The sequence below is a fragment of the Paenibacillus sp. genome, from assembly GCF_048976745.1.
GTDB lineage: Bacteria > Bacillota > Bacilli > Paenibacillales > Paenibacillaceae > Paenibacillus.
Genome location: NZ_JBHGUU010000005.1, coordinates 57,088 through 287,773, shown reverse-complemented (window position 1 = coordinate 287,773; position 230,686 = coordinate 57,088). Strand labels below are relative to the sequence as shown.

209 protein-coding genes and 5 tRNA genes (2 of these 214 running past the window's edge) are annotated in these 230,686 nt (G+C 46.8%); 161 read left to right on the top strand and 53 right to left on the bottom strand.

All coding sequences use genetic code 11. The features are described 5' to 3' along the window. On the bottom strand, positions 1-80 hold the 5' portion of the coding sequence (locus tag ACE3K2_RS05100) for an ArsR/SmtB family transcription factor (protein WP_339303688.1). It extends 838 nt beyond the left edge of the window; only the first 80 of its 918 coding nucleotides appear in the window; the start codon lies at positions 78-80; its stop codon lies off the left edge, out of view. Positions 81-408: 328 nt separating this feature from the next. Here ACE3K2_RS05100 and ACE3K2_RS05095 point away from each other — a divergent pair, with 328 nt between their 5' ends. The 8 genes from ACE3K2_RS05095 (at position 409) to ACE3K2_RS05060 (ending at position 9,409) form a co-directional block, all read left to right on the top strand. Next, complete coding sequence (locus ACE3K2_RS05095) at positions 409-1,386, top strand: glycoside hydrolase family 43 protein (protein ID WP_421887488.1); 978 nt, start codon at positions 409-411, stop codon at positions 1,384-1,386. 132 nt (positions 1,387-1,518) lie between these two features. Continuing rightward, entirely contained in the window at positions 1,519-2,862 is a 1,344-nt protein-coding gene (locus ACE3K2_RS05090; protein ID WP_421887485.1) for an ABC transporter substrate-binding protein, read from the top strand. A 156-nt stretch (positions 2,863-3,018) separates the two neighbouring features. Next, positions 3,019-3,909 carry a sugar ABC transporter permease gene (locus ACE3K2_RS05085; RefSeq protein WP_339303686.1) on the top strand — a complete coding sequence of 297 codons (891 nt, stop codon included), beginning with the start codon at positions 3,019-3,021 and terminating at the stop codon, positions 3,907-3,909. A gap of 26 nt (positions 3,910-3,935) precedes the next feature. Continuing rightward, entirely contained in the window at positions 3,936-4,778 is an 843-nt protein-coding gene (locus ACE3K2_RS05080; protein WP_278296469.1) for a carbohydrate ABC transporter permease, read from the top strand. 56 nt (positions 4,779-4,834) lie between these two features. Continuing rightward, positions 4,835-6,244, top strand: a complete 1,410-nt coding sequence (locus tag ACE3K2_RS05075) for an arabinan endo-1,5-alpha-L-arabinosidase (RefSeq protein ID WP_421888354.1) — start codon at positions 4,835-4,837, stop codon at positions 6,242-6,244. A 753-nt stretch (positions 6,245-6,997) separates the two neighbouring features. Beyond that, the gene (locus ACE3K2_RS05070; RefSeq protein WP_421887481.1) at positions 6,998-7,978 is read left to right on the top strand and encodes a family 43 glycosylhydrolase; all 981 of its coding nucleotides are present in this window, start codon (positions 6,998-7,000) and stop codon (positions 7,976-7,978) included. A gap of 194 nt (positions 7,979-8,172) precedes the next feature. Beyond that, complete coding sequence (locus tag ACE3K2_RS05065) at positions 8,173-9,018, top strand: EcsC family protein (protein WP_421887477.1); 846 nt, start codon at positions 8,173-8,175, stop codon at positions 9,016-9,018. A 64-nt stretch (positions 9,019-9,082) separates the two neighbouring features. After that, entirely contained in the window at positions 9,083-9,409 is a 327-nt protein-coding gene (locus ACE3K2_RS05060; RefSeq protein WP_421887474.1) for a hypothetical protein, read from the top strand. A gap of 428 nt (positions 9,410-9,837) precedes the next feature. On the opposite strand, the gene ACE3K2_RS05055 is transcribed toward ACE3K2_RS05060, so the two are convergent. Further along, positions 9,838-11,112: an MFS transporter gene (locus tag ACE3K2_RS05055; protein ID WP_421887471.1), complete on the bottom strand. Its 1,275-nt coding sequence runs from the start codon at positions 11,110-11,112 to the stop codon at positions 9,838-9,840. A 274-nt stretch (positions 11,113-11,386) separates the two neighbouring features. Here ACE3K2_RS05055 and ACE3K2_RS05050 point away from each other — a divergent pair, with 274 nt between their 5' ends. Continuing rightward, positions 11,387-11,599 (top strand): hypothetical protein, encoded by a 213-nt coding sequence (locus ACE3K2_RS05050; protein ID WP_421887468.1) that lies wholly within the window; start codon positions 11,387-11,389, stop codon positions 11,597-11,599. 231 nt (positions 11,600-11,830) lie between these two features. Here ACE3K2_RS05050 and queF read toward each other — a convergent pair whose 3' ends face one another. The 6 genes from queF to ACE3K2_RS05020 all read right to left on the bottom strand — a co-directional run bounded on the left by queF (position 11,831) and on the right by ACE3K2_RS05020 (position 15,965). After that, positions 11,831-12,322 (bottom strand): preQ(1) synthase, encoded by a 492-nt coding sequence (gene queF, locus ACE3K2_RS05045; protein ID WP_017690202.1) that lies wholly within the window; start codon positions 12,320-12,322, stop codon positions 11,831-11,833. 149 nt (positions 12,323-12,471) lie between these two features. After that, complete coding sequence (gene queE, locus ACE3K2_RS05040; protein ID WP_421887464.1) at positions 12,472-13,245, bottom strand: 7-carboxy-7-deazaguanine synthase QueE; 774 nt, start codon at positions 13,243-13,245, stop codon at positions 12,472-12,474. After that, a complete protein-coding gene (gene queD, locus ACE3K2_RS05035; protein ID WP_036611465.1) occupies positions 13,238-13,729 on the bottom strand; it encodes a 6-carboxytetrahydropterin synthase QueD in 492 nt (163 codons plus the stop codon). The genes queE and queD overlap by 8 nt, the downstream gene beginning before the upstream one ends. Then, a complete protein-coding gene (gene queC, locus ACE3K2_RS05030; RefSeq protein ID WP_421888351.1) occupies positions 13,726-14,406 on the bottom strand; it encodes a 7-cyano-7-deazaguanine synthase QueC in 681 nt (226 codons plus the stop codon). The genes queD and queC overlap by 4 nt, the downstream gene beginning before the upstream one ends. Before the next feature lie 380 nt (positions 14,407-14,786). Further along, positions 14,787-15,491, bottom strand: a complete 705-nt coding sequence (locus tag ACE3K2_RS05025) for an AIM24 family protein (RefSeq protein ID WP_421887461.1) — start codon at positions 15,489-15,491, stop codon at positions 14,787-14,789. 18 nt (positions 15,492-15,509) lie between these two features. Then, a complete protein-coding gene (locus tag ACE3K2_RS05020) occupies positions 15,510-15,965 on the bottom strand; it encodes a hypothetical protein (protein ID WP_421887458.1) in 456 nt (151 codons plus the stop codon). A 332-nt stretch (positions 15,966-16,297) separates the two neighbouring features. On the opposite strand from ACE3K2_RS05020, the gene ACE3K2_RS05015 reads away from it, so the two are divergent. From ACE3K2_RS05015 to ACE3K2_RS05005, 3 genes are all read left to right on the top strand, one after another. After that, on the top strand, positions 16,298-16,465 hold the full coding sequence (locus ACE3K2_RS05015; protein ID WP_421887455.1) for a hypothetical protein: 168 nt from the start codon (positions 16,298-16,300) through the stop codon (positions 16,463-16,465). Positions 16,466-16,672: 207 nt separating this feature from the next. After that, positions 16,673-17,377 (top strand): hypothetical protein, encoded by a 705-nt coding sequence (locus tag ACE3K2_RS05010; protein WP_421887452.1) that lies wholly within the window; start codon positions 16,673-16,675, stop codon positions 17,375-17,377. A 155-nt stretch (positions 17,378-17,532) separates the two neighbouring features. Then, positions 17,533-18,504, top strand: coding sequence for a helix-turn-helix transcriptional regulator (locus tag ACE3K2_RS05005; protein WP_421887450.1), 972 nt, complete (start codon positions 17,533-17,535; stop codon positions 18,502-18,504). Between the two features lie 57 nt (positions 18,505-18,561). On the opposite strand, the gene ACE3K2_RS05000 is transcribed toward ACE3K2_RS05005, so the two are convergent. Beyond that, positions 18,562-19,233: an exonuclease domain-containing protein gene (locus tag ACE3K2_RS05000; RefSeq protein WP_421887448.1), complete on the bottom strand. Its 672-nt coding sequence runs from the start codon at positions 19,231-19,233 to the stop codon at positions 18,562-18,564. Between the two features lie 486 nt (positions 19,234-19,719). On the opposite strand from ACE3K2_RS05000, the gene ACE3K2_RS04995 reads away from it, so the two are divergent. Continuing rightward, positions 19,720-21,504, top strand: coding sequence for a proline--tRNA ligase (locus tag ACE3K2_RS04995; protein WP_421887446.1), 1,785 nt, complete (start codon positions 19,720-19,722; stop codon positions 21,502-21,504). Between the two features lie 619 nt (positions 21,505-22,123). Here ACE3K2_RS04995 and ACE3K2_RS04990 read toward each other — a convergent pair. The 3 genes from ACE3K2_RS04990 to ACE3K2_RS04980 form a co-directional block, all read right to left on the bottom strand. Continuing rightward, entirely contained in the window at positions 22,124-23,923 is a 1,800-nt protein-coding gene (locus ACE3K2_RS04990) for a 5'-nucleotidase C-terminal domain-containing protein (protein ID WP_421887443.1), read from the bottom strand. A gap of 172 nt (positions 23,924-24,095) precedes the next feature. Then, a complete protein-coding gene (locus ACE3K2_RS04985) occupies positions 24,096-24,512 on the bottom strand; it encodes an ImmA/IrrE family metallo-endopeptidase (protein WP_278296453.1) in 417 nt (138 codons plus the stop codon). A 42-nt stretch (positions 24,513-24,554) separates the two neighbouring features. After that, positions 24,555-24,998, bottom strand: coding sequence for a helix-turn-helix domain-containing protein (locus ACE3K2_RS04980; RefSeq protein ID WP_421888348.1), 444 nt, complete (start codon positions 24,996-24,998; stop codon positions 24,555-24,557). Positions 24,999-25,732: 734 nt separating this feature from the next. Between ACE3K2_RS04980 and ACE3K2_RS04975 the strand changes: the two genes are divergently transcribed. The 7 genes from ACE3K2_RS04975 to ACE3K2_RS04945 all read left to right on the top strand — a co-directional run bounded on the left by ACE3K2_RS04975 (position 25,733) and on the right by ACE3K2_RS04945 (position 31,710). Next, on the top strand, positions 25,733-26,215 hold the full coding sequence (locus tag ACE3K2_RS04975; RefSeq protein ID WP_017690187.1) for an ArpU family phage packaging/lysis transcriptional regulator: 483 nt from the start codon (positions 25,733-25,735) through the stop codon (positions 26,213-26,215). Positions 26,216-26,270: 55 nt separating this feature from the next. Continuing rightward, on the top strand, positions 26,271-27,983 hold the full coding sequence (locus ACE3K2_RS04970) for a GAF domain-containing sensor histidine kinase (protein WP_421887440.1): 1,713 nt from the start codon (positions 26,271-26,273) through the stop codon (positions 27,981-27,983). Between the two features lie 18 nt (positions 27,984-28,001). Beyond that, positions 28,002-28,736, top strand: coding sequence for a response regulator (locus tag ACE3K2_RS04965; protein WP_421887437.1), 735 nt, complete (start codon positions 28,002-28,004; stop codon positions 28,734-28,736). Between the two features lie 193 nt (positions 28,737-28,929). Next, on the top strand, positions 28,930-29,505 hold the full coding sequence (locus tag ACE3K2_RS04960; protein ID WP_421887434.1) for an NADPH-dependent FMN reductase: 576 nt from the start codon (positions 28,930-28,932) through the stop codon (positions 29,503-29,505). A gap of 47 nt (positions 29,506-29,552) precedes the next feature. After that, on the top strand, positions 29,553-30,011 hold the full coding sequence (locus ACE3K2_RS04955) for a VOC family protein (protein ID WP_421887431.1): 459 nt from the start codon (positions 29,553-29,555) through the stop codon (positions 30,009-30,011). Next, positions 30,008-30,643, top strand: coding sequence for a VOC family protein (locus ACE3K2_RS04950; protein ID WP_421887428.1), 636 nt, complete (start codon positions 30,008-30,010; stop codon positions 30,641-30,643). Before ACE3K2_RS04955 ends, ACE3K2_RS04950 begins: the two co-directional genes overlap by 4 nt. Before the next feature lie 107 nt (positions 30,644-30,750). Next, positions 30,751-31,710 (top strand): hypothetical protein, encoded by a 960-nt coding sequence (locus ACE3K2_RS04945; protein WP_421887425.1) that lies wholly within the window; start codon positions 30,751-30,753, stop codon positions 31,708-31,710. Between the two features lie 96 nt (positions 31,711-31,806). On the opposite strand, the gene ACE3K2_RS04940 is transcribed toward ACE3K2_RS04945, so the two are convergent. Next, entirely contained in the window at positions 31,807-32,289 is a 483-nt protein-coding gene (locus ACE3K2_RS04940) for a hypothetical protein (protein ID WP_421887422.1), read from the bottom strand. Positions 32,290-32,431: 142 nt separating this feature from the next. Between ACE3K2_RS04940 and ACE3K2_RS04935 the strand changes: the two genes are divergently transcribed. Both ACE3K2_RS04935 and ACE3K2_RS04930 read left to right on the top strand, forming a co-directional pair. Then, positions 32,432-32,575: a hypothetical protein gene (locus ACE3K2_RS04935; protein ID WP_421887419.1), complete on the top strand. Its 144-nt coding sequence runs from the start codon at positions 32,432-32,434 to the stop codon at positions 32,573-32,575. A gap of 290 nt (positions 32,576-32,865) precedes the next feature. Continuing rightward, a complete protein-coding gene (locus ACE3K2_RS04930; RefSeq protein ID WP_421887416.1) occupies positions 32,866-34,716 on the top strand; it encodes a DUF4127 family protein in 1,851 nt (616 codons plus the stop codon). A gap of 4 nt (positions 34,717-34,720) precedes the next feature. Here the strand turns inward: ACE3K2_RS04930 and ACE3K2_RS04925 are convergent, their stop codons facing one another. Next, entirely contained in the window at positions 34,721-35,065 is a 345-nt protein-coding gene (locus ACE3K2_RS04925; protein ID WP_421887414.1) for a DUF3139 domain-containing protein, read from the bottom strand. A gap of 439 nt (positions 35,066-35,504) precedes the next feature. Between ACE3K2_RS04925 and ACE3K2_RS04920 the strand changes: the two genes are divergently transcribed. The 42 genes from ACE3K2_RS04920 (at position 35,505) to ACE3K2_RS04715 (ending at position 77,047) form a co-directional block, all read left to right on the top strand. Beyond that, a complete protein-coding gene (locus ACE3K2_RS04920) occupies positions 35,505-36,428 on the top strand; it encodes a hypothetical protein (protein WP_421887411.1) in 924 nt (307 codons plus the stop codon). A 189-nt stretch (positions 36,429-36,617) separates the two neighbouring features. Beyond that, a complete protein-coding gene (locus ACE3K2_RS04915; protein ID WP_017690177.1) occupies positions 36,618-36,818 on the top strand; it encodes a hypothetical protein in 201 nt (66 codons plus the stop codon). Beyond that, on the top strand, positions 36,818-38,281 hold the full coding sequence (locus ACE3K2_RS04910; RefSeq protein ID WP_421887408.1) for a phage tail sheath subtilisin-like domain-containing protein: 1,464 nt from the start codon (positions 36,818-36,820) through the stop codon (positions 38,279-38,281). The genes ACE3K2_RS04915 and ACE3K2_RS04910 overlap by 1 nt, the downstream gene beginning before the upstream one ends. 223 nt (positions 38,282-38,504) lie before the next feature. Continuing rightward, on the top strand, positions 38,505-38,912 hold the full coding sequence (locus tag ACE3K2_RS04905) for a phage tail tube protein (protein WP_105600731.1): 408 nt from the start codon (positions 38,505-38,507) through the stop codon (positions 38,910-38,912). A 256-nt stretch (positions 38,913-39,168) separates the two neighbouring features. After that, entirely contained in the window at positions 39,169-39,603 is a 435-nt protein-coding gene (locus tag ACE3K2_RS04900) for a phage tail assembly chaperone (protein ID WP_017690174.1), read from the top strand. Positions 39,604-39,785: 182 nt separating this feature from the next. Beyond that, entirely contained in the window at positions 39,786-41,504 is a 1,719-nt protein-coding gene (locus tag ACE3K2_RS04895; protein ID WP_421887405.1) for a hypothetical protein, read from the top strand. Between the two features lie 54 nt (positions 41,505-41,558). Next, the gene (locus ACE3K2_RS04890) at positions 41,559-42,188 is read left to right on the top strand and encodes a LysM peptidoglycan-binding domain-containing protein (RefSeq protein ID WP_421888345.1); all 630 of its coding nucleotides are present in this window, start codon (positions 41,559-41,561) and stop codon (positions 42,186-42,188) included. Beyond that, complete coding sequence (locus ACE3K2_RS04885; RefSeq protein ID WP_421887403.1) at positions 42,185-43,171, top strand: XkdQ/YqbQ family protein; 987 nt, start codon at positions 42,185-42,187, stop codon at positions 43,169-43,171. The genes ACE3K2_RS04890 and ACE3K2_RS04885 overlap by 4 nt, the downstream gene beginning before the upstream one ends. Next, positions 43,164-43,574 (top strand): hypothetical protein, encoded by a 411-nt coding sequence (locus ACE3K2_RS04880; RefSeq protein WP_421887400.1) that lies wholly within the window; start codon positions 43,164-43,166, stop codon positions 43,572-43,574. Before ACE3K2_RS04885 ends, ACE3K2_RS04880 begins: the two co-directional genes overlap by 8 nt. Next, the gene (locus ACE3K2_RS04875; protein WP_249911564.1) at positions 43,567-44,022 is read left to right on the top strand and encodes a DUF2634 domain-containing protein; all 456 of its coding nucleotides are present in this window, start codon (positions 43,567-43,569) and stop codon (positions 44,020-44,022) included. Before ACE3K2_RS04880 ends, ACE3K2_RS04875 begins: the two co-directional genes overlap by 8 nt. A 4-nt stretch (positions 44,023-44,026) precedes the next feature. Next, entirely contained in the window at positions 44,027-45,166 is a 1,140-nt protein-coding gene (locus ACE3K2_RS04870; protein ID WP_421887396.1) for a baseplate J/gp47 family protein, read from the top strand. Then, positions 45,159-45,425: a hypothetical protein gene (locus ACE3K2_RS04865; protein ID WP_421887393.1), complete on the top strand. Its 267-nt coding sequence runs from the start codon at positions 45,159-45,161 to the stop codon at positions 45,423-45,425. The genes ACE3K2_RS04870 and ACE3K2_RS04865 overlap by 8 nt, the downstream gene beginning before the upstream one ends. Beyond that, the gene (locus tag ACE3K2_RS04860; protein WP_421887390.1) at positions 45,385-45,975 is read left to right on the top strand and encodes a YmfQ family protein; all 591 of its coding nucleotides are present in this window, start codon (positions 45,385-45,387) and stop codon (positions 45,973-45,975) included. Before ACE3K2_RS04865 ends, ACE3K2_RS04860 begins: the two co-directional genes overlap by 41 nt. A gap of 53 nt (positions 45,976-46,028) precedes the next feature. After that, a complete protein-coding gene (locus tag ACE3K2_RS04855; RefSeq protein WP_421887387.1) occupies positions 46,029-46,889 on the top strand; it encodes a pyocin knob domain-containing protein in 861 nt (286 codons plus the stop codon). A 201-nt stretch (positions 46,890-47,090) separates the two neighbouring features. Further along, positions 47,091-47,498, top strand: a complete 408-nt coding sequence (locus ACE3K2_RS04850) for a hypothetical protein (RefSeq protein WP_421887384.1) — start codon at positions 47,091-47,093, stop codon at positions 47,496-47,498. 280 nt (positions 47,499-47,778) lie between these two features. Next, entirely contained in the window at positions 47,779-48,210 is a 432-nt protein-coding gene (locus tag ACE3K2_RS04845) for a phage tail terminator family protein (protein WP_421887380.1), read from the top strand. Positions 48,211-48,333: 123 nt separating this feature from the next. Further along, on the top strand, positions 48,334-48,543 hold the full coding sequence (locus tag ACE3K2_RS04840; protein WP_421887377.1) for a hypothetical protein: 210 nt from the start codon (positions 48,334-48,336) through the stop codon (positions 48,541-48,543). After that, positions 48,543-49,859 carry a phage tail sheath family protein gene (locus ACE3K2_RS04835; protein WP_421887374.1) on the top strand — a complete coding sequence of 439 codons (1,317 nt, stop codon included), beginning with the start codon at positions 48,543-48,545 and terminating at the stop codon, positions 49,857-49,859. The genes ACE3K2_RS04840 and ACE3K2_RS04835 overlap by 1 nt, the downstream gene beginning before the upstream one ends. A 1-nt stretch (position 49,860) precedes the next feature. Continuing rightward, positions 49,861-50,319 carry a phage tail tube protein gene (locus ACE3K2_RS04830; RefSeq protein ID WP_017690162.1) on the top strand — a complete coding sequence of 153 codons (459 nt, stop codon included), beginning with the start codon at positions 49,861-49,863 and terminating at the stop codon, positions 50,317-50,319. A gap of 169 nt (positions 50,320-50,488) precedes the next feature. Next, the gene (locus tag ACE3K2_RS04825; protein WP_421887370.1) at positions 50,489-50,911 is read left to right on the top strand and encodes a phage tail assembly chaperone; all 423 of its coding nucleotides are present in this window, start codon (positions 50,489-50,491) and stop codon (positions 50,909-50,911) included. 201 nt (positions 50,912-51,112) lie between these two features. Continuing rightward, entirely contained in the window at positions 51,113-53,206 is a 2,094-nt protein-coding gene (locus ACE3K2_RS04820) for a hypothetical protein (protein ID WP_421887368.1), read from the top strand. After that, positions 53,207-53,902, top strand: coding sequence for a LysM peptidoglycan-binding domain-containing protein (locus ACE3K2_RS04815; RefSeq protein WP_421887365.1), 696 nt, complete (start codon positions 53,207-53,209; stop codon positions 53,900-53,902). Between the two features lie 13 nt (positions 53,903-53,915). Further along, a complete protein-coding gene (locus tag ACE3K2_RS04810; protein ID WP_421887362.1) occupies positions 53,916-54,926 on the top strand; it encodes an XkdQ/YqbQ family protein in 1,011 nt (336 codons plus the stop codon). Between the two features lie 6 nt (positions 54,927-54,932). Further along, entirely contained in the window at positions 54,933-55,190 is a 258-nt protein-coding gene (locus ACE3K2_RS04805; protein WP_421887359.1) for a DUF2577 family protein, read from the top strand. Continuing rightward, a complete protein-coding gene (locus ACE3K2_RS04800; protein ID WP_421887356.1) occupies positions 55,187-55,600 on the top strand; it encodes a DUF2634 domain-containing protein in 414 nt (137 codons plus the stop codon). The genes ACE3K2_RS04805 and ACE3K2_RS04800 overlap by 4 nt, the downstream gene beginning before the upstream one ends. Next, complete coding sequence (locus tag ACE3K2_RS04795) at positions 55,593-56,651, top strand: baseplate J/gp47 family protein (protein ID WP_421887353.1); 1,059 nt, start codon at positions 55,593-55,595, stop codon at positions 56,649-56,651. The genes ACE3K2_RS04800 and ACE3K2_RS04795 overlap by 8 nt, the downstream gene beginning before the upstream one ends. Then, positions 56,648-57,193, top strand: coding sequence for a putative phage tail protein (locus ACE3K2_RS04790; RefSeq protein ID WP_421887350.1), 546 nt, complete (start codon positions 56,648-56,650; stop codon positions 57,191-57,193). The genes ACE3K2_RS04795 and ACE3K2_RS04790 overlap by 4 nt, the downstream gene beginning before the upstream one ends. After that, positions 57,194-59,578, top strand: coding sequence for a hypothetical protein (locus ACE3K2_RS04785; protein ID WP_421887347.1), 2,385 nt, complete (start codon positions 57,194-57,196; stop codon positions 59,576-59,578). A 2-nt stretch (positions 59,579-59,580) separates the two neighbouring features. After that, positions 59,581-60,201, top strand: coding sequence for a hypothetical protein (locus ACE3K2_RS04780; protein ID WP_421887344.1), 621 nt, complete (start codon positions 59,581-59,583; stop codon positions 60,199-60,201). Between the two features lie 2 nt (positions 60,202-60,203). Further along, entirely contained in the window at positions 60,204-60,635 is a 432-nt protein-coding gene (locus tag ACE3K2_RS04775) for a hypothetical protein (protein ID WP_421887341.1), read from the top strand. 126 nt (positions 60,636-60,761) lie between these two features. Then, on the top strand, positions 60,762-61,202 hold the full coding sequence (locus ACE3K2_RS04770) for a hypothetical protein (protein ID WP_421887338.1): 441 nt from the start codon (positions 60,762-60,764) through the stop codon (positions 61,200-61,202). Between the two features lie 54 nt (positions 61,203-61,256). Further along, a complete protein-coding gene (locus ACE3K2_RS04765) occupies positions 61,257-61,394 on the top strand; it encodes a hypothetical protein (RefSeq protein ID WP_179088497.1) in 138 nt (45 codons plus the stop codon). A gap of 75 nt (positions 61,395-61,469) precedes the next feature. Beyond that, the gene (locus tag ACE3K2_RS04760) at positions 61,470-61,967 is read left to right on the top strand and encodes a phage holin family protein (RefSeq protein WP_421887335.1); all 498 of its coding nucleotides are present in this window, start codon (positions 61,470-61,472) and stop codon (positions 61,965-61,967) included. A 369-nt stretch (positions 61,968-62,336) separates the two neighbouring features. Further along, complete coding sequence (locus ACE3K2_RS04755; RefSeq protein WP_421887332.1) at positions 62,337-63,284, top strand: glycoside hydrolase family 25 protein; 948 nt, start codon at positions 62,337-62,339, stop codon at positions 63,282-63,284. Positions 63,285-64,226: 942 nt separating this feature from the next. Next, positions 64,227-65,876: an ABC transporter substrate-binding protein gene (locus ACE3K2_RS04750; protein WP_421888342.1), complete on the top strand. Its 1,650-nt coding sequence runs from the start codon at positions 64,227-64,229 to the stop codon at positions 65,874-65,876. A gap of 222 nt (positions 65,877-66,098) precedes the next feature. Then, positions 66,099-67,103, top strand: a complete 1,005-nt coding sequence (locus ACE3K2_RS04745) for an ABC transporter permease (protein WP_421887330.1) — start codon at positions 66,099-66,101, stop codon at positions 67,101-67,103. A 40-nt stretch (positions 67,104-67,143) separates the two neighbouring features. After that, positions 67,144-68,043, top strand: coding sequence for a nickel transporter permease (gene nikC, locus ACE3K2_RS04740; protein ID WP_253431493.1), 900 nt, complete (start codon positions 67,144-67,146; stop codon positions 68,041-68,043). Positions 68,044-68,770: 727 nt separating this feature from the next. Then, a complete protein-coding gene (gene htpG, locus ACE3K2_RS04735) occupies positions 68,771-70,651 on the top strand; it encodes a molecular chaperone HtpG (RefSeq protein WP_421887327.1) in 1,881 nt (626 codons plus the stop codon). Between the two features lie 691 nt (positions 70,652-71,342). After that, the gene (locus ACE3K2_RS04730) at positions 71,343-72,758 is read left to right on the top strand and encodes a deoxyguanosinetriphosphate triphosphohydrolase family protein (protein ID WP_421887324.1); all 1,416 of its coding nucleotides are present in this window, start codon (positions 71,343-71,345) and stop codon (positions 72,756-72,758) included. A gap of 21 nt (positions 72,759-72,779) precedes the next feature. Then, positions 72,780-73,805 carry an MsnO8 family LLM class oxidoreductase gene (locus ACE3K2_RS04725; RefSeq protein ID WP_421887322.1) on the top strand — a complete coding sequence of 342 codons (1,026 nt, stop codon included), beginning with the start codon at positions 72,780-72,782 and terminating at the stop codon, positions 73,803-73,805. Positions 73,806-74,089: 284 nt separating this feature from the next. Further along, the gene (locus ACE3K2_RS04720; RefSeq protein WP_421887320.1) at positions 74,090-75,802 is read left to right on the top strand and encodes a HAMP domain-containing methyl-accepting chemotaxis protein; all 1,713 of its coding nucleotides are present in this window, start codon (positions 74,090-74,092) and stop codon (positions 75,800-75,802) included. 267 nt (positions 75,803-76,069) lie between these two features. After that, the gene (locus ACE3K2_RS04715) at positions 76,070-77,047 is read left to right on the top strand and encodes a TRM11 family SAM-dependent methyltransferase (RefSeq protein ID WP_421887318.1); all 978 of its coding nucleotides are present in this window, start codon (positions 76,070-76,072) and stop codon (positions 77,045-77,047) included. A gap of 342 nt (positions 77,048-77,389) precedes the next feature. Here the strand turns inward: ACE3K2_RS04715 and ACE3K2_RS04710 are convergent, their stop codons facing one another. After that, positions 77,390-78,346 carry a D-2-hydroxyacid dehydrogenase gene (locus ACE3K2_RS04710; protein ID WP_421887316.1) on the bottom strand — a complete coding sequence of 319 codons (957 nt, stop codon included), beginning with the start codon at positions 78,344-78,346 and terminating at the stop codon, positions 77,390-77,392. Positions 78,347-78,552: 206 nt separating this feature from the next. Here ACE3K2_RS04710 and thpR point away from each other — a divergent pair, with 206 nt between their 5' ends. Next, the gene (thpR, locus tag ACE3K2_RS04705) at positions 78,553-79,155 is read left to right on the top strand and encodes an RNA 2',3'-cyclic phosphodiesterase (RefSeq protein ID WP_421887314.1); all 603 of its coding nucleotides are present in this window, start codon (positions 78,553-78,555) and stop codon (positions 79,153-79,155) included. Between the two features lie 130 nt (positions 79,156-79,285). Then, positions 79,286-80,131: a cell wall hydrolase gene (locus ACE3K2_RS04700; RefSeq protein WP_421887312.1), complete on the top strand. Its 846-nt coding sequence runs from the start codon at positions 79,286-79,288 to the stop codon at positions 80,129-80,131. Between the two features lie 274 nt (positions 80,132-80,405). Here ACE3K2_RS04700 and ACE3K2_RS04695 read toward each other — a convergent pair whose 3' ends face one another. After that, positions 80,406-81,620, bottom strand: a complete 1,215-nt coding sequence (locus tag ACE3K2_RS04695; RefSeq protein WP_421887309.1) for an MGDG synthase family glycosyltransferase — start codon at positions 81,618-81,620, stop codon at positions 80,406-80,408. A gap of 382 nt (positions 81,621-82,002) precedes the next feature. Between ACE3K2_RS04695 and ACE3K2_RS04690 the strand changes: the two genes are divergently transcribed. From ACE3K2_RS04690 to ACE3K2_RS04675, 4 genes are all read left to right on the top strand, one after another. Continuing rightward, the gene (locus ACE3K2_RS04690) at positions 82,003-82,584 is read left to right on the top strand and encodes a TetR/AcrR family transcriptional regulator (protein ID WP_421888339.1); all 582 of its coding nucleotides are present in this window, start codon (positions 82,003-82,005) and stop codon (positions 82,582-82,584) included. Positions 82,585-82,790: 206 nt separating this feature from the next. Further along, positions 82,791-85,073 carry a YhgE/Pip family protein gene (locus ACE3K2_RS04685; protein WP_421887307.1) on the top strand — a complete coding sequence of 761 codons (2,283 nt, stop codon included), beginning with the start codon at positions 82,791-82,793 and terminating at the stop codon, positions 85,071-85,073. Between the two features lie 670 nt (positions 85,074-85,743). After that, positions 85,744-90,342 (top strand): glutamate synthase large subunit, encoded by a 4,599-nt coding sequence (gene gltB / locus ACE3K2_RS04680; protein ID WP_421887305.1) that lies wholly within the window; start codon positions 85,744-85,746, stop codon positions 90,340-90,342. A 229-nt stretch (positions 90,343-90,571) separates the two neighbouring features. Next, positions 90,572-90,727, top strand: coding sequence for a hypothetical protein (locus ACE3K2_RS04675; RefSeq protein ID WP_017690128.1), 156 nt, complete (start codon positions 90,572-90,574; stop codon positions 90,725-90,727). 98 nt (positions 90,728-90,825) lie between these two features. Here the strand turns inward: ACE3K2_RS04675 and ACE3K2_RS04670 are convergent, their stop codons facing one another. Further along, positions 90,826-91,194, bottom strand: a complete 369-nt coding sequence (locus ACE3K2_RS04670) for a helix-turn-helix domain-containing protein (RefSeq protein ID WP_421887303.1) — start codon at positions 91,192-91,194, stop codon at positions 90,826-90,828. A gap of 939 nt (positions 91,195-92,133) precedes the next feature. On the opposite strand from ACE3K2_RS04670, the gene ACE3K2_RS04665 reads away from it, so the two are divergent. The 27 genes from ACE3K2_RS04665 (at position 92,134) to ACE3K2_RS04535 (ending at position 118,867) form a co-directional block, all read left to right on the top strand. Next, entirely contained in the window at positions 92,134-92,892 is a 759-nt protein-coding gene (locus tag ACE3K2_RS04665; protein WP_421887301.1) for a tyrosine-protein phosphatase, read from the top strand. 38 nt (positions 92,893-92,930) lie between these two features. Next, a complete protein-coding gene (locus tag ACE3K2_RS04660) occupies positions 92,931-93,680 on the top strand; it encodes a YveK family protein (RefSeq protein WP_036611336.1) in 750 nt (249 codons plus the stop codon). Next, positions 93,661-94,338 (top strand): CpsD/CapB family tyrosine-protein kinase, encoded by a 678-nt coding sequence (locus ACE3K2_RS04655; protein WP_421887298.1) that lies wholly within the window; start codon positions 93,661-93,663, stop codon positions 94,336-94,338. Before ACE3K2_RS04660 ends, ACE3K2_RS04655 begins: the two co-directional genes overlap by 20 nt. Before the next feature lie 186 nt (positions 94,339-94,524). Next, positions 94,525-95,427: a UTP--glucose-1-phosphate uridylyltransferase GalU gene (gene galU, locus ACE3K2_RS04650; protein WP_091035105.1), complete on the top strand. Its 903-nt coding sequence runs from the start codon at positions 94,525-94,527 to the stop codon at positions 95,425-95,427. Next, entirely contained in the window at positions 95,424-96,122 is a 699-nt protein-coding gene (locus ACE3K2_RS04645) for a sugar transferase (protein WP_421887295.1), read from the top strand. The genes galU and ACE3K2_RS04645 overlap by 4 nt, the downstream gene beginning before the upstream one ends. 34 nt (positions 96,123-96,156) lie before the next feature. Further along, positions 96,157-97,533 (top strand): O-antigen ligase family protein, encoded by a 1,377-nt coding sequence (locus ACE3K2_RS04640; protein ID WP_421887292.1) that lies wholly within the window; start codon positions 96,157-96,159, stop codon positions 97,531-97,533. After that, a complete protein-coding gene (gene pssD / locus ACE3K2_RS04635; RefSeq protein ID WP_249911547.1) occupies positions 97,530-97,988 on the top strand; it encodes a PssD/Cps14F family polysaccharide biosynthesis glycosyltransferase in 459 nt (152 codons plus the stop codon). The genes ACE3K2_RS04640 and pssD overlap by 4 nt, the downstream gene beginning before the upstream one ends. Next, the gene (gene pssE, locus ACE3K2_RS04630; RefSeq protein ID WP_421887289.1) at positions 97,985-98,464 is read left to right on the top strand and encodes a PssE/Cps14G family polysaccharide biosynthesis glycosyltransferase; all 480 of its coding nucleotides are present in this window, start codon (positions 97,985-97,987) and stop codon (positions 98,462-98,464) included. Before pssD ends, pssE begins: the two co-directional genes overlap by 4 nt. A 37-nt stretch (positions 98,465-98,501) precedes the next feature. Beyond that, positions 98,502-99,569, top strand: coding sequence for a glycosyltransferase family 4 protein (locus ACE3K2_RS04625; RefSeq protein ID WP_421887286.1), 1,068 nt, complete (start codon positions 98,502-98,504; stop codon positions 99,567-99,569). A 21-nt stretch (positions 99,570-99,590) separates the two neighbouring features. Next, positions 99,591-100,535 (top strand): glycosyltransferase family 2 protein, encoded by a 945-nt coding sequence (locus ACE3K2_RS04620; RefSeq protein ID WP_421887283.1) that lies wholly within the window; start codon positions 99,591-99,593, stop codon positions 100,533-100,535. 11 nt (positions 100,536-100,546) lie between these two features. After that, entirely contained in the window at positions 100,547-101,569 is a 1,023-nt protein-coding gene (locus ACE3K2_RS04615) for a glycosyltransferase (protein WP_421887280.1), read from the top strand. A gap of 44 nt (positions 101,570-101,613) precedes the next feature. Further along, positions 101,614-102,519, top strand: a complete 906-nt coding sequence (locus ACE3K2_RS04610; protein ID WP_421887277.1) for a glycosyltransferase — start codon at positions 101,614-101,616, stop codon at positions 102,517-102,519. A gap of 8 nt (positions 102,520-102,527) precedes the next feature. Further along, a complete protein-coding gene (locus ACE3K2_RS04605) occupies positions 102,528-103,904 on the top strand; it encodes a lipopolysaccharide biosynthesis protein (protein WP_340966263.1) in 1,377 nt (458 codons plus the stop codon). After that, on the top strand, positions 103,891-104,919 hold the full coding sequence (locus ACE3K2_RS04600; protein ID WP_421887274.1) for a polysaccharide pyruvyl transferase family protein: 1,029 nt from the start codon (positions 103,891-103,893) through the stop codon (positions 104,917-104,919). The genes ACE3K2_RS04605 and ACE3K2_RS04600 overlap by 14 nt, the downstream gene beginning before the upstream one ends. Continuing rightward, the gene (locus ACE3K2_RS04595) at positions 104,916-106,298 is read left to right on the top strand and encodes a sugar phosphate nucleotidyltransferase (RefSeq protein WP_421887271.1); all 1,383 of its coding nucleotides are present in this window, start codon (positions 104,916-104,918) and stop codon (positions 106,296-106,298) included. Before ACE3K2_RS04600 ends, ACE3K2_RS04595 begins: the two co-directional genes overlap by 4 nt. Positions 106,299-106,330: 32 nt before the next feature. Further along, positions 106,331-107,662 carry a UDP-glucose dehydrogenase family protein gene (locus ACE3K2_RS04590; protein ID WP_421887268.1) on the top strand — a complete coding sequence of 444 codons (1,332 nt, stop codon included), beginning with the start codon at positions 106,331-106,333 and terminating at the stop codon, positions 107,660-107,662. 14 nt (positions 107,663-107,676) lie between these two features. Next, the gene (locus tag ACE3K2_RS04585; protein ID WP_421887266.1) at positions 107,677-108,597 is read left to right on the top strand and encodes an LCP family protein; all 921 of its coding nucleotides are present in this window, start codon (positions 107,677-107,679) and stop codon (positions 108,595-108,597) included. 21 nt (positions 108,598-108,618) lie between these two features. Then, entirely contained in the window at positions 108,619-110,778 is a 2,160-nt protein-coding gene (locus ACE3K2_RS04580; protein ID WP_421887264.1) for a hypothetical protein, read from the top strand. 10 nt (positions 110,779-110,788) lie between these two features. Further along, entirely contained in the window at positions 110,789-111,373 is a 585-nt protein-coding gene (locus ACE3K2_RS04575; protein WP_421887262.1) for a VanZ family protein, read from the top strand. 86 nt (positions 111,374-111,459) lie between these two features. After that, positions 111,460-111,981, top strand: coding sequence for a hypothetical protein (locus ACE3K2_RS04570; protein ID WP_421887259.1), 522 nt, complete (start codon positions 111,460-111,462; stop codon positions 111,979-111,981). Between the two features lie 296 nt (positions 111,982-112,277). Further along, a complete protein-coding gene (locus ACE3K2_RS04565; RefSeq protein ID WP_421887256.1) occupies positions 112,278-112,529 on the top strand; it encodes a hypothetical protein in 252 nt (83 codons plus the stop codon). A 32-nt stretch (positions 112,530-112,561) separates the two neighbouring features. Further along, entirely contained in the window at positions 112,562-113,470 is a 909-nt protein-coding gene (locus tag ACE3K2_RS04560; RefSeq protein ID WP_421887252.1) for an ABC transporter ATP-binding protein, read from the top strand. Continuing rightward, positions 113,463-114,242, top strand: a complete 780-nt coding sequence (locus ACE3K2_RS04555) for an ABC transporter permease (protein WP_421887249.1) — start codon at positions 113,463-113,465, stop codon at positions 114,240-114,242. The genes ACE3K2_RS04560 and ACE3K2_RS04555 overlap by 8 nt, the downstream gene beginning before the upstream one ends. Positions 114,243-114,417: 175 nt before the next feature. Further along, positions 114,418-115,491, top strand: a complete 1,074-nt coding sequence (locus ACE3K2_RS04550) for an AI-2E family transporter (protein ID WP_421887246.1) — start codon at positions 114,418-114,420, stop codon at positions 115,489-115,491. Between the two features lie 220 nt (positions 115,492-115,711). Beyond that, entirely contained in the window at positions 115,712-116,107 is a 396-nt protein-coding gene (locus ACE3K2_RS04545; protein ID WP_421887242.1) for a GntR family transcriptional regulator, read from the top strand. 23 nt (positions 116,108-116,130) lie between these two features. After that, positions 116,131-117,231, top strand: coding sequence for a DUF1648 domain-containing protein (locus tag ACE3K2_RS04540; RefSeq protein ID WP_421887239.1), 1,101 nt, complete (start codon positions 116,131-116,133; stop codon positions 117,229-117,231). A 52-nt stretch (positions 117,232-117,283) separates the two neighbouring features. Further along, entirely contained in the window at positions 117,284-118,867 is a 1,584-nt protein-coding gene (locus ACE3K2_RS04535) for an alpha/beta fold hydrolase (RefSeq protein WP_421887236.1), read from the top strand. Positions 118,868-118,960: 93 nt separating this feature from the next. Here the strand turns inward: ACE3K2_RS04535 and ACE3K2_RS04530 are convergent, their stop codons facing one another. Then, positions 118,961-120,319 (bottom strand): hemolysin family protein, encoded by a 1,359-nt coding sequence (locus ACE3K2_RS04530; protein WP_421887233.1) that lies wholly within the window; start codon positions 120,317-120,319, stop codon positions 118,961-118,963. A gap of 375 nt (positions 120,320-120,694) precedes the next feature. On the opposite strand from ACE3K2_RS04530, the gene cls reads away from it, so the two are divergent. Then, the gene (gene cls / locus ACE3K2_RS04525; protein WP_421887230.1) at positions 120,695-122,134 is read left to right on the top strand and encodes a cardiolipin synthase; all 1,440 of its coding nucleotides are present in this window, start codon (positions 120,695-120,697) and stop codon (positions 122,132-122,134) included. Positions 122,135-122,481: 347 nt separating this feature from the next. After that, positions 122,482-123,393, top strand: a complete 912-nt coding sequence (locus tag ACE3K2_RS04520) for a YitT family protein (RefSeq protein ID WP_036668942.1) — start codon at positions 122,482-122,484, stop codon at positions 123,391-123,393. 57 nt (positions 123,394-123,450) lie between these two features. Here ACE3K2_RS04520 and ligD read toward each other — a convergent pair whose 3' ends face one another. From ligD to ACE3K2_RS04495, 5 genes are all read right to left on the bottom strand, one after another. Beyond that, a complete protein-coding gene (gene ligD, locus ACE3K2_RS04515; RefSeq protein ID WP_421887227.1) occupies positions 123,451-124,341 on the bottom strand; it encodes a non-homologous end-joining DNA ligase in 891 nt (296 codons plus the stop codon). A 34-nt stretch (positions 124,342-124,375) separates the two neighbouring features. Then, on the bottom strand, positions 124,376-125,329 hold the full coding sequence (locus ACE3K2_RS04510; protein ID WP_421887224.1) for an RNA ligase family protein: 954 nt from the start codon (positions 125,327-125,329) through the stop codon (positions 124,376-124,378). Between the two features lie 38 nt (positions 125,330-125,367). Then, the gene (locus tag ACE3K2_RS04505; RefSeq protein ID WP_421887221.1) at positions 125,368-126,480 is read right to left on the bottom strand and encodes a GerAB/ArcD/ProY family transporter; all 1,113 of its coding nucleotides are present in this window, start codon (positions 126,478-126,480) and stop codon (positions 125,368-125,370) included. Positions 126,481-126,661: 181 nt separating this feature from the next. After that, the gene (locus tag ACE3K2_RS04500; RefSeq protein WP_421887218.1) at positions 126,662-127,531 is read right to left on the bottom strand and encodes a VOC family protein; all 870 of its coding nucleotides are present in this window, start codon (positions 127,529-127,531) and stop codon (positions 126,662-126,664) included. Positions 127,532-127,853: 322 nt separating this feature from the next. Continuing rightward, entirely contained in the window at positions 127,854-128,765 is a 912-nt protein-coding gene (locus ACE3K2_RS04495) for a Ku protein (RefSeq protein WP_339303618.1), read from the bottom strand. 257 nt (positions 128,766-129,022) lie between these two features. Between ACE3K2_RS04495 and ACE3K2_RS04490 the strand changes: the two genes are divergently transcribed. From ACE3K2_RS04490 to ACE3K2_RS04460, 7 genes are all read left to right on the top strand, one after another. Beyond that, entirely contained in the window at positions 129,023-129,319 is a 297-nt protein-coding gene (locus ACE3K2_RS04490; protein ID WP_338592010.1) for a hypothetical protein, read from the top strand. Between the two features lie 4 nt (positions 129,320-129,323). Then, the gene (locus ACE3K2_RS04485; protein ID WP_026081228.1) at positions 129,324-129,500 is read left to right on the top strand and encodes an H-type small acid-soluble spore protein; all 177 of its coding nucleotides are present in this window, start codon (positions 129,324-129,326) and stop codon (positions 129,498-129,500) included. A gap of 190 nt (positions 129,501-129,690) precedes the next feature. Then, positions 129,691-130,173: a tRNA (adenosine(37)-N6)-threonylcarbamoyltransferase complex ATPase subunit type 1 TsaE gene (tsaE, locus tag ACE3K2_RS04480; protein ID WP_017690089.1), complete on the top strand. Its 483-nt coding sequence runs from the start codon at positions 129,691-129,693 to the stop codon at positions 130,171-130,173. A 2-nt stretch (positions 130,174-130,175) separates the two neighbouring features. Further along, positions 130,176-131,024, top strand: a complete 849-nt coding sequence (gene tsaB / locus ACE3K2_RS04475; protein WP_421888336.1) for a tRNA (adenosine(37)-N6)-threonylcarbamoyltransferase complex dimerization subunit type 1 TsaB — start codon at positions 130,176-130,178, stop codon at positions 131,022-131,024. A gap of 17 nt (positions 131,025-131,041) precedes the next feature. Continuing rightward, complete coding sequence (gene rimI / locus ACE3K2_RS04470; protein ID WP_421887214.1) at positions 131,042-131,563, top strand: ribosomal protein S18-alanine N-acetyltransferase; 522 nt, start codon at positions 131,042-131,044, stop codon at positions 131,561-131,563. After that, complete coding sequence (gene tsaD / locus ACE3K2_RS04465; protein WP_421887211.1) at positions 131,560-132,615, top strand: tRNA (adenosine(37)-N6)-threonylcarbamoyltransferase complex transferase subunit TsaD; 1,056 nt, start codon at positions 131,560-131,562, stop codon at positions 132,613-132,615. Before rimI ends, tsaD begins: the two co-directional genes overlap by 4 nt. A gap of 1,191 nt (positions 132,616-133,806) precedes the next feature. Beyond that, positions 133,807-135,363 (top strand): 2-isopropylmalate synthase, encoded by a 1,557-nt coding sequence (locus ACE3K2_RS04460; RefSeq protein ID WP_421887208.1) that lies wholly within the window; start codon positions 133,807-133,809, stop codon positions 135,361-135,363. Positions 135,364-135,957: 594 nt separating this feature from the next. On the opposite strand, the gene ACE3K2_RS04455 is transcribed toward ACE3K2_RS04460, so the two are convergent. Next, positions 135,958-137,916 carry an ABC-F family ATP-binding cassette domain-containing protein gene (locus ACE3K2_RS04455; RefSeq protein WP_421887205.1) on the bottom strand — a complete coding sequence of 653 codons (1,959 nt, stop codon included), beginning with the start codon at positions 137,914-137,916 and terminating at the stop codon, positions 135,958-135,960. A gap of 277 nt (positions 137,917-138,193) precedes the next feature. Here ACE3K2_RS04455 and ACE3K2_RS04450 point away from each other — a divergent pair, with 277 nt between their 5' ends. The 9 genes from ACE3K2_RS04450 (at position 138,194) to ACE3K2_RS04410 (ending at position 144,645) form a co-directional block, all read left to right on the top strand. Beyond that, complete coding sequence (locus ACE3K2_RS04450; protein WP_421887202.1) at positions 138,194-138,832, top strand: 5-formyltetrahydrofolate cyclo-ligase; 639 nt, start codon at positions 138,194-138,196, stop codon at positions 138,830-138,832. 15 nt (positions 138,833-138,847) lie between these two features. Further along, entirely contained in the window at positions 138,848-139,351 is a 504-nt protein-coding gene (gene moaC / locus ACE3K2_RS04445) for a cyclic pyranopterin monophosphate synthase MoaC (protein WP_421887200.1), read from the top strand. Positions 139,352-139,388: 37 nt separating this feature from the next. Beyond that, positions 139,389-139,874, top strand: coding sequence for a MogA/MoaB family molybdenum cofactor biosynthesis protein (locus ACE3K2_RS04440; RefSeq protein ID WP_017690080.1), 486 nt, complete (start codon positions 139,389-139,391; stop codon positions 139,872-139,874). A 209-nt stretch (positions 139,875-140,083) separates the two neighbouring features. Continuing rightward, complete coding sequence (gene tatA / locus ACE3K2_RS04435) at positions 140,084-140,344, top strand: twin-arginine translocase TatA/TatE family subunit (RefSeq protein WP_421887197.1); 261 nt, start codon at positions 140,084-140,086, stop codon at positions 140,342-140,344. 80 nt (positions 140,345-140,424) lie between these two features. Continuing rightward, on the top strand, positions 140,425-141,207 hold the full coding sequence (gene tatC / locus ACE3K2_RS04430; protein WP_421887194.1) for a twin-arginine translocase subunit TatC: 783 nt from the start codon (positions 140,425-140,427) through the stop codon (positions 141,205-141,207). 472 nt (positions 141,208-141,679) lie between these two features. Further along, a complete protein-coding gene (gene groES / locus ACE3K2_RS04425) occupies positions 141,680-141,961 on the top strand; it encodes a co-chaperone GroES (protein ID WP_017690077.1) in 282 nt (93 codons plus the stop codon). 73 nt (positions 141,962-142,034) lie between these two features. Beyond that, complete coding sequence (gene groL / locus ACE3K2_RS04420; protein ID WP_036611259.1) at positions 142,035-143,669, top strand: chaperonin GroEL; 1,635 nt, start codon at positions 142,035-142,037, stop codon at positions 143,667-143,669. A 258-nt stretch (positions 143,670-143,927) separates the two neighbouring features. Beyond that, positions 143,928-144,374 (top strand): hypothetical protein, encoded by a 447-nt coding sequence (locus ACE3K2_RS04415; protein ID WP_421887190.1) that lies wholly within the window; start codon positions 143,928-143,930, stop codon positions 144,372-144,374. 34 nt (positions 144,375-144,408) lie between these two features. Beyond that, positions 144,409-144,645, top strand: a complete 237-nt coding sequence (locus ACE3K2_RS04410) for a hypothetical protein (RefSeq protein ID WP_421887187.1) — start codon at positions 144,409-144,411, stop codon at positions 144,643-144,645. 254 nt (positions 144,646-144,899) lie between these two features. On the opposite strand, the gene ACE3K2_RS04405 is transcribed toward ACE3K2_RS04410, so the two are convergent. The 3 genes from ACE3K2_RS04405 to ACE3K2_RS04395 form a co-directional block, all read right to left on the bottom strand. Then, positions 144,900-145,520 (bottom strand): hypothetical protein, encoded by a 621-nt coding sequence (locus ACE3K2_RS04405; protein ID WP_421887184.1) that lies wholly within the window; start codon positions 145,518-145,520, stop codon positions 144,900-144,902. A 173-nt stretch (positions 145,521-145,693) separates the two neighbouring features. Further along, positions 145,694-147,121, bottom strand: coding sequence for a VanZ family protein (locus ACE3K2_RS04400; RefSeq protein WP_421887182.1), 1,428 nt, complete (start codon positions 147,119-147,121; stop codon positions 145,694-145,696). A 172-nt stretch (positions 147,122-147,293) separates the two neighbouring features. Further along, entirely contained in the window at positions 147,294-150,413 is a 3,120-nt protein-coding gene (locus tag ACE3K2_RS04395; protein WP_421887179.1) for a glycoside hydrolase family 2 TIM barrel-domain containing protein, read from the bottom strand. 105 nt (positions 150,414-150,518) lie between these two features. On the opposite strand from ACE3K2_RS04395, the gene ACE3K2_RS04390 reads away from it, so the two are divergent. Beyond that, entirely contained in the window at positions 150,519-151,373 is an 855-nt protein-coding gene (locus tag ACE3K2_RS04390) for an AraC family transcriptional regulator (RefSeq protein ID WP_421887176.1), read from the top strand. 5 nt (positions 151,374-151,378) lie between these two features. Here the strand turns inward: ACE3K2_RS04390 and ACE3K2_RS04385 are convergent, their stop codons facing one another. Continuing rightward, entirely contained in the window at positions 151,379-153,433 is a 2,055-nt protein-coding gene (locus ACE3K2_RS04385) for a helix-turn-helix domain-containing protein (protein WP_421887173.1), read from the bottom strand. Positions 153,434-153,695: 262 nt separating this feature from the next. Between ACE3K2_RS04385 and ACE3K2_RS04380 the strand changes: the two genes are divergently transcribed. The 6 genes from ACE3K2_RS04380 to ACE3K2_RS04355 all read left to right on the top strand — a co-directional run bounded on the left by ACE3K2_RS04380 (position 153,696) and on the right by ACE3K2_RS04355 (position 159,030). After that, positions 153,696-154,916 (top strand): amidohydrolase family protein, encoded by a 1,221-nt coding sequence (locus ACE3K2_RS04380; RefSeq protein ID WP_421887170.1) that lies wholly within the window; start codon positions 153,696-153,698, stop codon positions 154,914-154,916. Between the two features lie 33 nt (positions 154,917-154,949). Continuing rightward, positions 154,950-156,116 carry a hypothetical protein gene (locus tag ACE3K2_RS04375; RefSeq protein WP_421887167.1) on the top strand — a complete coding sequence of 389 codons (1,167 nt, stop codon included), beginning with the start codon at positions 154,950-154,952 and terminating at the stop codon, positions 156,114-156,116. A 215-nt stretch (positions 156,117-156,331) separates the two neighbouring features. Next, positions 156,332-157,267: a helix-turn-helix domain-containing protein gene (locus tag ACE3K2_RS04370; RefSeq protein WP_421887164.1), complete on the top strand. Its 936-nt coding sequence runs from the start codon at positions 156,332-156,334 to the stop codon at positions 157,265-157,267. A gap of 27 nt (positions 157,268-157,294) precedes the next feature. Further along, complete coding sequence (locus ACE3K2_RS04365; protein ID WP_421887161.1) at positions 157,295-157,783, top strand: DinB family protein; 489 nt, start codon at positions 157,295-157,297, stop codon at positions 157,781-157,783. 187 nt (positions 157,784-157,970) lie between these two features. Further along, positions 157,971-158,258 carry a hypothetical protein gene (locus tag ACE3K2_RS04360; RefSeq protein WP_421887158.1) on the top strand — a complete coding sequence of 96 codons (288 nt, stop codon included), beginning with the start codon at positions 157,971-157,973 and terminating at the stop codon, positions 158,256-158,258. Positions 158,259-158,460: 202 nt separating this feature from the next. Beyond that, positions 158,461-159,030, top strand: coding sequence for a GNAT family N-acetyltransferase (locus ACE3K2_RS04355; RefSeq protein WP_421887154.1), 570 nt, complete (start codon positions 158,461-158,463; stop codon positions 159,028-159,030). Here ACE3K2_RS04355 and ACE3K2_RS04350 read toward each other — a convergent pair. Both ACE3K2_RS04350 and ACE3K2_RS04345 read right to left on the bottom strand, forming a co-directional pair. After that, positions 159,017-160,264, bottom strand: coding sequence for a hypothetical protein (locus tag ACE3K2_RS04350; protein WP_421887151.1), 1,248 nt, complete (start codon positions 160,262-160,264; stop codon positions 159,017-159,019). The genes ACE3K2_RS04355 and ACE3K2_RS04350 overlap by 14 nt on opposite strands. A 14-nt stretch (positions 160,265-160,278) precedes the next feature. After that, a complete protein-coding gene (locus tag ACE3K2_RS04345) occupies positions 160,279-160,629 on the bottom strand; it encodes a hypothetical protein (protein WP_421887148.1) in 351 nt (116 codons plus the stop codon). 422 nt (positions 160,630-161,051) lie between these two features. Here ACE3K2_RS04345 and ACE3K2_RS04340 point away from each other — a divergent pair, with 422 nt between their 5' ends. From ACE3K2_RS04340 to ACE3K2_RS04270, 15 genes are all read left to right on the top strand, one after another. Then, the gene (locus ACE3K2_RS04340; protein WP_253431705.1) at positions 161,052-161,183 is read left to right on the top strand and encodes a subtilosin A family bacteriocin; all 132 of its coding nucleotides are present in this window, start codon (positions 161,052-161,054) and stop codon (positions 161,181-161,183) included. 155 nt (positions 161,184-161,338) lie between these two features. Further along, on the top strand, positions 161,339-162,610 hold the full coding sequence (locus tag ACE3K2_RS04335) for a radical SAM protein (RefSeq protein ID WP_421888333.1): 1,272 nt from the start codon (positions 161,339-161,341) through the stop codon (positions 162,608-162,610). A gap of 20 nt (positions 162,611-162,630) precedes the next feature. Further along, positions 162,631-162,792 (top strand): antibiotic biosynthesis protein AlbB, encoded by a 162-nt coding sequence (locus ACE3K2_RS04330; protein WP_421887145.1) that lies wholly within the window; start codon positions 162,631-162,633, stop codon positions 162,790-162,792. Continuing rightward, positions 162,789-163,505, top strand: a complete 717-nt coding sequence (locus tag ACE3K2_RS04325; RefSeq protein ID WP_253431715.1) for an ATP-binding cassette domain-containing protein — start codon at positions 162,789-162,791, stop codon at positions 163,503-163,505. The genes ACE3K2_RS04330 and ACE3K2_RS04325 overlap by 4 nt, the downstream gene beginning before the upstream one ends. Then, on the top strand, positions 163,495-164,799 hold the full coding sequence (locus ACE3K2_RS04320) for an ABC-2 transporter permease (protein ID WP_421887142.1): 1,305 nt from the start codon (positions 163,495-163,497) through the stop codon (positions 164,797-164,799). The genes ACE3K2_RS04325 and ACE3K2_RS04320 overlap by 11 nt, the downstream gene beginning before the upstream one ends. Beyond that, complete coding sequence (locus ACE3K2_RS04315; RefSeq protein ID WP_421887139.1) at positions 164,789-166,048, top strand: hypothetical protein; 1,260 nt, start codon at positions 164,789-164,791, stop codon at positions 166,046-166,048. The genes ACE3K2_RS04320 and ACE3K2_RS04315 overlap by 11 nt, the downstream gene beginning before the upstream one ends. Beyond that, a complete protein-coding gene (locus ACE3K2_RS04310; RefSeq protein ID WP_421887137.1) occupies positions 166,048-167,283 on the top strand; it encodes a hypothetical protein in 1,236 nt (411 codons plus the stop codon). Before ACE3K2_RS04315 ends, ACE3K2_RS04310 begins: the two co-directional genes overlap by 1 nt. Next, the gene (locus ACE3K2_RS04305) at positions 167,280-167,984 is read left to right on the top strand and encodes a hypothetical protein (protein WP_421887135.1); all 705 of its coding nucleotides are present in this window, start codon (positions 167,280-167,282) and stop codon (positions 167,982-167,984) included. Before ACE3K2_RS04310 ends, ACE3K2_RS04305 begins: the two co-directional genes overlap by 4 nt. Before the next feature lie 247 nt (positions 167,985-168,231). Continuing rightward, on the top strand, positions 168,232-169,083 hold the full coding sequence (gene rhaD, locus ACE3K2_RS04300) for a rhamnulose-1-phosphate aldolase (RefSeq protein ID WP_421887132.1): 852 nt from the start codon (positions 168,232-168,234) through the stop codon (positions 169,081-169,083). A 324-nt stretch (positions 169,084-169,407) separates the two neighbouring features. Then, on the top strand, positions 169,408-171,225 hold the full coding sequence (locus ACE3K2_RS04295; protein WP_421887129.1) for an APC family permease: 1,818 nt from the start codon (positions 169,408-169,410) through the stop codon (positions 171,223-171,225). Positions 171,226-171,569: 344 nt separating this feature from the next. Then, entirely contained in the window at positions 171,570-172,532 is a 963-nt protein-coding gene (locus ACE3K2_RS04290) for a carbohydrate ABC transporter permease (RefSeq protein WP_421887126.1), read from the top strand. Next, positions 172,529-173,350 (top strand): carbohydrate ABC transporter permease, encoded by an 822-nt coding sequence (locus tag ACE3K2_RS04285; protein ID WP_421887123.1) that lies wholly within the window; start codon positions 172,529-172,531, stop codon positions 173,348-173,350. The genes ACE3K2_RS04290 and ACE3K2_RS04285 overlap by 4 nt, the downstream gene beginning before the upstream one ends. Positions 173,351-173,726: 376 nt before the next feature. Then, positions 173,727-175,085: an ABC transporter substrate-binding protein gene (locus ACE3K2_RS04280; RefSeq protein WP_421887120.1), complete on the top strand. Its 1,359-nt coding sequence runs from the start codon at positions 173,727-173,729 to the stop codon at positions 175,083-175,085. A 429-nt stretch (positions 175,086-175,514) separates the two neighbouring features. Continuing rightward, positions 175,515-180,668: a 5'-nucleotidase C-terminal domain-containing protein gene (locus tag ACE3K2_RS04275; RefSeq protein WP_421887117.1), complete on the top strand. Its 5,154-nt coding sequence runs from the start codon at positions 175,515-175,517 to the stop codon at positions 180,666-180,668. 137 nt (positions 180,669-180,805) lie between these two features. Next, positions 180,806-181,018, top strand: a complete 213-nt coding sequence (locus ACE3K2_RS04270; RefSeq protein WP_047842001.1) for an immunity 17 family protein — start codon at positions 180,806-180,808, stop codon at positions 181,016-181,018. Positions 181,019-181,272: 254 nt separating this feature from the next. On the opposite strand, the gene ACE3K2_RS04265 is transcribed toward ACE3K2_RS04270, so the two are convergent. Then, on the bottom strand, positions 181,273-183,861 hold the full coding sequence (locus tag ACE3K2_RS04265; RefSeq protein WP_421887114.1) for a glycine betaine ABC transporter substrate-binding protein: 2,589 nt from the start codon (positions 183,859-183,861) through the stop codon (positions 181,273-181,275). Beyond that, positions 183,827-185,056, bottom strand: a complete 1,230-nt coding sequence (locus ACE3K2_RS04260) for a glycine betaine/L-proline ABC transporter ATP-binding protein (protein ID WP_339240348.1) — start codon at positions 185,054-185,056, stop codon at positions 183,827-183,829. The genes ACE3K2_RS04265 and ACE3K2_RS04260 overlap by 35 nt, the downstream gene beginning before the upstream one ends. A 500-nt stretch (positions 185,057-185,556) precedes the next feature. Here ACE3K2_RS04260 and ACE3K2_RS04255 point away from each other — a divergent pair, with 500 nt between their 5' ends. Beyond that, entirely contained in the window at positions 185,557-186,132 is a 576-nt protein-coding gene (locus tag ACE3K2_RS04255; RefSeq protein WP_421887110.1) for a GbsR/MarR family transcriptional regulator, read from the top strand. A gap of 135 nt (positions 186,133-186,267) precedes the next feature. Here ACE3K2_RS04255 and ACE3K2_RS04250 read toward each other — a convergent pair whose 3' ends face one another. Then, on the bottom strand, positions 186,268-187,893 hold the full coding sequence (locus ACE3K2_RS04250) for a helix-turn-helix domain-containing protein (protein ID WP_421887108.1): 1,626 nt from the start codon (positions 187,891-187,893) through the stop codon (positions 186,268-186,270). A 185-nt stretch (positions 187,894-188,078) separates the two neighbouring features. Then, positions 188,079-189,365 (bottom strand): DUF5050 domain-containing protein, encoded by a 1,287-nt coding sequence (locus tag ACE3K2_RS04245; RefSeq protein WP_421887105.1) that lies wholly within the window; start codon positions 189,363-189,365, stop codon positions 188,079-188,081. A gap of 274 nt (positions 189,366-189,639) precedes the next feature. Between ACE3K2_RS04245 and ACE3K2_RS04240 the strand changes: the two genes are divergently transcribed. Continuing rightward, complete coding sequence (locus ACE3K2_RS04240) at positions 189,640-190,626, top strand: Gfo/Idh/MocA family protein (RefSeq protein ID WP_421888331.1); 987 nt, start codon at positions 189,640-189,642, stop codon at positions 190,624-190,626. 3 nt (positions 190,627-190,629) lie between these two features. Here ACE3K2_RS04240 and ACE3K2_RS04235 read toward each other — a convergent pair whose 3' ends face one another. From ACE3K2_RS04235 to ACE3K2_RS04225, 3 genes are all read right to left on the bottom strand, one after another. After that, a complete protein-coding gene (locus tag ACE3K2_RS04235; protein ID WP_421887102.1) occupies positions 190,630-191,424 on the bottom strand; it encodes a MurR/RpiR family transcriptional regulator in 795 nt (264 codons plus the stop codon). An 88-nt stretch (positions 191,425-191,512) separates the two neighbouring features. Beyond that, positions 191,513-192,346 (bottom strand): ABC transporter permease, encoded by an 834-nt coding sequence (locus tag ACE3K2_RS04230; protein ID WP_421887099.1) that lies wholly within the window; start codon positions 192,344-192,346, stop codon positions 191,513-191,515. Beyond that, positions 192,339-193,244 carry an ABC transporter ATP-binding protein gene (locus tag ACE3K2_RS04225; RefSeq protein ID WP_421887096.1) on the bottom strand — a complete coding sequence of 302 codons (906 nt, stop codon included), beginning with the start codon at positions 193,242-193,244 and terminating at the stop codon, positions 192,339-192,341. The genes ACE3K2_RS04230 and ACE3K2_RS04225 overlap by 8 nt, the downstream gene beginning before the upstream one ends. Positions 193,245-193,689: 445 nt before the next feature. On the opposite strand from ACE3K2_RS04225, the gene ACE3K2_RS04220 reads away from it, so the two are divergent. Beyond that, complete coding sequence (locus tag ACE3K2_RS04220) at positions 193,690-195,528, top strand: HSP90 family protein (RefSeq protein ID WP_421887093.1); 1,839 nt, start codon at positions 193,690-193,692, stop codon at positions 195,526-195,528. Then, entirely contained in the window at positions 195,525-196,580 is a 1,056-nt protein-coding gene (locus tag ACE3K2_RS04215; RefSeq protein WP_421887090.1) for a hypothetical protein, read from the top strand. The genes ACE3K2_RS04220 and ACE3K2_RS04215 overlap by 4 nt, the downstream gene beginning before the upstream one ends. A 154-nt stretch (positions 196,581-196,734) precedes the next feature. Here ACE3K2_RS04215 and ACE3K2_RS04210 read toward each other — a convergent pair whose 3' ends face one another. From ACE3K2_RS04210 to ACE3K2_RS04195, 4 genes are all read right to left on the bottom strand, one after another. After that, a complete protein-coding gene (locus ACE3K2_RS04210) occupies positions 196,735-198,945 on the bottom strand; it encodes a serine hydrolase (protein ID WP_421887087.1) in 2,211 nt (736 codons plus the stop codon). Between the two features lie 51 nt (positions 198,946-198,996). After that, on the bottom strand, positions 198,997-199,767 hold the full coding sequence (locus ACE3K2_RS04205) for a DUF3169 family protein (protein ID WP_421887084.1): 771 nt from the start codon (positions 199,765-199,767) through the stop codon (positions 198,997-198,999). A gap of 1 nt (position 199,768) precedes the next feature. Then, complete coding sequence (locus tag ACE3K2_RS04200) at positions 199,769-199,978, bottom strand: helix-turn-helix transcriptional regulator (protein WP_421887080.1); 210 nt, start codon at positions 199,976-199,978, stop codon at positions 199,769-199,771. Between the two features lie 164 nt (positions 199,979-200,142). After that, positions 200,143-201,438, bottom strand: a complete 1,296-nt coding sequence (locus ACE3K2_RS04195; protein WP_421887077.1) for an MFS transporter — start codon at positions 201,436-201,438, stop codon at positions 200,143-200,145. A 173-nt stretch (positions 201,439-201,611) separates the two neighbouring features. Between ACE3K2_RS04195 and ACE3K2_RS04190 the strand changes: the two genes are divergently transcribed. After that, entirely contained in the window at positions 201,612-203,498 is a 1,887-nt protein-coding gene (locus tag ACE3K2_RS04190; RefSeq protein WP_421887074.1) for an ABC transporter substrate-binding protein, read from the top strand. A gap of 238 nt (positions 203,499-203,736) precedes the next feature. Here the strand turns inward: ACE3K2_RS04190 and ACE3K2_RS04185 are convergent, their stop codons facing one another. Next, entirely contained in the window at positions 203,737-205,227 is a 1,491-nt protein-coding gene (locus tag ACE3K2_RS04185) for a serine hydrolase (protein WP_421887071.1), read from the bottom strand. 248 nt (positions 205,228-205,475) lie between these two features. On the opposite strand from ACE3K2_RS04185, the gene ACE3K2_RS04180 reads away from it, so the two are divergent. The 6 genes from ACE3K2_RS04180 to ACE3K2_RS04155 all read left to right on the top strand — a co-directional run bounded on the left by ACE3K2_RS04180 (position 205,476) and on the right by ACE3K2_RS04155 (position 214,076). Next, a complete protein-coding gene (locus tag ACE3K2_RS04180; RefSeq protein ID WP_421887068.1) occupies positions 205,476-206,675 on the top strand; it encodes a DUF4367 domain-containing protein in 1,200 nt (399 codons plus the stop codon). A 394-nt stretch (positions 206,676-207,069) separates the two neighbouring features. Beyond that, complete coding sequence (gene alr, locus ACE3K2_RS04175; RefSeq protein WP_421887065.1) at positions 207,070-208,257, top strand: alanine racemase; 1,188 nt, start codon at positions 207,070-207,072, stop codon at positions 208,255-208,257. A 260-nt stretch (positions 208,258-208,517) separates the two neighbouring features. Beyond that, positions 208,518-208,799: a CopG family ribbon-helix-helix protein gene (locus ACE3K2_RS04170; RefSeq protein ID WP_017690037.1), complete on the top strand. Its 282-nt coding sequence runs from the start codon at positions 208,518-208,520 to the stop codon at positions 208,797-208,799. Positions 208,800-208,802: 3 nt separating this feature from the next. Then, a complete protein-coding gene (locus ACE3K2_RS04165) occupies positions 208,803-209,153 on the top strand; it encodes a type II toxin-antitoxin system PemK/MazF family toxin (protein WP_024630714.1) in 351 nt (116 codons plus the stop codon). 235 nt (positions 209,154-209,388) lie between these two features. After that, complete coding sequence (locus ACE3K2_RS04160; RefSeq protein ID WP_421887059.1) at positions 209,389-211,578, top strand: alpha-galactosidase; 2,190 nt, start codon at positions 209,389-209,391, stop codon at positions 211,576-211,578. Between the two features lie 275 nt (positions 211,579-211,853). Beyond that, the gene (locus ACE3K2_RS04155; protein WP_421887056.1) at positions 211,854-214,076 is read left to right on the top strand and encodes a Tex family protein; all 2,223 of its coding nucleotides are present in this window, start codon (positions 211,854-211,856) and stop codon (positions 214,074-214,076) included. Positions 214,077-214,254: 178 nt separating this feature from the next. Here ACE3K2_RS04155 and cmpA read toward each other — a convergent pair whose 3' ends face one another. Both cmpA and ACE3K2_RS04145 read right to left on the bottom strand, forming a co-directional pair. Continuing rightward, positions 214,255-214,398, bottom strand: coding sequence for a cortex morphogenetic protein CmpA (gene cmpA, locus ACE3K2_RS04150; protein WP_339303574.1), 144 nt, complete (start codon positions 214,396-214,398; stop codon positions 214,255-214,257). 183 nt (positions 214,399-214,581) lie between these two features. Further along, the gene (locus ACE3K2_RS04145) at positions 214,582-214,938 is read right to left on the bottom strand and encodes a hypothetical protein (RefSeq protein WP_017690032.1); all 357 of its coding nucleotides are present in this window, start codon (positions 214,936-214,938) and stop codon (positions 214,582-214,584) included. A 119-nt stretch (positions 214,939-215,057) separates the two neighbouring features. Here ACE3K2_RS04145 and ACE3K2_RS04140 point away from each other — a divergent pair, with 119 nt between their 5' ends. The 3 genes from ACE3K2_RS04140 to ACE3K2_RS04130 all read left to right on the top strand — a co-directional run bounded on the left by ACE3K2_RS04140 (position 215,058) and on the right by ACE3K2_RS04130 (position 215,783). Then, a complete protein-coding gene (locus tag ACE3K2_RS04140; protein ID WP_421887053.1) occupies positions 215,058-215,519 on the top strand; it encodes a SprT family protein in 462 nt (153 codons plus the stop codon). A 93-nt stretch (positions 215,520-215,612) separates the two neighbouring features. Continuing rightward, positions 215,613-215,688, top strand: a tRNA-Asn gene (locus tag ACE3K2_RS04135). A 6-nt stretch (positions 215,689-215,694) separates the two neighbouring features. Further along, positions 215,695-215,783: transfer RNA gene (locus ACE3K2_RS04130), tRNA-Ser, on the top strand. A gap of 222 nt (positions 215,784-216,005) precedes the next feature. On the opposite strand, the gene ACE3K2_RS04125 is transcribed toward ACE3K2_RS04130, so the two are convergent. After that, positions 216,006-216,704, bottom strand: coding sequence for an ArsR/SmtB family transcription factor (locus ACE3K2_RS04125; RefSeq protein ID WP_421887050.1), 699 nt, complete (start codon positions 216,702-216,704; stop codon positions 216,006-216,008). Between the two features lie 106 nt (positions 216,705-216,810). Here ACE3K2_RS04125 and ACE3K2_RS04120 point away from each other — a divergent pair, with 106 nt between their 5' ends. Together ACE3K2_RS04120 and ACE3K2_RS04115 are read left to right on the top strand one after the other, a co-directional pair. After that, complete coding sequence (locus tag ACE3K2_RS04120) at positions 216,811-217,470, top strand: flavin reductase family protein (RefSeq protein WP_421887047.1); 660 nt, start codon at positions 216,811-216,813, stop codon at positions 217,468-217,470. 312 nt (positions 217,471-217,782) lie between these two features. Beyond that, on the top strand, positions 217,783-218,454 hold the full coding sequence (locus ACE3K2_RS04115; protein WP_421887044.1) for an MgtC/SapB family protein: 672 nt from the start codon (positions 217,783-217,785) through the stop codon (positions 218,452-218,454). Positions 218,455-218,519: 65 nt separating this feature from the next. Here the strand turns inward: ACE3K2_RS04115 and ACE3K2_RS04110 are convergent, their stop codons facing one another. Next, positions 218,520-219,416: a Cof-type HAD-IIB family hydrolase gene (locus ACE3K2_RS04110; protein ID WP_421887041.1), complete on the bottom strand. Its 897-nt coding sequence runs from the start codon at positions 219,414-219,416 to the stop codon at positions 218,520-218,522. 4 nt (positions 219,417-219,420) lie between these two features. After that, entirely contained in the window at positions 219,421-220,197 is a 777-nt protein-coding gene (locus ACE3K2_RS04105; RefSeq protein ID WP_421887037.1) for a DeoR/GlpR family DNA-binding transcription regulator, read from the bottom strand. Between the two features lie 313 nt (positions 220,198-220,510). On the opposite strand from ACE3K2_RS04105, the gene ACE3K2_RS04100 reads away from it, so the two are divergent. From ACE3K2_RS04100 to ACE3K2_RS04085, 4 genes are all read left to right on the top strand, one after another. After that, positions 220,511-220,582, top strand: a tRNA-Glu gene (locus ACE3K2_RS04100). A 106-nt stretch (positions 220,583-220,688) separates the two neighbouring features. Then, a tRNA-Lys gene (locus ACE3K2_RS04095) sits at positions 220,689-220,764 on the top strand. 17 nt (positions 220,765-220,781) lie between these two features. Then, a tRNA-Leu gene (locus ACE3K2_RS04090) sits at positions 220,782-220,864 on the top strand. 172 nt (positions 220,865-221,036) lie between these two features. After that, on the top strand, positions 221,037-221,462 hold the full coding sequence (locus tag ACE3K2_RS04085) for a helix-turn-helix domain-containing protein (protein WP_421887034.1): 426 nt from the start codon (positions 221,037-221,039) through the stop codon (positions 221,460-221,462). Between the two features lie 107 nt (positions 221,463-221,569). Here ACE3K2_RS04085 and ACE3K2_RS04080 read toward each other — a convergent pair whose 3' ends face one another. The 6 genes from ACE3K2_RS04080 to ACE3K2_RS04055 are packed head-to-tail and all read right to left on the bottom strand — an operon-like array spanning position 221,570 to position 226,349. Next, the gene (locus tag ACE3K2_RS04080) at positions 221,570-222,418 is read right to left on the bottom strand and encodes an urease accessory protein UreD (protein WP_421887032.1); all 849 of its coding nucleotides are present in this window, start codon (positions 222,416-222,418) and stop codon (positions 221,570-221,572) included. A 28-nt stretch (positions 222,419-222,446) separates the two neighbouring features. After that, positions 222,447-223,166, bottom strand: a complete 720-nt coding sequence (gene ureG / locus ACE3K2_RS04075; RefSeq protein WP_405171937.1) for an urease accessory protein UreG — start codon at positions 223,164-223,166, stop codon at positions 222,447-222,449. Positions 223,167-223,194: 28 nt separating this feature from the next. After that, complete coding sequence (locus ACE3K2_RS04070; RefSeq protein WP_421887030.1) at positions 223,195-223,887, bottom strand: urease accessory protein UreF; 693 nt, start codon at positions 223,885-223,887, stop codon at positions 223,195-223,197. 37 nt (positions 223,888-223,924) lie between these two features. Further along, the gene (gene ureC, locus ACE3K2_RS04065; RefSeq protein WP_421887028.1) at positions 223,925-225,643 is read right to left on the bottom strand and encodes an urease subunit alpha; all 1,719 of its coding nucleotides are present in this window, start codon (positions 225,641-225,643) and stop codon (positions 223,925-223,927) included. Next, entirely contained in the window at positions 225,640-226,029 is a 390-nt protein-coding gene (locus tag ACE3K2_RS04060; RefSeq protein ID WP_421887025.1) for an urease subunit beta, read from the bottom strand. The genes ureC and ACE3K2_RS04060 overlap by 4 nt, the downstream gene beginning before the upstream one ends. A 17-nt stretch (positions 226,030-226,046) precedes the next feature. Further along, entirely contained in the window at positions 226,047-226,349 is a 303-nt protein-coding gene (locus ACE3K2_RS04055) for an urease subunit gamma (RefSeq protein ID WP_421887022.1), read from the bottom strand. Positions 226,350-226,610: 261 nt separating this feature from the next. Here ACE3K2_RS04055 and urtA point away from each other — a divergent pair, with 261 nt between their 5' ends. The 4 genes from urtA to urtD all read left to right on the top strand — a co-directional run. After that, the gene (gene urtA / locus ACE3K2_RS04050) at positions 226,611-227,861 is read left to right on the top strand and encodes an urea ABC transporter substrate-binding protein (RefSeq protein WP_421887019.1); all 1,251 of its coding nucleotides are present in this window, start codon (positions 226,611-226,613) and stop codon (positions 227,859-227,861) included. 183 nt (positions 227,862-228,044) lie between these two features. Continuing rightward, positions 228,045-228,950: an urea ABC transporter permease subunit UrtB gene (urtB, locus tag ACE3K2_RS04045; protein ID WP_036610830.1), complete on the top strand. Its 906-nt coding sequence runs from the start codon at positions 228,045-228,047 to the stop codon at positions 228,948-228,950. Positions 228,951-228,971: 21 nt separating this feature from the next. After that, positions 228,972-230,063 (top strand): urea ABC transporter permease subunit UrtC, encoded by a 1,092-nt coding sequence (gene urtC / locus ACE3K2_RS04040; RefSeq protein ID WP_421887016.1) that lies wholly within the window; start codon positions 228,972-228,974, stop codon positions 230,061-230,063. Continuing rightward, positions 230,026-230,686 carry the 5' portion of an urea ABC transporter ATP-binding protein UrtD gene (urtD, locus tag ACE3K2_RS04035; RefSeq protein ID WP_101314094.1) on the top strand. 149 nt of this gene lie beyond the right edge of the window, so 661 of the gene's 810 nt are visible here — the first part of the coding sequence; it begins with the start codon at positions 230,026-230,028; its stop codon lies off the right edge, out of view. The genes urtC and urtD overlap by 38 nt, the downstream gene beginning before the upstream one ends.

Sequence of the window (230,686 nt, the reverse complement as noted above, 5' to 3'; positions counted from 1 at the left end):
TCGATGATCTGAATCCGGATTTCCGAACTGAGCGCTTTGAAAATATTCACACCCGACATCAGATCTTTAATATAAATCATAGGTGGATTCCTTTCCCCGTTCTGAACAAAGTCTCTTCTTCATGCAGACATTTGCACATTTATATGTTTTATTTCAGATAATTATAAATCATTCGCTCATGGAAGGGAAGGGCAGAGAAATAGAAGCCAAAACCCTTGTATATAGCGCAAATATAAACGTATAATCTATTTTCTGTGCACGATTCCGGTTAAAATAAGTGTTAATCAGTTCACATATATTTGAAATATACCATTGAAATGTAATGTAACCGCTTTTATAATCCTATTATACCTAAATTGATTCAATACATCATGAACCAAATTAACCATTTGAAAGGTGGAGTTGGGTTTGGATAAGTTGAAGACGGTGCAAAAGTTCAAAAGAAAACGTTGGGCATTACCCGCATTGCTTGTTGTAGTGTTACTGCTTGCAGGTCAATCACGGGCTTTAGCGGCATTCTGGAATCTGACTGGAGATACCGCTGTTCATGATCCGTCAATTATCAAAGAGGGCAACTCCTGGTACACCTTCTCAACCGGCCCGGGCATTCAGGTATTGAAATCGGATAATGGATCTTCCTGGTATCGGGTTCCGCAAATCTTCTTAAGCAAGCCATCCTGGTGGGCTTCTGCTGTTCCGGGGCAGAGTGGATTGGATGTATGGGCACCGGACGTGGAGCAGTATAACGGAAAAGTGTGGCTTTATTATTCGATCTCCACTTTTGGTTCCAATCGGTCCGCGATTGGTCTTGCGTCTGCGAACAGCATTGGAGCAGGGCAGTGGAAGGACGAAGGAATGGTGCTTCAGACCACGACTTCCAATAATTATAATGCCATTGATCCGAATCTGGTCATTGATGCTTCGGGCAATCCGTGGCTGGCCTTCGGTTCTTTCTGGAGCGGCCTGAAGATTGTCAAGCTGGACAAAAATACGATGAAACCAACGGGAAGCATAACTTCCATTGCTGCGCGCCCAAATAACGGAGGGGCTATTGAAGGACCAAGTGTTGTATATCGTGGCGGCTATTATTACCTGTTTGCTTCCATCGATTCTTGCTGCCAAGGGGTGAACAGTACCTACAAAATGATCTATGGACGTTCGACCAGCATAACAGGTCCTTATGTGGACAAAAACGGAGTTAATATGCTGAATGGTGGCGGAACGATACTGGATACAGGCAATGTGAAGTGGAAAGGTCCGGGTGGTCAGGACGTGTATAACGGCAATGTCATTGCACGACACGCCTATGATGCAGAGGATAATGGCAATCCGAAATTGCTGATTAATGACTTGCTTTGGGACGCGAATGGTTGGCCTATGTACTGATTTATTTTAGATAAATATAAAATGTTTTATAAAAGTGTTGACTAAAGTGATCTGGATTTGATAGATTTAACAACAGAAATCTTATTTCATTCAATTGAATGCGGTTACAAGTCCAGATCAGGAGGGGTTCAGATGGTAAAGAAAAAGAATTGGGTCACATTTATGCTTCTTATGCTGGTAAGTGCACTGGTACTTGCGGGTTGTGGAGGAGGTAGCAGCGGTGCAAGTGGGGACAAGGAGTTAACGTTCATGTTCCGTGGGGGGACAGATGAGCAGAAAGCATACCAAGCGGTGGTCAAGAAGTTCGAAGAAGATCATCCGGGTGTGAAAGTCAAAATCATTGTAACGGCTGCGGATCAATATGCAACCAAGCTGAGAGCGGCAATCACAGGCAACAGCTTGCCTGATGTATTCTACATCAATCCAGGTGATGTGAAAGCGTATGTGAACAGTAATGTACTGATGAATCTTACACCGTATGTTGAAAATAACCCGGATGTTGATCTCGATAATATCTGGAAATACGGCGTGGACTTGTACCGTTATGATGGCCAAATGGCAGGCCAAGGTGACATCTACGGTATGCCGAAGGATCTGGGGCCATTTGCACTGGGCTATAACAAAACGTTGTTTGAAAAAGAGGGCATTCCATTCCCTGACAAGGATAAACCATATACATGGGAAGAGTTCATTAAGGTGAACCAGCAAGCGACCAAGGATACCAATGGGGACGGTAAACCCGATGTGTACGGTACCGGATTCAACGTGCAATGGGCACTGCAAGCCTTTGTATGGAGTAATGGTGGGGACTGGCTGGATGAGACCAAAACTAAGGTAACGATTGATGATCCAAAATTTGCAGAAGCGCTACAATTCTTCGCGGATATGCAAAACGTATACAAAATCACACCTTCCATTGAGGAAGCGCAAACATTGGATACATATCAACGCTGGATGAAAGGTGAGATGGCGTTCTTCCCTGTAGGACCGTGGGACATGAGTACATTTGAGAAACTGCCTTTCGATTATGATTTGCTGCCTTTCCCTGCGGGATCGACTGGCAAATCGGCAACGTGGATTGGATCTCTGGGTATCGGAGTATCGGCGAAAACGAAACATCCGGAGGAAGCTGCAGCATTGGTGAACTACCTTACGGCTTCGAAGGAAGGCATGCAGCAACTGGTGGATGCCAAGGTACAGATTCCAAACTTGCTTGATATGGCAGACGAGTGGGCCAAAGATACATCCACGAAACCAGCCAATAAACAGGAATTCATTGACATCGTTGAGGATTACGGCCGGGCTCTCCCTGGTAACTACACATACAATGCGGAGTGGTATGACCTGTTCTTCACGGACATCCAGCCGGTATTGGATGGCAAGATTACAGCCGCAGACTATGTGAAGCAGCAACAGCCGAAAATGCAGAAGCTGCTCGACAAAGCGGTTGAACAGGAAAAGAAATCTCAGAAATAGTAGATAGGAAAGAGCGATGCCGGCAGAGTGCAATCATGCTGCTGGCATCATTCGTATTGGGGATTATTGGATTCCATACGGGTATGTGGCATTCGTTGATTGGCAAGTTCAATCGAAGAATGCCACATGCTGATACTAGAAACAGGGGTGAACGCCGTGATTACGAAATCGAGTTTGTATCGCAAAGAGATGCTGTACGGATATCTGTTTATTTTACCTCCGATTCTGGGGTTGCTGATCTTTGTCATGTTCCCGTTCCTCTATTCCCTTTATGGTTCCTTTACGGATTGGGACGGACTGGGACAGATGAACTTTATTGGTTTGGCCAACTTCAAGGATCTGCTCACGGATGACCTCTTTTACAAAGCGATGTTTAATACATTTTTCCTGATGCTTGGGATCCCGATTGGTTTGTTGCTCGCATTATTGCTGGCGATGGGTTTGAATCGTAAAATTCCGGGCACAACGACATTCCGTGTAATTTATTACATTCCGGTTATTTCGTCCCTCGCGGCGGTGTCCATTATGTGGAACTGGGCGTACAACGGGGATTATGGTCTGGTCAACCAGTTCCTTGACCTGTTTGGGATTAAAGGCCCTAACTGGCTCGCTAACAAAGATACAGTCAAGCCAGCTCTGATTATTATGACGGTGTGGAAAGGTCTCGGATACACGATGTTATTGTACCTGGCAGCCCTGCAAAGTGTATCGCGTACATATTACGAGGCGGCAGAGCTGGATGGAGCGAATAGCTTCCAGATCTTCCGCAATATCACCTGGCCTATGGTGAAGCCGGTTACCTTTTTCCTCATCGTTACAAATATCATTGGCGGTTCCCAGATCTTCACCGAGATGAACATTATGACACCTACGGGTGGTCCTGAATATTCTTCGGCATCGATTGTTTTCTACATCTGGCAGAAGGCCTTCAGTAATTTGCAGATGGGTTACGCCTCAGCGATGGCCATGATTCTTGGTATTTTCATTTTTGTTATTACATTGGTGCAATTCAAAATGAACGAAAAATCAGCCTATGATGGGGATTGATTGTTAGGGAAAGGAGTGAACCGGAGATGTCTTACAGTCAAAAGAGGAAATTAACCAACTCGATCATTTTTATCGTACTCGCGATTGGTGCGATTGCGATGATTGCACCATTGATCTGGATGTTGTCCACGTCATTGAAGGAGAAGCAGGATGTGTTCGCGCTTCCGCCTGTCTGGATACCTGAAGTATTCCAATTTGGAAAGTATAAAGAAATCTGGGAAGCAGGACCGCTGCTCAGCGGGATCAAAAACAGCCTCATCGTTGCGGTGAGTGTAACGGTAGTGGGTACGTTTACGTCCAGTATCGCTGCCTTTGCTTTTGCCAAATTAAGATTCCCGCACAAAAATAAACTGTTCCTCGCGTTGCTGGCATCCATGATGATTCCTTATCCGACAGTCATGATCCCGCAATTCATCATGTTTGCGAAGCTCGGCTGGGTGGATACGCTGTTGCCACTGATCGTTCCTGGCCTGTTCGGTAACGTCATCATGATTTTCTTCCTGCGCCAATACCTGCTTAGTGTGCCTGATGCGATTATTGAGGCAGCCAAAATCGATGGGAGCTCCTATTTCCGACTGTACTCCAGCATTACGTTCCCGCTCATCAAACCGGCGGTAGCTGCACAGTTGATTCTCTGGTTCATGGGCATCTGGAACGATTATCTGGCACCGATTATTTATCTGAATTCACCGGAGAAGCAGACGTTACAGCTTGTTATTGCAAACTTCAATGCCACGTATGCAATCCAGACGGATTACCCGCTCATTATGGCGGCGTCCATCGTAGCTCTGTTACCGGTATTAATCATCTTCCTGATCTTCCAGAAACAGATTATTGAATCGGTTGCCATTTCGGGAGTGAAGGGATGAATCAGCGGAAGAATTTCCGAGGGTGGACATTTTCGAAGAGAGGGGTTGTTGTTTCCATGTTGCTGTTGTTGATTACCGGGGCTACGGGATGTGCTGGAGAAACGGTGTCCCGTCCCGTCTTTCCTGAAGCTCCTCAAGATACCCAACTGTATGACACCTCCATACTGGATGATGAATCACGTTGGACGGTGAACAATGCGCATGACCCAGCCATTATCAAAACAGATCAGGGATACTACGTCTATTCCACAGACGTTCGTGTGGCAGGAGAAGCGAAACCCGGCGTCATGGTACGCAAATCGGATGATCTGATTAACTGGACATGGGTAGGTCAGGCTCTGCCTGGTATTCCACAAGAAGCATTGGATTGGACGGGTGCAGTCAATCTGTGGGCACCGGATGTGATTCAGGTTGGAGATACCTATCGGATGTATTATTCGGCATCCAGTTTTGGCAGTACCCAGTCAGCCATTGGTTTGCAGACTGCTACGTCGCCGGAAGGTCCATGGACAGACGAAGGACTGGTGGTGAAAACTTCTGCAAATGAACAGGATAAACTGAATGCAATTGATGCCAATCCCATTGTGGATGCCGAGGGCAATTCGTGGATGGTATACGGTTCGTTTTTTGATGGCATCTATATTGCCCCACTCGATCCGGATACCGGGAAATTCAAGGACGAGGGATATGGTACCCGCATTGCCGCACGGGATCGAGCAACTGAAGAGGGCGCAGTCGAAGGTCCATACATTGTGTATAACCCGGAGTTCAAAAAGTATTATCTGTTCGTCTCCTATGATTCCTTATTCGAAGATTATAATGTGCGGGTTGCGCGTGCCGATTCAATTACAGGACCGTATACGGATATGAATGGCATGAACATGCTGGATACGGAGCATCTGCCGCAATATGAGATCGGTACCAAAATTCTGGGAGGTTATCGCTTCACAGAAGGTGAAGGCTGGGTTGCACCCGGACATAACTCCGTTCTGAAGGACGGAGACGATTATTACATCGTGCATCATGCACGGGGCGAGACGGATAAAAACTGGCCATATCTGCATGTACGTAAAATGGTATGGACGAAGGACGGCTGGCCTGTGGTTTCACCAGAGCGTTACGCCGGTGAGACAGCGCAGGATATTCCGAAGTCCATGATTGCCGGGGAGTGGGAAGGCATGGCACTTGATCCGTCCGTGGACGGACAGATACAAGCCGTGCCTTATACCCTAACAGGCAACGGTAAAATTAAAAGCGAAAATGGTTCTGGAACCTGGACATTTGATGGCAAACAAACACTGACGTTGAAGTGGAAAGAAAGCCCATGGGGCGGTACTTCCACGGAAGAGTTGAACCTGCTCCCGTCCTGGGACTGGGAGCGAAGCCAGCCCGCGCTGGTGGTAACAGGACTTAATGACCGCGGTGTAGCGGTCTGGGGCAAGCAAATTAGCGCAGCTGAGGAGTAAGGCGCTACTCAGAGGTTGCACGGCTCTGGCCGATAATCTTGTGACCAGCCGTACACTTGGTAGGGAGAGTCGGCTCAAGGCAAAGCGGTCAACCCCATTAGACCGAGCCAATAAAAGGCTCGAAGTGAGGTTGTAACCCAGCGAGCGCGAAAAGAGCGAGCTGCTGAACCAAAGGTGCACAAGCAGTGAGGGGGAGGAAGGAGACGCAGGAGCGAGTTTGGCATCCGATTTCAACCGCCAGGAGCGGAGGAAAAAGAAATCGGAGGACAAGAGAGCACCAAGGCCCTGCCACCCCCGAACGTCCGCTGTGCACTGTTCTGTTAAGGTGCGCTAACGCACAAGGCAATGCTGCAATTAAACACTCAAGCTGCATTTATACTGGCCAATGTCTGAGGCCGGCCGACCAAGCACTAAATATGTGGAGAGTTGACCGTGCGAAGCGGTCAACCCCATTAGACCGAGCCAATAAAAGGCTCGAAGTGAGGTTGTAACCCAGCGAGCGCGAAAAGAGCGAGCTACTGAACCAAGGGTGCACAAGCAGTGAGGGGGAGGAAGGAGCCGCAGGAGCGAGTTTGGCATCCGATTTCAACCGCCAGGAGCGGTAGAAAAAGAAATCGGAGGACAAGAGAGCACCAAGGCCCTGCCACCCCCGAACGTCCGCTGTGCACCACCCAAAAAGGTTTTCGTTTTTTAGCAATTGGGTTACATATCTCAACTTCGGCCATCACACACATTTGAAAGGGGAACATTCCCATGACTGATTCCATTACCTTTACTAATCCCATCCTGGAGCAGCGCGCTGATCCTTGGGTGTACCGTCATACCGACGGTTACTATTATTTCTCCGCTTCCGTACCAGCCTTTGACCGGATTGAGATCCGGCGTGCAGAGACGTTGGAAGAGTTAAGAGATGCTGAGCCGGTAACGGCTTGGACCAAGCGGGACACGGGGCCGATGAGTGCCAACATCTGGGCCCCGGAGATTCATTTTATCGATGGCAAATGGTACATACATTACGCAGCGGCTCACACCAGTGAGACCAACGAAGGCTTGTTTGATCACCGGATGTATGTGCTGGAGAATGATTCCGCGAATCCACTCGAAGGGGAGTGGGTAGAGAAAGGACAAATTTATACACGCTGGGAATCATTCGCGCTGGATGCAACGACCTTTGAACATAAGGGAATCCGCTATCTGGTCTGGGCACAAAAAGATCCCGATATTGTGGGCAACTCGAACCTGTACATTGCCGAAATGGAAAACCCATGGACGCTACGCGGCGAACAGGTCATGATCTCTACGCCTGAGTACGATTGGGAAATCATTGGCTTTAAGGTGAATGAAGGCCCAGCTGTATTGCAACGCAATGGACGGTTCTTCATTAGTTACTCGGCAAGTGCCACCGACTACAATTATTGTCTCGGTTTGCTTACTGCGGATGAAGATGCAGATTTGCTTGATCCAGCGAGCTGGGTGAAGTCGCCCAAGCCGGTGTTCCAGACTTGTGAAATGAACGGCCAATACGGCCCAGGTCATAATAGCTTTACTGTGTCGCCGGATGGCAAAACCGATATTTTGATCTACCATGCACGTAATTACAAAGACATCGAGGGTGATCCCCTGTATGATCCGAACCGCCACGCTCGAGCTCAAGTGGTTCATTGGCGTGAAGATGGCACACCTGATTTCGGTGTCCCGGCACCGGATGGCAAAGCAGCAGCGGAAGCAAAATAAGAGGTCGTGTAACCTTTCATACGAGAGCCCTTAGTTAGCGAGTGATGCTGATTAAGGGCTCTTTCGTATGTGAACGATAAGGAAGAGTGGGTTGCGTATCGATGTTCTGGATATAAACATAGCAACCACAACCATGATCTCTGCGTATGAGAAAGATACAGATTACGATGCAGAACCTGTTAGGAGGATTACTTATGGATTCACGCGAGACATTGGACATGGAACTTGAACAGATTTTGAAATGGGAGAAACAACAGAAGGACTTGTTTATATGGGATAAAATCGGGCGTCTGCCCTTTGCGATGTTGGATAAAGTGATGCCTAAAGCGCTGAAACAGAAAATCGGAGATTCCCTGAACGACGTCGGGCAGTATGTACAGCATGGGGGCAAATTCCTCGTACAGAAGAAAAAAGTAGCCAAGCTGTTGCAAGAGGAAGCCGAGAAGTCCGGTTATTCCATGATGGGCACGACCTATCGTCTGGAGCAGGAAGCTGAAGCGGAGGGGACAGCGAGGATTCATAGTGTGGAGAATCTGCCACTTCAGGTGCTTGACCAGGTGGCTGATAACATTACCGAGAGCCGAACCAAGTTTGCGGCGGCTCAGGGAGCAGCTACAGGTTTTGGTGGCATTGTAACCATTGCAGCAGATATTCCGTTGGTGATGGGGCTTTCTCTGAAGGTACTTCAGGAGATGGCGCTATGTTACGGGTATGATCCCGATGAACCGCTGGAGCGCATCTTTATTGTGAAATGTCTGCAGTTCTCATCCGCTGATATCGTAGGCAAGAAAGCGATTATCGAAGAACTCGCAGCTTACGATGACCCGGACAAGCCCATGGAAGTCGTATCGCAGATGCAGGGCTGGCGGGAAGTTTTTAATTCCTATAGTGAATCCTTTGGTTGGAAAAAGTTGTTCCAGCTCATTCCAGTAGCCGGCATGGTGTTTGGTTCGGTGAGCAACAAAAATACGATCCGGGATGTAGCGGAAGCAGGCAAAATGCTGTACAAAAAAAGGCTGATCCTTCAGCGTTTGAAGTAATTTAGAGAGAAAACGTAATGTTACAGAAGAATACTTCATTTTCAATGAAAGAGATGAATGTAACATGTTAAACAAACAAGGTTTCTATGATCTTTTGGATCGCAATAATATCGTATACGAGAGTATTGAACATCCCGCAGTATATACGATGGAGGAAATATACTCTTACCAAATTCCACATACAGAACATATCGTTAAAAACCTATTCCTGATGGGGGTTCTCAATAATATTCAGAAAAACGTGACCGTCGTATTTGACAAGGATCTAGTTGGTCAGAAAATCGGAATTCATCCCATGGAAAATACGGCAACGGTATTCCTTGAATTTGAAGATGTGAAGGAACTGATTACAGCTCAAGGTAGCAGCGTTGTCATGTGTGACGTGGAGTAATACGGTTGAGGCTGATTGAGAGAAAAATCAATATAACAAAAAGGGTTCCTGCCGGTCTGTCCATACAGATGGCGGGAACCCTTTTGTTGTTATGTTTTAAACTTTTTATTTAGAGTACAAATGTAGGCTATTAAGTTAAATTGTATCTAACGAACTCAGCAGGCGTTATTTAGCGATATTTCAATACTCCCGATTTCTAAACAATCTCAGACACGTTATTTTTGCATTTCCACGCACATTCCAAGGTGTTTGGCCTTATTCTCGGGAATAGCGTTGCTCAGATTCTTTAGCTTGCGAAGCCGGCAGTATTCGGTCAAATAAGTGCTGTCAGGTTCGTTAGCGCAAGATAACGTCTTATAAAGATGATGTTGCCACGTAAGGATTGGATCCAATATAGAATAAAAAGTGGACACCTGTTAATGTATTGCTTACTCTTCACTACCGTTTTCTTTCGCCCAGATATTCAGTAATTTATCGGATGGAAGCAGGAACGTGAAGATCCCGAGCAGAGGCAGGAAGCTGCACATTTGCATCACGGGTGATACGCCGAAGACGTCAATCCAGTTGCCCAGCACGAGTGCACCCAGACCCCCCATACCGAATGCTAGACCCGTAATTAGGCCTGAAACCGTTCCGATTTTGCCTGGAATCAGCATTTGTGCATATACCACCGTAACCGAGAAGCTGGATAACATGATAAAACCAATAATGGTTAAGAGTACACCTGTCCAAAACAGATTCGCGTAGGGCAGCAACAGAGCAAGTGGAGCAGCTCCGGCCATGGACAGGAAGATCAGATTACGTTTGCCGAATCGATCGGCAAGAGGTCCTCCGAAGAACGTACCAAGTGCTCCCGCAGCCAGGAACAGGAAGATATAGATCTGTGCGTCCTCTGTGGACAATCCAAAGGTATCTTTCAGATTAAACGCATAGAAGCTGCCAATGGAAGCGATATACCAGGAACGCACAAAGACAAGCAAGATTAATAGCGTAATGGCTGCTGTAATCTTTTTGCGCAATGCTGGATTGGGTGCACGACGTGCAGCAGCCTGTCTACGCAGGTATCCACCCGATTGCAGCATGCGGCCATACCAACGGGCGATGTAGATCTGAACTGCAATCCCCATGGCAGCAATGCCTGTAAATCCAATAGCACCGAAGAGTCCAAACGGGATAAAGATCCAGCGTGTAAGCAAAGGGGCAAGCGATTGCCCGGCATTACCACCGACCTGGAAGATGGATTGTGCCAGCCCACGGCGCTGACCAGCAGCCATATGGGATACTCGTGAACCTTCCGGATGGAAAGCCGCTGAACCCAGACCGACAAAGATCACGGAGATCAGGACAGTCATATAACTGTCAGCGAAGGCCAACAGCAACATGCCCGTAAATGTAAAACCCATGCCAATGGGCAGGATAGATGGTGTCGGTTTTTTATCAGCAAACCAGCCTACGACAGGCTGCATAATGGATGCGGTAAAGTTGATCGCAAAAGAAATCCATCCGATCTGAGTATACGTAAGATGCATGGAGTCTTTTAGAATCGGGAAAATGGCGGGAATGACTGACTGGATCGAATCATTAAACAGATGAACCAGACTGATTGCAATAAGTATCCGGTAAACGGTGCTTTGGGCATCCAATCCGGGTGGGGCTTTCGAACGCGCTGCGGCGTCCTTGGGTAATGAGGTTTGTGTAGACATGTACGATTCTCCTTTGGTCGCGGTCACGAGGGATCAGCGCCTGATGTTGTATTCTATGCGTGTAAGCATATTGTTACATAATAGGACAGATTGATTGGACCGACAAGGGGAACAAGAGAAATAGAATAACGTGGATAGGGCGATTTTTGCTATTAAATATCTATTCTGATGAGTATTTTTGTTGTGATTGCATTTTCAAAAGAAACGTATTACTTTAGCATTTAGTGTAAGAAGATCCATATTTCAGTGCCAGAAGGCCTGAGGAGGAATGGAAATGAAACCACTGTCACCTTATGCTGCTGCCAAACGTGAGCTGGTATTGACCATTGTATATATGGCTGTCATAATGTTTCAGGCTATCTATGTTGCACCGAAATCTCTATCTGTTGCTATCGTCATATTTATCATTTTTCAATCGATTGGTGTACTGATGTTGAGACATTACATTAAAAAAGTCAAAGAACTAAAGGAAGATCAGTCTACTTGAAAGTGTCTCCAAGCTTGAATTGAGACACGAAGGTTCTACAGGTTTATACTAAAAAGCCGAACTTCTTAAGCTATATAAGCTGAATTAATCATTTACACGATAACAGCGATTAGAAGGTTGTTCTGTCATTGTAGTGTCCGTGTAAATAATCTTTAGTTCAACTTATATAGCAAAGTTCGGCTTTTGGCTTTTTATGATTCTATTTTATACAGGATGTTTGAACCTGAAGAATTAACGATTATCAATCGTCTCCGGATACATATCATGATTCATCATGCGATGGTCGGCCATCTGCTCGTACTTCGTTCCCGGTTTACCGTAGTTCGTATACGGGTCAATGGAAATGCCGCCGCGTGGTGTGAATTTGCCCCATACTTCGATGTAACGCGGGTCCATCAGCTTGATCAGGTCATTCATGATGATGTTCACACAATCCTCGTGGAAATCACCGTGGTTGCGGAAGCTGAACAGGTACAGCTTGAGTGATTTGCTCTCGACCATTTTGATATCAGGAATATAGCTAATATAGATCGTCGCAAAGTCCGGTTGGCCTGTAATCGGGCACAGGCTGGTGAACTCCGGGCAGTTGAATTTGACAAAATAATCACGGTACGGATGTTTATTATCAAAGCTCTCCAGAATGCCTGGATCATATTCAAACGTATATTTTACGTTCTGGTTGCCCAGCAACGTCACATCTTGCATCTCATCAGGTTGTCTCATCGGTTCGTAAACGCTCCTTGTTTCCGTCAAAGCCCGAAGCTTCGCGGTATATATGAATAGGCAAATTTGCCTGTATAATTCTCTTCATCATCTGAGGGAATTTCATCCTCAACCGTACATCATGCCGCCCATTCCACCCATACTGCCCATTAGACGCCGCGTTTGTTGCCCCATACCAGCGTATGAAGCTGTGGCAGCACACGAACATCATTCAGGTCATCGGAGGCACTGACTTGGTCAATCAGCCACTCATAACGAGCAAGCAGCGAGGACGCCAGATCTGGCGTATCGGCGGAAGTTACATCCGGGTTCCCGGTTTGTAAAAATAGATCCGTGCCGGGATACCGTGCATGCACACGGCGGGCATAGTCCAGGTCTGTCTCATCGAAGATCACGATCTTCAGACTATGACTTCGTTCTGCCGGGCCAGCGGCCAGCCGTTCGATCAGATCATCTAGCACGGCCCAATCGGTGTCCATGCCAGAGCTGGGTGGCTTGGGCGAGACGGTGACTTCGTCAATGTCCGCCAGCCAAGGCTGCCAGCGGGAGCCCTGCGTCTCGACCGCGGTGCGGATACCGTTCTCCCGCAGCAGGGCAACCAATCCGCCCAGCGAAGCGAGCAGGGCGGGATTACCGCCAGAGATGGTGACATGGGAGAAACGTGTGCCGCCAACGCGGCGCAATTCTTCCCATACATCCTCTGGCGTAATCATCCGAATCTGGTCCTTGCCACTGCCGTCCCAGGTAAAGGCCGAGTCGCACCAGGAGCAGCGATAATCGCAGCCCGCGGTGCGAACAAACATCGTTTTTTGCCCGATGACCATGCCTTCGCCTTGAACTGTCGGGCCAAAAATCTCCATCACAGGGATGCGAGCCTCTTGGTTGCGTTCGCGCGACTGTCTCTGTTCTGCGACACTACTCATCAATCATCCACTCCCGTCTCGCTTCCGCGTAACTTGTTGGTGTCTCGAAGAGTCGGACAAACTCCGTCCGCCCACCATCGGTTAGCCCGGCATAGGGCTCCGTCTGGAGCGCATGTTCCATCTGTTCGAACAGCCAAACGACCATATTTTCAGCCGTTGTATTCATTAAAGGAAGTGTCTCGTTGAGGTATTGATGATCCAGATAACCTTCAATCTGAGTTTTCCATATATCCTTGATATGTCCAAAATCAACCGTCAGCCCGGTTTCACCCGGATAACCGCTGATGCCAAAGATCACTTTATAGGTGTGACCGTGCAGGTTTTTGCACTTGCCTTCATAACAATGCAGATGATGTGCTGCGTCAAAGGTAAACTCCTTGCTGACCAGCACACGTTTGCGGTGATAGCGAAGCTGGGTGGGGAGAATATCTTCTCCGATACGTTGCAGATGCTCCACAATACGGAATGTTCCAGGTTCTCTCATCGCACATCCACTCCCGCTGATGCAGCAGCAGTACGCTGCTGCACATAGCGATCCAGTCCGGCTTTGCGCAGCTTGCAGGCAGGACATTCTCCGCATCCATCGCCGATCACACCGTTATAACAAGTCAGCGTACGCTCCCGAACATAGTCAAAAGCACCGAGATCATCCGCCATCTTCCACGTTTGCGCTTTGTCCAGCCACATGAGTGGGGTATGAATGACAAATGGATAATCCATCGACAGATTAAGTGTCACATTCATTGACTTCACAAAGGAATCCCGGCAATCCGGGTATCCGCTGAAATCCGTCTCGCATACACCTGTAACCAGGTGGCGTGCTCCTTTTTGCTTTGCCATAATGGCTGCAAAACTGAGGAACAACAGATTCCGTCCATCCACAAATGTACTTGGCAGTTCGCCTTCTTCATGTGTAATCTCCACATCCGTGCGAGTAAGCGCATTGGGTGCGAGCTGGTTTAACAGGCTCATATCCAGAACCGTTTGCTGTACGCCCAGATCACGAGCGATCTCGGCTGCACATTCAATCTCCAGCTTGTGGCGCTGACCGTAATCAAACGTTACGACCTCAACTTCGGCAAACTGTTGTTTGGCCCAGAACAGACACGTGGTACTATCCTGACCACCGCTGAATACAACGACTGCTTTTTCTTCGTTCAACATAAAAAAACCTCTCCATCTTCTTGAGATCAAACCATGCACCTAGGCATAGAGTGTCGGAAGAACAGAGAAGTTCATGAACTGGCATCCATCAAAAAACACACCCTCTCGATAACCGCTTCAAAAAAAGCAGCCATGAGTAAGTGTCCTTAGTTTTTTACGCACAGAATTGCGTTCCAATCGCAACGCAACGTGTACGCAAGACTTATATTGACCATCACAGGGTCAAGTCTTATAGAGGGAGTTCGCGAACCTCTCCCATGCCACAGGCATGGATTTTCTTCTTCAATTGTCTGAACCATTATACCAATGAAAGCGCGTGGTGACCACCCCACTGGAGCATAGTGGCAGTTAATCAGTTGGCTTCATCAACTAACAGTTTATTTGATCAGTACATTACCAAAAGGGATAACTTCTTTCAGAATTCGTTTGAACAGTCCCTCATCGTTGAGATCCTGTTCCAAGCGGCGATTCTCACGTCCGGCCTGGAAAAGTACAGATCCATGTCCTGTCATCTTCCAGTGATAATTCATATGCTGACTGGCAAGGTTGTTACCATATACCGTGAGTTCCAGATGTGCATTTTCGGGATAGGCAATGATGCTGCCTGCATCCACATACAGCGGTGCTGTTGGGTGAAGTTCCTGTTGGCAGACCTGGCCTTGAGTGAGCAAGCCGATTTTGCCTTTGCCTGAAAATTTCATTTTCACTGCATCACGGGTGATCAGCATATTTTTGATTTTCTGAATTTTGGTATGCATGGTTACACCATCAGAGTAGAAGAACAGGTGGCGGAAGTCATAGAGCAGGTCACTGTCCGCCGTGAGCTCCACTTCCTTCATCGTGAATCCGGGAGGCAGGGCAGCCACAAATTGGCAAGGTCCGGTAATTTCGGATTTAATCAACTTTTTTTTGCGATATATGCCCGTGATATTCATGAATTTATCATTGCGACTCCCACTTGGACCGCGGAACGCTACAATTTGCTGCGGATGCAAAATATGAAGGCGGTCATCTTTGATCAGTGAGAATGTGACAACTTGTCCAGCTCCGCCTGCTTCAGCATTGTTCAGGTGTATGTTCATGCAGTTGCTCCTGTTCTTTTATACTCGGCCCGAACGGCGACGCATTCCCCAGCGCATCACACGAATCAGAACAAAGTAACCCAATATGAGAGAAACGACAGTGATGATCATCGTCTGAATTCGTTTGCTGGCAGCTGCTTTGGCATTCTGGTCGTCCTGTAATTTGCTTACCATTTCAGTGAGTTTTTGGTTCTGAGCGAGTAGCTGTTCGTTCTGGGTCTTAAATGCTTCGACATTGGCCTGGGCTTGTCCCAACTGAGCGGACGTTTGATTTAATTGCTCCATTGTTTGTTTATAACTTTCCTGCAGAGCGTTCACTTCTCCAGGCAGTTCGGAGACCCGCTCCCAGCCGCTATATATATCCGTAAAAATATTGGCACTGGCTGCACTTACTGTCGAAGTGATCGAGACGGTAAATAGAATGCATGTGGTGAATAACACCCGAATGAAATAACCCTGAATGGATTTTGGCATCGTTAACACCTCTTTCTTCGGTTAGTTCGATCGATCGCCGAATTCGTCGTCTATTGTTGAAATACGGCTCTTACATTATACGTCAAAACCGGGACGATGGGTTCAAGATGATATCGTTTTATTACCCGAAATATTTAAAAATTAATTAAGAACAGAGCTGTTTAGCATATAAATCTGTGGGGTAATAGAACGATAGGCAAGCACACCGGACCGTTTTAACAGATCTTTTACTTCAGTTCCGGGTGCATGCTATTCACAAATACGCAATTTAATGAACGATACCAATACATCCGATTGAATAGAAGATCGTGAACATGAAGGAGTAGAAACATATGTATACAGCAAATCAGAACACATCAACCAAAACGATTATGATCACTGTTAACGGAGAGCCGGTAGGGCGTAAACTCGTCATTGACAGTGTAACCTATGCTCCGGTTATAGAAGCAGATGGCGCACATATTTTACACAAAATGGGAATTGATCATCCTACTGTTTAGTTTAGGACTTGTCATAAAGAAGTGATTGAAAAGCTTGGCATAGCGCCAGGCTTTTTCGTCGTATATTGTCGTATTCAGACGGATTAAGGGAGGAGAAACTAATATATTGGAAAAATTTAATGGGAACATGTGTTCCGTGACAATATAGTGTCCATTCACCCTGATAACTTAGAAGATAATACATATAAATCGGGGGAGAGACTACCAGTGAACTCAGTCTTTGAAGTATCTTATTCGTGGAATAAAGAGGCCATACCGACAGGGGGAGCCGACCCCGTATATATGATGATAGAGTGGCGTAGTGGTGCCCCTGCCAAAAGACTTAGGAAAATAGCACCCAAAATTATATCAAGAGATTTGGAACTTTTGCTCAAACCGGAATTCGGAGTACAACTTAAAGGGATTTATGGATGTCGTTCCAAAGAAACGGATATTGGTTGGTTACTAAGGCTTGGAGATGTGTACAAGGGAGAGAGTAAACAAATTTTGCTTGAATTCGTTATGGGACCCCGGGTATCAGGAAAAGCAGCCGTATGTTCAGCCTACTGGAGCACAAGAAAATTGAAGCAAAGTCAACGTGTATTGTTACGAAGAGAGCAGTTGTATATTCAGTACACCAGTCACCTGGGCATGCTGCGGCAACCGGAAGATCCGAAGGTGGAGAAGACCATTAAGTTAAATGAAACCGTACCGCTGATCAAGCAGGCCTTACGAGCATATGAAAGAGGCCGGGTTCAAGAGGGAAGTAATATGTTGCGCCGTCATGCAGATGCGCTGTTAATTGAAGCGGCACGTAAGCAGGATCTGGATTATTACGCAGAAGCCGAAATTGTTGAAAAGTTGCGTTGTCACTACGGGATCACGTTCACATCCGGTTATCATGACCGTGAAAAAAAGATATTAGGCGAATAGGGTTGATTTCAGATGGTAACGGTATAGAGAGAACGAGTCTACATATGTTTTGAAGGTGAAGTTTAGGAGAAGGTCGAATGTATGTATCAAAATATTAAACTATGGATGGAGTTGTATCAAATTTATTGAAACAACAACGTGGAGGGTCCGGCAAAATGACAGACCGACTAATCCGATTAATGCGCATTATCACGCTGGTACAAGCCAAGCCGGGCATTCTGGCACGTGAGCTTGCCCAGCGATGCGAGACAACGGAAAGGACGATATACCGCGACATGGAGGCCCTCAGCGCAATGCATATCCCGATCGCCAATATGGGACACGGCCAAGGGTACATGTTCATCAGCCATTTTGCCATGTATCCGCTTAATTGGTCTGATGAAGAAGCCCAAGCTTTCATGCATCTTGCTGATGTTATGGAGAATATTCGTCCTTTGCTGAGACCTGCTTTTGAGAGCGCCTATGAGAAAGTGGTTGCTTCGAGTCAGAAAAACAAAACAGAACGCGTGGAATGGTCGGAGCAGATTAGTGGATTATTCAAAGTGGGATTGCCTGTATGGCAATATGAAAACAACGATTCGCAGAATCAATCCCTGATTAGCCTGCTTCAGGCTGGCATTTCACAGAACACCATTGAAGGGGAGTACCTGTCTCAGGGTGAAAAAGGGATCGTACGCATAGACCCTTATTGTCTTATCCCTCGTGAATACAGATTTGAGCTCTTAGGGTATTGTCACCTGTCGGAGAAACTTCGAATATTTCATGTGAACCGGCTGCAAAGGATACGGATATTACCACGCACGTTCCGCAAAGAGGATTATCTGATACAATCACACTTCCGCATTCCTTGGGCATACGAGGGGAGTACGGAGTGGACTGCGTTCAAAATTCGATTTGCACCCCATGCTGTAGAGCGTGTGATGCAGGAGCAATTCTATATACGCCCCATCTTAACCATAGAACCGGAAGGTAGCCTGTTATTTGAAGCCATATTAAGTGATATTGAGGAATTTCTCGCATGGATATCTAAATATGGACCTGATGCGGAGATCCTCGAACCTGAGATCTGCCGCATCAAGATGAAAGAACGCCTGAATTATTGGCAGCAAATGTACAATAGAAGCTGAGACTGGAATGCCATCTATCCTTAGGCAAAACACGATGAAGTACCGTGCTGAGGACGGTTACTCTTTGGTTTTGAAAAGGCTTGCCAGATTGCCAAAAGGAGATTCTTTCTCTTCATCTTCTGTGGAGCTGGAATAAACGAGCTTGGATGTGATGCCCTCATCATCGGCTGCACAGTTGTTTTCCAGCGTGAATTGGTCAAATTGATGCATGAACACCTTGGCTGTATTGATGGCATCATCCAAGGCACGGTGCTGGGTACCATCGAATTCAATTCCGCAGATTTCAAGAGCCTGAGCGAGACCGAGTTGTCGGAACTTGCCTTCTTTGCGAACTGTACGCGACCATTGTTGCTGGAGATCGTTATGATTGGTGATCCAGGCGACATCAAGTTGATGGGTGCGACAATGAGAGATCAATTTGCTGCGGTCATCGGGTCCCCAGGAACACATGTAATAGGGATCACTTCCCATCCAGGCAATGAATTGGTTCAATGCTTCCGGAAAAAGTGGGGCTGCATCAATATCTTTCTGCGTGATGCCTGTAAACTGAATCGTGTCAGTGGACAGAACGGATTTGTTGGAGGGACGAACATACGTATGAAACGTATCCGTTACGGCCAACCCATCCGCACTTTCCGTAACCTTGACGGCACCGATATCAATAATTTCAGAAGAATAGCGAGTATTGCGGCTTACCGTGAATTCAAGATCATATATGATATATGGCATAGGACAAGCTCCTTTATCGATTAATACCTGTGGTAGATTTCCATTTCTCTATATTACAGGGAACGTACTGCCATGTCAGCCATTGCTACCGAATTCATTGAACTTTATGTTAACACGGTATGTTGACAATTACTTGTAAATGCACTAATGTGATCAAAAATGATAACAGCGTTATAACGAGGACATGATTGTGCAAGCCGGCTTCAACAGAGAGGGAACAGTATGGTGCAAGGTTCCTGTAGCCGCTTCGTAATTCCTACCTCGCGAGCTGCGGAAGAGAATACCCATTGAGGGTTGCAACATCCGCCGGCAGGGCCCGTTATGCCCCGTAGGACTGCATGCTATAGATCGCACAGGTTGCGAACGGATTGATTTGCAGTTAAACAAGGGTGGTACCACGACACATTCGTCCCTTGACGGATGTGTCTTTTTGCTGTTTAAACGCCGTATTTTGATAACAAAAAGAAAGATGGGGAGTGTGTCCAGATGCGTCAAAGTGAAATGCTTGTTCCAACATTACGTGAAGCGCCAGCGGAGGCAGATGCTGCGGGACATCGCTGGTTACTGCGTTCCGGTATGATTCGCCAACTGGCAGCAGGGATCTACAGTTACCTGCCTCTTGGACGCCGTATATTGTTGAACGTTGAACGGATCGTTCGAGAAGAGATGGATCGTGCCGGGGGTCAGGAAGTATTGCTGCCCATTATGCAGCCAGCCGAACTGTGGGAAGAGTCCGGAAGGTACACACAGTATGGTCCTGAATTAATGCGTCTAAAGGATCGTCATGCACGGGAATTTGCTCTTGGACCAACACATGAAGAAGTGGTAACTGCGTTAGCTCGGGATGAGGTGAACTCGTATCGTAAGCTGCCATTCACGCTGTACCAGATCGGAACCAAGTTCCGGGATGAACGCCGTCCTCGATTTGGATTGCTGCGTGGTCGTGAATTTATTATGAAAGATGCGTACTCTTTTGCTTCCGATTGGGAAGAGCTTGATCGTACCTATCAGGCGATGAATACAGCTTATAGTCGCATTTTGGAGCGTTGTGGTCTGGACTATATCCGTGTTGAGGCGGACGCAGGAACGATTGGTGGTCAAGGGGAAACACACGAGTTCATGGCTCTTGCTGATGTGGGTGAGGACACGATTGTAACCTGCAAACATTGCGGATATGCTGCGAACCTGGAGAAAGCGGATTATCAGATTTCAGGAGATATGGAGAAAAAAGAAGGAAGTTTGGAAGTTCCAGCCGACTCTGCGAGTGCAGACTCCGCGCTTCAAACGGATGAGCATTCAGGAGTGGAAGATGTAATACGCATCTCGACACCTGGCGTTCGTACGATCGCAGAGTTAAGCGCCTTTGTGGGCAAAGGTGCTGAACATATGATCAAAACACTGCTTTATCTGGCAGATGGTCAACTGGTTGCTGCCCTTGTACGTGGAGATCATGAACTGAATGATATCACATTGAAACAGGTGTTGGGTGCAGAGGAACTGATCCTTGCAGACGATGCAGCCATTGCGGCACATCCGAGTCTGAAGGTTGGTTTTCTGGGGCCGATTGGACTAGATCTGCCAATGGTGGTGGACGCTGACGTGGCAGTGATGAAGAGTGCAATTACCGGAGCCAATGAAGTGGATGTGCATGTTTCCGGCGTACGCCCAGGCATTGATTTTGCATTGGAGCGAGTAGAACGAATTCGCTTTGCTGCTGAAGGGGATGCTTGTCCAACATGTGGGTCAACACTTGGTTTTACCAAAGGCATTGAGGTTGGGCACATTTTCAAATTGGGAACGAAATATAGTGATGCCATGGGCGCTTCATTCCTGGATCGTAATGGTCGCCAGTGTGCGCCAGTCATGGGGTGTTACGGCATTGGTGTATCCCGCCTGATGGCTGCTATAGCTGAGCAGTATGCAGGAGATCAAGGCATAAAATGGCCTGCCGCTGTGGCTCCATATGATGTGCATCTGATTCCGGTAAGCTGGAAGGATGAGCAGCAGCGTCAACTCACCCTGGAACTGGAACAACAATTGGTCGAGGGCGGTTACACGGTATTGGTTGATGACCGGGATGAGCGCCCTGGTGTGAAATTCAAGGATGCGGAGTTGATCGGACTGCCTGTGCAGATCGTGATTGGCCGAGGAGCAGCAGAAGGACAGGTTGAACTGGGGTCACACGAACTTGCAGCATCAGGTGAATCAAAACGAATCGCTTTGACGGCACAGGAGGCTGTGCGTTATGTGAAGGAACAGTTCACTTCCTAGATCAAGGGGATTCGTTAATTATATGAGTTCATATAATAGTACCGAATATAATGCGGTAGATCATTTTGATTGCCGAAGTTCCAATGTGAGCATGAAAAAGAGGGCTATAGGCATACAAATGGGTAGGAATTTAGGTATTATATCGTACGAAATAACTAAGTTGGGGTAGTTGTATTCAGTATACAAATGATTTTATGATTTAGGATTTCAAGATCATCATGCTCAGCGCAGATTTACGTGCAAGTATGCAATTTTGAGAAGACAGAGATGTCGAAATTATATGTACAAGAACCGCATGAACACGGTACTTCTAGAGAGTTTTGATATAGTTCGGTGTCAAAGGCAGATGATAAAGTTGGTTCGTAAAGGCTGGGCGGGGATTTATTTTTACCTCAGATGATTGTCAAAATTAGTAGGATATGTCCACATGGAATGATCATGCATCTAACTTGTATGGATGTTCGTGTATGGAGGTTAAGAAGACAAATGAGATCATAAAAGGGCGTCCCTTTACACCAGTAATCTGGCTTGGGGGACACCCTTTTGGTTATGACAAGATAAATTCGTTATGTTAGTTGTACCATATAAGCGATCATGCCTATATACACTTTTGCTGGGCTTAAGAAGCTGCAGGCAATTTCAATTGTTGACCTGGATAAATCCAGTGTGGATTTTTGATATTATTCAGCTTTTGCAATGCCTGCCAAGTTGTGCCGTATTGTTTGGAGATAGAGTACAGGGAATCTCCGGATTTCACAACATGCAGTTTGGCTGGGGCTGGTTTGCTTGGTGTTGGTTTAACAGGTTTTTCCGGTTTTGGCGTTTCTGGTTGTGGCTTGGTTGGAGCTGGTGTTTCTACTGCTGGAGTTTCCGGCTCTACTGCAGGTTTTTTCGCTTCACTGATTCGACCATCTGTTTGGATGTTTACAGCGCCAAGCTTCTGCATGTAATTGATCAATGCTTCGTCCAGCGCGCCATACATACCTGTTGTTGGGTATTTGGCAAACATGGTGTATTCGTCACCACCAACAGCTGTGAAATCGTTGGTTGCCAGTGTGTACGTTGCTTCCGGATCAATGGCTTTATCGCCAACGGTTACGGAATGTACACGGCTACCTTCTGCAGCGGAAGTGTCGATCTTGAACTTGATTCCGGATACTTGCGGGAATCCACCGCTTGGTTCCGGGTATGAGCCTACACCGACTTCGAGGGCTGCCAGAATATCGGACCCTTTCACTTCAAGGGTTACCACCTGATTACCAAAAGGAAGAACTGTGATGATGTCACCTTTGGTTACGGTCCCTTTTTCAATGGAAGCACGGATACCACCACCGTTAGTCAGTGCGATATCGGCTTTGCTGACATCACGAATGGCATCTGCAAGCAGGTCACCCAGGTTAGTTTCACCTGCACGTACCTGTTCACGCTTACCATCCAGCAGAATAGCGGTATTGGCTACTTCTTCTTTCAGAATCGGTTCTTGTTCTTTTTGAATGGCGTTTACGAGAGTGGCCACTTTCTCATTTGGTTTGATGTCTTTTGCTTCGGTTTCATCAATTAATGTTGCTTGTTTCTTCGTAACTTTGCCACCGTCTACCCACAGATCGATAACACCTACATAGTTCGTGTATTCTCCTGCGCTTGCGATCAATGTTCCATTATCGGATACAAGGCCATCTTGCAGTACTGTATGACTGTGACCATCAATGAATACATCGATGCCAGGAACTTCTTTAACAACTTTAAAGCTAGTATCCGTGCTGGATGCATCTTGACCAAGGTGTCCCAAGACAACAACAACATCGACTTTGCTGCGAATTTCGTTTACCAGAACTTTGGCTTCCGCAGATGGATCTGTAATATCAAGGCCTTCTACGTTTTTTGGATTCGTTTTGTACAACGTTTCTGGTGTAGTCAAAGCGATGATACCAATCTTCACGCCATCCACCTCTTTAATGAGGTAAGGATCGAAGAGACGTGTTCCGTCTTTTTTCTTCACGTTGGCGCTCAGCATGGGGAAGTTCATCATGTCTGCCAGTTCGATCAGGCGATCTGAACCATAGTTGAATTCGTGATTACCTGGTACGATGGCTTGGTATCCCATTTCATTCATGACTTTCACGATGCTCTCACCATTCACGAGAGTGGCAAACGTTGTACCATGTACAGCATCTCCAGCATCAAGCAGGAGTGTGTTCGGGTTTTCGCTACGATATTTGTCAGCGATTCCAGCTACTTTGGCAAAACCCATCGCAGGTGAAGATTCAACTGCACGGGCGTGCGTGTCATTCGTATGTAGAATGGTAATGTGTTTGCCTGAGCCTGGAGTGGTGTCCGTTGCAGCCGCGGCAATCCCTACACTGCCAAACAGCAAACAGACCGTTAGCAGAAGTGAAACGTAATTCTTCCAGATTTTCATATGAATCCGAAACCTCCCCAAATCATAATTTACTAGAGCGTTTACATAGCTCATGTAGTATTTTATCAAACTATTATGTGGAAATCTCGCGAATTACGTAAAAATAAGTAACCTGAAAGTGACATGGAAATCTGCTATTGGTAAATAGAACCTTGATAAAGAACATATGTTCTTAAATGGTGTAAAAAAAATGCTGCGCTTCACGTGGCAGTCCGGTACGTAAACAAAATTTCTCCAAAGATTCTTCCGGTTCTGGCATCACGCCGGAGGTTAGCAATTGAATGGCAAAACGGTTGGCCTGTCTTTCCAGCTTGCCTGGAGCAAAATAGGAATGCTCCTCCAGGAAGAATCGATTAATTCCTTTATGAAGCCGATCATGGCCAAGCTCATGGGCGCACACGAACCGTTGCCATTCCGGCGGCAGATCATTGTGTATGACGATAAACCTGCGCCGGAGCTTGCGAAAGTACAGTCCCTTGGTGGATTTCCCCAAATTGGTGAAACGAATCTGTATTCCAACTGCGCGGGCAATGCTGAAAGGGCAGTTGGTCCGGTGTTTTCGAATCAGCTTTGTTACGATGTCATCCATATGATCTCACCTGCTGCCTCATTAAATTCAGTTGGTCATGCCTCATGGGCGATTGTCCGAGTCGTCCGTCTTTTTGCGTTTGTTCATCTGTTTGGCTTCCCAGAACAGACCTGTCAGCACATCCTTAATTCGTTTTTTGTCATCTTCATCGAGTGGAATGCCGTCAAACATCAGATCATCATCGTCCTCCAGCATCTTTTTGAAATCACGACGGTCTTTGTATGTGGCCCATTCCGGTACGTCCTGAAGTTCAGTGGCACTCCCTGGTTCAATATAACCAGCCTGCTTCATCATCTCTGTATAGGGCACCGAGAGTGCATCTGAAATCTTGCGGATGGTCGCTGGTTTCGGCACACCCCGTACCCCATTTTCAATACGTGAAATCTGTGAGTTGCTTATTCCGGCTGCTTCGGCGAGCTGATTGATGCTGTATCCCTGTTGCTCGCGCAGTTGTTTCATATAAGGACCAAAAGCGTGCTCCACAATGTATGCCAACTCCTTCGATTCGTACAAGTGCTTGAGTTATAAAGAAGACAGTTGGATGTGGGGGAGGTAGATGTGCGTTCAATGCCCGTTTCGGATTCGGATCGTTCTTTTGATCGCTGTTATCCCCTTCCCTCTCTAAAGGGAGAAATCCGGGGATAAAGGCGAACGCTTCGCTTCTTCAGAATCGATTCCGTCTCCTTCACTGCGTATGCGCGTGTTACACACCTAAGTCCCTTCTCTAAAAAGCTCGGTGGCTTCTTTATAAAATCAAATGACTTATACGGAAGTTCATTAATTAAACAGTACTATAACGTATATATACCATTAGGTAAAGAGATATGAAACAATTATGCCAAAAGGCATAGGAAATGAGAGCGAAGGTTTTATTTTATCGTCAAAATGAACCAAAATGAAGGTTTACTCCGATCTCCAGAAAGTGGTATCCTCAAATAGAAATACGAACACTATGCGAACAAAATGTAAAGTTGAGGCGGGTCGTGTGTTCTGTAATCACCTTCTGAACAATGGAATTCCCTGCATTATAGCGGTTGGAGTGATTCCAAAAGGCAACAGGGGAAAATTGAAAAAATGTCGTTACTTTTTTGGAAAACTGGACAACTCTATGAATAAGAGCGTTTTGTTATCGTGCAAAGAACGATGGCAAAACAACATGACGTGAACGATAGAGTGATTGATATGAATGAAGTCAAGAATACTAAAGGAGGAGAATGAATATGGAATTGATGCTGCCCGAATTGGACCGACGCAAAACGCAAACGGCTGTTGAAGCTGCGCTGGAGAAATACCGAATCTATAAAACCATAGCATTTGAAGAACGAGAGGTTATGGTGACGGCAAGTTATGCCGAGCGTTTCCATGGTGCAACCAATGTGACGGGGGATTCCACGGCCAGAACGGCGATCTACAATGTGGACGTGCAGCGCGCGCGTCAGGCATATTGCGATACGATTGATTTTGTTGTGTCTCGGCTGAGTGAAAAGGAACGTGTACTCGTCTGTGAACGATATCTGAAAGATGATGATGTGTTTGACTATAAAGTGTATAACCATGTGTTTGATCCACCTGTCAGCAAGGATACGTATACGAAGATTCGTACGCGTGCTTTCTACAAAATGGCGCTGGCTCTGTCAGATCGAGGTCTGATTAATATGGAGCCTTTGTCTGTATCCCGCAAAGAGCGACAGAAGCTGGGCTGAGTGAGTGATTGAAGAAGTTGATCCTTTAATATCCAGGGTGGATTGGTTACAATAGTTGAACAAACCACAGTTGGCATCAGCCAAAGGAGAGAAGTCTGTCATGTCGGAAGAAGTCGGAATGCAGGAAATGGTCACGTTGAAGACAATCGCAGAAACGCTCAATACGTCCAATGATCTGAACTTCATGCTGGATACCGTTGTCGGCAAATTACTGGAGTTGACCGGATTAACGGCAGGCTGGATGTTTCTGATTAATGAACGTGGAGACTATACCTGTGTTTCGGATTACAATCTGCCCCCGGCATTACTGCGTAAAGATAAAGAGCCCATGCGGACGGGGACCTGCTGGTGTGTGAACCGCTTCAAGGACGGTCGTCTGAATCATGCGGTCAACATCATTAACTGTAAACGGCTGGAGGATGCGGTGGAATTCCAATGGGGAGATACCCATGATATTACTCACCATGCGACCGTTCCGTTAAGATCAGGTGATCAGATGTTGGGTTTGCTCAACGTGGCTGCGCCAGCTAAGGAGCATTTCAGCGACAGTGAACTGGCACTGTTACAGGGCGTGGCGTATCAGATTGGTAGTGCGATGGAGCGGATGAGATTGTACCGTGCCGAGCAGCAACGAGCTGATCTGTATGCCAAGCTGGGGGAGTTCAGCACGGCCTTGGGTCTTGCGGTGAACGGTTGCAGCAATTCGGATGCTTTTTCGTTAAAAGTTGTACAGCTGCTTGGGCAGCATTATGATTGGCCTTTTGCCGCAATGATTCAGCAGAGGAACGGAATATTCGTTTTGCAGGCAGTTTATGCAGAGGATCAGGTCCGAACGTTATCGAGTGCGCTGGTTTCTTCAGAAGTGGCAAACCACATGGACCGAGTAATCCATAGTCACCGTGCTACATCTCTGTCTGCAATAGAGATTGCTGAGATATTTACGCTGTGCGAGCCGGACCCGACTACGAATTCCATTGCCTCGGGAATTGGCGTTCCCCTTCCGTACCATACGCCAGGGGAAACGGGAATTCTGGTAATTGGAATAGGAACAGCAGATCCTGCGCAGGCAGACCGTGAGGTGCTGGAGGCATTGGCGGAGCATATTGCGGCCTCATGGGAGAGTCTGAAGCTGGCGGAGAATCGCCGCGAACTGGCACGACTGGAAGAGAGAAACCGGTTGGCTCGTGATCTGCATGACTCGGTTAATCAGATTTTATTTTCACTATCGTTAACTGCTAAAGGCGCGGAAAGTATGTTATCCGGCTCCGAACAGTTGCACCCGGCAGCGGAAGCGATGAAGGATATTCGGTCTTTGTCTCAGGAAGCTCTCAAGGAAATGCGCGCATTGATTATGCAGCTCCGTCCCGCAGGATTGGAAGCAGGGCTGCTCCATGCGCTACAGGAATATGGCACCAGTCAGGGTCTTCAAGTCGTGGTGGATCGAACTGGAATGCGGTCTATACCGCGTAATATAGAAGAAGCCTTGTGGCGAATCGGGCAGGAAGCACTGAATAATATACGGAAACACGCTGATGTTCCTACTGCTGAGGTCACCCTCAAGTTAAATGATCATGAAGTGGTGTTCACCATCACAGATCAGGGAATAGGCGGTGCCAAAAGGCCAAAAGCATCGTCTGGAGGTTCACTTGGCTTGTCCATTATGAAGGAACGGGCTGAATCGCTTGGGGGCAGGTTAGAAATAGTTAGTTCTTCCCGCAAGGGAACAACAGTAACGGCAGTCATTCCACTTCCGTTCGAATCTGTATAAAGTCAGGGGGAAGAAGAGATGCCGATTACGATTTTACTCGCAGATGATCATGCAATGGTGAGACGAGGGCTGCACGTTTTTTTGACCACCCAGCAAGACATGGAGGTTGTTGGTGAAGCATCGAACGGGCAGGAAGCTCTGGCACAGGCGGAAGTGTTAAAACCGGACGTGGTATTAATGGATCTGCATATGCCGGTCATGGACGGAATCGAAACAGCCAGACGGCTGCGTACGTTAATGCCCGCAACGCGAATCATTGTGCTCACCTCGTTTTCCGATCAGGATCATGTGGTTCCTGCTGTGCGGGCTGGGGTGAAAGGATATCTGCTCAAGGATATTGAACCCGAGGATCTGGCCGTCGCTATTCGCAATGTACATGCAGGTCAAGTGGAATTGCACCCCGCCGCAGCAGGTCAATTGATGCATGTGATGGCTTCATCTGATTGGTCGACGAACGAACAGTTACCAACACATATAACGGCAGATCAGTCAGCAGACAGTCAAGTACAAGAGCTGAAGCAGACGGGGAAATCCACTGAAGTGTCCCTTGGTGGTCCGGATATGCTCACTCGCCGTGAACAAGAGGTTTTGGGGCTGATTGCTCAAGGGCTGAGCAACAAGGAAATTGCGGTTCAATTGGTCATCACTGAAAAAACGGTCAAAACCCATGTCAGTCATCTGCTCGACAAACTGGGACTGGCGGATCGGACGCAAGCTGCGCTTCACGCTGTAAGAAACGGCTGGGTCGTCTGACCAATTCCGACATATGTTCATACTTAAGTCGTATAAACTCAACCTAAAGGTTGAGTTTTTTGGTGTTTCAAGTTAAGTCTATCTGCTGACGAATTCGCCGCGGAACAAAGGTAAGATAAGGATAACCAAAGACGGATCGGTTGAAGGAACGTTAGAGTTTGAAACAATAAAAGAACCAAGGAGAGTGACAGGAATGAATATTGTGATTTTGGCAGGCAGCAATCGAAACAATGCAACCAGTACACGTTTGGGAGAATATGCGGTGGAGATTATTCGGGGTCAGGGACATCAGGCCAGCCTGTTTGATCTGTATCAGACACCGCTTCCATTCTACGCACCAGATGAGAAACAAGCGGACCATGAACATCTGGCAGACCTGAACACGCGTATGCTCGCGGCAGATGCCATCATCCTGTCTACACCAGAGTATCACGGCAGTATCAGCGGTGTGCTCAAAAATGCACTGGATCACCTGAGCCAGGCTCATTTTAGCGGTAAACCTGTCCTGTCCATCAGCTCCTCTGGCGGAGCGGTGGGGGTAAGTTCGCTTTTACAACTGCAAGCGATTGTTCGTAATCTGCATGGTATCAATGCCCAAGAGTGGATTTCCATTGGGGGTGCACAGCGGAGACGATTCGAAGCGACATTTGACGGATACGAAGAGTACGAAGGCAGCCAGGATATAGAGGACCGGGTGCAGCGGGTCATTGGATCGTTTTTGAGTCTGGCACAGACGTTAACGAATGCGCGGAATTCAACCATGAGTTGAGAACTAACGAAGATGAATATGGGAAAAAGGAAAAGAGGTTGAGCATTATGATTACAGGCATATTTGAAACACATCTAAACGTGACGGACCTGGAGAGATCCCATCATTTCTATGAGACAGTCCTTGGTTTACCCCATGCCTATGGGCAGAAAGAACGCGGAAACTCCTTCTACTGGATAGGCGGAAAAGGCAATGCCATGCTGGGATTGTGGCAAAAGGAACCTTCCGAGGTGAAGCGTCAGCACTTTGCTTTTCGTGTATCTCTCGAGGATATGAAACATGCGGTGGCTGACTTGGAGAATAAAGGGATCAAGGCACGCAACTTCCTGGATGATGATATCGGTGAACTGTACGTCTTTGGCTGGATGCCTGCGGTGTCTGTGTATTTTACCGATCCGGATGGTCATTCGCTTGAATTCATCGCCATGCTCCCGGATGAAGCGAAGCCTGAACTTGGCATGGTGCCATGGAGTCAGTGGGAGGAGATGCAGGAGAAGAACATATGATGATCGAAGAATTACAGTTATATACAACACGGCTGGAGGACCTCAAGCATTTTTATCGTGGTACGTTAGGAATGGAGGTATCCAACGCGACGGATCAGACCTTCAACCTGCAGGTTGGAAGGACAAAGATGATTTTCAAACAGTGTGATACAGATCATGAGCCCTTCTATCATGTTGCCTGGATGATTCCGACGAATCGGTTCAAGGAAGCGAAGCAGTGGGCTGCATCACGTGTTGTTTTAAGCAGGGAAGGAGATCGGGATGAGACGTACTCTACTAACTGGAACTCTCATTCTCTCTATTTCGAAGATCCGGCAGGCAATATTATCGAGCTGATTGCTCATCATCGTATTCAGAATGAGAGTGACCCTCACTTCTCTGTTAAAGACATATTACAGGTGTGTGAAATTGGACTGGTGGCGGATGATGTTTTGTCTACCGTGAATGAGCTTCAGCAGATTGGACTCAAGCACTGGGGTGAGGTTAGTGAAACTTTTGCTCCTGTAGGAGATGTACATGGTTTATTCATTGTGGTGAAGAAGGATCGAACATGGTTTTTCTCTAATCAAAAGGCACAGATCTATCCGCTGGAAGTATCCATCCGTGGCGTGGGCAAGCTTCGAATGGGCTAAACTTTGCATTCCGGGGCAAAACGGGCATATGTGGAGCATTTCCATCATGTTATAGAAGTAAACGCTTTATTTATTAACCTGCTTCGTAATACAGATGATGAAGGGTGGTGGCAAGCTTGGATCGACGTTTGTTGGAAGAGGGACTATCGATTATCGTTTCCAGTCGGGAACGTACAGGAGATCTGTGGCACGCCCATTATGGGGCGGGTGCGATTGCGGCATATTTTTGGGTGCGGGAAAATCGTCTCACTGCCCTTGCCGCCGGCAGTGTTACGGCCGAAGCAAAAGCCATGCTTCGCCAGCATGGGATCAGCCCTGGTCAGACCTCTCCGATTGGTGAAATGATGCCCAGGGAAGATGCCGAAGCGCGTATTACGGACGCATTGGATCGAACGATTGGAGAACTGCACTGGGTGGGACACCAGGCCATTTACGGGGCAATCAGTCTAAAAGCCATTCGTGAACTGGATGGATGGGGCACGGCGGAGGATATTGGTCGGCTGGTTGAACTGATCGATTCATTTGATCGAACCATCCCGGGAAGATCGTGGATGAATACAACGATGAAAGAAATCCGCAGTCTGAAGCCGGAAAAAAGCGATGGTTTCCCCGAACTCGAAGATCCCGTTCAGTTGTCACACCTGATTCTGGATGAACTTGGTGCGTTCCAGACCATATATCACGCGGAAGCGCATCATGATCTGATTGGTCATATGCTGACCTATGGACATGCGCTTAACATATTATATGAACTGGGTTATCCCGCATTATTCCACAAAGGCATCCCGCCTTTCCTTACCATGGTGAAGGCACTACGCTTAAGCCGGGATGTGGATATTAAACAGGCGATGCCGACATTGCAATCCCCTGTAGACCTGCTGCCACTAGAACGGGCGGAACGATCGGTGGCGCTCCCCCATGAACTGGAATACTGGCTCACCGACAGACGTTCCCGTGACTGGAACGGTGGTCATGTGTTCAAATTCCCGTTCAGCTTCTATCATCATGCGAAGAACGGGGAGCCTGTACCGGAAACATGGGAGAACTTTCGTTATATCATCGCATGAGATAAAACATACATTTCAGAAGGGGTGTCCGTCATGACGGACACTCCTTCTAGGCATTATTCTGGGTTTACCGAATTGTGGGCAACCGGTACCTTTTTAAAGGGGCCAAATTTCAAGGACAAAAAGGAGCAGCATGACTCTGGACACCAGCATGTATGGTGATTTTCGTTCGGGCTGACGCGCTGCCCATATTCCCCAGGAACTCATAAGTGCAATACTCCCCCAGAACATCCATAAGGAGATGCCTTCGGGCGTAAATAGAAAGGACAGCTTGGGCAGTCCCCTGTTGCCAGCCCCAAGAAGAACAGTGGTCATATAGACGAGGGCAAGGAAAAGCAACTCGAAGAGCAGGGTTTGCAGCCAGAAATAATAGATGTTGAACACTCGTAACATGATGACCGTGATCAGGATAAACAGGATACCAACGGATAAGAATGTTGCCGCAGTCCATCCAATAAGAGATGTTGTTATAACATCTGTTTCCTGATACAAGATGTACATTCCCAACGCATACATAGCAGGGCCTGCCATATAACTGGTTACAGCAATCCAAAGATAGAAGAAATACCTCTTTTTCATGGTCATATCCATCCTTTATTGTTCGTAGTATTTGAAAGCTGCTTATGTCATATAAACATCATCAGGATGGGTTTGGTTGGATTGTTGATAGGATTTTCTCGCGAGAAACCGACATATAACCGCCACGGAGACGACCACATTCATGCGTATTTCATCCCGATTACCATCAGCGAGAGTGGGCAAAGGCGGTAAAATGGTATTATCGGATCAGCCGCAAGGAAGACACACCGACAGCTCATACGCTAACGTACAGACCGGCCAGGGGGCCGGTTTTTCAATTCGGTGATTGCATCCTTGCCCTGATCGGGTATTAAAGACTAGATATATAAGTTGAACTAACGATTTACACGAGAATGAAGAGGACAGAAATAACCTGAAGAAGTGGAGCTAAAAGCTTTCTACAAGAAAGCTACTTCGGAAGCATACACTGCGCCTTTATGAACGGATTTCTACCTTTATATAAGTGGATCAAGAAAATCCGGGGATAACAGCGCTCGGAAGGTTGTTCTGTCATCGAAGTGGCAAGTGTAGATATTCTGTAGTTCAACTTATATAGATAACAGGAGGCTACGTGATATGAAAACAGTATTGTATGTTCCACTGGATGATCGTCCAGCGAATCTGGATGATGTGATTGTGCAAGGGAAAGCAGCAGGTATCCATATCGTTACACCGAACCTGAGTGATATTAAGAATCGTCTGGACTCGGAGAAAACCGTAGATGGCACAACGCTGCTCGGGACCTCCACGCCTGTGTATGGCAAACCGTCTAAAATTCGTGACTTTATTCTAAAACATGCTGCCAAGGTCGACGGATTCATTATCTCATCCGATATGCTCGCCTATGGTGGTCTGATTGGCAGTCGTCAGCTCCGCGAAGATGGAGGGGGCGCCTATCCTGAATATGATGATGAGACCACTCGTTTGCTGGACGTGATCCGCGTGATCAAGCAGAAATATCCGCGCAAACCCGTATTTGTCATGGATACTATCATGCGTTTGGCTACAACCTCGTTTGCAGATGGCTTGGCACTTGATGCATATAACGAGTCCCGTGCGTTGATGCAGCAGCCACGTCAGACCTACACCGAGTTTGAGGATATTATCGAAGGTTATAACCTGTCCCCAGATGGGGTGGAATATGGGGCAACGACCTATTTTGATAAAGAACAGTATTACAATACAAGACAGCATAAATTCAAAACAAACCTGTACATTCTGGATCAGCTGGCTCGCACAGGTTATATCGATTTCCTCGCCGTTGGCGTCGACGATGCCAACACGCAGGGTGTTCAGATCAATGAAATCAACTATGTAGAAGCGCGGATCAATGAATGGCTGGGTGGAACCAATGGGCAAAATCCAGATCGTGCGATCATCTTGCCGGATGCCGATGGTCTGGGGCACGCTTTGGTTGCTCGTATGGCTAACCAGTTGTTCCGAGGCGGAGCGAAGACACGTTACGCAGTGAAATATTTTGGTCCTCACGGTAATACCATTATTAATACGTATGAATACATGGATGTACACGAGAATGTGGTTCGTCATGTGGATATTGTGGGCGGTGTGCTTGTAGCAGATTCGGCATATCCTGAACCAGAGGTGGTGACGGATCCGATGACTAGTGTGGATAATGAACAGCTGGTGGCTGTATCAGTCGAGCAAGTTGTCCCGTTTGACATGGCTTCCGAACTGGATCGTATGACCAAGGGTCACCCGAGTAACTCCGGAGAGAACACAGGCATCGACATCGAGATTATTGCCATTACGGCTCTGGATCAGGTGCAGGCTGCGTTGGAGCAGTTGACGCTAAATAGTGAGCAAGGTCTGCCTTCGGTGTTGATTGATTTTGTGGGTAAAGGACCAGCCAATGTTGATGTTGCTGAAGCGTTGCTGAGCAGTCCGTATACCGGGCGGGCCCTGGGTTACAGTGCCTGGAATACACCGGGCAACAAGATTGGTATTGCTGTAGGCATGGGACAGTCGAGGTACGCGTTGATTACAACAGAGAAGCATGAGCATAAGTTGCGGGATGCGATGAATGCGCATGGCTCGTTGTTATTTAAGCGTTTCCTGAAGGATTATTACTACAAAGCGGTAGCGATTGCAGAGATCCGCACATATTCCCGAGCCCATGCGCTGTATACCAACGTGGCAACCCTTTCGGATCAAAATATGTTGCTGTTCAACTCACAGGAAGACTATGCTCATTTGCAAACATTGCTCCGTGATCTGATGCAGACGTATACGACGACGCTTGCGAATAAAACAGCCTTCCAGACAGGCAATGTCGCGATCAAGCAGATTTGTAATGACGAATTGTCCTACGCGACGTATGCTACTGCGCTGTTGGAATATACGAATCCCGATTTCATCTGGGGCCGCGCATTTGAGATCACATTGAATCCGCAGGTTACTTTGAACTAAACTACTATCTCACCATGGGCTCCTCATGTTTAGGTTGATCACTGGTATGACTGTACTGCTTAATCTCTCCAGTATTAAAGATGATGTATTGATACTTCGCTTCGAGTTCGTCCGCGAATGTTACGGAGGCACCGTAAGGTGCTTCAGAACTTTTTGAGGAGTAAGTACCTTGTACTTCGATAAGCTGTTCGGGTGAATAACCTTTCTGTTCAATCAGGTAAGTGGTTACCTGTTGTTCAGCATCATTTTTCTTGAGTGGATTACCAAGCAGTCCGATGTAAGCCCAGCAGGATATCCCGAGTATGAATGCTAAGACGGCAAGTGAAGTAATCTTGAATTTTTTACTCATAGGTATTCCTCCTTCTTTTACGTAAGCGACAACGAAATTGATAATAAAATATTAATATATTTGGATAAATTTATCAATTTATTGATCTTAATCCTTAATGCTAACTTAAGTATCTTTTAAAGGAAGATTCCAGAATCGTCTTTTTTCCACCCGAACGACTCCCTTAATCGCACCGAAGTCGTACGGAACACCATCCGCGCTAGGGATGAAAGGGTGTAAGATTATATTATCGGATCAGTAACAAGGGACACACCGAAAGCACATACGCTAATGTAAAGACCGGCCAGGTGGCCGGTCTTTTTGATGCGGTGAAGTAGTCCCGGTACGGGTTCGATCGGAACACAGACGCTGAGTTCAAAGGGGGAGTCTACTGCTGCTGCATTGTTGCTGCGCGGTGTGGGCAGATCTCAAACTTGCAGCCAAAGGGGGCGAAATGAATGTGTCTATGAACAATGAAATTAGCACTGCCATGAGCACCAGTAAAATGAGTACGCTCATTAAAAAAACGCTGAAACAGAAGCTCGCGGTACTTGTTCCAGATTGGGCCGGTCGTGTGCTGGATGTACCTGCGTCAGGCGAAGTGTTAATCGGGCCTTGTGCCGTGGTTGCGTTTGCGGAAGAGGTGCCGAAGTCTGCTTGGGCGGGATATCGACGGATTATCAAAATCTCACCATATGCTCGTCTGGAAGATGGCGGCGCTGAACAAGTGGAAGCATGGTCAGCCCTTCTAATTGAAAGGTTGCACCAGGCAAGGCTTTTGGACGAATCAGGTGGGGCATTCACCTGCATCTATCTGGGTTCTTCAGATAGTGATCGGGTGGATGGCGGGTCTGGCATGTTTACACGCAGTCTGCGGTTCGGGGTGTATGTTCCCGAAGAATCGGGAGCTGTCCTTGCTGAAACAGAGGACGCGTGGTTAGCTGCGCTTCAAGGCTGGACACAGCAGGAGCTTGGCTCGAACTGGTCGGTATATGGGGATGTATGGCCCGGTGGATACGAGAAGCCGTCTGTGTTATGGAGAATGGCCGGATGCAGCACGTCTGTGGCGGGCACTTCAGCATTGGAGGTTCGACAACAGTGGATTGGACATGTGCTCACCGATCATTCGGTGCTAACACGGAATACGGTTACTCGCTTGGTCCGGCAACTTGCGGTGCAAGCTCGCCTTGCCGTCAATGAAACGGAGAGCGCAGAGCACCAAGGTAACACACGGTATGTGACGGTGGATGAGGTCACGGCAGATTTGCAGACGGATGCGTATCTAAATGGTCAGATTCGACTGACGTTGCAACAGCGGATTCGTCGTCCAGGTACGAATGTACCTTTGATTCGTGAGATTCACCATAGCAAAGGCATGGAGTAAACGTTAGTCGAGAGGAACATTCACTATTATAAGAGTGGTTCCAGATTATAGCTTGGAGTAGATTCATATAGGTTCAAGATCTTAGCTTCAAATTCATAGATTCATAGGATCGAAAATTCATAGGTCAAGCTTAAAGATTAATGTTCATGTTCACGAAATTAGTATTCCAACCAATGAGGTGAGATAGGCATGGCAAGCTCAGTGAAAAAAAGCAAACAGACCGCTCCGCGGTATACACGGGCAGAACTGATGAATCATGCAGAAGCCCTCTTTGCCGTTAAGGCAGAGGTGCTATACGGTGCGCTGTACGAAGCGGCGCAAGAGACGTTTTCCATTGAAGAAACGCAAGAACGAATTAACCAATTTATGAAAGCGAAGGTGAAGGGATAATGGCAGGTGGAACTTGGGAGCAAACAAATCGTCCGGTCCTTCCGGGCTTATATATGAATTTTCAGGCGGCTGCATCCTCGGCCATTCAAGCGGGTACGCGGGGAACGGTCGTTGTGCCGATCAAGGCCAACTGGGGTCCTGTGGGGACTTTTGTTGAAGTAGGGAGCGAAGCGGCAATTGAACGTATGTATGCGGCGAATGTGCTGGACAACGGTACAGCTTATCCATCCTTGAAGCTCGCCCTGTTGGGTGGGCCGAAGAAGTTGCTCGCTTATCGGGTAGCAAGTGCTGCGGCCAAAGCAGCTACGCTTACGTTGAAGGACAGCAGTGATGCCAATGTGCTGCAACTGGATGCGAAGTATCCGGGGGATCGTGCGAATGGATTCTACGTCACCATCCAGCCAGGTGTGATTGATAATACGAAACATGAAGTGCGCCTTTTTGAAGGTAACCGGATGTTGTATGCCCTCCTGACAGCGGATATTTCAGCAGCTTCTCTTGCGAAAGAAATTAACGCCGATGAACAAAATGTCTGGGTGACGGCGCAGGCGATTGGCGATGGTGCAGGTGCGGTTGCTACGGTTGCGGGTGCGGCATTCAAAGGCGGCGTAAGTGGCAACGATGACCTGACCAATGCAGAGTATATTGCTGTACAAGGTGTGCTCGAAGGGGAGCAATTCGACGTTTTGGCTTTGGATCAGGCGGCGGATGCACCTCTGCTTGCGAGTTTTGCGGCATGGGTGAAACGTGTGCGTGGTGAAGGCAAGCCGGTAATGGCTGTATTTGGCGGTTCCGCAGCGGATGACACCTCTGCTACAGCAGCACAAAAAGCGGCAGCACGTTCGCTTGCGCTCAACCATGAAGGTGTGATTAATGTTGGTACAGGCGTTCGCCTTGGAGATGCATTTTACAGCTCGGCTGAAACGTCTGCTTATGTTGCAGGACTGATCGCCGGACAACGTCTGAACCAATCCACAACCTATGCAGCTACGCCGTTCGATGATGTGACACGTCGCTGGACGCGTGCAGAACAGGAGCAGGCAGTACAGAATGGTGTATTTATTTTCTTCCATGATGGTCGTCAGGTAAAAGCACTTCGCGGTGTAAACACACTGGTAACTCCGGCCGCTGGACAGAATAATGCGTGGAAAAAAATCCGTTCCATTCGTGTGTTGGACGCCATTAACATGGATCTGCAACGTTCCGCGGAAGATACGTATATCGGTAAAGTGAACAATACGGAAGAGGGTCGTCAGGCACTGATTAGTGCGATGAAGGCCTATTTGGCGCTGCTTGCACAGAGCAATGTGATTGAAGCTGACGGTTATGATGTCATTCTTGACCCGGCATACTATGGTGCTGCACCCGTTCTCAAGCCGGAGGCAGATCAAGTATTCCTGCAATGGAATGTGAAACTGACCGATGTGATGGAGCAGTTGTTTGGTACATTTTACGTGCAATAAGGTTTCTAGAATAATTACTATATGTTGAACTGATGGTTTACACGATAACGGAGAGGGCAGAAAAAATCTGAAGAAGCGAAGCGCTCGCCTTTATCACCGGATTTTCCCTTTTTGAAAAGGAATCAAAAAAAATCTGGGGATAACAGCGATCGGAAGATTGTTCTGACCGCGGAGTTATAGCGTGTACTAATGATTAGTTCAAATAACCCAAGGAGGAACATATATGTTGGATGCGTCAAGAGTAATTCTCGGTACCCATGGTCAGCTGCATATCGATGGTGTGTGGCAGACAAACATTAACAAGTTGGAAGCGAGTGTGGAGATTGAAAAGCGTGAGCTGAATCTGGTCGGTAACGACTGGAAAGTGCACAAAAACGGCGCAAAAAAAGGAACGGGCACGATGACTGGCTACAAGGTCACTTCCGATATGATCCTGCGCGGCTTCACGAAATTCGAAATTATCTCGAAGCTGAACGACCCTGAATCGTATGGACATGAGAGTGTATTGCTGAAAGGTTGCATGGTGGACAAAATCCAGCTTGCCAACTGGACAGCGGGGGAGGAAGTACCGGAGGAAACAGGCTTTACGTTTGAAGGATTTGAGTTGCTGAATCCGATTGTAGCGAACTAAAGAGGACTTTAATGGAGGCCGAGATGATCTCGGTCTCTTTGTTGTCTACTTAAAGCAAATTTAGTATCTACACGATAACGGAGAGGACAGAAATAACGTGAAGAAGCGGAGCGTTCGCCTTTATCCCCGGATTTTCCCTTGAAGAGGGGAATCAAAAAAATCTGGGGATAACAGCGATCGGAAGGTTATTCTGTCATCGGAGTGGCTAGTGTACCATTATGATTGCCAAATGTGAGTAAGAAGGAGATAACGCCCAATGAGTATGAATGAAAATATGTCCGAAGAACAGATTTTGGATCAGTTGTTTGAAGCAGCAGAACGGTTGCCAGAGGAGAATGTGCGCATTCAGCGTCTGGATCTGTTGTTGACCTTGCGTGGACTGACGTCCTCCAAAGTGGATCACATTCGCGAGCGCTGTACGATTCGAAAAACGACCAAAGGCCGCACCGAGGAAAAGGTGGACACCGAAACGTTTAACGCGCTGCTCATTTCTGAAGCAACCGTGAAATTGAAAGTCCGCAGCCTGGAGTTGTCCGGCTGGGGGGATACCCGTATTACTGGCCGTATGAAGCTATCCGGTGGCGAACAGGCGGTACGTCGTATGCTGCTCGCGGGTGAATTGGATGCCGTTGGCGACAAAGTGCTGGAGCTGTCCGGCTTCGGTGTGGAGATTGAAGACCTAAAAAACTGATTCACTCCGGCGGGATGACCACGTTCCTGTATCACATGTGGGTGCGTCATCATCTCCGGCCCGGAGAGTTCTGGTCTTTACCACGCGGGGAGCGCTCGCTGTTAATTGCGTTCTCGGAAGAGGAAATGTCAGCGATCACTTCGCAAATGAATCGATAACGATATAAGGCAGGAGGTGAAAAAATGGCAGAAATGATTGTAGGTCTATCCAAATCCAATACGGAAATGCGGACAACCCTTCGTTATCTGGATCAGATCCAACGCTCGACGGAACGTCTCGGTAGAGTTCGCTATCAGAGTCTGATCAAGGTGAACAATGAACTGAGAACGACTGGGCGCAGGTTGGAGCATATTTATAGTATGGCTGTGAGAATCAGCAGGCTGCGTATTACACCGACGATTGGGTTGATTGATAAGCTCAGTCCAGCATTGGACCGCGCATGGGCGAAACTGAACAGTTTCAGGGACCAGATGGTTACGGCTTGGGGAACGGTATCGCTTGAGGTTCGGCAGAAGATCGAAGTGGCGATGGGCAAGATGAATCCGGCGAGTGCATCGTCCACGTCAATTGTGATCGGAAGTCATAATACAACGATTTATAATGTGGCTAAAGAAGAAAATGACAAATGGTACGAAACCTTTTTCGCCTTTTTGGATGCAGCTAATAATGCTACAGATTTGTGGGAAAAAGGAAAAAAGTTGTTCAGTGGAAAATCAAAAAAAGATAAGGCGAGTAAGCCAAGTGAAGGCCCAAAAGGTAAAAACCAAACTCGTAACAGTTCAAGATCTGGTAATGCTAATCCTAGTGGAACTCCACCACGGAGAGTAGGTGGACGACGAGGTGGAAGGAATCGATCATCAACCGCATCTCCTGTCCCAACGCCAAGTCCGATCATTACAGATACTTCAGATCGTGCTCTTAATGAAGCCAGAAATGCAAACAACAGAAGAATTAGTGGTGGCAGGAGATCCAATCTCATCTCTGGCATCATGTCCAGTTCTCCAACGGCAATGTCGAATCTATTTTCAGGTGATGGCATGCTTGGTAAATTGGGTGGTGGTTTTGCCAAAGGAGCCAAAAGGTTGCTTGGGCCCATCAGCATGCTCGCAGATGTGGCGAATGTAGCGACAGCACCCCCGGAAGAACGTGGTCGAGCGGTAGGTTCCATGATTGGCGGCACAGCAGGCACTGCGATTGGTAGCGCCATCGGTAGTGTACTTTTACCTGGTATCGGGACATGGGTTGGTGGTGCAGTAGGTGGTTGGGCCGGAAGTGCAGCAGGCGGTTGGATCGGAGACAAAGCGAAGGATATTGGAAACTTTATGTCTAGTGCTACCGAGGGTGTAGGGGATGCTTTGTCAGGTGCAGCGGACTATGTCTCTGAGAAAACCAAAAAAATCACCGATGGTATATCCAGCTTCTTCGGCTTTGGTTCCAAAAAAGAAGAAAAGACGGTCTCGACAGCAACAGTAGCTGCACCGTCGCAAGTACCAACAGGGCCGCAGATGGCCCCTGCTTATATTCCACCAGCACTGACCATGACAGGCCCAACTGCATATATGAACAGCAAGGTCGGTCAGCCTACATCTGCTGGCTTCATGGGAACAAGCATGATGCAGAACCAAGCGATGGCGCTTGGTAACGGTGCACAGACGAATGGAAAATCGTCCACGATGACGGTACAGATATCTGAAGACCAGATGAGCAGTCTGTCTGGATACTTGAAGGATTTCAAAACCGAAACTACCAATCAGATTGCAGTGAATATCGCGCCAGGTACAGTACAGGTGACGGTGCGTGAGAACGCCATTGACTACGATGGGCTGTCACGTCAAGTTGGACAACGTATTGTAGGGGAAGTGCGCCGTGCGATGGAAAACCGAAAAACGATTATGGCCTAAGTAGAAAGGAGGCCGTGTATGTCTGTATTTGAAGATAAAGTGGAAGAGATCCGAATGGAATTTACCCTGATCGATGGGAAAACGCAGTTTCAATTTCCAGTGAAACCGGAAGAATTAACAATCTCACGTTCCAAAGGGTACGAAACGATTAATATGCTGGAGCATGGCGAGTTTGATTTTGCACAGGGGGAGAAGGTGAAGGAGATCACCTTCTCTTCTTTTTTTCCCAAAGAGTATGATGCGTCCTATTGCATGTACGAAGATTTGCCTGATCCGCGGGTAGCGATGAATATGCTGAATACATTTCTGGTATCGAAAAAGCCGCTGCGCTTCATCATCACCAACACGGGGGTGAATGTGCCGGTATATCTGATCTCGCACAATACGACCTTCCGGGGCGGCGAGAGCGGGGATATTTATTTCGACCTGACCCTGCGCACATGGCGGGATTCCAAGGTGGAGAAGGTGGGCTCTGCGGCATCCGGGAGCAAGTCAGGTTCTCGTACAGATTTGAAAAAAACCAGCAAGACCTACACTGTCAAATCCGGTGACTCCCTGTCCAAAATAGCAAAGCTTGAGCTGGGCAGCAGTTCCAAATGGAACGAGATCTACAAGCTCAACGCAAAGATCATCGGGAGTGATCCGAACCGGATCAAACCCGGGCAAAAGCTGGTGATGCCATGACCTACAAGGTCATTGTCGACGACAAATATGACATCACCAAGCTGGTGGAGACGATTACGCTGAAGGATTCGCTCGACCAGATTGCCTATCAGGCCAACATCCGGCTGGCGGTGTCCGCTTCTTCGGGTCTACCTTCGATCTCACCGGGCATGGCGATACGGATTAGTGGGGTTCCTTTTGGTGAAAAATCCATGGTTCATCTGTTGCATCCTGCGGTCATTTGGGAGGTGGAGAGTTCCAACAGCGGCACCAAGCGGCTGTCTCTCACGGTGTACGACCGGATGATTTATCTGGAAAAATCGGAGGACGAGTTCCTACTTCCCAAAGATCAGACGGCTACGCAACGACTTAAAACCTACGCCAAAGAGTGGAAGATTCCATACGCTACATTGCCGGAAACCAAAACAAAGCTGGGAAAAGCCGTGTATCGGTCACAGACGATTTTCTCGATGATGTTTGCCGATTTGAAAGAAACGGCGAAGTCTGGCGGGGAGATGTATCATCCACGGATGACACCCGGTGGCTTGCAGCTCTTCCAGGTGGGAAGTAATGCGAAGGTGTATGAGCTGGATCGGCTGATTGATCTTACCCAGATGCGTACGCTCGAAGGGGCGGTTACCAAAGTTAAAGTGATGGCAGCGTCGGAGTCTGGCAATGGCAAAGAAGTTCCTTCCAAAGTGCTCGCGATTGAGCAGAATGGTGTGGAAGAACTGGGCACATTGCAAAAGCTGGTAGAGGACGATCAGGTGAAATCGACAACTGCCGCGAAAAAACTGGCGAAAAGTCATCTGACGGGTATTCAGGAGACCTTTACGATATCCGCACCGGATGTGAATACGATTCGCGCTGGGGACGCGGTGTTGTTAAAAGGGCTGAAGTTAATCGTCATGTCGGTCAGCCGTGATCTGTCTGCCGGACCTGGAACGATGACGTTAGAGCTGGGGACGGCTGAGCTGGTGAAAAGGAGGGTTTACCTTGAATAAAGATGATCCGTATGGGCATTTTGCCGACGTCATGCGGGGTGCGATGAGTACTCATTCCCGTCAGGCCGTGAGCGGTATGGGCGCGGTATTGGGTACGATGACTTCATCCGGTGTGAAGCTGGATGATTTCAAGCACGAAGTGCAGGATTATCTCGTGGCCGAGTTGCCGGGCACGCTTGGATTGCCGGAGCGCGAGGCTGCTGGCGCGATCTCGGGTATATCTGACGTGGCAAACGGCGGTACGACGGGCACGGGACGGTTTCTTTTGCAAGAAGAGGAAGTGGAAGAAGCGGTGTGGTCTCTTGGTAAAGGATTGAAGGCGGGAGATCGCGTGCTGGCGATGCGGGTGAATGGCGGTAACGACATTGTCGTGCTGTGTAAGGTGGTGAGTGCGCATGCCTAGTTTGTTCCCGGAAACGGGTGTGGTCTGGGGAGATGAGGAGGATCTGTCGGGTGCGGCTTCGGAAGAGGTGCGCTTTGGGCGGAGCTGGCGATTCGATTACGATGCAGGGGATTTTGTGCTGACTCCAAGTGGTAAAGTTGCTGCGGCTGGTGGGCATGAAGCCTGGGTGCAATGGTGCATCAAGGCAGTCAAGACGCCGCGGTACAGACATGTGATTTACTCCCGGAACTATGGTTCGGAGCTGGAGGATCTGGTGGGGCAGGGTGACAGTCGTGGTGTTATGGAAAGTGAGATTACCCGGATGGTGACGGAGACGTTGCTGGCTGATCCACGCACGGATTCGGTAGACCAGTTCACGTTTGATTGGAATCGGGAGCAGTGCATGTTCTCGTGCCGGGTGGCGAGTGTGCAGGAAGAGATGTTTATTCTGGAAAGTGAGGTGATCTGACGGGATGGCTGAGATTCCGCGTTATTTGGAGGACCAGACGGAGGAACAGATTATGCAGCGCATGCTGGATCGTCTGCCCGCGGATCTGGATAAGTCGGAGGGTTCGTTCCTGTGGGATGCGGAAGCTCCTGTTGCGTTTATGCTGTCCGAGGCGGCGTTGTGGGCGCAGGAATTACTGCGGCGTGGGTTTGCAAGTACGGCTGCGAGCAGTGATCCGAATTTTCGTTCGGAAGAGCTGGATCTGCGGGCAGGAGAGCACGGCATTACGCGGCGAGCTGCTGTGTCGGCTCAGGGTGCTGTGAGGTTCACGGGTACGCCTGGGAAAGTGGTGCCTGCAGGAACGGTCGTGGCTACACTCGCGGATGAAGTATCTGCTGAAGCTTCGCTCGAATATGAGACGGTGGGCCGTGTGGAGCTGGATGCAGAGGGCTTTGGGATGGTAGGCGTGCGAGCGCTTGTTGCTGGAAAAGAGAGCAATGTGCCTGCGGGCACGGTAACGGTGCTGTCAACACCTGTAAGTGGGGTAACTTCAGTCACGAACGTTGAGGTGATCAAAGGCGGTTCAGATATTGAGGCCGATACGGCGCTGTTGGAACGCTTTTATGCCAAAGTCCGCAACCAAGGGACAAGCGGCAACAAGTCGCAATATGTGCAATGGGCCAGTGAAGTGCCGGGTGTTGGTGCAACGCGGGTTATTCCGTTATGGCAGGGGCCAGGTACGGTTGGATTGTATCTGCTGGACACGGACAAACGTGCTGCGGGTACCGATCTGGTAGCCGCCGTGCAGAAGTACGTTGACCCCACGCAGGATGGACAGGGTGAAGGTGTTGCGCCCGCCGGTCCAGTGGTCTCCGTGATGCCAGCCGAGGAAGTTCCGATGAATATTCAAGTGAAACTGACGCTGGCAAGTGATGCAACGTTGGCCGATGTACGTGCATTGATCGAACGTGGGGTGACCTCGTATTTGAAACAGTTAGCTTTTGCCGATCCACTCGTTCGTTACACTCGCATTGCCGCGATTCTGTTGGATATTCCGCCGATTATCGACTATTCGGAGCTGACCGTGAACGGTGTGAGCGACCAGAATATTGAGATGACCGCGAGTCAGGTGGCCGTACTGGGGACGGTGGAAGTTCATGAGTAGTGTTGGGCAGATGGTGGATGATGATGCAATTCGTGAATGCGGCGATGAAGGTAGTAGGGGACATCGGGAATGTTCGGACTATGCGGCATTCGGTTCAGCTGGAAATGAAGAGAGTAGCGGGAAGGAAGAGTGCTTGGGTCGTGCGGTGCGCCGCTCGGGAGCGCAGCATTTGAGCGAAGCTGTATACGTTGATGTGAAAGGAAAGGAGGATGCTGGTCATGAGTGCTCCTTCTACTGTAGATGCTGGACTGACGAGTGAGAAAGGGCGGGAGCTGTTCTCGTATTTGCCCAGGTATTATGAGACTTCTCGCGTTATGCAGGCGGATATGCAGGCCAAAGGCATCGAGATGGATCTGCTGTACCAGGCGCTGGATGAGACGTTGGAGCAATTTTTTGTCCGTACAGCGACGTGGGGGCTGGACTTCTGGGAGCAGGAGCTTGGCATTGAGACGGATCGTCTCAAGCCAGTGGAACAAAGACGTGCTGTGGTGGAGTCGAAGCTGCGTGGGGCAGGGAAATTCTCTGGCAGGTTGGTTGCGAACGTGGCCGAGGCATATGCCGGGGGCAAGGTGGATGTAACGTTTCAACCGGAAGCGTGGAGTTTCACGGTGAGCTTTGTAGATACGATGGGCATCCCACCCAATATAGATGATCTCAAACGGGCGATTGAAGAATTGAAACCGGCCCATATGGCCGTGGAATATGAGTATCGCTATCTGGTCTGGGATGATCTGGACAAGAAGCAGAAAACATGGGATGAACTGGACGCCGCGTCCTTGACGTGGAATGAACTGGAGGTGTGGGCGTAATGCCAAAAGAAACAGATCGACTAAAATTGCCTCTTCCCTTGGGGAACGAAAGAGTGACCCGGGATAGTATTAATATGATTTTCGAAAAGATTGATGCTGGTGTTGCAACGCAAGCGGATTTGGATGCGCTTCGTGAAGCGGTGAGTCAGATGGCTATTCCTGATGCGTCTCTGACGCAGAAGGGGAAGGTACAGTTGTCTAGTAAGACGGACGGAACGTCAGAGACGGTGGCTGCGACGGAAAAGGCAGTGAAAGCGGCTGTGGACGGTGCCATTCCAAGACTGATTCCAGATACTCGTGGAGTAGCTACAAAGCCGAGCGATTATCGTAAAAACATCGCATACTCATTTAAATCAGGCTCAACGATTGGCTTACCCGCCGAACTCTATGTCGTATTACATGGATTAAAGGGCTGGAATGATGACAGCGGAGGTGTCACTCACGAATATGCTTCTGGCGGAACGACAGGAGGAATGTACCATCGTACTGGTACGACTGCTAACGATACCTGGGGACCGTGGATGCAGATTGTTGATCAAGGTGCACCGTGGCAAAAGGGTAAGTTAACTGAAGATAATGGTCTTTCAATCAACGTCAGTAATGGGAATGCCAATAATTTAGTCGCTGCAGGGTTCCATGTTGGTGAGAATATTGCCCATGCACCAACAACCGCGAGTGGTGCATGGTGGTATATCGAAGTTCAGGCAATGTCTTCTGATAGTTGGGTTATTCAAAAAGCCTATGATTTATTTAGTGCAGGATCATTCAGAATGCGAATTAAAAGCAATGGAACTTGGACAGCATGGTCACAAGACCTTTTTCAATCTGTCCTTGATGCTAAGAACAGGCACATTATTTCATCTGCTGCACCTTCTGGCGGAAACGATGGCGACATCTGGTATCAATACTCATGATAAAGGGGAGGAGAATAACGCATGGCTTTAGGCGCTAAGGTGGGTGGCACGTGGAAAATGCCCAATAGAGTGTCCGTCAAGGTTTCGGGGACTTGGCGGGGTGTCCAACAAATTTATGCGAGAGTCGGGGGAGTATGGCGCCCCATTTGGTCCACTGTACAGACTATGCGGAAAGGTTCCGTATGGGGAAGTAATTCATATGTGTCCAAACAATCGGACCATGTGGAATGTTACGCATACAACCCAAGCACAGGCGGCGGTGAGGCGGCCGTAGTGACAAGCACACCAGTGGATCTGACCAACGTAACTAATGTTGTATTTGATTTTGCATTGGAAGGTTCATCCCACATCCAATCAGATGGGATTTTCATAGCGTCAACGGACCAAATGGGAGGCGGCGGTACATATAACGCCCGAACATATCGGGGTTCACTGACGACAAGGACCACAATCAGCTTGAGCGTTTCCAGCCTTTCCGGGTCCTACTATTTGCGGGCGCACGCTTCAAACAACAGCGGCGTAGCCACATGGAAATGCGTTCGCCTTTACCGGATCTTGCTGGATAACAAAGAGATTTGGAACGCCAGTGTGGGCGGTTCTTACTCTTAATAAAGAGGCATGATCATGTCTGATTATAATTATGTGCAATACCCAAGGAAACCGGTAACGCTGTGAGATTGATATCCGGTGCCCAAGACGGAGAAGTAAAGTCAGCGACGAGTTCACATACACCGGTATTAATTGTAGATGATGAAAACGGGGGTGGCGCCAATTACGTCTTTCATATGGCATGTGAACTTACATTTAAAGCCGTTAGTCTCCATATCGAATCTTGGTAGATAGGAAAACATAACTAATCTCAATCTCACCAATAAAAAGGAGGTGAACCATGAGCATAAACCAACTAACCACTACCATTGCAAACACACTCACACAGCATTTCCCTAACATCCCAATCCACCAAGCAACAGTAGGTGGCAACTCGACTCCTGCCGAAAAAGGCATCTCCTACCGTCTGCAGTCCGCTCAACTTACCCGGGAACGCAGTGATCGCTTCGTGCAATCTCACGCTTATGAAATCCGCTGGCTCGAAACAGACAACATCCCCGCAACCCTGCCAGATGAGCTGTTCGAAGCATTGGAGACCATCGACGTGGAAGGCACTCCCTATCGCGCAACGGAGATGCGTTGGGAGACGGAGAACAATACGCCGCGAATGCTGGTGTACTACACCATGCGAACCACCAAAGTGTCGGAGTCCGCCGCTACCATGCAACAACTGGAACAACGACCTACCGCACTTAAAGCTACAAGAGAATAACGATATGAGTTCAATGTAACGATAGTTATCCTGTCCTTGGAGTGGTCAGTATAACTTTTTTTTATTGAACTTAACTAACCGAATGAGGGGATCCGTATGAAAGGAATAGGAGGCGCATTGGCGATGTTTACAAAAAAAGAACAGGATCCTAAAAATCCGGAAGCTCAACAAAAAAACAAACCAAAATACAGCAAAGCACAGTTCGCTGAATCCCGGCAACTTAGCCGGATCGAGAAAGATATTTTGGCAGCAGTTCTGCTGGAACAAGAGACATACACCTTGCAAGAAGCACAGCAACACATCCAACAATTTATGAATGGGGAGGCACAATAATGGCTGGAGGAACATGGACAACACAAAACAAGGTACGCCCCGGCGTATATATGAATTTTGCATCAGAGGGCTCATTGCCGGGTACGGTAGGAGAGCGAGGAACGGTGGCGTTGGCACTTCCATTGTCATGGGGACAAGCAGGTACAATCCTTACCGTGCAAGCAGGTGAAGATGTACAAGCCAAATTGGGCTATGACTGGACAGCACCGCAATTGCTACTGATCCGCGAGGCATTGAAACGGGCGCAAACCTTGCTTCTTTACCGACTCAATGCAGGGACAAAAGCCAAGGCAACCTTGGACAATCTGACAGTGACCGCCCAACACGGCGGTGTGCGTGGTAATGATCTGGCTGTTGTAATCTCCGCCAATATCAATGACCCGGAACAATTGGATGTCTCCACGTTGCTTGCGGGTAAAGAAGTCGACAAACAAACCGCGTCTACCATCGAAGCTCTGGAATCAAACGCATACGTTACATTTACTGGTGAAGGTGCACTCACAGCTACAGCATCACTTCCACTAACAGGTGGATTGGATGGTACAGCAACGAACCAGGATCATGCCGATTTCCTGACCAAGCTGGAGGTGCTGGATTTTAACACGGTTGGTCTGATCTCAGACGATGCCACACTCAAGTCAGTCTACACAGCTTACATCAAGCGTTTGCGTGATACCGAAGGCAAGAAGGTGCAACTGGTTCTGTCCGATTATCCGGCAGCAGATCATGAAGGCATCATCAGTGTGAAAAATGGTGTTGTGCTCGCAGACGGTACCGTTCTTACGCCAAAACAAACGGTAGCTTGGACTTCCGGTGCAACAGCGGGAGCTAACCTGAATGAATCCCTGACATTCCGTGCATATGACGACGCTGTGGATGTTAATGGTCGATTGACACATACCGAGACAGAAGCAGCATTGCGTAATGGCGAGTTTGTGTTTACAGCGAGCAGCAACCGTGCAGTAGTAGAGCAGGATGTGAATACATTCCGTTCTGTGACTCCGGATAAGGCACGTCATTTTGCCAAAAACCGTGTTGTTCGTGTTCTCGATGGCATCGCTAATGATATGAAACGGATCTTCGAGTCCTACTACATCGGCAAAGTGAACAACAACGAAGATGGGCGCAGCCTGTTCCGTTCCCAATGTGTCACATACCTGAAGCAGCTCCAGGATATTGGTGCCATTCAGAATTTTGATTCCAAAACAGATATCACTGTTGCTCCAGGAAACGAAACTGACAGTATTCTGATCGAGATTCAGGTCCAACCTGTGGATTCCGTTGAAAAAGTATATATGAAAGTGAAGGTGGTTTAAGATGGCATTTTTGAAAGCAAGTGACACGATCTCCGGCCAGGAAGGCCGCGCATACGCAACGATTAACGGACAGACGGAAGAAATGTTCTATGTGAAGACACTGGAAGCAACGGTGGAGAAACAAAAAGCAGAGGTCAAAACGTTGGGTCGCCGCGGTGTACAGCACAAAGCAACCGGTTGGTCTGGCTCGGGTTCCATGACGATCTTTTATACCACTTCCCGTTTCCGTGAGCTGATGCTCCAGTACATGCAAAATGGTGTGGACACGTACTTCGACATTGAAGTGACCAACGAAGATCCTTCTTCTACGATTGGCAAACAGACGGTGACCCTCAAAGGTGTCAACCTCGACAGTGTGATCATGGCATCCCTGGATACCGAGGCGGAGGCGTTGGAGGAAGAAGTGAGCTTTACCTTTGAAGATGTCGATATGCCTGTATCGTTTAATCTGCCGAAGTAATGTGGAGTGGAAAGCTTAGTACTCTAAGATATAAAGAGAATAAATCAACAGCGGGTTTGTAAAAGAAACCTGTTCAACTTGCCTGTGTTACGGGCTATTTGCCGTGTCAACATTCTGCTCTTCGCCGCTTTTTGCGGCGGGGAGCCTAACTTTAGAGGAGGAACAATACATGAGTGGATTGAGTATGTTTTTTGCCCAAAATGCAGCAATGGATACAACGGAGGAGTATATCGTGTCCCCCCGTTTCAAGGATGAGAAGGGCGAACCGGTTGCCTGGAAACTGCGCAGTATGACCGAAGACGAAAACCAGGAATGCCGCAAAGCGGCTACCCGCAAAATCAAGGGCAAGAACGGTGTCTACACCCCCGATATCGATGCGAATGATTACATGGCTCGCCTGATGAGCGCCAGTGTAGTTTATCCCGATCTGAAAAATGCAGAACTCCAGCGTTCATATGGCGTGATGGGGGCGGAATCGCTTTTGCGGAAAATGCTGTTGCCTGGGGAATTTGCTTCGCTCGGCGAACAGGTTCAGAAGCTGAACGGCTTCAATCAGGACATGAACGAGCTGGTGGATGACGTAAAAAACTAATTAAAGAGGGCGATTCCGAAGCCAATCTGGCTTATTACGCTCTCCATGAACTGAACATTTTGCCGCATGAGTTAATGGCCTTCTCCCTGCGAGAACGAGCGGCAATCTATGCGATGATCTCCATCCGGGTGGAGGAAGAAAAGAAAGAACGGTCCAAGAATCGCGCCCGGAAGAAATAAAAAGGAAAGGAGGGAGAAATGAATGTCCGATACAAGTATCACTGTAATTAATCCTCCATCCATAAATAATCTGATCAATAACTTAAATCTAGTTCAGGTAAAAACAACCGAAATTTTGAACAACTTCAACCAGATTAACCATGTTAATTTGAATCAATTTAATCAAACCAACATATCCAACCACTTTAATCAAATCAACCAACAGATGAATGTAACGATTAATCTGATGGAAAAGTTGGAGGATACGGCTGATGATACAAGTGATTCGTTAGGTGATAATCTGAGCAAACTCTCCAAGTGGATGCAAATGGTAAAGTCCGCTGGAAGTGTTGTGTTAAAGGCGGCTGCTGAACAAGAAGACTTCAAATATCGTTATATGGTTGCCGCAGAAGATCCGGTGCTCGGGGAAGGCATCTATAATAAGTATCGAGATCAAGCCTCCAAGAGCGGTCAGGATGTTAATGATTCGCTTAAATCTTCTCTAGGCTTCTTGCCTTTGGCACAAAATACCGGGCAGGTAGATCAGCTTAATGAAATGACTCAACGACTGAGTATGTTATCACCTGATAATAAAAGTCTGACCGATGCATCCAAGGCTATTGTTAGTGCAATGAATGGAAAAAACACTGATCTGGCAAGTCAATTTAATATCCCGGAAAGTGCATTGAACGGGGCTGGATTAGGTGAATTTATTCAGACTAAAGATCTTGACGGTTTTATACAAGGTTTGCAGACGGTTCTTGAAATGCAGGGTTACACACAAGAAGCCTTTGATACGATGCTGGATTCTCCATTGCAAAAATGGACGGCTCTCGTGAATCAGTTCAATGGAATACTATCTGAAATCGGGACAAGAGCCTTGGAAGTTTTATCTCCTGTGCTTGACCGATTAAACGAAGCCATAAGCTCAGGTCAGTTCAGTGCTTTCATCGAATGGATTGGTGGGGCATTCGCAATTATTGCTCAAGTGGTGGCATTTATCGTGGATGGGTTCATCAATTTTGCTACAGTCGTGCAAGAAAATTGGGCTATCATCGGACCTATATTAACTGCCATTGCTGTAGTACTACTAGCCAATATCATTATTACGCTTGGAGTTGTAATTGCTCAGGTTTATTCACTGGCAGCGGCATGGTTGGTAGCTAACTGGCCTATCTTGCTTGTCATTGGTGCTATTGCAGGACTCATCTTTATTTTGCAATTATGTGGCGTTACAGCTGGGGATATGGTTGGAGCGATAATAGGTTATTTTTATATGGCTTACGAGTATATGAAATCAATTTTTGCATCCATTCTGAATTATTTCATTTCTTGGGCCGAATTTGTCATTAATGTATTTAGAGATCCAGCCTATGCATTCCAAAAGTTATTTGTTGACATGGGACTCATTGTACTTCAAATCCTGTTCAACATTACAAAGGGAATTGAGGATTTCGCCGGTGGTTTCAAAGATCAAATCAACTGGATGATCGGAGGTATAAATAAATTAATACCCTATCTGAATAAGATTTTCGGGACCAATTGGGGCGGTATTAAACTAGTGGATGATGCTAACATTCATTCAATGAGCGGTAAGATACAGGGTTTAATGAGTGACCTTGAAGCGAGTGCTCCTGAGAGCCAGAAGGACGTTGTTAGCCTGTGGAGAATGGACGCTTCTGCGGACTATAAGGATGCATTTGATATGGGATTTGACAAGGGGAACGATTTGATGGATACCACCAAAGACCTATTCCCCAACGGCTCTGATAAATTACCTGGAAACTTCGGTGGCCCAACTCCCAAAACACCTTCCGTGCCATCGATGCCAACTGCACCTACTCCCACCGTTGTTCCCAACAGCAACATGAGTAACATCAACAAAATCAACAATATTGGACAGGTGGACAAGATCGGTGACGTGGATGGCACAGTGGATGTGACGAGCGAGGACTTGAAACTGATGCGTGAGCTTGCAGAAATGCAAGCGATTCAGCGATTTGTCAGTCTGACGCCAACTGTTCAGGTCACTACGGGTGATATCAACAGCGGACATGATGTGGATAGCATCATCAGCAAAATCACCGATGGACTGAACAGTCAGATCGTCTCCAGTGCCCAGGGGGTGTATGGATAAGTGGAATATTATATTCAACTAAGCTTCAATAACCGCTCTGAATACATGTTTTTCCCGGTCACACCAGAGAGCATTGAGTTTTCGGACTCGGGAGATGGCAGTACGTTTAACGTTAGCGCTTTGGGTGAAATTAACGTGATCAAGTCGCCGAAGCTACGTGAAGTCAGTTTCAGCGGGATTTTTCCGGCAGACTACAGTCCGTACCATCTGAACTACGATGCAAGCCATCCGGCAGTTCAGAAGCAGTTTTACCGTGATCCCTATGAATATGTGAAAAAGATCATCCGTTGGATGCAGACGGGCAGACCCGTCAGACTGTTCTTTTCCAGTGCAAGGTATACCATTAATATGGCGGTTTCCATTGAGAGCTTCGACTGGAAGGAGACAGCGGGTACGGTGGGGGATATCCAGTATGATATCAAGCTGAAGCAGTTCATTTTTTATGCCGCCCAAAAAGTAGTGCCACTCAAGGACAGCAAGGATAATGCTGCTTCAAAAACAAAAACCAAAGCCTCCCGGCCCAATGAAAAAATCCAGCCCAAGACCATCACACTCAAAGCCGGAGACTCCTTGTGGTCTGTAGCCAAAGCCCTTCTGGGAGATGGATCTCGCTGGAAAGAGCTGCAGAAGCTGAATGGCATCAAAGATGCCCAACTGAAGAAGCTGCCGATTGGACTTGTGATCAAGCTTCCGTGAAAGGAGAGGGGATATGCAAGAGCAGATCAGGTTGGATGATAAGCTAGTTAACATGAAGGAACGGTTATTGCTGGATGACAAACTGGGCAACATCTGGGACATTAGCGAAATTGCTGGTGACATTACGTACAAAACCTCCCGTATCGGCAAACCTTCCTCTCTGGAGTTCACGTTGATCAAGGGCAGTCTGTACCAGAATAAGAAATTCACCTATGAGAATGGATATGTCGTGAAATATATCAGTAAAGAGGTAGGTATATTTTACGGATACATCTTCTCAGTGGATAGCGGCAAGGACGAAAGTGTCAAAATCAAAGCCTACGACCAGACTCGTTATCTAACCGCGAATCAGACGTACAAGTTCGTGAACGCGACCGCTACAGATGTGATCAAACGAATTGCTACCGACTTTCAGTTGAAGGTGGGTGATCTGATCCAGCCAAAATACGTTATTCCGCGCATGGTATTTGATAACAAAAAGCTGATCGACATGATCTGTGAGGCGCTCGACCGAACGCTGATCTATGGCGGCAAAAACTACATCTTCTACGATGATTTCGGCAAGCTTGTACTTCGGGATGTGGAAGAGATGCCTTACGGCTTTGTCATTGGGGATAACAGTCTGCTCACGGATTACAACTATACAAGGTCGATTGACGACCAGACGTATAACAAGATCAAGCTGTACCGGGATAACAAGGATACGGGAAAAAGAGAAACGTTTGTTCATCAGGACTCAGGCAGCATCCGTCAATGGGGGCTGCTTTTTTTGTACCAAAAAGCGGATGATGGCCTGAACGAAGGCCAGATTGATGCCATGCTGAAAACTCTGATGACCCTCCGTAATCGTGAGACGCAGACGTTGAAAGTGGACGCGCTTGGTGATTTCAAGGTAAGGGCAGGCAGTTTTGTCAACATCCAGATCGATGAACTCAAGATTAATCAATATTTTCTGGTAGACGAATGTACGCATAAGGTACAGGGGGGCGTGCACACGATGTCGCTGGATTTGAAGGTGGTGTAACGATAAATGATGTTGGACGTGATTAAAAAGGCGGCGGTGGCCGCTGTAGATGCCAAGTCTCCCGTTCAGGTAATGTACGGAAGCGTGACAAACACACAGCCTATGGAGATCACCGTTGAACAACGGCTGGCATTGGCTGAACCTTTTCTGGTACTACCGGAATCCGTAGTGAACAAAGCTTGGACCGTGGGTGACCATGTTTTGTTGTTACGTGTTCAAGGCGGAGACAGCTTTGTCGTGCTGGATCGGCTGGTGAATCCATGATTCCACAGGGTGCGCAGATTAGTACAGAAGATCAGGAAGAGGCTGCTGTGCTTCCAAGTCTGACGTATGTGTTTCAAGCTTCAGGACAGCGAATTGGAAGGCTGCAACTGGATGGAAAAGATGCGGTAAAACAGGCGGTGTATAAAGCGTTGTCCACACGCCGCTACGAGCATCTGATCTATTCTTCGGATTACGGTATGGAATGGTCCTGGGAAGGAATGGCCGGGAGATCCATGGTTGAATCGGAACTGGAACGCTGGATTCGCGAAGCGTTGCTTCCGGATGATCGCATTTCGGATGTAACCGAGTTCGATTTTGTCCACGAGGCTGATGGGGTACGGTTGTCTTTTACCGTGGAAACGGATTTTGGTAGCTTCAGGGAAGAGACGGAGGTGAACATGAATGTATGAACAACAGACGTTTGAAGTCATTTTAAATCGAATGCTGGACAGGGTACCGGATGGTGTGGATAAACGTGAAGGCAGCATTATCTATGATGCGCTTGCGCCAGCGGCAGTGGAAATGGCTCAGATGTATATCGAGCTGGATGTGAACGCCAATCTGAAGTTTGCGGATACAGCTTCTGGAGAGTATCTGGATCGCGCGGTGGCTTGGTCTGGCATTAGCCGAAAGGCGGCCACGAAGGCACGTTGGGTTGGCAGTTTCCGGGATAATGAAGGTAAGCCTGTTGAGGTTGCTTTGGAGAGTCGTTTTTCCACGGGGGATCGGGTGTATGTTGTTGTGGAGCACGTCGCGGCAGGGCAATATGTGTTGGAATGTGAGGTAGCGGGAGCGGAAGGTAATGAATATACGGGGGCACTGCTGCCCATCGATTATATTGCTGCTCTTACCATAGCCGAATTGACACAGTTGCTGGTTCCTGGCGAAGACGAGGAAACGGACCGGGCCCTTAATGACCGATATCAGGATAAAGTATCCCGTCCGGTCACGAGTGCCAACAAATATCAGTATGAATTATGGGCACGGGAAAACTCCGGGGTTGGCAAAGCGAAAGCTTTTCCACTATGGGATGGTCCAGGTACAGTCAAAGTGGCATTGTTGAATAATGAAATGCAAACACCTGCTGAGGCGGTCATTGAGGCAGTTCAGGAATATATCGATCCAACCCAGGATGGAATGGGCGAAGGTGCAGCTCCAATCGGACCCGTGGTCACAGTAGTGGGAGCGGAAGAAGTTCCTATCGATGTTGAGGTGCAGGTCACGCTTGCTTCTGGTTCAACGTACGAGGGCGTGAAGACACTGATTGAAACGGGAGTTACGGCGTATCTGAAAGAACTGGCTTTTGCCGATCCGTTAGTTCGTTGGACACGGATTGCGAATGTCATTCTGGATATTCCGCCTGTGATCGATTATAGCGATCTGCTGGTGAACGGTGGTATGTCCAATCTGGAGATCGCCCCCGGCGCAGTAGCCGTTCTTGGGACGGTGAAGGTGACATGAGTAAAGCAGAGGTATTAATGACTCTTTTGCCCCCGTTGTATGAAAATGTGCTGGAGATGCAGCTTCTCACAGAGACCGAAGGTGTTGAGCTGGACAAGCTTACGGTGGGTTTGGAAAGTGTGCTGGACCAATTCTACCCTGAGTCTGCGACCTGGGCATTGGAACGTTATGAGCGGGATTTGCAGATTCCTACGAATCAAGCCAAGCCAGAAGACCAGCGGAGATCCGTAATCATTTCCAAGATGCGCGGCAGCGGCAAAGTCTCTGGCTCGATGCTCAAAAACGTGGCGCAGGCCTATGAAAGTGGCGGGATTGATGTATCCGTTTTGCCCGAAGAATACTTGATCCGAATCCGCTTCATCGACACATGGGGCCTACCGCCCAATCTGGATGATCTGAAGGCAGCGATTGAGGACATCAAACCGGCACATATGACCGTGGACTACCGTCTACGGTATTTGACGATTGCGGAGGTTGAAAGCATGACGCTGGAGGAGATCGAACATACTCGACAGGATAAATTTGCAGGAGGTGGAGCATAGATGAATGAACCAAAAACACCAAATTTGGGGTTGAATAAGATTGACCGATCCTCGCCATCGATGACCTATTTTGATCTGGACAAGTATTTGGATCAGAACTGGGAGAAGGTTGATGAGGGTGTAGGGCAAGTGGGAGAAAAGGCTGAGGAAACCGCGGCACAGGTGAGCAGTATTCAGGAGCGGTTGGATACGGAGAAGCGCAGATCCGTGACATTGGAGCCGGGATTGCAAATTTTTAATGCGAAGCGAGCCTCGGCGCTTAAGTTGGAAGGCTTGAAGGGCAGGACGTTGGTGAACTTGTTGGGGCGGAGGGGCAACGGTGAATCCTTATCTGGGCTTCCTGTAGCTACCAATTCAGCTACCATTGCATTAGATTCTATGACAAAAGAATTAGGAACATCCTCTTTCAAGATAACAGCTACAGGATCAGAATCGACGGAACATTACGTTGACCTTGCAGTTTTGGACGTATTAGTGGGGGCTTGTTACGTGCTTATAGCTAAGGCTAAGCCAGACGCTAAAGCTAATGGACGGTTAATGGCGTATGGAATAGTAGACGAAAGTCCGTCTGACTTTTTCCCTGAGTCAAACCTTGCAGGTGCTAGTGATAGATATAACACCTTATTCTTAAGGTTTAATCCTGTAACGGCAAAGAAGGTAATGGTTAGATTGCAAGTGCCTAATTCCAGTGGAGATGCATTATATGTTCCAGATGGACAAATGGTTAATTACGACTCAATTAGGCTTTATAGAATTACTCCGGGGGAATACCACGCACTAAGCAACATGACGCCTGAACAGATAAATGCTAAGTATCCTTACGTTGATAGCGTTCAACCTGTTCGAAATCCGTACGCTATTCGTTATGGAGAGAATTTGTTGCCGACTTTTATGGATTGGAAAAATATTGCCGGAACAACTAAAGTAATTAACTCCCCGTACAATCTTGAAATTAATAACCCAAACAACGGGGACGATGTCCAATATTACTTTAATTGTTCCAAGGGAGACGTATTTACGCTATCCGTTGATCATACGGGCCGAATTGGGGTTAATGCTTGGGACATCAACGGTAACACTATCGGAACAAGTTCAGTCGTTCCTTATACATCCAGCCAAAGCACAACTTTCACAATGCCAGCTGAAACTGTAAGAGCGTCTATACACTTCGGTAATATCGAATCGGATGGAAAATACCTTGCAACGTGTTCCTTTAAAAATCCGATGCTTACGTTCGGCACGTCAGCCAAACCATTTAAACCGCGCAAAGACGTCATGCTCGCATTACAAACGAATCTATACGCTGATCCATTAACCGGGGCGAATGCTGACGAAGTGTTCGAGAAGGACGGCCAGTATTTCAAGGTTAAGAAGTGGCAAAAGGTTGATTTTGAGGGGAGCAGAATTACAAGCACTATCTTGGGCAACAAATCCGGATTTAAAACGCTATACCCTAAGTTAGAAGGCGCCAATTATGGCTATTCTTCTATATCAGCGTCTGCCGCTGTTAAATACGATGGGAAAATCTTAACGTGGGGATCTCACGAGGCAATTGCAGATGGATGGGCGATTGACAAACTCAATAATAATTTTGCAATTTCCGTTTCCAACGCAGACAGCGGATGGGGAGACGCATACACGCCGACAGTAAACGAGATTAAGGCGTATTTCATGGGTTGGACGATGCGTAACATGAGCGCCAGTACTTACAATGATCCGACAAACGCGTCACAAAAAACATGGACACCGATAGGATACTCACCTCCGGCCAACTGGAATAGCACATGGGCGCATTTAAGAACATCAGTACCAGTAAACGAGAGTTCTCCCTCTATTAAAGATGGGACAATTTCGTCATACCAGCTTGTATATCAACTTGTAACGCCAACTGTCGAGCGGATCACATCAGAAGGACAATTGACGTTATTCGAAGGCAATAACCAAGTTGAAGTCGGAACGGGTTTGGTGGTAAGAGAACTCGCTAATCCTATTAAATTCACCAATTATGACATTAACACGGGGAAGACAATGGGGAACGCCACTGTATACGCGGTCAGGAAATGGATCGCTCTTTACAAAAATGGACGTATTGAGCCCACGGGATGGGGCGTATTTGAAGGACATGATAACGGAAAGGCACTGGCTATATACTCGCATGGATTCGATCCGTCAGCCACTTACACTGTTACGTACCTGATGCTGGGCACGTCTCCGGCTACTTCATTCGTCGGATTGGTAACCGAGAACGAAAAGGCGTTGCTTACGGATCTGAACGAAGTCGTACAACAAAATGCAGCGCGTGTATCCGTGACGGAAAAGGCGCTATATGATGCCATTAAAATCTTGATGCAACAATATAAACGAAACGTTTGGGGGTCGATTTAATAATGGAAGAGATTCCAAAAATGTTGTACCAAAGCGTGTTACCTACAATTTCGACAAGTGTTTACACTGCACCTCAAGGGAAGTATACGGCAATTAAATCTATATTCTTGACCTGTTTAGCTAACGGAACTGATCGCACATTTAGTTTGGTAGTTGGGGGTATTACTGTTGCTTATAATCACACTATTAAGTCATTTAAGACTTTATTTCTTGACGACTTAAACATCTTCTTACTTCCGGGCGAAACCATACAAATTCATTGCCCCGGGGGTAACATGATCGCACAAATAAGCGGGATGGAAATGGAATACATTCCTTCCGAATTTCCTTATACTAAGGTCAGTGGAAGCATTCCTTCGGTTACTTCAGCTACTATATTAAATCCCGACTCAGCTTATGATTGGGTAATTAAGTCATTGATAATTACAAATCCTAATATAGCTGATAGAGAAATAGTAATTCAATGTGAAGGCTTTTCAATTTTGTATAGATATACCTTAAGGCCTTACGATACGTTAATCGTTCCCTTACCTAAGTTTTTGATTCCGAAGGGACAAAAAATAAATGCTTATAATATATCAGGCGGAGCAGTATTCGGAATTGTGGCTGAAAGGGTGGTGTAGTAATGCCGTTAATGGATAATTACTTGCTAGATAATCACTTGATTGATGGGCCTGTCAATGGCGTAGTCTCGCAAGACGGCCCTAACATTGTCGGTTTTCATACCGGGAACAAATCGACAAGCTCAACATCTTTTGTGAAACTAAAATCGGTGAAGGTTAATTTTCCCGGCGTGTATAGGTGGGAACAACTTTTTAATACTTCATCTTCTGGAGGAGTAGCGATACTATATGTCAACGGAGCACAAGTAACTGGGGTTAATTCAGTAGGAATACCAGCGGCAGGCGGCACTTTTAGCCAAAGTGTTAATGTTAATGCAGGCGATACAATAGATTTGATGGCGAGGACTAACGTTTCTACCAGTGCTTTTAACGCTATAGGAACGTCTAATCTTTACTCTTCGTTACTTAATATTACTGATTGGATTTTGAGTTGAGGAATTAAACAAAAATGAGAGATAGAAACAAAGGGAGAAGGGGGGGACGTTGTGAGCTGTGACAGCTTATAGCGCATAATCATTTTCGACATATCAAAAAAATGAATCACGAAAGGTAGTGGAAAAATGAACGAACAATTACCGAAAAATAAGATCGGTATGAAGGTTTACTACGACTTGCAATCCGGGAACGTAATCGTTATTACACCAGAGAGCGCCGGGATTGTTGTTGAAACGACAAGAGAGCAGGATTTCAAGTTGTATAAAGCATTGGACGACAAGGTGCCCGATAGCGTCGGTATGATCCAGTTGGAACACGGCGCACACATGTTGGATCGTGCTGAAGGCGGTATGATTGCACGCGTTGATCTGGAAACATTGGAACCACTCTTTGACTACCCGGCAAAACCCGATGAAGTACCACAACCGCCTGCCATTTCATTTACGTCTCAAATTGCCGAATTGGGGGCAGAAAATCAGCGATTGCGTGAAGAAAACAACACGAATCAGTTGGCACTCATGGAATTGCACATGCTGCTGCTTAACTTGATGCCTGATGCGGGATAAACTTGCAAGATTGTTAATCCGTTGGCCTGTAACATTCACGAAAGGGGGGAGAATATGTTGGCTGTATATGTAATGATGATTCATAAAGGATTGATCGGTATTGACGATGTTCCGACTGCAAACGGTAATCGTGATAAAGTGAAGGCTGCTCTGGAAACAGCAGGGATGGACCAAAACGGAAGTATTGTGTAACAAGCGTTCCGAATACGGAGCGCTATTTTATTACCTTTTGGGGCAGTTATCACAAAAATTAAAGGAGGTGAAACAATGGAACGATGGGACACCCTATGGAAATGGGGGATCGCACTAATGAGTAGCTCAGTAACCTACTTTTTCGGAGGTTGGTCAGGCGTGCTCGGCGTACTACTTGTGTTCGTCATCCTCGATTACCTAACCGGTATCGCGGCTGCGGGTATGAGTGGCAAGTTAGAAAGCAACATCGGCATGTTCGGCATCGCACGGAAGGTATTTATATTTGCAATGGTATCGGTGGCTCATCTGGTGGACGGTGTTCTGGGAGACGGACATTTGTTCAGGGATGCGGTCGCCTTTTTTTATATCGCAAATGAGTTGTTGTCCATTATTGAAAATGGGGGCAAGTTGGGCGCTCCGATTCCGCCTGTGATTCGGCAAGCCATTGAAGTGCTTAAAGGGAAAGGGGGATCCGGAGGGATCTCAGGTAACTATACTCCTGATTCCAGAGAATCTTTTGTACAGTCAGATCATGAGGACGTTGATCAACAGATTAGAGATGAAACGAAGTAAAAACTCAGCATTCATTCAAAATTTGTCCTGTGGCAAGATATAGAGCACTACAGAGTCGAAAGTCTGCACCATTAGCCTACAAGTAGTGAAAGAGACGCGGAATCGATTCTGAAGAAGCGGAGCGGTCGCCTTTGTCTCTAAATTTTAACCATTAGAATAATAAATCATAAAAATTTGGAGACAACAGCGATCATAAGAACGATCCGTATCTGGAACGATCGCGTACCGGCTTGATATTTTTTCTAATTGGATCGATACTCATTGAACATAGCTATTACCATCAACAAGGGACACGCACACAAGCAACCCCTGATCCAACCGCATTAACTATATACAAACGGCATTTGCCGCATAAAGGGTGTGAGAAACATGCAAACGAGAAGTTCGGGCAATACACAGGGCATTGACGTCTCCCGATATCAGGGCAGTATTGACTGGGCCAAAGTGAAGGCAAGTGGCATGACATTTGTATTCATCAAGGCAACCGAGGGACAGACGTACACCGATCCGAATTACCAGAAAAACGTAACAGGTGCACTGGCGGCGGGTATGCTGGTCGGAACATATCACTTCTTCCGCGCGACATCTACCGATGGTGCCAAAGCAGAAGCGGCGCATTATGCCAATACACTTAACAAAGTGGGAGGCGCCAAAGCGCTACAACTGCCACCCGTGATGGACTACGAGAACAACCCTGGCAACCTGAGCAAAGCGCAGATGAATACAGTTGCCAAAGCTTTTTTAACTGAATTACAACGTCTGACAGGTGTAAAACCGATCATATACACGGGCAATTCATTTGCCGGGAATTTTGACACATCACTCAGCTCATACGATCTGTGGATCGCACGTTACAGCAGCACCCGTGTACCAGACGACCAGCCGGCTTGGAAGCGTTGGACGTTCTGGCAGTATACGGATTCGGGCAAGGTGAATGGCATCAGCGGCAACGTGGATATGAATGAATTCGAGGGCACAGCGGCACAGCTCAGAGCAAGGTACGCAGCAGCCACTCCGAAACCACCGGAGCCAACCAATCCGACGAATCCAAGTCATCCGAATCCACCAACCGAACCACCGAAAGGGGGCGAACCGATGACAGCCGAAGAGAAAGCAGCGTTTGATGCGCTTAAGTCCCAGGTCGACAAACTGCAGGCGCGTCAGCAAATGGAAGTTCCAGTATGGGCGAAAGCAGCTGTGGATGCAGCGCTGGCATATGACACCAAGAATCCGTTGTTCAGCATCGATAATGGGGCGAGTTATGATTTTTACCGTTTTATTACCGTGATGCATCGCAGAGGTTTGTTTAAAAAGTGAGCTGATCCCTAGCAAATTAAAATATTGATTTTGTCTGAATGTGGATTGAGTGAGAAAGGAGCACAAGACGTTTTTTGTCGAACTGTGTTCCTTTTTTGTGTTTTGTGTAAGTGATATTGACGCATATAATAAAGTTGAATACTTATGTCTGTAAATCTCTTGTCTAATTGATTAATGTGATGTAAAGTAAGTTACACGAAATTGTTTTTCACCACAGTTTATTTACACAATCCTCCTCATCATGACAAAACCATAACATATGAAGTTATTGTAATGTCTCCCTGTTGTACAATCCAACATCTCAAGATGACTCGTTCATACGTTCTACACGTCCAATCTGCAATAGAAAACCACCCTAACAAACAACTTACACATCTAAACAACCTAGCCTATGTTGAGTTTCTTTCATCCGTATGGTAAACGAACGATACATAGTCCAGATCCCACACGCCATACTCAACATGACCCGCTCAACGAGCAGACTTTAAAGCGTACTTAGCAGCTTAGTACCCATATGCCCATCTATATTTTAAATCCACTGACTTAAACTTGTTCGTACCGGTTCATAACCATTTGCTGTTGCTAATTGACCTTAGTTCAAATTAATCGCAACAATCTCATTTCATTTCATTGCATAGATTCATCTCGCAAGATACTTCATTCGTTGGGTGCGTTTTCTTTTTCTATAAAAGAAATCATCCATATCCGTAATCCATGTGCATGACGATCTGACTTTTATTTATATCCATTATTCTGTCTCCCATGCTGTTTTTACATTTCATATATTTGCCTTACTTTTCCCGGAACTTTAATTCAGGTATCACAGGCACCTAAAGCCTTTCATTGATACAAGCAAGCACCGAACCAATGGCTATCATTGAAGTTTTTTCATGCCAGCATCACACACATTATGGGACAGGGAAGGGTGTTGTACGTATGCGAATGAGAAAGAAATGGCTATCCGGTTTTTTGACTCTGGCTTTGAGCACCGTCTTGGTGTTGTCAGGCTGCTCTAGCAATGAGGGGGCTGGGAATTCGCCTGCTCCGGCGGAGGGCAGCGAGCCACCAGCCGAAGTGACGGAAGCGCAGGATACGATGATTATGGGGCGTGGTGGGGATTCCGTAGCACTCGACCCGGCAATTGTAACCGATGGGGAGTCGCTGAAGATTGGACATCAGGTGTTTGATTCGTTGCTGGATTACAAGGAAGGCGGAACAGAGGTCGTTCCTGGACTGGCAGAGAGCTGGGAGATTTCGGCGGATGGACTCAAGTATGTGTTTAAGCTGAAGTCCGGTGTGAAATTCCATGATGGTACAGACTTCAATGCGGAGGCTGTTGTATTTAACTTCAACCGTTGGGGCAATCCGGCGAGTGAATATAAATTCGAGGGTGATTCCTTCGATTATTACGATTCCATGTTTGGTCCAGAGGACGGACGTGTGATCAAGGAAGTGAAGGCGACGGACGAGACTACGGTGGAGTTCACATTGAACCAACCACAAGCACCTTTCCTGCAAAATATTGCGATGACGCCATTTGGCATTGCCAGTCCAACCGCGATTCAGGAGAAAAAAGAAAACTTCAAAAGCGAGCCTGTGGGCACGGGCCCATTTGTATTCAAAGAGTGGAAGCGTAACGACTCCATCACACTGGAGAAAAACGCCGATTATTGGAAAGAAGGACTGCCGAAGCTGAACAAAGTAATCGTGCGTTCGATTCCGGATAACACGGCTCGCTTCAATGCCCTGCAAAACGGCGAGATTGATGTCATGGAAGACCTGAATCCGGACGATCTGTCCATCCTTGAAGGCAACAGCGAGTTGCAGAAGATCGAGCGTCCACCGTTCAATGTGGCGTATATCGGCTTTAACTTCAAGAAGAAACCATTTGATAATGTCAAAGTCAGACAAGCCCTCAATCATGCGGTGAACAAGCAGGCTCTTATTGATGCGTTTTTTGCTGGACAAGCTGAACCTGCTGTCAACCCGATGCCGCCAACGCTGTGGGGATACAACGATACCATTGAGGATTACCCATATGATCTGGAAAAAGCAAAAGCTTTACTGGCCGAAGCTGGCTTCCCTGACGGTTTGCCTGATCCGGTAACCTTCTATGCCATGCCGGTATCCCGCCCGTATATGCCTGATGGCAAGAAAGTAGCAGAAGCGATCCAGGCTGATTTTGAGAAAATTGGCGTGACCACCAACATTGAATCCCCAGAATGGGCGACGTATCTCGATGATGCCAAAGCCGGGGAGAAAGACGATATCTACATGCTCGGCTGGACGGGGGACAACGGGGACCCGGATAACTTCCTGTACACCTTGCTGGACAAAGACGCCATCCCAGGTAACAACCGCAGCTTCTATGTCAACGAAGAGTTGCATGTATTGCTGACAGATGCGCAAAAAGAAACAGATCAGGAGAAACGTGCCGAGCTGTACAAACAAGCACAGGTGATTATCAAGGAAGATGCACCGTGGATTCCACTCGTGCACACCACGCCAATTCTGGCGGGTAAATCAAACCTGAAAGGTTTTGTGCCATCTCCGCTGGGCAGTGAATCCTATGCCGGTGCCTACTTCGAATAATACAGACGTAAGCTGAACTTATCCATTTCAGGATACAGGAGTGTGCAGAATCATTCTGAAGAGGGCACTGCACTCGGAGTAATGAAGTGTAACTTCTTTCTTTCAAAGCGCTGGTGAGACGCAATGCTTGGCAGAACCCACATCCGGACGTAACTATCCAAAGCATGCGTTTCTGCCGGCGCTTTTTATTTTGCATGATATGTCGAAGGCAGGTGAACAGGATTGAACAGCTATATTGTCAAACGTGTGCTTGTGTTGCTGCCCGTACTGCTGGGCATGACCCTGATTGTCTTTTCCATCATCCACGCCATTCCGGGTGACCCGGCCGAGACCATCCTTGGGCAAAAGGCAACCGAACAATCCAAGCAAGCCTTGCGTGACCAGCTTGGACTGGATAAACCCTGGTTCCAGCAATATTTCGCCTATTTGGGCGATTTGCTTAAAGGCGATCTGGGGACATCCATCCGCACCAAGGTGCCTATTGCCCAGGAAATTGTGCCTTATCTGACAGCAACCCTTGAATTAACGATGGCAAGTATGTTGTTTGCTGTCATTATTGGGGTGAATTCCGGGATTGTCAGTGCATGGAAGCACAATTCCTGGTTTGATTATTGCTGTATGGTCATTGCTCTAGTGGGTGTATCCATGCCAATCTTCTGGTTAGGTCTGATGGAACAATGGCTGTTTGCGAACAAGTTGCAGTGGCTGCCGTCCATTGGACGCATGAATGCACGAGATCCGGTGGAAGCAATTACGGGCTTGTATGTGCTGGATACGATGATCGCTGGACAATGGAGTCAGTTATGGACCGTAACGAAACATTTGATACTCCCGAGTATTGCGCTTGGTACGATTCCAATGGCCGTTATTGCCCGGATGACCCGTTCCAGCATGCTGGAAGTGATGAGTTCCGATTACATTCGTACTGCGAAAGCCAAGGGACTGGGGCCGTTTTTTGTTGTATATAGACATGCACTCAAAAATGCGTTTATTCCCGTGCTTACGGTGATTGGCATCCAAACCGGATCGTTGCTCGGGGGTGCGGTGTTGACCGAAACGATCTTTGCTTGGCCGGGCGTGGGACGGTATATATATGAAGCGATTAGTTCGCGTGACTATCCGGTGATCCAGAGTGGCATTCTGATCGTGGCATTCTTTTTCGTGGTGATTAACCTGATTGTGGACTTGCTCTATGCTGTGTTCGATCCTCGTATCAGTTATAAATAGCGAATTCATCATTCATTCATATCAAGGAAGGAGACGCCGCATGGCCAAATTATCGACCAATACCGGACCCTCCATTGATGCTGCAACAGCGAGCACATCTGGTCCATGGCGTGAAGCGTGGAGAACGTTTCGGAAAAATCGGCTTGCGCTTGCAGGTCTGATTATTATCGTGTTTTTTATCCTGTTAGCCTTCCTCGCGCCATACATTGCACCTTACGATTACAAGGAACAGGTGCTGGTGGATCGGCTTCAGGCTCCTTCGGCAGAGCATTGGTTTGGTACCGATGATCTGGGACGTGACGTGTTTTCCAGAGTGCTGCATGGGGCCCGTATTTCCTTGTGGGTGGGCTTTTTCTCTGTCATTGGTTCTATTATTGCGGGGACACTGCTTGGTCTGATTGCCGGATTTTATGGAAAATGGGCGGACATGCTCATCTCGCGTCTGTTTGATATCTTGCTCGCCTTTCCAGGGATATTGCTGGCCATCGCCATTGTGGCGATACTGGGACCATCGTTACAAAATGCACTGCTCGCCATCGCTATCGTGAACATCCCGACGTACGGAAGATTGGTGCGTTCACGGGTACTTAGCTTGAGACAGGAGGAATTCATTACGTCGGCGCGGACACTCGGAGCAGGCAACGGGCGAATCTTGTTTCGCCATATCTTGCCCAACAGCCTTACTCCGCTGATCGTGCAGGGGACACTCGGGATTGGGACGGCGATTATCGAAGCGGCTGCACTCGGATTTCTGGGCATGGGCGCTCAACCACCCGACCCGGAATGGGGTAAAATGCTATCGGACTCCCGTCAATTTATACAAAAAGCACCGTGGACACTCATCTTTCCCGGCGTTTCCATCATGTTGACTGTCCTCGGCTTCAACCTCATGGGCGATGGACTACGCGATACCCTTGATCCAAAAATGGCCAAAAAGTAGAATTTTCTACGATACCAACGGATACATTCAATCTTTCACCATGCCGGTTCGAACTTTGGTTCGAGGCGGCTTTTGTTTTACCTGCCGGATTACGTTAAAATGATTGATGATGTGCAAAAGTTAAGGGTTATTCGATCTTTTTGTTAAAATAACCGCCTGCGTATTGACACCCAATTTTCCCATATGTTATATAAAAGGAAGGGTTTAGCACTCCGATCATTAGAGTGCTAACAATTGATGTTTTTACTATACGTCTACATATGGAATGATTCGTTTTTGAAAATGGATAAAGTTGGCCTCGGGATTATGTTCGAGTGAAGTCTGGGGAATATTCCTGAAATTGAAATGTATCTCCTGCTCATGAATATGCCATTTGAAAATGTCTTAGCATCATGAGTTGTTTGTCGGAGCACCTAGGTAGTGAAGGGGACGGAATCGATTCTGAAGAAGCGAAGCGTTCGCCTTTATTCCCGAATTTCTCCCTACTTTAAAGGGAATCAAAGAAATTTGGGAATAACAGCGATCAAAAGAACGATCCGTAACCGTAACGGCCACTAGAGAACGACAATAACTGAAGTGCTGAGTTTGAAAAGGGTATCCAATACCTAGGTGAACAATCGATTGGAAGGTTTTCGAGCGACGTAAACTTTGCATGTAGAATTCAGAGGCTACTTTCTATTTTCAATCCAATCATTCGATATCCAATCTGAAAGGAGTCCAACTATTCATGGCTAAAAAAGAATTCCAGGCAGAATCCAAACGTTTGCTGGATATGATGATCAACTCCATCTACACCCAAAGAGAAATCTTTTTGAGAGAATTGATCTCCAACTCCAGTGACGCCATTGATAAAATTTATTACAGAGCACTGACAGACGATTCACTCGTTTTCAACAAAGAGGATTACTTCATCAAGCTCACCATCGACAAAGAAAACCGCACGCTCACACTGACGGATACCGGAATCGGGATGACGCAGGAAGAGCTGGAGAACAATCTGGGCGTGATCGCGAAGAGTGGTTCCCTGGCGTTCAAGAAGGAAAATGAAGCCAAAGACGGTCATAACATCATCGGACAATTCGGGGTTGGTTTCTACTCGGCATTTATGGTGGCGGACAAGCTGACCGTAACGAGTAAAACGCTGGGCAGCGACGAGGCTTGGAAATGGGAGTCCGAAGGCGCGGATGGATACACCATCACACCAGCTGAGAAAGACTCCGTAGGTACAGAGATCGTCCTGACGATTAAACAGAATACCGAAGAAGATTCGTATGACGAATTTTTGGAAGAGTACCGCCTGAGATCCATCATCAAGAAATACTCGGACTTCATTCGCTACCCGATCAAGATGGATGTAACGGGTCAACGTCCGAAAGAAGGTACGGAGAACGAGTTTGAGGAATACCAAGAAGAACAAACCGTGAACAGCATGGTGCCGATCTGGCGTAAAAATAAAAGCGAACTGACCGAAGAGGATTACAATAACTTCTATATGGAAAAACGCTACGGTTTTGACAAACCGCTCAAACACTTGCACATCAGCGCAGATGGCGCAGTGGTATACAATGCAATCCTGTTTATTCCGGAGAATACGCCGTTTGACTACTATACGAAAGAGTATGAAAAAGGCCTTGAACTCTACTCCAACGGTGTACTGATCATGGATAAATGCGGGGATCTGTTGCCAGATTACTTCGGATTTGTTAAAGGTATGGTGGATTCCGAAGACCTGTCCCTGAACATTTCCCGTGAGATGTTGCAACATGACCGTCAGCTTAGCCTGATCGCGAAGAACATCAAGAACAAAATCAAGAGCCAACTGCAAAGCCTGCTGAAGGACGAGCGTGAGAACTACGAGAAGTTCTACCAAGCGTTTGGCCGTCAGTTGAAATATGGTGTATACAGTGACTATGGTGTGAACAAGGATACATTGCAGGATCTGCTGCTGTTCACGTCTTCCAAAGAGAGCAAACTCGTGAGCCTGGACGAGTACGTCTCCAGAATGCCGGAAGATCAGAAGTACATCTACTATGCATCTGGCGAATCCATTAGCCGTATTGAGAAGTTGCCGCAGATCGAGGGTGTTCTTGAGAAAGGGTACGAAGTATTGTACTTTACCGATGACATCGACGAGTTCGCCATCAAGATGATCACGAACTACAAGGAGAAAGAATTCAAATCCATCTCCAGTGGTGACCTGGGTATCGAAGATAGCGCGGACAAAGAGGAAACGGACGCTCAGGACAACGACAACAAAGAGTTGTTTGAAGCGATGCAAGCTCAATTGGCGGGTAAAGTCAAAGCGGTTAAAGCTTCCAAACGTCTCAGAAGCCACCCGGTATGTTTGTCCACTGAAGGTGAGCTGACGATTGAAATGGAGAAAATCCTGAAAGCTATGCCGAACAGCGAAAACGTACAAGCCGACAAAGTGCTGGAAATCAACGTGAATCACGATGTTTTCAAATCGTTGAAAGACGCTTTCGCACAGGATCAGGAAAAACTGAACCTTTACACAAGCCTTTTGTACCATCAGGCATTGCTGATTGAGGGACTGCCAATTCAAGATCCAGTAGAGTTCACCAACGATATCTGTAAGGTTATGGTGTAAACTCCCATCGTACAAAGGTGCGATAATATCCTTGATGCAAAAATTCACACCGCTTCAAGACATAAATGGCGTGAGCATTAAGGCTAGAAGTTAAATTACTTCAATGCATCTACCATATTCATCCGACAGGGCATTTCCGTCCTGTCGGTTTTTGTTTTTTTACCCACAACGGGGTGGGCGTGGGGGAGACAGATTATCATTGCAGCGATGGATAAGGATGAACATTCAATGTTTTTTTTAGCCTTTCAAAGTTTTGAAGAATTCTCACTCTATAGGGAATGTAATGTCATTTAAATTGGGAGTGAATCAAACAGCAAAAGTAGTGAAGGAGACGGAATCGATTCTGAAGAAGCGAAGCGTTCGCCTTTGTCTCCGGGTTTTCCCCTTATTAAAGGGAATTCAGAAAACCTGGAGACAACAGCGATCATAAGAACGATACGTAACCGGAACGGCCACGCCAACTGTAGCATGCACTTTTTTTCATATTAAGTCACGATAGTGAATTTCAATGTTAATCATGATCATTTAGATGCACGAATGATAGTCTGGCAGGGTATAATAAAAGAATAGGACTGTTTATTACAAGTTGATGTAAGAAGAGATGACAATCGCAGACAGGTTTTACTTTTCGAAACCACAGATGTTGTGTATAATCACTCAAAATAGAGACAGTCGGCTAGGAGTGATCCCCATGCAATGGAACGATCTGAGAGAACATAGACAATATCCTGAATTAACCAAATTGGATGGATCTCGTGCAGCATACGAACGGGACTATTCCAGACTCATTCATTCACCGACCTTCCGTCGGTTACAAGGCAAATCACAGGTGTTTGGCGCAGGAACGGGTGATTATTATCGTACACGTTTGACCCATTCCCTGGAGGTGGCACAGATTGCCCGCGAGGCTGCCCGTAGCCTGATTCGTCGTTTTCCCGAGGTGGACTGGGACCGTGCGGACAACCCTGGTCTTATCATTGATTCAGAAGTGGTGGAGTGCGCTGCAATCGCACATGATTTCGGTCACCCGCCATTTGGACATAAAGGTGAAGAAGTGTTGGATGGTATTTTGGATGACCTCATCAACACCGAAGCTAAGAAAATCATGAAAAAAAGCCGCAGTGCCAAGGTTCCCAAGGTAGAATCTGAAGTCCGTGCCGAGTTGAAACGGAAATACGAGCATTTTGAAGGCAACGCGCACAACTTCCGCCTTATTATGCACTTGGAGAAGCGTGAAGATATCGATGGACTGAACCTGTCTGATGCGGTATTGCTTGGAATCAACAAGTATCCGTACCCTGGCACGGAGAGCAAAAAAGGTATGTATCATCATGAGTGGCAATATATCCGTGAGATTCGTGATCGCTGGAACGTGCCGACAGGCAAGAAGACACTGGAAGCGCAACTGATGGACCTTTGCGACGATATTGCGTACTCCTCACATGACCTGGAGGATGGTATCAAAGCAGGGAAAATTGAAGTCCATGAGCATTTCCTGCAAGATCCGCATGTGAATCGACTGATTGTGGATAAGATTACAACGCTGGAGGATCTGTTCTGGAACGGGTGGACCCGAGAAGCGATTGGGCAAAAGGTAGAAGAGGTCCTCGCTTCGTTCCTGCGTATCTGGAATGAGAAGATGCCGTTCTGTGAGCATGATTATTCGCGTACCCGCCGTGAGGTCAAAGCCTACTGGGTGAGCTTTTTTGTAGGTAGCCTGGGTGTTATTGACGATGGCGACTGGAAGAAGGTAACCTTTGTCCGTGAGGGAGCTGAAGACCTTGACATGCTGCGTACGGTGAGTGTGCTCAAGAGTTTTGCCTGGGTGACCATGATTCGTGACCTGCGTGTGCAGCGGCTACAGAAGCGAAGTGAGTGGATGATTAAGCGACTATGGGATGCATTCCTCGATCCAGAAACGTCTCAATCCATTATTCCATCTGACTGGCTGCAACGGTATGAGAAGGATCAGGCCAAAGCCCAACCAATCTGGACTTGGGAACATATGGTGATTGATTATATTGCAGGAATGACGGATGCATTTGCCGAGAAAATATATAATGAACTTTACGGTCTGAAGGTGGGTTCCATCTACGATCTGGATTAAAACTAACCGATATAAAGGGAGATGAGACGCGTGGCTAAGCGAATGAGTGAGACGTTTAATCTGGGCGTACTTGACCTTGTTCCAAGGTTAAACGATGCCACAGCGGAACAGGCACTTCAACAATCGGTGACACTTGCGCAACATGCTGAGGCTTGGGGATACGCCCGATACTGGACATCAGAGCATCATGATATGGCTGAACTGGCATCGGCATCTCCCGAAGTACTGTTATCTCACATCGGAGCAAGGACAACAACAATTCAACTTGGCTCTGGTGCGGTCCTTTTACCCCATTACAGCCCGCTCAAGGTTGCAGAGTCGTTCCGTCTGCTGGCTGCGCTCTATCCGGGGCGCATTGAGCTTGGGCTTGGACGTGCTCCTGGCGGTGGACCTCATGCAACGATGGCACTCAGTGGCAATTACTTGCAACATGTGTCCAAGCTGCCCGAATCAATCGCAGCACTGACAGAACTGCTTGAAGACCGATATACCTACGAGGATCATCCCGTGACAGCCCGTCCGATTCCCCAGCTCCCGTTATCGCTCTGGATGCTGGGAACAAACGTGAAGAGCGCAGAATTTGCGGCACGGTTTGGCATGGGATATGTCTTTGGTCAATTCATGAGTGATGCCGATGGTACAGAGGCTGTAAGGCGATACCGAGAAGGATTTATTCCTAGTGCAACGATGAAGAAACCTGAGGTTATGGTGGCAATCAGCGTATTGTGTGCCGAGTCAGAGGCGGATGCTTTGGACTGGAGTCGTGAGATGGCGGAGAGACGCAAGGCTGAAGGGAAAGAACGTTCAACCGAGCGCAGTACAAGTAGTATCGAGGTCTCCCGCACCAATGATGCAGCCAGTGCTGATCCTAACGAAGAGGCGCGTCACTATGCAGGTACAGCGGAGAAGGTATGGGATCGATTGCAACAGGTGAGTCGCAAGCTGGATACGGATAGGTTGCTTCTGGTTACGGCAGGACCAGATTATGAGCGCAGGCTGGATTCTTATCGATTACTGGCTGATTATAAGACAGCAATCGGGAAGTAGGCCGATCAATTTATGATGCAAGCCGTTGAAATCTGAACAAACCGAAGAACTGTTGATTGGGAATTTACCGTATGCTACAGATCTTCGGTTTGACTTTGCTAAGATTCAACAAACTTTTACAAAGTTAAGCATCTTAATAACAAAATAATGTTATAATACTTTACGTCTATTTTCCTATCGATATAATATAGATAAGTTCTTTTGACAAGAGGTCAAAAGAAGGGGAAAACAATGACAAAAGCACCTGAATTCGGGATGACCGAAGGGGTCAAGGGGGAAATCATATGTTCAGCAGATTTAAGATCAAGAGTATCGGTCTGCGTATCAGCATCGCGTTCTACTTGTTAATCCTCTGTTTGATTATTTTAAGTGTCACGATTGTCACCCGGATGAATTCAATTGAATCCAACACCAATGAAATCACGAACAATTGGATGCCCTCTATTCAGCAAATTAACCGGTTAAACTATACCACAGAACATGTTCTGTCATTAAGTTATCGTCATTTTGACGCGGAGGAAACCGAAAAGGCATCTTTGTCAGAAGAGCGTACCAAGTATATTCGTGAAACAACGCAGGCGATTAAGATCTATGATCAGCAGGAGAAGTCTCCGGAAGAGCTCGAACATTGGACTGCGTTCAAGAACAAATGGGAAGCGTATCTCAAGATTAATACGCAATCGATCAAGCTGAGTGATGAGGGTCAGACACAGCTGGCGAAGGAAGTATCGGATAAAGGTGCTGATTCTTTTGACACCATGCAAGTCGATCTTGATTATCTCGTGGAATACAATCAGGAACAGTCCAATCTTGCGGCGGCCCAAACGATCAGATCGGTGCAGGATGGTAGATTAATCATTATTATCGGTGTTCTTATCATGATTGTTATTACAGCGATCAGTATTCCGATTATTCGTTCACAGGTCGTGAAACCACTGCTACGTGTCATTAGTGCAGTGAAACTGATTGCAGAAGGCCAATTAAATGTTCAGGATATACATACCAAACATGAAGATGAAGTCGGTGTTCTGGCCAAAGCAGTGAATGACATGAAAGGTAACCTGACTTCCATGGTTCTGAGCGTCAGACGAATTGCCGAAGCTGTCAATCGGCAGAGTGGAGAACTGGCAATTTCGTCCGAAGAGGTTAAGATTGGTAGTCGCCAAATTGCTGTGACGATGGAAGAGTCAGCGAAGGCAGCGGAGAGTCAGGCCGAGACCGCTGTGGAATCAGCCCGTACGGTTGAAGCGTTGAATGATCACATTCAGAACCATACCGAACAAGGCAGCCAGCTGCGCGTCATGTCGGATCTTGTACTGGAGCAAGGAATGAATGGTCGCAAGGCGATGGAACAGTCCGTACAGCAGATGCAACAGATTTCCGGTTCAGTCTCAACTTCCATGAACAAGATGGAACGATTGAATCGTAAAAATGAAGATATTTCCAAGCTGGTTCAGGTCATTCATGACATTGCACGTCAAACCAATCTGCTGGCATTAAATGCCTCCATTGAGGCAGCACGTGCGGGAGAGAGTGGACGCGGATTTGCCGTAGTGGCATCCGAAGTACGGAAGTTATCTGAAGCTGTGCAGACTTCGGTTGAAGAGATCACGGCGATAACCGAGGATATTCAGCAGGAGTCCCAAGGGGTGGTCGCGGAATTGCGCACAGGTGTTCAGGAGACTGAGTTAGGTCAGGAACATGTGCTTGCCTCTGGTCAACTCTTCCGTACGATTAATGAATCGGTGGAAGGCATGGTTGGAGTCATCAGCACCATGACAGATGGCCTCGCAGGCATGCAGGAAGCAAGCGGACGAATGAATGATTTCAGTCAGCAGATTTCCGCTGTTTCGGAGCAATCGGCAGCGAGTGTGGAAGAAGTTTCTGCATCGGCGGAAGAGCAGGTAAGTTCCATGGAGACGATCAGCGGCAATATTCAAAGTCTGAAAGAATTATCGGAAGATTTGCTTACATCCATTGAAAAATTAAAAATCTAACCTTCTTCTTATAATAGAAGAAACTGGACTTGTGCAGGCAGGAATTTGGTGAGAGTCTCAAAATAAAGTAAGGTGTTCCTCAATAATGGGAACACCTTATTTTTTCTTTCAAATAGATACGTGCAAAGAAATGGATAGTTGTATAGCGATCTAACATTGTATACAATGACTACCTGAAGCTTTCGTAACAGCCGATATTTGATTGTCTACAATGAGCTACTATTTATATAGAAGAAACATGACTAATGAAGGAAGGAGAGGGGAATTTTGCCTGATGAAATACTTGGTATTTACGCTACTTCTGGGAAATACCTCTACACCTTTGCTTGCCACGAGAACGAGCGCGAATTATGCATGCTGGAGCTGAATATACTGCTTGAACCGAGTTCAGAGTTTCGTATGGATATGGGGGCTTATGTGCGGTCCGAACGATGCATACCACCTGGACGCAGTCCTTTTATCCATGGAAGATTGGATGTGATCGGTGAAGGGGACACAGTGGCTGATCTGCTGCCTCTTGCCAAAGATATACAGCTGTTGCCAGAAGAGACATTTAAGGTGATTTGTCTGAAAGAAGGGGACCATGCCCCTGATTATGCACAGTCTCGTCAACTGGAAAAAGAAGTTGGCATGTGCATTCAAGGCAAGGCACAGATGAAGCAACCAAAGGTGACTTTCGGCCTAATCCGAACAGGAGAAAAATGGATCTTGGGCCAGTGGACAGAAGCAGATCGATCATGGCAGATTCATCGGCAGAAGCCGCAAAATTACTCGACTGGATTTGGCATCACGCTTGCCAGAACGTTGGTGAATATTGCGGTTCCGAACGTGGAAAACCATCGATTACTTGATCCGTGCTGCGGTATGGGAACGGTTGTCATTGAGGCTTTATCCATGGGAATTGATGCGAGAGGTAACGACCTGAATCCGCTGGCTGTCCGAGGTGCACGTATCAATCTGCCGCATTATGGATATGATTCGGATCGAATCACATTGGGCGATATGAATGAACTGCAAGATTTGTATGATGCCGCAATTCTGGACATGCCCTATAATCTCTGTTCTGTACTTCCAGATGCTGAGCAACGAGCCATGCTGGAGAGCTTGCGCAGATTGACAAAACGGGCAGTGATTGTTTCCACAGAGTGGGTAGAAGAGCACTTGCTGGAAGCCGGATGGACGGTAAAAGATTACCGAACAGTAAACAAAGGCACGTTTATACGTCATATTTGGCTGTGTATGTAAGCGTAAAAAAACGCTACTTTTAAGGAAATTTAGATTTCCCAGAGGTAGCGTTTTTTATTGCGTACATATCAATTGAAATAACCGTTTACACGAGAACGTAGAGGACAGAAATAACTTGAAGAAGCAGAGCTAAAAGCTTTCTGTAAGAAAGCTGCATCGGAAGCATACTCTTCGCCTTTATTCACAGATTTTCACCTTTCTAAAATGTGAATCAAAAAAATCTGGGAATAACAGTGATCGGAAGGTTGTTCTGTCATCGGAGTTGTAAGTGTAAATATTCTTTAGTTAAATTGATGTCGTTAATCTGATTTGCACAATATTGCATGGGAACGGGTGTTTGTGTTAATATTTATGACTATAATCCACCAGGTTAAGCGGAAGTGTCTGGCCAGCTACATAAGCTTCCAGATTTTTGACGAAAATATCGAGGGCACGATCCGTGTATTGCTCTGTACTGCCTGCAATATGTGGAGTAATCAAGACGTTATCCATGCCCCATAGCGGGTGTTCTGCCGGAAGTGGTTCTTCTTCGAACACGTCCAGTGCGGCGAAGGCAACCTGGCCGTTTTGGAGTGCATTCAGCAAGGCTTCCGTTTTTACACTTGGGCCACGGCCCACATTGACGAAGCAGGCACCAGGTTGGAAATGCTCAAATGCAGTTTGATCATATATATGTTTGGTTTCATCGGTCAACGGTAAAATGTTAATCACATAATCGCCCTGGCTCAAGGCTTCATGCAGCCCGGTCATATCGTACATTTGATCCACGTTGGGGACATCTTCACCTGAGCGACGGACTCCGATCGTGCGCATGCCAAGTGCTTTGAGAATGCGGGCTGTCTCGGTTCCGATCTCACCTACACCAACGATGACCGCTGTTTTGCCGTGCAGTTCGGGTAGTGGTTTGGCAGGAGCTTTCCATTCAGACTGCTGTTGATGCAGCATGGCTTGTCTCAGCCAGCGGCTGTGGGACAACATCATGCCAAGAATAATTTCGGTGATTGGAATCGCGTGAACGCCATTTGCACTGGTGACCTGAACGTTCTTTTGTTGCAAATCTGCGAAGGGGAGATTGTCCACACCAGCAGACCAGACCTGAACCCACTTTAACAGGCTATCCTGTTTCAATGCATGTTCTGTAACGAGTGGGGACCAGCCGAGAATAATCTCAGCTTCTTTCAACTCCGCGGGGTCCAATTCTTTGGCTTTTCCGAGTTTCAGGGTATACCCCGGTGCAGCATTCTGAATACGTTGTTGCTGTTCTTCAGATAGAGATGGAAAACATACAATTTTACCCATAATGTGTGGTCCTCCTGAGATAAATAGTTTGATAAGTTTGATAATTGAAGTGTATCAGATTTGATGTTGGATGTGCATAAGGTGGAAAATGCAGGAATCTAGCCTTATTTGCAAATGGTTATCTTTGTGTCACTCTATACTTACCCAACTTGAAACGATATGTATAGTTATGAAATAATAGAGCGAACTTTAGAGAGGTGTAGGCAATGAATAACCAATCACATCAGGATCATTCATCCCGACGGGAAAGATTGTTTGTAGCGATCCGTCTTCCTGTTGCTGTTCAGCAGTCTCTTCAGATGGATGCGAGGCTTGTACAGAACAAGCTTGATTTTCGTAAATGGACAGATCATCGGGATTATCATATAACCTTGCAATTTCTTGGCGATACACTTGTTAGTGACATTGGACATCTTCGGAAAGCATTGCGCTCAGCAGCAGTTGAATTTCAAGCTTTTGAACTTCAACTATCGGGCTGGGGCACATTTGGGCTGGAAGAGGCGCCTAAAGTGTTGTGGAAAGGTGTTAGCGGAGAGGTGGATCGTTTGATTTCACTGCAAAAACAAATCGTACAGGCCACATCGTCCCTTGGATTTGAAGCGGAATTAAGACCTTATTCTCCCCACATTACCATCGCCAGAAAATATCTGGGTCAGATTCCAGGTAATGAGAATAAAGGGGTGTCTGGAGTGCTTCCGGAACATTCCACAGGTGTTAATTCATGGATGGTGGAGGATATTGTACTTTATGTGACAAGGCTGGGACAATCGCCAATGTATGAGATCGTGGATACGTTCTCTTTTTCCTGATAATCATTTTTATGCCATAAAATCACATTGACATTACGTTTATCCCTATGTAATATTAGCCATCGTTATTCAAATTCTTTTTTTTGGGTTACTTAGATTAGGGAAATGTTTCGACAGGAGGAATCTTCGAATGAACATTATAAGCAAGAATCGTTGGGTAGCACCGATGTTATCAGTGCTGCTTGTATGTATAGTGGGGGTAAATGTCGTTCAGGCGACGGGGAAGTGGAACGAAGCTAGTGATAGTAAACAGATGACCGAACTTGCGGCTTCTGTGCAAAATAACCAAACATCTACGCAAGAAGAGAGGCGTATGATGGAAGATGGGACAAGTCTGTCTACACAAACCGTAGCGTGGACTGAATCTTTGCCAGCGAAGAACTGGCTAACAACTGCTCAAGAAAAGCAGGAATTGCAAGAAGCCAAGGCCAAGAACAAAGCTAGAGCTGTAGCTGCGGCCAAAGCAAAAAAAGAAGCTGCACTGAAATTGGCCAAAGTGGAACGTGCCAAAGCGGTGGCTGCTGTAACAACTCCCCCCCAAAAACTATACTTTACGCGGACCAAACTTCTGAACCAGGAAGACTCGAAACTCGCAACCTGGTCATACAGTGTGTCCGATAAAGAACTGCATCTGCTGCAAAAAATCGTCATGGCAGAGGCGGAAGGTGAACCGTACGAAGGCAAAGTGGCAGTTGCCAATGTTGTCTTAAACCGGCTGCGGTCAGCCAATTTTCCCGATACCATTTACAAGGTGATCTATCAGAAATCCCAGTTCAGTCCTGTAGCCAACGGACGTTTGAAACGTGTGGTTCCCAACGAGGACAGTATCAAAGCAGTGAATGCTGCGCTGAACGGGAAGAAGGAAGTTGCTGATGATACGTATTATTTCTTATCATTGACACTTGCCGACGATCTGACAGTTGCCCGCTCGCAGAAAAAAGTAAAAACGATCGGTCATCATACTTTTTACAAGTAATCGACCCGTAAATTCTGCAAACAGGCAGGGTAGTTAACTGTGTGTGCGTCACACAACCCTTCAAAAAGCCTGAATCGTAGTTTTATTTCGTTATTTAAAATATCGTTATACTCTAAATTACCCTTTTTTCTGCCAAATCATACGGTGGAATCCATGAAAATAAAAGAAGGTTCCCTTCCAAAAATTCGGAAGGGGACCTTCTTTGTATATCGTGAGTACTTGTCTTGTCCTCTATAACACCTCGTGAGAGCTGTTCTATAGGTCCGTAGAGGCGTCAGAACGGTATCCTGGTACCTGACAAGGACGTGGCAGCAATTCCGGCTGTGAAGCGCTCTACGGGTGCCGTTGTGACTTCGGCTGTAGTCGGGAACAATAAGTCATGAACAGCTTGGGCGCAACACGTCGGATCATAGGATGAACGGTTGCCGGTAATATGTGCTACGTTCAGCTGGCTTTCAGCTTGAGTGGATGACTGCTCACATAGTTGTCTGAAACGTTTGGTGATTACGTCAGCAGAGTGAATGACCTGGCCGTATCCGGCTTGTACAAAGTATTCACAGTTCTCTTCCTCTTGACCCGCCAACGGAGGTATGAACAGCATGGGTAAGCGTTTAGCCAACGCTTCGGTGCATGTCATGCCACCAGGCTTCGTGATCAGCACATCGGATACATCCATCAGTTTGCTGACTTCACGTGTATATCCGAGAATTCGAATATTAGGATGCTGGAAGCAAGGCATTTCCTTCATCTTAGCAATCATTTTCTCGTTGCTTCCAAGACAAAACACCAATTGAACACGATCTGCCCAGGAGGTGAGTGCTTTCATATGATCCTCATCAAAAGACAGTCCCCATCCACCACCCATAAGTAAGGCAGTAGGCATGTTCTGAAGCCCCATCTCTTCCCGCAGTTTCACCTTGTCTCCTGCTTCCCAGAAGTCTGGATGCACCGGAATTCCTGTGATCTGAATATGGGAGGGATCGACCCCGCGAATCTCAAGCAATGCTTTGACCTGAGGGGTAGAGACCAGATATTTATTCACTTCCGGATTAATCCATGTTCCATGCACGTCATAATCGGTCACGACGGTATATAGCGGGATATTCAGACCCTGGCGTTTGAGCCGGGAGATGACAGCATTCGGAAAAGGATGGGTACAGATCACCGCATCGGGTTTCAGTTGGGATACGACCTGTGCCGTCTGTGTATAGAAAATTCGGTGCAACGCCAGCTTGGTAAAACCATTTAATGATTTATTGTACTGTGTGCGGTACAACAGGCTAACCAGTTTGGGTTGAACCGATAGTGTCTTTCGATATGCAGAGAAAATTAATGGAGCTACCGTTGGGTTCAAAAATTTGCCTAGTTCAATGACACGACTGTGAACATGTGGACTGACTTTTTTGATGCCATGTGCCAGCGCATGAGCGGCCTGAGTGTGACCGGTACCGAAACCTTCCGATAATAAGAGCACTCTTGGTTTTCGCATGAGTTCACCTTTATTCATAAGTTTTAATTCAAAATGAAGATATTCATTGTTTATTCTAGCTATGGAATGCGTTACTACATGAATATACATTGGAGCGCAAAATCATGTTTCTTCTATGAATATTTACACCATATATCTTACAATGAGACAACCTAAACTTCATTATATATACGTATTATCTGAGTCACCTTACACTATAGACGACGACAGTAAGAGTTTCCACTGCATTTAGGTTAAAAAAAATTAACACAATTTTTAAAATGTTAGGGTTGCAATCTGTTTTCTAAGGTGGTATTGTATATTTTGACCGAATGACCGAATTGTATTTTTGGTCATTTATGTAGGACGAATGAACATTGAATGGGGTAAAAGGAGGGATATGATGGCTCCGATTGACAGGAGACAGCAGGTTATTCATGCAGCAGCCCAGTCGTTTGCGATGTTTGGATACAAAGCAACTACGATGGACCAGGTCGCCAAGATTGCGAACGTTGGCAAAGGAACGATCTATACGTTTTTCACCAATAAGGAACAATTGTTTGATCAGATTCTGGTAGAAGTGATCCAGGAGATGAAGAACATCGCGCATCGCGAAGTACATCAGGAAAGTGCTTTTTTCGATAATCTGTTTCGGGTGCTGGATGCATTATTGGAGTTCCGCCGTGATCACGATCTGCTGGTTAAGTTATCACAGGAACTGAAGGACTTTGGAACACTGCAGGCCAAGGAAGGTTTGGACAAAGTGGAGAAAGTGATTTCCGACTTTCTGGCTCGGGAGCTTGAGAAAGCAAAAGACAATGGAGAAATTCGAGATTGTGATCCACAAGTTGTCGCTTTTATGATGATCCGCCTGTATATTGCACTCACCTCAGACTGGAACAAACAACATCAACCGCTGAGCAAAGAGGAAATTAAGAATTACTTTCGCCTTTTCTTAATGGAAGGAATTGCTGCTGTAACGTAATCCGAATTTAATCTACTATAAATAGGTGGATTTTTGCGTGCAGAGCAGCGAGGCTTGTCGGAAGACAGGTTTGTTTTTTTGTTCTAAATTGACTGTTTGAGGAAAATGGTCAGTCCGTGTTTCGGTAATTTTTCTGGAATGCGACATTTTATTTCATCATCGTTATTCCTGCTCAAGGAGCAGAGAGATTAAGGGGAGAAAATGACATGAAATCTTTATCCGTGTTTTTCAAGGATGTGGGATCGGCCGTGAGAAACCCGAAGGTGTTGATCCCTGTTATTGCAATTATGTTTATACCGATCCTGTATAGTGGCATCTATCTGGCAGCGTATTGGGACCCATATGGTCATGTGGATGAGATGCCGGTTGCCGTTGTTAATCTGGATAAAGGCGCAGAGCTGGAGGGCAAATCACTTCATGTAGGTAATGATCTGGTGGATGAGCTCAAGAAAAATGCAGATTTCAAATGGGACTTTGTCAGTGCGAGTCAAGCCAAAGAAGGCATGAGTAATGACAAATATTATATGCAAATCACGATTCCGGAGAACTTCTCATCCCAAGCAACAACGTTGCTTGATGACAAGCCGGAGCCGGCTGATCTGATCTATGAACCAAACGGCAATTACAGCTTTGTCGGTGCACAGATCGGTAAGACAGCTATTAAGGACCTAAAAGCAAAAGTCTCAGCCAAAGTAACAGAATCTTATGCAGAGACACTGCTCGACAAGTTCTCCGAAGTATCCGATGGCTTGGCAGAGGCAGGTGATGGAGCAGGTGAACTGAATACCGGCGCAGGCAAACTGGATGATGGTGCAGTTAAGCTCAAGGATAACCTGGCGAAGCTTGCATCCGGAACGCTTGAACTTCAGGAAGGACTTTCTCCACTAAGTGATGGCGTTAATGCATTGCACACAGGCGCCACTAAGCTTGAAAGTGGAACAACGAATCTTGTATCCGGTCTGCAACAGCTTCAGGCAGCGGCTTCGAGTCAACTTCAGAGTGGAGCAGATCAGTTGAAGGATGGCAGCGCCAAGTTGGAAACCGGACTCCAGTCTTCACTGGATGGTACAAGTAAGTTGCAGGCTGGTCTGAAATCATCAGAAGAGGGCAGCGCCAAGCTGTCTGACGGTCTGCAAAGTGCCGTTCAGGGCAGTGGTACACTGGCAACAGGCCTGCAATCGGCTGTAGATGGTAGCGGCAAGGTTGCCGATGGAGCACAGAGCGTAGCCGCCGGATTGAAGCAGCTTGCTGCCTCAAACCCGGAATTGGCCGAAAGTGCTGATGTACAGAAACTGCTTGCGGCGAGTGAAGCAGTTGCCGATGGCAGTGCACAACTGCATGAGAGCGAGCAGAAGCTTGCGCAGGGTGCAGATCAGCTGCATCAGGGCAACCAGCAGCTGGCTGCGGGCGCATCCGAGCTTCATGGTGGCCAGAAGCAACTTCTTGCTGGTGCAAACCAGCTGGTAGATGGACAAAAGCAATTGCTGGCAGGAGCCGGACAGCTTAGTCAAGGAGGAGCGAAGCTCTCCGATGGTCTGAAGCAGTTCAGTGGCAAACTGGGTGATGCTGCAAGTGGCGGTACCTTGCTCGCAAATGGTGCCAAGCAGCTGGGCTCAGGTACAACAGCTTTGCAAACGGGTGTAGGCAAACTCAGTGGTGGTGTTAATTCACTTACCGATGGTTCCAAACAACTGGGGGATGGCGCAGGCAAACTGGCTGACGGTCTTACTGAGCTAAAAGATGGCTCAAGTGAACTGGCAACCAAGCTGAATGATGCCGCACAGAAAACATCCGAAGTGAAGAAAACAGATGATGTGGTAAACATGTTTGCTGAACCGGTGAACTCCTCGGAGAACACAGCAGAGAACGTGAGCAATTATGGTACAGGATTGACACCGTTCTTCCTGTCGATCGGTCTGTTTGTGGGATCGTTGATTTCCACGATAGTATTAAAAATGCGGGAAACGTCCGTAGCTGGTGCAACAGGTTGGAATCGTTTTGTCAGCCGGACACTGGTATTTGGCTCCGTGAGTATTTTCCAATCGATTATCGTGGCAAGTTTCATGTTATACGGACTTGGACTGGAGACGCACAGCGTAGGGCTGTTCTATCTGTTTACCATTATTACAGGGCTGACCTTCATGTTGATCGTTCAGGCGCTTGTAACCTGGCTGGATCTGCCTGGACGGTATGTTGTTATTCTGCTGCTGGTCTTCCAACTTGCGGCGAGTGCAGGAACCTTCCCGGTAGAACTGATTCCATCATGGCTTCAGGCATTTAGCCCTTGGCTGCCAATGACACACAGCATTATGGGCTTCAAAGCCGTTGTATCGAGTGGTAATCTGGATGTGATGTGGCATCAGGCAGGAATTCTTAGCATCTATGCAGGTGTATCCATTCTGCTGACGCTTGCTTACTTCCTCTGGAATGACCGACGTCCGAAAAAAGAAGTCGAACACGCTGATTCCGGTCAAGTTGTGACGGCATAAGTCGAACCTGATCTTCAGCAGCATCATATTTTTTAACAAAACTTTATTTTCATGTAGTGAAATTATGCAATATAGTAGTCAAATAGTGCAAATAGCCTGTGACCCCAAAAAGGGGTTGCAGGCTATTTTGTATACAAATGCATAAAGAAGTAAAGATTCGCTGGCTTCAGCAGTGGGGATTTGGTGGAATTATGGATAAACGCAGGCTGTACATGGAACGATTTTCTTCTGTCAGCAATTTAATTCAGTTGTACTCTGGCTTAAAAAGTGTATAATTATTCGAAAAAGAGATGAATTTAAACGTCACTACTGTAAAGCTGTACTGCAAAACATTTCTTATCAGAGGTATTAAAAAGTTTAAATTGCGCTGATGTTAGGTCGGTGTTAAAATAATAGAACTATATCAAAAAAACGTCGCTCCATTTCAGTAGCCGTGCCAGCGGCTGCGTGTTGATTTATACATGCTGTTTGCCGGATCGTCCGGATCAGCTCATCTCATTCAATGGCTTCTGCCCAATAGCAGGCATTATTTTTGACAGTCTCATGCTGTCACCTCTTCAATCTAGCAGGTCTATCGCAAGTGAAAGGCCAGCTCCTCCCGTTTCATTGTTGCCTGTTGCCTATGTTCTTGATCTTTCCGAAATACTTCATTATAGAAAGGTTGCGTTCCATGAGACACATCGGATTACCTCCAAAACAGGGTCTGTATGACCCGCAGTTCGAAAAAGACGCATGCGGAATGGGTTTTGTTGCCAACATCAAAGGAGTACCTTCACACGATATCGTTAGTCAGGCACTGACCATGCTCAGTAACATGGAGCACCGTGGAGGACAGGGAAGTGAGCCGAATTCCGGTGACGGAGCAGGCATCCTGATTCAGATTCCACATCGTTATTTTGCACAGGAAGCGGAACGTCTTGGTTTTGCTTTGCCAGAACAGGGCTTCTATGGGGTGGGAATGTTGTTCATGTCCCAAGACCCTGCCATCCGTAGTGCGCACGAAGAGAGCCTCAAGAAGATTATTGAAGAAGAAGGACAGACGTTCCTGGGTTTCCGGGATGTGCCTACTTTTGATGAAATGCTTGGCCGTTCTGCACTTGCAGCGAAACCTTATGTTCGTCAGGTGTTCATTGGAAGATCAGCAGATGTGAAGGATGAGCTTGGATTCGAACGTAAACTGTATGTTATTCGCAGACGCGCTGAGTTGGCTATTCGATATTCGGCAGATGAAGCAGAAGGTGGTTCATTCTACCTGCCAAGCTTGTCTTGTCGCAAAATTGTTTATAAAGGCATGCTCACAACAGAACAGGTGGGAGAATTCTATCTGGATCTGCAGCAAGACCTTGTTGAATCGGCTATTGCACTTGTGCATTCCCGTTTCAGTACAAACACCTTCCCAAGCTGGGAACGTGCCCACCCGTATCGCTTCATGATCCACAACGGTGAGATCAATACGATGCGTGGTAACGTGAACTGGATGCATGCGCGGCAGTCTTTGTTCGAGAGTGAATTGTTCGGTAACGACATCGCCAAAGTGAAACCGGTCATTAATCCTGACGGTTCGGATACAGCGATGTTTGATAACACGCTGGAGTTCATGTATCTGAGCGGTCGTTCTCTGCCACACGTGGCCATGATGATGGTTCCTGAACCTTGGAGCACAGATGAGGGCATGGACCCTGCCAAAAAGGCATTTTATGAATATCACAGCACAATGATGGAGCCTTGGGATGGGCCAGCAGCAATGGCCTTCACAGATGGTTTGCAAATTGGTGCAACACTCGACCGTAACGGTTTGCGTCCAGCTCGTTATTATGTAACCAAAGATGACCGGATTATCCTGTCCTCAGAAGTTGGGGTACTGGATATCGCACCGGAAGAGATCCTGTACAAAGATCGTCTGCGTCCAGGTCGGATGTTGCTTGTGGATACACAAGAAGGCCGCATCATCGCGGATGAGGAAGTAAAAGCAATCATTGCAGCCGAGAATCCGTATCAGGATTGGCTTGATGAGCATTTGATGGATCTGAGCGAACTGCCGGAAGCACCGGAACTTCCTGATCCAAAACATGATAACGTGACCCAGCTTCAGCTGGCATATGGTTATACATTTGAGGAGCTTCGTAAAATCCTGGAGCCTATGGCCACAACAGGTATGGAAGCTACGGGTTCGATGGGTTATGATGCACCGCTGGCTGTGCTGTCGGATCGTCCGCAGCGTCTGTACAACTACTTTAAACAGATGTTCGCCCAGGTAACCAACCCGCCAATCGATGCAATCCGTGAAGAGATTGTAACGTCTACGGCAACAACCATTGGTCCTGAGCGCAACTTGCTGAACCCTGAACCGGAGAGCTGTCGCCAGATCCGTCTGGATACACCGGTATTGTCCAATGAAGACTTTGCGAAGATTCGCCATGTGCGTCGCCCAGGCTTCCGCTCCATGACGATTCCAATCTTCTTCACCGCTGCGGAAGGAGCAGAAGGGCTGCGCAAAGCGATGGATCTGCTCTTCGAAGCTGCGGATCGTGTCATCGACAAAGGTCATAACATTCTGATCCTGTCTGACCGCGGTGTGGACGCAGAGAATGCTGCGATTCCTGCATTGCTTGCTGTAGCAGGTCTGCATCACCATCTGATTCGCCAGGGAACCAGAACAAAAGTCAGCATTATGCTTGAATCGGCAGAGCCGCGTGATATTCACCACTACGCGTTGCTGCTGGGTTACGGTGTAAGTGCCGTGAACCCTTATCTGGCCTTTGAAACGCTGGATGACATGATTCAGCAAGGGTTGCTGCGTGGCATCTCACATGAGAAAGCAGTGAAAAACTACATTAAAGCAGCTACCAAAGGCGTTACTAAAGTGTTGTCCAAAATGGGGATTTCTACGATTCAATCGTATCGCGGGGCTCAAATCTTCGAAGCGGTGGGTCTGAAATCAGACTTCGTTGACCGTTACTTTACCTGGACACCTTCCCGTATCGGTGGAATTGGGTTGGAAGAAGTGGCAGCCGAAGCGCTGACACATCATAACCGTGCCTTTACAGAGAAAGACGGTAACGATAAAGTATTGGATTCCGGTGGCGATTATCAATGGCGTAACGACGGAGAAGAGCATCTGTTCAATCCGCAAACCATTCATACCCTGCAACACGCAGTTCGTACCGGGGATTACAAGCTGTATAAAAAATATTCCAAACTTGTGCAAGGTGAGAATGATCAACTGCTGACCATTCGTTCCATGCTGAAACTGAAACCGGTGGGAGCTTCCATTCCACTCGAAGAAGTTGAATCCGTAGAAGATATCATGCGTCGTTTCAAAACGGGTGCAATGTCCTTCGGTTCAATCAGTAAAGAGGCGCATGAAGATCTTGCGATTGCTATGAACCGTGTTGGAGGTAAATCCAATACGGGTGAAGGTGGAGAAGATCCGGCTCGCTTCATTAAAGATAGCAACGGGGATTCCCGTCGCAGTGCGATCAAACAGGTAGCATCGGGACGTTTCGGTGTTACATCCAACTACCTGGTTAATGCCGACGAAATTCAGATCAAAATGGCACAGGGAGCAAAACCGGGTGAAGGTGGACAACTGCCAGGACGCAAAGTGTATCCTTGGGTTGCTGAAGTCCGTGGTTCAACACCGGGTGTAGGCCTGATCTCGCCACCGCCGCATCACGATATCTACTCGATCGAGGATCTGGCAGAACTGATCTATGACTTGAAAAATGCCAATCCACGTGCGGAGATCAACGTGAAGCTTGTATCCGAAGTTGGCGTGGGTACCATTGCAGCAGGTGTAGCCAAAGGACGTGCCGATATTATCCTCGTCAGCGGTTATGACGGTGGTACAGGTGCATCACCGCAAGGTTCGATCCGTCATGCGGGTATGCCGTGGGAACTGGGGCTTGCCGAGACACATCAAACGTTGATGCTGAACAATCTGCGTGATCGTGTCGTCCTCGAAACAGATGGCAAAATGCTTAATGGCCGTGACTTGGTGATTGCAGCCTTGCTTGGAGCTGAAGAGTATGGTTTCTCTACAGCACCACTCGTTGCACTTGGCTGTATCATGATGCGTGTCTGTCAAATGGATACCTGTCCAGTTGGTGTAGCAACACAGAATCCGGAATTGCGTAAAAATTATATGGGTGATCCGGCTCATGTGGTTAACTTCATGCGATTTGTCGCTGAAGATGTGCGTGAGATCATGGCTGATCTTGGTTTCCGTACCATTCAGGAGATGGTTGGACGTACAGATTGCCTCGAAACGGTAGAAGCCGTAGATCACTGGAAGAAAAAAGGTGTGGATCTGTCTGTATTGCTGCACGTGCCTGAAATGCCGGAAGGTTCTGCACGTTACCGCACACAGCATCAGAACCACCAATTGGAAGAAACGCTGGATATGCAGCAATTGCTGCCACTGGCACAGTCTGCTATTGAATCCGGTCAACCGGTTGAAGCGGTACTTCCAATTACGAACGTTAACCGTGCAGTAGGTACCATTTTGGGTAGTGAGATCACACGTAAATATGGACTCGCAGGACTGCCTGAAGATACGGTTAAATTCAAATTTGTCGGCTCTGCCGGACAAAGCTTTGGGGCCTTTGTACCTAAAGGCATGACCTTGACCGTTGAAGGGGATTCCAATGACTACGTAGGTAAAGGACTGTCCGGAGGTAAACTGATCGTGATGCCTTCTCCGAAAGCAACGTTTGTGGCCGAAGATAACATCATTATCGGTAACACGGCTCTCTATGGGGCAACAAGCGGTGAAGCGTATATCCGTGGGATTGCGGGTGAGCGATTTGCTGTACGTAACTCGGGCGCCAAAGTCGTCGTTGAAGGTGTAGGCGACCATGGTTGTGAGTATATGACGGGTGGACGTGTCGTTGTACTCGGCGATACAGGTCGTAACTTTGCAGCAGGGATGTCCGGAGGTATTGCCTATGTGTATGATCCGGAAGGCACATTCCTGAATCGTTGTAATCTGGAAATGGTTCTTTTGGAGCGTATCGAAGATGTGGCCGAAAGTGCAGATCTGCGAGGCATGATTCAACGTCATGTTGGCAATACAGGAAGTGCTGTTGGTCAGCGCATTCTGGATAACTGGCAAGATGCAGTGAACCAGTTCGTTCGGGTTATTCCGAAGGACTTCAAGCGTATGACAGAGCAGATTGAACGGGTTCAGGCTACAGGCTTGACTGGAGAAGCAGCACTGCTTGCAGCGTTTGAAGCGAATATGCGTGAACTTGCACGTGCTGGGGGCTAAATAACCTCCTTGTTCACAGGTGGAAGTGCATGAACAGGTTGTATTAAGTAATAGGAGCTATATGGTTGCCATTCTGGCGCCATATAGCTCCTATTTGGCTTTCGACAAAATTAGAACCCCTTGAAAAAACGTTATCGCCATGAGACGACAACATCGAGGAACGTTCTCAAGTATAATAAGGCTAGTTTTGGAGGGCAGGGAAAGTATATAGATAAGAGAGGTTAGCGGAATGAATATGAAGCATCCAAACAGGGACGATCGTAGGCCGACAGGGAAACAAGTCGAAGCAACCCAGATGGACATCATGAAAGTTTTACTGCAATGCGGAATCGACCCGGAGCGTTGGAACCATTTCGTATCCTCCGTCAACAACAAGCGTCCTTGACACAACAGATCACCATGGAATGGAGGGGAATCAGGACACAAAAAAAAGCCCAGAAGCCAGAGATATCATTTCTCGGGCACTGGGTCCTCTTTTCGGGTTTAGTCCATGCTGCGTTCCATTCGTACAAACGCGATAAAACGACGTGCCTCTTCTTCTGTTAAGGGCTTCCCATCAATCATCAGATCAAAGCGTTCTAACACTTCTTTGTCCGATAACTCCAAGGTATCCACGAATTCACGTACGTCTTCATCCATCACGACATCACTTTGCTTGGTACGCCCTATAAGATAATCGATAGACACATCAAAGATGTCAGCAAGTCTCGTTAACACTTCGAAATCCGGTTTACGTCGGTTCTTCTCGTAGTGGGAGAGAGCAGCTCTGGTAATATGAATGGAGCTCGCAAGTTCTTCTTGAGTAAGTCCCCGCTGTTCCCGTAATTCAGCAATGCGATTTCCGTAGCTCATAAGCTATTTCCCCCTGAACGACATCAAATATATATTGAAACAATCCTGAGCCAAGTTTTTGATCAGGGCAGCTTTCCTGCAAAAAGAGTAACTCCTCATGTGTTTCCTTTAACCCATTTCCATTTGTAAATAGGTCTGTCTAAGGACATCTCAAATTGTCGTAAATCAAAAGAACCATGTCCAAATACCGCTTGACATGATACGTATTGTATCGTAAATTGGACATATGGAGTTACAAAATGTATCATTTGGGATATTTTAAGTATCTCCTTATTGCCTAGACCATATACCTGTGAGAAGGAAGTAGAGGCAGTCCATGTTGGCTAATCCATTCTAAAGGAATGAAACCATGTATTCAATAATTCAGGAATGGGCTGATATGAAATTAAATGTCCATATGTACATTCAGGAGTTTCATGGGAAAATGGTAGACCGCAAAAGACGCCCTGTTCTGTTACTTGGAATGGACACTCACGCAATCACCTTCCTGAGCGACCTGAACTTGCCAGTATCATCAGAAATGCTCATTGGTTTGGATGTTGAAGATCATCATGTATGTGTAAGACTTCACGCAAGGTTGCAATGGAAACAGCCCTTCGGAGAGCTCACAATGTATCATTCAAACTTGCATATTCAGCACGAACAGAAACTATATATAACTGGACAGTTAAACACAATGCTTACTGAAGTTCAGTTTCCCGCGGTTTCCCGTTTTCAGTATGAAAAGGCAACAGAGCAGAAAGCTCTGCAGAAACCCTATCATTACATTGATTTCACCATATAATTCCAAGTTGATTCTTAACATTTTCTGAACAAAACATGTACTTAACGCCATTTTACTATATTTCATAGCGTTATGCATTAGTTCTTTAACACCAAAAGCATTTGCGCAATGAATAAAGGGGCGAGGGGGCTCATACTATTTCAGGAAGTTTGGATATGGTTGAAATGCACTGCCACATATTATCCGGTCTGGATGATGGTCCTGTTCGAATGGAGCAGTCCGTTGCGATGGCTGAGAAGGCGGCAGCTTCTGGAATCACCTCCATTATTGCTACTCCGCATCACCTGAACGGGCAATACAACAATGAACCGATGGTGGTCAATCAGGCCGTGAACCTGCTTCATGCAGAACTTCGCAGACGTAACATTCGCCTGGAGATCCGTCCCGGACAGGAGATCAGGGTGCATGACAACCTGATTGGAGACTTATATGCAGGAAAGTGCTGCACACTCGCCGGAAGTCGTTACATGTTGCTGGAACTGCCCTTTAGTCATATTCCCTCACAGTTCCCCAGGATACTGCATGAATTACGAATAGCGGGAATTACCCCTATTATTGCTCATCCGGAACGCAATCGTGTCATTTTGAAGAAGCCAAAATTGTTGGCTGATTACTTGCGTCAAGGCGGACTATGTCAGCTTACGGCTCAATCTTTCACTGGGCTTTTCGGACGGAAAGTTCGGCAGTGGTGTTTTCATTTTTGCAAAGAAAACGGGTTTCATTTCATTTCATCAGATGCACATGATACGTGCAAAAGGACATTTGCCATAAGTGAAGGAGAGCGGGTGATTGAGCGTCGTTTTGGAGCTGAGGCCGTTAAAAGGCTGGCAGAGAATGCGTCGCACATTTTATCCAATTCGTGTCTGGTCACTGAACGCTGGAAACCTCGCAAATGGCTGCTGTCCATCTGGTAGTTACATAGGATAGATCACAACGTATAGGAGGAATGAAAGTGGAACTGAAAGGATATTTTCGACTTTTACAAAAGAAGCTGTGGTTGATTGTTGCAATTGCTTTGATAGCCGGTGTGGGTGCAGGGGTTAAAAGCATATTTTTCACCCAACCCATCTATGAGGCAAGTTCCAAGCTTATCGTGAACCAGACCTCTAACGTTCAAGGCCAGGCGATGATGGACTTCAGCATGATTCAAACCAATATCAAACTCATTAACTCCTACAGAGAAATTATTAAATCTTCCGCCATTATGGATAAAGTGGCTACCACGTATCCAGACCTGGGCTTAACCTCAGCACAGCTCATGAATAGCACCTCCGTCTCTACAGCCAGCGAATCCCAAGTGATGAGCATAACTGTACAAGGGACTACCTACGAAAAAGCCGCAAAAACGGTCAATGCCATCTCCAACGTGTTCCAATCTCAAATCCCCCTAATCATGAAAATCGATAATGTGGCTATCCTCAGTGAAGCAAAAGTGGATAGTAACGCATCTCCAATCAATATGAAAACCACATTAAGCATCATTGTCAGCCTGTTCGCAGGTCTTGTGCTCGCGATTGCACTTGTATTCCTGATGGATTATCTGGATGACACCTTCAAATCGGAGACCGAACTTGAAAAAGAGCTGGGTCTGCCTGTGCTTACGGTGATATCCAAAATGAAAAAAGATGATCTGAAAAATACGAAAAATTACGTATCTCAACAGAAAGTGGGGGATGGCAAATATGTCGCGGCTAACCAATGAAAATAACAGTCTGGTGACCTATTTTAACTCCAAATCTCAAATCTCGGAGGGATACCGTAAATTACGGACCAATATTCAGTTCTCCTCAATCGATAATCATATCAAAAAGATCATGGTAGCTTCGGCTGAATCCGGCGAAGGCAAGACCACAACCATTAGCAACCTGGCGGTAACCTATGCCCAGGAAGGCAAAAAAGTTCTGCTAATCGATGCAGATCTGCGTAATCCATCCTTGCACCAGGTGTTTTCCGTACCCAATCATATTGGTCTTAGTAGTGTGCTGTCCAATCAGTACAGTGTGGAGGAAGTGCTCAGAGAGAGCTATATCGATAATCTCCAATTGTTCACTTCTGGCCCAATTCCGCCGAATCCTTCCGAAATGATTGGTTCCAACCGGATGAAAAAGCTGATTGAGAAGTTAGAGGATCAATATGATGTCATCATGTTTGATACACCACCGGTGCTCGCGGTAACGGACGCACTCATCGTGAGTTCGCTGTGTGATGGTGTCCTGCTGGTCGTGAACTCAGGCAAGGTTAAGAAGGAATTAGTGAAAAAGACCAAGGCAGCTCTGGAGCATGTAAATGCACGAATCCTGGGCGCAATCCTCAACAATATCAAAAACGTTGCAGTTCCGGTGGGGTACGGAGAGAAGTAACGTTCGATCCAATGTTTCCCAATAAACAGGTAATGTCTACTGCACCTTTATCACTGTAGGCACTCGGTCATGCTGTGGGTTCAGTGAACCTTAGACGTTAATCGTCGAAGGTATGACGTGAGGGCGGGTTAGATGCCCTTGTTCAACTTTTATCAAACTAAAAAAATAGAGGATAGGGTGGTATTTATGAAAAAAGTGAGAAAAGCAATCATTCCTGCAGCTGGACTGGGTACACGTTTTTTGCCAGCCACGAAAGCGATGCCCAAAGAAATGCTCCCTATTGTGGACAAACCAACTATACAGTATATCGTTGAGGAAGCCATTGCCTCTGGAATTGAAGACATTATCATCGTAACCGGTAAAGGGAAACGCGCGATTGAAGATCATTTCGACAATGCTTTTGAACTGGAACACAACTTGCTGGAAAAAGGGAAGCTGGGCTTGCTTGAAGAGGTCCGCAAATCTTCTAACGTGGATATCCACTACATAAGACAAAAAGAGGCCAAAGGACTTGGTCATGCTGTCTGGTGTGCACGTAACTTTATCGGTGACGAACCTTTTGCCGTGTTGCTCGGAGATGATATCGTCGTATCGGAAGTGCCATGCACCAAACAATTGATTGATCAATATGATCAGGTTCAACATTCCATTGTTGGCGTACAAACCGTACTTGCTGAACAAACAGACAGATACGGTATTGTGGACCCGCTTCAATCGGATGGCCGTTTGACAGAGGTTCTCAGGTTCGTAGAGAAACCTGCCCAAGGCACAGCGCCTTCCAACCTGGCGATTATGGGGAGATACGTACTGAGTCCAGAGATTTTCGAACATCTGGAACAACAAGAGATTGGTCAAGGGGGAGAGATTCAATTAACAGATGCGATTCAGCGTTTAAATGAGACACAAGGAGTGTATGCTTACGATTTCGAAGGAGTACGTTATGACGTAGGCGAGAAACTGGGATTCATTTTGACAACCATCGACTTCGCTCTGCAAAAACAGGAACTTAGAATTCCAATGCTGCAAGCTCTGCAACAGATTCTGGAAAAAGAGTCGGTAGAACATGCAGCCGGGGGGGAGTTTGAATGAGTCCATCTCCCCAAACGAAGGAAGCGGAGATTGTTATGGACCCAAGTCTGGGGTACAATGCATCAACGTTGTCAGGACAAAATGCGGATAAAGTGTATCTATTTATGAAAAGAATGCTCGATTTGCTGGGTTCTTTCATAGGTTTGATCATTTTGTGCCCCTTGTTTGCGGTCATCGGAATACTGATCAAAATCGAGGCCCCTCAGGGGTCTGTTTTTTTTCGTCAGGTACGGGTCGGACAGAATGGGAAAGAGTTTCATATGTACAAATTCAGATCCATGGTTGCCAATGCGGAAGATCTGCTGGAACAGCTGATTGATCAGAATGAAGTGAACGGGAATATGTTCAAAATGAAAAATGACCCCCGCATTACCCGCATTGGCAAGTTTATTCGGAAAACCAGTCTGGATGAGCTACCTCAGTTGTGGAACGTGTTCAGAGGAGAGATGAGTCTCGTTGGACCGAGACCGGCTCTGCCCAGAGAAGTGAAGAACTACACCTCCTATGACAGACAACGCCTGCAGATGATTCCGGGATGTACGGGATTATGGCAAGTCAGCGGTCGAAATAGTGTTGGTTTTGAAGAAATGGTAGAGCTGGATCTGACGTATGCCCGTGAACGCAGCATGATGGTGGATATCAAAATTATCTTCAGAACGTTCAAGGTGCTGGTAGGTTCGAAGGACGCGTTTTGAAACACGATTCTGGCTTTGAGGTGGCATAGCAGATATGCAAAAGACCGGTATACTTGCTGCATTAAATATGAAGTCGTTTAATATCATTCTTTTTTCACTGGTAATCGTCTTTGCAGCAATCTATCTTCCGTTAGTTTCGGTTGTTGCACTTATAGCTGTAATTCTGCTGGGCGTTTATATTAAACAGCCCAGCTGGATCTTTATGATTCTCATTGTAAGTTTTTCATTGTCCATTGATAAGATATTTAGCATTCATCTGGCAGGACTGGATTCGCTGTCCTTCTACAAGCTGGCGATCCTGGGTTTTGTCATTTCTCTTTTTTTACGCTTTGGTATTCGAAAAGATCTGATCTATCCTGCACTGGCGATTGGGTTTTTATTTGTGGAAAGTTATTTTCTATCTGATCTGCCCAGCAAGGTTAGTCCGCTCGATCCATTTAAGGCTTTTCTGGGTGTCATTGTTCCTTTTTTGTTGCTGATGCCCCATTTTTCAAGAGAGATCAGTCAACGAATTATACGTGTACTCGCATGGTTGCCGTTGTTCAGTCTTGCTGGTGGTTATATTCTGCAACTCGCCGGCATATTGTCCATTACTAACCTGGAGATGTCGGGCGTAACCCGATTACAGGGAGCTAACATCGCCGCGCATCTGGCCATGTTGTGTTTTATCTCGATCTGCGTTTGCCTGATTCAGATCAAGCAAGGCCATCAGGTTGTACTGTATTACATGCTTACCTTGGCACATCTGGTCATTCTCGTCCAGACGGGAACAAGGGGGCCACTTATTGCGCTTATTCCAATTATTCTGGTCTATCTTTTTGATCAACTGAAAGCTTTCATCAAAGGCAAAGTCAGTGCCATCATTCCTCTCATTCTGTTTGTTGTGGCTGTGACCTATATGGTGATTGCGCAGTGGGACAATTATGAGATGAGGTCAGAGAGCAAAGGGTTGTCGGGAAGGGATGTAGCCTGGAGTTATTTCATTGAGAAAGCGAATGAGTACCCGATATTTGGACGTGGGCTCGGCTCAACTCTCGTAGCTAATGATGGAAGTATCTTTTCTGGCTTCGTTGTTCCGCATAATGAATACATCCGTTTTTATTACGATGGCGGGTTAGTTGGAGCCATTCTGTTGTTTCTATCGCTGCTTCTGGTGTTCCGGGCTGTGTACTTCCGGTTGAGCGGCATGATCCGGTTGTATTTTGCTGGTATGATTATCGGTTTCCTGACCTATTCCTTTTTTGACAATACTCTGTCCACGGTTCATCTGATTGCTCCATTCTGTATCTTCCTGAACGCGTTATATGCTACGGGAAATGGAGTCCATTCCAAGTCAGGGGTTGAAGCAGAAGTGGATATCCAGGTACAGCGAGCCAAGGACGTATCCTTTTCAAAGGAGATTAGAACATGAAGGTCTGTTTGATCAGTTCTACAGGCGGTCATTTTGATGAATTAACCAAAATTATTCCTGCGGTTGAAGAACATGATTATTTCCTCATTACCGAGAAGAACAAAAGCAGAAAAGTAGATTCGTCTCAGGGCAAAGTATATTTCTTAATGCAGCAAGAGCGTAAGAATGCAATGTTTTTGCTGATTTTTATGGCTAATATTTTCAAGTCATTCTTTTTATATCTGCGCGAGCGTCCAAAGGTAATCATTACGACAGGGGCAGGGGCCACATATCCTTTTTGCCTCATCGGTAAAATCTTCGGTGCCAAGCTGATTTATATCGAAAGTTATGCCAAAATCTATTCCTCCAGCGCAACCGGAAGGTTGATGTACAAAATCTCGGATGAGTTCTTCATTCAATGGGAAACGTTGCAGGATAGCTATCCCAATGCGAAGTATAGGGGGGCTTTATTTTGATATTTGCTATCGTTGGAACCCAGCGCTTTCCCTTTAATCGGATGTTTGAGCTTATTGACGAGGCGATTGAGGCGGGCATTATTGTAGAAGAGGTTGTCGCCCAATCAGGTTATACGGCGTATCAGCCGCGAAACTTCACTGCAATTCCCTTCCTCACGCAGGAAGAGATGAATGAATATGTACAGCGCAGCAGATGCATTATTTCTCATGCGGGTGTTGGCTCCATCACGAATTCTCTTGAACGCGGCAAGCCGGTTATTGTCATTCCACGCCGGAAAGAATGGGGCGAGCATGTGGATGACCATCAGCTTGAGATCTCCAAGGTTTTTCAGGATAACGGCTATGTGGCCGTCGCGGAGAGTCAGGCTGAATTGCAAAAACTAGTTCCTTGCATAGAGGAGCTGACGTTCCAGCCTTATGTAAGAAAACAGTCTGATCTGATCTCGTCCATTAAAAATTACGTAAATAGTCTGTAAGTGCTCTGAAGATTAACCATGAAAAAAGGAGTCTATCATGAAACCAAAAGTATTGGTTGTTGGATCATCCTTAAAGGATATGGGCGGAATTGTGAGTGTCATCAAAAACATTGAGGATTCTTCCATCTCTGAAATGTATGCCATGCAGCGGGTCGAAACGTATATCACAGGCAGCATGTTCTCACGGCTGCTTATTTTTATACGGGGATTCATTCAATTCTGGATGAAGCTGTACACGTTCAAACCGGATATTGTTCACATTCATATGGCGAACAACGGCAGCTTTTATCGGAAGTCTCTATTCCTGCTAACGGCTAGAAAGTTGTTTCGTAAGTCAGTCATTCTGCATATTCATGCGGCCAGCTTTGACGATTTCTACAATCAATTCGCTCTGCAGCGCAAGTATTGTCACTATATTCTGAATCAGGCAGATAAGTTGATTGTCTTGTCTCAAACGTGGAAAGAATACTTTGCTACGATTGTGCCAGAGACATCCATCGAGGTTCTTTATAACGGGGTCTTTGTCAAAGAACCGTTTGTCAGAGAACAACAGGCGGCCGTTAATGCTCTCTTCATGGGCAGACTGGGTGAGCGAAAAGGAGTCTACGATCTGCTTCAGTCCATTCAGCAATTGAAGGCACTGGGCGTTACAGCTAACTTCAATCTGGCAGGGGATGGCGAAGTTGAAGAAGTCAAAGCACTTGTACAGCAGTATGGAATTGAGGACAGTGTCAACGTACTCGGCTGGATTAACGGAGAGCAAAAGGAAAAGCTGATGCGGGAAGCGGATCTATTGGTCCTGCCTTCTTATCATGAGGGATTACCTATGGCCATACTTGAAGCAATGAATTGTGGCTTGCCCATTATATCGACCACCGTCGGAGGCATCCCCGAAGTGATTACATCCGGTCATAATGGGCTGTTAATCGAGCCGGGAGATGTGCACGGGCTAACCTCAGCGCTGGAATATCTCATCACGGATGAAGAGGTTAGAGCAAGAATGGGTTCACATAACAGAGCGATTATATCGGATAAGTTCGATATGAATCTTCTCGTAGGCAGATTGTCAGGAATATATGATGCACTTCAAGTGAAGGTATCCTAGTGAACAGGAAAAGGTGATGAAATGAACCCGTTGGTATCTTGCATCATTACGACCCATAATCGGGCCGAGTTGTTGAAAAATGCGTTGAGAAGTGTACAGGAGCAAACACATCCCTACCTGGAGATTTTCATAGTAGATGATGGTTCAGAAGATCAGACGCCGGAAATCTGTCAGGCTTGGACCCGGGAAGATTCACGCATTCGGTACATCCGGGTTCCGTATCCCAAAGGAGCCAACCATGCACGGAATGTGGGGATATCCCATGCCAATGGCAAGTATATTGCATTCCTGGATGATGACGATGAATGGATGGCTGACAAAATTAAAACCCAGGCGGAAGTGCTGGAGCGGACCAAGGAATCCTTTACCTTTTGCAGCAAATATCTCGCATATACGAATGAGCAGCATCAGGTGGTCAAACGGAAATTGTCGGTGGAGCCTCGTGATGTTGTACGGTATGAGGATCTTCTTACATTCAACTGGATCGGGGAAACCTCCAAAATCATGGTACTTACCTCGTTGGCCCGTGAAGTTCGATTCGATGAGAATCTGACATCCGCCCAGGATTATGACTTTTATCTTCGGATTTTGAAACGAGGCTACATCGCTGTGAATGTGAAAGAACCGCTGGTGGATATCAACATCCATAATGGGCCGCGCATTTCAACCTCTACAACGGCCAAGTACAAAGGCCAACGCAAGATTATTTTGAAATACTACAATGATATGTCCAAGGAACAGAAACGTCGTCAGTTACACCACTATCGAATGCTGGAATGGTCGAGAAATACACTTCGCAATAACGTTTATTTGAAAAAAGCACTGTCGCTGTATCCCTGGTGGAAAGATTGGGTGCTGCTCAAGCGTAATACCAAAATTATGATGCAAGGGTTTCTGATGAGATTTCATGCAAGGCGCGCAGTTGGAACGTATACAGAGGAACCTGTGCGAATGAAACTAAAGTAAGAGGTGCCTGGATGGAAAATCCGACGGTGTATATGCTGCCCAAGATGATTGAGAACAATAAATTCAATGAGCTGTTATCCGATTCCATTGAGAACAAGGGATGGGAAGTAAAACAGTTTACCAAAAAAGATCTAATCAAACTGAGAAAAAATGATGTGCTGCATTTTCATTGGCCCAGCTTTTATTACAGAGGTTCATCCGTGCTGTCCACAGTAATCAAATCCATTCTATATGTATTGATGATTTGTTTTGCACGCTTGCGCGGGGCCAAATTGTTCTGGACGGTGCACAACATCTGGCCTCACAACAGCGGTAAAACGCGTTTCGATTATTGGATGAGAAAAATACTGGTTCGAAATTGCTCCAAGCTGATTGTCATGGGCAAACCCTTGATCTCTGAGATCTGCTCGACGTTTGGGATTGATTCCAGCCGGATTGAAGTTATTCCGCATGGACACTACAAGGGAGTTTATCAGGGAAAAGGCGTGAATATCCGCTCCCGGTTTGGCATTCCGGAGGATAGTTATGTGTATGCGTTTTTCGGTCAGGTATCGCCGTACAAGGGCGTGGATGATTTGCTGGAGGCATTCAAGGAGCTGGAATCAGATCAAGCCCATTTGTTGATTGCCGGTAAAAAAGTGAAGGACTACGATCTCGGTGAAGAATTTCTCGAGAGCGGACATATTCATACCCATTTTCATTTTATTGAAGATGATGAATATTCGGACTATTTTGATGCGGTCGATTCCATCATTCTTCCATACAAGCAAATTGCAACTTCTGGTAGCGCGATTCTGGCATTAACCTTCTGTAAACCGGTGGTGGCACCACGAATTGGCTTGTTGGAGGAATACCTGCCCGAAGATTGTGCGGTACTCTATGAACCTTCGGATCCGGATGGACTCCTCAAAGCGATGAATATGATCCGTTTAAAACAATCGGAGTTTCAGCAAGGCAGTGGTTTTGTCAAAGCGTTAGAGCGGCTGGATTGGCCAGTGATTGCCCAAAGGACACTTACCCTGTACTCCAGTTAGTGCAGATGAAAAGGGTGGACCTAATTGAAAAATATGGGGATGAAATGATGAAGGTAACCGTCGCGATCTGTACGTATAACCGTGCACATGATGCGGTAGAGGCGATACGAAGTGCAATACAACAGAATTACGCAAGCAACGACTATGAGATCATACTCATTGATAACAATTCAAAGGACAACACAAGGGAAATCGTGCTTCAAACCATCTTGCAGCATGAGAACCATTCGATCCGGTATGTGTTGGAAGAAAAGCAAGGCCTGTCTGTAGCCCGTAACCGGGCCATTCATGAGGCGCGAGGCGAGTATATCCTGTTTCTTGACGATGATGCCTTTGCTTGCAGGGATTGGATTCGCCAGATCGTTAGTGTGTTTGAGATGAATGAAAATATCGGTTGTGTCGGTGGCAAGATTGATCCGATCTGGGAAGTACCAGAACCCATGTGGATTCCACCCGAGAACAGATCACTGTTCACCATTCTGGATTTTGCAGATGAAGTCACTGAAATGAAAAGCCCATATATTCCATTTGGTGCAAATGTGGCTTTTCGTTTATCCGTTTTTGATCAACTGGCTCCCTTCCGTGAAGATCTTGGCAGAGTGGGGAACAATCTTCTCTCCAGTGAGGAGAGTGAGTTAATTGCCAGAATACGGACAAAGTTCAAGGTATATTACACGCCGTATGGCGCGGTACAACATAAAGTAGCCAAAGAGCGAACAACGAAGAACTGGTTTCTGCGCCGAATCTATTGGCAGGGTGTGAGTGATGCCATTCGGGATCAGGATCGTGGTGTTGTGCGGACAGCCAAACATGGCATTAAGCTGGCGCAAGGGATCACAACCTCTCTGATCTACATCTATAATGCAGATCGGTTTACACGTCAGCTTGCCAAAGTATGTTACCGAAACGGCATGATCGTTGGGTCGCTTCGTCAAAACAGTAAGGGATGAGGATCGCTATGGCGCAAGTTGCACTTCGCAAAGTATTCAGAGGAAACGGCTTAATGAGTGCCATATTTCAGACAAGTGGGACCAATCTGCTGGTCATGACACTGACGATGCTGTCTTCCATTTTGACCTCACGCATGTTCGGTGTAGAGGGAAAAGGCGCATTCTCGGCCATCCTGTTCTGGCCTGCGCTATTAACCGGATTGGTCGGTTTCGGACTGCCCACGTCTATCATTTATAACATCAAACAGAGCGCAACCGAGAAGAGTGCGCAGTATGTTCGGTTAAGCTTTCTTTTTCAGGTTCCGGTGTGCATTATCATTGGTATCGTGGCCTGGTTCGGATTACCCTTCTGGCTCTCCAGCTTCCCGCCGGAGGTTGTGCAGATCTCCAGATGGTATACGATTGCTACCGTTCCGGTTCTCATTGTCATCAACCTCATATCAGCCCTCTCGCAGAGTCGGGAGAAATTCGCTGTCTATAATGGCATTCGGTTAATGATCCCCCTGTTTAATGTAGGCGGGCTTTTTGTGTTATGGGGCCTGGGCATGCTGAGCATTCAGCTTGCGGCTGCGATCTATTTTGTAACCAGCTTCTCCGTGGTGGCATGGGCTATCTATGCCAATCGCAATGAATTGAGACTGAGATGGTTCAAGGATCGGGTGGACAAGAGTTCAGCCAAGAAGCTTTTTGGTTATGGCAGCAAGGTGTATGGCGTTGAATTGTTAGGAACGCTGTATACCCAGTTTGATAAAATCATTATTTTGGCTTTGCTCACCCCGCGTGATTTTGGATTGTATTCCGTCGTATTTGCGTTATCAAGAATCTACAATGCTGTTCAAACAGCGATTAGCAATGTGGTTTTTCCGAAGGTGACCGGATTGCCCCAAGAGCAGATTATTCGAACGGTCGGCAGAGCCTTTCGTATCTCGCTCATGGTCATGATGATCATTGTGATACCAACCATGTTTGTGGGGAACTATCTGATGGGTCTTCTGTTTGGCTCCGAATTCCTGGAAGCGAGTGTCGCATTTTATATTTTGGCTGTGGAATGCATTATTGGTGGGGGTTCATGGATTCTGGCATCTGCATTCAATGCGCTTGGTCGGCCAGGGCTGGTGATGATCAGACAGCTTATTGCACTCTCGGTGACGGTGGCCTTGTTCTTTGTGTTCACCCCGCTATGGGGGCTCAACGGAATTGCGATTGCCTTATTGATCGGGTCCATTGTACGCATGGTAGTCACTGTGGCCGCGATGAAGATTGTATTCAAGGTGAAGTTCGCCGCGATGTTCTATGACAAGGAAGATCTGCCGTTTCTCTATGAACGGTTAAACAAAAAAAGAAGAAGAGTCACCCAAGGAGGAGATGGAGATGCTGGGCACTAACAATATTCATCCAATGGAAGAGTTGAAGGGACATTTACGTCAGATTTTGAAGGTCATTCCACCGCGTACCGAAATCTATTATCTGGATTACCCGGTGCATAGCAATGGTGGCGACTTGTTGATTATGAAAGGTACTGAGGCTTTCTTCCGGGACAATGATATTCAAGTACGTGCCAGATACAGCATTCTGGATTGCCCTTTGTCTCTCAAGGTTCCGGAAGGCATCACGATTGTGTTGCACGGTGGAGGTAACTTTGGTGATCTGTACCCTGCCCATCAGAAATTGAGAGAACGAATGATTGCCCAGCATCCAAATCACCGGATTGTGATTCTGCCTCAGACGATGTTTTATAAAAGTGATATTGAATTGAAAAAGACAGCCCAGGTATTTAGCCGTCATAAGGATGTGCACTTTTTTGTCCGGGATACCTTATCTTATGAGATAGCCAGTAAAGAATTTCAACAAACCAATGTGTATCTATCCCCGGATATGGCGCATCAATTGTGGCCTTTGAAGTCCAAGAGCAAGCCCACAGCAGAGATGTTGTATTTCTTCCGTAAAGACATTGAGAAGACTCAGAATCAGGTGCATTACGAATCCGTCAGTGGACCCAAGGCTACGTTTAAAGACTGGGAGACATTGTACAACCGGGTAGACCGGAAGATTATTCGCATGATTACATCCCGGTTGAAGTCAGGGAAAGGCAGCTCTTTCGCCCGCTGGTTGTGGTACAAATACTCTGATCGGATGGTACATACGGCCATTAAGGAATTCAATAAATACCGAACCATCACAACCTCCCGTCTGCATGGACATATTCTGGCCTGTCTTCTGGATCAACCGAACATCCTGCTGGATAATTCATATGGCAAGAACTCGAATTATTATGCAGCCTGGACCAAGAGCAATCCAGCAGGCAGACTTGAATCCAATCAGACCAGCACATATAACAAACAAGCGGAGACCGGCAAGGCAGCAAGCAAGGTCGTATTGTCGGATGGTGCAGCCCTATGAGAAGCATTCTGTTATCCGGTGGTTCTGGCAAGCGTCTCTGGCCGTTATCCAATGATTCCAGGTCCAAGCAATTTCTTAAAGTGCTTCATGGGCCAGAAGGAAGTCCGGAATCCATGGTACAACGGGTATGGCGACAGCTGAATCATGCCGGACTTGCATCAGAGGCGCTCATCGCAACCAGTTTGCCACAGGTCGAGATTCTGACTTCTCAGCTGGGAGACGATGTGAGACTGGTCGTGGAGCCTGAGCGCAGAGATACGTTTCCTGCCATTGCACTGGCAGCCTCCTATCTGTATTCCGTAGAGAGTGTGAGTTTGAATGAGACGATTGCAGTGTTGCCGGTAGATCCCTTTGTTGAAAAAGAATTCTTCGAAGTGCTGGCAACCTTGCCGGAGATGCTCGATAAGTCAGGTGCCGATCTGGCCTTAATGGGTGTTGTGCCGACGTATCCGTCAGAGAAGTACGGATACATCATCCCACAATCCCAAACTTCCAGTGAAAATAACAATGAATACGTGAATGTAGCGAAGTTCCAGGAAAAACCCTGCGAATCCGATGCGGTCCTCATGATGGAGCAGGCCGCATTATGGAATTGCGGGGTTTTTGCTTTTAAGCTGGGTTATTTGTTAAATTTGCTGATTGAGATGGAACTGCCGATCCAGTATGACGAGATGCTGAAGCAATACGGAAGATTGAACAAGATCAGTTTTGATTACCAGGTTGTCGAGCGAGCCAATCAGATTATTGCCATTCCTTATAACGGATTTTGGAAAGACCTGGGCACATGGAACACACTCACGGAAGAGATGGGAACTTCGGTGGTAGGAAAAGGATGGATTACAGGAGATTCCCTGAATACGCACCTGGTCAATGAACTGAACATTCCGGTTGCCATACTGGGCTTGTCAAATGTGGTGGTGGCCGTAAGTCCGGATGGCATTCTCGTCAGCGACAAAGAGGCTAGTCCACGTATCAAGGAAATCTTGAAGAACGAGGATCAACGTCCCATGTATGAAGAGCGCAGGTGGGGGTGCTACCGGGTCCTGGATTACACAAGAAACGAATCTGGCGGCGAAGTTCTCACCAAACGAATCTGCATCAGTGCCGGGAAAAACCTGAGTTATCAATACCATTTGCTTCGCAATGAGGTGTGGACGGTTGTATCGGGGACAGGGGAATTGATTCTGGATGGGCAGAGCCGAATGATCGGGCAGGGAGATACGGTGGTCATTGACCGGAGTATGCTTCATTCCGTCAGAGCCGTTACGGAACTGGAGATCATCGAAGTACAGATCGGCAGTCAGCTGATTGAGGAAGATATCGTTAGAGTGTCTACCGAATGGCAGGACATTGTTCAGACATATGTGAAGCACGCGTAACCAACACATTAGGACATGGAGGAGATTATGGAATGAATATTACGGTGATTGGCACAGGGTATGTGGGTTTGGTATCAGGCGTATGTTTTTCGGAACTGGGAAATAACGTGATCTGTGTCGACAATAATGTGGAAAAAGTGAATATGTTGACGGATGGTCATGTACCTATCTATGAACCGGGTCTCAAGGACATCATGAATGCCAATATGAAAGCGGGAAGGCTGTCCTTCACCACGAACATTCAGGATGCCATCAGCCGTTCGGATATTATTATCATCGCGGTAGGAACGCCATCCCTGCCTAATGGCGAAGCGAATCTGAGTTATATTGAGCTTGTTGCACGAGAAATTGGTTCTTTTATGGATAATTATAAAATAATAATGACTAAAAGCACTGTTCCTGTCGGAACGAACGATCGCATTCAGGAATGGATCAGCAGTTTGACGAATCATCCATTTGACATGGCATCGGTACCGGAGTTCCTGCGAGAAGGTACCGCTGTGCAGGATACACTGTATCCTGACCGGATAGTCATTGGGACACACAGCGATCGGGCAGTTGCCACGTTGAAGGAGCTGCATCAGCCATTAACCGATCAGATTATTGTTACGGATATTCGCTCTGCCGAAATGATTAAATATGCATCCAACGCTTTTCTGGCAACCAAGATCTCTTTTATCAACGAAATCTCTAACATTTGCGAAAAAGTAGGCGCTGATGTCAGCCGGGTTGCTGAAGGCATGGGTTATGACAGACGAATCGGTGCCTCCTTTCTCAAGGCAGGCATTGGTTACGGAGGTTCCTGTTTCCCCAAGGATACACAAGCTCTGATTCAAATTGCAGGTAATGTGGATTATGACTTCAAACTGCTGAAGTCCGTAGTGGAAGTGAACAAGGATCAACGCTTCAACGTCATTCGCAAACTGGAAGACGCGCTTGGCTCACTCGAAGGGAAGGAGATTGCAATCTGGGGGCTAGCCTTCAAGCCGGATACCGATGATGTTCGTGATGCTCCAGCGATTGAGATTATTCAGCGTTTGCTTGAGCAAGGAGCAGTGATTCGGGCATATGACCCTATCGCGACCGAGAACTTCCGCAAAGAGGTGGATTCCCCATCCATTACGTGGGAGGATCGTGCCATGAACGCGGCGGAAGGCGCTGATGCACTCTGTGTTCTGACCGAATGGAAAGAGTTCATGGAGGTTAATCTGACCGATTTGGCAGCGCATATGAATCAGCCCATTCTGATTGATGGAAGAAATATCTACGGAGAAGAACAGATCCGAGACACGTCCTTTCAATACTACTCCGTCGGTCGTCCAGGTCTAACCAATATCGATGGAAGAAAAACGGCAGTCATCTGACGGAGGCCTATACCATGAGACGCGGGATCAAAATAACATTAGGTACCCTTTCCCTTGTTGCAGTTGTCATGATTGGATATTCGGTGTATCTGTATCAGCATGTTAAATCTGCGGCGGATCAAATGTATGAACCCCGGGAACCCGTTAAGCAGGTATCTATTGTCGACCAGAGGGGCGGCGGAGATTTCCCGGTGGACATGGAGAATGAAGAACCTTTCAATGCTTTGATTCTGGGTGTGGATGAGCGCTCCAATGATCGGGGGCGTTCGGACACCATGATTGTATTAAGTGTTAATCCTGCAAAACGATCCGTACTTATGTTTAACATCCCTCGGGATACCAGAACAAGTATTGTTGGGCATGGCACGGAGGATAAGATCAACCATGCCTATGCCTTTGGCGGTGTTAACATGTCTGTGCAAACGGTGGAACAATTGCTTGATGTTCCCATACATTACTACATGAAAGTGAATATGGAGGGGTTTGCACAGGTCATCGATATGGTAGGTGGAGTGGACGTGAATAACCCGTTCGCATTTGACTATGAGGGTTATCGGTTCGAACAGGGGAATATCCATTTGGACGGTGCAGCAGCATTGGGATTCTCGCGAATGCGTTATGATGATCCGAAAGGCGATCTCGGGCGTAATGACCGTCAGCGGGAGATTATCAAACAGGTGTTAAAAAATACGGTTCAGGTATCCAACGTGTTACAACTGGAGACGTTGCTGGACGAAGTCAGTGCTCACGTTAGAACTGACGTTACCTTTAATGAAATGAAGCAGATGTTCTCCAATTATCGTCCAGTGCTGGATCATATTGAATCGGTAGAGATCAAAGGCACGGGCAAGAAGATAGACGGAGTGTATTACTATATCGTGGAACAATCAGAACGAGACAGAATACATCAGATGATTGAAGACCATTTAAAATGATTAGATAGGGCGGTGAACCAGATGCGTATCTCCAGGCTATTGAAATTATCCCTGATTGTGCTCCTAATGTATATGATCATGATACCTGCAAGTACAAACGTTGTTCAATCAGCTCAAAGCTATCAGTGGAAGAATATACCCATTGGTGGTGGGGGGTACGTTACAGGTGTGGTTATTCATCCAACTGAGCCTGATCTGGTTTACGCTCGAACTGACGTTGGAGGAGCCTATCGACTGGATGTATCTTCAGGAGATTGGGTTCCACTGCTTGATCATTTTGGAGATGAGGATAGTAATCTGTACGGTGTGGACGGCATTGCGCTGGATCAGCAAAACCCCAATGTTGTATATATCGCTGCTGGGAAGTACGGGAATGTGGGGCCAAGCGATATTCTGAAATCTACAGACCGAGGAGAGACCTGGATTCGAACCGGACTTAATCTTCGGAATGAATCAAATGGAAATATCCATCGTGCCATGGGAGAGAGCATTGCTGTGAATCCAACCAACTCCAATTACCTGCACGTTGGTACACGATATGATGGATTGTACACCTCAAGTGACGGTGCAGCCACGTGGAGCAAGGTGTGGGATGTACCGAACGGGTTGTCCGGTGAGGGTATACGAAGTGTAGCCTATGGTTTAAATCCGGTGACCAAACAAGGTCAGGTTGTGTATGCAGGAGTTCGAGGCATTGGTGTCTACAGCAAAGCACCAAGAAGTAATGGGCAGACCACATGGCAACTTACCGGGAGAAGTCCTGAATATCCTGCGCGTATGACGGTGGCGAAGAACGGAACGTTATATGTGACCACTGATAATCAGGGGGTCTACAAGTTCAATGGCGTGCAGTGGACGAATATCACGCCAAGTTCCAGTTATTCTTCTTATTATGGGATCACGATCGATCCCACTAACGATAATCATATCCTGGCAGCCGTTCGAACAGGTGGAGATAATCTGCCACTGTATCGTTCGGTAAACGGCGGACTGAGTTGGACAACAGTGAGCAAAACGCTGGTATCCAAACCGTCCTGGTGGACACCCAACATGTTTTTCTCGGCGACATCCAGTATCAAGTTCGATCCGCATAACCCGGGCACCGTATACGCTACAGACTGGTTTGGTGTGTACAAGACGGAAAATATCAATGGGACTACTGGATTGACTGGCAATACTGCGAGTACTTGGGAAGCCATTACCGATGGTCATGAAGAAGTCGTTGCACTCACTGCATCCACACCACCTCAGGGTGTTTCATTCTTTAGTGGTTTAACGGATCAGGTCGGATTTAGACATGAAAATGTAACCGATGTCCCTCTTAATAAAATTCCGCTCTCAGGTATGCGGGAAATTGTGAGTATTGACTATCATGAGGCAAATCCGAATTACATGATATTTCTCGGAAGCAGTGACTGGTATGGTACGACCACTCGCTTATTTGTCTCTTCCAATAACGGAGTTACCGTAACTCCAATGAATGTTCCGGCTGGCTCCACCCTGGGGAGGGTTGCTTACTCGGCCATTAATCCGAATGTAATTGTCTATTACCCTCAGACAGGTAATCCGGTCAGAAGCACGAATCGTGGTGCAACATGGCAAAATATGAATGGAGCCCCTTTTCAGGCCATTGGGGGCAATATGGTCTTCGCCTATAATCATCCACTGGCTGCGGATCGCATCAATGGATATAAATTTTATATGTATGCTGCCGGTTATCTGTATCGCTCTACTGATGCAGGAGCCAACTGGTCCAAAGCGAATGCCGTTCGCCTTCCTATTAATACGGATATCAATACAAGCTTCATTAAAGTTGAGGCTGCACCCGGCGTTGCGAATAATGTATGGGTGAGTCTGGGAACCGATGGATTATATGCATCAACGAACTCGGGAACTACATTTTCCAAGATCCAGGGTGTGCAGAATTCCAAATTATTTGCCTTTGGAAAAGCGAAGCCAGGTAAATTAGTTCCAGCTGTCTATGTATATGGCACCGTAAATAACGTGAATGGCTTCTTCCGTTCAGATGATATGGGGGCAACCTGGAACAATATAGGTCCTTTAGGTGATGGAATCGGGCTGGGCAATGAACCGCAAATTATGGTGGCAGACCGTCAAATCTATGGTCAGGTATATGTAGGGACAAATGGCAGAGGCATGTATGTCGGATCCATAGAATAACGAGAGAGATATGAAAGTGGTGAAGATCAATATGATGGAGGAGGGCTCCGGTCGCACGAGACAAAAGCATGTTCGAAGAACGTACGGATTTCTCATTGCTCTGCTGTTGATTGTGATCTGGATTATGGTCATCTGGTCCATGTCTGCGCAATCCTCTCAACAGCAAGACATTCAGCCTTGGCTTCATAAATGGTCTCAAAAATTGCACATCGGTTTTACACTTCCCGATGTGCAATTCACATACGGGGAGTATGAGTATTCGCTGAAGCAGAGGCCGTATGATTTTGCAGAGTTCATCTTTCGCAAGAGTGCACACTTATTTGTATACGCTGTGCTCGCCATGCTTGTGTACGGCGGGTTCCGATACAGGAGAACATCCCTTGTGTCCAGTATCGTTTCTGCGTTGGCTGTGGTGTTTGTCATAGCCTCCATTGATGAGTATATTCAGCAGTTCAGCCCGGACCGGACAAGCTCGATACGTGATGTTGGAGTAGACTTGCTCGGTGGCTGCTGTGGGATTGCCATATATGTAGGACTTCAGTCCATTATTCGAAGGATCAAAAAGGGAAAACGTACGTCCATTCACAGCAAGTGATTTCCCAGGAAATGCTATATGCAGACATGCTTCTACTTATCCGACCTCCATCATAGATATGGATGGAGGACAAGGAGGGCGGAGACATGCTGCGAAGAAGGAATCGGAATGTTTTGCTCAAGAAAATCGGGTTCATCGCGATCATTGTAATATTGTTATGGTTGATTGCCAGAACCATTCCGTATCTGTTTCAGGCAGATACATCGGATGAAGCTGCTGCTGTTGCCGAAGAGTTTTACAAATATGAGCAGACGGGTGACTTCGGCAGTTCGTGGGAACTCTTTCATCCCCTCATGAAAGAACGGTTTCCCAAGAGTGCTTACGTACAGAACAGAGCGCATATATTTATGCAGCATTTTGGCGTGGAAACCTTTGAACTGGAGATGGAAAAGCCGGAGCGCGAGTTTGATGTAACCGTGATCGATGGCGTTAAGCCATTTTCTGAAGCCTACCGAATCCGGGTCACCCAGAAGTACGCAGGTACCTTTGGCCAATTCGATATTGTGCAGACCTGTTATCTGGTAGAGGATGGCGATGAGTGGACCTTACTCTGGTATTATCCAAATCAGAAAAATGAGGATACCTCGCAGGTCGAGAATAGTGACTGATCAGGCATCGCATCGTGGGCATTGTTGTGAAAGAGAATGGAGCTCAGATATGATGATATTAACCCATACGTTGCACCGAATTGTATCATTTACCTTACATGAGGCTCTGTAAATGCGAGACTTTTGTCGCATTTATGGAGCTTTTTTTGTGTTTTACTTGTTTTTATGCCTGTAAAGCCTTGACAATAGTCCCGGTGTCAAGTAAATTACGAGATAGATACAAAATGTATCAATTTTCAGCGTCTAACGACAAATAACAAGGACTTCTAAGCTCCTTGTGAGGGGAAGGAATATCATTGATCGAAACGGGCCGCTTTTACTGTGTCAGTTGTGGGATGATTGTGTCGGTCGCTAGAAGCTCTGTCGAAATGAAGGAAGAGGGCAATGGAGGCAATCACGTATTTCGCACCGGATTCTACCGGAGTGAAATGCCGCTTGGATGCTGTGAAGCGTGTGTAGTTGAAGGGAAACGTCAGGGGAAATCCCAGTTTGCGGGACAATATACTAAAGATTATGATACACTATGTGCATATGAGAAACGGGCATGAGGTATATGCTCGTCCATGAAGGAGGGGATTGAATGCAGCAGGAGCCGGTCGTCCGGATTCAGGGCGTCAGCAAAATCATATCCTCCCGATCATTGGTCAGCGACCTGACTCTGGATATTTCTCCGGGGCAGGTTTTTGGTTTTTTAGGACCTAATGGCGCGGGGAAAACAACAACGATCCGAATGATGGTTGGACTGATGTCCATCAGTAAAGGTGACATTTTGATCTCGGGACACAGTGTGAAGAATGAGTTTGAACAGGCGGTAGCGCAGGTCGGAGCCATTGTGGAAAATCCGGAGATGTACAAGTTTTTGACCGGGTACCAGAATCTCGTACACTTTGCCCGCATGTCACCTGGAGTGACCAAAGAACGAATTGCGGAAACGATTGAACGTGTGGGGCTTACCGCCCGTATTCACGATAAAGTCAAAACCTACTCACTGGGTATGCGCCAGCGTCTGGGTGTCGCGCAAGCGATATTACATAAACCGAAGCTGCTTGTACTGGATGAGCCAACCAATGGACTGGACCCACAGGGCATACGGGAACTGCGAGATTATTTGCGTGAGCTCACCCAAGAAGAAGGCATTACGGTCTTTGTCTCCAGCCATTTGCTGTCGGAGATGGAACTGATGTGTGATACGGTGGCTATTATCCAGAACGGCAAGTTGATTGATGTAAGAAACCTTCGAGCTGAAACGGTTGCGGATGCATTAATTGAGGTTGCTTTTGAAGTGAATGATGCAGAACGCGCTGCGGACCTGATTCAGGGGGCTACCGTACAGGGCAATGTCCTGGTGGCACGGATGTCTCGTGAGCAGATTCCGGATATCAATGCCAAGCTGGTTAGCGAAGGGTTTCAGGTATACGGTATTCGTAACGTGACTCATACCCTGGAAGAACAATTCTTGCAAGTCACTGGGGGTGGAGGCATTGGGTAGTTTCGGTAATCTGATATTGAATGAAAATATGAAAATATTCCGTCGTCCCCGTACCTGGATCATGTTATCCATTCTGGTGCTGATCTCGCTGTTGATGCCAGTTTTACTGCGAGAGGGAATGGGGGCCGCAGGTGTTCCATTCTGGGAAGCGGCGGTAACAACAGTGCAAATTGTATTTTTCCTGAATACGATCTTCTGTGTTGTGATTGCAGCGGAAGCGGTAGCTGGAGAATTTACTTGGGGAACAATTAAACTGCTGCTTATTCGTCCATGGTCACGGAGCAAAATTCTGGCTTCCAAGTACCTCACTGTGATCATCTTCAGTATTGTGAGTACTCTGGTTGTCATTGTAATGGCAACAGGAATGTCCTATCTGCTGTTCTCGCATGATGGTCCTTCGGGAAGTGGTAATGCACTGACGTTATGGGGATATTTGTACGTTGATCTGTTCATTACACTTGCAATTGCCTTCATGGTGTCTTCCGTATTTCGTTCAGGCGCACTTGCAATTGGACTATCCTTGTTCATTATGTTCTCGCAAAGTATCTTCTCACTCATATTCAATCCGGTCCGTTATGAATGGGCCAAGTATGTTCTGTTCAACAACATGGATCTTAGCAAATATATGACCTCCGGGGCGGATTTTGCGCTCATGGGTGGTCCGAGTGCAGGAATGACACTTGGTTTTTCCATTGCAGTCCTGGCGGTGTATTATGTTATTTTCATGGTGATTTCCTGGGTGGTATTCAGCAAAAGAGATGTGGCAGGCTAACGCCTGCTTCTTTTTTTTGCTCTAATGTTGTTTTGGGAAGAAAAAAGTGTATATTCAGCATCGCCTGTGGCATGACTGTCATTTAAGGGTAATTGGTATCATAAGTAAATGACTAGATATACATATGAACGCCGCAGTCACTTTGGCAGAGCAGCGCATGGAGGGATCACATTTCTTGATTAACAACAAGTTCTACCGCATATGTACAGCAATTATTCTGTTGCTGCTCATTGTGTACCTGGGGGATAAAGTAAACTTTATTTTCAGCCCCCTGACCTCACTAATTCACATTATCATCATTCCGCTGCTGATTGCGGGTTTCTTCTATTATCTGCTGCGACCGCTCGTTGATTATATGGAAAAGCATAAGATTAAGCGTGCATTGTCAGTTCTGATTATTTATGTCGTGACTGCACTGATGATAGCAGGTTTTAGTGTACTGGTATGGCCTTCATTGAGAGAGCAACTGATGAATTTTGTGGAGAATGCTCCAGCGTTGGTTACTTCGCTCAGTGATCAGTTGAATGCACTTGAGAAGAGCAATTTTGTTTCCAGATACCTGCCTGATGATTCCAATGTATTCTCACGAATATCCGATGTTCTGAGCCAAGGGATCACTTCGGTAACTGATTATGTCTCCGGGTTATTCTCCGTGGTATCGAATCTGGTTATTATTCTGGCGACGTTCCCGATTATGCTGTATTACATGCTCAAGGAAGGTAGCAAGTTTGGAACGAATCTGACCTTATTGTTGCCGAGGCATTACCGGAAGGATGGGGAAGAAACCGTCCATGAGATCGATGAAGCACTAAGTAGCTATATTGTTGGCCGGGTCATTGTTAATGTTGCTCTGGGGATTCTGATGTACATCGGTTTTCTTTTCTTAGGTTTGCCTTATGCATTGCTGCTGACGGTTGTATCCATTATTCTGAACTTCATCCCTTATGTGGGTGCTTTGCTGGCAGCTATTCCGGTTGTCATAGTCGCGTTTATCGAATCTCCTTCGATGGCGATCTGGTCCCTGGTTATCATTGTGATCGCACAGCAGATTCAGGATAACCTGATCTCACCTTACGTCTATGGCAAGCAGCTTGATATTCATCCACTGACTACCGTTATCTTGTTGCTGGTGGGTGCTGACCTGGGAAATATCCTGGGGATGATTATCGTTATTCCGCTGTATATGATTCTGAAAATTATAGTTCGCAAAATCCATTATCGGATTGTCGAAGATAAGACTGAACTTTAAATGGAATCTGAAATACCACTCTGTCATGTAATACCACTCACATTTTCACGAATCACATAGATAAGCTCAACAGGATATGCCGCATATCCATGGTGAAGGGTCAGATAAGTTTGCCCTCGCGATGGATGTGCGGCTTTATTTTTATTTTCATTTTTATTGCTCACTTATGTTATAGCTGTTATACTTGATATATAACAGATAACAAAAAGAAGGTGAACCCTTGATTATTCAACTGGATATGCAATCCGAACTTCCCATCTATTCGCAACTTGTTTATCAAATTATTGAAGGCATTGCTAGTGGCGAGTTACAGCTAGGTGAGGCGTTACCTTCGGTTCGGAATTTGGCCGCAGATATTGGTGTTAATCTTCATACGGTCAACAAGGCTTATACACTACTCAAGCAAGATGGATACATTCTAGTTCATAGACAAAAGGGAGTTGTGGTGAACCCTGATGGAATGCCTGAGCTAACGGATGATTTTTTGAAAAAGCAACAAAGAGAATTAAGACCGATTATTGCCGAAGCGATCTGTCGCGGAATGACCAAAGAGGAACTATCTGCGATGTTAGCCCAAATGTATGATGATGTGAAGATGGGTTACAACAAAGAATAAAGAATCGAGGGAGTGTGTTATGTATGCAACTATTTAGTATATTACCTATCATTTTAATCTTTGCTCCATTAGCCGTACTTCTATCTTTTGCACCTTATGTGACAAGGGAAACAATCAGCTTTGGGGTTACGGTAAGTCAATATAATTACTACACATCCGTCTTACGTAAGCTACGGAGAACGTTTGCTATAGTAAGTCTGATCGGAAACGGGATGGTTATTCTTGCCTGTCTGTATTTACTCCGATCTGCCAATGAAGAGTCTACCGCAATGATCACCGGTGTTTGCACAGTGCTGTTCATTGTATACTGGGTAGCACTACACATCTTATTTCATTTCAAGATGAAAAAGATAAAAGGAACACTTGCAACTGTAGATGCACCTCAACGGGTTAAAATCGATACCACCTTCCGTCAAAATAAACTCACCTATTCCAACTATTGGTTTCTCATTCACATTGCTATTATCGTAGCCATTGCGATCATTTCAATCCTGAATTACAAGGCACTCCCTAACGTCATTCCAATGAAATATGATCTTCAGGGCAATGTCATTTCCAGTGCGCCTAAAACCTACCTCTCGGTACTGGCTATTAATCTTGTGCAGCTAGGCATCATTGCACTTATGATATTGGTGAACTGGAGTATCAAAACAAGCAAACAACAGCTTACCGCGTCTAACTCTGCCCAATTTGCTGCTGAAAATATTCAATTCCGCCGTAAATGGTCCCTATTTACGATCATAACGGGGTTACTTCTTACTATTTTATTTGCCTTCATTCAGATGAATATGTTCGTCTCGAATCTCGTCTTGTTAAAAGGTATTATCTTCATTACCCCTGTGCTGATCTTGTTAGGCGCGGTAGGGCTGTCTCTCACAGGCAGACAAGGCGGTGGGAAAATTCGGAATCATCAAGAGGATCGTGAACGATCCAAGGAGCAGCCTGTGAATGACGATGAACATTGGAAGCTTGGTTTTATTTACTTCAATGCCAATGATCCTTCTTTTACCGTAGAAAAGCGTTATGGAATAGGCTGGACAATTAACTTCGCTCGTCCCCTATCTTGGGTCCTGTTGTTATTCATCATGGCTATTGTTGTTATTAGCAGAGTTCTGAGCCAATAAATGCTCATAGATCTATGCATAACATAAAAAATGATTAGGAGGAGTTATTACAATGAACAATTGGAAGAAGTTATTACTTTCTCTTACGTTCGTAGGTCTGATCCTTCCGGTGACATCCATCTCAGAAGCTGCTGAAAAATCCGCTGGTCATGAAAATCCAGTTCCTATTCGTGAGATTGCAGAAAAGAATGGGGCAGAGGTATCTTGGCAACAAAAAACAGGTGAAATTACAATACGAAAAAATGAGCTTACGATTGTAGTTAAGGTAGGAGAGAAACAGGCGATGGTGAATGGGCAAGCCATATCCTTAGATAATCCTGTTCAGTTAACGAAAGGAGTTACCTTTATGGATGGGGGATTTCTTACCGAGACACTGAAATCAGCACCTGAGGATATATTCATTTCACTTATAAGTAAGGGTGACGGCGAAGAGGCTGCCAAGTATGTTCATTCCTCTGTGAGTGGAGTGTTGTCACCGACGTTGTTGAGTCAGCTATGGGGAGCTTTAGAAGGACAAAATGGCAAAATTACAAGTGAAGCCATAACTAAACACGTAGAAAATAACACAGTGCATCGCAATGTCACCTATACTTTTAAGACAGCGCTTACTCGTTTAAATATTACAGTCAGAATGAATGTTGACGGACTTGTGGATGACTTGTATATTGCTGCCGCTACGCCAGATGTGTATCAAAAACCAAGCTATGACAACCCATCTGCCTATACAGAACAAGACATTACGGTTGGTCAGGGGGATTTGGCTTTACCAGGGACATTAACTTTGCCCAAGGGAGAGGGACCTTTCCCGGTTGTCATTCTGGTACATGGTTCTGGGTCTAGCAATCAAGATGCTGCCATTGGTGGGGCGAAGCCTTTCCGTGATCTTGCGGTAGGGTTGGCTTCACAAGGTGTTGCTGTACTAAGATACGATAAGGTCACGTATGAGCATACCTATAAGGTGGCTTCACAGCCAAAATTCACATTAAAACAAGAGAGCGTAGATCAGGTAAACGATGCAGTCGAATTACTTAAAAAGAATACACATGTTGATTCTACAGCGATTTTTGTGGCTGGACATAGTCAAGGCGGATTTGCAATGCCTTTAATCATTGCTGAGGATAAAGAACATGATATTGCAGGAAGTATTCTGCTTGCTGCACCAAGTAGTAGCTTTGTGGATGTGCTTACCGAGCAGCAGGACGAATTGGTAGATCGGATGGAGAGGCTAGGTTTAGATACGGAGATCATTAAAGAACAAGCTGATTTTTATAAAAATGTGGCTGCGATGGTTAAAGATCCTAAATATTCTGTAGATCATCTTCCTGAGGCGTTTCCACTTCAACCTGCGTATTGGTGGTTTGAGCAGAGAGATTATGTACCTGCAGAACTGGCTAAAACACAAAATTCCCCTATGCTTATTATACAAGGTGAAAATGATGTTCAAGTGTCCATGGATCAATTCCAAACCTGGCAATCGGCTCTGCAAGGTCATTCCAATGTAACGTACAATAGCTATCCAAAGGTAAATCATCTGTTATCCAGCTATGATGGACTTTCGATTGGTCAAGAGTACGCTGAGCCATCCAATGTCTCCAAAGCCATTATCGATGATATTGCGAAGTGGGTATTAAAATAATAAGGAGAAGAGTAACACATTGAGCAAAAAATCATAAACGAGGAGCACTTACCAATATAGGCAAGTGCTCCTCGTTTTACTTATAACGTTACTTTATTTAGACCAATTGGACTCTTTCTCGTCTTCATCGGTATAATCCGACATGGTCAGTGGTTCCTTGGGAATAACAGCGACTTTGTAGAACCGATTCTTGTCTTTTTCCAGCAAAACAAAGATTAGATTCTCGAACTCATATTCTTCCTGTTCGTTCATCTCGGGTCGATGACTATAGAGCCATCCACCGATGGTGTCCCACTCATCTGCATCCAGGCTGGACATAAACATGTCGTTCACCTTCGATAAGGAAACCTTGCCATCCATAATGACATAATTCTCATTGATGACTTGGATATCTTCCACTTCGTCTGCGTCGAACTCGTCGCGGATCTCGCCAACAATCTGCTCAAGCACATCCTCAATGGTTACAATTCCGGAAGTTCCGCCATATTCGTCGACAAGGACGGCGATATGTACGCCATCCTTCTGCATTTTCTTGAGCAAGTCCTTCACAGGAGTTGTTTCGTGAACAGCGGATACAGGCTGAATCAGGGAAGACAGATCAACAGGTTCATCGTTTCCGTAAAGTTCCAGGAAGAATTGCTTCGTATTAATGATTCCGATGATATCGTCTTTACTCTCATTAACTACCGGAAAACGGGTATATTGTTCTTCACGAATGATCTCCAGGTTTTCCTCATTTGTTCTATTCACATAAAGGCAGACCATATCGGTCCGGGGTACCATGATTTCTTTGGCTAACATCTCATCAAAAGCAAAGATCCGGCTTACATAACCGAACTCAGCTTGGTTGATTTTACCACTTTCAAAGCTTTCATTAATAATGATCTGCAACTCTTCTTCAGAGTGTGCATCTTCATGTTCAGAAGCAGGTTTGATTCCGAACAGTTTCACCAGTTGGTTCGCTGAGCCGTTTAACAGCCAGATAAAAGGATACATAATTCGGTTAAACCAGATGATAGGTGTAGACGTCAGCAGTGCAACAGTCTCGGCTTTCCGGATTGCAATCGTTTTTGGAGCGAGTTCACCAACCACAACATGCAGATACGTGATGGAAGCAAACGCGATAACAAACGATAAGAATGAAGAAACCGCCTCAGGAATTTGCAAGCTTGCGAACACAGGGTGGAGAATCTTCTCTACCGTTGGTTCACCCAGCCAGCCCAGTCCCAGAGATGTGATCGTGATTCCAAGCTGGCAGGCGGACAAATATCCGTCCAGATTGGCAACGGCTTGTTTAACAGCCAGCGCACGCTTGTTTCCTTCTGCAATCATTTGGTCGATCCGACTTGGCCGAACCCGTACCAGAGCGAACTCCACTGCAACAAAAAACGCCGAAAGTCCTATCAAAAACGCAACCAATATTAAATTTAACGCATACCTCTCACTGTCCATTCACTACTGTTCTCCTTTAAGTAATAAGTTTTTAACGAGTATTATATCTAATTTTACGTAAGAAGACCACCTTATCATGAAGAAAAGAGGAAGAGTCTGGAAGTGAGAATGAGCAGATTGGCGTCACAATGCGGTTCTGCTTCATGATAAATCTGATATGTAGAAGGGGACACAGTCAGAATATACAACCAATGCACAAAAATTCGGATTCCCAGAATCAAGTATTCTGTCTGCTTATGTAAAGTTTTATCTAAGCAAACGTTACGAACAGGGGCTACATTGGGTATCTATGATTAGCTGTAAGCTTAATCGTCAAAGCTGTGTAAGTGAGAGAACGGCAAGTTCATGAAGCTTGTCATCTGAGGAGGAAGCCGAATGTTCTGGCTGGTCATTATTTTAATCGTATTTATTTTTCAGGCAGCCACGATTCTTTTGCTGGAATTTCGGAATCCAGCCAAAGCTGTGGCTTGGCTGTTTATTTTGTTCTGCGTACCTTTGATTGGTTTTGTAGTGTATTATTTCGTGGCGCAGGATTATAACAAACGAAAAAAACTCCGCAAGGGTGGATCTCGCATCTTCCGTGAAATGAAGGAAAAGATCTGGGAACAAGCCCACATCATTGGAGATGTCGAACAGATGCCGGGCGATCGTTTCAGCCATCAGCATCGATTGTTTAACCTGTTATCCCATCTGTCCGAGAGCCCGATCACGGGTTGCAACCACAGTACGGTACTCACCAATGGGGAAGAGGCATTTGCGGCAATGCTGAGAGAAATGAAAAAAGCAAAGCACCATCTGCATGTGGAATTTTACATTTTCCGTGATGATGTCATCAGCACTATGTTTCAGGATGTCATGATTCGTAAAGCGCAAGAGGGTGTGAAGGTTCGGTTCATCTGCGACGGTCTCGGCAGCCACAAGATGAAAGGGAGCTTTATCCGCAAACTTCAGGAGGCAGGTGTGGAATTCCATTATTTTCTCCCACCGCTAATCGCTACGATTGACCGCAGAGTAAACTACCGCAATCACCGCAAAATTGTTGTTGTGGATGGACAGGTTGGTTTTGTGGGCGGCATTAACGTAGGTGATGATTATCTTGGACAATATCCAGAGGTGGGTTTCTGGCGGGATACACATGTGCAGATTGAGGGAGACGCCGTATACTTTCTGCAAAGTACGTTTCTTAACGACTGGAAATTGGCTGCTGGTGAGCGCATTACCGAACCCCAGCTTTCAAGCTTGTTTCCTCCCCATATATGTAGTGGGGAAGAGCGAATTCAGATCCTGGCTAGTGGACCGGATCAGGACTGGGATGCCATTCAGGAGATGTGTTTTGGGGCCATTTCGGTAGCTTGTGAACGGATTTACATTACCACACCTTATTTTATACCTGATCCTGCACTGTATGAGGCACTCAAAACAGCAGCTGTCAGTGGCGTCGATGTAAGAATTATCATTCCGTATCAATCCGATTCAAGGCTTGTGCATCTGGCGTCACTTTCATATGTGGAGGAACTGTTGCGAGCAGGTGTGCAGTTCTTCCAATATCGTAAAGGGTTTGTACATGCCAAAGTGATGATTGTAGATGAGTTGCTCGCTACAGTTGGAACAGCCAACATGGATATGCGCAGTTTTTTCTGCAATTTCGAGTTGACGGCTGTCCTGTTCGAGTCCTCCGCGATTCAGCGTTTGATCACTGACTTTGAACGTGATCTCGGGGAATGTAGTCAGATCGAAGGAAAGGTATTTCAGAAGCGTTCACGATGGCAAAAAGGCGCAGAAATGCTTTCTCGGATGCTTTCTCCGCTTCTTTAGCCGATTTAGGGCAGATTTCTGAAGATAAGTTCACTTTTTGTGAATTTATCTTCTTTTTGCTAAGTATTTTGCGCAAATTTGATCTTTTATGATATAATAGATATATAAATCATGTCTTGGCGAAGGAGGGAGTCTGCGGGAAAACAGGCTCCCTTTTGCTCTCTTTTGAAAGTGCAAACCGGGATGAATAACATTTTGAATCCATTTTATATCGCCTTTAGATGCTTGCGCTGTATAGCCAGGGTACATATAGAACGCAGTTTGCTGTTTTCCATATGTAGATTCACCCTGAGTATTTAAATGATTTATAAAATGGATTCACACACTGATTTAACGGGGGGGATACCATGTCCAATGTAACGGTGAAAGAACTAACAGCCAAGCAAGCTGACCGCGGGGTCAAAAGCTCGGTGTTTACATTAAAACTGCTGCAACGTATTGTGATGATCCTGATCGGTGCTGCACTAATGGCTGTATCGCTTGAAGTGTTTCTCGTACCGAATGGTGTTATTGATGGTGGGATTACGGGGATTTCAATTATGGTGTCGGAACTTACACATCTGCCACTCGGCGTATTCCTGACCTTGCTCAACTTGCCTTTCCTGATTCTGGGTTACAAGCAGATTGGTAAAACATTTGCGTTATCCACGTTGCTGGGGATCGTCGTCATGTCCATCGGGACTTCGTTATTGCACCATGTTCCTGCATTAACACCAGGGGAGCCTTTGCTCGGAGCTGTATTTGGCGGATTGATCCTGGGTGTGGGTGTTGGACTTGTCATTCGGTCTGGCGGTTCACTGGACGGTACGGAGATTGTGGCCATCCTGCTTAGTGAGAAGTCACCATTGTCTGTAGGACAGATTGTATTGTTCATTAACGTATTTATTTTCGCAGGTGCAGGCTTTGTATTTGGTTGGCCAAATGCCCTGTATTCCATGATTGCTTATTATATTGCAATGAAGATGATTGATATTGTGAATGAAGGGCTTGATCAGTCCAAATCGGTATGGATCATTAGTGAGAAATATCGTGATATCGGTTCAGCCCTGACAGACCGTCTTGGGCGCGGTGTAACTTTCCTGGATGGAGAGGGCGGATTCAGCGGGGACGAGAAAAAGATCATCTTTGTGGTCATCACCCGTTTGGAAGAAGCGAAGCTGAAGACCATCGTTGAAGATTGGGACCCGCAAGCCTTTGTGGCGATCGGTAACATTCATGACGTGAAGGGCGGACGTTTCAAGAAAAAAGGTATCCATTAGCGATTTATATATACGCATGAATGATAATAGCCGACACCCTTGTGATGAGGGAGTCGGCTATTTTTTCTTCAAATGTTTGAGAATGAGCTCTACCGGTTGGGGGTCAACAGCTGCAATTAAATCGCCGGTTTGGTTCAAGCGTTCAATAATGTTCATCAGATGGTAATCCTGGATGGAGACGTTGCTTCTAACCTCATCCCAGGTAAGTGGCGTGGAGACAGTGGCTCCTGCTTTGGCACGTGGTGTATAGGGAGCGGCAAGGGTCTTGCCTCCATAATGCTGAAGATAGTCAAAATAAATACGGTCTCCACGGTCCTTTTTAAGTCGTTCCAGTGTGAATAGATCCGGATGCTTCTGAGTGACATATTTGCCAACAAAATAACCGATATCCCGCAGTTCATCAAAGGTTACACCTTGAATGATCGGAACAATAATCTGAACTCCTGTTGCCCCTGAAGTTTTGGGGATGGACCTCAGACCAAGCGAAGTCAGGGTTTCGCCAACGATGAACGCAGCCTGCATGATCCGGGGCTCATGTTCCTGAGAAGGGTCCAGATCAATCATCCATTCACAGGGTAGATGGCTTCCCACAGCGTGAAGAGAAGGGTGAAATTCAAGGGCAGCCAGATTGCCAAGCCACAACAATTCAGGGAGTCCGCTCATAACGACATAACGGATGCCATCATGTAACTCAGTCCGAACATAATCCGGGACAGGTTCAGGGGCATTCTTTTGATAAAAAAATGTCCCTCCAGCCCCGTGGGGGTACCTTATGGTGGTGAGTAGTCGATTGCTTGTATATGTGAGCAGATACGGAGCCAGAGCGGCCAGCTTTTGCAGATAGATGGCTTTGGTGACACCCGCTTCCGGCCACAACAGCTTGTCCGGATTCGTGATCGTCAGCTCTGTGCCTTCTATGATGATGGTTCCCTGGATCTTGGGGGCCATACGGAACACCTCCTGTACGTAATCAATTGTGAACTTATTCATTCAAGAGCTGGTTCGCCAGGCAATCCTCACGGGTGACATCTGCAAAGGTCTGAATACTGGGATGGCGTAGTGTGCGATGGTGTGTCAGTTCCATATATTGCACTTTGACACCTATTCGTGGTTCCACCCAGGTGGTTTCCGCACTGCGTTCCGGTACATTATGGAACGGTCTGTCCTGTCTAATCAGAGGCTCAACTTGATGGGTGAGTTCACGCCAGGTATCGGAGTTCAGCCTGCCAGTCCCAACATGACCAATATAGACAAAGTTAGGCCCATCGTATACACCGACCGCGACGGCGTTCACAATACCACTCCGGTACGTGACTCCCCCGATCATGGCATATATATCATGCATGATTTTGACCTTCTGCCAACGCTGGTCCTTACCCTGTATTCCATAACTGCTGGTGAGATCCTTACAGACGATGCCTTCCATCTGATGCTGTCTCATGACCGTAAGCAGGGAAGCGGCATCAAGTGTATTGGTGACCTCCTGAACATGGGGAGCGGTGTTAAGAACCTCGTGCAACAGGCGCTGTCGATCCGCCAGCGGCTTATCCGTCACCCATTTTCCTTCATAGAAGAGGATATCAAATACCATATACGTGACCGGATTCTGATGTATGGCTTGGGCGATGCCTTCGGGTCTGCTCATGCGATCCCGCCGCAGAACATGATAAAACGAAGGTTTTCCCGTGTCCGGGTCCAGCGCGATCACTTCTCCATCCAGGATATAGGAGGAGCCTGAACATAAATTGCGTGGTGTCACCAACTCGGGATACTGTGCGGTTCGATCATGTAATCTGCGATTGACCAAACGCAGTTCATGCCCGTCCTCATAGGCAAGCATGCGGACTCCATCCCACTTGACCTGGGCAATCCATTGCGGTCCTGTGGGCAGGGTATCCCTGGAGATGGGTTCAAACGGAATCAACGGTTTGAACATGGGGGAACTCCTTTCTCTCCCTAACCAGACGATGCAGGTTAATTCGGAATTTTGTTATATTTTTGAAATCGGGACTTCATATGATGCACCAGAATGAGCAGTAACGGAAGCGCTATGCCACAGGTCAGATCCCAATCAATCCAATAGGGAATGATGACCTTGAGATAAAAGGTCTCGTTCGGAGCGATGAGTATAGACATGGCAAGAATAAGCATGGAACCCGGCAGAATCAGAGAACGGTGGCTGGACAGGCGACACAGGTTGGCGAGACCCAGGACAAAACTGTAGAAGAACAGAGCGGCTTTGAAGAAAACAGCGATAATCCAGACCGATGCCATGAAGGCTTCGATGCGTTGCAAAAAATTACCGATATTGATCTTCTGTGAAAGGTTGAATGAGGCGAACCAATGATGCTGGGTCATCGATGGTCCCATGACGAGCAGACACATACTTAGCGTCATTGTGAGTAACAATCCCCCAATCATACCTGCTAACAGAATGTCTTTTTCCAGATGCGGCTCATTTTTGGTGTAGGGGAAGAGCATCATGAAGATACATAGTTCACAGTAGGGATATGTGAGTACAGCGAAAAAACCTTTAAGCGGATCGAGAAACCCCTGCGCTAGTACAGGTTGGATGTTAGCTAATTGTATATGGGGGATTAGACACCCCGTCAGAATAAGCAGAAATAACACGATCAGAGGGAGAAAGACCTCAGCACTTCTGCCCATGCTCTCCAGACCCGACAGAAGCCCCCACACAAGCGCACACATGAAAACCAAATGCAGAATCAGTAATGGGGATTCCGGCAAGATCTGGGTAGACATAAAATCGCCAATCTCCCTAATGAACGTTGAGGTGCTGATCAGGAAATAAAAAATATAAAAAGACCCAAACAAGGTCCCGATCCAGGGTCCCAATGTCTGAAGGGCGTTTTGAATTAGATTCAACCGAGGATGCAGTTTGTAGGCAAAAAGCATAATGAGTAGTATGCCAAGGCCCCCTGCAACTCCCAACAAGGCTGATAACCAGGCATCCTGATGGGCGTAGGATGTGATCATGGAAGGGAAGAACAGAATCTGCTCCCCAATCGTGCACAGGAACAGGAGTGAAGCGAGCTGTCTAACAGTTAAAAGTCCCTTTTCGATCATGAGGTATCTCCTTAACATATCTTGTCTATGTACTGGTTAGAATGCACCAATTGTGCCAGTTTTATAAAAGCCAACTCAAAAAGCCCATGCAGCCGATCTCTCATTGATGTAGAGAAATCAGTTACACGGGCTTAATAAAATGTGGTTAAGCAGATCTATTGTAACGCCTAAACAAACAAAATCAGTTAGCAGTTGTCAGACGTATACGAATATTCTGAGGATCGACGGTAAACCAAGTATCTTCGACTTGTGTAACAACTGCACCGGATTGACGCAATTGTTCAAGTGCCTGATCCAAGTTATCTTTTGTAGCATACACAATGGTGAAGTAGTCAATTCCTGTAGCGTTATCCGGATTGACAGGTGCATTCACTCCTGCCCAGATATTGAGTCCCAGATGATGATGATAACCGCCTGCGGATACAAATAATGCTGACATGTTGGCGAAGTTACCGACGATATCAAAACCGAGTATGCCGGTGTAGAAGTTGCGGGCTTCTTCCAGGCTGCGGACGTGGAAATGTACGTGACCAATAACGGTGCCAGCAGGAAGACCCTGCCAAGGTTCATTCTCCGATATGGCAAACAGGCTTTCCACATCAACCGGATCACTTGCCATCACGTAGTTATTGTCACTATCCCGTTTCCAGGTATCACGTGCACGGTCAGCATAGATCTCAATTCCGTTCTGATCGGGATCGGAGATATAGAAGGCTTCGCTGACCAAGTGATCGCCTTGGCCGATATCGATACCGGATGCTGCCAGATTACGAAGAGCAAGACCCAGGGACTTACGGTCAGGCAGCAGGATGGCGAAATGATACAAGCCAGCGTGTGAGCGTTCCGGCAGGGTAATTCCATCCGTCAGCTCTTCCAATCGCAGCAGGGACTGTTTCCCGTCGGCTGTCAACGTAGCCACTTTGCCACTCCGCTCCAGTAATTTCAATCCAACCACATCGGTATAGAACTTAATCGAACGGTCCAGGTTCATAATTCGGAGACTCACTTCTCCCAGATGGGTTGTAGCAGGGATCTGATACGTTGTATTCATAATTGTTTCCTCCTGATAATAGATGATATGGGTTCTCGTTTGATTGTGTATATGCGTTGAAAACGGATTATTGAATTGCATGAGGTTGAAGCAGAAGTGCAAGGTGACTGTATATTCATAAATAAGTTACTTTTCATAAGTTAATATAAAATATAAATCAACTTTCGTCAAATGTATTTTGCAATTATAGCTGGAGTTTTATTGACAAAACTGTTTCCAAAGTTCTGTAAAACAAAAAAATCCGACTGTGAAGCCGGATTGGGAGTAAACATCATGACATGGGTATATAACGGAATTGGTCTTGTCTTAGCCATAGCGACATTCAAACTTTTGGTTTGGGTGTCGCCTTTTTTCTTTTGGCTGGTGCAGGTGTATCGGATTCTCCTCCGGCAACCGCTTGAGCAGGCGTTTTTCTCGGTGCACGTTTCTTCGGCTTGGCCGTTGTTGTCCCAGGGTCAGCCGGAATAGGTTTCACGGCCTCGATACTTGCCTGCAGGGCAGCCATCAAGTCCATTACATTGGCTTCAGGTTTGGCTGGAGCAATCTTGATTTCTTCGCCTGCCACTTTGTGCTGAATGAGATCCAGCAATTTGCTGCGGTAGTCATCGGTGTATTTGCTCGGCTCAAAAGGTGTGGACAATTGATCAATCAATAGCTTGGCCATCGTAAGTTCCTTCTCATTCACGTTTTGCACTTCCGGCAAGTTGGGCACTTGGGAGACAGGACGAATCTCGTCCGGATAGAAAATCGTCTCCATGGAGAGGCAATCTTCCAGCACGCGTATGGCAGCCAGGCTGCTCTTGGAGCGGATGGAGATTTTGGCGATTCCAATTTTGCCGGTATCCCGCATCGCGTTCATCAACAGCTGGTAGGCATTCCCTCCAGCCTGATCGGGCGAAAGGTAATACGTTTTCTGAAAATAAATCGGATCAATCTCAGTCAAATCAACAAAATCCAGTATGGTGATGGTTTTGCCGGTGGAATCATTCAATGCTTCCAATTCATCTTTCTCGAAGAGTACGAACTTTCCCTTTTCATATTCATAGCCTTTGGTGATCTCTTCCCACTTGACGTCCACTTCACAGGATGGACATTGACGAACATAAGCGAGCGGGCTGCCGCAGACTTTATGGATATAACGCATGGAGATGTCTTTGTCTTCGGTAGCCGAGAACATTTTGACAGGTACATGCACAAGGCCAAAACTGATTGCACCTTTCCAGACGGTATGCATAGATCGGCTCCTTTCGAAAATTCTTTTTAGAGGTTGTTCAAAAATCCTCTTGGTACTGAAAACCGGACTTTTTGAACACGGATGTATATTCAATAGTATGGGCATCTGGCGCAGGGGATAATCGTCTTATGGACGAACGAATTCGTATGGTTCGGCGAGACTCGGGGATGATAACAGAAACATGCTTGAATTCCGAGAGGAAGATGGGCATGGGATAGATAGTTATTCTCGCAGAACATATGCCGGGAGGTGCAATATTGAAGAACAGACGTGATGAGGAAGAAGCACACAAGCATGCATTTTCTCCGTATCCTCTTGGGGAAGCCGAAAGCGCTGAAGAATTTTATACACCAGCAACAGATGTGAATTGGGAAGCGGTCACTTCTGAAGAATTGCCCCTTGATCGGGAGTCCTTCATGCTTGACATTGACCGGATGGTGAATGAAGGGTTAGGCGGGGGGCAGGTTACGGAAGATAACGGTTATATTGGTGAAAGTACAACAGATAGCATGGTTCGAGAATCACATGATGATCCGGAAGGGGAGTATGAATAAGATGATGGATGCAAAGCGCGCCAAAGCGATCTATGATTCCAAGGATACCATTGCCGTTACGCTGGAGGGAGATCCAGTCTGGATCGAGAATGTGGATGAAGCGAATGGCATGGCGACCGTTCAGGTTGGCAGCAGGCCGGGAAATACCCAGACGGTTCGTGTGGATCGTTTGGAGGAATAGATCCAGGTAGTATATCGTTATTGAGGATTCGGTGAATGAATAAAAGCTGAAATATATGCTTGGCACGGCCGGTACCGAGAGGTGCCGGTTTTTGGTTTTGGCTAGGAGTTGTTGCGGGGGAAGAAAGGGACCGATATAATAAGGTTCAAAGTGAACTCAGGCGGCTGGACCGCCAAAGGTGGGGCGAATATTGAATCAGACGCACGAGCAGTGGGTGTATCAATCCCATGGCATTGCAGATACAGAAGCACTTGCTTCCGCACTCGCCAGACAGGCAAACGCCGGCATGGTGATTGCTTTGGATGGTGATTTGGGCGCGGGAAAAACAGCATTTTCACAGAAATTTGCCTGGCATTTGGGTGTGCGTGATGTGGTAAGCAGTCCCACATTCACGCTAATCAAGGAGTACGAAGGGCGCCTGCCTTTATATCACATGGATGTATATCGCATTTCGCTGGAAGAAGCGGATGAGCTTGGACTTGATGAATATTTCTATGGAGCCGGAGTCAGTCTGGTGGAGTGGTCAAGTATCATTCCCGAATTGCTGCCGCAAGAGCACTTGCATGTGCAGATTGAAACAACGGGCCTGGAGGATCGAACGATTACACTGGATGGGTACGGCGAGACTTATGCAGCCATGTGCCGACAGTTCAGACAGAATGGGGTCAAATGATGATGGAAGATTTACAAAAAGAGCCGCGTCAGCGGTTTTTGGCGTTGGATACATCCACCGCAGTGATGGCAGCGGCGATGATGGAAGGTCATGCGCTTCTGGAAGAACGCAATGAACGCGCTGAGCGCAACCATTCGGTACACGTTGTACCGGTGATGGAGCAGCTGCTGGCCGCCAGCAGCACACAGCCTGGCCAACTGGATGGCATTGCCGTTGGCGTTGGGCCAGGCTCGTACACGGGCATCCGCATTGCGGTGACCGCGGCGAAGACACTGGCCTGGGCATGGGACATCCCCGTAGCCGGGGTGTCCAGCCTTCAGGCCCTCGCCTGGGGCGGCTGGCACAGCGGCCTTGCCGCCAAGGCGGAAGCTGCGGCAGAGGATGCCGCAGCAGGGGCTGGCGGAACGCCATCCGCGGACCAGGGCAGCACAGCTGCTGCTCCTGTCCACTGGATCGTTCCGCTCGTGGATGCAAGGCGCGGTCAAGCGTGCACCGCGCTGTTTGCCTCCGCCGGGAGCGATGCGCCCCGGCGTCTGGCGCCTGATGCCATCCGCAAGATGGACGGATGGCTGGAATCCCTCGCCGCCCGCATGGCGGAGGCGGCGCCGGAAGAGCGGCCCGCAGCCGTCTGGATCGTCGGCGAGACGGACCCTCATGCTGCGGCAGCGGCGGAGCTTCGCTGCCCCGCAGGAACGGCGCTCCAGCTCGTACCTTATGAGCTGGAAGGCCGCTGGGTTGGGCGCCTAGGCGCCGCCGCGCTGCTTGCAGGTCAGCGAGATGACGTGCATGCGTTGGTGCCGAACTACACCCAGCTTTCTGAAGCGGAAGCCAATCTGCTGCGCAAAAGCTGAAGGGGGAGGGGAAGCAGATGGACAACGTGGCGAATAATAAGCAGGAATCATCGCTTCAGTTCAGGTTCATGACACTCGCGGATATTCCCGATGTGATGGAGATTGAACATGAGGCCTTTACCCTGCCCTGGACGGAAGAAGCATTTCAAAATGAATTGACACACAATCAGTTTGCTAAATATATGGTGATGGAATTGGAAGGCAAGGCCATTGGTTATGCCGGAATGTGGACGATTATGGATGAAGCCCATATTACCAATATTGCAGTCAGAGGCGCGTATCGTGGACGCAAGCTTGGTGAAAAGTTACTGGATGAATTAATGAGTACAGCGGCTTATCTTGGGATGGAACGAATGACGCTGGAGGTCAGAGTTTCGAACAGCATAGCTCAGCGTTTATATCAGAAAAAAGGGTTTGAATCGGCAGGTCTTCGTAAAGGGTATTACTCCGATAATGGGGAAGATGCGATGATTATGTGGGCGAACTTGCCGTCTGCAGGCCGGAGCGGCGAAGAGGAAGGAAGCGTACTGGATTCATGAACGAACTTAATGAAAAAATAAATTCTGCACCATCCTACATTTTGGCGGTGGAGACAAGCTGTGATGAAACATCGGTAGCCGTAGTCAAGGACGGACGGGAAGTGCTGTCCAATCTGATCTCAAGTCAGATCGAGACACACAAGGCGTTCGGTGGTGTAGTCCCTGAAGTGGCTTCGCGCAAACACGTGGAAGTCATTACGTTGATGCTGGAACAGGCGATCGAGCAGTCCGGCATTCGTCCGCGTGATCTGAGTGCGATTGCTGTGACGCAGGGCCCGGGACTCGTAGGGGCATTGCTGGTAGGAATCGTTGCGGCCAAAACGCTGGCGATGGCACTGGGCAAACCACTCATTGGCACACATCATATTGCCGGGCATATCTATGCCAACCGACTTACCCATGAACTGCAATATCCAGCGATGGCATTAGTCGTATCCGGTGGACATACAGAACTCGTGCATATGGAATCCGAGGGCAAGTTCAAACTGATTGGCCGTACGCGAGATGATGCCGTAGGTGAGGCGTATGACAAAGTAGCGCGTGCATTGGGCTGTCCTTATCCGGGAGGTCCGCATGTGGACCGGATGGCGTCTGAAGCGGAGAACGTGGTGCCACTACCACGGGTATGGCTGGAAGCAGGTTCGTATGATTTCAGTCTCAGTGGTCTGAAGTCTGCTGTACTGAATGTGCTCAATCAGGCTAAAATGCGTGGAGAAACCTTGGAGCCATCTGCGGTTGCACGTGGTTTCCAGGAAGCTGTCGTAGAAGTGCTGGTGGAGAAAGCTGTAAGAGCAGTCCGTGAGTATGGTTCAAAACAATTGCTGTTGTGCGGTGGTGTTGCCGCAAACCGGGGATTGCGTTCAGCGCTACAGGAGCGTTGCGCGAAGGAAGGGCTTGAACTGTTAATCCCGCCAATGGAATATTGTACGGATAATGCGGCCATGATTGGAGCGGCTGCGTATCTGAAATGGCAGCGGGGAGAAATGGCTGAATTTGATGCCAAAGCTGATCCTGGACTTTCCCTGGAGGAATGGTCCGTCCACTCCCTATAAACAGGCAGTTTGAGATTAAGAGTTGACAGCCTGGATGTGAAGAATGTATATTAGTTACAAATTTAAACAGGAAGTTATCTTCCTGAATGGATAAACGCGATGAACAGGAACAGTAAGGTCAATCCCGGTCATAGAGAGCTGCGGTATGGTGCAACGCAGTCGAAGGAAACCTGAAACTCACCTGGAAGCGGAACGATGGAACACGGTGACTCCCCGGGAGAATCCGAAGGCCGATTATGGCCCAAAGTACATGGTTACGGGTTGCCTCCGTGAATGGGCCGTTGTCGGATGGATCGTTATGACTAGGATTGGCCGACAATAACTGAGGGGGCTTTCAGGCTGCTTCAAGTGATCCGGATGTACGAAAGCATCCAGGGGTTGTCTTGAATGAACAGGAAGGAAGTCAACAAGAGTGGTACCGCGAAGGTGAACAGCCTGTCGTCTCTTGCATTAATGCATGAGGTGGCAGGCTTTTTTTGATTTTTAAAATAAGGATGAATGTAATTAGGTCATATGATAAATGTGATGAACGGGAGCAGTAGAATGATAAAGCGCTCAGAGAGCTGCGGGGTGGTGCGACGCAGTGGCTTGAGTCATTCGAATCTCGCCCGGGAACGGAGTTGTGGAAGCGTGGGGACGATATCAATCGCCCAGTTGTCCTAAAATGGACAACAACATGTGTTACACAGCAACGGTTAACCCGCGTTATAGGGTGTTTTTCCGAATTCCAGTGATGTTGTGTGTGCACACACATCCAGTGGATTTCGGAGACGACGAGGTGGATGGAGTCCGGCGCAAGCCTGGCCCATCAAGCGAGAGTGGTACCGCGGAGGGGAGAATAACCCGCCGTCTCTTATATGAGATGGCGGGTTATTTGTGTTTGCTGCCGGCAGCAGGGTGGGCATGGGAATGAACCATATGGAGATCGAAAAGTGAGAAGAACAGGGTGTAAGTCGACGTACACCCTGTCACAAGTAAAGCAGGATATGCAACGAACGAGTAATGACATTGAACATCACAGGTATAGGCACTGGACATTCAATAGGCATTAGTGATCACCAAGGACTAAGCTTCAAACGACATACGCGTTTACAAACAAAATATATAACAGCAGTAATGGAGTTCAACAGATGTTCCATCCTCGTGGATCGGAACAAAAAGGATTATAAAATTTGATGGAGGTTGATGAATATGACAACGATTAATAACAAACGCATGATTGAAATTTTTGATACAACGCTGCGCGATGGAGAACAGGCACCGGGAGCGAGTCTGCAACCCGAGCAAAAGATCGAACTGGCACACCAACTGGCTTCTCTGGGTATCGACGTCATTGAGCCTGGATTCCCGATCTCCAGTCCAGGTGAGTTCGCGGCGGTTCAGGCGATTTCGAGACAGTTGCAGAACGTGGAGATCTGTGGATTCGCACGTGCGGTCAAAGGCGATATTGATGCAGCCGTTCAAGCAACGGCGGATGCAGCTCGGCGCCGAATTCACCTGTTTATCTCTTCCTCGGATATTCATATAGAGCATCAGCTGCGCCGTCCGCGCAGTGAAGTGGTGGCTACCGCTCGTGAGATGGTATCTTATGCACGCCAGTTCACGGACATCGTGGAGTTCACAGCCATGGATGCTGCCCGTACCAAAATGGATGATCTGATCGAGATGGTTGAAGTTGCAATTGAAGCAGGGGCCAGCATTATCAACCTGCCGGATACCGTGGGTTATGCTCTGCCACATGAGTATGGTGAGATGTTCCGCCGGGTACGTGAGGGTGCAAGAGGCGGCGATAAGGTTCGCTATAGTGCGCACTGTCACAATGACCTGGGCCTGGCTGTAGCCAATAGTTTGGCTGCCATTGCCAATGGGGCTTCACAGATTGAAGTGACGATCAACGGTATCGGAGAACGGACGGGGAACTGTGCACTGGAAGAGCTGATTATGGCGCTGGAGACCCGGGGAGACGTGATTGGGGCAACGAGCAACATCAAGCTGAACCAGCTGTATGAGACTTCTCGTCAGATTAGCCGTGCGATGCATTTCCCGATTGCATACAACAAACCGGTGGTGGGACGTAATGCATTCCAGCATGAATCCGGCATTCACCAGGATGGTCTGCTGAAGAATCGGAATACCTATGAGATTATGGACCCGGAAGCGCTGGGTATCCCGCGCTGCATGATTATTCTGGGCAAACATTCCGGTCGTCACGCCCTGAAGGATCGGGTTCGCAAATACGGTTTTGAGCCGGATGAGCAACAGATGGAGCAATTGTATGAGGTGTTCAAAGAAACCGCAGATCAGCAAAAAGTGGTCAGTGACGACCAGTTATTACAGATGGTTAGCCAGACCATGAATATTCCTGCACAGGATTATGAGCTGGTTGAATTACAGGTGACGGCGGGCAGCATGACGGATCGAATGGCTGCCGTTCGCATTCGCACTAGCGCTGGAGAACAATCCTATTCCGCTGTTGGTGGGGGACCCGTGGATGCAACCATTCGTGCAATTGGTCAGAGCATTTCGGATGATATTGCATTTGTCGATATGGAGATGCATGCCTTGAGTGGGGGAGAAGGGGCAAGCGCGGAGGCTGTAGTTACTGTGGAGCGTGCAGGACGTGAGTTCCGGGGAACGGCAACACATAATGATATTGTCATGGCTGCCGGTTTGGCTTATGTAGCGGCCTGCAATGCTGCGGGGTTGAAGGCAGAGCCTTCCGAACAGCATGAACAAGTTAATGCGTAGATCATCTGTCAGATCGCATTTGTAGCAGTAATAGTAACAATCGCGATTCGATGTAAATTTGCATGGCATATAGGAAGTAAAAAAGGGCAGGCCTTGAACGACAGAGGTCTGCTTTTGTCTTTTTATGGAGGAACAAAGAAGAGGGGGAAATGTATTTGTCAAGGTGTGACTATAGTTATCCACATATCCAGTGAAAATTGTGGGTAACCAGGATAAAGTCAAACCAGTATAGTTTTCGGAAAGAAAAGGATTTAGGGGATAGAATAACTCCTTACTATCCACAAAGTTGTGGATAATGTGCATAACTTAGTGGATAAATATGGTTTTTGTGTGAAAAAGTCTATTCTACCGCTGTATAATTAAGCGTATTAAGGTGCTTGCTATCTTGCTTTGCTGTGGATAAATAAGAGGGGCAGGCATTCGAAAATATTTTTCCTCATTCGAGTAAATTTGACAAAAGCAAAACATGTCCCCCGACCTCCGTATGTTAGAGTTCAATCTCAACAAACAAAAGGCTGATCCCAATAAGGAATCAGCCGGAGGTAAAACTTTACATGTATGGACGCGATCAAGCCGCTGGGGTCTGAGTTCATACTATTCCATAGCTAGCTCTTCCCAATCCTCGTATGCCTTGGTGAGCTCTGCCTTGCGTTCCTCCGATTGTTGCTGGAGTTCTTGCAGCTTCATATAATCCTGATAAATTTCGGGCAGAGCCATCTGCTCCTCAAGCTCTGTAATCTTCGTTTCCAGTTCCGCAATCTGTTGTTCCAGAGCTTCCTGCTTGCGTTGCCGATTACGCTCTTCACGCTTTGCCTGTTTTTCCGCTTCGAAAGAAGCCGCACCGGATTTTTCAGTTGTGGCTGTACTCAGATCGGATTTGGACGAGTTCTTGGATGAAGCCTGACGTGCCTCAGCAGCTTCACGTGCGATGTCCTCAAGCTCCTGTTTTTTCTCCACATAATCATCATAATTTCCAAGATAGTGTTCCGTTCCACCCGGATGAAGCTCAACAATCCGTTCAGCCATTTTGTTGAGGAAATACCGGTCATGGGAGATGAACAGCAGGGTGCCTTCATAATCCATTAATGCAGCTTCCAGCACTTCTTTGGCAAACAGGTCGAGATGGTTCGTAGGCTCATCCAGAATGAGCATGTTGGCTTCCTTCAGCATCAACTTGGAGAGAGAGACACGTGCTTTCTCACCGCCGCTGAGGGAGGAGATTTTCTTGAGCACATCGTCACCGCTGAACAAAAAGTTCCCCAAGACGGTCCGAATCCGTGCTTCCTCCATCCCGGGATAGGCACTCCACAGTTCTTCCAGAACCGTGTTGGACGGATTGAGCCCGGTCTGTTCCTGATCATAATAGCCAATCTGTACTTTTGTTCCCCACTGGATGTCCCCGGTTACCGGACGTAAACTTCCGGTGAGACACTTCAGCATGGTGGATTTACCAATACCGTTTGGACCAATCAGGGCAACGGTTTCCCCGCGCCGCAGATCAAAGGATACATTGCGGAACAATGGAGAAGCCTCGTCATAAGCGACAGACAGCTGATCCACACGAAGCACTTCCTTGCCAGACATCACGGCGGTTTCGAAGGAAAAATGGGCTTTTTTCAAATCGCCCATCGGTTTATCCAGGCGCTCCATTTTGTCGAGGGCCTTGCGGCGGCTTTGAGCCCGTTTGGTCGTTGAGGCACGTACAATATTTTTCTGGACAAAATCCTCCATCTTCGAGATTTCACCCTGTTGTTTCTCGTATTGCTTCATCTGCGTCTCATATTCGGCAGCTTTGAGTTCCATATAACGGCTGTAATTGCCCGTATATTTTTTGGAGCGATGTCGTTCGATCTCTACGATGGTTGTTACGAGCCGATCGAGGAAATACCGGTCATGGGATACGACGAGCAGTGCGCCTGAATATCCTCTCAGATAATCTTCCAACCAAGTAAGGGTGGCGATATCGAGATAGTTGGTAGGCTCGTCCAGCATGAGCAGATCGGGTGCCTGAAGCAAAATGCGAGCAAGCGCAAGGCGTGTCTTCTGCCCGCCGCTCAGCGTAGCGATGGGGGTGTCTGGCGAAAATTCGCCGAATCCCATCCCGTGCAGGACGCTGCGAATGCGGGTTTCCATCTCATAACCGCCATGGTCTTTGAACCAGTCGGAGCGTTTTGCATAACGTTCCAGCAGGTCCGCGTACTTTTTCTCGTCTTCCATCTGGGCAGGGTCGGCAATATCGCGTTCCATCTGACGCAGATCGGCTTCAGCCTGTGTCAGGTGAGCGAACACGTTCATCATTTCTTCCCAGATGGTGCGATCGGATTGCAGCCCGCTGTTCTGGGCCAGGTAACCAAGCGTCGTTTCTTTGGATTTGAAGATCTGTCCTCCGTCATAAGACATTTCACCGGCTACAATTTTGAGCAAAGTGGATTTTCCTGCACCGTTTACACCAACAAGGCCGATGCGCTCGCGTTCTAATATTTGTAAGTTCACGCCGTCCAGGATTGGATCGACACCAAAACGTTTGATAATTCCGGATACTTGCAGCAGCATAAAATTAAGTTCCTCCATAGGTCCAGTTCTTGATATGACAACTATATCCCAGTTTACATGAAATACAGAGCAATTGCACCGATTGGGAACGCATGGGGCATGTAGTCTTTTTGATCAATCAATGATAAACTGAAAGAAGGCATGTTATTACATGAGGATTTTGCAGAAAATGAATCATTTTAACCATTTCAACAAGATGACAACTGGTCATAACATATAAATTGTTTTTAATGAGAGCTTTTTTACCTTCCCTATCAACAGGAGGTTATTCAAGGATATGCAGGATCATGCGGAACTGAAAAGCCAGCTTCGATCCAGACTGAGACAGAGCCGTGATCTGATGGATGAGAGCATACGTCAGCGGGCAATGACTAAGATTAACGCTGGAGCGAAGCGGGAGCTGGAGCGCCTTAGACAGGCCAAGAGGAAGGTCGTGAACAGACCACTCGTTATATTCAGTTATTTGTCCTATGGAAGCGAAGCGTCCACAGCATTTCTGTTTCAAGAGGGCTGGAATCATGGAGATGTGATGTTTGCACCGAAAGTGTTGGCGAATCCACCTCGAATGGAGCTGCGGCGAGTGACCGGAGAACGGGATCTGGAGCCAGGCATATGGGGGATACCAGAACCCAAGGATTCCTGTGAGGTCCTGAAGCCTGAAGATTGGCCGGATATCGATCTCGTATGGGTACCAGGGCTTGGTTATGATCTACATGGAGGGCGCATTGGCTATGGTGGCGGTTATTATGATCGTTTTGCCGAGAAGCTTGCAGCCACATGTGCGATGACGGGCAAGAAACCGTTGATGGCGGCGATGGTATTGCCGGGTCAGCTACAGGAGGAGATCCCGATGGACCTGCTCGATCTGCGAATGGATCTGTTGATAACAACCGAAGGTATATTACATATCGAATAAAGGGTTGTGATGTGATTGAGTTCAGAAGTGAACAACGGCCAGACTTCGGGTGGCAAACTGACCCATTTTAATGAACAGGGGCGGGCCCGGATGGTTGATATTTCGGGTAAGGAAATTACCGTACGTACGGCTGTGGCCGTAACCAAGGTGACGATGAATCCAGATACACTGGAAGCAATTCGGGAGGGTCGAATCGGCAAAGGTGATGTTCTGGCTGTAGCTCAGATTGCCGGAATTCAAGGTGCGAAGAAAACGTCGGACTGGATTCCGATGTGCCATCCGCTGGCACTGACGGGTGTGGATATTCGTTTTCATGATAACGGAGTGGATGAATTACACATTGAAGTTACTGTCAAAACCGAAGGCAAAACGGGTGTTGAGATGGAGGCACTCACGGCTGCCTCGGCTGCAGCACTGACGGTCTATGACATGTGCAAGGCCATGCAAAAAGATATGATTATCGGTCCAACCATGCTGAATTCCAAGAGTGGTGGCAAAAACGGTGATTACAGCCGATAGGCAATATTTATTTTCATAGAGGAGAAGGGTGATCTTTATGGTGTGGAGAACAGCAATCCTGACAGCCAGTGACAAAGGAGCCCGCGGGGAACGTGAGGATACGAGTGCACAAGTCATTCGGGAGCTGGTGGAAGAAGAGCTGGGTGGTCAAATCGTGGAGTACCGTATCGTTCCGGACGAACCCGATGAGATTATTGCGGCTTTGATTGAGATGACGGATTATTTTCACGCCGATCTGGTTCTTACGACCGGTGGCACGGAGCTGGCCATTCGTGATATTACTCCGGAAGCGACCCGGCGCGTGATTGAACGGGAAGTTCCTGGGATGGCAGAGGCCATGCGGTACAGTGTAATGAGCAAAAACCGTTCTGCAATGCTCTTCCGCGGGGTATGTGGCATTCGTGGGCGCACGCTGATTGTCAATCTGCCGGGTACACCAAAGGGTGTGCACGAACATCTGGCTGCCATTATGGATCAGCTTCCGGAAGCGCTGCTGATGGTTACGGGTCAGTTCAAGCAATAAGCGGGTACGGACTGTGGAACAAGATATGCGTTGGGCCATGAACCGTTGTTAGATTATTAGAGTGACAACTCTTATTTGTGAATTTTGCGGGTTATGTAAGTGGTTACATCTATGGTATGATGGGCTTAAATCAAGAACGCAGCAGAGACATCTATGAACATCTGGCCGAGTATGTGCATCTTCGAAGCTTGAGACGAGGAGGAATATCAATGTTTAGTTCCATTGGACCAACGGGTTTTATTTTGCTGGCCGTGATTGCATTGTTGTTGTTTGGACCCAACAAACTTCCGGAACTGGGACGTGCAGTTGGGCGTACCTTCCGTGAATTCAAAGAGGGCGCTCGCGAGATTATATCTGAGGATGACTCGTCCAATCGCAAAGAGCAGGAGAAGGCGAAACCGCTGGCGGCTGAGAGCACACCTGCAGACAAGCCTGCAGACAAGCCTGCTGATAAACGCCTGCCGGAATAATCTCGGGCGGCAATGAAAGAGAAATCCCTTCCTGCCGGAAGGGTTTTGTATTTTAAGCTGGCAACAATGGGGGGGCAGGCATGACGCAGCAAATGGAAGAAATGTCGATGACGGAACATCTGAGTGAGCTGCGGAAGCGGCTGATCTACGTATTAGTTATTTTTGTGCTGGGACTTATTGCAGGATTTTTTGTAGCGGACCCGGTATACCAATATCTGACCAAGTCAGACTCGGCAAAAGGTTTTGTATTACATGCCTTCTCGTTCTGGGACGGGATTGGCATCTACATGAAGATTGCCGGTTTGTTTTCGCTTATTATTACGCTGCCGTTTACGGTGTATCAGATCTGGAAGTTTGTTAGTCCGGGGCTAAAACCGCGTGAGCGAAAAGCAACCCTGAAGTATGTGCCCTATGTATTTCTGTTATTTCTTATAGGGATGGCTTTTTCGTATTATGTTATATTTCCGATGGCACTCGCCTTCACAACAGCAATTACGGAAAAGATGGGGCTTGTGGAGACCTACGGGATGAAACAGTATTTCAGCTTCCTGTTTGGCATTGTGCTGCCTGTGTCCCTGTTATTCGAACTTCCTTTACTGATTATGTTTCTGACAGGACTGCGGATTCTGAATCCCATTCGTCTTCGCAAGATGCGCAGAGTTGCTTATTTTGTTCTGATCTTCATTGCTGTGGTCATTACACCTCCGGACTTTATTTCCGATCTGCTGGTGATGATTCCCTTGCTCCTGTTATATGAGATCAGTGTGTTATTATCCGCAATTGTGTACCGCAAGCAGCTTGTAGCCGATGAAGAGATCGAATCCCGATACGTTCGTGCCGAGGATAAGAAACATGCGGGTTAAAACATAAGATGGTATCAAAATGGATCACAGGTTATCTCATTCATGGCTGGTATATGACTGGTATGTGTGTGAATGAGGATGATCTGTCATGTGCCCGGAAAAGACGGTATGTTCTTATCCGGGCTATTTCTGTAGACTGCCGACCAACACGACAGGACAAGCAGGCATATTATGTTCAACAATGGATACAATGGGAAAGGGACTGTCTGCTAACGTTGCAGAAGGGCTAAACAATTTCGTAGAATAAGATTAGTGAATTGCAACATATAACCAGGCGCAGCGGGTGTAATTTGGTTATGTTCGTGTAAATTCAACGTAAATTCTCGCAGGAATTCGTCAAAAGGACTTGAAATCATGCTTCAAGTTGAGTATCATAAAGTTGGTTGTTAGCACTGAACACTGTCGAGTGCTAATACATATGGCTACAACCTACAATGTAACGTTATATAATTTCAAAAGGAGGCTATTTTTCATGATCAGACCTTTAGGTGAACGCGTATTGGTAGAACCACTGGAGCAAGAGCAAACAACTTCTTTCGGGATCGTACTCCCGGACTCCGCCAAAGAAAAACCGCAAGAGGGTAGAATCATTGCAGTTGGTGCTGGAGTATTGAAAGACGGCGTACGTGTAGCTCTGGAAGTGAAAGAAGGAGATCGCGTTATTTTCTCCAAATATGCCGGTACAGAAATCAAATTCGAAGGTAAAGAATATTTGATTATGAAAGAGAGCGATATTCACGCGATTCTCGACTAATTCAAATTTAATCGGATAACCGAACCATATAGCACGACCATTTTCCAACAAAAACTAGGGAGGTTTTCTTAACATGGCTAAAGACATTAAATTCAGTGAAGACGCTCGTCGTTCCATGCTTCGTGGTGTGGACGCATTGGCTAATGCAGTAAAAGTAACACTCGGTCCTAAAGGCCGCAACGTGGTTCTGGAGAAAAAATTCGGAAGCCCGCTCATCACTAACGATGGTGTAACCATTGCCAAAGAAATCGAACTGGAAGATGCATTCGAGAACATGGGTGCACAACTGGTTAAAGAAGTAGCAACGAAAACGAACGATGTTGCCGGTGACGGTACTACAACAGCAACTGTACTCGCGCAAGCGCTGATCACAGAAGGTCTGAAAAACGTAACTGCAGGCGCTAGCCCAATCGGTATCCGTAAAGGGATCGACAAAGCGGTTAAAGCTGCGGTTGCTGAATTGCAATCCATCTCCAAACCAATCGATTCCAAACAATCCATCGCACAAGTTGCAGCAATCTCTGCAGCGGACGAAGAAGTAGGCGAACTGATCGCTGAAGCTATGGAAAAAGTAGGTAAAGATGGCGTAATCACAGTAGAAGAATCCAAAGGATTCGCTACAGAGCTTGAAGTGGTTGAAGGTATGCAATTCGACCGTGGATACATCTCTCCTTACATGATTACTGATACGGACAAAATGGAAGCTGTTTTGGACAATCCGTACATCTTGATCACAGACAAAAAAATCTCCAGCACGCAAGATATCCTGCCATTGCTTGAGAAAATCGTTCAACAAGGCAAACCGCTGGTATTGATCGCTGAAGATATCGAAGGCGAAGCACTGGCTATGCTGGTTGTGAACAAATTGCGTGGTACATTCAATGCTGTAGCTGTTAAAGCTCCAGGATTCGGTGACCGTCGTAAAGCAATGCTGCAAGACATCGCTGCCCTCACTGGTGGCCAATTGATCACGGAAGAACTGGGTCTGGACCTGAAATCCGCTGTTGTGGAACAACTGGGTACAGCTCGTCAAATCCGTGTAACCAAAGAAAACACAATCATCGTTGACGGTGCTGGTAACAAATCCGATATCGATGCACGTGTTAGCCAAATCCGTACACAACTGGAAGAAACAACTTCCGAGTTCGACAAAGAGAAACTGCAAGAGCGTCTGGCTAAATTGTCCGGCGGTGTAGCAGTAATCAAAGTTGGTGCGGCTACTGAAACAGAATTGAAAGAACGCAAACTTCGCATCGAAGATGCCCTGAACGCAACTCGCGCTGCGGTTGAAGAAGGTATCGTATCCGGTGGTGGTACAGCGCTCATGAACGTATATAGCGCGGTTGCGGCTGTAGCTCTGTCCGGTGACGAGCAAACAGGCGTAAACATCGTCCTGCGTGCTCTGGAAGCACCAATCCGCACAATCGCAGCTAACGCTGGCGAAGAAGGTTCCGTAATCGTGGAACGTCTGAAAAAAGAACAAACAGGAATTGGCTTCAACGCTGCAACTGGCGAGTGGGTTAACATGATCGAAGCTGGTATCGTTGACCCTGCAAAAGTAACTCGTTATGCATTGCAAAACGCTGCTTCCGTAGCGGCAATGTTCCTGACGACTGAAGCAGTTATCGCTGACAAACCAGAACCAGCAGGTGCTGGCGGCGGAATGCCTGACATGGGCGGCATGGGTGGAATGGGCGGCATGATGTAATAAAGGTGTAAAAACCTTTAAAGCATCATGTGCCTGGCAGAGCGAATTCTCGTTATGATGTGACAAGAATTTGCGAAGCAGTCACTGTTACAAATTACAAAAACCACTTCTTAGGAATTATTAAGGAGTGGTTTTTGTGTTGTTGAATATTCTCATAATCAAATTAACTAGCATTTACCTTATATGTCTGATTCCTATTGCCTAGGGGATATTTAGAGTTGTATGATGAAGGTTAGTGTTGAGATGTGGAGGTCATATATGATGAAGCATATTAGAAAGATGGTAGTAACAGTTCTTGTTTCTGCTGCGGTTATCATCTTAATCTACAATTATACTTCCCATTCTGAAGAGAGATTAGTAAAAGCAAATGAACCTAGGAGTACTCCATCAACGACATTAACAGTAATCAATAGTGAGGATTTCGCAGGTACTACAAATACACATCGGTTTGATGTTCCGGCAGGATTTAGTTATGTTAAAGTGAGTTTTAAAAACAAGGGTTCGAAACACTTCACGTTTACGATCAATGAAGGATCAACTAGTGGAGCCAAGATCATGTCTGGCAGTATCCCGGAAGATGGAAAAGAGCATACATATTATAGTCATAAAGCGTTATCAACAGGTGGGTATTATGTGAGTACCTCTTCTGCGCAAGGGATGTCTGGCACATTAGATGTTTCTCTGCGAACGGATGCTTATAAATGATTCGGGAATTCACTCTAAAGGAGGAGGAAATGTTTTGAGAAAGGGTACAAAGTGGACATTGTGGATTCTAGGCTTGATGCTCGCTGCAACTTTTATCAACTTCTTCATGAATCTATATAGCTTTGCATATGCACTGATTACGGTGCTGTTACTTGCCTTTATGGGCTGGGGATTCTTAGCCAAGTTAAAGAATGACGTTCGTCAGCATGAAGACCACCATAGAAGAGAGCACCAGTCTGCGATCGATGACATGGATCGATACACAAGATAGGTCAACAGGGGAAAGTGCTTGAAGAACAAGGGGTACCGTTCAGTATGTCGGGAACGGTTACTGAGGCGGAGAAAACCAAAGACCCGATTACCTATAAAATGAGTTGGAACAATCAAAGCGAGACTGTAACTTTTGAGTAAATCTCGCATAGTGGAGGTGTTCATCATGGTTGAGTGGCCATCACTGAATCATCTCTATGTACATATCATGCATTAGGCCGTTCCTTCAGGGAGCGGCCTTTTCACAATTGCGTCTTACTCCGCAACAGTTATTTTAAAAGTCGAGTGATTATTATCCTGAATGCTGAAGCGATATTCCAATCCATTTCGAACCGTCGCACCATCAAAATCAAGCTGATTCACATCGCGATCCAATAGACCGATATCCTGAATGACATCTTGTGCATCATTATACGTGTACTCACTATGGGTTGTGAGAATGAGTGTGGCGATCGCGGTTAACAGAATTCCACCTGTTGGTTGGCGCGGGTCACCAGTCGCGAATAAGCTGATTTCCTGTATGCTCTGATCTGCATTCAATAAACCAACCAAACGCAATTCGTCATTAAATATATACTCGAAAGCACCACTGCCTTGCTCCGAAGAGTCTTGTATAGCCAAGCGGGTAATACTCAGCCCGTTCAGTCGGTATTTGCCCACGGCACCATTAAACTTGTTTTGAAATTCATCCGTAGTCATTTGAAGGCCAGAAAGTTCGATCTGAGATGAAGGGGGCTGATCTTCTCCAGACTGAGCTGAGTTCGAAGATAAAGTCATCATGCCATACAACCCAATTGAAGCAATGGCAAAACAGGCCGTTGTTAAAAAAATGTATTTGATCGGCAACCCATTACCTTTGCGCATAGATAAAATCATCAGAACAAGAAATCCCAAGAAAGTAATGAAACCAAGAATTAAAAGAGCGGTAAACAGATATTGCAAATTCTCACCTCGTAATCAAAATAATTTCATCGTTCAAGCACCCCATTTATTATAATGTTCTCATGAAAAACTTCAAACTCATACATCAAGGCAGGCAGAAGCTGAGATCAATTCATTACTGCTGGGATCAAAGCATCCCAATGCTCTCCATTGATCTCTCCTTCGAATCGATAAACTGGCTGATAATAACCTTTCGAATCATACGTGTAAGTCAATTCATACTTGTTCACATTTAGTTTGTCTCCTTTCTTTAAGCTGTTATAGATATAAAAGTTTCCCTTGGGAATTTCTTCGTATGCCTCAGCCGGACTGATAATATCAACCACTCGCACATAAATATTTTTATTCATAAAGTATAATAAATTCTGAGGAATCATAGGTTCTGCTGATGGGACAATGATAATTAGTCCGGTATCATAATCACTGTCACCCTTCGCGATATCTGTAACTGTTTTTTCGATATCCCATCGAACCGTGTCTCCATTTTGCGTGCTGAATATCGCTTTCTTAGGCAATAAGTCATTCTGAGTCAACCAACTGCCGTACTCTTGTCCTTGTTTGATTAAATCTTCCGGCTCTACTGGAGTGCTTGCTTCGATATTAGATGCCAGCGACCATGTGCCTCTGCTGACGTCATAATTAAATGTATATTCTGTTCCCGCATTGTCAAGAAAAGTCCAAATTCGGTTGTATCCATCAATAGATATGTTACCTTTCTGATGTAATTCAAAATAATCTTTCATTAGAGAGGCAACTCGTTTGGCATATTCCAGGTTGTGAATTTCACTACTGCGATAAAGAGATACTTTCTCGGCCTCATCCGGTAGCCTTGTGTTAAGCGTTACTTCGACTTGATTCATATTTTGAGAAATAGCTGGACGTATGGAGAGATTACCAAGTTCTTTGTTGTGATAAATGATAAAAGCACTGGAAAAAAGCATCGTAAAAACTAGTGGTATGCAGAGTGCCTTCCATAGGGATCTTAAGGTGATCTTTCTTTGCTCAACACTGTCGAGGATCGCTCTCATCAACAAATATCCTGCCATACTACCTAGTGTATTATGTAGAATATCATCAAGTTCAAATATTCCCCTGCCGGTGCTCATTTGAAAAATTTCAATACCCAACGTTACCAACAGCGATATGAGTAGCACGGGCTTAACGTGACGCGTTTTCATTCCGATATGCGGAAGTATGAAACCGAGTGGTGCGAACATCAACATGTTAAAAATGATGAGCTGAAATTCGCTCAACGACCATTGATTCCATGCACTTATATAGCCACTGAATAGCTCTAAATTGATCCAACCCTCATAATGAGCTCCTCTGCTAAATGTAGTTAAAGTCATGACAATGACAAACCAACCCAAGAGCAAAAATGACGCTATAAATTGCCTGCGGGTTATGCTTCGTTTACCCCCTCTTTTTTTATATGCAATATATACGGAATAAGTAATACCGATTACAACAACTCCCGCAGCCAATGCAATAGCTAAGATCGGCAATATTCTGCCTATAATCTGTATTAAATCCATTTGTAAACCCTCCATTTATTTAATGTTCATTGTCAGCCTCTTGTTGGTTTAAAGTATAATCAATGTTGGTTGTAACTCCTATGTATCTATCTTTCACGAATCTTTCAATAATGTAAGGTTGTATGAATAAAAAAAGCACTGCCGGCATACTGCCAGCAGTGCTTGCTTGATGTTATACAGGTCTTACGGTAAAGGTGAAGTGATACGCACGGTTGGCTGGCAAGGTGTACTCAGCATGGGTACGTGCGCCCCAACTGTCATCCCCACCGACACCCATTTGTTTGTAATTGATACGTGCCACGGTCTGCGTGCTCTGAGGCAATTTATACACATGGTCATTGGCTTCGAGTTCCTCAGGTGTCCACGGCAACGCATTGATTTCAAATGGGATGGTGGCTTCAATATGCAAACCACTTGGACCATCTGCTGACGTAATTTCAGCGTAACGTACATCGGTTTTATTTCCGCACTCTTGTGGTTTCAGGTATGGAACGAATTGATCCGCAACCGTACCTGTGTAATAGCCGAGACGTGCACTGGTCAGACGGTCTGCGTAGTTGTCGTGTGGCCCTCTGCCGTACCAAGAGATTGTATCCAGACTGTTACTCAGTTGCATCAGCATACCGAACTCTGGTAGATCAGGTAAGCCTTCGCCTGGAACAAGGGTTTGGTTGAATTCCAATACGCCATCCGGATCAATTCGGTACGTGATAGACAGCGTACATCCCGGATGTGAATCCCACGTATAATCGGTCGTCACGAGAATACCTTGTTCGTCTGTGTGGTGCTCGAAGCGAATTAATCTGCTGGTAGTGTGAGCATCCCTCCAGAAGGCGGAGCGCTCATTCAGGCGGTTCCCCATATCATTGTCTGTCATGGCTCGCCAGAAATTCGGGCGGACAGGTGCCAGCAATTGCTCCTGATTATGGATCTGATACGAAGTTAACGCCCCAGTAGCCGGGTTGAAGCTCAACGTGACTTGGCCTGTAGCTACTTTCAATTCATCTTGCACACTCTGAACATGTAGCTCATTACCCTGTCCTTGGTGTACCGGTTGGATTGGACGCAATCGTGGAGATACCACGAACTGATCCCAGGCAATCTCATGACCTGTTCCTGCCCATTTGGTTGCAACTTTCGTAACCAGAGATACAGTCAGCACTACTTCCTTGAACAGATCGGAAGATGGGGTGTAAGGGATGCGGACTTCAGTCGATTCCCCTGGAGGTACCGCGATGTCCAACGAACCGTTCTCTACGGATACGCCATCATGTGTTACTGTCCATACTAGCGAATAGTCGCTCAGATCCGTGAACAGGAACTGGTTGCGGATGCGCAGCAGGCCGTCTTTCACATCAATGGCTTCCATACGAACGTTCTGATAACATTTCTTCACTTCTTCCAGCTTCGGCGTAACCGTCTTATCAGCCAGAATGAGTCCGTTTCCGCAGAAATTGCCATCATGAGGGGATTCACCGAAATCTCCGCCATAAGCGAAATATTCTACACCGTCTGCCGTCGTAGTACGGATGGACTGATCGACCCAGTCCCAGATGAATGCACCTTGCAACACATCATATTTATCGAACAATTCCCAATACAGATGCAGACCGCCGCAGGAGTTACCCATGGCATGGCTGTATTCGCAGATAATATAAGGTTTCTTCGGACCGTTCATGCGTGCGTATTGCTCCACATCTTGTGGGCTGATATACATCGTCGATTCAATGTCGCTTGCCGAATCAGAAGGACGATAATGGAAAGTCCCTTCATAATGAACGAGACGGGTTGGATCGACTTGTTTCAGATAATCGTACATGGCGATGAAGTTATCGCCGCCGAAGGATTCATTACCCAGAGACCAGATAATAACGGACGGATGGTTTTTGTCCCGCTGGAACATCGAGTTACAGCGATCGATGACGTTGTTACGCCATTCAGGCTTACCTGCCGGGATGTTGTTCTCATTCATTTCCTTTTGCCCATAGTACCACGTACCGTGAGTCTCCAGATTCGTTTCATCAATGACGTAGAGACCATATTCATCACACAGTTCGTACCAGAGTGACTGATTCGGATAGTGGGATGTGCGCACGGCGTTAACGTTATAGGACTTCATCAGCTCAATGTCACGGATCATGTCTTCCCGACCAATGGCCCGACCGGTATCCGGTGAAAATTCATGACGATTCACGCCTTTGAATACAATGCGTTTGCCGTTGATTTGCATTAAGCCGTCCTTCAGTTCAAACTTGCGGAATCCAATCCGGCTGCGAACCGCTTCCAACGTTTCGCCCGATTCATTCTGAATGGACAGCACAAGTGTATATAGATGAGGGGACTCGGCGCTCCATAGAAGCGGCTTCATAACCTCTGCTGACAACTGGAATGAAAGTTCATCCTCATCCTGGAACGTAACGGCTTCAGTAAGTGGCTGGGTCAATACAGTCTGCTGTTGTGCATCATAGAGCTGTGCCTGAACAGACAATCCGGCAATAGCCTGCCCAGCATTATGATTGTATAATTTCACATCCAGCAGTAGCTCCGCATCCTGATAGGCATCATCCAGTTCAGTGCGAACAAAGAAATCGGCGATCTGAACAGGTGAAGGTGAATGCAGGTATACACCACGGAATATGCCGCTTAGCCGCCAGAAATCCTGATTCTCCAGCCAGCTCGCATCACACCAGCGATATACCTCCACAGCCAGCTTGTTTTCACCCTCCGTCAGATATGCAGTGATATCGAATTCTGCGGGTGTGAACGTATCCTCGCTATAACCGACGAGCTCCCCGTTAACCCATACATAGAAGGCGGATTCAACGCCCTCAAAGTGCAGCAGGACAGGCCGGTCTTTCCAGTCTGCAGGAACAGTAAACGTACGGATGTACGAACCCACCGGATTATAAGTCGTTGGTGCAAAGGGGGGCTTTAATTCAGGCTCACGCTCGACCCACGGATACGTCATATTCGTATATTGGGGATAATCGTAACCTTGTAGCTGCCAGTTGGAAGGAACGGCGATCTCGTCCCAGTCACTGGCATCATAGTTGTTCTCATAAAAGGATGAAATCCGTTGCTCCGGTGTCTCCGCAAAGGCAAACTTCCACTGACCATTCAGTGATGCGTACCATGGCGATGCGCTGGATTCATTGGATAATGCTTCCGCTACATTTGGAAACGCTACCATAGACGCATGTGCGGGTAGACGGCCTACTTGAAAAGTCTCGGGATTGTTGTTCCATTCCGGGTATCCATTGGCCGGAGGGGTGTATACCAGTTTCTTTCGCATAACAGCAACTCCTTCTGAAATGTTATAATATTGTCATTATAGAATTGAATGATGACTTAGAGAATAAAGAATATTGCCCATATATATCACAATATGAAACTAACGATGGAGAAAGTGGTGTACTGGATGGATACCCGGATTTTTTTTGGTAAAACAGAAGAAGCTGCTCGTCTGCCGATCTATATGACTACGGTTGGTTACTGGGAACACCAATATGAAACCGAGCGACCGGAAGGATTCCCGGATTATCAGATTCACCAGATTATACGTGGTCAGGGGAGACTGATTATACAAGAAGACGAGTATATCGTCGGACCGGGTGACGTTTTCTTTCTGTATCCTGATGTCCCTCATCGATATATGCCCATCAGTGACCGCTGGGAGCTGGCTTGGGTCTCGTTTCAGGGGAGAGAGGCCAGTCAGTTATTATCTTATGCGGGGATAACCGGTTCACGGGTATGCAGACTCAGAACAGCCACGCTGCTGCGTGGCCTGGAGCAACTTCTGGTTAGAGGAGAAAATGGGGATACAACGGATTACGCAGATTACGATGTGGAATGCTCCAAACAATTATATGCACTGCTGCTGGATCTGAAGCCGCTGCTCATCGAATCCGCCAATTATAATGATGAATTGGAGCGTTTGAAGCCTGTGCTGCGTTATATCGCAGAGCATCTGGATCGTTCACTTTCGCTGAAGGAACTGGCTGATGTGGCTGTTGTGTCTCCTCAGTATCTGTGCAGGCTATTTCAGAAGGCACTTCATACCAGACCTGTATTCTATGTGAACCAGGAACGGATCAATCGGAGCAAACAGCTCATGTTCAGTGAGAGAGAGCTCCGAATATATGAAGTTGCTGATCGGGTGGGTTACGAGAACGCCAGTTATTTCTGTGCGATGTTCAAAAGGCATACAGGCATGAGTCCGGAACGTTTTCGCAAACTGCATGGACTGAGTTGATGGAGTTACAATTTCAGTGCGCCACTTGCGGTAGGCGCAACAGAGTACACTTCACTTAAATGACATGCCAGATACACTTTCATCCAACCTTCGGAATCATTCAGATCTACACCTAGAATTTCCTCTATTTTGCGCAGGCGCAGATACAGCGTGTTGGTATGAATATGCAGACGTTCTGCTGTGGCTTGCACCGATCGATTCGCAGCAATATAGGTTTTGAGTGTGAGTTCAAGCTCTCCTGATTTTTGCTGTTGAAGAGGGGACAGAATTTCATGAATGTAGTTCTCTATATCAGACGGTTCCTGATTCAGAAACAGCCGATTGATCCCGATTTCTTCGTAGAGCAGCATGCCCGCTTTGTTTTGTTTCAGCAAAAAGGACAACGAGCGTGTAGCCTCGTCATTGCTTTTGGACACATACTCAAGCCCTTGATAAAGTCCGCCGATACCTATGGATAGGGCAGGAGTTTTGGAGGTGGTCCATTTCTCCACAGCCGTTTCCAGCCTGCTGATGATCCAGTGTCTGACCTTGGGCTCGGATGCAGCAGCCAAAATCGTAATTTTGTGATGTGCACTGAACAATAGATGTTCACGGGTGCCTAGTTCCTTTTCGATAAATCCGATCAACTTGCGCACCCAATTTTCAGTTGTTTTCATATCAGGATGTTCCCCATAGAGCTGCAATTGTGAGACGAACAAGGACTGATGGGCTGGCAAATGAAAGCTGGAAAGTCGTGCCTCCAACTGCTGTGGTTCTCGATATTGCACGAGATCGCTGAAAAAATCATGGTTTTTCCGATAAGACATCTCGGTGAGTGAGTAGGTATTCACCATCTCCAGCATCACAATAGCCCCACCTTGCTCCAAAATCACATGATCCAACTGACCTAACGGATGATCTAACTGGATGGCAAAACAGCCCAGCACCAGAGATCCATTCACAATGGGATACAGGTAATAATCGCTATGATCAGCTCCACCGGATAAGGTGATGGGGTTAAACTGACTATCTAAAGCGGTATAGATATCAAGCTCACTTAACAAGACACTTTCCGGGAGGAGCGGGTACCAGTCATTTCTGGCCATGTCCACATAATAGGTGGGAAGCTTCAGCATCGATCCAACCGTCTCAATGATATGTCCGAGGCTCACATGTTCAATGGAAAGTGCCGTGAATTGATTATGGATTTCATTGCGGCTAACGAGATAACGATTTGTTTCAAGCAGTTCTGAATACATGGTGGCATTGGAGATGGCAATGGCTGCCTGATCCGCAAACCCTTGCATTACGTTCAGATCATGTGGGGCAAATCGTCTGTTTTGTTCAAATTGGTACACCAGCATTACCCCGATTTTGTGGGTGTTCATGGTCACGGGAACGGCGATGAGTCCTTTTGCCATAATACCGTCAGGCAGTGAACTTACAATGATATCCGCATTCTCCTGACTCACATTGCCCATATCCTTAAAGGCATCATCCGGTGTGCTATACATTCGGCCAATGCCTTCCTCGTATACCTTTCCCGTAATGCCTTCATCCAGCTCCCCCTGATACTGATACACACTATCTTGAAAACCGACCTTGGCTCTAGGAATCATCTTGCCAGAATCCGGATCAACCATCATGAACAGTCCGCAGGACAGAGAGGGGATGACATGCAGCGCATTCTCCATGATTTTGAATAACAAGTCGTTCAACTCCAGAGAACAGGTCAGCTCCCGCAGTCCGGTCAACCATCGATCATTGTGCGCACGTTCCATCTCAATCTGCTGTTTCAACAGCCCTTCCCGAATCAAAGACTCCAGACGTTCACTCTGTAGCAGGGTGAGTTGCTTCTGGGTATCGATCACCACACGAATGTTGATATTGGACAAAAAATCAAACGTATACCTGAGAATCCTCCAGGATGACTCGAGCTGTTCTTGATCTGTATATTCAGGTATTTCTCCTTCGCGCAGCCAGTTATTCCACTGGAAATCGTATTCATCCTTAATCCAGATTCCGTATGGAGCAGATCCAAAGACCTGAATCATAAATGAGCGAACCGCTTCATGAATCATAACAAACGTACTCCTTTCGTGTTCACGTGGAAAAATGCTTGCATATATAACATGACCTTCACTATGCTGTGTAATTTATATTCTGTATTGTGCATATCACCATAATAAATATCAAAATGCTGTTGATATCAACAATGACATTATACATTTGCAACTTATATAATGTCATTAACTTTAACACAATACAATTTCATCGTAGTACAGCAATAGAGATATAAATAGTTGAACTTGCAACCAAGTCTGAAAATGAGGTGGAGTACAGATGAGCCAAATTACTGCTTTTGTAGGTGCATTGTTGATTGATGGACAAGGTGGAGAGCCTGTTTCCGATAGTGTGGTCCTGGTTGAGAACGGGAAATTCATAGCTGCGGGTGTGAAGGAAACCGTTCCAATTCCGGAAAATGCCAAGCTTGTTGATGTAACAGGCAAAACGGTGATGCCCGGATTAATCGATGCCCATGTCCATGTACACGGGGCCAAAAATCTGAATATGGCTGCGGTGGCGCTGGAAGCCAATGAACTTCAAATGGGGAGAGCACTTCAGGATCTGCCAAAGCTGATCAACGCGGGCTTTACAACCGTCAGGGATGTGGGTAGCCATGTGGCTGTATACATTCGTGATCTGATCAAGGAAGGTGTGGTGAAGGGGCCGCGGATTAAAACATCCCGTCATCTGCTCTCGCAGACGGGTGGACATGCAGATATTCATATGATTCCAACGGAACTGAATATGTTCACCGTGTGTGACGGCGTTCCCGAAGTCATTAAGGCAACACGCACACAGTTCCGTGAAGGGGCAGATTTCATTAAAGTGTGTTCCACAGGCGGGGTACTTTCAGAGAAAGATGACCCTCGCTGGTCACAATTCCGCATGGATGAGCTGAAGGCAATTGTGTATGAAGCGGAAGCGGTACAGTCTTATGTGGCTGCACATGCGCAAGGTACACAAGGGATCAAAAATGCGCTGGAAGCGGGCGTACGCACCATTGAACACGGGATCTACATTGATGAAGAAGGCATTGGCATGATGCTGGATCAAAAGGCGGTTCTGGTTCCAACGTTGGCGATTGTACATCGGATCATCAAAGAAGGGCATAAATACGGTGTTCCCGAATTTGGCATCCGCAAAGCCAAAAGTGTATATCAGGAGCATATTGAGAACATGATTATCGCACATAAGGCAGGCGTAACGATTGCAGTAGGGACAGATTTCTGCACATGTGCACCTGTTGAGCATGGCGGGAATGCGCTCGAACTGCGATTGCTTGTTGAAGATGTTGGATTTACGCCGATGGAAGCGATCGTAGCTGCCACAAGAGATGCGGCGAGAGCGATGCAGATGGAAGCGGAGATCGGTACGATTGAGCCTGGCAAAGCCGCTGATCTGCTGGTACTGAATGTGAATCCGTTGACAGATATTGGACTGCTCGAAAACACAGAGAATATCGAACAGGTCTATTTATCAGGTGAACGCTTGAAATAAGGAAGAGAATGAAGAGAATGGGGAGAAGCCACCATGTTTAGTCAACCGATATATATCGCCACAGTATTACTTGTTATTTTAGCTATAGGGGAATTGGTTTCGATCTGGTCCAAAGCGCGAATTCCGTCCTTGCTTGTTATTCTGATCGGATATTTGCTGCTGAACTGGGCGGGTTTATTTCCCAAAGGCGTGGTCTCCAGCTCTGCGCTGACTGCGTTCGGGGCTCTCATGGTGGCTCCGCTGATTGTACACATGGGGACATTAATACCGCTGAAATTAATACGGTCCCAATATAAAGCAATACTAATCTCATTGTTCGCATCACTCACGGCTACAGGTCTAATTCTGTTAATTGTATCACCGATCTATGGTTATCCTACGGCTGTTGCCGGATCAAGTCCGGTTGTCGGAGGCATTATCTCTTATCTGATCACAACCACGAAGTTGCAGGAGATGAACCTGGGTCATCTGATTACAATTCCGGCTGTTATTCTGGGTATTCATTCCCTCGTGGGGATGCCGATCGCAACCAATATGTTGCGCAGATACGCGTTAAAACTTCAGAAGCAGGGCGCTTTTGAGAACAAGGTTGCAGGGGAAGGACAGGTGAATATTAAAGAAGCGAATGTCAAAACATTCCTTCCACAGCGATTCCAGACCGCTCCTATTCTGCTGTTGCTCTTGTTCATTATGGGCAGTCTCTCCATTTATCTGGGAAATGTAACCGGACTTAGCTACAGTATCTGGGCTCTATTGCTTGGTGTCCTCGGTCATCTGATCGGACTGTTCCCATCTCGTATTCTGGATAAAGCAAGTACATCGGGAATTGCCATGACAGGTCTGATTGTGGTAGTTATGACAAGTATGGAGTCGATTACTTTTGATGCGGTGGTTAGTTCTATTATTCCGGTGTTGTTCATTATCGCGGTTGGTGTAGTTGGGGTACTGATCGGTGGATTTGTTGGTTCAAAGCTGTTCAAATGGGACCCGCTCAAGGGTCTGCCTGTAGCACTGACCGCACTATTCGGTTTTCCGGGGGACTACATTATCTGTGAGGAAGTAAGCCGTTCAGTTGGGCGTGATGAAAATGAACGCAAAGCCATCCTCGATGAGATTTTAACACCAATGCTGGTGGGTGGATTCACAACGGTCACAACGGCATCCGTGCTGATTGCTTCCATACTGATCAAGACGCTTTAGAAAAATTGATGTTCTTTTCATCCCAATTTCAGTTTCTATTAAGGTTACGAAGGTAAGATAAGTCTTGTAAACCCCTTCTCGTGTTAAATAGATGTGTGACTGGCCCTATCGGATTGTCCTCCGGTAGGGCACTTTTTTTCTTCATTTATTCGGTTGATGGTATGATAGATGAATACATAATGTGTAACCAACTCTAGTGATCGGAGGATTGCATCGTGGATCACAGCTTGCACCCGTTGTTTAAGCCGATTCAGATGAATGGGACGTATTCTAACAGTTATTATGTTGAGAAAATACCCGCTCCCGGCTTAATGGCTTATGTAGCCTGTTATTGGGAATCAGGATCTCTTCCATACACAGATGAGAAGGGTGTTGTGGGAGAAGGCCAAGAGCCATCGGTGAAGACTGTACCTGCCCGGGTATTACCGGATGGTTGCACGGATATGCTGATTACATACGACCCGGTCTGTTCCGTGCATACCTATGCTTACTGTGGCAATTATACACAGCCGTTCATTGTACCTGAGCCATCCGATGAGGGTCTCCCCGCTGGAGATTACACCTTTGGTGTCCGGTTCTTTCCAGGTGGAGCGCATGTCTTCCATGGCATGCCTCTGGAGTGGTTTACGGATAAGCGAATTGCTCTTCAGGAATGTTGGCCGGAGAGGCTGAACGAGCTTCAGGAGCGGATGGCTGAAACCAATAGTTTTGCAGAACGGGTAGAGGTTATGAATGCGTACTTGAGTCCGTTGTCCGTGCAGGCAAGCACATCTGAGAATGATTTGATGAAAAATGTGCTGCACCGCATCTTTGTGGATGGGGGACGTCTGAGTGTCCAGGAGCTGGCGATGCGTGAAGTGATCAGTGAGCGGCAGCTGCATCGCAAGTTCTTGACATGGGTTGGAATCAGCCCTAAGCGATTCAGTGAGGTGGTTCGTTTTCATCGTGTACTGGGCGATATTCATCAGGGGAACACGGCAGACTGGGCCATGCTAGCCCAGAATCATGGTTTTTTTGACCAAGCCCATCTGATTCGGCAATTTCGCAAGTTTTATGGAGAGACTCCGTTGACGGCAGCCAGAGAGCATGGCAGAATGTTGTCCGATTTGTACAATAGATCTATAGCACCTTCAGTTATACTGAAATCGTGAGAATAAAAAATAAGGGAGACATCATATATGAATGGAACATTGCAGATTCGGGATCATTTGTTAACTGAATTGGAAACAGGCGTACGGACGGGGGCTTCATTAATTCGCTTGATCCGTTCGGAGGATTGGGCTTATCGTCCACAGGAGAATATGCGTTCATTGGTGGAGCTTGTACATCATTTTATCCAGATCACCGCATCCGATCTTGCCATTATGCAGGAAAAAGGTGAAGCCGAGGTTGGGCTGGTGGAGAATAGCCTGTCTGGGAACCAGGATATCGAGAAGCTGGAAGCAACGTTATGGAGTAATTTTGAATCCTACAAAGCATATATCACAGGTTTGAGTGAAGAAGATTATTTAAACCGCTCTACCAAAGCTTTCTATATGGAACATGGTCATTTGCAGGCGCAATGGCAGATTGAAACGTTAACACATGTGTTCCATCACCGTTCGCAGCTGTATAACTATCTCAAGCAGCAAGGTCATGAATTAAATTTCTTCATGCTGTATGCGTAAGTAAACTTGTAATATAAAGTAAACTTAGTTGGCTCCATCGGACGCTCCGGTGGGGCTTTTTGCGTACAGTTGTCTATCAATCTATGAAGTCTATTAAAATTGGACATTATGACACTGGTAATTCACCGTTGCTTTACTAGATTTCAAGCATAGAATACCGTATCAAAGCAAAAGGAGGTGATTTCAAATGGCCATCCTTTTACCACAACAGTTTTATGATTTGGCTCCAAGTGTTGGCAAATCCTATTATGAGAATCTGGCTGGAGGAACCAATGCAAGCATTACGGTTAACAACTTTGGTCCGTCCCCAGTCGATTTGGTTGTTACTCGTGTGAATGCACCAGTGATTACGTATTCGATCCCTGCCGGCAACAGCCTTACACTGTCTGTAAACTTGCTGCTCGTAGCTGCGTTATTGACTAGTGCAGCTGGTGCATCTACAGGTACGATTCAAATTGCAACATCTGATTTCTAATGATGTAATGTACTCGTTGAACCTCTGTCGGACATTCTTGTCGACAGGGGTTTTTCTTTTTTTTTGTGGAACCCTCTGGATTGGAGTAAAGTTCAGTGGATTACGGGTTAAAGTTATAAATTTTGTTTACTCCGACGGTCATTCGATTAATTTAGGGTATAGGCGGCACGCAGAATGGTGTTGGCATACAGGAGGTTAGTGGATGATGAACAGAACAATTTTATTTAATACGAAACGGTTGGAATGTGCGACTTGGAACGAAGGGGATCGTGCACTGGCGTTTGCGCTGTGGGGTGATCATGAGGTTGCCAAATGGATTAGCAGTAATGGATCACTGAGTGAGGATGAAGTAGAAGCGAGATTAACACAGGAGATTCAAAGGCAGAAGGAAGTGGGGGTGCAATATTGGCCGTTCTTTGAGAAAGAATCGGAGGTGTTTGTTGGTTGCTGCGGTCTGCGTCCGTATTCGCCAGAAGAGGATATCTATGAACTGGGATTTCATCTAACTAGGGATCACTGGGGGAAAGGGTATGCGCAGGAAGCTGCACAGGCGGTGATTAATTATGCGTTTGACGAAAAGAACGTGAAGGCACTATTTGCCGGACATCATCCGGATAATGAAGTGTCACGTCACATCTTGATCAAGCTGGGATTCGAGTATACAGGTGATGAATGCTATGAACCGACAGGTAAGATGCATCCATCGTATGTGCTACGAAATAAGAAATCCCCGGCCAATGAAGGACAGGGATTGCGTGTTAAGCGATGCTGAATAATACGGTTTTGGTTCCGACAAGTGTAGATCCGCTGTTCACAAAATAATAGTTGGAGGCGGCATCCAGCGTTAAAGGTCCTGTCCAGGTGATCGTCCCAAATTGACTGCTGAATATGCCTGTTGGCGGGACATCACTCAAGGCGAGTGTAACCGTCACATTGCCATTAATCGTGGAATTGGTAATGTGGGAGTATCCTCTGACGTTAATGGTGCTGTCTGAAGCACTATCTACCATCCGTTGAATATTCAAACCGTTATGAATCATCGTGTTGATTCGACTGTGATACAGGTACGTGTTCAGATTACCCATATGACCGGATTGTACAATATTTCCAACAACTCTGGCATTAAGCAATTGGAATTCGATGGTTGTAAACGGGTCACCAACAGCTACATTCTGAAAAGTAACGTTACCACTTATAATGGCACCGTCCGTGTAGTTGGTGTGTGTGCTGACGGACGTGCCGTCATTAAACGTGCCTATAACCGTAACAGGACGAGCATCAAATGCAGGTCCTTGAACCAGATAGACATCTTCTGCAGCCTGGCTAGTCTGGATAGTCACATTACGGGGGATGGAAGAAGCAAAGTTGGCTAGATCAGAGTTGCCCAGTTGCCATGGACCAAGGCCGAGAAGTTGTACATGTCTTGCAGGTGGGATGACAATATCTTCATCAAACGATGAATTACCAGCGATTAGAATAATCAGACGGGCTCTCATGCCAAAAGTGACGGCAAGGGGACTATTTGTAGCAGCATCAATAGCAGCCTGTAGGGAATTGAAGGGATCAAAAGGTGACCCGGTACCCGGTCCTGGAGCGCTGGAATCAGCCCAGTAGATTGTCTGTCCCCACTGGAAGTTGGGAGTTCCACCACCTTCAGCACCCAGCAATTCAGATGTGACCAGTCGATGAGCAGCTACCAATTGCCCGGTGTTACTTTTACCCCACATCGAGATTTCCGTTAGACTCTCAGCCAAACCACCAGTAGTGAAAACAAATTCAAAGCCATTCAGGTTTGCAAAATAATTCTTGGTGAAGACTCCATTGGGGCCAAGTACAATAGATTCCAATACATATAACGTACGTGTTCCATCCAGAACATATCCTTCGATCAGGACATTTGAAGAATTGACTGGATCGGCATTATCAATTCTGATAGTAACTGACTGAGTTGGTCTTGGCCCGGCAAACACAGTATTGTCGATTGGACCTGACGAGATTGTAGCCATTATAATTCCTCCTTTTATAAAGCCATTTCCTCCAAAACAATACGATGTGATGCCACCAGTTGCCCAGTGTTGCTTTTGCCCCACATCGAGATTTCCGTCAATGCGGCTGCTCCCCCACTGGTTGTAAAAACATATTCGAATCCCCCTAGATTGGCATAGTAGGTTTGAGAGAAGACTTGGCCTGGATTCAGATTAACGGATTGCTGCACGTATAAGGTTCGGGTTCCATTCAGAAAATAACCTTCAATGAGTACATTAGACGTATTGATGGAATCGGTGTTGACCATTTTGACGGTGACTTGTTGTGTAGGTCTGCTGCCAACAGAGAGGTTGTTCTCGATCGGGCCTGTGGAAAGGACTGCCATAGGGTCATCTCCTTTTTTAGAATGTCTTTTCCTGAGAAAAGCTAGAATAATATATGCTAGATTTGACAAAAGAGTTTGGACAGAGAGACATATGTATAGAAAGTAAGCAAGGAAGTCATTGAATCACCGACCTCGGGGGATATATGTTTTCATGCTTTTTTTATTTCGCTTTCAGCTTCTATTAAGGTAGCAGAGGTATCATAACTCTTGTAAACCCCTTCTCGTGTTAAATAGATGTGTGACTGACCCCACCGGACGCCGGCGGGGTATTTTTTTGTGAACTAAGTCATCTGTTGCAATAAAAAGTATATAAATGTAAATTAAATGTGATTAATGTCATTATTTAGTTTTATTTTCCATATTATAATAAGATCACATCAAAGATTTACATACTATACAAATTCAAAGGAGCTGAATGAGCAATGGAAAAAGCAATTATTGTGGCAAACAAAGGTTGTGCAGCATGTTCGATCGGTGCAGCGTGTTTAATTGATGGTCCTTTGCCTGATTTTGAAATTTTGGGGATTACAGGAACATTTGGTCTGGTAGGTTAATTCAGTGTTGAGTGTGGACAAGTTGTAGGCAAAAAGGGGCATAGTGATATGCTCCTTTACTGCTATTATCCATTGTAAAGGTGGGGTTTGTCTTGATCTATCAATATCCGCATTTAAGTGCAAAGGTGAGATTACATCAGTTGCCCACAGGAGGCATGATTGAAGTCAATCACATGAATGCCAATGCTGACGGCAATGATCTGGAATATATGGATCTGAATCAGACTGCCTATGAGTTATGTTCACAATTTTGTGGAATTCAAACCGCAGAGCAGGTTCTCGAATCCCAATGCAGTAAATATGGTGAGAACAAGGAAGACCACAGAGACTGGTATGAAGATATGTTGCAAATGTTAACCGGGAAACAAATTGTCGAGTGGAGTGATGCACCTTTCCAGTGGGACATCATCACCAGTGGTACAAATCTCTATCCGACTCCCCTTCATGCCACAATTGAGATTACCCACAAATGCAACCTGAGGTGTGAGCACTGTTATTTGGAGGCTTCACCAGAGGCAGAGGGAATCATGAGTCTGACTTCTTTCAAAAATTTATGTAATCAGTTGTATGAGCGAGGCGTACTCACGTTGGAGATTACTGGGGGAGAGGTGTTTGTGCATCCAGAAATACGTGAAATGCTTGAATACGCCCTAGGCAAATTCAAGAAGATTGGATTGCTGACGAATGGTACACTTCTCAAAAATGAGATTTTGGAATTATTGGATAAATATAAAAATAAGATTATAATTGGGATATCTTTGGATAGTGTCCATCCCCAAACACATGATCAGTTTAGAGGGCGTAAAGGTGCATTTGAACGAACATGCAAGACAATTCAACTTCTGGCAGGACGACAATTATATGTACGGGTAGGGATGTCCATCCATCCAGGGAACATGTGGGAGCTTAAAGAGATGGCTTTTCTGGTCAAGGAATTGGGTGCTGCTGCATTTTCGTATAACTGGGTGGATGATTTTGGTCGAGGCAAACATATGATGCTGGAGAAGAACAGGGAAGAGTACAGAAAGTTCATTGATTATGAACAGGAATTAATTGAGGAATTCCGTGGCTTGATTCCTGTGGTCCCCTATGAGAGAAAAGCGACGTCTAACTGCGGGGCAGGCTGGCGCTCCGTTCTGATTGATCCCAACGGGAATATCCGACCCTGCGCCCTGTTTCCAAAAGAGTTCTCCCTAGGGAACATATTTAAACAAACATATGAAGAAATTTTTGATTCGAAGCTTGTTCATACGCTGTGGAAAGTGCAATCTCCCCGATTTAGCGACGCCTGTCAAAAGGAGTGCCCGTCCCGCGGATATTGTGGCGGTTGCTATCTGAAAGGAATCCATTCCAATGCCAAGCAAGAAACAAGCTGTCATTGGATTACGGATAACAACCTTGAAACAGTTGTAGTGGCAATGAGATAACAGCAGAGGGAGTGTAAACGATGAAACCGGAACAGAAAAAAGTGGTGATGCTCTTAGTTGCTCTTGTTTTTATCGCTGGAGGAGTGGTGTATACCGTAAAAGGTGACTATTGGTTCGGCATTCTTTTTGTTTTAATAGGGTTGCTTTTTGGGATGCGTGGGTTTAGGGGCAAAAAAGAATGATTGTGGATCTAAGCAAAGTGAGTGCCTGGTATACCCCGGGTGTTCCGGTATTGGAGGAAGTGGATTGGGTACTGAAGCCAGGCAAAATTTATGGTTTGCTTGGCATGAATGGTGCGGGTAAAACGACGCTGCTGCATGTACTGACAGGCCTTCACTCCCGTTTTAGTGGCGATTGTTTTGTTGGCGGTTGTAAACTGGATTCTCAGTCCTCTGCCGATAAGCTGAATTTTTCTAAAAAGCAACGTTATTTTGCCCCGGATGCACCACAATTGTTTGAAGAGATGACGGCTTTTCAATACATGGATTTTGTTACTCGAATCTATAAAAAGGCTTGGAACAAAGCTTATTTTCACGAATTGGTTCACCTATTTCGTTTCACAGAATACGTTGATCGCACGATTGGTGAGCTATCTTTGGGGAATCGCCAAAAAACCGCCCTAATAACCGGATTTTTAGTGGAGCCACCTCTGTACATACTGGATGAACCCTTGAATGGTCTGGACATTGAATCCATTGATTCGTTGGAGCAACAGATGAAAGTTTACACAAGCAATGGAGGGACGGTGATTTTTTCCTCTCATTTATTAGAGATGGTAGAACGCTTCTGTGATGAAGCTTTTATCCTCAATGCTAAACGAATTCAGGCCCGGATTGATCTGAACGAAGGGGAAGATCTGAGGGGCAAACTAAGGCAAGTGATTCATGATGGATAATACGATCTGGAAGCATGTATTCACTGTGATTTGGCTCCGCTTCTATGGCAAGTATCAGTGGAGGGATTGGGCGCGGACATGGATCGGTTTGCTTATACTGATCGGGTTCGAATTCTATCTGATCCTTCATGCGAATCTTACGGGTGAGCTGCTTACCGCAAGATTTATAGGCTTGGCTGTCATTGCGAGCAATGGATACATGACATTGATGATGACGGGGGCACAGTGGAAGGAACAATGGATGGAGCGGTTTCGTGAGCTTCCTGTGGATGGTCGGACTTTTTGGATATCATGGACCGTTTTTTGTTTTATCGATTATTCACTACGAAGAACGATCTTTTTTTATCTGTTTCCATTGTTTCTGTTCATTAACGGACAAGTCGAATGGTTTCAAGCTGGGGTATGGATGGCCACCTTTGCTGTCTTCACCTGGTACGGTATCACTGCGGGTAGTGTCATGAGCACATGGGGGCTCCAGCGTCAGGGCTTGCGGTGTGGGTTGCATGGAGTGATCGCTGTTCTTATGGCTGCGGTCGTACTATGGTCTTCACAATGGGCAATAGGAGCCTGCCTGTTATATATCGTCTGGTGTTGGTGGCATGAGTTTCCGCTTATGTTGCGTCATTCAGTGTATCGACAGGGTTCAAAGGCCAAACCGGAGAAGAATCCGTTATCCGTATCATTTTATAAACGCGAGTGGAAGCGCTTTTTGACCTCACCGATGATGCTTGTGAACTGGATGGTGTTTGTGGCTTTTGTTTTGTTCTTTACCTATCAATTTTTGCAATCGGGTTTTCGTGAGGCGCAGATCTTAATGATAGGTTCCTGCTTTTTTTTACTTTTGAGCTCACCTATTGCCTTATTATTTTCGATTGAAAAAAAAGTTCGTCTATTATTGTTGTCCCTGCCATTATCGCGAAAAAGAGTGTTTTGGAGTAAGTACCGATTTTATATTGGTTTGCTGATGGGCGGATTTCTGATCATTCTATGTTTTATGTCGGTTGTTTACTCAATTCGCCCTGGATGGAAGCTGACGCTGGAGTGTTTGTTGCTCTTGGCTGTTTGTGGGGGCATTCGATTAAAGGCGGACGAACTTAGGCCCAATCTGTCATGGGTCAATGAGCAAAAGCTATGGAGCGGGTACGGAAAATATCGCTCTGTTGTCTATTGTCTCCCAGTTCTGGCTGTAGCTTTACTGCCCTCATATTGGGGCTTAATTCTCGTGCCACTGATCGGTGCGGTCGTGTACTTGACTGCATTACGCCGAAAAAACGGGGGGTTTTATGATGCGTAATATGGAAGGAACATCCATCGTATCACCTGACAGTTATGTGATGAATACAACACAATATGCAACGATATCACTAAGTATAAGTAGACAAAATCCAATTAAGAATGACAAAGGTTTCGAGCAAACCCAACTGTTTTTTTATATCTTGGGCCAATTGCGCAAACAGCAGCTCGCTCAAAAATATGGCGGGCTCTTTGGTCAAGCCTTTATGTACTCCACCGGAGTTTATTTTGGAGGGAGAAACCATGTATGGGGGCTAAGGATTCCCGATGCGAGGTATTTGGACCTTGGGGAGGAGCTGATTGGACGCCTGCTGGCAGAGCTCTTATCTTTAGATGCAGATTGTTCTCCTTCGGAAGAAGTAAGGCTGTGGGAACAGGCCAGAGGAAATTTGATTCAGCGGGTGGAACGAATATTCAATGATCCCTTTTTATACGCTGCATCTCGTTATCTTGAATATGTAACAGGTGCGACGGAGTCAGGAACGGGTGTACAGGGGAGTTATGAAATCTATTCAGCGCTAAGTTACGTGGAATGGTCAGAGCATAAAAGGACAGCGATGCATAACATGCAACAATTCCGCACCAATATCACTCTTCTGGGGGATTTATCCCAGGCAGACGCTGAGACTGTTTCCCAATTGAGTCAAGATGATCATCGGACTGAACAAATGTCTGGGTACATTAATAAGCAGTTTCAGACTCCTTCCGTTCCAGCTGCGCAGGAATGGAAGGAGTCTACAAAGCTAATTCAGAATCAAACCATTATCATTGGCGGCTTCCGATGCAACAATAAGCACGGATTTAAAGATCATATTTATGCAAAAATGCTGGATGGCTGGATGGGGAAATATGGAGATCCTTACTTGCTTCAAACTTTGCGTTCGGCTCCAGTATCGGCTTATCATGCGGGAAGTCGTTATGATATGATGACAGGCATCTGGCTTATCTCAGCCTGCGTCCGTTCAGGGATGGAGAGGAATGCAGCTAAGATCATAAAACACTGTCTGGAACAACAAGTGCTTACATCGTCGCGGCTTGAAACGATTAAAAAGGGATTGATCGAGGAACTCATGTTTATATTGGATAAACCGGAAGGCAGAATGGCCTATGGCCCGATTATGAGAACGTATAACATACAAGTTAGTGATATTTTTCACTTGGTGAACGAAGTGACATCTGCTCAATTACAGCGATTTGTAGATAAACAAGTGCAGTTTGGCGGAGTTTACTGGTTAAAGGGGGGGCGTTGATGAAGCTGAAACGTTTCTTTCATGAGGCAGACAGTAAAATGACCGAGGAGATGTATGCTGATGGACTCCGAGTGTGTCGTATTGATATGTCCACTTCGGGCTTCACATTGCTCAATTTACAGGTGAATTGTGGTGCGAAAGATAGTTTTGATCCTTCCCGGAATAGATCCATTCCTTACGGAGCAGCGCATTTTGTGGAGCATCTTTTTTTCTGGGATCGGGGGATAAGCCTCTACGAAAAATATGCGGATAGGTACACGTTGATGAATGCGTTCACGACCTTTCTGCATACGCACTATTTATGTATATCTAAACCGGATAATGTTTACGAGAACGCGCTGATGTTATATATACAGGCGACAAGGAATGTGTGGGATTTTACACGGTTTGAAGACGAGACTGCACTCATTCTGAGCGAAATTGAGACTGCATTTATGCAGTCGGGCATATCCAGACTGTACCATCTGTTGGCAGGTATGTATCCCGACCATGCTTATTCGATCTATCCGGCTGGAAGGGATGTGGATATTCGTTCCATGGCAGTTCCTCAGTTAAAGGATATGATACACCGCTTCTATCAGCCTAGCAACATGATCATGTTTGTTCTGGGCAATCAGAATCATAGTCGTAAGGGTAAGGGGAGACCACTCCCATGGATTGAACAAGAGCCGATGAACAAAGGGAAAGAGAGTGCAATAAATATCCACTTTAAACCGATGGTGGCCAAAAGTTTTTCCTGTACATTTCTGCCCGAAAACGTCAGGTATGAGACATGGATTGGTGTGGTGTTCCCAGGTCCGTCTGCGGAGGCTACCTCCCATGAGTATTTGCGGTATGCAGTTCGGCTTGAACTGTTTGCTGCACTTTTGCGTCAGAAGAGTGAGGAGCAGTTTGAATGCAGTTGGTGTTCTGAAGCGGGCATTCATCATCTCATCCTCATAAGTCGCAATGTGGAGCCCTATGGGCAGCTCAGGCAGCTTTTACTCCAAATCAGCAAGGTTATGGATGATGAACAGGTGGGGCAGATCAAAGAAAATCTGCTTATCAAAATGATCTATGATTGGGACTATCCTTCCAGATGGTTGGAGCATGTCAAACGAATATGTAATGCCGATAGCACGTTCACAGATTTTTACCAAGCTGTCCAGATGGTAGATGCTCAGGAGTTGTCCACTTTTGCAGTATATATGGAAAGGGAGCTTGATCAGATCACAGTCGAGGCGGTTGTCTCATGAAAAGGATAAGTGGAACGATCCGGTTGGTATTGGGCACAACCATTGGATTAGGTATTTTGTATGGGACGGGGGTAAGCACAGCCCTTTTAAATGCGGTTGCTTCCAGCTTGAACAGGATTAACAACCCTTGGATATCCGTTCTTCTGCTGGCTGTGTGTTCATTTGTCATATTGTATCCCAGCTTGGCTTATATGAAACGTACCTTTGGAGCGATGAACCGCATGAACGCCGAATGGTCATCTATTCAAAAAAAACATATGGAATGTTGTCAGGATTCCGAAGCAGAGCACTGTGAAGCATACAATGCTGAGGTTACAGAACTAAGGCAGCGATACCAGACGTTAAGTTCATCTCGGATTCTAAAGGTGCTGTTGGTTCAGGTTATTCTCTTTGGCGCATTTCTTGGCATTGCGAGCCGAATTCGACAGTCGGAAACAGGGGAAAGAACGTGGGACGCCTTACCTTGGTCCATATCATGGCTTCTTACTCTTATTGTCCTTGTCTCTATGATCTGGATCATGCGCGGGTGGCTGATAAAGCTATGGCATCGGGGAAAATGGATTGCTATAGCGATATCTCTCGTATTGATAACGATTTGTCTGAAACTTTCTTTTGCTGAGCAGTTGTATCTATTGTTATGGTTTGCTTTGCAGATGTTATATGATTATTATGCTACATTTCGTGGCAGACATGTTGCTTAGTTCTAACTAGGGAATACCTCCGTCAATTCGATGGAATGCATAGAAGTGTGACTGACCCCGCCGGATGCCGGTGGGTATTTTTTTGTTCTATTTTCAAATAAACAAAAATAAACAAAAACAAATAAAAGAATATTTCTTTGGTTTTTATTGACTAACAAAGATAAACAAAGGTATAATGAATGTGAAAAAAGGAACTTACCTTGTACGTGGCAAGCCATATTATTTTTAATATAAGGAGAGATTGATCATGAACGTGACCCTTACGAATGACACAACACAGGCTGCAGGTTTCCATATTCCATTTGTTCGTGAGATGGCGGAAATTACACAGCATATGTGGAAAAATGGATGGGATGAGCGTAATGGGGGTAATGTCAGCTATCTGCTGGAGGAAGAGGAGGTTGCCCAATATATCGATATCCATCATGTGATTCGCAAGATCAAACCGGCATTTTCGGTGCAAGAGCTGGCCGGCAAGTATTTTATCGTAACTGCATCGGGCAAATATTTCAAAAATGTACTCGCTGATCCCGAGAGTAATCTGGGGTTGCTGCGTGTATCACAAGATGGTCAGGAGCTGGAAGTGCTCTGGGGATTGAAGTCGGGGGCAAACCCAACAAGTGAGTTGCCTACACATTTCATGAGCCATATTGAACGTTTGAAGCTGGACCCGAACCACCGGGTTGTCATGCACAACCATGCTACTCATGTATTGGCCATGACATTTATCCACGAATTGGATGAGGCAAAATTTACGAAGACCCTCTGGCAGATGTGCACGGAGTGTGTAGTTGTATTCCCGGATGGAATTGGCATTATCCCATGGATGATTCCTGGATCGAACGAGATTGGCCGCGAAACGGCTGAGAAAATGAAAGAATACCACGCGGTCATCTGGCCGCAACATGGTATCTTTGGAACAGGCACAACGATTGACGAGGCTTTTGGTTTGATTGAGACCATTGAGAAGGCAGCCCAGGTGTATATGCTGGTTGCTGGTCACGAGATTCGCCAGAGAATTACGGATGAACAGCTGACCACACTGGCGCAAGCGTTTGGGGTTACCCCTCGTCCGGGCATACTGGACGTGAAGGTGTAACGAATTAATCCGAGGTTACTAACAATTGAAAGCTTGATATGACGCGTAGTGCTTCTGATTGAGAATAATGATTCGTTATATACAGGAAGTGGTCTTTGGTTCATTGAACCAAAGGCCATTTCCTTTTTTTTGACGAGCAAACGTCATTTTGGTTCAAAAAAGTTCAAATTGCTGAAAAAGGATAGCTTTGTTATCGATTATTGAATCGTAGAATGCATTATCACGCGCTGGCGAAATTCGGGTGAAATGACGTATTGTCAATGGCTCTGCGATTTTGCATAATAACAATGCTTCACAGATGAGAGATGGAAGGAAGTTATGATCATGCTTGGCAAAATGAAGAGAATCTTAATAGGCAAGCCAATGAAATCGGCTGAACTGGATGGAGAAAAATTGGGGAAATGGAAGGCACTCGCCATCCTGTCCTCAGATGCCCTATCGTCCGTTGCCTACGGTACGGAACAGATTTTGCTGGTGCTCGTTGCGGCCGGATTCGCCGCCCTGTGGTACTCTGTTCCGATTTCGATTGCCGTGCTGGGATTACTCGTCATTTTAATCTTTTCCTATCGCCAGACGATATTTGCTTATCCAACAGGGGGCGGCGCTTATATCGTAGCCAAGGATAACCTGGGTACAACATCCAGTCTGATTGCCGGAGGATCTCTGCTGGTCGATTATATTCTGACCGTTGCGGTAAGTTCGTCCGCAGGCACGGATGCGATTACGTCGGCTTTTCCTATGCTGCATGATTACAGTGTTGTGATTGCACTCATTATGATTATTTTTCTAACCATTATGAATTTGCGGGGAGTGACGGAGTCGGCGTCTGTGCTGGCGATCCCCATCTATCTGTTTATCTTTTCGATTGCCATTCTGATTATCTCGGGCGGAGTGAAATTTCTTGCCGGGGGGATGGAAGCAGCTGCACCTGAATTCGGAACAAGTTTATCCCATGTGAGTATGTTTCTGTTATTAAAAGCATTCAGCTCCGGATGTTCGGCCTTGACTGGCGTGGAAGCGGTAAGTAACGCGATCCCGAACTTCAAGCAGCCTGCCGAGAAAAATGCCGCGGGTACATTACTGCTTATGGGTTGTATATTGGGAGCGATGTTCATCGGCATCACCTTACTGGCTTATGGGTACGGAGTGAAGCCTGATCCCAAAGCAACGGTCATTTCCCAGATTGCTGAAGCGACATTTGGCAGGGGCACGATGTATTTTATCATCCAGGGTGTAACAGCTCTGATCCTGTTCCTGGCAGCCAACACAGCGTATTCGGCTTTTCCGCTGTTATCCTTCATGATGGCAAAGGATAAATACATGCCGCATGCATTTATGGTCAGAGGAGACCGCCTTGGGTTCTCAAACGGGATCATTTTCCTCAGTGTGATGTCTGCGCTGCTGGTGGTTGGATTCAAAGGAAATACGGAAAGCCTGATTCCGCTCTATGCGGTAGGGGTGTTCATTCCATTTACCCTGTCACAGCTCGGTATGATGATTCGCTGGATCAAAGTCAAGCCGTCTGGCTGGCAGATGAAGTTGCTGGTCAATACGGTCGGTATGCTGACTACATTGTCGATTACGCTGATCTTTATTTTCACCAAGTTCACGCAGACATGGGTCATCTTTATCTTTTTGCCAGTCGTTGTTTATGTGTTCATGCGTATACACCGGCACTATTGCAACATTGCTGATGAGCTGCGGATTGATATTCAGGTCGATAAACCAGCCCAAAAAGGCAATACGATAGTCATTCCTGTTGCAGGCATTACCCGGGTTGTCATGAATACGATTAGTTACGCCCAGACGATGTCGGATCACGTGGTCGCGCTGTACATTGGATTTGATGATGAGGCCATACGCAAGATGGAGCAGAAGTGGGAAGAGTGGAATCCGGGTGTTCGTCTGGTCGTGATCAAATCGAGATACCGCAGCATTATGGGTCCGCTGAAGAAGTTCATTGATACCGTAGAGTGGAAAACGGCCGAGACCGATCACATCACCGTATTGATTCCGCAATTCATCACCAAGCACTGGTGGCAAAATGTACTGCACAACCAGACCAGCTTCATGATTCGGGCCTATCTGATCAATTACAAAGACGTGATTGTCACCACGGTGCCTTATCATCTTAATCGTTAACTGTAACGGTTAATCGCTTCACCTCGTGTGGAAGATTTACAGATTATTGTAAAATGAGTCGTGTTCTTTAACAGACAAACGTTCATATTCCATTTACACATCGAACCGCAGGGATATCTCCAAAAAGGGGAGTTCTTGCGGTTTTTTTGTCATGGGATCCGGTCTGGATACCGCTTTCGAATGGATGCACATTTACGTAAAGTCGCTTGTCCATGATTAACGTTACGTTGATTCAGAATGAATTTTGCTGTGACATTTGACGCTTACACTAGATAACGTGGTGCTGAAGTGGATACAACAATTCACACACACTGAATGCGTGAAACAAGGGGGAAGAAAATCCGATGAGTGAGCTTGATAACCGGATCAGCTTGCCCGCCGCCAAACGGCGCGTATCCGGTACGAGTGAGCGCCGGACAGCCTCGCTGCGTATGCAGCGAATGCGGGAGAATATGCTGGCCTATGGTTTCCTGGCACCATCGCTGCTTTTGTTTGCAGTGTTTCTGTTTTACCCGATGTTTAAGTCCGTGTACCTCAGTCTGCATTCCACAGATCCAACGGGACAGATTGCGGCTTACGTGGGGCTGGATAACTTCAAGGCGGTGTTCCAATCGGGACTGTTTATGCAAGGCATGAAAGTGACGTTACTATTTGTTCTGTTTACAGTACCCACAGGTATGCTGGCTGCTCTGATTCTGGCTGCACTGACTCACAACCGATTCAAGGGAATGCGTGTATTCCAGTTTGTGTTCTCTCTGCCCGTGGTGTTATCCGTTGGTTCATCAGCGGTCATCTGGAAGTTTCTCTTCCATCCGACCCTGGGCATGTTGAATTATCTGCTTGGCAAAGTAGGCATCGATCCAATTCCCTGGCTCACCAGTCCGGACTGGGCATTGATCTCAATCTCCATCATGACGATCTGGATGAACCTTGGATTCAACTACATTATTTTATCCAGTGGTCTAGCGGGTATCCCGGATGAAATCTACGAGAGCGCCAAGATTGACGGCGCAGGACCATTGCTGACGTTTCGCAAAATCTCGATGCCACTACTCTCACCAACGTTATTTTTTGTTACGGTCGTATCGATCATTGGCGCTTTTCAATCATTCGGTCAGATCAACATTTTAACCCGGGGTGGCCCGATGGACAGTACAAACGTGTTCGTTTATTCCATCTATCAGGAAGCCTTCGTTAATTTCCGCTTTGGTACAGGTAGTGCACAGGCGCTGATCCTGTTCGTGGTGATTATGCTGCTGACCCTGATCCAGTTCAAATGGGTAGAAAGGAAAGTGCATTACCAATGAGTGCAACATGGACCAAAATGCTGTTGTATGGATTACTGACGATCTGTGCAGCGCTTGTACTGTATCCGGTGATGTACACCTTTTTCATGGCTGTGATGACACCGGAAGATGCGAGCGCTTATCCGCCGCTTATCATTCCGCATTCCATCGATCTGTCCAACTTCAGTGAGGTATTTGACATTGTTCCGATCGGTCGATTTATCGGCAATACCTTCCTTGTTGCAGGACTGACAACACTTGGTCAATTGATTACAGCGAGTATGGCAGCCTATGCTTTTGCGAAAATGCAGTTCAAAGGCAAAAACGTCATCTTCAGCATGTTTGTCGCAACCATGATGATTCCATGGGAAGTGACGATGATCCCCAACTACCTGACGGTTCGCAGCTGGGGTTGGCTGGATAGTTACCAAGGGCTTATGGTGCCTTTTCTGGCAACGGCGTTTGGTACATTCCTGCTAAGACAGTTCTTCATGCAATTGCCCAAGGAACTGTTCGAGGCAGCGAGGATCGATGGTTGTGGTCATATTCGCTATTTCATATCACATGTCTTGCCTTTGTCCCGTCCGGCACTTGGAACACTGGCAATCTATTCATTCTTAAGCATGTACAATTCATATCTCTGGCCGCTGCTGGTGACAAATACACCGGAAATGAGAACCGCACAGATCGGAATCTCGATGCTGGAGTTCCAGGAATCCACAGCATGGAATCTGGTTTTTGCCGGAACAGCAATGGTTATTCTGCCATCCTTACTATTATTGATTTTCGGGTTGAAACAGCTTGTTCGCGGAATGGCCGCAGGCGCGCTGAAGGGGTAAGGAGTAAGGTTTTAAAACTATTTAATTGAAGTGTCATCGCTGAAGGTTTTGATCTAAAGATACTGATTTAAAGGTTTTGAATTAAATCTTGTATCTTCGTACAAGGTCTACGGTTTTAGATACTAGGAGCGAATAAAATGAGGCTCGTGCTTCAAATAAAAGGTTGAAATGAACGACGGTAGTAGTGGAGGGGACGAAATCGATTCTGAAGACGCAAAGCGTTCGCCTTTATCCCCGGATTTCCCCCTTTGAAAGGGAATGAAAGAAATCCGGGGATAACAGCGATCAAAAGAACGATTCGTAACCGTAACGGCCACAACGCGTTATCCTCAAGATTTTATTGTACGCGAGCCATATAAAAGGAGAGCGATTTCGTTTGAAAAAAAGAGGAACATTTGCATTCATGCTGGCTGCACTCATGTTGGTCATCTCCGCTTGCGGAACAAAAGCTGAAACGAGCAGCACGGCAAGTGGCGCTCAAGCAGAAGCAGCCGCTGCGGAAACAACACAATTGACGTGGTGGCACTCCATGTCTGGCGCGGGGGAGAAAGCCATTAATCAACTCGCTTCTGATTTTAACGCCAGCCATCCGGACATTCAGGTGAAGCCCATCTATCAAGGGAAGTATGATGAGAGTCTGAACAAACTCAAAGCATCGATGGGCTCAGACAGCGGTCCTGACATTATCCAGGTCTACGAGATCGGCAGCAAGTTCATGATCGATTCGGGCATGATTACGCCAGTGCAGCAGTTCATCGACAAGGATCAGTTCGACCTGTCCCAACTGGAGCCAAACATCATCCGATACTATACGATCGATGGCAAATTGAACGCCATGCCGTTTAACACATCGAACCCGATCCTGTACTACAACAAGGATATGTTCAAAGCAGCAGGTCTGGACCCGGAGAACCCGCCAAAGACGTATGAAGAGTTTGAGCAAGCGGCAAAAGCACTCGCAAAAGACGGTAAGCCAGGTGCATCCATGGCGATCTATGGCTGGTTTATGGAACAGTTCTTTGCAAACCAGAATGCAGATTATGTAAACAATGGAAACGGAAGAACTGAAGCAGCTACAGAGTCTCTGCTGAACTCCGAAGCTGGAGTGAAGACATTAACGTGGTGGAAAAAGATGATCGACGAGAAAACCCTCTCCAATCTGGGACGTAGCACAGACGATACAACAGCAGCATTTACCGCTCAGCAAATCGGGATGACCCTGGATTCCACGGCTGGCCTGCGTAAAATCGTGGAAGGTTCAGGTGGCAAGTTTGAACTGGGAACAGGCTTCCTGCCTCGTCCAGCAGATGCCAAAGAAGGCGGCGTTGTAGTGGGTGGAGCGAGCTTGTACATCATGAACAACAAATCGGAAGCACAACAGCAAGCGGCATGGGAATTCATCAAGTACTTGGCTACACCAGAGGTACAAGCGAATTGGAGTGTTGCGACAGGATACTTCCCTATTACGACAGCAGCTTACAATGAGCAAGTATTAAAGGATAATATGGCGAAGTACCCGCAATTCCAGACAGCAGTCGATCAATTGCACGCTTCCGCGGATTCGACAGCAACATCCGGGGCATTAATGGGTGTTTTCCCTGAAGCGAGACAACTTGTCGAAGGAGCGATTGAAACGGTCCTGAATGGACAAGGTACACCACAAGAAGCATTGGATGCAGCAGCCAAACAAATTACAGACAAAATTGCGCAATATAACAGTACGGTGAAGAAATAACTGTAGGCTAATATCAAAGTAAAGATGCGGCGATCAATCCTGATCGTCGCATTGTTATGCCTGTTGCTTGAAATTCTATAAGGCGTAAGTCTGATTTATCTTGAGAAGGGATAGGAAGATGCTGTGAATAAATGTCGAAATCCTAAACGATTTATATCTTTTATGTTAGTTTATATGACGCTAATAGTTTAATGTGCACATGGATGTGACTCAAAAAGATCAAAAAGACATGATTTCGATCTGAAATTAGTCCTATTTAGCTTTGGATAATAGAAAGTGAATGATTTATGTTGCGTATGTGTTCTATTTTCTATCATAAAAAAGAAATATTGTTTACATAAATCTGTTATTCAGTTATCTTATATTTGAACTAATGTACAAGCTGTCTGAACAAATGATTGCCAAGTTGAAAACATGGGGGTAGGACGAATGAACAACAAGCAAGTGAAACGTTGGGCACAAGGGTTTCTGGTTTTCGTTCTTGTCGTTACAGGTGCGGCACCAATAGGTGGATTAAGTACCACCGCATACGCTGATGAGGAAAATGTAGTAACGGAACAGGCACAAACAAGTGAACAGGAGACCTCTATACCGGATGCTGTTTCAACGGAAGAGTCGTCAGATCTCGAGGGAACAGAGTCGCCGAGCAACGAGGATGGTGTTCTTGATGGAACTGAAAGTGAGGAACCAGCAGAGACGGATAAATCAGAAGTGCAGGAAGCAGAAGGGACTGGAATCATATCCATTGCTGATGCAAGAGTCCTTGCACCAAATACAAATGTAGCCGTTTCAGGTGTCGTAACGTACAGTGAACTCTCCGGAGAATTCACGAATTATTATATTCAAGACGAAGAAGCTGGCATTGTAGTCCGAGCGAAGAATCAAGTTGACGTGGGGGATCGCATTGAAGTGTATGGTCCAATTACGCACTACAGCGGACTCGTCCAGATTGAGAAGGATAAGTCAGGTTTCACCGAAGGATACATGAAGGTAACTGAGCAAAATGTAACACTTCCCGGACCCAAAAAGATGGTGTCCACAGACTTTGTCAGACCAGCAGACCAAAGTAACAAAGGTCCGGGTGAAAAGTATGAGGGAATGTTTGTCGAAGTAAGAGATATTCAGGTAACACGTGGTAGTAGTTCGACATTCTACGCTACGGATAGTCATGGTGCTGAGATTACGATTTATGCCAAAAACTCGCCTACCGCGCTAACTGTCGGCAAAACCTACGAATATGTGCAAGGTGTTCTGACCTTCAACAGTAATTACGGTTTAGAGATTTTGCCTAGAACAGCCGCAGATGTTGTAGAAAATAGCCTGTCTGTGATGGCAAGTGTTCCATCTGGCGGGATTCCCCGAAACAATGAAGTCACATTAACCTCTCCAGCCAAGGGTGCGATTGTACATTACACAATGGATAATACAGAGCCTACTTCTTCTTCCACCCTGTATAGTAGTCCAATAGTGATTGATCAAGACATCGTAATCAAGGCTGTTGCCATTCTTAATGGACAATCCAGTGCAGTGTACACCTTTACGTATCAAGTACTTCCTGATAAAGAAAACTTGCGTATCCATGATATTCAGGGCGCAGGACATACCTCTGTTTTTAACGGATACGATGTTAAGGATATCGAAGGGATTGTTACTTCTGTCAGTACAAGCAGTTTTTACATGCAAGAGCTCCCGGGTGAGATTGACGATGATGTTCGAACCTCCGAAGCCATTCAGGTATATAAACCGAGTCATGGGGTTATTGTTGGCAACCAGGTGAAGGTATCCGGCAAAGTTACGGAATATGGGGCGGTTAACGAATTAACCACCACGCAAATTACGGCAAATACCATTGTAAAAGTGTTAGATAAGATCGATTTACCTGCACCTGTGAAGTTGGGTGTCAATGGACGAATCATTCCAACAGTGATTGACTCGGATTCTTTTGCAGAATTTAATCCCGATACGGATGCTATAGACTTCTATGAAAGTCTGGAAGGCATGCGTGTTGAACTGGAAAAGCCTGAAATAATAGGTCCATACTCCAGTCAACCGGGTCTGGCCGTCGTTGTGGATAATGGTGAGAACAATCCACTTCGCACGCCTAATGGTGGTGTTATTCTGACCGATAACAAGAAAGGTGTAAATGAGAGTGATCTCAATCCGCAGCGTCTGTTTATCGGCAAGAAACCTTCCAAAGCAGTAAAAACAGGTGACAAATTGGATGGTAATGTAATCGGCGTAATGACTTACTCAAGCGGCAATTTCAAGGTGAGTCCTGAAGGGAATTTGCCAGCAGTCATCTCGGGAATAACCAAGCAAGCGACTGCTTCCATTGAGAAAGCAGCAGATAAACTGACCATTGCTACGTTTAATGTGGAGAACTTCAGCAAAAAAGATGCAACACGAGCCAATAAAATCGGTAAAATTATCGTGGATAATCTGAAGATGCCAGACATCATTGGCATTATGGAAGTTCAGGATAACGATGGCGATGCCGACACAGGTACTACAGCAGCTAATGAGAGTTTTCAGACTCTAATTGATGCAATCAAAGCGAACAACGGACCAACATATCGATACAGTGAGATATCTCCGGAAAATAACAAGGATGGCGGAGCACCAGGTGCCAATATTCGTGTAGGATTTCTGTATCAACCGACCCGTGTATCGTTGGCTACTGGTATCGGAAAAGGAAATGCGACAACAGCGATCACAGTCAAAGCAGATGGCAGTCTCTCCAATAATCCGGGTCGTATTGCACCAGGAGATGAGGCGTTCGCGAGCTCCCGCAAACCGCTTGCCGCTGAATTCGAATTCAATGGTGAACGTGTAGTGGTGATTGCCAACCACTTCAATTCCAAAGGCGGAGACCTGAAACCTTTTGGAAGCATCCAACCTGCGACTCGGAGCAGTGAAGTTCAACGGGCGAAACAAGCTGCATTGGTGAATGGATTTGTGAAAGAGTTACTGAACAAAGACCCTGAGGTAAATGTCACTGTTCTCGGTGATTTCAATGACTTCCAATTCTCAAACACATTGAACATTGTCGAAGGTAATGAACTGGACAATCTGGTAAACGAACTACCAGAGAACCAACGCTACTCCTACATCTATGACGGCAACTCTCAGACACTGGATCACATACTGGTGAGCAAAAACCTGACGGAGACGGCAGCCATCGAAGTGGTACATGTGAATTCCGATTTTGAGACAGCGGATGGACGAGTGAGCGATCATGATCCACTACTCGCACAGTTGAGTATTGGAGATCCAGTGGAGGAAGGGAGCTTCAACCTGCGTGTATTGCACACGAACGATACCCATGCGCATCTGGATAATATCCCGCGCCGTTTAACGGCAATCAAGGAAGCACGCAATGATAATACCCTGGTGCTGGATGCTGGGGACGTATTCTCGGGTACATTGTACTTTAATCTGTTTAACGGTCTGGCTGATCTGGAATTCATGAACATGATCGGATATGATGCCATGACTTTTGGTAATCATGAGTTTGATAAAGGTCCAAGTGCACTGAAAGCATTTATTGAAAAAGCAGAGTTCCCGTTTGTGAGTGCCAATATTGACTATTCAAAAGATGCGAATTTAAGTGGTTTGTACAACAATCACATCGGGAATCCGGGTGAGAAAGCCAAAATCTATCCGGCAATTATTACGGTAGTGAATGGTGAGCGAGTCGGTATTTTTGGACTGACAACACCAGACACAGTATCTCTTTCTTCACCAGGGGATGACTTGAAGTTTGCGGATTACAAAGCAAGTGCACAGGCAACTGTAGAGATGCTGCAAAATGAAGGTATCAATAAAATTATTGCATTGACTCACCTGGGCTACTCAGAGGATCTCAAATTGGCTGAAGCCGTGGAAGGAATCGATATTGTGGTAGGTGGTCATTCACACACCATTCTGAACGCACCCGTTTTGGTGGATACCCATGCGGACCCAACTTTGGTTGTGCAGACTGGAGAATATGACGTGTCTCTTGGTCAATTGGATGTTACGTTTGATGAAGCAGGGGTATTGAAAAAGTGGAACGGCAAATTGCTGAGTCTGGATGCCAAAGATGCAAACGGCCAATTCGTCTATGCTGATGATATGGAAGCCGCAAACAAGCTGAAAGAATATGCGCCTCAGCTGGAACAGTTCAAGAAAACGGTTATTGGTAAAACAAATGTCTTCCTGGATGGAGAACGGGGCACTGTGCGGAAACAGGAAACCAATCTAGGAAATCTGATGACAGACGGCATGCTGGAGAAAGTGAAATCCATTGTGCAGGAGAATGATGTCAAAGGATACGTCGCGATCCAGAATGGCGGTGGCATTCGAGCTTCATTCCAGACAGGGGATATTACGCTGGGCAATCTCCTGACTGTGATGCCATTCGGTAATAATCTGTCTGCGTTGAAAATGACAGGCAAGGAAATCACAGCCGCACTGGAAAATGGAGTTAGTGGTGTGGAAACGGGAGAAGGGCGCTTCCCGCAAGTGGCAGGTATGCGGTTCTACTACGATTCCACGAAACCAGGCGAAAAAATTGATGCCACAACCAACACCGTAACTCAAGTTGGTCAACGTGTAGTCAAAGTTCAGATTAAGAATGCAGATGGTACGTACTCGGATATCGATCCGAATGGGTATTATATCGTTGCTACCAATTCATTCATGGCTAACGGTGGAGACTTTTATCGTGCTATGAGAACGGCGAAAGATGATAATCGATTCTACGAATTAAATCTGGTCGATTATGAAATCTTCCATGAACATCTGGACCGTGTAGGTACAGTCGATCAAAAGACGGAAGGACGTAGTACGGATTTGAAGGGAGCATCACTTCCGGGGGATGGTAATGGAAGCAATCCTGGTAATGGTGGCAATAATGGAAGTAATCCGGGCAGTGGTAACAGTGGTGGAGGGTCTACAACACCTACTGAGCCTGTAACTCCAACAACACCAACCAATCCTTCGAACCCAACCACGCCAACTGTTCCTGGTAATGGGGGAGGTACGAATCCAACCCCTCCTGTTGTGGACCTGAAAGATATCGGAAATCACTGGGCGGCGGTTGCCATTGAGCAGGCCATTTCCCGGGGAATTGTGAACGGATATCAGGATGGCAATTTCCGTCCGAATGCACCAGCCACACGTGCTGAATTCATTGTTATGCTGGCAAGAGCATTTGAACTTCCTGCCAGCAACAAGGCTTTGACGTTTAAGGATGCTGCTGGCATACCTGCGTGGGCGCAATCCTTTATTGCTCAGGCAGTGGAGCAAGGTATCATTAGCGGGTATACGGATGATACCTTCCGTTCATCGGGCAAAGTATCCCGTGTAGAGATGACGGTTATGCTCGTCAGAGCACTCGGTCTTCCGGTACAGTCCAATCCGGCACTCAGCTTTGCGGACGCAGATAAAGTACCAACATGGGCTGTTCCATATATCGCTGCTGCTTATGATGCAGGACTGGTAAAGGGAACAGGTCAAAATAGATTTAACCCACTTGCCGAAGCGACACGTGCTGAAGTGGTGACCTTGCTGTTGTCAGCAAGTGAATTGCAAAAGAAATAAAAAGCGTGATATAGACAGACATAATAAACAGCTTGCAGGCTTCCATCTGCGAGCTGTTTTTTTACTAATTAATGCCTGTTAATTTCCACCAAGTGAAGGTATAGTAGACAGGATTAAATTGAAGGAGTGTTGACGAAATGCAGGATCAACCCGTTTTAATTGCACTATTTGCCATAGCGGCAGGAATTTTTAGTTTGCTCGGTGGTATCAACAATTGGGACTGGTTTATGAAGAGCTTCAGAGCAGGGATTTTTGTAAAGACCATTGGACGGCAGGGCGCAAGAGTGGTATATGGTATTCTCGGTGTAGTTATGATTGTCATTGGTGTATTACTGTTACTGATCGGATAGGTATGGGGAAATGATCGAATTCACCAAGTATCATCTACATACAGTGTTCATTAGCGAAAGCGAAGTAAGAGGATATGTGTGCAGAGTCATGAAAAAACGTGTGAATGTTTAAGGTAGCAGTATGCAGTATGACCAAGATTGAATATTAAGATTAGATTTACAAGCCTAAAAAAAATGATAGCCAAAAGAAAAAGACCACCGAAAATATTCGGTGGTCTTTTTACCAATATCAGGTTTAATCATCTCAAACTGGTTTAATTATCTTTTAAATCTTTAACAGAGTCGATATCCATGTACGTTGGAACAACCAGTCCTTGTTTGACTCCTGTCATACTTACAGCTATATCTTCAATCTGGTCTCCATATGTCTTCCAGTAGTCTCCGTGTGTAAGTGGGAGCCAAACGGCTGGAGAAGCATCGATATCACCTGCTGCCAAGCCTGCCCACATGGGTCCAGCTTCAACTTGCAGTGCTTTGACGGTATAACCCAGATCCGTTTCAAGCACATACTTCATCAGGTTGGTACTCGCAATTTCAGAGTCCCATGCAACATAACCAAGACGTAAATTGTCACCTTTAACAGGGGTTAACCCCTTGGTCCACTCTTCAATTTGATCCGAATGTTTTTCTGCATAAGTCTTGGCAGCTTCTTCGGGCGAAACGCCTTTTTGAATGTCAACCATGATTTCACTCATCTGGTCTGCAGTCCAATTGAAGCGAGAGAAGAATTCATAGGCAACGGGATGATCTTCTTTGATTCCCTTACGTCCAACCGTGTGAACTTCTTCTGCATCTCCAAAGATTAAGTCGGGATCGTCCAAATACTTCAGATCGTACTGGTTGAACATCCAGTGTGGAGTCCAACCCGTAACGATGATTGGTTCTTCATTTTTATAAGCTTTGTCCAGCGAAGCAGTCATGGCTGCTCCGGAGCCTTCAATCAGATTCCAGTTAGACAAATCATAATGCTTGATGGCGTTTGCTGTAGCCTTCATCAGACCTGCACCAGGATCAATACCAACAATCTGGTGATTAACCTCTTTACCCACATTGGCACTTGCCGATGGAGTGGAAGAAGTGGCACCTGTCTCCAGATCTGCAATCGAATTTACTTCAGTCATGTAACTAGGAACCACGAGGCCTGTACGTACACCTGTCATATTGGCACCCAGATCGTCCACCTGGTCTTTGTAACGTTCCCAGTAGTCTGCGTGTGTTAATGGCAGCCAAGCTGCTGGAGAGGCATCTACGTCGCCTGAGGCAACACCCGTCCACATCGGTCCGGCTTCGACTTGCAGAGCGTTAACTTTATAACCCAAGTTGTTTTCCATAACATATTTCAGCAAGTTGGTACTTGCGATTTCGGAATCCCAAGCCACATAGCTAAGTTTAAATGCGTCACCGTTCACTGGAGTCAGACCTTTGGTCCACTCAGCAATCTGATCGGCATGTTTCTCGGCATATGCTTTGGCTGCTTCTTCCGGAGAGGTGCCATCCTGAATGGCAGTCATCATTTCACCCATTTCATCCGACGTCCATTGGAAACGGGACAGGAATTCAAACGCCACAGGGTGATCTTCTTTCAGACCTTTACGGGCGATGGTATGAATTTCTTCCGCATCACCGAAAGATTTCTCAGGGTCTTCCAAATATTTGAGATCATATTTGTTGAACATCCAGTGTGGAGTCCAACCTGTAATAATGATTGGGTCTTCATTTTTGATCGCTTTGTCCAGCGTGGCCGTCATGGCTGCACCAGAGCCTTCAATCAGAGTCCAGTCAGTCAGTTTATAGTCTTCGATCGCTTTTGCAGCGGACTTCATGATACCAGCCCCTGGATCGATACCAATAATCTGATAATTTACTTCTTTACCTACAGCATTGGCTGCTGAATTGTTGCCACCAGCGGAAGTTGTGCCACCAATGAAGTATTGTGAGAAACCAGCTACAAGCACAAGGAATGTTGCCACAGCCGTGATCCATGCTTTTTGCTTTGTTGTAATGCGTGAGGTCTTTTTGCGACCTGGCATAAACACATTTTGTGTAAAGCGGTCCAGAACAATCGCGAGTACAACAACGGCCAGACCCGCTTCAAAACCTTTACCGATTTGAAGCTGTGTTACAGCACGATAAACTTCCGCACCAATACCTTGTGCACCGATCATGGATGCAATAACAACCATGGACAGGGACAGCATGATCGTCTGGTTAATACCGGACATCACGGTAGGCAGAGCGAGAGGAAGCTGAACTTTGAACAACTTTTGCATGGAAGTCGAGCCAAAAGCATCAGCTGCTTCAACCAATTCGCCAGATACCTGTCTGATACCCAGGTGAGTAAGACGAATTGTTGGTGGAATCGCAAAAATAACAGATGCGATAACACCTGGAACGACACCAAGGCTAAAGAATGTAACCGCAGGCAGCAAGTAGACAAATGCAGGCATCGTCTGCATGAAGTCAAGCAGCGGTGTAATGATACGTGCCGCAGTTTTACTGTAAGCAAGCCAGATTCCGACCGGTACACCAAGCAGGATCGAAACCAATCCTGAAGTGATAACCAGGCCAAGTGTGTCCATCGATTGGGACCAGTATCCCAAGTTATCTACAAGCAAGAACCCGATAACCGTGAATAGTGTCAATGGGAGTCGACCTACGAGGAACGCAAGAACACCCAATATTGCAATGAACAGAAGCGGATGGGGCAGCATGAACAGCCCGGAGAAGAATCCGACTACTGCCTGAATAACAGCAGAGATTACATTAAACAATCCGGAGAGCGAGGAGCTCATCCAGTCAACGATGGATTCAATCCACGATGCTAGTGGTATTTTGGGAATCATTCACAAGTTCCTCCTTTACTGCAACTTCACCGCTAAGTGCACCCAGCAGGGCACCGCGGACGATAACACCTTGCAGACGGCCATTCTCACCAACAACAGCAAGCGGCACATGGGCTGAACTTACCATTTCGAATAATTCATGAATCAGGGTCTCAGGCGCCACAGTTGGCCCATCCGTGATCAGAATGTCGTTCAATACTTTATTTTCGCGCATCGCACGAGTTGCATCTTCGGCTGTAATGACACCAAGCAGTTTTTTCGAACGGTCAATGACAAACAGGTTGGAAATACCACGTTCGCGCATTAATTCGAGGGCAACACGAGGACCACGATCAAGCGTAATTGTTTCAGGGCGACGCATTACGTGAGAAGCTGTAAGAACCTTGGACAGATCCACGTCTTCGACGAAGCGGGCCACGTATGAGTTGGCCGGTTGAATCATAATTTCTTCCGGTGTACCAATCTGCACAACTGCGCCGTCTTTCATGAGGGCAATCCGATCGCCGATGCGCAGCGCTTCGTCCAAGTCATGGGTAATGAAAATAATCGTCTTTTTCATTTTATCCTGAAGCTCGATCAACTCATCCTGCATGTCACGGCGGATCAATGGATCAAGTGCACTGAAAGCTTCATCCATTAGTAGTACTTCCGGGTCATTGGCAAGTGCACGGGCCAAGCCTACACGTTGCTGCATACCACCACTGAGTTCATCTGGCATTTTGTCTTCCCAGCCTTTAAGGCCGACCAGCTCAAGTGAGGTTTTTGCTTTTTCGCGGCGTACTTCCTTGTCTACTTTCTGTATTTCCAATCCATACTCCACATTATCAAGAACGGTACGGTGCGGGAATAACGCAAACTTCTGAAAGACCATGCTGATCGTTTTCCGACGCACTTCGCGCAATTGTTCTTTGTTCATCTTACGCAGATCCTTACCATGGACCAGAATTTCTCCGGATGTTGGTTCAATCAGACGATTGAACATCCGAACCAGTGTGGATTTACCACTCCCGGACAGCCCCATAATAACGAAAATTTCGCCTTCCTTAATATCCATGTTGACCCGGTTGACACCAACCGTTATCTGTTTTTCTTTGGCCAACTTTTCTTTACCCCAACCTTGCTCCAGTAATTGCAGACCTTGCTCGGTTTGGGGGCCAAACAATTTACTTACGTTTTTCACTTCAAGTATGGTCATGTTTTCACCCCTTCTGATGTGTTGTGCACTTCGAACGGCTTTCAGCATCCATAAGCCCATACACTTATGCGCCCAGCCACGAAATCCGGTAGTAGTTGCTTCGCTTCCCGTCTTTCTGGGTAACGTTTTGTATTCTAACAATACTTACCCCGTATAGCAACCGAATAAACAGTACATAATGTTTGTACAGTAAAAACTGTACAAAGTTTTCCTCCCATATGCTCTGTCATTCTCCTTATTCTGCCTAATAAGGTTCCTTTACATTTGATATCGCTTTTTCTACAATAGAAAATGAGCTGAATTGAAGCTGAATTTTTTGGTTAAAAGATAGTCATAGGCAATTGTAGCCTGGTAAAGTTCCCATTTTCATACATTGGGTGAAAGAAAGCCCTCTGGCATATAGGATGTCCGGCCGGATGCTTTCCCATGTAAGCAGGACTTTTAAAGTGTTGCAATTATTTTGCCAAGACTGTGGAATGTTCAGAATGGAGGTTGCAAGCATGGGCTTGGACCATTTACAAGAGGAACAGCAGGCAACCGTGCTGAAGATTCGTAAACGTGTCATTGAAGCCATTGGACGTAATATGGATCTTTACGGCGTTACGTTGTCTACGGGACACTTATATGGATTGCTATTTTTTGCAGACAAACCAATGACCCTTGACGATATGGGACGGGAAATGGAAATGAGCAAAACGAGTATGAGTACAGGTGTACGGACACTGCTGGATTTGAAAATGGTAAACAAAGTATGGAGCAAAGGCTCCAGGAAAGACCTATATGAAGTGGAATATGATTGGCATCAGACATTTACGGATTATTTTGCGATTAAGTGGAGAAAAGCCGTGGAGAGTAACCTGCAGGTTCTGCGCAAATCGATTGAAGAACTGAATCGATTAGTCGAAGATTTGGATGAGCAGGCAGATGCTGAACTTCTCCACATTCTGATGGAAGATAAACACAAGGTTTTGCAAGCGGAAGCCTATTACAAATGGTTGGACCGGTTGATTGATACCATGGAAGATGAAGAGATATACAAGCTCGTTCCGAAGGAAGAAATCAAGGAACATTTATAATTTTACATGCAAAGGGCCCTTTCCATCATAGGAGAGGGTCCTTTGGTTTTGTTATATATTCTTGTTAAATATTTTTAATGAAGAAACACGATGGAAGAGATAATAACGCACACCGTTTAGACCTCACGTTTATGGTTAATGACCGATCAGACCCGTACGAGGAAAGCCTACAGACTGCTGGGCAATCTGTTCCAGTTCGTTCAGAATCTGCAACCGGCCAGCCGGGGTCCAGCATAACCATTGCCAATTCGAGATATCGTACACGTTACCTTGCAATACGGCAGGGGAACGATTCCACGATGCTGATTGCTTCATGCGTCGGAACACCTTTTCACTGGCAGGCTGAAGCGAAGCACGATGGATTAACAGGTAATCTGTGTCCAACATGGGGATACTGTCTGCTACATACTCAATTTTGGAACTTTCGGAAGATCCAATCTGGGCAGGGTGGAGTCCCAATTCAGCATACAACAAGTGATTTAATGGATGCTCTCCAGTCCCCTGGAAGCGAATGAAATGACTCGTAATCTCCATCAGAGCTATACGTTTTGGTCCGAAATAAGCTTGCAGACTTAGGTCTGCTTCAAGCTTGCGAAACTCGAGTTCTTTGAAATTCAGCAACGCTTGTTTCTCGCGTCCGACCAGTTCAGCGATGCGCATATGGTTCTCTTTCCAGTCATCAGTGGACTCCAATATGATGGTGGGTGCAATACTTTTCAGGCGATCATAATAGGGCTTGTGGTAAAAGTCACCAATGATCAGATCTGGCTTCGCCTGCTGAAGTTGATCGAATGGTCTGGTTAATCGGCGTTCTTGTTCGTATTCATACGATTCTTGGTCAAGAACTCCTTCCAGTACAGCTACCGGGCGCAGTCCAAGCGATGCCAGATTGTCATGGAATCCCATAATGGAAGCCGTTGCTACGCGCAGTTGATCTCTTTTCATATATACGCTGGGAGCAATCCCCAAGGTTTGTTTGAATTTGCGGCTAAAATAATACTCGTTGCCATACCCGACAGATATCGCGACGTCTTTAAGGACACAATTTTCCGCTGTTAGCTGTTTTTTGGCTTCGTCTATACGTAAGCGATTCAGGTAATCGGTCGGCGACATGCCTTTGGCTTTCTTGAAACTGCGTGAATAGGAGCTGGGTGTAAGTCCAGCGATCTTGGCAAGCTGGTCCATGCTGATTGCTTCACTCACATAACGTCGCATATACATAATGCTGCGTTCCAAGGCAGGGTCTACCTTCTCATGATTGGCTTCCAGTCGGTTCTCCGAGAGGAACTGCAGTAGTTCATGCAGCTGGCTATGTATGCTGATAAAGTGATCTGGCTGACGGCCGCGATAGGTTTCGTACAGTTGTTCCACTCGTGATACAGCCTGCTGCTCATGACGAACCAGCAACCTGCCTGTTTGCCAATCCAGAGGGAAGCCAGGTGAAGAAGTCATTTTCCACTCACCTCGCACTTGCTGTAAACGAACGGTATCCATGCTTAACAATATACATTCGGTCACATTCGAGCGTGCAGCGGCCTCGATGGTTGTACCTGGCTTCAGTACAAACAAGCTGCCCGCTTGAGCCGTATAAACGGTATCATTCAGGACGAGAACACCGTCTCCTTGCAAAATAAGACAGAGCATGGGCCGGGACACCGTCTTACCTTGCACACGGAAATTCTCCCCACGACGTACACGGCACATGGAGGAGAGGAGTGGTAAAGATGAGGTTTCAGCAATGAAGGGAAACTGTTCAGTCATACGGACCATCCTTTTGTCTTATTTTCTTAATGATAACAATTATCATTCTCATATGGAAGATGTTTTTGAAAAATAGTTTTCGACAACAAAAAAAGGACTACCAGGAGCCGTTATGGCTACCAGGTAATCCTTTTTGTAATGGACAAGCCATTGAATAGGCTACATGCTTGAATCAACAGGATATGTTAGTACGGTGTCACCAATAGAATATTGTCAAGGAAAACGTCACTCATGACTTTTTTCCCTGTTCCACCTGTTTGCACGTGATACAAGCGATATTGGTCTTTGGCATTGATGTAGAACAGGCCAGCAACATCATCTCTGATATGGAATGCATCCCATTCGTCACTGGTAAGTTTCGTTACCTTGAGAGCAGTATTGACGGAGTAGAGGCCGTTGTTGCCCGAGATGTAAGCAGCGGTAGGTGTGCCGTTGGTCAATTGATTCGCAACATACGTTACATTGGTCAGGTTCAGGTTGGCGGACTTGTTTACTTTGTTACCCGAGACCGTTTTGGCATAAGCCTTTTTGTCTGCATCAACAAGGACAACCTTGTCTGTACCTAGGGCACTTACTTCCCGAACGCTTTTGTTATGAAGCTGAAGCGTTTTGGCTGAAGTTGTTAAAGCAAACGCTTTGCCTTTGGCATAATTGTAATCCTTATTGCTGTCGAGCTCGATTCCTTTGTTATACACGTAAAGATTGTTACCCCAACCACCGGAATATACAGCATTCACATCCAGTTTGGCTTTGGGATTAACCGCAGTTGCCTTGCCAGTGTTGTAATTCACCTTATACATGACAACAGCATTGGTGGAGTAGTACTGCTCGTGAGGGTTTGTATTGACCATGAGTTGCAGTTCGTTTTTGGCTTGATTCGTAAAATAACGACCTTCCACTGCACCTGCGGCAATCCGCTGCACAGCTCCAGAACCGTTGGACGTTTTGGACACGATCCACGTGTTGCCATTAACCAGTGCGTTATAGTAAACCCGCCCTTTGGCTACCACGAGAAAAGGAAAGTCGGTATCGGCTTTGTCCGCAATCTTGGTAACAGTTGAAGCGTCACTGTTGCCATTAGCACGATAAATCGTGCCTGTCGCATCCAGATAATAGATGAATCCGTTATCCGTATAATAGCTGAGCACATCTGTTGCAAATGTTTCTGCCTCATCCTTGGACCCGTCATTCGGAACCCGAAGCAATGTTGTGGAAGAAGCAGTCTGAGTGTAGTAGAGATAAGAGCCTGCCGCGAGCAAGTCCACCCCTTGGAAATCAATTAATACTTCGGTTGTATTGCTGCCATCCGCGGATACTTTGTACAAAACGCCGTCAGACTCATAATACACAGTGGATTGGCTAAGTGAAGCTGCCTGAGCTGCGCTACCGCCTCCGAATGTCACTGCTGCAATCAGTGTAATGAGCAGTAATGTACAGATGGTGCGTTGTACGTATGTATACCCTGTTTTCATTCTTTCATCGTCCCCTTCGTTCTGTATGTATGTCGTTATTTCCTTGTGTTATATCGGTAAACTATGGAAGATATGTTAGATCTCAAACATGAAAAAAGAAGAGAATGAAATTGAATTTCATATATATTCAAACCTGACATCGAATTGCGCATGATGCGGCCAATCCCGTCCCAAAGCGTTCTCCGCCTGACTTGATCGTGATAACATAACATTCAACCACCAGAGCGGCGAAGAGAGCCAACTGACAAACCAACGACAGGAGAGAAACGATATGATGAATATAGCAACGATGGGTACAGGCTCCATTGTGGATGCCATTTTATCCGCGATAAATGAACTGGAAGATGTCACTTGTACAGCAATGTACTCCCGTAAGAGAGAGACAGCACTGGAGCTTGCGGGTAAATATGGAGTAAGTACAATCTATACGGACCTGGAATCCCTATTTTCAGATACAAATGTAGATCTCATATATATTGCTTCACCAAACAGCATGCACTACGAACATGCCTATCAGGCACTTCAACATGGCAAACATGTCGTCTGTGAAAAGCCGTTTACGTCTACGCTTGAGGAAGCAGAGACGCTAATTGCACTTGCAAAAGAAAAGAAGCTGTTGCTGTTTGAAGCCATCTCCAACATTCATCTGCCCAATATTAAAGTCATACAGGAGCAGCTACCAAAGCTTGGTCCGATCAAACTCATCCAGTGTAACTACAGTCAATACTCGCGCAAATACAATGATCTGCTTGCAGGGGGAACACCGAATGTTTTTAATCCACAATTCTCCGGTGGAGCGCTGATGGATATCAATATTTATAATCTTCATCTGGTCATGAATCTGTTTGGTAGTCCAAATGCCGTATCGTATACTGCCAACAAGCATGCAAACGGCATTGATACGTCCGGAGTTGTGGTTCTCCAATATCCGGAGTTTATTGCGGAATGTGCAGGTGCCAAAGATTCGAACAGCATGAACTTTGTGCTCATTCAGGGTGAGAAAGGGTATCTTCAGGTTGTTGGGGGAGCAAACGGTTGCCGGGAGATCAAGCTTCAGATCGGGAATGAACCTGCTGAGGCGTATAATGCCCAGACTCAATCCAATTGGCTGTACTATGAGTGGGAAGCGTTCAGGGATATCCATGCAAGTGGGGATCACAACCGGTGTTACGAACTGCTCGAACACAGCCGGTCTGTGATGAATGTACTCATGAGTGCGCGCAAGGATGCCGGGATTGTATTTGCAGCGGATCAGCGTTAATCGTTAATACGTGTCGCTAATGCTCCCCATGTATAACATGTCGAAAATGTAGAGTACCGAGACCATCGACGACATTTTGGATAGTCTTAATTGTTCATTGTATCCGTAAGCAAGTAACGTTTCATCACAGTGTTTGGACAGGGTTGAATGGTTGTTGCCCGTGACCGCGATGACCTTCATCTGTTTGTTGCTCAGCACTTTGGCGGCTTCAATCATGGATTGGTTCTCACCTGTGTGCGATATAACAAAAGACAGCGTTAGGCTATTGGGATTCATCGTATTCAAGTAATGCATGTTGGCATTATTGTGAGCAATCGCAGATATGCCGAGTTCATTCCACTTGGCACAAGCCTGTTGAGCCAGATAATAATTCATATCACTGCCATAGATATCGATACGTCCGGATTCTTTGACCCAGCTAGCGATTCGTAGCAAAACAGGAGCCTTTAACATCCGGCGCGTATCCTCCAGCGCTTGTTGATAGAGATAAGGAACCGAGTCGATGGCAGCCAGCACATTGCCTTGTTCTGCGAATGGAGAATCCTGCTTCTGCAACGCAGAAGGCATCTGTTGATATTCAAGAGCAAGCTTTAACTGAAAGTCTGGGTACCCTTTGGTACCCAGCTTTTTGCATAGACGAACAATGGTGGATGAGCTTGTATAGGTCTGCTGAGCCAGTTCATGGGCTGTAGAATCAAATACAACTTCGGGATTGTTCAGGATATGGTCCACAATATGTTTCTCCTGTGCCGTTAATTGTGAAGCATATTTTAATTTTTGAAGCAGTTTGGATTCCATGCAGTTGTTCCAGCCCTCTCTATAATCATCCCAAAACATATATCTTTACATCATAACCTGCGTGTATTCATTTCTCAATCTACACAACTCAGATCTGACTTTCCGCCAGTTGCTGACGACTATTCCATAGGGTGACGAAACGAAGAAGAACCATACTAATGAGCAGGAGCACAGCTCCAATCATGAATAACATCCAAGGACCAATCAGCAGCATGCCACTGGCTTGACCAGCGACTAAGGCGATCAGGGGAAGGACAATTAATCCGCCGAGCTGATAGGCTTCCTGGAACCCTCGGACTTTGGCCGAGATCAGTACGTTTAATAAAATGACCATAAGACTGCAAGCAGGAACGACCCACACGACAAGTATGATCCAGTTCAGATTGGGAAACATCAACATTCCGAACATGGGGTACATCAGAATATTGGCAATGATTCCGTAGATCAGGAAAGTACCCCAGGATAATAGAAGGGAAGGAATCAGAGCAGCCAATACTTTGCCTTTAAAAAGAGTGTCCATGCTGATCGGTGTGAACAATAAACCTTCCAGCGTCTTGCGTTCCTTCTCACCAGCGAAACTATTGGCCGTCAGAATACTGGAGGCCATCACCGGAATGATGAGAAACAAGGGAGCGAACATATACATGGCCAAGTAATAAACAATACGATGATTGTCTGTAGGCATGGAAGCAAGCTGTGGAATCTGCCCACTATGGGTTAACGCATCCAATGATTCGAGTAGAAAACTGATGTTGCCCAGAGAACGAAGTTCCATTCTGGAGGCCGCCCACAGGAGGGCAGAGGGCATGATGATTCCGATAATCAGTGGAACGATCAACATGGGCAACCAGAGCTGGACGCTGGCTGTGACGGACCGGATATCTTTACGTACCAGTGCACGTATGGCTTGGCGGTTATTCATGGTGGTGTGCCTCCCTTATCGCAAAATAGATACTTTCCAGATCACTTCCAGTGATGCGGGCCTGATAGACTTGACCACGCTCCGTTAATTGCCTTAGCAGTAATGGAATATCTTCACGTGATGTAAGCTGAAATGTTGCTTTATGTGCGGAGATTATTTCAGGCGTGTAGTCAGTTGCTATATGCCATCCATTTGGCATATCGGCTTCTACTTCGAGCTTCGGAGTGGACAGGTACCGGCTAACAATCTCCTGTTCCGTGCCTTCCTCCACGATACGCCCCTTTTCAAGGAAAATATAACGATCACAGACGGCTGATAGCTGGGACAGCACGTGGGATGAGACCAGAATCGTCATCTTTTCTTCCTTATTTAATTGACGGATGATACGTAGTACCATCTGAATTCCATCCGGATCCAGGCCATTGGTAGGCTCATCCAGAAACAGGATGGAAGGACGGTGCAGGAGTACTCGTGCAAGCCCCAAGCGTTTCTTCATGCCTGTGCTATAGGTTCCGACTTTTCGATGCTGGTAATCTTGCAACTCGAACAGAGCCACAAGCTCGTCAATTCGTTTCTTGGGATGTTTCAGGCCAAAAGCATCTGCAAAGAACGTCAGATTGTCACGCCCACTCATATTTTCATATAATCCACTTTGTTCGGTAAGGGTGCCACACATGGCCAGTACGTTCTCCGCCTCACGAGCGGCATCCAATCCGTTAATGGTTACCTGTCCACTGGAAGCACCTAAGACCCCATTCATGATGCGAATCAGTGTAGTTTTGCCTGAACCGTTAGGCCCAATTAATCCGGTGACACTACCTTGTTTAACTGTGAAACTGACATCTTGGAGTGCTTGATGCACCTTGAATTGCTTGGATATATTGCGTGCTTCGATCATGTATATTCACCGTCCGATCTGAGTTTGGAGATTATACGTGCGGCAGGAGGATATCGTTCAAATGGACGACAAAAAAGATGTATTTCTCCTTCAATAGTCCCGAATAAAGGATGCATATTTACCCTGAAGTCTGACTGAAATCGGGTCTCAGGTTTGTTTTCACCATGACTTGTAACATGTATCCTTATTTTAGGACAGAACATCCGTTTCATTGTTGTTCATAACGTGGTAATGAAAGATAAGGCCATACGTCTCAAGAATGCCTGTAATATTCATCTAACGCCGGTCCTGGTTATCCGGGGACGGCTTGACGTGATGTTTTGGTGTACCTGCCCGCGGGAACGGCTGTTTTAAACGATTACATAATGAATTCGTCTAACACATCCATATGAATACATCGTATGGGTACATATTGTGTTTGGACGTAGAGGAAGGTGAGTGAGTCATGACAGCATCCAATGAATATCGCTTTCAGGTGAACCTGAGCGGAATGATTCAGATTTTATCGAATCATCTATATAGCAGTCCAAAAGTTTTTCTGCGTGAACTCATGCAGAATGCAACAGATGCGATCACGGCACGCAAGGAAGTGGAGCCGGGATACCGGGGAGAAGCACGGATTGAGCTGACAGGGACCGGGGATCAATTGACGATGATGGTGGAGGACAACGGGGTTGGCCTGACCGAAGCGGACATCCATGAATTTTTAGCGATGATTGGACAATCTTCCAAGCGTGGTCAACAGGCGCTGCTGGATGGCGAGACATCGTTTATAGGGCGTTTCGGTATCGGTCTGCTCAGCTGTTTCATGGTCAGTCATGAGATCGTCATGCTGACTCAATCGGTGAAGGGCGGCCCCTCGATGGAGTGGCGCGGCAAGCCGGATGGTACATATACGATTAGACAGTTGGACACACAGTTGTCTCCCGGAACGAAAGTATATCTGCGATGTACGCCGGATGCAGCACATTATTTTGAAGCGGAGTATGTAAAAGAAGCTTTATTTTACTACGGCGCTTTGCTTCCTTATCCGGTCACGTTGATACATGATGGGGTGCAGTCTGTTGTCAATCAGGATTCTCCGATCTGGCTTACACGCCCGGAGCTTGCCCGTTCTTGCCGAGCGGAAGTGCTTGCTTTTGGTGAACGTCTGCTGGGGGAGAAGTTCCAGGATTTCATCACGCTGACTACGGCTTCGGGTCGTACGGGAGGCATTGCTTATGTGCTGCCACATGCGGTGAATCTGAATGCCAAGCGTTCTCACCGGGTTTATTTGAAGCGCATGCTGATCTCGGAGAAAGCCGAGAACATTTTGCCGGAGTGGGCGTTCTTTGTAAAATGTCTGATCTGGACCGATGAGCTTCAACCGACGGCATCAAGAGAACATTTTTATGAAAATGAAAAGCTGGAAGAAGTGCGATCCGAGCTTGGAGACGCGTTGCGTATGGGGCTGGCTGACATGGCTGAGAGCCAGACCGAACGGTTGCAGAAGCTGATTCGCCTGCATGCCCTATCGATGAAGGCACTGGCCGTTCAGGATCAGGAATTCTACGCGATGATTCATTGCTGGCTGCCTTTCGAGACGACGAGAGGACACCGGGAGCTGGGTGAACTGATTGATGAAGGGGAGACGCTGTATTACACCGGCTCCATTGATGAATATCGCCAGATTCACCATGTGGCTTCAGCACAGTCCATGCTGGTTGTCAACGCAGGTTACATCTACGATAAGGAACTGATGGCGATGCTGCCTGTCATACTGAACAATGTACAGACGGAGCGAATTGAGCCAGATGAAGTATCGATGACATTCACGGATATTGCACCGGCTGAACGTAACCAGTACTATGATGCGCTGCGTTTGGCAGATTCGGGATTACAACGTTTCCGCTGCCGGGCAGAGGTGAAAGGATTCAAGCCATCGGATCTGCCGGTGTTGTTTACCCTTTCGCAGGAGTCATCCACACTGCGTGCGCTGGAAAAAGCCAGCGAAGAGAGCACAGACTTATTCTCCTCTGTCCTTGGTTCATTGTCAGCAGGCATTAATTCGGCAGGGTACTCGACCTTGTATCTGAATGTGAACAATCCCATCATTAAACGGGTGTTGACTTCACCAGATAATCAGATGACACCGATTGCTATTGAAATGTTGTATGTTAACGCACTGATGATGGGGCATTATGCCATGAACAAACAGGAACTTGAAGTGCTGAACCAGGGAATTGTTCGTTTTATTGATTGGGGTTTGCGTGCAAATACAGATCGTAAGGGAGATGCCAGATGAAGACAGAGATGGATTTTGAAGATTTGATGGAAGAGGCCTATCAACTGCCTAATGGTCCGGCAAAACTCGGTTTTTTGGAGGAAGCAGCGCGGGTAGCCGATGTCAATGGCATGGTTGAGGAGGCGTACGAAGCACGCTCCGAGATTGTGGATGTAGCCACCTTCTGTGGATATCCGATGAAAGCTTTGATCGCTTTTTCCTGGCAACTGGGCAAGTTTGATCAGCAACCAGAGCTGTATGATGAAGAGACGTTATTGTGGTCATATAAATGGATTCTCGGTAAAATGCCCGATTTCCCTGAAATCTCACGCGAGAAGATCATGGAACTGTTGGAGGACTTCGGACGGCGTTTTAATTCGTATGGATATAGCGAACGCTCTTACTGGTATTATCGTTTCCGCATCTTTATGGATTTTGGAGAGCTGGAGGAAGCGGGACGCAGCTATGATAAGTTCAGAACATTGGACCGCGATTTCATGAGTGACTGCGAGGCGTGTGAGCAGGATGAGATTATGCGATATTTCTTGTTAAAAGGAGACGATGAGAAGGTGTTGGAGGCGGCACAGCCTATCCTGAAAGGGCGGATGAGCTGTGCCGAGATTCCGCATCTGACCTTGTCGGAAATTTTGATGCCGCTATACCGGCTGGGACGGACTGCCGAAGCTGACAAGCATCAAGCCAAGGGGTATCGTCTGATCAAGGGTGAGAATGATTTCGTGCAGAGTTTTTCCGAGCAGATGGAGTATCTCACGCTTACGAATCCGGCCAAAGGCATTGATATCCTTGAAGAAACACTGATGCTCGCAGCCGATCATGAAGATGCTTACGCCAAAATGATGTATTATGCGAAGGCAGCTCCGTTATTGCGGCGCTGGGCGGAAGATAAAGAGTCGGAAGGGTATCGCCTGCGTCTGCCAGCTTCCTTCCCATATGAGGGAGAGCCGGGCGATTTGCTCAAGCTTGCCGATTACTTTGCGGAGCATGCTCAGACCGTTGCAGCCAAGTTTGATCAGCGTAACGGGAACCGTCATGTATCTTCGTTGATCAAATAGAGACGGATATAACTCAGTAATAGATCGTTATAATAAGTTATTAAAAGTAACAAAACAGGCTTGTTCGAGAAGGAGCTTCCCCTTCTGAACAAGCCTGTTTTTTGCTTGCATCATGAGCCATGATAAATCTAATCGGTATGAAGATATTTTATTTTTATTGTGCAAAAGTCGCAGAAGGGACCGTTGCTGGCGATGGAACCGGTGCAGTTTCTGATGGCTCTTCTGCAGACTCGGCTCCTTCAGCAGGTTCGGCTTGCGGCTGCTGAGCCGCCATCAATTCAGCGACGATGCGATCTGTCGGCTGTGTAAGCAGCGCATACATGATCGCCGCCTCTTCCTGACGAATCAGAGGTTTGCGGGAAAGGAAATCAACGGAACCATCTTCCAATACCTTCACCTCAGGTCCATGGATACCAAGCATATACATCATCTGAATGGCTGGTACAGCCCATGCATCTGTGTGCCCCGCAAGTTTCACATCATTGAACAGTTCGCTAGGATATTGCAATTGCATAACTCTCCACATCATGACCATGGCTTCCTGTCGGATAATCACTTGATCCGGCTTAAATTGCTGTTCATCCGTGCCCGTAATCATGCCTAATTCATATCCAAGTTGAATATACCCGGCTGCTGCATGATCTGCCCAGTCAGTGCCTGCAGGGGGTGTTGTTTTGCTGGGCTTCAATCCACTCAGTTTAAGCGTGTTCTCAATAAATTCAGCTCGTGTCACAGCTGTTTTCGGTTGGAAAGACTTATTGGCATCATTCTCATAATATCCAAGCGATTGTATTGCATAGATGGCTTCAGCATAAGGACTGTTCTCACGAACATCCCGGAATCCCATAGGCTTTTGTCCTTTTTTCTCATAACCCATAGGGTTGAGGTAAGGTTCCTTCATGTATGTGGTGCCATCTGGATATTCTTTGAAGGCTGTAAATTGACCAGTCAATTCATCTTTGAAGAGATGATCTTCCACTTGAATCAGGTTGCGTTGACCCAGGAATACATCGTTAATGCTCAGTTGTCCTGGCTTATCACCGCCACCTTTCAGGGAACTTACAATCGTACTAAGTCGAAGATCGGCGTACAATCCGGTTAAGCGTTGCAGTTCAGCTGCGGATTGCGGCGTGTATTCCTTGAACTGCACAGGCTCTGCATATTGCGGGAAGAAGTTCTGAATGAATGCAGGGTAGAACAGATTACGAAGTGCTCCATTCTGATTATACGTCAGGAAGACGCCTGTATTTTGCTCGGGAATAAGGAAGAGATAAGAGCTGAATCCGTTCAGGTCGCCTGCTTTCGTGATAATACTTGAACTACTTCCTGCACTAGGGATCTGGAATGCAGCTTCGAATCCATACGTGGTGTTTGGTAACAGTGGATGAATGGAGGAACGGTACTGTTCCATGCTTTTCACTGTAGATTCCTTGAGAATACGTTCGTTATCCTTCACGCCATCATTCAGGAATGCAATCATGAACTTCCCGATGTCCTCTGCGGTAGATAACATGCCGCCTTGAGGCATTGGTGTTGGAGAGAGGGTATACAGATCAAGCGGTTTATGTGCCGCATCATAGCCTATAGCAAGCTGCTTTTGGAACTTTTCGTCAAGCATGAAGCTGCTGTTATCCATGCCGAGCGGGTTGAAGATATGTTGTTGCATATAGGATTCAAAGGACTCACCGCTTACATTCTCAACAATCATGCCAAGCAGCAAAAACGAGAAGTTATCGTACATGTAGGCGCTACCTGGTTCTCGAACGACAGGAGGCATATGTTGCTGAGCGTAATCCTCCATCGCTATGTACTTATCAAAATCAGTATGGATGTCTTCCTGCTGGGGATCACGGATCTCGAATCCGGTTGTGTGTGTGAGCAGGTTCTCTACAGTTACAGGTTTGTTAAAGGGGTTATGGAATTCGAGCCCTTTCACATAGGTTTGAAAATCAGCTTGCAGGTCAACCTTGCCTTGCTCCACCAGCTGCATCACGGCTGCTGCCGTGAAGGTTTTGGAGACAGAGGCTACACGGAAGGCGGTATTTTTCGGATCGATAGGCGTTTTGTTCTCCTGATCAGCATAGCCGTATCCTTTTTCCGCCAGAACTTTACCATCCTTCACAACCACAACGGAGGCACCAACATAATGAGCTTTTGCCTCAGCGGAATCGAAGAATGAATCGAGAAATGCTGTAGCCGTTTCAGTTGTCAGCGCTTTCGTCTTCTCTTGTTCGGCAGTTGCTGGAGTCGCGGCCTCTGCCTGAACTGCGGCGGGTACCCACAGACTGAGAGACAGAACCACAGCCATGAAAGCTCCTGTTAGGGAGGTGAACCTGAAGCGGGTCTTTCGTTTGGATAAATACATGCCAACACTCCTTTTATGAAAAAATTTACAAAATAGTTACTTACCCATGTATTACTGATTACTCGCACGATAGGTTTCACGATAATAGATTCCGATGTTGGTAATCCAGATCACAGCGAGCATTACGATTGGAAATGGAGCGAAGGTGAATAGAGCCGAATACAGCACCATAGATACCATTCCAACACCAAGAAGTACATTCATCATCTGGAAAGAACGATAGGCTGCGCGATACACGATCCATTTCTCACCTTCATCCAGTTTCTCGAAGTGATCTTTCTTCATGTTGCGTGAGTTCAGATCGAGTGCACGTTCAGGGAAATATCGATTGTACCGTTTGACGGTCAGCGTTTGCAGCACAACGACGATGATAATGGAGATACACGCAGCAAGGAGATTCACGAGGTTAAACAGTTCGGGAAAATTCGGCATGTTTCTATTCGAAGCGTTTAAAGACAGAGCAAGTGCTACCCAGGTAAACGCAATAATAACGCTCAATCCGCTGAGGATCATCGCTTTTCCGAGGGAACGCTCTGCGGGTGAAATGAGTGAATCAGATTCTCCATACGTATCTTCTTCCATCGGAGGAACAGACGGCGTGCGGGAAAGACTGAATAGGTTCCACAACATCATAACCACCAACGAAGCACCCAGTACACCAAATAAAAGATCATAGTCATAATACACGGACAGCGTCCAGTTCAGGTCAGAAGGAATTTTGTTGATTCCGCTGGCTCCGAGAAAACCGAACACAGCACCACCTGCTGCATACAGAGGAAGACGCATTCGCTTCTTAATGGATGAGGATGATGAATTTTTCAACTTAATCTCCACCTTTCAATTCAAAGATTTTTTCGACGGGTTCACCAAAGACATGGGCTATTTTTAATGCCAGGACGACCGATGGGGAGTAATCTCCACGTTCAATCAGGGCAATGGTTTGGCGGGATGCGCCGATGAGTTTGGCCAGTTCCGCTTGGGACAGCCGGTCTCTGGCCCGTAACTCCCGAACGTGATTGTACAATTCTTCCACTTGCTCACCTCCATGAATTCAATGTACATGATAATTCACATAATGTAAACTATAATATACAAAATGTTAAAGATAATTTACTATTATACGAGAAGGTTGGACATGAAAAAGAGAGCCTGCCCAGGCTCCCCTTGGATGATTATTTTGTTGCCGAAAAAGTAAAATCAAGATGCATCTGCACACGCCAGATGTTGATCCTGTTTCTCTGCCTTCCGAAGTAACATTCGGAAAAAGATGAGCGCTCCAAGCCCCATCAGGACATACAGACCAGCCATCGCATAGGAGGGCAGAAAGGCACCAATGGTTAACCCAAGACTGCCCAGGAGGGCAGCAACGTTGTAACTCAACCCGTCAGCAGCCATATAGGCAGCACGGTCCGAATCTGGAATCATACCCGCGAGCATGACCTGACGAACAGGGGTGTACATCAATTCTCCAATGGTTAGCAATATTGCGGATGAGATGAGTAACCAGGCCCAGTTGCTGAAAGCAAGTACGGTGAAACCTGCGGTATAGAGGAGCATACCAACAGTCATGATAGATCGGGACTGGAAGCGACCTATCCATCGGGAGAATGGAATGGCAACCAAGGCGACCAGTACGGTGTTAATGACCACGATCAGGCTGAACATATGGAGACCAGAGATATCTGAGCCGAACAGTTGGGCGGTGAATTCACTTTTTAGACGAACAGCGATGTATTTATCCAACTGAAATTCCAGGGAGACTGCAAGTACAGTAGCCGTAAAAAATATCATGAAACGTTTGTCCTGGAAGACCGTCCAGTACGTTTTCAGTATGTTCCTCTGGATGGGAGCATCTGCTTCCATTAGTCTGTTGGATGGATGGGAATCCTTGGATTGACCAGTAGCACTGTATGCGCGTTTATCCATTGTTTCTTGAATCATAAAGACCAAAATAAACAGGGTAATCATACTTTCCAGGCATACGAGACTGAACAATAGGAAACGAAATGATTCGAAAAATAGCCCGCCCATCAGTGCGCCAAAGGTTACAGCAACGTTTGTTGTCCAATATTGCAACCCATGTACATAATGACGTTCATGTTCACTGCTCACGTCAACAATCATGGCATTAGCAATCGGCACTGTGATCCCTGAACTGAGACTGCTGAGCAGAAACATGAGGCAGGTGACGATGATCGAATCCATCCACGGAGAGTTGGCGATGGCCAAACAAAGTAGGGCCACGACCTGCAGTGTTTGTGCAATCACCATTAATTTCTTGCGTCCAATTCGATCCGACCAATATCCTGCCCACAATCCCACAATTATGGAAGCCATAATATTGAACGTCAGTAATATCCCCGCCACACCTGCGCCAATCTGAATACTCAGATAGATCGCCATGAATGGAATGATGGACTTCTGAGTCAGATCGGTGAAAAAATCAGTAATGATGCGTATCCTGATGTTCGGATGCAGATCAGCGTATTTCATAAGTCGTTTTTCTTCCTTCCCACTGGTCATGTTGATGTTACTGAGTATAATGGAGTAAAACCTGAAGAAAAACTGTAGAAGCATCCGAATGGATTTCGCATTTTAGCAGATTGAGGAAAACGGATAAAAGATAGAAATTATTATGAGTAGAAATAGAAGAAGGTAGGACATCTATGGACGTATCAGAACATTACATTCAACTGCGGTTAAACTTTCCACATGTGCATGATGAACAAGAAGTACATACAACGGTGGGAGAACTCGCCGAACTTTTATGTTGTACGATGCGCAACATGAACCTCATCATGAACAAATTCAAGGAGAACGGATGGGTCAGGTGGAATCCTCAGCGTGGCAGAGGCAAAAAATCGATGTTGGTATTTTACATCCCATTGCTTGAAGTGGCGCGTGAACGGTTCGATGATCTACTGAATGTCAACAGGTTGGAGGATGCCTATGAACTGGCAGCCACCTTGCCCATTCCGATGCGAGAACATCTGATGCAGCACATGCAGACTCAATTCGGTCTGCGTTCGAATGAAGGGGACAGGGGCCGAGTGGATACATTGCGGATTCCGCAGAATACACCTTTTAAGACTCTCGACCCAACGCAGACAGGGATGTGGGGAGAGGTATTCATTATTGCAGAGGTCTTCGATCGTTTGGTTCGTTATAATGCTGAACGCCAAGTCTGCGAGCCGAGTCTGGCTATGGCATGGGAGAGTGATGCGGATGGAAGGGAATGGACCTTTTATCTGCACAAAGGCATAGCTTTTCATCATGGAAGGATATTGGATGCAGAGGACGTCAAGTTTACCTTTGATCGCATTATCTCTGACAAGAGTAACCCGTGCAGGCCGTTGTTTGGTTCGATTGAGAGCATAGAGGCGTATGACCCGTTGACTGTACGTTTTGTGTTGAATAAGCCAAACTTTATGTTCCCGGATTTAATGAGTAGTATGTGTGCATCGATTTTGCCTAGAGATGTGGAGTTGAACCCGCTGCATCCAATTGGAACAGGACCTTATCGATTGACTCGTCATGATTCGAAGTTGCTTGTGCTTGAAGTGTTCCTTGCCTACTTCAGAGGGCGGGCTTATGTGGATCGTGTTGAAGTGTGGCAGCTCCCTCACTCGGCAAAGGTGGAGTCCATCATCAAGCATGATTTATTTCCGGATGCGGAGCCTCGTGCTGTACAGCATGAGATGCAGGGCGGTGTGTATATGACGTTTAATATGCAAAAGGAAGGGCCCCAGCATGATGTGAATTTTCGCCGGGCTGTTCAACAGCTATTGAATGCGCATGAGCTGTCGGAAGCGCTCGGGAGCACGAACACGCAGGCAGCCTATAGTCTGATTCGAGGACGAGAACAGAAACAGCATCAATCGGAGGGTCCGGATCAAGGGGAGCCATGGAAACAGCTTTTGCAGCAATCGGATGGTTCTGTCGTATCTATACCCGTATTTTCCGTGGAGAGCTCACTGGCGCAGGCCGCTGCATTATTGCGTCGTAGCTCATACCAAGGGCAGAGTTTAAGTCTGTGGGTGGAGGAAGGAGAGAAGATGGAGGCAGATATGGTCTGGTTTACAGAGAGATGTAAACAGATTGGCCTGCATATTAACATTATGCCGGGAGATCCGGCCCATGCAGTCTATCAAGATGGGTTCGGGGATTGTGATCTGATCTATACAGGAGAAGTCTTCAATGACCATGTCATGTTAAGTCTCGTGACGATGTATACCTTCCAGAACACGTTATTCCTGATTGCGATGAATGATTACTGGAGACATGAACTGGAGCAGGAATGCGGACAAGTAGTCATGATTCAGGAACCTGCGGAGCGGTTGAAAAGATTGATTCAGCTGGAAGATCGACTGATACAGGAGGCGTTACTTCTGCCCGCGTACAGCTTCAGGGAGGAACATGCCCATCATGAATCGCTGCGAGATTATCGTGTTGCGGGGTATGGTCTGCCAGATCTGCGAAGACTGTGGGTGAAGAGAAGACCTGGTGCCGAGCAAGAGGATGGGAGTTATCCGGTGTATATTCCGTTGTGGTAGGTATGGATGGTTACCTACCACAACGGAGAGGACAGAAATAACCTGAGGAAGCAGAGCGTTCGCCTGAAAGCTTTCTAAGAGAAAGCTACATCGGAAGCATACGCTTATCCCCGGATTTCGCCTTAATGAAAAGGAATCAAAAAAATCTGGGGATAACAGCGATCAGAAGGTTGTTCTGTCATCGGAGTGACCAGTGTAAATATATTCATTAGTTCAATTTATATAGGTAACAGATCATTTACGAAACCCTGCTGAATTCAATAGGCTTCGTACCCGGCTCAAGGAGTAGAGGAATGGATATGGATTGGGAGTTATGTTCATGGTCCACAGTGAACGTAAATGTGATTTGTAGTCCAAATGTAATTAATTCGACAGAGAAAGTATCATTTCCAGTGTATGCCATAGACATTTCGATGGCGTTAAAGGTTGCCCGCAACCCGTCCGTTGTCTCCTGAATAGACATCTCGCCATAACCAGGATGCGTGTAAATGCCTGCATAAGCGGTGTAAGGACGATCACATGGTATGATGTGAGGTTCTTCCATTTTTTCCTCAACGGCAGTGTCTGGCTGAATAGGTACTTCCGAAGGATTCTCCGGATTAGCCTCCGTTTCTGCTGATTCTTTCCCCATTAATTTGCTCAATTTGGAACTCCAATTGACGGGCTCCAATCCAAGCAGTCGGTCCATGATATGAAAAGCAACCGTATACGGAATTATACTTCCGTGGGTATTGCTCAGAACCACGATTCCAATCTGCTCCTCTGGCAAAAAGGCAACTTGTGATGCAAACCCATCAATAGCCCCACCATGATGAATCATGGCATGCCCACGATAAGGCTCAATCATCCAACCCAGACCATATGTACTCACAGGCAGTTCTTGGCTTATGAACGGCGAATCACTAGGCATCGGAGGACTATGCATAGTCTTCATCTGTTCCTTGGAAATCAGTGACGTTCCTCTCCATTGACCTTGATGCAACTGGAATTGAAGCCATGCAATCATATCGATTAGATTACTGTTAATGGAACCAGCAGGTCCTACGGCATCAATGGCTCGAAAAGGTATTCTCGTATTCTGACCATCCTTCTCCATATAAGGGTAAGCATAGTCAGATTGAAGTTGCATTTCTTCAACAGAGAACAGACTTGAGTTCATACCTAGCGGATTAAACAGTGACTTCTGAACCATCTGCTCCCACGAAGTTTCATTGAGCTGTCCAACAAGATAACCGGCTGTCATGTACATCAGGTTCTGATACTGCCATTTGTTACGGAAATCCTGATTCGGCTCCAGATACTGTAATGTACGAACAAGTTCTTCTCTTGTGCGTGGGGAGTTGTACCATACCAACTCATGCCTTGGAAGACCGGAACGATGACACAGCATGTCGCGAATAGTTAGACGTTCTGTTGCGACCGAATCGAACATCCGGAAATCTTTCATATACGTCTTTACAGGTGCGTCCCAGTCCAGGATTCCTTCATCCACAAGCAGGGCAGCGGTTGCTGCGGTAAAGGCTTTGGTAGATGAACCGATGGCAAACAATGTATTAGGGCTAACTTCAAGTTTGGACTCCAGATCACGATAACCGTAGCCTTTCTGCCAGATGACTTCATCCTTATGGATCACAGCGACCGCTGTACCGACACCATTCCATAATTGAAGCTGCTCGTTGATGAATTCATCCAGTCCTTCCAGTGAAGCGCAAAGCTTAGTTGTCGTCATACCTTCCCCTCCCAATATTCAATGAAACGAATAATTTCCTACAATTCACTATGCCTTTTCTGGATAAAGTTAACATCCTTCCCGAGACTGATTTTGCGTAGCAATGCCGTATTAACGGACTTCACCTATTGCTTGTCAAACTAGTCCGCATATATCGAACAAGTCCCTCATAACATGTACTAATCAAGTAGGGGTTCTGCTGCAAGCACAATCCTGAAGTGAAAACATGTGCTAAAGGGGATGATGTCATGCGCCGAATATCATGGATGCTTGCCATGGTATTGGTCTTATCGGCCTTACTTGCCGCCTGCGGGAAGAAGGATGCGGCAGCTGTGGTCAAAGATCTGAACGAAGTCGTAGGAGAGATGGAAAGTTACCAGGGGGCAGGCGTGATGACGCTGCATACCGGAGATGCGCCGCAGCAGTACAAGGTCGAGGTATGGCATCAGAAGCCTTCCTATTATCGTATTGCGTTAACCAATGCCAAAAAGGATGTAACTCAGATTGTATTGCGCAACGATGAAGGCGTGTTTGTTTTGACACCGAGCCAGAACAAAAGCTTCCGTTTTCAGAGCAATTGGCCAGATAATCAAGGACAGGTGTATCTCTATGAAACATTGATTCGGAGCATTACGGGGGACACAACCCGTCAGTTTGCGGATGAGAAGGAAAGCTATGTATTTGATGTAGCTGCCAATTATAATACACATGCACTCGTCAGACAGAAGATCTGGCTGAACAAATCGGATTACGCACCTAAACAGGTGGAGGTATCCGACTCCAATGCCAATGTGGTGGTCGATGTGAAATTTGACTCCTTCAAATTCGGGACTGAATTTGAGAAAGATGCTTTTGACATGCAACGTAACATGACAGCAGCTTCAGAAGAAGGCGGCAAAACAGGAACGGACTCTGGTGTGACTCCTGTGGAGCAAACCGGTGACGAGGGCGGTAAAGAACCTGCCAATCCGCAGACTGCGCCTGAACCTGACGGAGCTGTCACTGATGGACAGACAGGTGTAGGCGGTGACACCGAGCAGCAAGGTACAGAAGGTGCTGCAACAGGTCAGGAAGGCGAAGAGCCAACACTCGCAGAACCGGAAGGTCCAGACAGCTTTGGCGTAATTCAGCCGACCTATGCGCCGGAGGGCGTGCAGCTCAAGGATGATCAGATTTTGGAAGAGGCAGGAGACTATTCGGTTATGCTTCGTTATGAAGGAACATATAATTACACGATATTCGAAGCCAGACCGCAGGATCGAGCTGTGTCGCTTGCTCCATCCAGTGTAGTGGATCTTGGATTCACACTGGGCATGATCAGCGGAGATGCATTGAAGACACTGACATGGATGACAGATGGTATAGAGTATCGGATCACCAGTGCAGACCTGCCTCAGAACGAAATGGTTCGCATTGCAACATCGATGCAGGAAGAGTCAGGCAAATGATTTTTGAACCAATGAACGAATAGTAGCATAAACATAAGGAATGCTAAGTAGCATCGGAGACCATTCTCCGGTGCTTTGTTTTGCTGAAAGACATGTGTGCATCTGGAAGTGATTTTCTTACTCGATACACCCAATAATGCAAAACGCGCTTCTATGCAGGAGGAACCGGGTAAATAATCGATATAAGCAGATTGTTGCTAGGGTAGAGAGTAAAATATTGCCCTGCTCATCTCGCTTAGCGGTCTTCTTCTGTATTCGCATTTGTTCCTCAAACGGCGCGCCTCGCACCTGTTTTTGAATGCGAAACTTCGGTTCATTTGACAGTCACATGCAGGAGCATTACGATGGAGTCTGACGTGAGCCGGATTAAGATGATTAGAGAAGGTGACTTAACGTGCAAGGACAATATCGGCCGACCCAAGCGGACATCAATTTGGATCATTTATGTACTAACGTAGAAGCTTTCCGCGAGGCATTGCCTCAGGGCATGAAATTCCTCGCCTGTGTGAAGGCCAATGCCTATGGACATGGAGCGGTGGAGACGGCTAGAGAACTGGAACGAGTGGGTGTGGATTACTTAAGTGTTGCTTTTCTTGACGAAGCGCTGGAACTGCGACAACATGGGATTACGGTTCCAATTCTGGTATTGGGTTATACCCCGCCTGAAGGGATCGCAGTTGCTTGGAAACATGATGTGACCGTCACGCTGTTCAGCAGGGAAGTGCTTGATGCCATTCGACATCTGGATGAAAGCACATTTGCTAATCAACTGAAGGTTCATATTAAAATCGACAGCGGCATGGGCCGATTAGGTCTGTTGCCTGGCGATGAAGCATTGGCTTTCATTAAGGAAGTAGCTTCGCTCAATCAGGTGATGCTGGAAGGCATGTTTACCCATTTTGCCAGAGCGGATGAAGAAGACAAAACCTATACACTGGAGCAGTATCGACGGTTCCAAGGCGTGGTTCATGCGCTCAGGGATCAGGGATGTTCCATCCCGATTATACATACGGCGAACAGCGCCGCTGCCATTGATACACCGGAACTGTCCTATGATATGGTACGTGTGGGAATAAGCCTGTACGGACTGTATCCTTCGGCTGAGGTGAATCATCAGGTGGTGAAACTGTCCCCGGTATTGACGCTGAAGACAAAAGCGGTTCTGGTCAAAACACTGCCACCCCATTGGGGGATCAGTTACGGAACCCGTTATTTTACGCAAGGGTACGAACGTATAGCGACCCTGCCGATCGGCTATGCAGACGGATTCTCCAGAATGCTGACAGGTAAAGCACAAGTGCTTGTACGCGGCCACCGTGTACCTGTCGTCGGTACGATCTGTATGGATCAGTGTATGGTGTCGTTACAATCTTTCGCAGAAGAAGCGGAAGAAATTCAAGTCGGCGAAGAGGTTGTCCTCATCGGTCAGCAGTCTGGTGGCGTTATAACCGCAGACGAGGTGGCATCCCAGCTCGGTACGATTGCTTATGAAGTGATCTGCATGATGGCGCACCGCATTCCACGGGTATACACCCGTGGGGGAGCAGTAGTCGCCAGAATCAATCCACTTTTGACATCCTGACAGGTAAACTGGACGTCATTACCAATAAACTTTTTTTCAGAACAGAAGGAAAACTGTCGGAGCATCTCGAATGTTGTAAGACAGTAAGGATTTAATTCCTGAATTGAGATGTTTGGTCTGTACGAATATTGTTTCCCGTGTTTATAATGGAGTACAGCATACTTGATATACTCGGGGCATATATATTCCTTTGTATAAAAGTTCTGGAAAAACGTAATACTGGTTCACAATGGCGAAAGGTTTGTGGGGGTGGAAGAAAGGTGGCCAACTTGCAGAACACCAAGCGGATCATGATCAGTTTACCTGATTATCTTTTGCAGGAAGTGGATGGCATCGTAGCGCTGGAGAATTCCAACCGCAGCGAATTGATTAGGCAGGCTATGAAGCTGTATTTAACGGAGCGTAAGAAACGTTACATCCGTGAAACGATGCAGCGAGGGTACATGGAGATGGCAAAAATTAATCTGACCATGGCATCCGAAGCCTTTCATGCGGAGGAAGATGCGGACAGCACTCTGGACCGCTTAGTTAGCGGGGTGTAGACATTGATCGTAAAACGTGGTGACGTTTTTTTTGCGGATCTTTCTCCCGTTGTCGGTTCCGAGCAAGGTGGAGTCAGGCCGGTTCTGGTGATCCAGAACGATATCGGCAACCGGTTCAGTCCAACTTGTATTGTGGCGGCGATCACCGCCCAGATCCAGAAGGCAAAGCTGCCAACGCATGTTGAAATTGATGCGGCGGCACACGGCTTTGACCGGGACTCGGTTATTTTGCTCGAACAAATTCGGACGATTGATAAGCAGAGGCTGACTGACAAGATTACCCATCTGGACGAGGAGACCATGAAGTTGGTCAACGAAGCCTTACAGATCAGCCTTGGTTTAATCGATTTTTAAGGCAGTATCCAGCGTCTCGTACGCTGTCCTGCCGTCCGTTGGCAATGGATGTTCCTGTAAGGGAACACACTGAATTCAGACTGTAATCAAAAGAGCGTATGACATCCTTCGGGCTGTTATGCGCTCTTTTGATTAAAGCTTGATGAAAGCGTAGAACATTGGCGATCTTTTCGCTATAATGAAACCTGAGAAACCGTTTACCCGAAAGACCTATATATAGAGGTGGAGGAGACATATGAGCATTTACATCAATCAGGAGAAACTTCAGTTTCATTTACAGACCCGTGAGGCCAGTTACGTATTTCAGGTACTGCCCTCAGGATATTTGGTGCATTTGTATTATGGCAAAAAATTACGCGACACCGATCTGAGCTGGCTGCATGTACGGACAGAACGAGCGTCCTTTAGTCCTAACCCGGTGCCAGAGGATCGTACAATCTCATTTGATACGTTGCCAGTGGAATTGCCAGTGTATGGCACGAGTGACTTCCGCAATCCCGCAATCCAACTGGAACTTGAGAATGGCTCAACAGTTTCCGAGTTTACGTATACAGGCCATCGATTGGTCAAAGGAAAGACAACGCTTACCGGATTGCCAGCAACATACGTTGAGTCCGATGACGAAGCAGAGACGCTGGTTATTGAGCTGGAAGATCGCGTCGCTGGTATCAAGATCGAGCTTTCCTATACAGCCTTTACGGCATTTAATGCAATTACACGCTCCATGCGTATCGTTAATGAGAGCGCTACCGCAGTGAATGTGGCGCGTGCGCTCAGTTCTTCGGTTGATTTCCCGCATGCAGATTATGAATTGTTGCAATTGTCAGGGGCTTGGACACGGGAACGGGATATCGTTCGCAGACCGCTTGCTTCAGGCCTGCAGGGGATTGAGAGTCGTCGCGGGTCAAGCAGTCACCAGCAGAATCCATTTATTGCGCTGATGACTCCAGGCACGGACGAAGATCAGGGTGAAGTCTACGGATTCAGTCTCGTTTATAGTGGCAGCTTCACTGCACAGGCCGAAGTGGATCAATTCCACACCACTCGTGTATCGCTTGGGATCAACCCGTTCGAGTTCAGCTGGAAGCTGGAGCCGCAGGAAGCGTTCCAGACACCTGAGACAGTTATGGTGTATTCGTCTACAGGTTTGGACGGCATGTCACAGTCCTACCACGAATTGTATCGGGAGCGTCTGGCACGTGGCAAATTCCGCAATGCAGAGCGTCCGGTGTTGGTCAATAACTGGGAAGCGACTTACTTTGGTTTCAATGCGGACAAGATTGAACAGATTGCTCAAGCGGGACAGAAGCTGGGTATTGAGCTGTTTGTCTTGGATGATGGTTGGTTTGGACACCGGGACAGTGACAATTCCTCGCTGGGTGACTGGATTGTAGATAAAAACAAATTGCCACAGGGACTGGATGATCTGGCTAATCGCGTAACAGGTCTGGACATGCAGTTCGGACTGTGGTTTGAGCCTGAGATGATCTCGCCAGACAGTGAGTTATATCGTGCGCATCCGGACTGGTGTCTGCATGTGCCTGATCGTCGCCGGACAGAAGGACGTCAACAATTGGTACTCGATTTCTCTCGTCAGGATGTACGTGATGAGATCGTGCGCATGTTAACAGATGTACTTGGTTCTGCACCAATTACTTATGTGAAATGGGATATGAACCGGAATATGACGGAAGTGGGTTCCGCGTTGCTTCCGGCAGACAGACAGCGTGAGACCGCGCATCGTTACATGTTGGGGTTGTATGACGTCATGGAACGTATCACTTCGGCGTTCCCGAATATTCTGTTTGAGAGTTGTTCAGGGGGTGGTGGCCGCTTCGATCCAGGTATGTTGTATTACATGCCACAGACGTGGACAAGTGATAACACGGATGCGATATCCCGTCTGCGGATCCAGTACGGTACCAGTCTTGTGTACCCGGTAAGCTCCATGGGATCACATATCTCAGCGGTACCGAATCATCAGGTGAACCGGATCACTTCTCTTGAGATTCGGGGACATGTTGCGATGTCGGGCAACTTCGGGTATGAGCTGGACCTGACGAAATTCACGGAGGAAGAGAACGACATTGTGAAAGCCCAGGTTGAGCTGTACAAGGAGATTCGTGGAACGGTTCAATATGGAACATTCCGTCGCTTGCTCAGTCCGTTTGAAGGCAATGAGACGGCATGGATGTTCATTGCACCAGACGGAAGCGAAGCGGTTGTATTCTACTTCCGTGTGCTCTCTGAACCTAATGCGCCACTTCAGCGCCTGAAGCTGAAAGGATTGGACCCGAATGCGGATTATCGTCTGAAAGGCGGATCAGAGACCTTTACCGGCGATGCTCTGATGTATGGCGGTATTTCGGTAGGCAGTGCATCAGGAGACTATCTGAGCGAACTGTTCCGCTTTGAACGCGTTTAGACTGCAAAGTGATATAGAGTTTTAAAAAAAGGAGGACCGAGGGGCGTCGTGATGACGTTTTTCGGTCTTTTTTTGCCGTAATGGGGAAGGCTGGAGGATAACATCATTCTGTCATAACTTGTATGCTTGCGGATTGATGGAAATCTGGACGTGATTTTGTGATAATATAGGGTAGAGTGGAAGAAACAAATGGTTCAACTATACTGTAATTACAGCAGCAAAGCTGCCCTGAAATGATTGTAACGAACGATTCAGGAAGGAAAGAGGGATTTATTTTGTCTGAACAGGAAACGGTTCTGGAACCCAATGAAGAAACAATAAAGGCAGAACGCCATGAACGAATCATCAAACAGGTAGCCAAGGAACTGTCACTGTCCTTGAAGCAGGTCCGTACGACATCGGAGCTTCTGGACGAAGGCAATACGATTCCATTTATCGCCCGCTACCGTAAAGAAATGACTGGAGAGCTGGATGAGAACCAGCTGCGATCCATTGAAGAACGCATTGTTTATCTGCGCAATCTTGAGGATCGCAAATTGGAAGTCATCCGTATTATAGAGGAACAGGGCAAGCTGACCGGAGAGCTGAAGAACTCCATCACTCAAGCAGTGAAGCTGCAGGAAGTGGAGGACTTGTATCGCCCGTTCCGTCAGAAGCGGAAGACCCGTGCCAGTGTAGCGAAGGAAAAAGGTCTTGAACCACTCGCTGTCTGGATCTGGGGTCAACCGAAACAAGGCGATGCACTCCAGGAAGCTGCGAAATATATCAATGCTGAACTGGGTGTAGAAGATGCGGAGTCGGCTCTTCAGGGAGCCAAAGACATTCTCGCTGAGAATATCGCAGACGATGCGGCCATTCGTGCATGGATTCGTAGGTACACCTTGGATCACGGGATGTTGACTTCAGAAGCAAAAGATGCTCAAGAAGAGTCCGTGTACGAGAATTATTATGATTACCGCGAATTAGCCAAAAAGATGCCTCCACACCGTATTCTCGCGATTAATCGCGGTGAACGTGAGAATATTCTGAAAGTTGGCCTGGACGTACAGGCAGAACCGGCCCATCGTCATATGGAAGGACAGATCATTCGTGGTGCTTCTGCCGTGCAGAATATCCTGCGTGATGTGATTGAAGATGCATATAAGCGGCTTATTGCGCCTTCCATCGAGCGTGAAGTTCGTGGAGAACTCACGGAAAAAGGTGAAAATCAAGCCATATCGGTATTCTCTGCCAATCTGCGTAATCTGTTGCTTCAACCTCCGATTCATGGCAAACGTGTGCTGGGTGTCGATCCGGCCTATCGTACCGGTTGTAAACTGGCTGTAGTAGATGATACAGGCAAGTTGTTGGAAGTGGCGGTGACCTACCCAACGCCACCACACAACAAGAAACGTGAAGCTGCGGAAGTATTCCATCGGATGATCAAGCAATATGATATTGGACTGATCGTCATTGGTAATGGTACCGGATCACGTGAAACGGAGCAGTTTGTTGCCGAGATCATTCAGGAGAACGGTGATGAAAGTCTGGTATATCTGATTGTTAATGAAGCAGGGGCAAGTGTATATTCTGCATCCAAACTGGCCCAGGAAGAGTTCCCGGATCTGGATGTTGCGGAGCGTAGTGCAGCTTCCATTGCACGTCGTGTACAAGACCCGCTTGCGGAGTTGGTTAAGATTGATCCAAAAGCCATTGGCGTAGGTCAATATCAGCATGATGTTTCCCAGAAGATTTTGGAAGAAAGCTTGAAGGCTGTCGTGGAATCCGCGGTTAACCATGTGGGTGTGGACGTGAATACGGCTTCACCTTCGTTGCTGTCATATGTTGCCGGAGTTAACGCTACGATTGCCAAAAACATCGTGAAGTACCGCGAAGAGAATGGCCGGTTCACGAACCGCCGTCAGCTTCAGAAGGTGCCTCGTCTGGGTGCCAAAACCTATGAGCAGTGCGTAGGATTTATGCGGATTGGTGAGGGTGAGAATCCATTGGATCGTACACCGATTCACCCTGAGTCCTACAAGGTTGTGGATCAGCTGTTCAAGGAGCTTCAGGTTGCACTGGACAAGCTGGGCAGCAAGGAACTGTCGGTGTTACTGTCCGAGCAACAGCCAGAACAATTGGCTGTGAAACTGGACGTAGGTGTGCCTACACTGCGTGATATTCTGGACAGCTTGCAACGTCCGGGGCGTGACCCGCGTGAAGAAATGCCGTTGCCAATCTTCCGTACAGATGTATTAAAAATTGAGGATCTGGTAGAAGGTATGGAGTTGCAAGGTACGGTTCGGAACGTAATTGATTTTGGGGCCTTTGTTGATATTGGAATTAAGAGTGATGGGCTTGTCCATATTTCACAGCTCAGCAACGGATATGTTAAACACCCGATGGATGTTGTATCTGTCGGGGATAATGTAACGGTCTGGGTTATGAATGTGGATACCAAAAAAGGCCGTGTCGGCCTTACGATGAAGAAGCCTGCTTCTGCGCAACAGTCTTCTTAAGCAATAGGATTGGAGAACAGCCTTCCCTGACCAGGAAGGCTGTTTGTTGTCGACAGGAATAGTCCCGTTGTCCGTTCTAATTCCTCTAGTAAGTACGGGGGAATATGAGCATTTTCTTAAAGTGTGTGTTCAAAAGGCCATCCTTCGTAATCCAAAGCAGACTTTTAGGAACAGCCTCCTAAAGTTCGCTCTCCGCACTGCGTGGTGTGCCATTTGCTGGTTTGTTGCGATAAAAGAACCAGCATTCGTTCAGCAACTTGATTTGCCGGCTGTCCTTTTTGTGAAATGCACGCATCAGTTGATTGCAAAGCCATTGAGGCAAGGGTATCTCCTCCTCTTGCATAATTCATCTGTACGTTAGCATATGTGGCAATAGCCTGGACTGTGCGGGATAAGTGGAGGCCTCCGTCAAATCATGTCTCGTTGACTCAAAAAAAAGCACAAATCCCAATTCAGGGAGATGTGCTTTTTGTTCTCATCATTATAAAATGATACCTGCGGTGAATTAGAGAGCTTCCATCTCTTCTTCATACCATTGTTCCAATTGGGCCTGAAGAGCCCGGATTTCGGTCAACAGAGAAATTAAAGGATAATGGCTTTCACGTAGGGCTGCAAAAGATTCTTCAAGCGCATTGATATAATCAAGGCCGCCAATGATAGTAAGATTTTCGTTCAGGAGATCGAGGCTGTCACATTCGGCGATCGCCCAAGGCAGGACAGGGACATCTGCTGCAGTGAGTTTATCAATTTCCTTGTGCAGACGCAGGTTGAGCGCACTGAGTTGATAGGCGTAATCTGCCGGCATTTCCACGAACTGCAATTGTTGTTCCTGCTGCAGGATGACATAGCGCATTGTAGGCATAACGAGTAATAATCTCCCCTCATACATTCTACTTGACAGTGTAGCCTACGAAACGGTTAAAATTCAAGTATTATGCCGGAAAAACAAATGCTCCGAGGGGGTGCAAGGAGAGGATACCGATGGAAAATGAGGAATTGCAACAATGGATCGAACAGGTATCACTGGATCATTTCGGAGTGCCGTTCACCCATGAAGCGTTGTTTAACAGTCGTCTGACCACGACGGGTGGGCGTTATATGCTCAAAAGTCACCGGATTGAGATCAATCCGCATCAACTCGAAGCCTACGGGCGAGATGAGGTTGAAAAAATCATCAAGCATGAGCTGTGTCACTATCATCTGCATATTCGTGGGCGCGGCTATCAGCATCGTGATCCGGAATTCAAGGCTTTATTGCAGAAGGTAGGCGGCTCGCGTTACTGTCAATCACTTCCTGACGGCAAAGGCAGAAAGTCGCTGCCATATCGTTATAAGCTGGTGTGCAAGAGCTGTGGTACGGAGTATTTGCGCAAGCGGAAAATAGATCCGAAGCGTTATCGTTGTGGCCGTTGCGCGGGAAAACTGGGGCTTCAAAATATCTGATGTGTGTATCATCCAATGTATTAAAGAAAGTGATGGAAGGGATGTTGACTTGGATTATTAATCATGATAAATTAATCTTATTCAAGTTAATTTTCCCTGATAGCTCAGTTGGTAGAGCACTCGACTGTTAATCGAGTTGTCACAGGTTCGAGCCCTGTTCGGGGAGCCATTTCTTGGAGAGATACCCAAGTGGCTATAAGGGGACCCTCTGCTAAGGGGTTAGACTGCGTAAGCGGTGCGAGGGTTCGAATCCCTCTCTCTCCGTTCTGAATCAACTTCTCTGCAAAGGGATGAGAACCCTAAAGGTTCGTCGGAGCATAAGCTTCGTTAGCAATACTTCGCAGTCTCGAACGAAGTGAGAGTATCCCTCTCTCTCCGTTCTGAATTAAACAATAAAATTCCCTTCACATTAGACCGGATAACGGATTAGTGTGAAGGGGATTTTTTGCGTTCTGATCTTTGGTTATCCATTGAATACACTTCGGCCTAAAGTGAAATGTTCAGCACCTCGTATAAACCTTTCTTGCCTGCTTCTGTTACTTCGACAGAGCGACTTCCTGTTTGTTGACGAATCCAGTCCAGTTCCGATAATCGGTGTCTGAGTTGTTCCCCAAGCATACCTGAGAGATGATGGCGGCGTTCGCTCCAATCCAGACATTTGCGAGCGATGGCCCGGCGTGACTCTCGCTTCACGTGAAGTTCAATCCCAAACGTGGTAAACCACTGCATTCCTTGCTCCGTAACTTGATAATCCTTATTATGTGCTTCTTCGGGCTCTGCAAGATACCCCTTCTGTATTAAGGCTTCACAGAGCGAGATTCCCAATTTCCCGGCCAGATGACCATAACAGGTCCGTGCATAACTCAGTTGTTGAAGTTGATCGGATTGTTTGAGAGAGCGGATCTGTACAGGCGGGGCGATACTGGCCATCGCTTCAATCAGATTAGCAATTTCTTTGTTTGCCAGACGGTAGTATCGGTGACGGCCTTGCTGTTCAACTTCCAGTAATCCTCCCTCTACGAGTTTGGCTAGATGGCTGCTTGCCGTCTGAGGCGTGACGCCTGCCATATGAGCAAGCTCTCCTGCGGGCAATGCCCGGCCATCCAATAAGGATGACAGAAAAATGGAGCGAGTTGGATCGGCGATTAACGACGCAATAACAGTAATATTCGGATATACATTCATACTTCGATCATATCTGAACTATTACTGTATTACAATTCGGTTGTATCGTCCCATATGGGTTAGATTGAGCTTATATACGAATAGATTGGAACAGGAGAGGTACAGGATGAAAAAGATAACGAAACAGGATATTACTACAGAGCAATTGTCCCAAGGTCAAGAAGTGATTCAACATGAAACGATGAATCCCAGTATTTTATATTATGGTACGCCCGTCTTGCTGCTAAGCACGTTAAATGAGGATGGGTCAACCAATCTGTCACCTTTATCCTCGTCTTGGGCGCTGGGGGATTGTTTGGTTCTTGGTCTGGGTATACAGGGCAAAGCCTATGAAAATCTGAGTCGACATCCGGAGTGTGTGATTAATTTGCCGGATGCATCTATGTGGAAACAGGTTGAAGCACTGGGTCGGTATACGGGAGTTACCCCGGTTCCTGAGGAGAAAATGCAGATGGGCTATGAATATTGTCATGATAAATTCACTGTAGCTGGACTGACATCCGAATGCTCGGTTCAGGTGGCACCAGATAAAATAGTTGAATGTCCGCTCCAGATTGAAGCGGCTGTGCAACACATGCGTATTCCCGAACATACACCGTTCATGGCGATTGTGGAAGTGAAAGCGTTGAAGGTGCACGCGCACACCAGACTAATATCTGGACCGAACAAGATTAATCCAGAAGAATGGCATCCGTTGATATATAATTTCAGACAATATTACGGCTTGGGACAGAGACAAGGTAGCAATTTTCGGTCAGAGAATTGACCAGAGTAAAGGCCTTTTATTGTATAAGATGAATTAATCATTTATACGATAACGGAGAGGACAGAAAAAACCTGAAGAAGCGAAGCTAAAAGCTTTCTGAAAGAAAGCTACATCGGAAGCATACGCTATCACCGGATTTTCCCTTGAGAAAAGGGAATCGAAAAAATCTGGGGATAACAGCGATTGGAAGGTTGTTCTGTCATCGTAGTGCCAGTGTAAATAATCTTTAGTTCAACCTATATAGGCAGGGAAAGATTGGGTAATAGTAAAGATACACATGTAAGCATATACATAATAAAAGAGGTGATGTGCATGGAAGTGGAATATTTGATGCGTGTACTCATAGCTGGAATATGTGGTGTGCTGATCGGATATGAGCGCAAGAACCGAATGAAAGAGGCGGGGATTCGTACTCATTTTGTGGTTGCTGTCGGCGCTGCCCTGATGATGATTGTGTCGAAGTATGGATTCCAGGATCAGGCTGGCTGGGTCAATCTGTCTCTTGATCCGTCAAGGATCGCTGCACAGGTCGTTAGCGGTGTGGGGTTCATTGGAGCAGGCATGATCTTCACACAGCGGCACACGGTCAGGGGATTGACCACAGCGGCAGGCATATGGGCTACGGCAGGCATGGGACTTGCTGTGGGTTCCGGTCTGTATTGGACAGGTGCAGGCGTAACACTGCTTATTGTTGTGGCACAGATGTTACTGCATAGGCCCACACGCTGGCTGGTATCTGCTCGAACAGAGACGTTAACCATCCATCTGCAAAAGGAGGGAGAGGCCCTGAAGCGTGTTCTGGCATTGCTTGGACAGGAGAAAATATCGGTCATCGGTTTTAAGACAGAACAGCAAACAAGCACAGACTCCGTAGAAGAGACGGTGCTTGAGTTCACGTTGCAACTGCAGGGTTCATACCGGGGCGAGCAACTGATTATTTTGTTACAGGACGTGCCTCATGTTCGCTCTGCTGAGTTAAAATGAAGAGAAGCTGCATGGATCAACAGGCGACCATGCAGCTTTATTGTTTAATTCCGGTGCGGGTTCGATTACTGACCTTCTCCAACTATTGTTTCCAGACGGGACACCGGTTTGCCTTCGAGCAAGCACTCAATGGCATGGGCGACACCGTGCTCCACATTGGTCAGCGTTATGGCTTTGGCCAGTGCCTGGATTTCGGGTTCGCCATTACCCATGGCGATGCCGAGTCCTGCCATTTTTAACATGGAGACATCGTTGAAGTTATCACCAATCGCTGCTGTATCTTCCATGGAGATGTCCAGGTGAGCCGCCAGTTTGGTGAGGGCATTACCTTTGGATACGTCCGGGTGCTGCATTTCGAAGTTGTGCTCAAAGGATACAACCATTGCGACATCGGATCGGGAAGCGAAGTATTCTCGTCCTGTCTTTACTTTGTCCGGATTCATGGAGAAGGCCATAATATTATAGATATAGGCTTCTGCCGGAATTTCGAGGTGGCTATCTACACGGTGGTAGTCTTTTTTGTCATAGTGTTTCTTGATGCCACGAATCATGCGTTCAATGTCCTCACCAGGGTTCGAACCCAGAACACGTTCCATCTCGGCGAGCAAGGTCTCATGACTGCTACGCGGAGCATAGATGCCTTGCTGCGTTGATGCCTCATAATAGACATCATGATCTTCCAGCCACTGCATGACGGAAGCTGCTGTGTCACGCTCAAGCGGAAGATGGAATAAACGTTCACCGTCTGCATCATGAATCGTCGCTCCGTTGGAGCCGATAATCGGGGTTTTGATTCCGCCTTCGCGGCTGATGGTCACCACATCGGAATAGACACGTCCAGTCGCAATGGTAACTTTCATACCGGATTGCTGGGCCTTTTGGATGGCTGCGGCATTCTCCGGGCTAATCTGGCTATCTCTGTTCAACAAAGTTCCATCTAAATCTGTGGCAAATAATTTCATATATTTACAACTCCTTATCATCTGTAGGTTCAGGAATGAGTAACTCAACCTGTTGTTCGGCTAGAAAAACAAGCCATTCTTTGGTTGGCCATTGATCCGTAATCAATACATCCACCAATGACCAGTCAGCAAAACGATAACCATAACGTCTATCAAACTTGGATTGATCTGCAAGAACAACAACTTTCTTGGCAGCTTTCATCATTTGGTGTTTAATTTTCCCTTCCTCTTCGGAAGCACTGAAGCCATCCATGGTGATCCCGCCAATTCCGATAAAGGCTTTATCTACATAATAGTGGGAGAGGGTCTCAATAACAGAGGTACCGTAGACATAACGTTGTTCCTTATCTACTTTGCCTCCGAGCAAGCGAATCTGGACAGCAGTGTGATTGGAGAGAAGATCAGCGGAATGAATCGAGTTCGTAATGACGGTACAGGATTTGCCGTTTAAGTTCTCGGCACAGGCCTGCACAGTTGTGGAAGAATCCAGAATAATGATCTCGCCTTGTCTTACAATGGCCGCAGCGAGCTTGCCGATGGCTCTCTTTTCCTCAGAAACATCGAGTAAACGGTCTTTGTAGGATCTGAATTCTTGCGGGGGAGGGGGGAGAATTGCGCCGCCACGTGTTCGAATAATGGCATCCTGTTCCTCAAGCTTGATCAGATCCCTGCGTGCAGTATCCCGTGATACATCAAACAAGGCGACAATATCATCAGCTGAGATGCGATTGTGTTTCCGTAGATGTTCAACAATGAGCTGCATTCGTTCTTCTTGAAACAAACATGTCACCTCCGGGTGTATGGATGACCGTACTTATACTGATACTTAAATTATAAGTATTTATAATGCGATTTGCAATATTATAAGTGAACTTAAGTTTTTGTAAGTTTTTTTAATGTGTGGTTAACATAGTTCCTGCACAATGATGATATTGGTATGAATGGAGCGAATGACGGGTTTCTGAAGAGCAGTATGCAAGTGGTCTGCATCAATAAGAATGGCTTGAAAAATAAATTTTAAAAAAAGTATTGCAAGTTCAAATTGTCCTGTGGTATACTCATTCTTGTCGCCAAGAAAGACAACTTGTTATTAAGGCCCGTTGGTCAAGGGGTTAAGACACCTCCCTTTCACGGAGGTAACAGGGGTTCGAATCCCCTACGGGTCATATCTTCACCACCTCATGAGATCTGTTTTTTCGATGAGAAATCCTCAAAGTCATTGCTCTTATAAACAAAAATGAAGCATGGCACATCCGGTGAAGTTTACAGCAAGAGCCATTAGCTCAGTTGGTAGAGCACCTGACTTTTAATCAGGGTGTCGAAGGTTCGAGCCCTTCATGGCTCACCATTTTTACAATTGAATATGCGGTCGTGGTGGAATGGCAGACACGCTATCTTGAGGGGGTAGTGGGTGTATACCCGTGGAGGTTCGAGTCCTCTCGACCGCATCACAGCAACAACGTTATAAGATAGACTTCCATGATCATTCATGGGAGTCTATCTTTGTGTTATACGATATACCTCATCCTATACCAGGTATATAAAGGCTGAGCATTCAGGAATAATGTGGTATAATTCAAGCAGAAGAGTTGATTATTACGGTTGGAAGGCGGTTCTTGTATGCAGTCGATCTATGAGCGAATTGAACACCTGATTGCCGAACGAGGAATGACTAAGAAGGCTTTCTGCCAACAGCTGAAGATTAGCACAGGCAATCTGGGTGACTGGAAACGTGGCAAGTCTATTCCGAGTACGAATAAATTAATTGAGATTGCTTCGTTTTTTGATGTGAGCCTTGACTGGCTCATGATTGGTCGTCCATCGAAGGAAGCGATGGTTCGGGAAAAACGGGAGGATTATTTTTTTGACGTGTTGCGGCAATTGAATTGCCAAGAAAGTGAATTATCGACTGTGGAACAGTCTTTTATCAGCGAATATATTGAATTCACCCGTTACCGCAAATCCAAGGAAAGCAAGGATACAGGCGACTATCGCTATCAGCCTGAGAACAGATCAGAGAACAATTCTGGGGAAAACGAAGCGTAAGCGATATGAGTAGCATCCATGGACTGAATGTACAAAAACCTCTGGACTAATCCGAACATACTCGGAGACAGTTCAGAGGTTTTTTGTGTTAACGATGCTTCATGCTCTTATTTACGAAAGACAAGAGTTTCTTTGCCCAGCAGAAGGGGGCGAAGTGTGTTCCAGATCTGAAGACATTGCTCTTGAAGCTCCCAAGCCGCCAGGCCAAGCAGTCGAACACCGATCCCCCCAGTTGCCAGCAGGCTCGCACCTGCCAGAATTCGTCCATCGGGTGGCAGTGCAGATCGGACCAGTTCCAACTCCGCAGTACCCAGACCCGGGGCGATCATCCACAACGCAGCGGTATGGGTATAGTGAAGGAGAGACGCTGAGTGTGTGGGATCATCGGTTTCCGGTTCAAGTCCGAATCGATCCCAGACGGCCAATTGCTTGCCTTGCCATATCTCCGTCAAGCTTCGGTAACGCTCGAATTGGAAAGCTTCTCCCCGATGAATCCGTCCGGCAGACCAGATATCTGCATAGGCCAGGATCGCCTGGTCTTTCAGCTCAAAGGTTACAGCGAGTGAAGAAGAACTTCCTTTGAAGGGAATGACACATTCAGGAAAGTATTCCAGGATGGCTCCTTTTCCCAACCGAAAGTGATGATTAACGGATGAAGGGATGGAAGGTGTAGGATGAAGCCTGGTAGCGGATGTGCTGCTGAGCATGACATGGGTGCCTTCACCTAATTGCCACTCGGAATGATAATGATCCCCGTTAAGGACTCCGGGAGAGACGTCTGATGTGTACACACATAATTCGCTTCTGCCTCCGGGAGGTCGAAAGGAACGGCTAAACCGGAGCGGTGCGCTGTAATAACGATCGGTCATGACAGTCCGCTCGCCTTGAAAGGCAAAGGTGGCCCGAAGCTCGCTGCGGCGTGTGACGGGCTCACCTGCACTTTCGTTCCGATTCATCTCTGTTCCCGTGGGGACAAAAGATGAATTAATGCGAGTGAGTGCCATGTTCATGGCTGTGTGAATGCAGATGTGCAGCGGAAGCATCGTCATCCATATATTGATGTTCGAGCCAGTGGACAATCTCGGATACACCTTCACCGCTCATTAGATTAGACATGACATAAGGACGGCCTTCCCGTACCCGCTCGGTATCATTTTTCATCACTTCCAGGCTTGCTCCAACGTAAGGGGCGAGGTCAGTTTTGTTGATTAACAGCAGATCTGAACGTGTGATGCCGGGACCGCCTTTGCGCGGGAGTTTCTCTCCTTGGGCAACGTCGATAATATAGATGAACACATCGGCCAGTTCCGGACTGAAGGCAGCGGAGAGATTGTCGCCGCCGCTCTCGATAAAGATCAGTTGCAGATCAGGAAAACGTTCAATCAACTCGTCAACCGCTTCAAAATTCATGGAGGCATCCTCGCGAATAGCGGTGTGCGGGCATCCGCCTGTCTCTACGCCGATAATACGCTCTGGTGCAAGGGCGTTCTGACGCAGCAAAATCTCGGCATCTTCCTTGGTATAAATGTCATTGGTGATGACAGCAAGGCTATAACGTGTACGCAGTGCCTTGGACAGCTTCTCCACAAGGGCTGTTTTACCTGAACCTACCGGTCCACCAATTCCAATTCGCATCGGACGACTCCGATCAAATGTCTTACGTTCCCACTCCGGATGATGCGTATGATTAGCTCCTCCACACATAACAATTCCTCCTAGATAAATGTTGTAGTTAAGACATAAACAGCCGCGCGGGTAAGGTCTCGTGCCGCATGGCGTAGATTTCCTGGGCGATTCCGAAGCTGTGCATATCTTCCGGGTCATTGTCCCGAATGAGAGCCCATTCCGCTTCGATATCATCGAGCAGTTTCTGAATCAACATCTGCGCTTCGGTCTGTCCGATAGGCAGCAGGCGAAGGGCGCTGTTCACATAAGCGTTCACTGAGGTATACAGATGCCCGGTAACGGCTTCATCCAATTCAATCTCCAACTGATAGTTGATATAACCGTGAATGGTCGTGATACCGCAATACGCGCCATGTTCCCGTATGGCCTTATCAATTAGGGAAAAGTCCATCCATGGATAGAGTGAGCGGGCGAGCTTGAGCAGTCGTTTTCCCATTTTGTGACCGCTCTCCCTGAGTTCCCGAGGGGAGCGCTGGGCGTGGACACGTTTGTCATACAGGGCAAGTAAAGCGGCATCTTGCTGTTTTATCGCATGATAGACACCTTTGATGGCAAGGCCATCTAGTCGCACGAGACTGGAATGAAGCTGACTGCGTATAAACTGTTCGAGCTGCGCGGTATTTTGCACGGTGCCATCATGTGTGTAAGCCTCCAGACCGAAGGAATGGGAGAAACCACCGATGGGCAGAGCTGAATCCAGCAATTGAACGTAACGAAGTAGCTTCGTGCCACTATTCATGATGCGTCCCCTCCTTATCAGCTAATCCATATTCTTGTTAGAACATAAAGTACCGCTGAGCCATAGGCAACTCGTCTGCGGGTTCACAGGTGAGCAACTCGCCGTCGGCGCGTACCTCGTAGGTTTCGGGATCGACTTCAATGACAGGGGTGACGTCATTATGAATCATGTCTTTTTTGCTTACCGAGCGGCAACCTTTGACGGGTTCAACCCGTTTCTTCAGGCCCAATGTCTCTTTGATCCCGGCATCTGCCGCGGCTTGGGAGACAAAGGTGATTGATCCGCTGGCAATGGCACTACCATAAGCTCCGAACATGGGTCTGCCAAATACGGGCTGAGGTGTCGGGATGGACGCATTGGGGTCACCCATCTGGGCGAATGTAATCATGCCCCCCTTGATGACAATCTCGGGTTTAACACCGAAGTAGGCTGGTTTCCATACGATTAGATCGGCCAGTTTTCCAACTTCCACTGAACCGACAAGGTGTCCGATTCCATGAGCGATAGCTGGATTGATGGTGTATTTGGCGACATATCGCTTGATCCGATCGTTATCGGAGGGAGAATCCGGGTTGAGTTCAAGTTTACCGCGCTGTTTTTTCATTTTGTCGGCTGTCTGCCACGTGCGGATAATGACTTCGCCCACTCGGCCCATGGCTTGTGAATCGGAACTGATGATGCTGAACACACCGAGATCATGCAAAATGTCTTCGGCTGCGATGGTTTCGGGGCGAATCCGCGAATCGGCAAAAGCGACATCTTCCGGGATGGAAGGGTCCAGATGGTGACACACCATCAACATATCGAGATGCTCTTCTACGGTGTTGCGTGTGTACGGTCGTGTTGGGTTGGTTGATGAGGGGATAACGTAGGACTCCCCAGCGGCCCGGATAATATCCGGTGCGTGTCCGCCACCAGCGCCTTCCGTGTGGTACGTGTGGATCGTCCGCCCATTGATCGCAGCCAGGGTGTTTTCGAGAAAACCGGTTTCGTTCAGTGTATCGGTATGAATAGCAACTTGAACATCATGTTCCCCAGCGGCAGTTAGGCATGCATCGATAGCGCTCGGGGTAGTACCCCAATCCTCATGCAGCTTTAGGCCGATTACCCCCGCTTCAATCTGTTCGATTAAAGGTGCGGTGCTGGAGCTGTTGCCTTTACCGAGGTAACCGATGTTCATGGGAAAAGCCTCTGCGGACTCTAACATCCGGTGGATGTGCCAGGCTCCTGGTGTGCAGGTGGTGGCTTTGGTTCCTGTTGCTGGTCCGGTTCCGCCGCCGATCATGGTCGTTACTCCGGAGGATAATGCGGTCTGAATCTGCTGTGGGCAGATGAAATGAATATGGGTATCAATGCCGCCGGCGGTTACAATCATGCCTTCACCAGCGATGATTTCGGTGGAAGCACCGATGACCAGCGCGGGGTGAACCCCATCCATTGTATCCGGGTTACCGGATTTGCCAATGGCACAGATGTGACCATCCCGAATGCCGATATCCGCTTTTACAATGCCCCAATGATCGATAATGATGGCGTTGGTGATTACCGTATCAGGAGTGCCGTCACTTCGCATGGCAGAGGTGGACTGGCCCATCCCGTCGCGGATAACCTTGCCGCCCCCAAATTTGCTCTCATCTCCATATACGGCATAATCATGTTCAATCTCAGCCCATAGTTCGGTGTCCGCAAGTCTTACGGCATCACCAGTGGTGGGTCCGAACATCGACGCGTATTGTTCACGGCTCATTCGTTTCATGAAGGTTCACCTCCATCTTGTATGGGAGGGGAGAATGTCTTCAGGAATGCCTCCAGTTTCTGTGGATCGGGAGCCTGATCCGCAGAGCCTTCCGTTAATCCGTTGAACCCGTGTATCTGGCGTTTGCCGCCAAAAGTCGTGAGTTCGACCGGTTTCTCTTCACCGGGTTCGAAACGGACTGCGGTGCCTGCCGGAATATGCAGGCGATGTCCAAAAGCGGAAGCGCGATCGAAGTCCAGTGCCGCATTAACTTCATAGAAGTGAACGTGTGAGCCGACTTGGACGGGACGGTCGCCGCGGTTAAGGACAATCAGGCGTAAGGTTGGACGATCCGGATGACAGATGATATCGTCATCTGGTTTCAAGCGATATTCACCAGGAATCATGGCTTCTCCTGCCTTTCTCAGCGTATAGGTTCATGTACGGTAACCAGTTTGGTACCGTCAGGAAATGTGGCTTCTACCTGTACTTCAGGAATCATATCGGGAACGCCATCCATACAGTCTTCGCGTGTCAGGATGGTGCCTCCGTGTCTCATTAATTCGGCAACACTCATGCCATCCCGGGCCCGTTCCATAAGTTCGGAGGTCAACAAAGCGATGGCTTCGGGAACGTTCAACTTGAGTCCGCGTGCTCTTCGTTCACGGGCGAGGTTAGCAGCCACGGTAATCAGGAGTTTTTCCTTTTCCTGTTCAGTCCAGTGCAAGGCAATCCGACCTTTCGCTTATAGTATCTGATAAGTTCATAAATCAAGTAATATGTTAAATATACTCACACAGGGTGAATCCTTTGTCAATAAGCTTCCAAGCTTATTAGCAGTATGCATGAAACAGATAGGCATGAAATAAAATTATGTAAGCTATATTGACATGAAGAGTGTAACACTCCATAATTTGGATCAACGAACATTTCGGGTGTAAATGACCTTAATGTTCGGCAATAGACTAAAAAAAGGGAGTGTAGGCTATTGAAGAAGAGGTCGGTCAAGTTATGGAGTATTTTGCTCGGTGCGGTCATTGTAATGACAGGATGTGTGGAGGGCACTGCACCGCCTGAAGCCTCAGGTTCTGGTGGTACAGGAGAGCCGTCTGCGTCCAGTGATACGATTAAAGTTGGCATTCTTCACTCCCTCAGCGGAACGATGGCAATCAGTGAGGTATCTGTTAAAGATGCCGAGATGCTTGCTATTGAAGAGATTAACGCCGCGGGCGGAGTTTTGGGTAAACAGATCGAGCCTGTAATTGAGGATGGCGCTTCGGATTGGCCTACTTTTGCGGAGAAGGCTGGAAAGTTGCTGCAACAGGATAAGGTCGCTGCTGTATTTGGTGGATGGACCTCTGCAAGTCGGAAGGCGATGCTTCCGGTGTTCGAACAGAACAAAGGACTGCTGTTTTATCCGGTACAATATGAAGGATTGGAATCGTCGCCAAATATTTTTTATACAGGAGCAACAACGAATCAGCAGATCGTTCCATCCGTAACCTGGTTACTGGAGAACAGGGGAAAGACGTTTTATCTGCTCGGTTCAGATTATGTATTCCCGAAAACGGCCAATCAGGTCATTAAGGCACAACTCGCAGCAGAGGGCGGCGAAGTGGTAGGTGAGGAATACACACCGCTGGGACATACCGATTACAGTACGATCATTAGCAAAATCAAGGCTGCGAAGCCGGATATTGTATACAATACACTGAACGGAGATAGCAATGTGGCCTTCTTCAAACAATTGAAGGATGCCGGAATCTCTTCGGATCAGATGACAACCCTCTCGGTAAGTGTGGCGGAGGAAGAAATCCGTGGTATTGGCGCGGACGTCTTGAAGGGGCATCTCGCTTCGTGGAACTATTATCAGACAACGGATACACCTGAAAATGCAACATTTGTTGCCAAGTACAAAGAAAAATACGGTGCTGATCGAGTGACGGCAGATCCGATTGAAGCGGGATATGTGGCGGTTTATCTCTGGAAGGCGGCAGTGGAAAAGGCAGGATCAACCGACGTGGAGAAGGTGAAGGAAGCTGCGAAGGGTCTGGAGTTTGATGCACCGGAAGGTAAAGTGACCGTGGATGGAGAGAATCAGCATATCTACAAAACCGTACGGATTGGTGAGGTACAGGAAGATGGGCAGTTCAAGGAATTGTGGAATTCTGGTGCGCCTGTCAAGCCGGACCCTTATTTGAAAACGTATGAATGGGGAGCTTCCCTTAGCGCCAAATAACATAGAAACCTCGTAATAAACACAGGTAACTTGCTTCAAAGCAGCCGATTCATAGACGAGGGGGTGACAACACACCCTCTCACCATATCGCGGTAAAGCGTTACTGCAATACGAAATGTAAGGTTGGTGCGAATTAAAGTGATGTGAAATATCGAGAGTCACGGTATGGAGGAGGGGATAGCGATGGATATGTTTATCCTGCAGATGTTCAATGGTTTGAGTATCAGTTCGATTTTGTTGTTGATTGCACTCGGGCTGGCGGTAACGTTTGGACTGATGAATGTGATCAATATGGCTCACGGTGAACTGATCATGATTGGTGCATATGCAACGTATGTAACACAAAATCTGTTCATGTCCTATGCTCCGGCGGCGTGGTTTGGTGCCTACTTTGTTGTAGCTTTGCCGATTGCGTTCATCGTAGCTGCTCTGATTGGCTGGTTGCTCGAAGTGGTGCTGATCAGGCATCTATATGGCAGACCGCTTGACAGTCTGCTTGCGACATGGGGTGTAGGCATGATGCTGCAACAACTGGCCCGTACGATATTTGGAGCGCCAAATGTGGGGGTATCCAGTCCGGCTTGGCTCAATGGGGGATTGGCGATCTCGGATGGCATTGTATTTCCGTACAAGCGAATTTTCATTATCGCATTGGTTGCAGTTGTGCTGCTGTGCATGTATCTCTATATCTATCGAACATCTTCCGGAAGACGAATGAGAGCTGTGATGCAAAACCGGAGCATGGCAGGGTGCCTTGGAATTTCGACCCGGCGGGTGGATGGCATGACCTTTGCCATTGGTTCGGGCATTGCCGGAATTGCTGGCTGTGCATTAACACTTATCGGTCCGATTGGTCCTTCACTTGGCACTTATTATATTGTGGATGCATTCATGGTCGTTGTTCTGGGCGGCGTAGGGAAATTGGTCGGAACCGTGTGTGGTGCACTGGGGATTGGTATGTTCAATACATTGTTCGAAACGTATACCTCGGCCTCCATTGGCAAGGTGCTTGTGTTTGTATGTATCGTTGCTTTTCTGCAATGGAAACCACGTGGCTTGGTTGCGATGCGCACACGGAGTCTCGATTAACGGGAAGAAGGGGGTTAGTTCATGTCGGCATTACTCAAGACTGGCAGTCTGAAAATGAGGATTATCTGGGCGGTTGTACTCATCATGATGTGTCTTGCTCCACTGATCTCCACGGAGTTTCGTCTGAGTCTGTTAGCCAAGTTTTTGGCGCTGGCGATCCTGGCCATCGGTCTTGATCTGATCTGGGGATATGGGGGTGTGCTGAGTCTTGGACATGGAGTGTTCTTTGGTCTGGGTGGGTATGCGATGGCGATGTACCTGAAGCTTCAGGCTAGCGGAGCAACGCTTCCGGACTTCATGGGATGGAGTGGTCTCAGTGGTCTGCCATGGTTCTGGGAACCGTTTCGCTCTTTCCCGGTGGCGCTGTTATTGGGGATAGCCCTTCCGGCATTGCTTGCCTTTGCGTTGGGGTGGTTTACGTTCCGTAACCGGATCACCGGTGTTTATTTTACCATCCTGACTCAAGCCTTGGTTCTTATTACGGTGACATTGTTCGTTGGCAAACAGGAATGGACGGGTGGAACAAATGGGATTACCGGATATAATTCAATTTTTGGTTTTACACTTCATTCCGCAGGAACAACAATAGTTCTCTACTATATAACACTTGCTGTTCTGGTGATTGCGTATATGCTCTGTCGACGAATGGTGAACAGTCGTTTCGGTCAGGTGCTTGAAGCTGCGCGTGATGGAGAGAATCGGGTGCGATTCCTCGGATATGATCCGGCAGGATATAAAACGCTGGCTTTTGCTTTTTCCGGTGCGCTTGCAGGCATTGCGGGCATGTTGTTTGTTCTTCAAGTGGGTATTATCTCGCCATCCATGATGGGGATTGTGCCTTCCATTGAGATGGTCCTCTGGGTTGCACTGGGTGGTCGCGGTACGCTTATTGGGGCAATCATCGGAGCGGTGGTGCTGAATGCAGCGAAAACAGGCATAAGTGAGGCGTATCCCGAAGGGTGGCTGTTTGTCATTGGTGGGCTTTTTGTAACGGTCGTTTTGTTCATGCCAAACGGTATTGTAGGTGTGTATCGTCATGTCGTTCGCTTGCTGAAGCGGAGAGGAGAGAGTGCGCATGTCCAAGTCACTCGGGAAAAACCTAAAGTCTACTGAGGAATCAGCGGTGTTGGTAGCCGAAGACATTACGGTGGCTTTTGGTGGGTTCGTTGCTGTCAAAGGAATGAATCTGAAGCTGCATGAACATGACCTGCATTTTCTGATTGGGCCGAATGGTGCAGGGAAAACAACGATGCTGGATGTCATATGTGGCAAAACAAAACCCATGTCCGGCTCGGTGAAGATGGCGGATGGCACGGAATTAACACGACTGAAGGAACACCAGATTGTTCGCAAAGGGGTAGGGCGCAAATTCCAGGCGCCATCGATCTTTGCGGGTCTGACGGTGCAGGAGAATCTGACACTGGCAGCGGAGACTCGTCGTTCCCCTTTGCAAGCCATCGGTATTCGTCGATATGGGAAAATGAGTGCTGCCATGGAGCATGTTACTCTCCAGATTGGTCTGCAAGACCGCGTTGATGCTCGTGCAGGAGCGTTATCACATGGGGAGAAGCAATGGCTGGAGATTGGCATGTTGCTTCTGCAGGAGCCGCGTGTGTTGTTGCTGGACGAACCAGCCGCAGGCATGACGGATGAAGAAACACACAAGACCGGCCGACTTCTGCAAGAGATTGCGCGTGAACGCTCGGTTGTGGTGGTGGAGCATGATATGGAGTTTG

Bases quoted from the DNA above. Each gene is read 5' to 3' on its own strand.
- ACE3K2_RS05090 (WP_421887485.1), top strand. From the start codon at position 1,519: ATGGTAAAGAAAAAGAATTGGGTCACATTTATGCTTCTTATGCTGGTA.
- ACE3K2_RS05080 (WP_278296469.1), top strand. From the start codon at position 3,936: ATGTCTTACAGTCAAAAGAGGAAATTAACCAACTCGATCATTTTTATC.
- ACE3K2_RS05075 (WP_421888354.1), top strand. From the start codon at position 4,835: ATGTTGCTGTTGTTGATTACCGGGGCTACGGGATGTGCTGGAGAAACG.
- ACE3K2_RS05070 (WP_421887481.1), top strand. From the start codon at position 6,998: ATGACTGATTCCATTACCTTTACTAATCCCATCCTGGAGCAGCGCGCT.
- ACE3K2_RS05065 (WP_421887477.1), top strand. From the start codon at position 8,173: ATGGATTCACGCGAGACATTGGACATGGAACTTGAACAGATTTTGAAA.
- ACE3K2_RS05060 (WP_421887474.1), top strand. From the start codon at position 9,083: ATGTTAAACAAACAAGGTTTCTATGATCTTTTGGATCGCAATAATATC.
- ACE3K2_RS05055 (WP_421887471.1), bottom strand. From the start codon at position 11,112: ATGTCTACACAAACCTCATTACCCAAGGACGCCGCAGCGCGTTCGAAA.
- ACE3K2_RS05050 (WP_421887468.1), top strand. From the start codon at position 11,387: ATGAAACCACTGTCACCTTATGCTGCTGCCAAACGTGAGCTGGTATTG.
- queF (WP_017690202.1), bottom strand. From the start codon at position 12,322: ATGAGACAACCTGATGAGATGCAAGATGTGACGTTGCTGGGCAACCAG.
- queE (WP_421887464.1), bottom strand. From the start codon at position 13,245: ATGAGTAGTGTCGCAGAACAGAGACAGTCGCGCGAACGCAACCAAGAG.
- queD (WP_036611465.1), bottom strand. From the start codon at position 13,729: ATGAGAGAACCTGGAACATTCCGTATTGTGGAGCATCTGCAACGTATC.
- ACE3K2_RS05025 (WP_421887461.1), bottom strand. From the start codon at position 15,491: ATGAACATACACCTGAACAATGCTGAAGCAGGCGGAGCTGGACAAGTT.
- ACE3K2_RS05020 (WP_421887458.1), bottom strand. From the start codon at position 15,965: ATGCCAAAATCCATTCAGGGTTATTTCATTCGGGTGTTATTCACCACA.
- ACE3K2_RS05015 (WP_421887455.1), top strand. From the start codon at position 16,298: ATGTATACAGCAAATCAGAACACATCAACCAAAACGATTATGATCACT.
- ACE3K2_RS05005 (WP_421887450.1), top strand. From the start codon at position 17,533: ATGACAGACCGACTAATCCGATTAATGCGCATTATCACGCTGGTACAA.
- ACE3K2_RS05000 (WP_421887448.1), bottom strand. From the start codon at position 19,233: ATGCCATATATCATATATGATCTTGAATTCACGGTAAGCCGCAATACT.
- ACE3K2_RS04995 (WP_421887446.1), top strand. From the start codon at position 19,720: ATGCGTCAAAGTGAAATGCTTGTTCCAACATTACGTGAAGCGCCAGCG.
- ACE3K2_RS04990 (WP_421887443.1), bottom strand. From the start codon at position 23,923: ATGAAAATCTGGAAGAATTACGTTTCACTTCTGCTAACGGTCTGTTTG.
- ACE3K2_RS04985 (WP_278296453.1), bottom strand. From the start codon at position 24,512: ATGGATGACATCGTAACAAAGCTGATTCGAAAACACCGGACCAACTGC.
- ACE3K2_RS04975 (WP_017690187.1), top strand. From the start codon at position 25,733: ATGGAATTGATGCTGCCCGAATTGGACCGACGCAAAACGCAAACGGCT.
- ACE3K2_RS04965 (WP_421887437.1), top strand. From the start codon at position 28,002: ATGCCGATTACGATTTTACTCGCAGATGATCATGCAATGGTGAGACGA.
- ACE3K2_RS04960 (WP_421887434.1), top strand. From the start codon at position 28,930: ATGAATATTGTGATTTTGGCAGGCAGCAATCGAAACAATGCAACCAGT.
- ACE3K2_RS04955 (WP_421887431.1), top strand. From the start codon at position 29,553: ATGATTACAGGCATATTTGAAACACATCTAAACGTGACGGACCTGGAG.
- ACE3K2_RS04950 (WP_421887428.1), top strand. From the start codon at position 30,008: ATGATGATCGAAGAATTACAGTTATATACAACACGGCTGGAGGACCTC.
- ACE3K2_RS04940 (WP_421887422.1), bottom strand. From the start codon at position 32,289: ATGAAAAAGAGGTATTTCTTCTATCTTTGGATTGCTGTAACCAGTTAT.
- ACE3K2_RS04935 (WP_421887419.1), top strand. From the start codon at position 32,432: ATGCGTATTTCATCCCGATTACCATCAGCGAGAGTGGGCAAAGGCGGT.
- ACE3K2_RS04930 (WP_421887416.1), top strand. From the start codon at position 32,866: ATGAAAACAGTATTGTATGTTCCACTGGATGATCGTCCAGCGAATCTG.
- ACE3K2_RS04925 (WP_421887414.1), bottom strand. From the start codon at position 35,065: ATGAGTAAAAAATTCAAGATTACTTCACTTGCCGTCTTAGCATTCATA.
- ACE3K2_RS04915 (WP_017690177.1), top strand. From the start codon at position 36,618: ATGGCAAGCTCAGTGAAAAAAAGCAAACAGACCGCTCCGCGGTATACA.
- ACE3K2_RS04910 (WP_421887408.1), top strand. From the start codon at position 36,818: ATGGCAGGTGGAACTTGGGAGCAAACAAATCGTCCGGTCCTTCCGGGC.
- ACE3K2_RS04905 (WP_105600731.1), top strand. From the start codon at position 38,505: ATGTTGGATGCGTCAAGAGTAATTCTCGGTACCCATGGTCAGCTGCAT.
- ACE3K2_RS04900 (WP_017690174.1), top strand. From the start codon at position 39,169: ATGAGTATGAATGAAAATATGTCCGAAGAACAGATTTTGGATCAGTTG.
- ACE3K2_RS04895 (WP_421887405.1), top strand. From the start codon at position 39,786: ATGGCAGAAATGATTGTAGGTCTATCCAAATCCAATACGGAAATGCGG.
- ACE3K2_RS04890 (WP_421888345.1), top strand. From the start codon at position 41,559: ATGGAATTTACCCTGATCGATGGGAAAACGCAGTTTCAATTTCCAGTG.
- ACE3K2_RS04885 (WP_421887403.1), top strand. From the start codon at position 42,185: ATGACCTACAAGGTCATTGTCGACGACAAATATGACATCACCAAGCTG.
- ACE3K2_RS04875 (WP_249911564.1), top strand. From the start codon at position 43,567: ATGCCTAGTTTGTTCCCGGAAACGGGTGTGGTCTGGGGAGATGAGGAG.
- ACE3K2_RS04870 (WP_421887396.1), top strand. From the start codon at position 44,027: ATGGCTGAGATTCCGCGTTATTTGGAGGACCAGACGGAGGAACAGATT.
- ACE3K2_RS04865 (WP_421887393.1), top strand. From the start codon at position 45,159: ATGAGTAGTGTTGGGCAGATGGTGGATGATGATGCAATTCGTGAATGC.
- ACE3K2_RS04860 (WP_421887390.1), top strand. From the start codon at position 45,385: ATGAGTGCTCCTTCTACTGTAGATGCTGGACTGACGAGTGAGAAAGGG.
- ACE3K2_RS04845 (WP_421887380.1), top strand. From the start codon at position 47,779: ATGAGCATAAACCAACTAACCACTACCATTGCAAACACACTCACACAG.
- ACE3K2_RS04840 (WP_421887377.1), top strand. From the start codon at position 48,334: ATGTTTACAAAAAAAGAACAGGATCCTAAAAATCCGGAAGCTCAACAA.
- ACE3K2_RS04835 (WP_421887374.1), top strand. From the start codon at position 48,543: ATGGCTGGAGGAACATGGACAACACAAAACAAGGTACGCCCCGGCGTA.
- ACE3K2_RS04830 (WP_017690162.1), top strand. From the start codon at position 49,861: ATGGCATTTTTGAAAGCAAGTGACACGATCTCCGGCCAGGAAGGCCGC.
- ACE3K2_RS04825 (WP_421887370.1), top strand. From the start codon at position 50,489: ATGAGTGGATTGAGTATGTTTTTTGCCCAAAATGCAGCAATGGATACA.
- ACE3K2_RS04820 (WP_421887368.1), top strand. From the start codon at position 51,113: ATGTCCGATACAAGTATCACTGTAATTAATCCTCCATCCATAAATAAT.
- ACE3K2_RS04810 (WP_421887362.1), top strand. From the start codon at position 53,916: ATGCAAGAGCAGATCAGGTTGGATGATAAGCTAGTTAACATGAAGGAA.
- ACE3K2_RS04805 (WP_421887359.1), top strand. From the start codon at position 54,933: ATGATGTTGGACGTGATTAAAAAGGCGGCGGTGGCCGCTGTAGATGCC.
- ACE3K2_RS04800 (WP_421887356.1), top strand. From the start codon at position 55,187: ATGATTCCACAGGGTGCGCAGATTAGTACAGAAGATCAGGAAGAGGCT.
- ACE3K2_RS04795 (WP_421887353.1), top strand. From the start codon at position 55,593: ATGTATGAACAACAGACGTTTGAAGTCATTTTAAATCGAATGCTGGAC.
- ACE3K2_RS04790 (WP_421887350.1), top strand. From the start codon at position 56,648: ATGAGTAAAGCAGAGGTATTAATGACTCTTTTGCCCCCGTTGTATGAA.
- ACE3K2_RS04785 (WP_421887347.1), top strand. From the start codon at position 57,194: ATGAATGAACCAAAAACACCAAATTTGGGGTTGAATAAGATTGACCGA.
- ACE3K2_RS04780 (WP_421887344.1), top strand. From the start codon at position 59,581: ATGGAAGAGATTCCAAAAATGTTGTACCAAAGCGTGTTACCTACAATT.
- ACE3K2_RS04775 (WP_421887341.1), top strand. From the start codon at position 60,204: ATGCCGTTAATGGATAATTACTTGCTAGATAATCACTTGATTGATGGG.
- ACE3K2_RS04770 (WP_421887338.1), top strand. From the start codon at position 60,762: ATGAACGAACAATTACCGAAAAATAAGATCGGTATGAAGGTTTACTAC.
- ACE3K2_RS04765 (WP_179088497.1), top strand. From the start codon at position 61,257: ATGTTGGCTGTATATGTAATGATGATTCATAAAGGATTGATCGGTATT.
- ACE3K2_RS04760 (WP_421887335.1), top strand. From the start codon at position 61,470: ATGGAACGATGGGACACCCTATGGAAATGGGGGATCGCACTAATGAGT.
- ACE3K2_RS04755 (WP_421887332.1), top strand. From the start codon at position 62,337: ATGCAAACGAGAAGTTCGGGCAATACACAGGGCATTGACGTCTCCCGA.
- ACE3K2_RS04750 (WP_421888342.1), top strand. From the start codon at position 64,227: ATGAGAAAGAAATGGCTATCCGGTTTTTTGACTCTGGCTTTGAGCACC.
- nikC (WP_253431493.1), top strand. From the start codon at position 67,144: ATGGCCAAATTATCGACCAATACCGGACCCTCCATTGATGCTGCAACA.
- htpG (WP_421887327.1), top strand. From the start codon at position 68,771: ATGGCTAAAAAAGAATTCCAGGCAGAATCCAAACGTTTGCTGGATATG.
- ACE3K2_RS04730 (WP_421887324.1), top strand. From the start codon at position 71,343: ATGCAATGGAACGATCTGAGAGAACATAGACAATATCCTGAATTAACC.
- ACE3K2_RS04725 (WP_421887322.1), top strand. From the start codon at position 72,780: ATGAGACGCGTGGCTAAGCGAATGAGTGAGACGTTTAATCTGGGCGTA.
- ACE3K2_RS04720 (WP_421887320.1), top strand. From the start codon at position 74,090: ATGTTCAGCAGATTTAAGATCAAGAGTATCGGTCTGCGTATCAGCATC.
- ACE3K2_RS04710 (WP_421887316.1), bottom strand. From the start codon at position 78,346: ATGGGTAAAATTGTATGTTTTCCATCTCTATCTGAAGAACAGCAACAA.
- thpR (WP_421887314.1), top strand. From the start codon at position 78,553: ATGAATAACCAATCACATCAGGATCATTCATCCCGACGGGAAAGATTG.
- ACE3K2_RS04700 (WP_421887312.1), top strand. From the start codon at position 79,286: ATGAACATTATAAGCAAGAATCGTTGGGTAGCACCGATGTTATCAGTG.
- ACE3K2_RS04695 (WP_421887309.1), bottom strand. From the start codon at position 81,620: ATGCGAAAACCAAGAGTGCTCTTATTATCGGAAGGTTTCGGTACCGGT.
- ACE3K2_RS04690 (WP_421888339.1), top strand. From the start codon at position 82,003: ATGGCTCCGATTGACAGGAGACAGCAGGTTATTCATGCAGCAGCCCAG.
- ACE3K2_RS04685 (WP_421887307.1), top strand. From the start codon at position 82,791: ATGAAATCTTTATCCGTGTTTTTCAAGGATGTGGGATCGGCCGTGAGA.
- gltB (WP_421887305.1), top strand. From the start codon at position 85,744: ATGAGACACATCGGATTACCTCCAAAACAGGGTCTGTATGACCCGCAG.
- ACE3K2_RS04675 (WP_017690128.1), top strand. From the start codon at position 90,572: ATGAATATGAAGCATCCAAACAGGGACGATCGTAGGCCGACAGGGAAA.
- ACE3K2_RS04670 (WP_421887303.1), bottom strand. From the start codon at position 91,194: ATGAGCTACGGAAATCGCATTGCTGAATTACGGGAACAGCGGGGACTT.
- ACE3K2_RS04665 (WP_421887301.1), top strand. From the start codon at position 92,134: ATGGTTGAAATGCACTGCCACATATTATCCGGTCTGGATGATGGTCCT.
- ACE3K2_RS04655 (WP_421887298.1), top strand. From the start codon at position 93,661: ATGTCGCGGCTAACCAATGAAAATAACAGTCTGGTGACCTATTTTAAC.
- galU (WP_091035105.1), top strand. From the start codon at position 94,525: ATGAAAAAAGTGAGAAAAGCAATCATTCCTGCAGCTGGACTGGGTACA.
- ACE3K2_RS04645 (WP_421887295.1), top strand. From the start codon at position 95,424: ATGAGTCCATCTCCCCAAACGAAGGAAGCGGAGATTGTTATGGACCCA.
- ACE3K2_RS04640 (WP_421887292.1), top strand. From the start codon at position 96,157: ATGCAAAAGACCGGTATACTTGCTGCATTAAATATGAAGTCGTTTAAT.
- pssD (WP_249911547.1), top strand. From the start codon at position 97,530: ATGAAGGTCTGTTTGATCAGTTCTACAGGCGGTCATTTTGATGAATTA.
- ACE3K2_RS04625 (WP_421887286.1), top strand. From the start codon at position 98,502: ATGAAACCAAAAGTATTGGTTGTTGGATCATCCTTAAAGGATATGGGC.
- ACE3K2_RS04620 (WP_421887283.1), top strand. From the start codon at position 99,591: ATGAACCCGTTGGTATCTTGCATCATTACGACCCATAATCGGGCCGAG.
- ACE3K2_RS04615 (WP_421887280.1), top strand. From the start codon at position 100,547: ATGGAAAATCCGACGGTGTATATGCTGCCCAAGATGATTGAGAACAAT.
- ACE3K2_RS04610 (WP_421887277.1), top strand. From the start codon at position 101,614: ATGATGAAGGTAACCGTCGCGATCTGTACGTATAACCGTGCACATGAT.
- ACE3K2_RS04605 (WP_340966263.1), top strand. From the start codon at position 102,528: ATGGCGCAAGTTGCACTTCGCAAAGTATTCAGAGGAAACGGCTTAATG.
- ACE3K2_RS04600 (WP_421887274.1), top strand. From the start codon at position 103,891: ATGCTGGGCACTAACAATATTCATCCAATGGAAGAGTTGAAGGGACAT.
- ACE3K2_RS04595 (WP_421887271.1), top strand. From the start codon at position 104,916: ATGAGAAGCATTCTGTTATCCGGTGGTTCTGGCAAGCGTCTCTGGCCG.
- ACE3K2_RS04590 (WP_421887268.1), top strand. From the start codon at position 106,331: ATGAATATTACGGTGATTGGCACAGGGTATGTGGGTTTGGTATCAGGC.
- ACE3K2_RS04585 (WP_421887266.1), top strand. From the start codon at position 107,677: ATGAGACGCGGGATCAAAATAACATTAGGTACCCTTTCCCTTGTTGCA.
- ACE3K2_RS04580 (WP_421887264.1), top strand. From the start codon at position 108,619: ATGCGTATCTCCAGGCTATTGAAATTATCCCTGATTGTGCTCCTAATG.
- ACE3K2_RS04575 (WP_421887262.1), top strand. From the start codon at position 110,789: ATGAAAGTGGTGAAGATCAATATGATGGAGGAGGGCTCCGGTCGCACG.
- ACE3K2_RS04570 (WP_421887259.1), top strand. From the start codon at position 111,460: ATGCTGCGAAGAAGGAATCGGAATGTTTTGCTCAAGAAAATCGGGTTC.
- ACE3K2_RS04560 (WP_421887252.1), top strand. From the start codon at position 112,562: ATGCAGCAGGAGCCGGTCGTCCGGATTCAGGGCGTCAGCAAAATCATA.
- ACE3K2_RS04540 (WP_421887239.1), top strand. From the start codon at position 116,131: ATGCAACTATTTAGTATATTACCTATCATTTTAATCTTTGCTCCATTA.
- ACE3K2_RS04535 (WP_421887236.1), top strand. From the start codon at position 117,284: ATGAACAATTGGAAGAAGTTATTACTTTCTCTTACGTTCGTAGGTCTG.
- ACE3K2_RS04530 (WP_421887233.1), bottom strand. From the start codon at position 120,319: ATGGACAGTGAGAGGTATGCGTTAAATTTAATATTGGTTGCGTTTTTG.
- cls (WP_421887230.1), top strand. From the start codon at position 120,695: ATGTTCTGGCTGGTCATTATTTTAATCGTATTTATTTTTCAGGCAGCC.
- ACE3K2_RS04520 (WP_036668942.1), top strand. From the start codon at position 122,482: ATGTCCAATGTAACGGTGAAAGAACTAACAGCCAAGCAAGCTGACCGC.
- ligD (WP_421887227.1), bottom strand. From the start codon at position 124,341: ATGGCCCCCAAGATCCAGGGAACCATCATCATAGAAGGCACAGAGCTG.
- ACE3K2_RS04510 (WP_421887224.1), bottom strand. From the start codon at position 125,329: ATGTTCAAACCGTTGATTCCGTTTGAACCCATCTCCAGGGATACCCTG.
- ACE3K2_RS04505 (WP_421887221.1), bottom strand. From the start codon at position 126,480: ATGATCGAAAAGGGACTTTTAACTGTTAGACAGCTCGCTTCACTCCTG.
- ACE3K2_RS04500 (WP_421887218.1), bottom strand. From the start codon at position 127,531: ATGAATACAACGTATCAGATCCCTGCTACAACCCATCTGGGAGAAGTG.
- ACE3K2_RS04495 (WP_339303618.1), bottom strand. From the start codon at position 128,765: ATGCATACCGTCTGGAAAGGTGCAATCAGTTTTGGCCTTGTGCATGTA.
- ACE3K2_RS04485 (WP_026081228.1), top strand. From the start codon at position 129,324: ATGGATGCAAAGCGCGCCAAAGCGATCTATGATTCCAAGGATACCATT.
- tsaB (WP_421888336.1), top strand. From the start codon at position 130,176: ATGGAAGATTTACAAAAAGAGCCGCGTCAGCGGTTTTTGGCGTTGGAT.
- rimI (WP_421887214.1), top strand. From the start codon at position 131,042: ATGGACAACGTGGCGAATAATAAGCAGGAATCATCGCTTCAGTTCAGG.
- tsaD (WP_421887211.1), top strand. From the start codon at position 131,560: ATGAACGAACTTAATGAAAAAATAAATTCTGCACCATCCTACATTTTG.
- ACE3K2_RS04460 (WP_421887208.1), top strand. From the start codon at position 133,807: ATGACAACGATTAATAACAAACGCATGATTGAAATTTTTGATACAACG.
- ACE3K2_RS04455 (WP_421887205.1), bottom strand. From the start codon at position 137,916: ATGCTGCTGCAAGTATCCGGAATTATCAAACGTTTTGGTGTCGATCCA.
- ACE3K2_RS04450 (WP_421887202.1), top strand. From the start codon at position 138,194: ATGCAGGATCATGCGGAACTGAAAAGCCAGCTTCGATCCAGACTGAGA.
- ACE3K2_RS04440 (WP_017690080.1), top strand. From the start codon at position 139,389: ATGGTGTGGAGAACAGCAATCCTGACAGCCAGTGACAAAGGAGCCCGC.
- tatA (WP_421887197.1), top strand. From the start codon at position 140,084: ATGTTTAGTTCCATTGGACCAACGGGTTTTATTTTGCTGGCCGTGATT.
- tatC (WP_421887194.1), top strand. From the start codon at position 140,425: ATGACGCAGCAAATGGAAGAAATGTCGATGACGGAACATCTGAGTGAG.
- groES (WP_017690077.1), top strand. From the start codon at position 141,680: ATGATCAGACCTTTAGGTGAACGCGTATTGGTAGAACCACTGGAGCAA.
- groL (WP_036611259.1), top strand. From the start codon at position 142,035: ATGGCTAAAGACATTAAATTCAGTGAAGACGCTCGTCGTTCCATGCTT.
- ACE3K2_RS04415 (WP_421887190.1), top strand. From the start codon at position 143,928: ATGATGAAGCATATTAGAAAGATGGTAGTAACAGTTCTTGTTTCTGCT.
- ACE3K2_RS04405 (WP_421887184.1), bottom strand. From the start codon at position 145,520: ATGATTTTATCTATGCGCAAAGGTAATGGGTTGCCGATCAAATACATT.
- ACE3K2_RS04400 (WP_421887182.1), bottom strand. From the start codon at position 147,121: ATGGATTTAATACAGATTATAGGCAGAATATTGCCGATCTTAGCTATT.
- ACE3K2_RS04395 (WP_421887179.1), bottom strand. From the start codon at position 150,413: ATGCGAAAGAAACTGGTATACACCCCTCCGGCCAATGGATACCCGGAA.
- ACE3K2_RS04390 (WP_421887176.1), top strand. From the start codon at position 150,519: ATGGAGAAAGTGGTGTACTGGATGGATACCCGGATTTTTTTTGGTAAA.
- ACE3K2_RS04385 (WP_421887173.1), bottom strand. From the start codon at position 153,433: ATGATTCATGAAGCGGTTCGCTCATTTATGATTCAGGTCTTTGGATCT.
- ACE3K2_RS04380 (WP_421887170.1), top strand. From the start codon at position 153,696: ATGAGCCAAATTACTGCTTTTGTAGGTGCATTGTTGATTGATGGACAA.
- ACE3K2_RS04375 (WP_421887167.1), top strand. From the start codon at position 154,950: ATGTTTAGTCAACCGATATATATCGCCACAGTATTACTTGTTATTTTA.
- ACE3K2_RS04365 (WP_421887161.1), top strand. From the start codon at position 157,295: ATGAATGGAACATTGCAGATTCGGGATCATTTGTTAACTGAATTGGAA.
- ACE3K2_RS04360 (WP_421887158.1), top strand. From the start codon at position 157,971: ATGGCCATCCTTTTACCACAACAGTTTTATGATTTGGCTCCAAGTGTT.
- ACE3K2_RS04355 (WP_421887154.1), top strand. From the start codon at position 158,461: ATGATGAACAGAACAATTTTATTTAATACGAAACGGTTGGAATGTGCG.
- ACE3K2_RS04350 (WP_421887151.1), bottom strand. From the start codon at position 160,264: ATGGCTACAATCTCGTCAGGTCCAATCGACAATACTGTGTTTGCCGGG.
- ACE3K2_RS04345 (WP_421887148.1), bottom strand. From the start codon at position 160,629: ATGGCAGTCCTTTCCACAGGCCCGATCGAGAACAACCTCTCTGTTGGC.
- ACE3K2_RS04340 (WP_253431705.1), top strand. From the start codon at position 161,052: ATGGAAAAAGCAATTATTGTGGCAAACAAAGGTTGTGCAGCATGTTCG.
- ACE3K2_RS04335 (WP_421888333.1), top strand. From the start codon at position 161,339: ATGATTGAAGTCAATCACATGAATGCCAATGCTGACGGCAATGATCTG.
- ACE3K2_RS04330 (WP_421887145.1), top strand. From the start codon at position 162,631: ATGAAACCGGAACAGAAAAAAGTGGTGATGCTCTTAGTTGCTCTTGTT.
- ACE3K2_RS04325 (WP_253431715.1), top strand. From the start codon at position 162,789: ATGATTGTGGATCTAAGCAAAGTGAGTGCCTGGTATACCCCGGGTGTT.
- ACE3K2_RS04320 (WP_421887142.1), top strand. From the start codon at position 163,495: ATGATGGATAATACGATCTGGAAGCATGTATTCACTGTGATTTGGCTC.
- ACE3K2_RS04315 (WP_421887139.1), top strand. From the start codon at position 164,789: ATGATGCGTAATATGGAAGGAACATCCATCGTATCACCTGACAGTTAT.
- ACE3K2_RS04310 (WP_421887137.1), top strand. From the start codon at position 166,048: ATGAAGCTGAAACGTTTCTTTCATGAGGCAGACAGTAAAATGACCGAG.
- ACE3K2_RS04305 (WP_421887135.1), top strand. From the start codon at position 167,280: ATGAAAAGGATAAGTGGAACGATCCGGTTGGTATTGGGCACAACCATT.
- rhaD (WP_421887132.1), top strand. From the start codon at position 168,232: ATGAACGTGACCCTTACGAATGACACAACACAGGCTGCAGGTTTCCAT.
- ACE3K2_RS04295 (WP_421887129.1), top strand. From the start codon at position 169,408: ATGCTTGGCAAAATGAAGAGAATCTTAATAGGCAAGCCAATGAAATCG.
- ACE3K2_RS04290 (WP_421887126.1), top strand. From the start codon at position 171,570: ATGAGTGAGCTTGATAACCGGATCAGCTTGCCCGCCGCCAAACGGCGC.
- ACE3K2_RS04285 (WP_421887123.1), top strand. From the start codon at position 172,529: ATGAGTGCAACATGGACCAAAATGCTGTTGTATGGATTACTGACGATC.
- ACE3K2_RS04275 (WP_421887117.1), top strand. From the start codon at position 175,515: ATGAACAACAAGCAAGTGAAACGTTGGGCACAAGGGTTTCTGGTTTTC.
- ACE3K2_RS04270 (WP_047842001.1), top strand. From the start codon at position 180,806: ATGCAGGATCAACCCGTTTTAATTGCACTATTTGCCATAGCGGCAGGA.
- ACE3K2_RS04265 (WP_421887114.1), bottom strand. From the start codon at position 183,861: ATGATTCCCAAAATACCACTAGCATCGTGGATTGAATCCATCGTTGAC.
- ACE3K2_RS04260 (WP_339240348.1), bottom strand. From the start codon at position 185,056: ATGACCATACTTGAAGTGAAAAACGTAAGTAAATTGTTTGGCCCCCAA.
- ACE3K2_RS04255 (WP_421887110.1), top strand. From the start codon at position 185,557: ATGGGCTTGGACCATTTACAAGAGGAACAGCAGGCAACCGTGCTGAAG.
- ACE3K2_RS04250 (WP_421887108.1), bottom strand. From the start codon at position 187,893: ATGACTGAACAGTTTCCCTTCATTGCTGAAACCTCATCTTTACCACTC.
- ACE3K2_RS04245 (WP_421887105.1), bottom strand. From the start codon at position 189,365: ATGAAAACAGGGTATACATACGTACAACGCACCATCTGTACATTACTG.
- ACE3K2_RS04240 (WP_421888331.1), top strand. From the start codon at position 189,640: ATGAATATAGCAACGATGGGTACAGGCTCCATTGTGGATGCCATTTTA.
- ACE3K2_RS04235 (WP_421887102.1), bottom strand. From the start codon at position 191,424: ATGGAATCCAAACTGCTTCAAAAATTAAAATATGCTTCACAATTAACG.
- ACE3K2_RS04230 (WP_421887099.1), bottom strand. From the start codon at position 192,346: ATGAATAACCGCCAAGCCATACGTGCACTGGTACGTAAAGATATCCGG.
- ACE3K2_RS04225 (WP_421887096.1), bottom strand. From the start codon at position 193,244: ATGATCGAAGCACGCAATATATCCAAGCAATTCAAGGTGCATCAAGCA.
- ACE3K2_RS04220 (WP_421887093.1), top strand. From the start codon at position 193,690: ATGACAGCATCCAATGAATATCGCTTTCAGGTGAACCTGAGCGGAATG.
- ACE3K2_RS04215 (WP_421887090.1), top strand. From the start codon at position 195,525: ATGAAGACAGAGATGGATTTTGAAGATTTGATGGAAGAGGCCTATCAA.
- ACE3K2_RS04210 (WP_421887087.1), bottom strand. From the start codon at position 198,945: ATGTATTTATCCAAACGAAAGACCCGCTTCAGGTTCACCTCCCTAACA.
- ACE3K2_RS04195 (WP_421887077.1), bottom strand. From the start codon at position 201,438: ATGAAATACGCTGATCTGCATCCGAACATCAGGATACGCATCATTACT.
- ACE3K2_RS04190 (WP_421887074.1), top strand. From the start codon at position 201,612: ATGGACGTATCAGAACATTACATTCAACTGCGGTTAAACTTTCCACAT.
- ACE3K2_RS04185 (WP_421887071.1), bottom strand. From the start codon at position 205,227: ATGACGACAACTAAGCTTTGCGCTTCACTGGAAGGACTGGATGAATTC.
- ACE3K2_RS04180 (WP_421887068.1), top strand. From the start codon at position 205,476: ATGCGCCGAATATCATGGATGCTTGCCATGGTATTGGTCTTATCGGCC.
- ACE3K2_RS04160 (WP_421887059.1), top strand. From the start codon at position 209,389: ATGAGCATTTACATCAATCAGGAGAAACTTCAGTTTCATTTACAGACC.
- ACE3K2_RS04145 (WP_017690032.1), bottom strand. From the start codon at position 214,938: ATGCCTACAATGCGCTATGTCATCCTGCAGCAGGAACAACAATTGCAG.
- ACE3K2_RS04140 (WP_421887053.1), top strand. From the start codon at position 215,058: ATGGAAAATGAGGAATTGCAACAATGGATCGAACAGGTATCACTGGAT.
- ACE3K2_RS04125 (WP_421887050.1), bottom strand. From the start codon at position 216,704: ATGAATGTATATCCGAATATTACTGTTATTGCGTCGTTAATCGCCGAT.
- ACE3K2_RS04120 (WP_421887047.1), top strand. From the start codon at position 216,811: ATGAAAAAGATAACGAAACAGGATATTACTACAGAGCAATTGTCCCAA.
- ACE3K2_RS04115 (WP_421887044.1), top strand. From the start codon at position 217,783: ATGGAAGTGGAATATTTGATGCGTGTACTCATAGCTGGAATATGTGGT.
- ACE3K2_RS04110 (WP_421887041.1), bottom strand. From the start codon at position 219,416: ATGAAATTATTTGCCACAGATTTAGATGGAACTTTGTTGAACAGAGAT.
- ACE3K2_RS04085 (WP_421887034.1), top strand. From the start codon at position 221,037: ATGCAGTCGATCTATGAGCGAATTGAACACCTGATTGCCGAACGAGGA.
- ACE3K2_RS04080 (WP_421887032.1), bottom strand. From the start codon at position 222,418: ATGAATCGGAACGAAAGTGCAGGTGAGCCCGTCACACGCCGCAGCGAG.
- ureG (WP_405171937.1), bottom strand. From the start codon at position 223,166: ATGTGTGGAGGAGCTAATCATACGCATCATCCGGAGTGGGAACGTAAG.
- ACE3K2_RS04070 (WP_421887030.1), bottom strand. From the start codon at position 223,887: ATGAATAGTGGCACGAAGCTACTTCGTTACGTTCAATTGCTGGATTCA.
- ureC (WP_421887028.1), bottom strand. From the start codon at position 225,643: ATGAAACGAATGAGCCGTGAACAATACGCGTCGATGTTCGGACCCACC.
- ACE3K2_RS04060 (WP_421887025.1), bottom strand. From the start codon at position 226,029: ATGATTCCTGGTGAATATCGCTTGAAACCAGATGACGATATCATCTGT.
- urtB (WP_036610830.1), top strand. From the start codon at position 228,045: ATGGATATGTTTATCCTGCAGATGTTCAATGGTTTGAGTATCAGTTCG.
- urtC (WP_421887016.1), top strand. From the start codon at position 228,972: ATGTCGGCATTACTCAAGACTGGCAGTCTGAAAATGAGGATTATCTGG.